Source organism: Paraburkholderia sp. SIMBA_030, from assembly GCF_046535245.1.
GTDB lineage: Bacteria > Pseudomonadota > Gammaproteobacteria > Burkholderiales > Burkholderiaceae > Paraburkholderia.
Genome location: NZ_JAWRXB010000001.1, coordinates 230,685 through 461,370, shown reverse-complemented (window position 1 = coordinate 461,370; position 230,686 = coordinate 230,685). Strand labels below are relative to the sequence as shown.

Genomic DNA, 230,686 nt, shown 5'->3' with positions numbered 1-230,686 from the left:
CGGAGATTCCGAACATTCGCGGCATCAAGGACAGCGGCGGCGACTTCGATCGTCTGCTGCAACTGATCAATCTGCGCCGCGACGATTTCGCCGTCTTCACCGGCACGGATTCGATGATCCTGTGGACGCTGATCGCGGGCGGCGACGGCGCGGTGGCCGCAACCACCAACGCGGTGCCCCACGTTGTCACGTCGATCTGGAAGCACTTTCAGGCCGGCGACATCGCGGCCGCGCGCAACGCGCAGGAGTCGTTGCGCGCGCTGCGCGACGCCTTCCCGCTCGGCACCATGCCGGTCGTGCTGAAGACCGCCGCGGAAATGCTCGGCATGCCGGCGGGTCCGGCGCGCGCTCCCGCGCAACCGCTCGACGCGAACGCTCGCGCCCGTCTTGAACAGGCGCTCTCGGCGTATCGCGACACGCGTTAAAGCGCGACACGCGTTAAAGCTCGCCCTCTCGCCAGTCCGTACCTCATTCACAGTTCAAGACACATTGCCATGGCCACGACCTATCACTTCCAGACTGTCAAGCACATCGTGCATGGCGCACACAGCCTCGACCTTCTCGCCGACAAGCTCTCACTGCTCGATACGCCGGTCAAACGCATTGCACTGATTACGCAGCCGGCGATGGAAGCGCTCGGCGTGATCGACCGCGTGATCGCGAGCCTTGCATCCAAAGACATTGAAGTGCTGATCGTGCGCGACGTCGAACCGGAGCCGACCATCGGCAACGTGGAAAGTGTGTTCAGCGAACAGATTGCGCCGTTCGCGCCGCACGCGATCCTGTCGATCGGCGGCGGCAGCGTGCTCGACGCGGCCAAGCTGTTCGCCGTGCGTCTGACCAACGAACAGCCGTTGCGTGAATGGCTCGGCATCGATCTGATCGCGAAGCCGGGCGTGCCGCTGATTCTCGTGCCAACCACGGCGGGCACGGGTTCCGAAGTGACGCCGAACGCGATCGTCACGCTACCCGACGAAGAGTTGAAGGTCGGCATCGTGAGCCGTCATCTGTTGCCGCAACTCGTCATTCTCGACGCAGCGCTCACGCTGAAGTTGCCCAAGGCGATCACGGCCGCCACCGGCATGGACGCTTTCGTTCACTCGCTCGAATCGTACATTTCGACGAAGGCCAATCCGATCAGCGACATATTCGCGATGGAGTCGATGCGGCTGATCGGCGCGAACATCATCGAAGCGTACGAGCACGGCGAGTCGATCAAGGCGCGCGAAGCGATGATGCTCGGTTCGATGTACGGCGGACTGGCGCTGACGGCGGCCGGGACCGCAGCGGTCCATGCGCTCGCGTATCCGCTCGGTGGCATGTTCAACATCACGCACGGCGTGGCGAACGCAATGCTGTTGCCGCATGTGATGGCGTTTAACATGGATGCCTGCGCCGGCCGTCTCGCCGACGTGGCGCGCGCGCTATCGCTGGCTACATCGGCTGACGATGATCTGGCGGCCGCCACGAAGCTGATCGAGCGCATAGACCAATGGACCGCGGCTGTGGACATCCCGCAGGACCTGCGCAAGTTCGGCGTGAGCGAAGACGATCTCGACGCGCTCGCCGTCGCGGCGGCAAAAGTCAAACGGCTGCTCGGCAACAACCCGAAGCCGCTGTCCCTCGACGACATGAAGGCGATCTATCGCCGCCTGCTGCCATGAAACGCACCCGTGAGCCGCGCCTGCTCATCATCGGCGACGATCTGTCGGGCACGGCCGATTGCGCCGTGACCGGCTCGCGCCTGGGTCTGCGCAGTGTCGTCGTGCTCGACGCACGCATGCCTAAGTTGGCGGGCGAGGGCGGTGAGGCTGATGTCACGCGAGACATCGATGTTCTCGCCGTCGATGCCGACTCGCGCCGGCTCGGTGCCGAAGCCGCGGCACGCGCGAACATCCAGGTGTGGCGCGAACTCGGTCATGCGGATACACGGCTCTATAAGAAGATCGATTCGACGCTGCGCGGCAACGTCGCAGCCGAAGTCGCGGCGCTGATCCCGTTGGCGGGCATGGCTATCGTGGCGCCGGCATTTCCCGCAGCGGGACGCACCACGCGCGACGGCCGTCAATGGCTGAACGGCGTACCGGTAGAGCAGACCGAAGTATGGCGCAACGAGGGCATTGCCGGCGAGGCTGCAATTCCGTCGATGCTCGCGCAATACGACGTGCGGACCGAAACCTTGTCTCTGGCGGACGTGCGCTCGGATCAGGCAGACTTGTCGGCGCGGCTCCATTCGATGCAGCAGGCGGGCGTTCACGCGGTCGTATGCGACAGCGAAACGGACGACGACCTGCGGCGCATCGCGCACGCTTCCGCGTCGCTGCATGGCGTGTTCTGGGTCGGCTCGGCCGGTCTCGCTCGCGATCTGATGCAGGCTTTGAATCTTGGCGATGTCACTGATCTCGCTACCGATACCAGGGCGGCGGCTCAGGAGCCGAACAAACCCGTACTGGCCGTCGTCGGCAGCATGTCGAGCGTCTCGCATGCGCAAGTCGCACGACTCAGGACGGAAGCGGGCGAGGCGCTAGCGTCGTTCGAAATCGATCCGTTGACGTTGCGTAATACAGAGCCAGCGCACGCGCAGTTCACCACCGACGTGAGCGCGGCGTTGCAACGAGGACTCGATGTGCTCGTCTCGCTGAGCCAGACCGATCGCACCAGCGTGGCCGACGGCCTGCTGTTCTGTCAGCGTCTCGCCGCGCTTCTGGTTCCCGCACTGCGGTACGCCGGCGGCGTGGTCGCCACCGGCGGAGAAACGGCGCGTGCGCTGCTGTCCGCAGCGGGCATCGGCGAGCTGCGCGTCGTCGAGGAAATCGAAAGCGGTGTGCCGCTGCTGCATGCCGTCCATAACGGACGCCGTCTTCACGTCGTCACCAAAGCGGGTGGCTTCGGCCATCCGGACACGCTCAATCTGGCCTGGCGAAAACTCGCCGGCGTCCAACCCAAGGCCCGGCCCAGCGCGGCCATCATCAAAGGACTGACCACAATGACCTATCGTCCAGTTATCGGCATCACCATGGGCGATGCTGCCGGCGTCGGCCCGGAAATCGTCATGAAGGCGCTGGCGCACGCGTCGGTCTACGAGCAATGCCGTCCGCTCGTGATCGGCGACGCCGCGCGTCTGCGCGACGCGGGCCAGCGCGCGGGCGTCTCGCTCGACGTGCGCTCGATCACGAGCCCGGCGGATGCCGGCTTCGAATGCGGCGTGGTGGACTGCATCGACCTCGGCCTGATTCCCGCCGATCTGCCGTACGGCAAGCTCTCCGCGATTGCGGGCGACGCCGCGTATCAGTACATCGCGCGCACCGTCAAATTGACCTCGGCCGGCGAACTCGACGCGATCTGCACCGCGCCGCTGAACAAGGAAGCGCTGCACGCCGGCGGCCACATTTTTCCGGGCCACACCGAAATGCTCGCGCATCTCACCGGCATCGACGAAGTCTCGATGATGCTCGTCGCACCGAAGCTGCGCGTGATTCACGTCACCACCCACATCGGCCTGCTCGACGCGATTCGCCGCATCGAACCCGGGCTCGTACAACGGACCATCGAGCGCGCGCATGACACGCTGGTGCGCGCGGGCATCGACAATCCGCGCATCGGCGTGTGCGGGATCAATCCGCATGCGGGCGAAAACGGCCTGTTCGGCTACGGCGAGGAAGAGGAAAAGATCATTCCCGCCGTCAAGGTAGTGCAGGCGCGCGGCTGGGACGTGGAAGGCCCGTTGCCCGCGGACACGCTGTTCTTCCGCGCCGGCCGCGGCGACTTCGACGTGGTGGTCGCGATGTACCACGACCAGGGGCACGGGCCGGTGAAGGTGATGGGACTGGAGGCCGGCGTGAACGTGACGGTCGGGCTGCCGGTGATCCGCACCTCGGTCGATCACGGCACCGCGTTCGATATCGCCGGCAAGGGCATCGCCGACGAAGGCAGCATGCTCGAGGCGCTGAAGCAGGCACTCGATCTGGCCACGCGCCACTCAGAACTGGAGGCCTGAGGGCCGTTAGTCAACGGGCATCCCGTTAGAACGGGAAACGAATAACGGCTGCTGGGACGGCGGGCACACGCCGCGCAGCCGGACGACTTGATGCGTAGGCATCGGCAAAAATACATTGGAGACACCATGGCAACCTTCAGCTATTGGGACACCGCAATCATCATCGGCATGGTCGTGGTCTACATACTTCTGACCAGCTGGTTCAGCGTGAAGCTGCGCAGCCGCAACTCTGAACAGTTCATGGTGGCATCGCGCTCCATGCCGGTTGTGGTCGTCGCGGTCCTGCTCATGTCCGAGTTCATCGGCGCGAAGTCGACCGTGGGCACCTCGCAGGAAGCGTTCGGCGCCGGTATCGCGGCTTCGTGGTCGGTGATCGCCGCGTCGATCGGCTTTCTGTTCTTCGGCCTGTTCATGGCCAAACGCCTCTATAGTTCGGGCGAATTCACGATCTCCGGTTTCATTGCCATGAAGTACGGCAAGCGCGCCAAACTCGTGGTGTCGGCGATCATGATCTATGCACTCTTTCTCGTGAACGTAGGCAACTACGTGAGCGGAGCGGCGGCGATCTCGACGGTGATGCGTATCAATCTGCCGACCGCCGCGGTGATCACGGCGATCGTCAGCACGATCTACTTCGCATGGGGCGGTCTGAAGAGCGTCGCGTATCTGACCATCGTACATAGCGCGGTCAAGCTGATCGGCATTGCGATTCTGGTGGTGGTGGCGTGGCGCTTAACCGGCGGCATCAAGCCGATGATGGCGAACATGCCCGAGCACTATTTCACCTGGAACGGATCGCTGAGCAACGGCACGATCGGCGCGTGGATCATCGGCACGGCGGGTGCGATCTTCTCCACGCAGTTCATCATTCAGGCGATCTCCGCCACACGCTCGCCGGCGGCGGCGCGAAGCGCGTCCTTGCTCGCAGCGGTGCTGTGCGTGCCGATTTCGCTCGCGCTCGGCTTTCTCGGCGTCGCCGCGAAGTATCTGTTTCCGGGCATCAAGAGCCTGTACGCGTTGCCGGTTTTTCTGCAACACATGAATCCGCTGCTGGCCGGCGTGGTGACGACGTCGCTCGTTGCGTCGATCTTCGTGAGCGTGTGCACGGTGGCGCTCGCGATCGCCTCGCTGATCGTCAAGGACTTTTACGTGCCGCGCTATCGTCCGACGCCGGATGTCGAACTGCGCATGACGCGCTGGATTTCGCTGGCGGTCGGACTTGCTCCGCTCGTGTTCGTCCTGTTCGTGCCGCAGATTCTCGCGCTGTCGTTCTTCACGCGCGCATTGCGGTTGACTGTTTCTGTGGTGGCGCTGATCGGCATCTATCTGCCGTTTTTCAATAGCAGCCGCGGGGCAATGGCGGCGCTGATCGTGTCCGCGCTGGCCACGACCGTCTGGTATCTGCTCGGCAATCCGCTCGGTATCGACAACATGTATGTGTCGCTGGTCACGCCGGCCGTTGTCATCGTATTGGAGAAGCTGCTGTTTCCGGCAGGTTCCAAGCCGGTCGGCGCGAGCGGCGACCGGCTCACGCATCGTGAATCACATTGAAGTGCAGCAATCAGGAGAACAGCGGATGTCTTCCATCCTCGCAGAAACCCCCAACGCGCCCACGTGGGACAGCCACGTGCGCGTGACTTATGCGGACGCGCAACGCCGCGACGCGTATCTGCCTTCGTTCTGCGTGCAGAACCACGCGGCGAATCTGCATGCGTTGCCGAACGGCGACCTGTTGTGCGTCTGGTTCGGCGGCACGCAGGAGGGCATCCCCGACGTGTCGGTCTATATGTCACGGCTGCGTGCCGGTAGCGGCGTGTGGAGCGAGCCGGAGAAACTGTCGGACGATCCGACGCGCTCGGAACAGAACCCCGCGCTGTTCACCGCGCCCGACGGCCGGCTCTGGCTCACTTATACCGCGCAGTTGTCGGGACACCAGAACACGGCGATCGTGCGCCGCCGTATTTCGTCCGATGGCGGGCTCACGTGGGGGCCGATCGAAACGTTGTTCGACCGGCCGGGCACCTTCGTGCGCCAGCCGATCGTATTGCTGCCCGGCGGCGCATGGCTGTGCCCGGTCTTCATGTGCCGCACGGAACCCGGCGAGCGCTGGGTCGGCAACAACGACATCAGCGCGGTGCTGATTTCGGAAGACGAAGGCCGCTCGTGGCGCGAACACGAGGTACCCGGGAGCGTGGGCTGTGTACACATGAACGTGCAGGTGCTGGCCGACGGTTCACTGCTCGCGCTGTTTCGCAGCCGCTGGGCGGATTCGATCTACGCGAGTCGTTCGAAAGACGGCCGCACGTGGAGCGCGCCGCAAGCGACCGACTTGCCAAACAACAATTCGTCGATCCAGTTCATTGCGCTGAGGAACGGCCATCTCGCGTTGGTGTTCAACGAAAGCGATGCGTCGCACAGTACCGAGCGGCGTGCGTCGCTGTACGACGACATCGAAGATTCGGAAGACAGCGGCGCGCTGCGCGACCAAAGCGCGTCGACGCGCGGCACGGCCGTGTGGGGCGTACCGCGCTCGCCGATGTCGCTGGCGATCTCCGAGGACAACGGCCAGACCTGGACGCGCCGGCGCGCGCTGGAGATCGGCGACGGTTACTGCATGACGAACAATTCGGCGGAGCAGCGCAATCGCGAGTATTCATATCCGTCGATCGTTCAATCGGCCGACGGCGCATTGCATATCGCTTACACGTACTTCCGCCAACGCATCAAATACGTATGCGTCGACGAGGCGTGGGTGCGCGGCTGAAACGTTAGCGGGAGCTGGATCGGAGCGAACCGCAAAGGACCAGGGCGTGCGATGGAAGTTCGCTACACTAGGCACACTTATTGGCGCGCCTGTCGCGCGCCGTCGCTAAACCGGTTCCTACGATCCAAGATCATGAAAGTTGCGAAACGCCGAGAGGCGATGCTTCACGCTGTGCTGGGCGGGATGACAGATGTCGGGACGTTGTGCGAACACTTCGGCATGTCCGAGGCGACGGTGCGGCGCGATCTGCGGGCGCTCGCGGAGGGCCGTCAGATTCTGCGTACCTACGGCGGGGCCGCAGCGGTCAGTGCGCATGAGCCGGAGGCCTCGCTCGACGAACGCAGCGAAAGCTTTCGCGAGCAGAAAGATGCAATCGCACGCGCCGCGCTCGCACATGTGCAGGAAGACGACACGCTGTTTCTCGACGGCGGCACGACCACCGCGGCGCTGGCGCGTCAGCTGATCGGACAGCGCTCGGTGCATGTGGTGACGAACAACCTGCTGGTGGTCGGCGCGCTGGCGTCGAGCAAGGTGCGCGTGACGCTGGTGGGCGGCGACATCCGTTCTTCGAGCATGAGTACGCTCGGGCCGCTTGCGCAACTGGCATTGAGCCGCCTCACGTTCGACAAGGCGTTTCTCGGCGCCGATGGCGTAACGGCGGCGCGTGGCTTGTGCGAGGCAACGGCGGAGCAGGCGTATCTGAAGGAATGCGTGATTCGTCAGGCCGCGAGCGTGTTCGTGCTGGTGACAGCCGACAAACTCGGGCGCGCAAGCCAGCAGCATTGGACGCCGCTCGAACGCGAGTGGACGTTGATTACCGATGACGCGGCCGAGCCGCGTGAGCTGGCCTTGTTCGAAGAACGAGGCGAGGTGACGGTGGAGACGGTAGCGGTTCGATAAGCGTTTCCGGCGTTTCCTTTTTACGACTAACCAGGGGAGCGAAGTGGAAACGACGACACAGGCGAAACAACGGCATGCCGTGGTAACGGGGGCATCGTCGGGTATCGGCCTGGCGATCACTCAACGCCTGCTGACAGAAGGATGGCGGGTCACCGGCTTGTGCCGCAGGCCGGCAACGGAAGCCGTCGAGCGTTTGACCATCGTCCCCGTCGACGTGACCGACTTCGCGGCGCTCGCGCCGGTTCTCGAATCGATCGGCGCATGCGATGCGTTCGTGCATGCCGCCGGCTTCATGAGGACCGCGCCGCTCGGCGAACTCTCCGCCGACGACGGTGCCGCGATGTGGCGCATCCACGTCGATTCAGCAGCATTTCTCGCCAACGCATTGCTGCCGACAATGTCGGCAGGTGGCCGCATCGTGTTGATCGGCAGCCGGACCGCGAACGGCGCGCCTACGCGCAGCCAATATGCCGCCACCAAAGCGGCGCTGGTCGGCATGGCCCGCTCCTGGGCCGCCGAACTTGCGCCGCGCGGCATCACGGTCAACGTGGTCGCTCCGGGCGCGACCGATACGCCCTTGCTGCGCGATCCCGCGCGCGCGGGCACACCGCCGAAAATGCCGCCGCTCGGCCGCTTCGTTCAACCGTCTGAAGTGGCCGGCTTGACCGCATTCCTGCTCGGACCGGATGGCGGATCGATCACCGGTCAACAGATCGTGGTTTGCGGCGGGGCGTCTCTGTAGCTCGCTTTGATTCTAGCGTCCGGACCTTTGTCGTCCTAGGACACTGCGCTCGCACGCGGACAGCGTCAGTGAGTTGCCCGATAACGCTCCGCAGCCTCTCCCTGCCGGATGTCGGAGAGCAACGCCTGGCGTGCAGAGTCGAGTGCGTCCCAGCGCCCGGCGACGTGAAGCGGCGGTAATCGTCGTTTGAATGCGCCCAACGATGGTGCGGGCAAGTGGCGCTTCTTGAGTCGGAGTGGGATCGATGATGCCGTCGCGTCGCTGGGGTAGACCCGTGGCATCTGGGCGGCAGGCGTCCGCAGTATTCGGCCACCAAGAGTCATTCGCCGGCAGCGTCGATTGGACATCAGGGCGACCGCTCCACACCAGCAACCGGCCGTTCGACAGGTGTTGCTGAGAGACTCGAGCCGACAACGCGCGCTTCCACCGGCTCGCGCCAGCTGGACAGCGTCTCGTTTACCTCTTCGCGATCCACGGTCGGAAAAGCCGGTGTCCCAGGTTCTTCCGAAGGTCAGAATACATGCTGAGCAAAATGGGAATTTCGCTCGGACCCTCATCGAGGCGCTCAACGAATGGGCCGAAATGCGGCGGCAAATACTGGGAGATGCTTCAACCTGGTAACGGGGCAGGTAGCTCCGGAAGCCTCGTACGTCTCTTCGAGCTGATGGTCAAGCGATTGCCTGCGCGCCGATTCGCCCGTGCTCCGAAGTGGATCGACGCGGCCGACGTATGTCAGTCACGATGATCCTTTAGGCTGTCGGGCCGTCTTGTAGTTCACTAGGCTAGTCATTGCGCAGCAGCAGTCGAGGTTCCTGGCGAGCAGAAGCCCCGCTGGCGTCGTTCACGTTGTCGAGCCTTTTCATATCCCGAATCACGTGGAAGAGATCGCGCATTGAATCGAAATCAATCAGTCTCACAAACGCCAAGGTATCCTGATAGGCACGCATCCAGGGGATCATTGCTGAAGCCACAGCTTTTCGTCCTTTGGTCGTCACGACGAGCTGGCGTTTCCGTCGATCTCCTTCGTGGGCGATCGCGGAGATAAGGCCGCGACGGAACAATGGTGCCAGGTTAGCCGACAGATTCGATCGGTCCATTTCCAGTTGCGCTGCCATGTCGCCGAGAACCATTGGTTCGCGTAGATGTAGCAAGGCGAGCATACAAAACTGGGATGCGTTGACGTCCGTATGCTGCAGCGCTTCGTCGAAATGAGCCCAGAAAGCGCGCATTGCGCGCTGGGCGAAAAAATGGTTGAGCGCGAGAGCGGAGATTTCCCCGATTGCGGGCATCGACGACTCGCCATTCTGACTTTCCATATCCGCGGTTCCGGATGCGTGGTGACTGGGTTGCAAAGAGTTCCGTGCTGCCGCGGGCGGGTCGTTGCAAGGCGCCGAAGTTGTCATGACGATGGACGCCTGAAACTAACCACCCGTCGGCGCGGGGCGGGCCCGCGAACGTGATGCACAGGCCGCCTTGCGGCAGGCGAGCGGACTTCACGCGAGCCCGAATGTTTTCCTCAAGCTTGCATCGACGGGGCCGGAGGGCATGAAGTGCCGCAATTTGCGCAACAGGGATGCTTCGCCGGCCGGTGTGCGACGCATACGCCAGGTGCCGAGCGCCGCGTCAACTATTGTCTTCGCTACGCCGTCGAGCGCAGGAGCGCCTTTGACACTGTTGACGACTGCGCTCGATGCAAGCACCCGCTCGCGCTCATAGTCGGCGATTTTCGAGCTTGCCACAGGGGCGTTGATGTCCAGATTGGTCCTGGTAAAGGATGGTTCGACCAACGTTACCCGGATACCAAACTGGCGCACCTCATGGTCCAGGGTCTCGGTCAGCCCTTCGACGGCATGCTTGGACGCGGAGTAGAGTCCCATGTAGGGGGCGGGCAAGAACCCGAGCACCGAACTGACATTGATGATCCTTCCGCCGCGTTGTGCCCGCATATGGGGAAGTACTGCCTGCGTCGTGCGCAGAATGCTGAAGACGTTGGTATCGAACAGCGACAATGCCTCGGCAGTCGACGTTTCCTCCACGGCACCGATCAGGCTCGTTCCCGCATTATTGACGAGTACGTCGATTCGCCCGGTGCGTTCGATGACGGACTGGATTCCGGCCTGGACCGACGCATCGTCGCGAACATCCATCTCGACGAGCCCGACTCCGGAGATAGGCGCCGCTTTTGCGATGTTGCGCACTGTGCCAAACACGCGGCAACCTCGCCTCGCGAACTTCTCGGCGGCGGCGCGTCCGATACCCGATGACACGCCGGTCACAACGACAACCGTGGAATTCGACATGAACAACTCCGTTTGGTGAACTGATGGTGTTTAACGCGCGTCGAGTGCATCCTGCGTTATCGGTTCGTAATGTGATGACAGGTGATCCCGGCTCTCGTGCGAACCCGCAGGGCTGCCGGGGCGGATCCTGAACCAGATTGTGTACATGGCCGGGAGGAACATCAGCGTGAGGATCGTCCCGGCGAACGTGCCGCCGATCAGCGTGTAGGCGAGGGTTCCCCAGAACACTGAATGCGTCAGCGGGATGAAGGCCAAAATCGCCGCCATTGCCGTCAGGATCACCGGGCGCGCCCGCTGCACAGTGGCTTCGACGACGGCATGGAACGGATCGAGACCGGCATTTTCGTTCTGGTGGATCTGCCCGATCAGAATCAGCGTGTTACGCATCAGGATGCCCGAGAGCGCGATGAGACCGACCAACGCATTGATGCCGAAAGGCTGCCGGAACAGGATCAATGTCGGAACGACACCGATGAGACCGAGCGGACTCGTCAGGAACACCATCACCATCGCGGAAATTGAGCGAACCTGGAGAATGATGATGACCAGCGTGATCGCCAGCATGATCGGGAACAGCGGCAACATGGCGGTCGTCGCCTTGGCCGATTCCTCGATGGAGCCCGCCTGCTCGATGCGATAGCCGCTGGGCAGCTTCGCGATGACCGGCTGAAGCTGCCGGGTGATCGCCGCTGATACGTCCGGTGGCTGCAGGTTGTCGGCAATGTCGCCGCGTACCGTGATCGTCGGCACGCGGTCGCGCCAGCGCATGATCGGCTCCTCCATGCGAACGTCAACCTTGCCCACCTGCGACAGTGGAATGCGCTGCTCGTTGGCGCCGGCCAGCGTGAAGTCGCCGAGCCGGGCAGGGTCGAGACGCACATCGCCGGCCGAACGCGCGACCACCTGCACGCTTCGGATATCCTCGCGCACGGCGGTGACAGGCACGCCGGTGAGCAGGAACTGCAACTGTTGCGCGACGGCGCTGGACGTCAGTCCCACCGCCTGCAAGCGATCCTGCTGCAAGGCGAAGTGCAGTGTCGGCGAGCGCGTGCCCCAGTCGGTGTTGACCGTGCGCATCATCGGACTCGCCTCCATCACCCGCTCAACTTCATCCGCGATTCCACGCAGCTTGTCCGGGTCCGGACCGGTGACGCGATAGGCGACGGGGAACGGCGAATATGGCCCGAACACGAGTTGCGTGACGCGCACGCGCGCTTCGGGAGCAAGACCGTCGGCGATGGCTCGCCGCAGTCGCGCCTTCAATGCATCGCGTTCCTCCTGACTATCCGTGCGGATCACGATCTTCGCGAACGACGGATCGGGCAGTTCCGGTCCCATGGCCAGGAAAAAGCGCGGCGCACCTTGCCCGATGTACGCGGTGACGATCCTGGCTTCCTTCTGTTTAGCTAGCCATGCCTCCACCTTTTCGGTAGCGGCGCTGGTTTGTGAAATCGACGTGCCATAGGGCATCTGCACCTCGACCAGCACTTCGGGACGGTCGGAGATCGGGAAGAACTGCTTCTTGACCACGCCCATACCCAGGATGGCCAAGGCGAAGAGGCCAACGACCGAACCGGCAACCAGCCACTTGCGCGCGATGACGCGCGTGAGCAGCTGACGGAAGCGGTTGTAGCGCGGCGTGTCGTAGATTGCGTCGTGCCCCCCTTCGACCTTTTTGAAGTCGGGCAGCATCTTCACGCCGAGGTAGGGCGTAAAGACCACGGCGACGACCCAGGATGCGATCAGTGCAATGCCGACGATCCAGAACATGTTGCTGGTGTATTCGCCTGCGGTGGACCTCGCGAAGCCGTTGGGCATGAAGCCGACCGCCGTCACCAGCGTGCCCGACAGCATGGGTGCGGCAGTGTGGCTCCAGGCATAGGCAGAGGCGGCCACGCGGCTGTAGCCTTCCTCCATTTTAACCACCATCATTTCAATGGCGATGATCGCGTCGTCCACCAGCAGGCCCAACGCCAGGATCAGGGATCCCAGGGTGATGCGGTCGAAGTTCTTGCCGGTCGCGGCCATCACCACGAACACGACGGCCAGCGTCAACGGCACGGCGGCGGCAACCACCAGGCCCGCGCGCCAGCCCATGCTCACAAAGCTAACGAGCATGACCACTAGCAGGGCGACGAAAAACTTGAGCATGAACTCGTCGACCGCCGAATGAATGTTGACGGCCTGATCCGTGACCTTCGTCAGACTCATGCCCAGCGGCAGCCCTGCGTTGATTGCGCCGACCTCGCTGTCCAGCGCCTTGCCGAGATCGAGCCCGTTCCAGCCGTCGCGCATCACGATGCCGAGCAGCAAGGCCGGTTCGCCATTGTTGCGGATCATGAATGTCGCTGGATCTTCATAACCGCGCTCGACAGTGGCAATGTCCGACAGCTTCAGTGTGCGGCCCTGCACGACGACCGGCGTATCGCGGATCTTCTGCAGGTTGTCAAAGGCTCCGTCCAGGCGAATCAACACTTCCGGACCTTTGGTCTCCACTGAGCCGGCTGGCGTCAGGACGTTCTGGCCATTGAGCGCGGCGAACACGTCCTGCGGGCCGACACCGAGCGTTGCCAGCCGGTCATGCGAGAACTGGACGTAGATGCGCTCGGCCTGTTCGCCGATGATATTGACCTTCTTCACCCCTGGCACGTGAAGCAACCGCTGGCGCAGCGACTCCGCATCGCGCACGAGCAGGCGTTGCGGTTCGCCCCTGGCCTTCAGTGCGAAGAGCGCAAACGTGACGTCAGCATATTCGTCGTTGACCATTGGCCCGATCACGCCGGCCGGAAGGTTGGCTGCCTCGTCGCCGATTTTCTTTCGGGCCTGGTAGAACTCCTCCTGCACTTCGGACGGCGGTGTGCTATCGAGCAACGTCAGCGTTGTGAAGGCCAGGCCGGGCCGCGTGTATGTCTCGCTCCGGTCGTACCAGCGCAGCTCCTGCATGCGCTTTTCGATTTTCTCGGCGACCTGATCGTGCATCTCCTGGGCGGTGGCCCCCGGCCATACAGTGATGATGGTCATCACCTTGATTGTGAACGCCGGGTCTTCGGCGCGGCCCAGCTTGAAGAACGACAGGAGCCCGGCCAGCGAGATCAGGCAGATCAGGAACAGGGTGATGGAGCGCTCACGCACGGCGAGCGCCGACAGATTGAATCGGCCTTCGCTCACGGACGTGCTCCTTCGTTCGCCATCGCGACGGCCTGGCCGGACACGCGGACCTGCTCGCCTTCGCGCAGCAACTGGGCACCGAGCGCGACGATGCGGTCGCCCTGTTTCAACGTACCGGACACGCGCGCGCTGTCGTCGCCCAGGTGAAGGACCGTCACCGGCCGCCATGCAACCCTGGCCGGCTCGCCGTTGACGACCCACACGCCGGACCCTTTGCCCGCGTCGAGCACCGCGCCGATCGGCACCTGCATGCCTTCCTGGAGCACCACGCGTGCGTCCGGTATCTCGATCGTGACGGTCGCGCCTAGCGGCGCGTCGGCCAGCGCACCCTGCAACACATAACGCGCTTCGAAGGTGCGGGTACGCGGATCTGCCGTATCCGAGAGCTGGCGCAGCGTGGCTGGCACGCTGGCGCCGCTGTCGCCGAACAGGGCGGCCTGGGCGATCGAACCGATGACGGGGCGCAGGGTTTCCGGAAGCTGGATCACAGCCTCGCGGCGCCCTGCATGGGCCAGTCGCACCACGGGCTGTCCGGCGCTGACGACCTGGCCCGGTTCGGCCAGTGTTTCCATCACGACGCCATCGCCGTCCGCCACCAGCTCGGCGTAGCCCGTCGCATTGCGCGCCACGCCGGCGTCAGCCTCGGCCGCGCTGAGCTGCGCCCTGGCTGCATCGGCGGCCGCCTTGGCCTGGTCGTAGGCCGAAGCCGAAATCGCACCTGTGCCGCGCAGGTCGCGATACCGCTCCTCATCCTGCGCGGTCTGCTGCGCTCGCGCCCGCGCAGCCGTGACCGCCTCCTGCCGGGCCTGCGCGGCCAGCTTGAGATCGATGGGGTCGAGGCGCATCAGCAGCTGGCCGCGTTTGACGGTCTGGCCGGCATCCACAAGCCGTTCCAGCACCTTGCCGGAAACGCGGAAACCCAGGTCGCTTTGCACGCGTGCCGCGACGGTCCCCGTAAACGAACGGGACGCGGGGGCGGCGCGCTGAACTATGGCCGTGCGCACCAGCGGCACCTCGGTGCGCGGATCAGACGGTGCTTTTTCGCCGCAGGCCGCTAGCGCAAGCGGCAGCGCACAGGCGAGTGCGGAGGTGGCGAGGCGACGCGAGAACATGAAAGTCCCATCGGTGAAGTGATGACGGCTTTCATTATGGTTCTAGTGACTATTTCAGTCAAGCGTCACTAAATGTGCTCGCATCAGGGTGACAGACTTCGCAGTACCAGGCTGGACAGCTGCGCGGGCGCGACATCGGTGGTGTCCCGGTTGTATTGCAGAAGCAGTGGGTTGAGGTAAGGGCGCAACACCAGATAGATTGCCATCGCGGTTTCGTCCAGCGGCGTCTTGCGTTCGAAGTCTCCGCTTTGCCGACCTTCCTGCAGAACTTCCTGCAGTAGCTTCTGAACACGTGCTTCATAAGCTTGCACGGCCTGCCAGTTTTCCGTCGCGGCCGATGCTGCGATGTCGTACAGCTTGCGGTCCCGGAAAAACAGCTTGAGGCTGGCTTCGGTAAAGACCTTGAACATCCGTCGCAGCTTTTCCGGCGGCAGATCGGTCTCTGCGACGGCCGTCCTGACCTCGCTTTCGATCTCTTGCAGGCAGTTGACGCAGATCATCTCGCCAATGGCCTGCTTGGATTCAAAGAACTTGTAGATGTAGGCCTTCGAAAACCCGATTGCCTTGGCAAGGTCGGACACCGTCGTTTTCTCGTAGCCATACCGGCTGAAGTGCTCGGTAGCGGCGGCAACGATCTGGTCCCGTACCTCGTGATCAGCCGGACCGCGCGCGGGAACTGCGGAGGGCGTGGGAATGTTTTTCATGGACAAAGCATACAGGAATGGACAACCAGTGACTATTTGGTATTATGGTCACAGTTAGAAATTTCGCAGAGACGCTCATGCTACCCAAACATCTCCTTGCCGCGCTCATTGCTGCCAGCCTGTCGGCGGGCTGCGCTGTCGGTCCCGACTATAGCCGGCCTGATGTAACCATGCCGGACCATTTCCTGGGCCAGGCCGCGGTAGATCACCGTCAGGCGGCCAAGAGTGCAGACTTGATCACGTGGTGGACGGGTTTCGGCGATCCGCAACTTGCGCGATTCATTACGCTCGCGCTGGAGCAGAACCTGGACCTCGCGCAAGCCGCCGCGCGCGTCTCGCAGGCGCGCGCGGGACTCGGGGCAGCGAATGCGGCGCTGCTGCCATCTGGGAATGTCAGCGGCCAGGTAGCCCGGATCTACCAGTCGGTTGAAACTCCGCTGGGACGTGTCCTGAATTCAACGCCCGGTTTTGATCGCTACGGCAACGACTACGAAGCCAATGTCAGCGCGAGCTGGGAACTGGATGTGTTTGGCGGCCTGCGCCGCGGGCGGGAAGCAGCACTTGCCGACTATCAGGCTTCAGAGGCGGGCGAAGCGGCCACGCGCCTGGCTGTGGCAGCACAGACTGCCGACATCTACATCACGATTCGCGGATTGCAGGCTCGTCTGCAGGTGGCCCGCAAGCAGTTGCAGACGCAGCAGGATTTGCTCTCGACCATCAACCTTTTGTACGGAAAGGGGTTGGCGGCCGATCTACAGGTGAGCCAGGCCGAAGGCGCGCTGGCGCAGGTGAAGGCATCCATCCCGGTGCTGGAGGCCGGCCTCGATGCGGCCATGAACGCGCTGGACGTGATGCTGGGTGCACAGCCCGGCACGCATCGGGCGGAACTCCTCGAGGGCGGCGATATCCCGGCCGCTCCGCGAATCGCAGGCACCGGATCGCCAGGCGAGTTGCTCAGGCGTCGCCCCGATCTGATCGTGGCCGAGCGGCGCCTCGCTGCATCGAATGCGCGTATCGGTGTGGCAATCGCTGAGTATTACCCCAAGCTGTCGCTCAGTGGACTGATTGGGAGCGCCACCTCTGTGGCCAGCGGAAACCTGTTCAGTAGCGGCGCCAGTCAGGCCGCTGGCATGCTAGGTCTGCGCTGGCGTCTGTTCGATTTCGGCCGCATCAATGCGCAGATCAATGAGGCAAAAGGTCAGGATGCCGAAATGCTCGCCGCATATCGGCTTGCCGCATTGCACGCAACGGAGGACGTCGAGAATTCTTTCTCTGCACTCGTGAAGCGCGAGGAGCAGGCCGCCGTTCTCGCGCAGGGTGTGAACTCGCTCGGCCGGGCGCGAGCCGCCTCGTTTGCGGCCTATCAAAAAGGTGTCGTCAGCCTGATCGAGGTCCTGCAGGCCGACGACAACCTGCTACGCGCGTCGGATGCGCGGGTGCAGGCGCAAACGGAATCAGCACGCGCAGCCGTCGCCGCGTTCAAGGCGCTCGGAGGAGGGTGGCAACCTACCGATCCTGGGGTCGTTGCAAGCCGATAGGACCACCGCTCCCGCCCGGGTGCAATGGGGCCTTTCGTTCGCAAAGGCTTCCTCCGATAGTCAAGCTCGGGGTTCTGTTTTCGGCGCCTGAAAATGCGCAAGGCGCACGACCGGCAAGTGACCGTTGGGACTTCGAGAACAGCCACAATTAATGCAATGACCTCGCTGACGGAAAGGGGGCGGTCAGCGACATCTACCGAAATCCGCGATGAGCCAAACAAAAAAGCGCCCGGTCCCGGAACCGCGAGCACGCAGTTGCACGAGGCCGGGTTCAACAGCGACTGGATAGAAAAACGTCTGGCTCACGAGCAGCGCGGGGTGAAAGCGGTGTACAACAAAGCCGAATATGCCGAGCAGCGGAGAACAATGCTGCAGGCGTGGGCGGTTGTCCGCAATGATCGGCACGCGTCCGTCGGCGGTGGGCGGTAGCGTCCGCGCGGCAGCCAGTCGCTGCGGGTGGTCGTTGGGCGGGACGGTCTGAACCCACGTCACCTTTGCTGGTGGCCCGGTGCGCAGATCCACCGACTGACCAGCCATCAATAGGCGGCGAGCCTCCAGCAGCCATTGTCCAAGTGTTTCCGCACCGGCATTGCGCCACCGCCACGGCGTGGCCAGTTCCGCCACGACCGGAAAATGCGCGCACACTTGCTGCTCGCAGTTGGCCAAGGCGTTGCCACGGAACCCGAGGATGCCCTGCATCGGATCCGGTCGTCGAAATATCTGAACAACGTGATCGAGCAGGACCATCGCCACATCAAATCCAGAACGAACGTGATGCTCGGTTTCAAACGGTTCGGGAGCGCCGCGACCACGATTTCAGGCATCGAGTTGACGCATCGAATTCGCAAGGACCAGTTCGATCTCGCGAAGCTCGGCCCCAAGGATGCCGCTGCGCCCGCCGTATGGAATGCTGTCCTGTCCACTCGATAAGATATCCTGACTATAGGAAACTTCTCATCCGGCTTACCTATTTTGCACCAGAACCCGGACGAAAACACTGGAACAGACAATCCGGTCTTGTCTTCGCTCGCAAGCGCCTTGGCCGCGCTGCCCTTGCCTTGGATCGAAGTCGGGAGTCTGCCTCTCGAACACGGCCCGAACGGACAGGCTTCAAACCGCCCGGTGCCGCTGCGTTCACCAGGCGTTGAGGGATTCCTGTCAAGTCGCTTCAGTTTCAATTAAACGCGCGTCGCGACAAAAGCACCTCAATGATTTTTACGCCGAAACCCTACCCGTCGACGGCTTCCAGTAACCACTCTCTCAGCGCCCGAATCTTAGGTAATTGAGCTCGCGGTGCGGGATAGATCAAGTAATAGGACAGGCCCTGTTCGAGAACATGATCAAACGGGGCAACGAGAACGCCATCGCGCAAGCTTTCACGCACCAGATTAAGGTCCCCTAAAGCGACTCCTTGACCGCGGGTCGCCGCAGACAGTGCAAGATCCAGCGTATCGAAGGTTTGTCCTCGCTGGGGCTTAGTTCCGCTAATGCCGACTGCTTCCAGCCATCGCCCCCAACCTTGAATCGGAAAACAGTGCAGTAACGGCAAGCTCCTGACGTCTTCTGGCACCGTTAGGCGTTTTGCCAATTCCGGCGAGCACACCGGTGTCAATCGCTCCGGCATTAGCTCTATCGCTTCTACATCCTTCCAGTCTCCGCGTCCCTGAATAATGGCCGCGTCAATATCGTTGTCCTCAAAACGAGGCTCCCAAGCGTCATAGGTCGTCACGCGAACGTCCACGTCCGGCATGACTACACGCAAAGATGGCAAGAGCGGCAAGAACCAGCGCGTAGCAAATGTTGGTGGCATCCGTAGCGTCAAGACCTGGCCCGCGTTGCGAAGACTTTCACAGATATTGGCAAGACGCGCCAAGGCATCCTCTACCACGGGCAGAAGTGCTTCGCCGTCTGGCGTCAAGCGTAGGCCGCGCTTATGGCGAATGAACAGCACGACACCAAGATGTTCTTCAAGCTGCTGCACTTGCCGGCTTATCGCACTCTGCGTAACGAAAAGTTCAGTGGCCGTTCGACTGAACGTTCCGCAACGCGCAGCGCTCGCGAACACTTCAAGCGAATGGAGAGGTGGCAGATGCCGGTTGAAATTGGTGCCGGTGAATGCATGATCTGGACGCATGGATACCATGAGAAAATACCTCTGTTGTGTTTATTTTCAGGCAGTTACATTGAGTCTGTCATGTAATTGCCCGCGTTGAATGCATACATCAAATGCACTTCGCGTGTGCGAAAGCCTAATCCGAATTTAAAGGGGGCGGTAGCAATGAAGATTAAAAGCGTCAAGGCAACACCGATCAATTTGCCGCTCGATGCGCCGTACGTCTGGGTCTTCGGGGAGCTTCCCGGTTTCTCCACAACCATTGTGGAAGTGGAAACGGAGGACGGGCTCGTAGGGATCGGCGAGGCGCCGTCGCCCTACGCCGCGACGCTCATTCGAGAGCATCTTGCGCCGAAACTGATTGGCCATGATGCCCTTGACATAGCAGGAGCAGAATTCCTCTGCGTACCATTCTGGGCGGGCGTGCAAAGCATTAACGATAGCGCGCGCATCGCCGCGTTCGGCGCGGTCGAGATGGCTCTGTGGGATTTGCGCGGCAAGGCATGGAACCAGCCGATTTATCAACTGCTCGGTGGCGCTGTTCGAAAGGACATACCGTTTACCGATTATTTTTCTCTGCGCGCCGACGGTCCGATTAAGCTTGACGGTTCGCGTGTTCGCGGCGAGCAGACCCCGGAAGCTGTGGCCGACTACTGCGTGGAGTTACACGAGCGGTACGGCACCACGTATTTTGAAGGCAAGTTCTCGACGCAGGACCCTAAGGTGTCGCTGAGAATGCTTGAGTTGATCCGCGCCCGCCTTGGCGAGGACATCATGTTGCGTATCGATTCGAATCAGGCGTATTCGCTCGCAACCGCGCGCCAACTCGCGCGCCCCCTCGAGGAACTTGGGGTGCGCAACTGGGAAGATCCGGTGCGAACAATTGAGGAAATGGCAGAATTGCGGCGCCATTGCTCGATTCCGTTTTCCACCCACAACACCGACATCGCGCGCGCTACGGCATTCCGAGTGCCCGACGCCATCGTAGGCAACCCCGCTGTCCTGGGTGGCATTGGTCGCATGGTTCGTTTCGTCGGCGCGTGCGAGCATTCGGCGATCGATTTTTGGTGTTACAGCGGGGACTCTGGCGTCGGCAGTGCTGCTTATCTCCATCTTTGCGCCGCGTTGGGTTGGATTCGCGAGCCCAATCAGTCGCTGTTCCGCATGCAAGTGACAGATGTGATCGCGGAGGGGCCGTTCGCGCCCAGGAACAACACTGTTCGCGTGCCCGAAGGCGCGGGGTTGGGGGTGACCGTGTCGCGGGAGAGACTTGCTTATTGTCATCAGGATTATCTTAAAAACGGGCCGATGAACAAATACCACGATCCCGCCCGGCCTGGGACCTATCGTCGTCTGCCGCTTGTTTAAGTGATCTGCATGATTAGGACTGCTGAAATGAAAGAAAGCATAATCGATCGCACCTGGTCCATGCTTCGCAAGCGAAAACCGGACTGGAGTCTCGACCAGCCGTTTTATGTCGAACAGGACGTTTTCGATCTAGAGATGAAGCTGTTCTTCAGCAAGCATTGGCTTTTTGCGGCCATGACTTGCGAGATCTCCGAACCGGGTGACTGGGTCCGTGTGGACATTGGTCGCGAGTCTGTGGTTATCGTTCGGAAGAAGGACGGAGAAGTTGCTGCGTATCACAACACCTGCCGGCATCGCGGCTCGCGAATCTGTCAGGAGGAGCGGGGCCACGCGGGCCGGCTCGTGTGTCCGTATCACCAGTGGACTTACGGCCTTGATGGGCAACTCATTGCTGCGAGACTCATGGGTGATGACTTTTCGAAGGATGAGTTCGGTCTGATCCCGGTTGCCGTCGGCGTGGCGGGAGGCTACATCTTCGTCAACTTCTCCAGCAGTCCGGCGGATTTCGAACCACTTAAACGTGACGTTGAGCCGTATCTATTGCCTCACGGACTCGATGATGCAAAGGTGGCCTACACGCAAAATCTCGTCGAAGACGCGAACTGGAAGCTGGTCATTGAAAACAATCGTGAGTGCTATCACTGCGTTGGCGCCCATCCGGAGCTGATGCACATCATCACCGAATTCGATGACCCGAATGATCCACGCATCAAACCCGAATACAAGGAACTGGTCAAACGCAAGGGAGCGGACTGGGACCGGCTCGGGATTCCGCACGCTCATACGCATGGCAGCGAGGTTTACCGTGCGGTGCGTTTGCCTTTCGCCTCTGGGCGAGTGTCGATGACGGCAGATGGTCGCCCGGCGTGCACGAAGTTGCTTGGGAATCTGACCGATCCGGATTTGGGATCGGTGCGTTTGCTCAGCTTGCCCAATAGTTGGAATCACATTCAGGCTGACCACGCTGTAACCTTTCGGGTGCTGCCAATCAGCCCGGAGAAAACGCTTGTTACAACGAAGTGGCTTGTCCATAAAGATGCGCAAGAAGGTGTCGACTACGATCTCGAACGGCTGACCGAAATCTGGGCGAGCACAAACGCGCAGGACCGGAAACTTGCTGAGAATAACCAACTTGGTATTCGTGGCAGTGCGTATCGGCCGGGGCCTTATTCGGGGTTGATCGAAGGGGGCACGCGGGACTTCGTTCGCTGGTATGCCAACGAGATGCAAGCCGCGCTCGCTCCGCTCTTGCAGATCAATGCTGAGCACGGAGCGGCAGCATGAGCGCCACGCTCACGGTGGATCTGGCCGACCTAGAGACCCTTGCTGCACGTGCGTTGCGCGCTTCGAATGTCGGTTCCGCCAACGCAAACGCGGTCGCCCGCTCGATCGCCTATGCCGAGCGCGACGGGCAACAGATTGTCGGACTGTCCTACCTGCCCACGTACTGCGCTCATGCTGCGTGTGGCAAGGTCGATGGTTTTGCGGAACCCGTGCTCGATGTGCTATCGCCTGCGGTGATTCGCGTCGACGCACGGACCGGCTTCGCTCATCCAGCGCTGGCGCTTGGATTGCCCGCATTGGATGACGCAGCGCGTCGCGTCGGGGTCGCCACGCTTGCGATCGGCAATTCCTATGCATGCGGGTCACTAGGCTACTTCATAGAGGAACTGGCGGAGCGCGGATTGGTCGGGCTGATGTTTGCGAACGCGTCGCCATCAATCGCACCTCATGGTGGCAAGGTCCCGTTTTTCGGCACTAATCCGCTCGCGTTCGCAGCTCCTCGAAGCCGCGAGGCACCACTCGTGATCGATCAGTCGTCGAGCGTCGTAGCGAAAGTCGCTGTCATCGATGCATGTGAGCGTGGTACGGCGCTGCCTCTTGGCTGGGCGCTGGATGCCGACGGCCAGCCCACCACGGACGCCGCTGCGGCGATGGCCGGCAGCCTAAGCCCAATAGGCGGCTACAAGGGAGCAAGCCTCGCCCTGATGATCGATTTGTTCGCGGGCGGACTGACCGGATCGAACTTCTCGTTCGAGGCGTCGTCATTCGGCGATAGCGACGGCGGCCCCCCGCGAACGGGGCAGTTCGTAATCGCATTCGATCCGTTGGTATTCGGCAGTCACAGTTTTATCGAACGCACAGAGACTTTGCTGATGGCAATGCAATCCGAGCCTGATGTCCGTGTGCCTGGTGCGCGCAGGACAGACGCACGCAGGCGGAACCAGGCGGGCATCACGGTCCCAACTGCTTTGTGGGAATCGATTCAACGTCTTGCCAGAGATCCGGCGTCGATGCCGGGGGATGGCCCTGAGGAATGCATATGAATTCCATCATTCTCGATGGACCGCTCGGTTGGTCACAGGTTGCGGCTATCGCCGTCAATAACGCCTCGCTAGAGTTGACTGCTGCGGCCAAGAGCCGGATCAGCGCCGCTAACGCCATTGTGCGCTCGCTGGTGGAACGGCATATCCGTGCGTACGGGGTGAACACCGGGGTTGGCGCGCTTTCGGACACGATCGTGCCGCCGCAGCAGCAAGCAGCGCTGTCGCGGAATATCCTGATGAGTCATTCGGTGGGAGTCGGGGCGCCGTTGGGAGTAAGCGAGACGCGCGCGATCATGGTGGCCGCCGTCAACAACTATGCACACGGTTACTCAGGCTTGCGTCTTGTTGTAGTCGAACGTGTCGTTGCGTTGCTCAATGCCGGATGTACTCCAGTGATTCCGCGTCAGGGTTCAGTAGGTTATATCAGCCACATGGCGCGCGTCGGCCTGATGCTGATAGGTCACGGCCGCGCGATGCTCAATGGCGAGCACTTGTCCGCCAAAGAAGCGCTCCAGCGGATTGGCCTTGACCCGCTCATATTGGAAGCAAAGGAGGGCCTGTGCCTTGTGAATGGCACGCCCTGTGCGACTGGGCTCGCGTGCCTCGTACTCGAGCGTGCGAGGCGCATGATGGATTGGGCCGATGCAATTTCGGCTATGACGTTCGAAACTCAGCGCGCTCAGACAGGTGCGCTCAATTTGGCGTCGATGGCACTACGTGCGTCACCCGGTTTGACGCACGTTACGCAAAAGCTGACTAGCATGCTGTCGGGATCCTCCATCCTAGCGGCAGCCGCTGGACGCAAGACACAAGATGCACTGAGTCTCAGGAGCGTCCCACACGTCCACGGCGCGGTGCGCGATGCATGGACCGATGTGGCGACAGTGGTGAACCGCGAACTCGCGAGCGTGACCGACAATCCCATCGTTTCAGGCACGCCCGCTGCGCCGGAAGTCCATTCTCAGGCACACGCGGTGGGCGCCGCTATCGGGCTCGCCATGGATCATTTGGGTATCGCGATGGCAGAGCTGGGTGCCATTTCTGAGCGAAGAATCGATCGCATGGTCAATCCGCTGATCAGTGGATTGCCGGCGTTCCTTGCTCAGGCCGGCGGAGTGGCATCGGGCCTGATGATTGCCCAGTACACAGCCGTGTCTCTAGTCGCTCAGAACCGGCGTCTTGCTGCCCCCGCTAGTCTTGATGGTGGCGTGACCTCGGGCCTCCAGGAGGACATACTCTGCCACGCGACGCCAGCAGCGTTGAAAGCGGAAGAGATCCTCGACAACCTGCAAAAAATCTACGCGATCGAATTGTTAGCCGCATGCCAAAGCTACGATCTGCTCGGCAAGGAACTTGCTCCCGCGCCGCAGACGTCGGCGTTGTATCAAACGCTGCGCAGTGAGATCGCTACCTATGCCGACGATCGTCCGCTGGGTGACGATATCGCAGCGGCGGAATGTTTCATCACGCAGATCACACCCGATTCTGTTTTGGTGCAGATGAGTTGCGCTTAACGAACGGATCTATCGCGCGAGCTATTGACGTGCTAACGATTCACATATGGCGGGAGCAACCGTGCTCGAAGTCCTCGTAAGTCAAAAAAAGCTGGAGGCGGATGACGTCTACAGCTTCGAGCTCAAGCCAACTTTTGGAAAAGTGCTACCTCGGTTCAGCGCGGGGGCGCATATCGACGTCCATGTTGCACCGGGCGTGATCCGTCAATATTCGTTGTGCAACAGTCCCTTGGAGCAACACCGCTACGTAATTGGTGTGTTGGATGAACCTGCATCGCGTGGCGGTTCACGTGCGATGCACGAAGAGATTATGGAGGGACATTCGCTGCAGATTAGTGAGCCGAGAAATATGTTCCCGCTAAAGGCTGCCGCGGAAAAGCATTTATTGTTTGCTGGTGGAATCGGTATTACACCCATCATTAGCATGGCATATGAATTATTGGAGGTCGGCGCGGACTTCGAAATTCATTATTGCGCTCGGGCGCCAGAGCGAGCTGCATTTGTCGAACAGATAAAGGACTCCGGGTTGGCAGCAAAAGTGCAATTTCATTTCGACCAGTTGGCGCCCGCTCAGAAGCTGGACGCGCGCGCTGTTCTGGCAGACCCGCGGCCGGATGTCCATATTTATGTATGTGGCCCTGGTGGTTTCATCGAATACATTCTGGGGACGGCTCGTTCCTGTGGATGGAGCGATGGCCAGCTTCATCGCGAGTATTTTGCAGCGCCTGAGGTTGCTGATGCTGTCGACGACTCCTTCGAGGTCGAGATTTCTGGCTCGGGGTTGGTGCTGAAAATTCCTAAAGAAAAAACCGTTGTGGAGGTGCTGCGCTCCGCTGGTATCGACATACCGACGTCGTGCGACCAGGGCATCTGCGGATCATGTCTGACTCCGGTGCTACAGGGAATCCCTGATCACCGTGACCAGATCATGAGCGACGCGGAGCACGCCAGAAACGACCAGTTCACCCCTTGTTGCTCGAGAGCCAAGAGCCGGCGCCTCGTGTTGCAGATTTAAAGCACCCGGTTCTGCCGTAAGTCCGCTCCGGCTCGGAGCGGACCGCTATGTTTCTCGTACTTTTCTTAGCTCACGTCTGGGTGTTGGTCGCCGACCTTCTCAGGCACAAATCATAGGAACCGAAAATGAATGTCCCTTCATACATTACTCGTTGTCTATTATTAAATGTGGTCCTAAGTATGGCGGCGACGCTGTCGCTCGACGCGCAGGCAAAAGACTGGACGACTGTGACGGTTGCCACGGAAGGCAGCTACGAACCGTGGAACATGACCTTGCCTGGCGGCAAGCTTGGAGGATTCGAGCCAGAATTGATGGAGAACGTCTGCGCTCGGATCAAGATCAAGTGCGAACTGGTCGCGCAAGATTGGGACGGCATGATTCCCGGGCTTCAGGCCGGGAAGTTCGATGTCCTCGTAGACGCCATTTCGATCACGCCCGAACGCGAAAAAATTATTGCCTTCTCACGCCCCCATGCGGCGACGCCGGCAGCATTCGTGTCGGTAGGCTCGGGCGTGCTGCCTAAGCCGGTCGGCAACGGACAGGTTGTGCGGCTAAGTGGCGATCCGAAAGCTGACAAGCCAACCGTCGATCTGCTGCGTCAATATCTGAAGGGAAAGACTATAGGCATTCAGTCGGGGTCGGTCTACACGCAATTTATCGAAGATAACTTCAAGGATATCGCTACGATCCGCGTGTACAAGACTGCACCGGAACATGACCTTGACGTAGTGTCCGGTCGCATCGACGTAGCATTTGACGACGTGACCTATTGGGTAGTCGCGCTGGCCAAACCGGAAAACAAGACTCTGGGGTTCACGGGACCGAAGATCGCCGGATCGATCTGGGGACCGGGAGAGGCAATGGCATTCCGACAGTCGGACAAAGACTTGCAAGAGAAATTCAATGCGGGTGTAAGCGCAGCCGTGACCGACGGCACTGTCAAGAAGTTGGCGATGAAATGGTTCAAGGTCGATGTAACACCTTGAGCGTGTCCATCGGGGCAATTTGAGTCCGGCGGCCAGGCCGTCTGCAAGACGGCTCGCTTGCCGGTGCAGGTCATACAGGCGTTGAGGAGCAGCGATGAATCTATACCGTATCTTGGGATTTGGGGTCGAAGGGTGGGGCGCCGCGCTCCTGCTCGCTACGCTGCTTACCGTAAGCCTTACGCTCGTGGCGCTGCTCGTGGGTGCGGTAATCGGCGCGATGGTTGCGGCAGCGAAGCTGTCGTCGCGCCGCTCGGTCATGATCGTCGGCGAGGCCTATACGACGATCTTTCGCGGGGCGCCCGAGTTGCTGATCATCTATTTGTTCTATTTCGGCAGCTCCAACGCGGTAACCGCAGTGGCTAGGCTGTTCGGTTCGGAAGGATTTGTCAGCGTGCCGGCCTTCGCGGTCGGAGCGATTGCGGTCGGTGTTATCTCTGGTGCTTACCAGGCCGAAGTCTATCGGGCGGCAGTGCTCGCTGTCCCTCCAGGCGAGATTGAAGCGGCACGCGCGATTGGAATGCCGCTTTTGATGGTCCGGCGCCGTGTACTTATTCCTCAAGTGGTGCGCTATGCGCTACCTGGCATTGGCAACGTCTGGCAACTCAGCTTGAAGGACTCGGCACTGATCTCCGTCACGGGTTTGGCAGAGCTGATGCGCACGAGCCAAATTGCAGCTGGCTCAACGCACCAGTACTTCACGTTCTATGTTGCGGGAGGTATTTTATACATTCTTCTGACGAGCGTCTCCAACCGCGTCTTTAAACATGCCGAAGCACGCGTGGGACGCTCGTTCCGTCAAACTTTCGCCCGACAGTAACCGGGCAGCGCGGGTCTGCACGCGAATCGCCTCGACATGGAAAGGTACGATATACATGAACATAGACTTCGACTTCCTGGCAGACACGCTGCTGAAGCTGCTTGCCGCGCTTCCGGTCACCCTGGCACTGCTTGTGTCATCGCTAATCGCAGGCGGCCTGCTAGCGCTGGCGATCGTAGCGATGAGACTAAGTCCGCTATGGCCATTGAATCGTCTCGCTAGCGGCTACTTGCTGCTGTTTCGTGGATCGCCTCTTTTGATCCAGATGTTCCTCGTGTACTACGGCGTCGGACAATTTCAGGCTATCCGCGAAAGCTTCTTATGGCCTCTTTTGCGCGCTCCTTTCTCGTGCGCCGTGTTGTCACTTGCGTTGTGTACCGCCGCCTATACAGCCGAGATCATCCGTGGGGGACTGCAGGCTGTACCGCATGGAGAAATAGAAGCCGCTCTTGCCTGTGGGATGTCACGCTTTACCTTGCTTCGCAGAATCGTTGGCCCGATCGCACTGCGCTATGCGTTGCCCTCCTACTCGACTGAAGTGGTCCTCCTAGCGAAATCCACTGCGCTGGCCAGTCTCGTAACGGTTTGGGATATGACGGGGGTGGCGCAGCAAATAATTCAAAAAACGTACCGCACGATGGAAGTATTCTTGTGCGCCGCAGCCATATATCTCGTACTGAACTTCCTCATTGTTCGCGCGCTTGCGTTGCTCGAAGCGAAGCTTTCGCCGCACACTCGAGCAAGGCGTTCAACCGTTGCCGAGCCTGTTCGCGCGGTCTCGTCACGGGGGTCGGATGAACAGCCGGTCAGGGCAGATGCGCAGCGAGCCGATCTCTGATCTGGATCCCAACCCGGTTTTTAGTCCTTCAAGGAACGCGAGCCCATTCATGCAAATCACCAGAAGCCAAGCAGACCTAGTCCCACTCTCCGTCACGGGTATTCACAAGTCGTTCGGCCACGCGCACGTATTAAAAGGCATTTCACTCGATGCCCATAATGGCGACGTAATATCCATTGTTGGATCGAGTGGATCAGGGAAGAGCACATTCCTGCGGTGTATCAATATGCTCGAAACGCCGGACGAAGGCACGGTGTCTGTTGCAGGAGAGATGATCGAGATGTTTCATGGCAGGCACGGGCGACTGCAGCCGCGCAGCCGTCGTCAGGTCGACCGGGTTCGCGCGCAGCTTGGCATGGTATTCCAGAGTTTCAATCTATGGTCCCACATGACGGCTCTGGAAAACGTCATGGAGGGTGCGCTGCATGTACAAAATCGCGCCAAAGCGGAGTGCATGTCAGAGGCGGAAGACTTACTCAAAAAGGTGGGTTTGTACGAAAAGCGCCATTGCTATCCCGCCCATCTATCAGGCGGTCAGCAGCAACGTGTGGCCATTGCGCGGGCATTGGCTATGCATCCGAAGGTCATGCTTTTCGATGAACCGACGTCCGCGCTCGATCCCGAACTGGTCGGCGAAGTGTTGCGCGTGATGCGGTCGCTGGCGGAGGAAGGACGCACTATGCTAGTCGTCACTCACGAGATGGATTTTGCCCGTCATGCGTCGAACCGGGTGGTGTTTTTCCACCAGGGACTGATCGAAGCGCAAGGCACACCAGGGGAACTCTTCACCGATTGCAAATCCGAGCGCTTTCGGCAATTCGTTTCGGGTCATTTCGGGCCTTGTCCAAAATGATCTCCACGGCAAGTCACGATTCTCCAAAATGACTTCTGCGATCCCTAGTGACCGGCAGATAAAGGTGGAGTTGCCAAGTGCGATTGCGGTTGAAAGTGGCATTGGTTGAGCCTTGTTTGTTGGTGCGGTGTCGAACTGGATTGCAAGCGATGTCGCGTCCTGCGCAATGTTATCGCACACGGAATTGAGGTTTTCGCTGTGCGAGCGGATCGGCCTACGCCCAAGTGGTGTCGGGAGGAATACCGTCAAAACGTCACTGTATAGCGTTCCTCGACTTACTCGGAGATGAGGGCGGTAGATATGAAGATAGTTCCGGTTATTTGTTGCCTCATGGCATTGATCGCGGTGCAGGCGGGTGTCGCAATATCCCTCCCAGTCATCACATTGATCGGACCTGTCCAAGCGTCCTTTGTCCGGTTCTCCTTTGCCGCGGCCATCGCTGTAGGCGCGAGCGCGGCTTTTCGCCCCCGGTCCCTCACACAGACCGCGTTGCTGCCATCACTTTTCATGGGCGTCGCTATGGCGGGCATGGGCATATTCTTTTCGAGTGCCGTCACACGCATGCCGCTTGCCTTGGCGACAGCGATTGAGTTTCTCGGACCGCTCGGCATAGCCGTGGCAACCAGCCGCAGTCTGTTCACGGTATTGATTGCGTTGCTGGCTTTCGCCGGAATTTGTTTTACATTGGCGGTGGGTTCAGCCGATATATCACTATATGCTGCGCTGCCTGCTATCGGCGCAGCAGCAAGTTGGGCCGCATATATATTGGTTGCCAAGAAGGTAGGGCAAGCAAGTTCCAGCGCCGGCAGTTTGGGCATCGCACTAGCAGTCGCGGCCGTTCTGAGCTGCGTCACCAGTCTAGCAGAAGGCACTTTCCAACTACCGTCCGTATCCGTCCTCGGTCGACTGTTGGTCGCAGCGTGTTTTTACCCGCTCATTCCTTATGCATTGGAAATGCGGGCATTAAAGACAATGCTTCACTATCAGTTTGGTATTTTGATGAGTGTCGAGCCTTTGGTCGCCGTAGCGATTGGGTGGTCGATACTGGGTCAAGGAATCAGTCGCTGGCAGATCATGGGGCTTGCGATGATTACCTTTTCCAATGCACTGTCGGTGAGCCATCGAGGTGTCGTAGCCTCTTTGCCTGAGACCACTCGGTAGGCGAGCGAATTGAACTCGTAACTGGTCTTTAAGAAGCAAACGCACAAGGTCCCGGGCGCACGCCTGTCGACAAAGAGCTCATCGTCGCCGGGGTTCGAAGTTCGTCCGGTTACGACAAAGCGACAATGAGCACAAGGTGCTGATGTGTTCCGCGGTCGAGTCTGTTGCCCCATTGATTTTGAATTAGCACCCCTCTGTGCTGAGTTCTAGGTCGTGGGCGAATGTACGTGACAGATACGGAACGCGGGCAAGTCCTTGCTGCGCCACGCAGCCGAACGGTGCGCGCGGCGTACGTGTAACGCGCAACAAATTGGTCTTGATGCACGAGGCCTGCGAATCGCGCGACGGAGTCATGAGCGCCATGACGATGCGCGAGGTTGACCGGCTCAGAACGCGCCGTCGGCCTTCGTGTTAGCCACAAATTCGCGATAGACGTCCCGGTCGAATCAGCTTCGACGTCCAGCCAAGCGGCGACAGGATCGAGCGCGCGCGTCGCGGTTGCCGGCAGCACAGGACGACGGCAGGTGTCGCGCGTAAAGAAATGTAGTCGTCCACACCGGCAACTGCCGGCCGTCACGTAGTCGGCCTGAGAGCGCTGCCTCGCAGAAAACGGCGCGCCGCAGTGACAGTGACACGTGTCGAAGCGCGGGGTGCCGTGGATCGGGCACGCGTCGAGCAGCGCAACGGAAAACATGGCGGCATGGTAGCCAGCCGCCAGGCAGGCGAAGCAAAGGCGTGGTCCCGGTACGACGAGTGCGCGGCTCAGCCATAAGGGCAGGCCGCCCTTGCTCGACCACCGGAATGCCTCCGGTGATTCGCCGAGAGCGTGCGCTAATGCGCTAATGCCGCCACATCGACGTCGCCGCGGTTTTCGATCAGCTCAACGGTCGCGGGAGACCTCGCCAAACGGGAGGGCAGATCACGCCGGTGCAAAGCATTGGGCGCGCAGGCGCGCAGCGTTGTATGCCAGAGCGACGCGTACGGCAGCACGCTCCCGTTGTGCCAAGTCAAACTTGGATCAGCCATTGCTGCTATCCCCGGCCGGGCTTGCCTGACGAGGCTCACCATTGATCGACCGGCAATCTGCTCCGCATGCTGCTGCAGGATACGCGGCGCTTCGAGTGACAGCGCGTGTGATGGGTGCTGACGGTCTGGGCGAGCAGTTCGCGGGTACCACCGCCCAATCAGGCCACCAGGCATCTCGCGACGTTTCGTGCGATCGCGTAAAAATATCCGGACAGGAGTCCCGACAGCATCCTCTACGATCTGGTCGCGGCAGTCCCGGCGCCGAGGTTCGCCGCCGTGAAAGTCGCTGGCCTGCTCCATCTGGCGGCGTCAGGCTGAATGTGTGACGGCCTTCAGAGCCGTGTCGGACTGCCCGCGGCAAGCGGCGCCTTTCAACCGCGCGCGCTTGGGCAGTGAGTTCTCAGCATCGCGGACCACAGACTCATGACAGCAGGTCGCGCGTGCTCATTCGTCAGCCTTGCCGAGGCCACTCCATACGACCTTGACAGCCTTGCGGAAGGCATGCAGTTGCGAGGGACTGTTGTCACTCCAGCGAAGAAAAATAACGAGGCCCTCGCAACTGGACACGATCAATGCAGCGCGCAATTCGCGTTCTTCCATCGACAGTACCGGATTGAGTTCGCCAACGAGCTTTGCAAAGAGCCTCGTGAACTGCTTTTGTACCTCTACAACGACATCGCGCGCAAACGGTTCATGCAGCGCCAACCCCCAACCTTCGAAGAGGGCTGCGGGCATCCCAGGTTTGACAAACTCGGCGAAAGCGTCGTCGATGATCGCTTCGAGCCGCGCCTGCGGGGAGCGATTTCTGTTTTCGGCGAAGCCTCGAAAGCGTTCGAAGTACCGTTTTGCGACCTCCTCGAGCGTGGCGCGCAACAGCGCTTCACGGGTCGAAAAATAGTGCTGTAACGTGCTCAGGCGAATGCCTGCATCGTTGGCCACGCGGTTGATCGTGTACCCCGCGTAACCGGCCGCGATCAGCACGTTGATCGATACCTCGATGATCTCGGGCACCCGACTCTCCCGATTGCCGCGCCGTCTCGCGGGCGCCGCGGTTCGTGGATCAAATATCGCTGCGGAAGTGAGGGTCAGTTTTTTCACGTGTACTCCGTTCTGAGGCGCTGACTGTCCCGCTGTTCGGCGCAAAGTTCGCGTCTGGCAACGGTCCGTGGGGGCGCACCCGCCCTGTGCGACAGCAATCAACGGTGCGGTTCTGCGCTTTCCGGGCATCGCGTTGACGGTTGGCGGTGCGACCGCGGCGGTTTCTTCGGAAATCGCTCCACTTAACAGGTTATCTAACCGGACTTAAGTATAGGTTGAAAAACCGGTTTCCTCAAACATCGGCGCCTCAAATATCCGATGAAATAACGCTTATAAGCCGGTATCGTTTACCCTCGCCGGTCAAAATAAGCAGTTGCATTATAGGTTGAATAACCTATATTTGTCGGTAAGGTAACCGACAAGACGATGCAATGTTCCAGCCACGAATTGGCGGGACACGATGGTGGCGCCGCGGTGGGAGGAGAGCGAGATGGGTTCCGGAGAGATGTGCTTGCGATCGCTGGTCGCAAAGTGGTTTGGGCACTCGGCGGTGATGACCGTACGCGTGGTGGAGTTCAGTCGCACACCATCGGATCGAAGGCGCTACGTGCGCATCGGCGTGGTGCGGCCGGACCGAAGTTTGACCATCGTTTTCTTCCGGCACGATGACGGTTCGTGGAACGTGTTCCCGGCAAAGGCGAGCACGCCGGCGATGCGCGCTTACCCGCTTGCAGCATAAGCGATGGGTTGCTAGTCGGGCGATCTCGGGAGAAACGGAATGAACATCCTGGAATTGGCGGCGGATGCTGGAATGCTGGTCGTACTTGACGGCAGAATCGGCCGCACCGAGTATCGAAGCGTCCATGGAACCCTGGATGCGTTCCAGCGTTTTGTTCACGCGTTGGAATCGGCACTGGCGAACAGAGAGGAATCCGATTGGTCTCAGTGTCGAGTAGCCCGTGCGCGGAGTCTTTGTCATCTTAAAGAAGTGGAGCCGGAGCGCCACGATAGAGACCTTCACGCTGACTCAGAATGCGTATCTGGCCACTGACCATGAAACTGAAACGGGTGCAGAACAAGCTAGTGCCGGATCGAGTTCACTCACACAGGGGAGCAAGCTCGATTGGATGGAGAGACTGATGAAGGATTCAGCAATCTACGCTAGGTGACGGTGCTTACTGCTATCGCCGCAGGGCTCCATCCGGTCTCGTCCTACGCCAGCGCGCTCGATCGCATCTCTTTGAAGTCATGCAGGTAGAGCTGGAACCGAAAGTGCCGCCGCACCGCATGGCTGATGATCGTCGCCGGAAACCGGTGGCTGGGATAAAGCGATTTCGTTTTCGTCATCGCATCATGTTACGCGAACACCCCGCCAACGTGATAGCGCCCTGTAGGCTAGTAGGAATTTCGCGGTCGTTGTTCCGCTGTGAGACGGCGCGGTACTGACCGACCGGCTGATGGTCATCGCGCCGCAAATTCACCGACTGTGCAAGGACGAATCAACTTTCTGGATCATTCAGCAGCCCGTTGGACCGAATGACATTTGCAGATCGACGGATATGGGCAGCCAAAGCCGAAACTGCCCGTTCCGTATCACGGCTCATGGCGGCTTCGAATATTTCCTTGTGCTCGAAATGCACTTCGGCCGGCGGAGGACCTTGTGTGCCGGACAGACGACGGTAACGCTCCGAGTTGTGAAACAAGACATCCCTGAACCTCGCAAGCCACCTGGACGGGGATGCCGCAACGAGTGCCTCATGAAATTCCTTATTACGCATCTCCCACTCGTCAAAGCTTCCAGCCGGGTCGATGTTAAGCCGTTCTTCGATCCGGGTGAGCCTACGGAAGCAGAGGACGAGATTGTCTTCCCAGTCGCCTTTACCAGTCTCGATGCTTTCAATCAGAGCCGTTGTTTCCAGCGTGATGCGTGCATTGGTAAGGTCATCGAGGTCCGCCAGTGACATGGTGGCGACAGTGAATCCTTTCTGTCCCTCGGCGCTGATGAGACCGTCTCCGATCAAGCGAGTCAGTGCTTCGCGCAAGGTGCTTCCGCTGACGCCTAGAGATGTTTTCAGGGTGTCGAGGTGGCACCTTGAACCCTGAGGATAGACGCCTTTTATTATGCCGTCCCTGAGCATTGCATAGGTAGATTCGATGGCAGTTGACGCCTTTCCTTCTTTAAGACCGAGACCAAAGTCTGCCCGCGACCCGTTGGTTATCTTGGCCAACTTGCTCATTTCTTTAAAAACTCCCGAGTTTTGCTGAGTCACCGCTTTTCTCCCCTTCGTTAGACAGCAGTCAGCTTGGTCTGGTTTGCGATCAATCGGTAACTGCGGCACAGCTATGCAGAGCCGTATCGGCCCGTCAGACCAATGGCGCAGGCAGAGGGCGCGCGTATGAACGCGGACCTCGGCGCAGCTGGCGGTGTTGTTATGTCTCAACTGTTTCGCATGTCAATCATGGAGCACCGCGACTCGATTAGCAACGCTAGCTCAGCCCTGGATGCATGCCACTGGGACTTGGGCATCATCGGGTTTTCACGGATTCCAAAAAACGTCCGCGCACTCACAATAACGTCATTGTACACAAATAACGATATTTTGAGGATAAGACGTTTTTGTAGCAACTCACCGCAGGTGGCCGTAGTTGTGGGCCTGGAGGCAAGTCACGCCGCATCGATCTCGATAGCGTACTGCGCTGCCGGGCTTCTCCACCCTCGCAAGTCTAAAGTTCCTAACTGGAGTTCATAGATGGGCAACGCGAATGTAGAAATTGGCACCAAAGTGCGAGCCGGGGGCATCGACACCAATCTTCACGATGCCGGAAGCGGCCAGCCGGTAGTGCTGCTTCACGGCTCGGGTCCGGGCGTAACCGCCTGGGCGAACTGGAGAACGATCCTCCCGGAATTGTCGAAGACCCGGCGAGTTGTCGCTCCGGACCTTGTGGGCTTTGGGTTCACCGAGCGGCCGGCAGGAATTTCGTACGGCCTTCAAACCTGGGCAGACCATGTGACAGGGGTTCTGGATGCGCTGGAACTAGATCGTGTGGATCTGATTGGCAATTCACTCGGCGGTGCCGTCGCGCTCGCGCTTGCCATCAAATTCCCGGAAAGGGTTCGCCGGTTGGTGCTGATGGGTTCCGGTGGCCCCAAGGGTAGGATTACCGAGGGACTTGAGGCTGTGTGGGGTTATGAACCGTCTGTGGCCAATATGCGGGTCGTGCTGGATTACCTCTCCTACGACCGCAGCCGGGTCACGGATGACTTGGCCAAATTGCGCTACGAAGCCAGTATCAGACCCGGGCATCAGGAGTCGTTTGGTGCGATGTTCCCGAGCCCGAGGCAGCAGCGGCTCGACGAACTGTCAATCCCCGACCACGACCTCCAGTCCATCCAGCACGAGACGCTGTTACTGCACGGTCGCGAGGACCGAGTGGTCCCGGTGGAAACGTCGATTCGGCTGAATCAGCTCCTCAAGTCGTCCCAGCTGCATGTTTTCGGCAAATGCGGGCATTGGGTACAGATCGAGCAGACACGAGGATTCATCAGCCAGGTCCAGGATTTCCTCTCCGCAGAGTGATTCCGAAATTGGGGCGTTGGGCGATTTCGAAGTGATGTGGTGAGCGGAAAGTTGACAGTAACCCCGGAGGAGACAATGAGTCACAACGATACACACCCTATCAAGCTGAGCAAGACATGGCGGGACAGCGACATTCAGGCACTGGTGCGCGAGGACACAGGGCGCCTCGATCCGCGCATTTATTCCGATGAAGATCTCTACCAGCTCGAGCTGGAACGGGTTTTTGGTCGATCGTGGCTGTTGCTCGGGCACGAGAGCCAGATAAGCAAATCGGGGGACTACATCACCAACTATATGGGAGAGGACCCGGTTCTTGTTGTACGCCAGAAGGACGGCACCATTGCTGTCTTCCTGAATCAATGCCGTCACCGCGGCATGCGTATTTGCCGCGCGGATTCTGGTAACGCCAAGGCATTCACGTGCAGCTACCACGGCTGGGCCTACGACACGGGCGGCAATTTGGTCAATGTCCCCTTCCAGGCGGAAGCGCTTCCCTGTCTGGACAAGAAAGAGTGGAGCCCGCTGAAAGCGCGCGTCGAGACCTACAAGGGGCTGATTTTCGCAAATTGGGACAACGACGCCCCCGACCTGATCACCTATCTGGGCGATGCAACGTTCTATATGGACCACATGCTGGATCGCACCGAGGCAGGTACCGAAGCGATTCCAGGTGTGCAAAAGTGGGTTATTCCGTGCAACTGGAAATTCGCGGCGGAACAGTTCTGCAGCGACATGTATCACGCTGGCACGACTTCCCACCTCTCCGGCATTCTCGCCGGCTTACCCGAGGGCGTTGAGCTTGCAGACCTTGCGCCGCCGACGGTCGGCAAGCAGTACCGCGCCAAGTGGGGGGGCACGGTTCGGGCTTCTATATTGGCGATCCCAATCTTCTGATTGCCATTTCGGGGCCGAAGATCGCGAGCTACTGGACCGAAGGTCCCGCGGCCGAGAAGGCTGCTCAACGACTGGGCAGCGTTGAGCGCGGGACCCGCGTCATGGCGCAGCATATGACCGTTTTTCCCACCTGTTCCTTCCTCCCCGGATTGAACACGATTCGCGCATGGCATCCCCGCGGGCCGAACGAGGTGGAAGTCTGGGCGTTCACGCTCGTCGATGCAGACGCACCCGACGATATCAAGGAAGAGTTCCGTCGCCAGTCGTTGCGTACCTTCTCGGCAGGTGGGGTATTCGAGCAGGACGACGGTGAAAACTGGGTTGAGATCCAGCATATCCTGCGCGGTACCAAGGCGCGTAGTCGTCCCTTCAATATGGAAATGGGGCTTGGCAAGGTCACGGAAGATGATTCCGAATACCCCGGGCGGATCAGTTATGTCTATAGCGAAGAAGCCGCGCGCGGGCTTTACAGCCAATGGGCGCGGATGATGATCTCGCCGGATTGGGCCGCACTGAACGCTACGCGCTGAGTCAGTTAATGCCTCGGCTCGAGGCCGGCCGGTTGATGGCCGGAGTCAGGTCTTGAGCGCTGTCTGATCCAGCGATCCTGCCATTAGAAATTCAGAGGGAATGGTCATGTCTGATCCCGTCAAGAAAGCCGACATCTTTACCAGGAAGCCGGTACCTGTTTCGCCCGAGCTACAGCACGAAATCGAGCAGTTTTACTACTGGGAAGCCAAGCTGCTCAATGATCGTCGATTCGAAGAGTGGTTTGCCCTGCTCGCGAAAGACATCCGGTATTTCATGCCGATCCGCACAACGCGGATCATGCGTGATGCAGCTCAGGAATATTCGAAAGCCAACGAGTTAGCGCATTTCGATGAAGACGCAACGACGATGAAAGGGCGGTTGAGAAAAATCGTTTCGGACGTCGGTTGGTCGGAAAATCCGGCGTCACGTACTCGCCATCTCGTCAGCAACGTGATGATCCTCAATGGCGCGTCCGCCGGCGAGTACCAGATCTCCAGTGCCTTCATCGTGTATCGAAATCGCCTGGAACGCCAAACCGATATTTTCGCGGGCGAGCGGCGAGATACCCTGCGCCGCACGGATTCCGACGCAGGCTTCGAAATCGTCGACCGGACCATCCTGATCGATCAGAGCACGATTCTGGCCAACAATCTCAGCTTCTTTTTCTAGGATAAAAGTATGGCATGGACGTACATCATGCAGCAGACGGATCTGCCGCCAGGCGAGATGCAACGTCACGAGGGCGGCCAGGAACCGGTGATGGTCTGCAATGTCGACGGCGAATTCTTTGCTGTGCAGGACACTTGCACGCATGGGAACTGGGCGTTGTCCGATGGCTACCTGGATGGCGACGTGATCGAGTGCTCGCTGCATTTTGGCAAGTTTTGTGTGCGGACCGGAAAGGTGAAAGCCCTGCCGACCTGCAAGCCGCTCAAGATCTTTCCGATCAAGGTGGAAGCGGGCGGGGTGCATGTCGACCTTGAAGCTGGCGAGGTGAAGCAATGACGTCCCATGTCGCAATCGTTGGCAATGGCGTTGCGGGTTTTTCGACCGCGCAGGCGCTACGCGCTGATGGTTTCGACGGTCGTATTTCGCTAATTGGAAGCGAGGCGTATTTGCCCTACGATCGTCCGTCGCTGTCGAAGGCGGTGCTGGGCGGACTGTTGGAGCGGCCTCCGGTCCTGGCCGAGTCCGCATGGTTCGATGAGGCTCGCATCGAGTTGCTGACCGGCCGGACTGTCAGCAGCCTAGACGCAGTCGCTCGCAGGATCGGCTTCGAGGACGGGGCTACGCTTGCCGCGGACGCCATCGTCCTCGCGACGGGCAGTCGTGCGCGAGGATTGCCGCTTCCGGGAAGTCAGTTGCGCGGCGTCGTCTCGCTTCGAACCTATGACGATGTGCAGCCGTTGTGTCGGAGCTGGACGACCGGAACGCGGCTGGTCATCGTAGGCGGCGGTCTGATTGGTTGCGAAGTCGCGACGACCGCTCGGAAACTCGGTCTGGAAGTGACCATCCTGGAAGCTGCAGACGAGCTGCTGGTTCGGGTGCTGGGGCGGCGTGTGGGGGCGTGGCTGCGCGAGGCCCTTTTAGCGATGGGAGTGCAGGTTGAGTTGCGTACCGGCGTAGCTGGATTTTCCGGAGCGCAGCAGCTCGAAGCGGTGACTGCCAGTGATGGGCGCCGCTTTACCGCCGACAACGCGCTTGTCTGCATCGGCGCCGAACCCGCTGACCAGCTGGCTCGGCAGGCCGGTCTAACCTGCGACCGCGGCGTCATCGTGGATGATCGTGGTGCAACGTCTGCTGAAGGTGTTTTTGCTGTTGGAGATGTAGCCAGTTGGCCGCTTCGTGACGGCGGGCGGCGCTCACTCGAGACTTATCTGAATGCCGAGCGGCAGGCAGCAGCGGTGGCTGCCGCAATCCTGGGAAAGGCAAGATCCGCGCCGCAGGTGCCTGTTTCCTGGACAGAGATTGCCGGGCATCGAATGCAGATGGCCGGGGATATCGAGGGGCCGGGCGAGTTCATCATGCGCGGAACCCTGGGTGACGGTGCGGCACTGCTCTTCCGTCTTTCGGGGGGGAGGCTTCAGGCCGTTGTCGCAATGGACGCGCCGCGGGACTTCGCCGTAGCTACGAGACTGGTGGAAGCAGGGGCAGTTGTGGAGCCGGCACGATTGGGGGATTTATCGAACAACATGCGCGATTTTCTGCGCGTACATCAAGGAGACGCAGCGTGAAACTGAAAGGCGAAGTGGCATTGATTACCGGCGGCAGTGCCGGCCTTGGGCGGGCAATCGTGGATCGCTATATCGCCGAAGGGGCTCGCGTTGCGGTGCTGGACAAATCGGTGTCCGGTCTGGATGAGCTCAGAAACCGTCATGGCGACGCGCTGATCGGAATCGAGGGTGACGTGCGCTTTCTCGATAGTCATCGGGAAGCTGTGGCGCGCTGCACGGAGGCGTTCGGCAAGCTCGATTGTCTGGTCGGCAATGCCGGCGTGTGGGATTTCTCGACTCAGCTGGTGGACATCCCTGCTGACCGCCTTGAAGAGGCATTTGACGAGATGTTCGCCGTGAACGTCAAGGGCTATGTGCTGGCAGCCAAAGCCGCGCTGCCAGCTCTGTACAAAAGCAGAGGCAGCGCGATCTTTACCGCATCAAGTGCCGCGTTTTACGCTGGAGGCGGCGGAGTTCTCTATACCGCCAGCAAGAACGCCGTGATCGGCCTGGTCAAGCAACTCGCCTACGAGTGGGGCCCTCATGTCCGTGTCAATGGCATCGCGCCGGGAGGCGTGCTTGGTACCGATTTGCGCGGCCCCGAGACGTTGAACCTTCAGGATACGAGTATCAAGGCAGTGCCGCTTGCCGACGCACTGGGACCGGTTCTGCCGGCCGGTTGCGTTGCGTCGGCGGACGAATATGCCGGAGCCTACGTCTTCTTCGCGACGCGCGAGGACACCGTTTCGTTGACGGGCAGCGTGCTGAATTATGACGGCGGCATGGGGGTACGCGGCTTGTTCGGTGCGAATCTTGGCGCACAACTCGACAAGCATTTCATTTAAGCAGGAGACACGGATATGAGCATTCAACGCCTCGGGTATCTCGGATTTGAAGTAACGGATGTATCTGCGTGGCGCTCGTTCGTCACGGGCAAGCTGGGCGCGATGGAGGGCGCTGTAACGGAGGCGCAGGCGCAGTTCCGGACCGATTCCCGCGACTGGCGGCTCTCCGTTACCGAGGGCCCCTCCGATGATTATCTCTTTGCGGGCTACGAGGTCGAAGATGAAAAAGCACTCTACCGAGTGCAGGAACGTCTGGAGGCTCACGGCGTCGAGGTAAAGGTTGAAGGTGCCGATCTGGTCGCGAAGCGGGGCGTGCTCGGGTTGCTTTCCTGCGCCGATCCATTCGGAAACCGGGTCGAAATTTACTACGGTGCAACGGAGCGATTCGAGCAACCGTTTGCTTCTCCGCTCGGCGTATCGGGTTTTCAAACCGGGGACCAGGGCCTCGGTCACTATGTCCTGAACGTTCAGGATATGGACGCCGCGCTCAGCTTCTATACCGACGCAGTCGGCATGAAGCTCTCGGACGTTATTGACTGGAAGCTCAACGCTGAATTGAGTACAACTCTCTATTTTCTGCATTGCAACGGCCGTCATCACACACTGGCATTGGCCAAACTGCCGGGGGCGAAAAAACTCCATCACTTCATGCTGCAAAGCGAAGCGCTGGACGATGTCGGTTTCGCCTATGACAGGTTTGATGCCGAGGGTGCCCTCGTTACGACGCTCGGCCGCCACACCAACGATCACATGTTTTCGTTTTATGGGGCGACGCCATCGGGCTTCGCGGTCGAGTTTGGCTGGGGCGCTCGCGATGTGGAGGTCGGCTGGTCCGTGGTCCGCTACGACCGTATCAGCGTATGGGGACATAAGCTAGTCGGTCGTATATAGGACACCAAATTGTCATGTAAAGCCTAATGTCGCATTGCCAAGGCATTGGCGTGATCGCTTGAGGCGGTGTCACGACAAGAGGTGCTCGCCATCACCGCGGTTGCGCAATCCCTTGCGCGGCGATCATCGAAACCAGGAACACATCAGAAGGTTGCAATGAATCAACCGGATACCGCGTTAGCCCGCACAGCACTCGAAGCCGCCGATCTTCTGCACGAGGCCGAGCTCAAGAGAGTGGCCATACCTCCGGTACGGTCTCTAATCGGCGAAACCGATTTGAAGCTGGCCTATGCAGTGCAGGCGATCAACACGCGACGGGCACTGGAGGCGGGCCGCCGCCTCGTGGGTCGAAAAATCGGTTTGACGTCCGTGGCCGTCCAGAAGCAGCTAGGGGTGGGGCAGCCGGACTACGGCATGCTATTTGCCGATATGGCGCGCGTCGAAGGCGAGGAGATCGTACTCAAAGACGTACTTCAGCCAAAGGTCGAAGCAGAGATTGCGTTTGTCCTCGGGCGCGATCTTGACGCAGATCAGCTGACGGTGGCTGATCTGTTTCAGGCCATCGATTTTGCGGTGCCAGCCATCGAGATTGTCGGTTCCAGGGTACTTAACTGGGATATTCGCATCACCGACACCATTGCGGATAACGCATCGTCCGGACTTTATGTGTTGGGGTCCAAGCCGACTCGGCTCTGCGATTTCGACGCGCGCCATGCGGGCATGACGATGGCGAGGTCCGGTCTATTGGTGTCAGCTGGTGCTGGATCGGCTTGCCTGGGATCGCCGCTCAATTCCACACTGTGGCTTGCGACAGTCATGGCGCGGGCCGGCTATCCACTGCGCGCCGGTGACACAGTGCTCTCCGGTGCGCTGGGGCCCATGGTGCCGGTGGTGGCTGGGGACGTATTTGACGTATGCATTGACGGTCTGGGGTCGGTAACCGCGGCGTTCGAAAAAGAATAAGGCGGCGTCGTGGGAGTGCAATCTGCAGGAATGAACCCTGGCTTGTTCTCACAGGCTTGCGCGTTCACACGAACGCGAAATAAACAGACTCAAGGAGCATCACCATGACCCGTAAATTCAAAGCTGCCATTATCGGCAGTGGCAACATTGGCACAGACTTGATGATCAAGATCCTGCGTCATGGTCGCCACATCGAGATGGGCGCCATGGTCGGCATCGACCCTAAGAGCGACGGCCTTAGCCGAGCTGCGCGCCTCGGCGTGGCGACAACACACGAGGGCGTCGAAGGTCTCGCACGTCTGCCCGTGTTTGACGAAATCGACCTTGTCTTCGACGCCACCAGCGCGAGCGCTCATGTCAAGAACGATGCCTTCCTGCGTACACTGAAACCCGGCATCCTCCTGGTTGACCTCACGCCGGCGGCCATCGGTCCATATTGCATTCCCGTCGTGAACGGCGCGGCGCACCTCGATGCGACCAACGTCAACATGGTCACCTGCGGCGGGCAAGCCACTATCCCAATGGTTGCGGCTGTTTCGCGCGTCGCCACGGTGCACTACGGAGAAATCGTCGCATCGATTTCGAGTAAGAGCGCGGGCCCGGGTACGCGCGCCAACATCGACGAGTTCACTGAGACGACGTCGAAGGCCATTGAGGCGGTCGGCGGTGCTCGCAGAGGCAAGGCTATTATCGTGTTGAATCCGGCTGAACCGCCCCTGATGATGCGCGATACGGTCTACACGCTCAGTGACTTCGTCGATCAGGACTTGATCGCTGATTCGGTCGAACGCATGGTCGCCGAGGTACAAGCCTATGTGCCAGGCTACCGTCTGAAGCAAGCGGTTCAGTTTGACCGTATAGAGGCGAACCAGCCTATCAACATTCCGGGCGTTGGTGAGCGTATGACCGGTCTGAAAACCTCCATTTTTCTCGAAGTCGAGGGCGCAGCTCACTACCTTCCTTCGTACGCTGGCAATCTTGACATCATGACCAGTGCGGCGTTGCGTACCGCCGAGTCGATGGCCGCGCGCGTGCGTCCGGTTGCCGCTGCCTAAGAACAGGAAACATTATGACCAAGAAGATCTACATCTCGGATGTGACGCTGCGCGATGGTAGCCATGCGATCCGTCATCAATATTCGATTGAGCACGTGCGGACCATCGCCCAAGCACTCGACAGAGCTAAAGTGGACAGCATCGAAGTCGCGCATGGCGACGGCCTGCAAGGTTCAAGCTTCAACTACGGTTTTGGAGCTCATAGCGACTTGGAGTGGATCGAAGCCGTCGCCGACGTGGTGTCGCACGCCAAAATCGCGACACTGCTGATACCGGGCATTGGCACGATTCACGACCTCAAGGCCGCTTACGACGCCGGGGCGCGTGTTGTCCGGGTGGCTACGCACTGTACCGAAGCCGACATCTCAAAACAACATATCGAATACGCGCGTGAATTAGGTATGGACACGGTCGGCTTTCTCATGATGAGCCACATGACGACGCCGGATCGTCTGGCTGTTGAGGCGAAGAAGATGGAGGGCTATGGCGCGACCTGCGTCTACGTTGTGGACTCGGGTGGTGCGTTGACAATGACAGACGTGCGAGAACGCTTCCGCGCGTTGAAGGCGGTGCTGGATCCGAAGACGGAAACGGGCATGCATGCGCACCACAATCTGTCTCTTGGCGTCGCGAATTCCATTGTCGCCGTGGAGGAAGGCTGCGACCGCGTTGATGCGTCGCTTGCGGGAATGGGAGCGGGCGCCGGCAATGCACCACTCGAAGCGTTCATCGCTGCGGCTGACAGGATGGGTTGGAATCATGGTGCCGATCTCTATCGGCTAATGGACGCAGCCGATGACATCGTCCGCCCTCTGCAAGATCGTCCTGTGCGGGTGGATCGGGAGACGCTTGCGCTGGGTTATGCCGGCGTGTATTCGAGCTTTTTACGCCACAGTGAAGCGGCCGCCCATAAGTATGGCGTAAAAACTGTAGACATCCTGCTCGAACTGGGTCGCCGGCGCATGGTCGGTGGGCAGGAGGACATGATTGTGGACGTGGCGTTGGATCTGCGCAAACGGCAGGATCGTGAATGTACGACAGAAAGGCAGTGACGAACGAGCCCAAAACCTTGCCGATCCAGGCACCCGTGCAATCTTTAGCCCCCGATGCTGGACATGCAATTGAACATAACACCTCGAAAGAGGAGGAACTATGAGACAAATTCACGTCCCCGTATTCGTTGTTGGAGCGGGCCCCGCAGGACTGACGACCGCCGCGCTGCTGGCGAAATACGGAGTGGAGGTTCTCGCTATTACGCGATACCCCGGTACTGCACATACGCCCCGCGCGCACATTACGAATCAACGTACCGTCGAAGTGTTTCGGGACCTTGGCATCGAAGATCGCGTGCGCGCGCTCTCCACGTCGAATAAGTTGATGACCAACAACGTTTGGGTAACGAGCTTCGCTGGGACCGAACTCGGCCGCCTTCAGGCCTGGGGGACCGGGGAAAAGCGAAGCGCCGACTATGAGATGGCCAGCCCGTCCGAAATGTGCAACGCGCCGCAGCATTTGCTGGAGCCGGCAATACTGACGGCCGCGCGGGAATTTGGCGCACAGGTTCTCTTCAACACCGAACTGATGTCGATACGTCAGACCGAGGAGGCGGTGTTTTCCCGCGTGGTGGATCGCCTGACCGGGGAAGAAATCGAAGTGATTTCGGAATACGCGGTAGGTGCCGACGGCGCACAAAGCGTAGTCGTCAAAGATCTCAGCTTCGAACTCGAAGGGGAGGCGGGTCTCGGATACGCACTGAACTGCTGGCTTGAGGTCGATCTCAGTCAATACTGTGCACACCGTCCAGGCGTGCTGTATTGGCTGTATCAGCCCGGCTGCGACCGGCTAGGAAGCGGAGTATGGGTCTGCGTGCGCCCCTGGAACGAATGGGTGATGGTGTCGTTTTATAACCCCGCCGACGGGGAACCGGATCTCAGTGAGGACGCGGTCATCGCGAGGGCCCGCGCAACGATTGGCGACCCGGATATTCCGGTGCGCGTGAAGTCCGTATCGAAGTGGGCGATTAACCGGATGTTTGCGCGCCACATGGTGAAGGGACGCGTCGCGATTGCGGGTGATGCGGCGCACCGTCATCCGCCGACCAGCGGGCTCGGATTGAATACCTCGGTACAGGACGCATTCAATCTGGCATGGAAGCTTGCACTGATCGTCAAGGGGCAGGCGGCTCCATCGCTGCTGCAGACGTACTCCGATGAGCGACAACCGGTGGCGGAGCAAGTGGTGAACCGGGCCATCAAGTCGATGATGGAATTGTTGCAGGTTTTACACGCTTTGGGCTTCCGCGACGGCCAGGGAGCCGACGAAGGATGGGCTTCGCTGGACGAGCTTTTTTCCGATACTCATGTGGGCCGCACACGCAGGAAGCAGCTGGCCTCGGCGATCGAGCTGCAAAATTATCAGTTCAATGGCCATGGCGTCGAATTGGGCCAGCGCTATACCTCCGCCGCAGTCGTGCGGGACGACGCTCGCTTTCCCGAGCCGACCCGGGACGCGGAACTCTACTATCACGCGACCACCACGCCCGGCGCCTATATACCCCACGCGTGGATTCAACACGAAGGCAGCCGCGTCTCTACGCTGGACGTCGTTGGGCAAGGCTCTTTCGCGCTCTTGACCGGCATGGGCGGGCAACCCTGGGTCGAAGCACTCCGACAGGTCGGCGACGAATTCGGCATTTCCGTGAATGGCGTGGTCATCGCTCACGGCACGTGGACCTTCGACGCTTATGGGCGTTGGGGGGAGCTCCGAGAAATCGAGGATGGCGGTTGCGTGGTGGTTCGGCCGGACCGGTTTGTCGCCTATCGGGCCAATGATCTCGTTGCTGACCCTTTGGGGACTTTACGCCAGGTCTTCGCGCAGATACTCGGTCAAGAGCCGCAAAGCACCTCTGCCACTACGCCGCATACCGTTACAGCTTCGGCTCATGCCGGGAAATAAAATAGTTATCCTAATAATGTGATCTGGCTGAGTTATTGTGTTGCGAATCATACGCTTCTAGTGACTAAAAAATTCGAACGAGGCGGGGATTCGCGGTTTGACAGACCGTGTGATTGCTCCTGCGCAAAAAACTAGGGGTGGCGATAAGTCAAATTTTCGATGTCAATCGCAGTATAAATTTTAAATAAACGGAGACGAAGATGGAACGCAAGACGGAGAGGTCGACATTAAATATTTACAAGTGTTGTTTAGTACTATTTAGCATTATTCCGGCTGTCGCCAGTGCTCAAGATGTGGTATTCCAGCCGGATAACAGCCGCTGGTGGATCCGTGCCGGTGGCGCATGGGCGGCATTCAATGCCAGTGCGGATGTGAAGGCAGGTGGTCAGTTGATCCCAGGAGCAAGCGCAAACGTGAAAGACAATGCAGCATTCATGGCCGAATTCGGGTACCGGATAACGCCAAGTGTGTCTTTGGGTTTGACGATTGGCATACCGCCTACAACGACGATGAGCGGGGCGGGGACCGTAGCAGGTGCGGGGAAGCTTGGCAAAGTGAAATATGGCCCGACGGTATTAACGCTTCAGTACCAGTTTCAGGCGCTTGCTCGTTACAATCTGTACCCTTATCTGGGTGCCGGCGTTACATACGTTAAGATATTCGACACCTCCGACGGTGCTATCTCCGACTTTCAGGTGCGCAATGCGTGGGGTGGGGTGGCCCAGGCTGGACTGGAGTACCGGCTGACAAAACACGTTGGAATCTTCGTTGACGTTAAGAAATTCATTTTGCGCACCAGTGCAACAGGATATCTTGGGCCGGTGCCGCTCCATGCCTCCGCGCGTCTCGACCCCGTCATCGTAGCGGCCGGTATTGCATTCCGCTTCTAGATTGTCTGTCGCATGTTCAATCGCACGTTCGGTATCGGGTGAAAGATCGCATGGGTGCCTAGATCGGTAAGCTTTTGATTTGGCCTGCCATCTGGCACCGCGCGATAGGCGTAGCCAAGTTATCGCGTGGGAAGCCGATCGGTCGACATCTGTCCCAGCGCGACCGGATGCGCAGAGCGCTGTAAGCTGGGCGCAGCGCCCGTCCACTTCTTGAATGCCTTGCGAAAGTTGGATGCGTCGGAGAATCCTAGTCGTTCCGCAATCTGCTCGATCGTCAACGACGTCTGATTGAGATACTGTCGGGCCAGTCCGAGCCGCACCTCATCCAAAATCGCTTGGTATGACGTGCCTTGGGCCGCCAGTCTGCGGTGTAGTGTGCGAACCGACATGCCGAAGCGTTCGGCCAGCACATCGACGTTCTCAAAGCGGCCAGGCTGCCTGAGGAGAAAGCCATGGATCGCGGATACGAGCTCGGAGTCGGTCTCCACGCCGGCTAGTACCTGTTCGCAGAAGTCGTCGCAAACAAGCGCAGTCATCGGGTTCGCGTTCGGCAGCTTGCGATCGCGTGCGCTCGCGTCGTAATGCCACTCCATCACTTGCGCGTCGAACTCCACCGGACAGCTGAACATCCGCGTGTAGGCTCTCCGGTGTGCGGGGGCGGGGTAGGGGAGCAACATCCGGGTCGAAGGAAAGGGCGCTTCGAGGACGCGGCTAAGCAGTGAATTAATTGAAGCGCGCCAGAATTCTGCCACGAACGGAAGTAGGTCTCCCAGAGACCAGGGATCATGGCTGCGCAAGATTCCGATATCGCCGTCGATACGCGAACTGATCGGCAGGACGGGGCCCGCATGACGCAGGTGCTTCAGGCACAGATCGAGCGCTGCGCCCAACGTTGGGCTGCTGGCAATGGCATAGCCGTATACCCCGAAGTCGCTGACACGCTGCCGCGCACCCGCGAGCAGTCCGATATCGGGGCGCTTGGCTAGCCGATAGGCGTTGCGGTAGATGGCCAGACGTTGATGGCGCGAAATCAATGTCCGAGGATCATCGAATTGCTTAATTCGGACTCCGGTTCCGGACAATATGTCCCGCGCAGGGACACCTTCGTCGGCCAACTCGGCAAAAAGCGCGTCCAGGCCGAATAGCATCATCGTCGGCGCATGAGGGCCACCGGCGTGGCCCACGAACACGTCGTCGGTTACGGCGTTCGACGTGGACGCCATAGCATTCTCCAAGGCATTGAATGACTCTATATTGGCAGAAAAACACTCCTTGCTGAACCCGGGTTACCCCGCGGCGAGCGCTGTTACCGGAAAGAGATGCAGCGCGTGTTGTCACTCACGTCACCAGGGCTGCCCGGGGATAGCCACCCTTGCTCCGAAGGCATCCACAAACGGGCGATGCAGCTCGTGAAGCAAAATCATCTAGTGCAGGGAGAAAATGAACTGGTACGCCGAGCGGCGTTTTGCGACAGTGGTTCAGTTGAGCTCCACACCATCCCGATGAACATGCGTGACCCGTTAGCGAGAACGCGACTGCTGACGACCTTGTGCGAATCTCGTCGATTCCATCTTGATGCATTGACGTGGGACGATCAGCTCGCCATTTAGCAGTTATGGCAATGCATGCTGTTGCCATCGCATCGCATCGCATCGCATCGCACTCGTACCCGTACCCGTACCCGTACCATGCGCGCGCGGACCGCACTGTCACGAAATCACCCCAAACCCGGCAGAAAGCGACCTTTGCAAGCGGATTGGTCGTGACCATAATTCATTGAAGAGGTGATCGTAATATTTCTGCAAAATATGACGGGTTTATCCTGAAAACCAACGTGGTCTAAGACATGAAAATAGGGATGCGCCTGGGCGCGGGCTTCGGGATCGGGATGTTACTGATCGTGACATTGATTGCTGTCGCGCAGATCCGTTTGGCCAACATTGGCGACATCAACGACCGGATCGTCGGCGAGGAGTGGGTCAAGGTCGATGCGGCGCAGACCGTGAATCTCCTGATCGGTGCCAACGCCCGGCGGACCATGGAATTGTTCATCACGATCGACCAGCACACGGTGAACGCGATTCATCAGAAGTTAGATGCGAGCAAGAAGACGATCGACGGGGCGCTGGAAACGCTCGACAAGCTCGTGTACACGCCGGACGGAAAAGCGCTGCTGGCAAAGATCAGGGAATCGCGCGCGGCATACGTGGCCTCCTTGAGCAAGGTCGTCCAGTTGCTGGCAGCGCAAAGACGGGATGACGCCGCCAGCATGATGCGTGACGAAACCCTTCCTGCCCTGGATGGGCTCCAGGCAAACATCACGGCCATGGTGGATCTCCAGAACACGCTGCTGAAGGAAAGGGGCGCGCAAGCTGCGCAAAACGTCGAGTCGGCGCGTCATCTGATGATTGGGCTCGGTCTGCCGGCTCTATTAATCGGTATCGGCCTTGCTTATTTCATCACAAGTTCGATTACGCGCCCCTTGCAAGAAGCGGTGCAAGTCGCACAGGCGGTCGCCGCCGGCGATCTGACCAGCAGCATTCTGGTGCAGACCCGGGACGAGACGGGTCAACTGTTGCAATCGCTCAAGGATATGAACGAGAACCTGAAGAAGATTGTGGGCGACGTGCGTACCGGCACGGACACGATTGCGACTGCGTCCCGGCAGATCGCGAGGGGCAACCTGAATTTGTCGTCCCGCACCGAAGAACAGGCGAGTTCTCTCGAAGAAACCGTCGCCTCGATGCAGGAGTTGACGAGTACGGTCAGGCAGAACGCCGACAACGCCGTTCAGGCGAACCAGTTGACCGTTTCGGCCTCCGACGTGGCGATCGAGGGCGGCGCAGTCATCGCGCAAGTAGTGGATACGATGAGCTCGATCAACGAGTCGGCCAACAAGGTCGTCGACATCATTGGTGTCATCGATGGCATCGCTTTCCAGACCAACATTCTTGCGTTGAATGCTGCCGTGGAAGCAGCCCGCGCTGGGGAACAGGGAAGGGGCTTCGCGGTGGTCGCTGCCGAAGTGAGAAACCTGGCGCAACGCTCCGCGGCAGCGGCCAAGGAAATCAAGAGCTTGATCGGTGACTCGGTGAGCAAGGTCGAGGCGGGCAGCCAATTGGTGGCGAATGCCGGGACCACCATGGACGAGATCGTGACGAGCGTGCAGCGCGTTGCCGACATCATGGGCGAGATAACCGCCGCCAGCCAGGCACAGAGCACCGGGATCGAGCAGATCAATCAGGCCATGGGCCAGATGGACCAGGTGACGCAGCAAAACGCCGCGCTGGTGGAGGAGGCCGCGGCCGCCGCCCAATCGCTGGAACAACAAGCGGCGAAGCTGGACGAAACGGTTTCGGTATTCAAGGTTGGTGGCACGCAGCCAGCATCGCGGACCACAGACTCATGACAGCAGGTCGCGCGTGCTCATTCGTCAGCCTTGCCGAGGCCACGCCATACGACCTTGACAGCCTTGCGGAAGGCATGCAGTTGCGAAGGACTGTTGTCACTCCAGCGAAGGAAAATAACCAGGCCCTCGCAACTGGACACGATCAATGCAGCGCGGTTGCAATGTTCCAGCCACGAATTGGCGGGACACGATGGTGGCGCCGCGGTGGGAGGAGAGCGAGATGGGTTCCGGAGAGATGTGCTTGCGATCGCTGGTCGCAAAGTGGTTTGGGCACTCGGCGGTGATGACCGTACGCGTGGTGGAGTTCAGTCGCACACCATCAGATCGAAGGCGCTACGTGCGCATCGGCGTGGTGCGGCCGGACCGAAGTTTGACCATCGTTTTCTTCCGGCACGATGACGGTTCGTGGAACGTGTTCCCGGCAAAGGCGAGCACGCCGGCGATGCGCGCTTACCCGCTTGCAGCATAAGCGATGGGTTGCTAGTCGGGCGATCTCGGGAGAAACGGAATGAACATCCTGGAATTGGCGGCGGATGCTGGAATGCTGGTCGTACTTGACGGCAGAATCGGCCGCACCGAGTACCGAAGCGTCCACGGAACCCTGGATGCATTTCAGCGTTTCGTTCACGCGTTGGAATCGGCACTGGCGAACAGTCCGATTGGTCTCAGTGTCGAGCGGGGTCTGGCGACACTGGTCCAGTTTTTTGATGTGTTGACGTGCGACGATCAGCTCGCTACTCAGCAGTTCATCACAATGCGTTTGGTTGCCATCGCACGACACTCGTACGATCCGCGCGCACGGACCGCACTGTCACAAAATCACCCCAAACTCGGCAGAAAGCGACCTTGGCAACCGGATTGGTCGTGACCATAATTCATTAAAGCGCGACCAACTGCGCGCCGCTATCCGCCCGATCGTGCGTTCGAAGCATTTTCCGATACTGAACGCACCGCTCGCAACGCTAAACCGCTGCTGGCTTTCTCGGAAAGGTGAGCTTCGCGCAGCTGACCACTAAAACAACGACGGCCGTCACAGCGGCTGTTACTCGTGCTTCCTCGGAGACAACCATGGCAACAGTGGAGTACCACAAAGATGGCAACGTCGGTGTCGTGGCGCTTGCCAAACCACCGCACAATCTGATTGACAACGCACTGCTGTCGGATCTAGTGACAGCATACGAGCGTGCGCAGACAGATGGCTGCAGAGCCATCCTGTTGCGCAGCTCGATGCGGCATTTCTGCGCTGGCGCAGAACTGAATGTGATCCATGCTGAGCGTGGCGATCAGGAGCGTTTCGATCGGATGTGGTCCGCGCTCGAAGACATCACCATTCCGACCGTGGCAGCGGTTCACGGAGCCGCGCTGGGTGGTGGGTTCGAACTCGCGTTGTTATGCGACATGATCGTCGCCGCCGATACGGCATCGTTTGGAATGTTAGAAGCGACGCTCGGCTTGCTGCCGATCCTAGGCGGCGTGCAGAGAGTGGTGCAGCGTGCCGGTGCGGCGCGGGGCAAGGAGATCGCGATGTTTGCACGCCGCCATGATCCGCGCGCACTCGAGCGCTGGGGCGTGATTAACCTCGTCGTAGAGGAAAGCGAACTGGGCAATGCCTCGCTGTCATGGGCGCGCCAACTCGCGGCCGGGGCGACCGTGGCGCTGGCCGGTATTAAGCGCTTGGCAAACCTTTCCGCGCGCGCTGGGGTGAAGGCCGCGGACGAGCAGCAGGCGCAGGTCAACGACCTCATGTGGGCTTGCCAGGACCGCGTGCGCGGGCTCGCGGCCTTCGCCGCAACCGGGCCAGGCACCGCCACCTTCGAGGGGAACTGATCATGAGTAGTGCACCGCTCGCCGGCCTGAAGGTTATTGACTTCACCCGTGTCCTTGCCGGCCCTGGTTGCACCAAGGCCCTACGCGATCTGGGCGCCGACGTGATAAAGATCGAGCCGCCTTCGGGCGACCTCGGACGCGCCGCCGTACCGCATGTCGGTGCGATGTCGCTCTACTATGCGCAGCTAAATGCCGGTAAGCGCAATATCAGCCTCGACCTCAATTGGCCGGAAGCGCACGAGATCGTTACCGATCTGTGTAGCGACGCCGACATTATCGTGGAGAACTTCCGCCCCGGTACGTTGGCGCGCTTTGGATTTGCCTACAAGGATGTGATCAAGTTCAACCCCTCTGTGGTTTATGTGTCAATCACAGGATACGGACAAACCGGTCCGTGGCGAAACCGGCCGGCGTTCGCACCCACGGTTCATGCCGAGTCAGGCTTGACGCATATTATCGAGCAGCACTATGCGGGAGCGATGAATGAATTGCGCAATGACGCATGCAGCCACGCGGACGTTTATACCGGTTTGCAAGCGGTCATCGCCGTGCTCGCTGCGCTGCAGCACCGTTCACGTACCGGTGAAGGGCAGCATGTAGACGTCTCGATGGCGGCAACCATGCTCTCGGTCAACGAGCGTGCGGGGGCACTGCTTTCGGGGCTGGACGTCAACGACGAGCCGTATGCGCTGAGCGCCAACGAGTCGCCGATCATCGAACTCCCGGACGGCCGCCGCTTGACCATCGCTGGCAGCCCCATCTTTTCGCCGATCTTCGCTCGCTATTGTTCGATGATGCGGCGGTTCGATCTGTTGCGCGATCCCCGCTATGCATCGGCCACGCTACGACGCGAGAACCTCGCCAGCTTGATGAGTGAAGTGCGGTCGTGGGTGCTGACGTTCGCAGACCTCGACCAACTTCAGGCGCAGGTGAGCGAGGTGGGGCTTGCAATCGGGGTCGTTCGCAGCATTGACGCTATTGCATCGTCGGAGTGGGCTGAGGACTGGGGCGCGATCGTAGAGGTCGACGATCGCGAGGGCGGCATGTTACGGATGCCAGGACCGCCGTGGCACTTCAGCCGCTCGGACTTGCCGGCGCCGGGCGTGCCTTATTTCCAGGGCGAATGCAATGAAGAGGTGTTGTCCGCGCGCGGCATGTCCGCTGAGCAACTGGAGACATTGCGCCGCCAGCGAGTGTTGCTGAGCCGACGCAATCCGGCCGGCGCGTTCGACTGACACCGGCGGTCTCGGGTGCGCCGATTCAAGCGCTCGGCGTTGAAACGGACACTGCGTGTCGCTCCGCACCCGATACCTTTGCCAATCAGCGCTTAAGCCGGTGCGAAGCGGTGTCCGTCTTCAAGCTCGCTTTGGCCAAGCGACTGGCATAGACGAAGGTGAGCGTCGCCGTCGCCAGCGCGGAGACGTATATCGCTCGCCCAGCCGCTGGCGTTACTAGGAGAACAACATGTCGAATGGAAGCAAGGTCATCATCACGTGCGCCATCACAGGATCGATCCACACACCGGGAATGTCGGGATTCCTGCCGGTGACAGCGGAACAGATTGAAGAAGCCGCCGTTGGGGCTGCGCAGGCCGGCGCAGCCATGGTTCATCTGCACGCGCGCGGGTTCCAAGGGCAGCCGGATCAGTCCCCCGAGGCATTCGAGCCATTCCTGAAAGGCATCAAGCGGCGCAGCGACGTCGTGGTCAATATCACCACGGGCGGCGCGCCGACGATGTCGATTGAAGAGCGGCTTCGTCCGGTGGCAGCCTTCAAGCCGGAGGTCGCCTCGCTGAACATGGGGTCGATGAACTTCGGCTTGTTCCCGATGCTGACTCGCTTCCCAAAGCTAAAGTACGACTGGGAAGTGCCTTATCTCGAGGGTTCGAGAGACCGAGTTTTTCGGAACACGTTCGCCGATATCGAATACATCCTTGAGACCTGCCAAGAGAACGGGACCCGATTCGAGATCGAGTGTTACGACATCGGCCATCTCTACACGCTTGCGCACTTTGCGGATCGTCAACTGGTGAAGCCGCCGTTTTTTGTGCAATCGGTATTCGGTATTTTGGGCGGCATCGGTGTTCATCCGGAAGACGTGCTTCACATGCGCCGTACTGCCGATCGACTGCTGGGGCGCGAGAACTACGAGTGGTCTGTGCTCGGAGGAGGGCGCAATCAGATCGCGATTGCGACGCTGGCTGCGACGATGGGCTCACACGTTCGCGTCGGACTCGAGGATTCGCTGTGGCTACGCAAGGGTCAGCTTGCAAAGACCAACGCAGAGCAAGTAACACTCGTTCGGGACGTGCTCGAGGGTCTAGGGCTGGAGATCGCGACGCCAGCCGACGCGCGCCGCATGCTCGCCTTGAAGGGGGCGAATGAGGTGGCTTTCTGAAGCAGCTCCCGGTGGCTACTCCGCCATGGCGATCGAAGACGGCATAAACAGCAATGGCGATGCACGTTGCAGCGGCGTCATGGCTCGGAGTCAATTGGTAGGTCATGTTTTCTGGGGAGCTTAGAGCATGAGCATTGAGACGCCGACGGCCCGACAAGGGTCGAGAGAATACTTGCTTTGGGCGCCCGGCGATGTGCCCCTTGTCTCACCGGGAACTGACATCGCGAAACTCGTCCTTGATTTGACGACGAACAGCGGTCGTCCGCTCGCTGACGGAGACGTCGTCGTTCTAGCACAGAAAATTGTCTCCAAAGCCGAAAATCGTCTTGTCAATCTTCGTGACACTGTCCCATCAAAGACGGCGATCGAATTGGGTGAGATATGCGGCAAGGACGCGCGTTTGATCGAGGTCATCCTGCGCGAATCCACGGCTGTCGTACGCTGCGTTCCCGGCTTGATCATAGTGCGTCACAGGCAAGGATATGTTGCCGCCAACGCGGGCGTCGACCATTCCAACGTGTCAGGTCCATGCGACGGCGAGTGGGTTCTCCTGCTCCCGGTCGACCCTGATGCCAGTGCGAAAAATTGTTGCCTGTCTTTACGTGAGACCGCCGGAGTCGAAGTGGGCGTCGCTATCATCGATAGCTGGGGCCGTGCATGGCGAATCGGTACCTGCGGAGCATGTATTGGCGCCTACGGTCTTGCAACGGTCGACGACTTGCGCGGACAGCTTGATCTATTTGGCCGAAGATTGGAATCCACAATCGTCGGTATCGGCGACGAACTGGCCGCCGCGGCTTCGCTTCTGATGGGACAGTCGTCAGAGGGAACCCCAATCGTGATCGTCCGCGGTACGTCCCTAGTGCGGCGGGAAGGGGCAGCGGCCGCCCTGGTTAGACCTCTATCGGAGGACCTCTTCAAATGAAGGACAAGGTTCTGCTTTTGAGCGGGGGCGTTGGAGGGGCCAAACTGGCAGAAGGCCTGTCCCAGGTACTGGATCCCGAGAAGCTGACTATTGCAGTCAACACGGGCGACGATTTCGAGCATCTGGGACTGGCGATCAGTCCTGATATCGATAGCGTCACCTACATGCTGGCCGGGCTCGCCTCTGCAGAGCGTGGTTGGGGAAGATCCGATGAAACGTGGTCTTGCATGGGTGCGCTCGATCAGATTGGTGCGAGCACATGGTTTCAGTTGGGCGACCGGGACTTGGCCATCCATCTACACCGGAGCGCGCGCCTCGCCCAAGGGAAAAGTCTCGAGACGGTTACCCAGGAGATAGCAGAGCGACTAGGGGTGCGGCACAAGATTGTGCCGATGACCGAGCATAAAGTTCGCACAGTCATTGAATCTGACGGGACCGAGTACTCGTTTCAGGAATATTTTGTACGCCTACGATGTGCTCCCCGGACCACAGGTGTTCGTTACGAGGGAGCGCAATTTGCCGCGCCGTCAGCAGGATTGCAGGCCGCCCTGCGGGACCCGCAGCTAGGCTGCGTGGTCATTGCTCCGTCAAACCCGATCTTGAGCATTGGGCCGATTCTTGCCGTCAATCCCGTGCGGCGCGCACTAGAGTGCACCGATGTGCCGGTCGTCGCTGTGTCACCTATCATCAACGGGAGAGCGGTGAAGGGACCTGCAGCGAAAATTTTGAATGAACTCAACCTCGGTAGCACCTCAAGTGCATGCGCAACATTCTATCGGGATCTGATCGATTTCTTCGTGGTGGATCGAACGGAAGAAGGGACGGCTTGGCAAAGTGCGGCGCAACGAAACTTCGCCGACATCTTGATGCACACCTCAGACGATCGTCGCCGCGTGGCACTCACTTGCCTTGACGTTTGCGGAAGAGGCCAAGCAATTATTTAGAAGTCGACCAGATTATTGCGGAGAACCATCTGATGGGAAAATCGACCCAGACACACGCAAGAGTGGTAATTATCGGTAACAGTCCGATTGCCTACGGCGTCTGCGGTTTGCTTTTGAACTCAGGCCATGAACCCGCACTCGTTTTCCCTTCACTCAACTCATCCACGGCAGGGGATTGCAGACCTGAGCGTCGAAGTGAGCGCGTCACACGGACTGGCTGGAATAAAAGCGCAATTTCCTACGCCTCGTTACATGATTCGCTAGAAGCATTGAGCGAGGCGGACTGGGTATTCGACGCCTCGTGGTTCTCACTCGAGGAAAAACGGGCGCTCTTCAAATACATTGAAGTCGCCAGAAAGCCATCGTGTATCGTTACGACGGACGAGTCCATTTCGACCGCCAGGGATTTGGCCCAGGGATTGGGGCAGAGATTCACAAGTCACTTCGCTGTGACCCATTTCTTCCTGCCGGTGGAGCGCTTGCCGCTCGTGGAAGTCGTCTTTGGCGACTCGGTGACCGAAGATGTTCGCCTGTTCCTGACCGACCTGTGCGCCGACAGTTTGCAACGATCTGTTCTGCTCACGCCAGATAGCCCCGGTTTCATCGCGAATCGAATTGGCATGTACTGGGCTGTTATGTCTGCCATGGAAGCGATAAAGTCGAATATTGGATTTCGCGAAGCAGACGTTGCGATGTGTGAGGAATTTGGCGTTCCGAGAAGCGGAGTATTTGGTCTGATCGATATGATTGGTATCGATGTATTCGAGAAGATCGTCCGCAAACTTCAAAGTTCTCTGGAGGAGTCCGATGGCATCCAGAAGTACAGATTCGAGGATTACGGACACTTCAAGACTCTGCTAAGGGACGGGCGAACGGGTCGCTCGACTCGAGCGGGATTCTATCGATACGATGACCGTGGAAAACCAGAGGGTCAGCTTAGCGCTGACCTGAAGACATATGAAGCGTTACCTGAACCGCCTCACGGTGATCGTTCCGAATTCGCCACCCTGCTCACTCCAATCTCTTTATTCAAGAGAAATGTACGATTCAATGTAGAGATCTACGTTAACCAATTCTGTCTGAGCACTGGGGTTCGGGCAAGCGAGGTCAGGATGGCGATGCGAACAGGGTACGGCTGGAACTGCTAGATCGCTGTGGATCTTTTGAAGCGCGAATAAAAGGTTCTCGCCACATATGTCGACTTCATGTTCTCACTATTTCAGAGAGGCAATTCGCGGCGCGGAGCGCTGCGGCCTCGACGGAGACTGGCTCATCGCGGAAGTTGGGCTCGCGCGAGACGATATCTACGATCCATTGTGGCGGGGAAAGTCGGAACAGCTCGCGCGCCTCGTCCAGCTTGTATGGATTGGTCTCAATGACGAATTCATGGGTTTTACGGAGCGCCCCTGCAAGACCGGAACTTTCGCCATGATGAGTCATTGCATTCTTACTGAAGAGTCGCTTGAGCAAGCGCTAGTTAAAAGCGTTCTTTTTTATAATCTGTTTACCGATGAAATATCGCTTGGACTTGACACAAGAGAAGATGAGATAGAACTCAAGCTGATTCTCAAGCGCCCCGAACTTGATCCGAATCACTATTTTATCGAGTTTTTGCTCTCAATTTGGTACCGTTTGGTTGGATGGATGGGGGGGATCTCCGCGCCGCTACGATTCGCGACATTCGCCTACCCGCATCCGGAAGAATACTTTGACGAACTCAAGTACATGTTCCCTTGCGACTACGAATTCAACGCGAAATACACGGCGCTTGTTTTTGACCGTCACCATCTTAAGCTGCCGATTGTACGTACAAAGGAAGAATTAAAACGGTTCTTGTCAGTTGCCCCTTTGGGATTCTTGACAATCCCCGCGGATGTAGTGAGTTACTCTCGCCGCGTGAGAACCTTCCTCCTAAAAGAGCGGAGGCTTCCTCTTGAGTTTCCGGAGTTTGGTGCTGTCGCCACGCAATTCAACCTGACAGAACAAACCCTGAGGCGGAAGCTGCATCAGGAAGGCATGTCTTATCGTACGATAGTCGAAAATATACGGCGTGACCTTGCAGTTCAAAAGCTCCTGCGAGGCCGTCATCCGGTAAGCGAGATAGCTGAATTGTTGGGTTATTCGGAGGCTCGCGCATTCACACGAGCGTTTCGCGAATGGACGGGTATGAGTCCAATACAGTATCGAGAACATTTCATCGAAAAGGTTTCGGGCAAACCATCCAATAAGAAATGACTCCTCTGCGCGGGACCCGCCTGTGTTCGAGCCCCTCCTCAACGCCGCCTTCAGCCCGTCGATTGCGTCAGCGCGTAGCAAAACTGCAGCGCGTCACAATCCGGTCACGCGAACTCACAAGCGATTCTTGTACCCGCCGTCCTCTTGCCTATCCGCCCTTCGATGAGTACAGCGGGATTGCCGCCCGGATGCGACGGGCTCCAGCAAATTCAATAGCACGCCTTCGGTGCCCATGCACCGTGGCATGACGCTCCCGAGCTGTTCGAGTTCGGCTATTGAACAGACTTCGCCCACCTCGATGATCGTTTCGGTGATTGTGCTTGACAAATTGAGTCCTGTTTTGCAGCACCACACGCTCTTATATTTGGGGTGTCCGCGTAGGCCATGTTTTCGCGATGTATCGCGATAAGCAAAAAAAAAAGTGGAGACGGTAAATTGAATACCAACGGCAGCGCTCTTTTGCTTGATGATATCGAAAAAGCGAGCATTGACGAACTAAGGGCTTTACAGCTACAGCGTCTGAAATGGTCCATCGGGCACACGTACCAGAACGTGCGGCTATACCGTATGAAATGCGACGCTGTCGGCGTTCACCCTGACGATCTGAGAGAGCTTGCCGACTTGCGGCATTTCCCTTTCAGCGTGAAGCAGGATTTCCGGGATGGTTATCCCTTCGGGATGTTCGCGGTTCCCATCGACAAGGTATCGCGCATCCATGCGTCGAGCGGAACGACGGGTAAAGCCGCAGTTGTGGGCTATACCGCGAAAGACCTCGATAACTGGGCAAGCATCGTGGCGCGGTGTCTGCGTGCAGCGGGGGCGCGGCCCGGTGATATCGTCCACAACGCGTTCAACTATGGCCTCTTCACCGGCGGCATGGGTTCCCATTATGGAGCCGAGAAGCTGGGTTGCACGGTCATTCCCGTTTCAGGCGGGCAAACCGAAAGACATGCGCGCCTTCTGGTCGATCTGCAGCCTCACTTCATCATGGTCACGCCGTCATACCTGTTGAATATTATCGACGAAGTCGAGAGGCAAGGTATCGATCCGGCAGACCTGGCACTACGCGTTGCACTGGTTGGCGCCGAGCCATGGACCGAGGCGATGCGTAGGCAAATTAACATGAGGCTGAGCATACGCGCGCTCGACTATTACGGCATTTCGGAGGTCATGGGCCCAGGAGTTGCCTCGGAATGCATTGAGACCGAAGATGGTCCAACCCTATGGGAAGACCATTTCTACCCCGAAGTCGTTGATCCCGGGACGGGTGAAGTTTTACCCGAAGGCAGTGAAGGGGAGTTGGTCCTGACCTCTCTGACGAAAGAGGCGCTTCCTGTCATTCGATATCGGACTCGAGATCTAACCCGCCTGCTGCCGGGCACAGCGCGGACGATGCGGCGGCTCGCCAGACTCTCCGGCCGCTCCGACGACATGTTGATCATACGGGGCGTGAACGTCTTCCCTTCGCAAATCGAAGAGCAAGTCCTGACTATCGCCGATCTATCGGGTCATTACCAGATCGAAGTGACCCGGGAAGGAACGCTCGACTGCCTTACAGTACACGTCGAGGCCTGTCCCGGCGCGACAGCGGATCGAGAAAGAGTCTCGGCGGAATTGGCACGTAAGATCAAGACCTTCGTCGGCATCTCGACTGTCATCAAAGTGGGGGAGCCCGGCACTATTGAACGCTCCCAGGGAAAGGCCATCCGCACCATCGACAGGCGAACGCTCGTGTAGTCACTCGCGGAATTCAAAACGTAGTAAATGTTTAGTAATTAGGAATACATATGAAAATTGAAACACTCCTTCCCCTTGGAAAAGTTGACCCGGGTCTGCGCGCGCCGGATCAGCCTCTGGATTTGAACTCGATCGCCCGTAACGCCGAGATCGTGGAAAAGCTGGGTTACGACGCGCTGATGACGGAAGAGACGAAAGATGATCCGTTTGTGATCATGGCATTGGCAGCGCAAGCTACGACGACATTGCGTGTAGGCACGGCCGTGGCGATCGCTTTCCCTCGCAGCCCGACGAGCATGGCACTAAGCGCATGGACTATTCAGAAGCTTTCAAAAGGCCGTTTCACGCTAGGTCTTGGGCCGCAGGTCCGCGCGCACATCGAGCGGCGCTACGGCATGCAGTCGCATCCGGCCGGTCCATGGATGCGCGAATACATTCAGGCGGTGCGGGCAGCTTGGGACTGTTGGCAAAACGGCGTGCCGTTCAATTACGAGGGTGAGTTCTACAAGATGGACCTCATGGTGCCCTTGTTTAATCCCGGCCCGCTTGAGAATCCGGATATCCCGATTCACGTCGCCGCCGTGAATCCCGTGATGTGTAAGGTCGCGGGTGAGGTCGCCGACGGCATCCGCCCGCATCCGGTTTGTACGCCGTCCTACATCGAGAAAGTGATGCTCCCCGCAGTTCGGGAAGGTGCGCTGAAAAGTGACCGCAGTTTGCAGAATTTCAGCGTGAGTATGAAGCCTTTGGTTGCTGCGGCATTGAACGAAGAGGAGCTTAAACCCAAGGTACGGGACGCACGCGCGCGCATCGCATTTTACGCATCGACTCCTGCGTACGTTAGCGCGTTCGAGCATTTGGGCCTTGAAGATCTCGCCGCGGAGGCAAAACTTCTTTCGCGAGCTCAGCGATGGGAAGAACTCCCGGAACTTATCTCGGATGAGATCTTGGACCAGTTCGCAGTAGTGGGAACGTATGACCAGGTCGGCCGAAAACTCATTGAGCGCTTCGGGAAGGTGGTCACCAATTCGGAATTCTCGATTCCCGTTCGCAACGAGGCAGAATTCGACACGCTCGCCCAGCTCGTACGCGATATCAAGGCCGATAGCGAAGACGCCGCTCGCGCCGCCATCCTCGGCCAGACGGCCTGAGGGTATTGTTGATCACCGCTGAGACAGCCATGCTTGCATACTCTTTGACGTTGGATGAGGATCGGATCGCGACCGTAGTATTCGACATGCCGGGGAAAGTCAATGTCATGAACGAAGTGTTCATGGCATCGATGAAGGAGATCATGGACCGCTTGGAGGGCTATGGCAATGCACTTCGCGGCGTGATCCTGACTTCGGCTAAGTCGACGTTTTTCGCTGGCGGAGACCTTGCACTCATGTTGCGTGCGGAGCCAGGACAAGAGGCGTTTCTGGAACAACACTTCAACGAACTCAAGGGTTACTTCAGGCGGTTAGAGAAGCTTCCCGCGCCGGTGGTTGCGGCGATTAACGGAACCGCTTTGGGGGGAGGGTACGAATTGTGCCTCGCCTGCCACCACAGAGTCGCGCTTCGTCGCGACAGGGTGCAGATCGGGCTGCCGGAAGTGAGCTTCGGCATTCTTCCAGCTGCGGGCGGAGTCGTCAGGTTGAGCTACTTACTTGGACTCGCGTCGGCGCTTCCGTTCCTGTTGGGTGGACGAAAGGTCGATGTGCAAACGGCGTACGTTTGCGGCTTGGTGGATGAAATCGCCAACACGCCGGAGGAGCTGGTGCAACGGGCCCGTGACTGGATCCTGCGTTGTACCGTGCCACCGCTACAGCAATGGGACGCGCAGCCAAAAACGCTGCTGATGTCGTCGGCTCCGTTGGCCGAGCGTCGCTCGACGCAGCAGGTAGTCGCGGATTTTTCGGAGGATGCCAAACAGAATCCCGCGATCGAGGAGATTCTAAGGGTCGCCAACTTGGCTTCGTCGATGGACGTCGACGCGGTGTTCGCTGAAGAGACTATAGGTTTCGTACGTCTGGTACTGTCCGAAAACGCCAAAAGCAGGATAGGGCAGTTCTTCGAGTCGAATCGACAAAAGAGTGAAACTAAGGAAACCGCAAGTCGCTAAGCGATAGCGGTTCGCCGCTCTCGGCAACTAGTCTACGGATTTTCATTGAACATGAATACACCGCTGAAAATTGGAATCATTGGGGGCACTGGTGCCCTCGGCTCGGGGCTGGCTGCTCGCTGGGCCAAAGCCGGTCGATACGTCGTGATTGGCTCCCGTCGTATCGAAAGCGCTCAGGCCACGTGCGAATCGATCGTTGCGGGCGCAATTGAAGGAAGGGATAACGAGGCACCGCGCGTTTCTTATGGCTTGAACGTTGATGTCGCGCGGGACGCGGACGTTATCGTGGTGACAGTGCCCTTCGACCAGCAAGAGAAGACGCTGGCGTCCATCCGCGAATTTGTCCAAGGGAAAATTGTGATCGATACGACGGTCCCCTTGTTACCGCCGAAGGTGGGAACGGTAAACGTTCCCGAGTCGGGTGCCGCGGCTGTTTCGGCAAAATGCATTCTGGGCGAAGACGTGAAGGTGTTCTCCGCCTTTCACAATGTCGCCGCCGACAAGCTGCAATCGCTGGAGGAACTCGATTGCGATGTACTTGTGTTTGGGGACGACAAGGACGATCGTCCCGTCGTGATTTCGCTGGTCGAAGATGCGGGCATGCGGGGTTTTTATGGCGGAGGTCTTCGCAACTCCATCGCGGCGGAAGCGTTGACGTCCGTTTTGATCACGATCAACCGACAGCTCAAGTGCCAGACGGGGATACGACTCGTTGGAATGCACTAGGGATGTAGATAGATGGATGTCATCGTCCCTATCAAGCGGTTCTCATTGGGGAAGCAACGACTCTCCGAGCGATTTTCCCCGGAGATCAGGCACGAGCTCTGCCGTCTGATGGCTGACTGGGTGATGAATGAATTAGCTTTGACGAGGTCGATACGCCGGGCCATCGTGGTAACAGCGGAGTCCGAGCTAATTCCAGCTATCCGTGGAAATGGGTTTGACCTGCTGTGGGAGGCGGAGCATGAAGGGGGGCTCAATGCCTCTGCCTCGTGGGGGCTGGCGGAAAGCGGAAGGCTTGGTGCGAATGACGCATGCGTCGTACACGCGGATCTTCCACTGTTCAGTTCCGCTGAACTAGAACGCATCATAGCCTCCCATCAACGAGGCGCAGTGAGAAAGATGAGCCTGGTTTCCGACCGTATTGGCCAGGGAACGAATCTGCGTCTTTGCCGACCTGTATCCGCGATTCCTTGCATGTATGGGAAATCGAGCGCCGTAGAGCATGAACGTATGGCGATCGCGGAGAGCGTGACATTTGAACGCATCTGCTCACCCACGTTTGAGCTCGATCTGGACACGGCCGACGACGTTCCGTTGATCCTCCGGGCGGCACAGGCTTTGGAAGAAACGCAAAGACCACCCGTCGTAACGATGTTGAGAAGTCTGGTTGAAAGAGACCTGAATTGGAGTACGTGATGGATACCCGTAGAGCAAACACACGCGGAGTCGCGCTCGGAAAGTTGGTGATTGGCGGCCATCATCTGACAAGACAGGAATTACTCGGTCTCACGCGCTTCAGTACCACGGAGTTGGCCGAAGCAGCACGCATTGTCCGGGATGCGGGCTTTGGCAACATTGTTACTTACTCGAAGAAGGTGTTTGTGCCGGTAACGCAGCTATGCCGGGACGTTTGCCACTATTGCACGTTCGCAAAGACGCCGAAGCAAGTCAAGTTGCCGTATATGACAGAAGCGGAGGTCCTTGAAGTCGCGCGGCAAGGCAAGGCCGCAGGCTGCAATGAGGTGCTCCTGACGCTAGGCGAAAAGCCGGAGTTGCGCTACGACGTCGCGCGCGAATGGCTGGCCGAGCATGGGTTCGCGTCAACGGTCCAATACGTTGCCCACCTCGCACAACGCATCCTCGACGAGACAGGTCTTCTGCCCCACGCCAATCTGGGGACGCTTACCGAAGAGGAGCTGCGGCTAGTTCGGCCAGTCTGCCCGTCCATCGGAATTATGTTGGAGACGTCGTCGACCCGGCTGTGTGAGCCGGGCATGCCGCACTACGGCTCACCTGACAAGCACCCTGAACAACGGCTGAATACGCTGCGCTGGGCAGGTGAGGCAAGATTGGCGACAACGACAGGCATTCTTGTCGGAATCGGGGAGACAGTGGACGAGCGTGTCGACTCAATTCTGGCAATACGTTCAGTGCACGAGCAGTACGGAAACATCCAGGAAGTCATCGTACAGAACTTCCGCGCGAAGCCGGGAACAAAGATGGCGGTTCGTCCTGACGCGGAAGAGGAAGAATTCGTCAGGACGATAGCGATTTCGCGGCTCGCTTTGGGATCGGGCGTCAGCATCCAGGCGCCACCGAACCTCAGTCCGCGAGCGTTGCGAGGATTGATTGACGCCGGCATCAACGATTGGGGCGGCGTGTCGCCCGTCACGCTGGACCATGTGAATCCCGAGGCACCGTGGCCGCACGTCGAAGTGCTCGGTCGCGAGACCGCGGCTGCGGGGAAGACGCTCGTTGGTCGCTTAACCATTTACCCGAAGTACCTGGAGCATGCGACGACATGGCTTGACTCACGGCTGCATACCGCCGTATTGCGTCTGCAAGATGCAACCGGTCTGGCTAGAGAATCTGACTGGACAGCGGGCGCGGCCATGCAACCGCCGGCGGCCGATCTCGACTTGCTGCGCTATGACCGAGCGGATCAGGCTTCGGCGGAGATCAGCGAAATCGTCGAGCGCTGCCGCAACGGTGGGGAACTGGACGAATCGGATGTTGTTCGATTGTTCGAGGCGCGAGGACCCGACTTCGCGTTCATCTGCCGAAGCGCGGACACACTGAGGAAATCGGTGAATAGCGAGACCGTCTCGTATGTCGTTACACGCAACATCAACTACACCAACGTGTGTACCTTTAGTTGCAAATTCTGTGCGTTTTCCAAGGGCCGACAGAATGAAGATCTGCGAGGCAAACCCTACGACGTGCCGATGGATGAAGTCGGCAGGCGTACCCTCGAAGCGTGGCATCGCGGCGCTACCGAGGTATGCATGCAGGGGGGAATTCATCCCGATTACACCGGCAACACTTACCTCGAGATTTGCCGAACCGTCAAATCCGCTGTTCCGGAGATTCACGTCCATGCTTTCTCTCCACTGGAGGTGTACCAGGGCGCTAAGACTCTCGGCGTGCCGGTAGAAGAATTCCTGAAGATGTTGAAATCTGCGGGTCTCGGCACGCTGCCGGGCACGGCGGCAGAGGTGCTGGATGACGAGGTCAGAAAGATTCTGTGCCCGGATAAACTTACCACGAAGCTATGGCTCGAAATTGTCGAGGCTGCCCATACTGTCGGGTTAAAGACCACCGCAACGATTATGTTCGGGCACGTGGATCGACCTGAACATTGGGCGCGCCACTTGTTGGCGATACGTTCTCTTCAACGGCGAACGGGGGGATTTACTGAGTTCGTGCCCTTACCGTTTGTTGCGCAAGAAGCGCCAATTTATCGTAAGGGCTTGGCCCGACCCGGTCCTACTTTTCGTGAGACCGTGCTTATGCACGCCGTAGCGCGCCTGACGCTGCATCCGTTCATCAAGAATGTGCAGACCTCGTGGGTCAAACTGGGCCGCGAAGGGACACGGGCGTGCTTGGCCGCCGGCGCGAATGATTTGGGTGGAACCCTGATGAATGAATCAATCACTCGTGCTGCTGGCGCGGTGCATGGCCAGGAAGCCACGCCGGAGACACTCGAAAGTTGGATCGTCGAATCTGGGCGGATTCCCGAGCAGCGCACGACGACTTACTCGAAGGCAGGCGACGCGCGCCGCGCGGCATCGTTTGGCGCGGCTCCGGTAGAGTCAATTATCACTCCGCCTCCGGTGCGCCGCAAAAGACTTGCGAGCGAACCGGTCGTGGATCACTAAATCAAGAGGAAGAACGTATGATGGACTTCTTGACTACGCCTCGAATCATTCTTGGAGACGGAGCGAGCCGCGATCTTGCGACGCTGCTCAACCAGCGCGGCTTCAGCCGGGTATTGATTGTCACGGACCGGGGACTGGTGAACGCCGGCGTTATCGCGCCTATTATCGAGTCGCTAAACGCGAGGCAGATAGAGACAACTGTGTTCGATCAAGTCGTAGCTGATCCGCCGGTCAGTATGGTGAATGCCGCGGTCGCCTCATCGCCCGAGGGCGTCGATTGCGTTGTCGGAATTGGTGGCGGCAGTACGCTTGACACGTCAAAGCTGGTGGCCTACCTGCTGAAAACGCCCTGCGAAATCGAAAGTATCTTCGGCGTCAATGCGGCGAAAGGCGAGCGTCTACCCCTCTTTCTGGTGCCTACGACCGCAGGGACCGGCTCTGAAGTGACGCCTATTGCGATCGTCACGTCGGCGTCCGAAGAGAAGAAAGGCATTGTTGCTCCCCAGTTGCTCCCGGATATAGCGATTCTCGATCCGTTGGTGACGCTCACGGTGCCTCCGGCCGCAACAGCAGCTGGCGCGGTCGACGCGATGGTGCACGCGATCGAGGCCTACACGAGCGCAATAAAGAAGAACCCCATCTCGGATAGCCTCGCGCGTGAGGCATTGCGAATTCTTGTGGATAACTTTCCGGCTGTAATGGAACGGCCTACCGATATAAAGGCGCGCGCAAATATGTTGCTCGGGTCGTGCCTTGCTGGTATGGCCTTCGCGAACGCGCCGGTGGGCGCCGTCCATGCGCTGGCCTACCCGCTTGGCGCTCGGCGCCACGTGCCCCACGGCCTTTCGAATGCGTTGATGCTACGCGTTGTCATGGATTTCAACATGGACGCAGCGAGGCCCTTATATGCCGAGCTGGGCGATTACATCGATAAGAACGGCGGCGGCGCGGACGGTTTGCGCAAGACGATAACCGAGCTCATCGAGTTATCGAACATTCCCACTTCGTTGCGTGAAGTGGGAGTCAAAGCTAGCGATATATCGCGGCTTGCGCAAGATGCCATGCTGCAGCAACGCCTGCTCGTCAATAATCCCGTGGCCGTGAGTTTGGAGGACGCCGTGCGTCTTTATCAAGCTGTTTTCTGACGAGCCCTGTGCCACATTGGATATGATCATCATGAATCTTGGTAATGCATCTCTTCTCAGGCAGCAATGCTATATAGCGGGTCAGTGGGTCGGCGAATCGACTATCCCGGTGCTTAACCCGGCAAATAACGAACAGATCGCCGCAGTGCCGCGCTTCGGTGCAGCAGAGGCAGAGAAAGCTGTCATTGCCGCACACAACGCGTTCCCAGCCTGGTCGCAACGCACCGCGCGTGAGCGATCGCTGATCCTGCAAAGATGGTTTCAACTAATCATCAAGAATCGCGACGACCTCGCATTGCTGATGACCCTGGAACAGGGAAAGCCGCTCGCTGAAGCGAGGGGCGAGATTGAATACGCAGCGAGCTTCGTGGAATTCTTTGCGGAAGAAGCGAAGCGAGTGTATGGCGAGACAATCCCAGGATTCCGAAAGAACACCAGAATTATTGTCACGCGCCAACCAGCGGGCGTGGTTGCGGCAATCACGCCCTGGAACTTTCCCGCGGCTATGATCACGCGCAAATGTGGGCCGGCTCTTGCTGCAGGCTGCACGGTGGTCGTGAAGCCGGCAACTGAGACGCCGCTAACGGCGCTTGCAATTGCAAAGCTGGCAGAGGATGCCGGCGTGCCGCCTGGCGTGCTCAACGTTATCACCGGAGCTTCAGGGCCTATCGGCGAGGTTCTGACGCGCCATCCCTCTGTGCGTGTTGTGACGTTCACGGGATCGACTGCCATCGGCAAAATCTTGATGAAGCAGGCTGCAGACGGCGTGAAAAAAGTTGGTCTCGAACTAGGTGGCAATGCGCCGTTCATTGTGTTCGAGGACGCCGATATCGAGGCCGCTGTTGAAGGCGTTGTCCAATCGAAATTCCGCAATGTCGGCCAGACTTGCGTGTGTGCTAATCGGATCTATGTGCAAGATTCGATCTACGACCGCTTTTCATCATTACTCGCGCAAGCCGTCAGGAAATTCAAAGTGGGCTGCGGAATCGACGACGGTGTTACTCACGGGCCGTTGATCAACGGGGCCGCGGTTGGGAAGGTTGAGGAGCACATCGCCGATGCGTGCGAGAAAGGCGCGAAAGTCATTGTCGGCGGAATTCGACACCGGCTCGGAGGAAACTTCTTCGAGCCTACGGTGCTAACCGGCGTCACATCGGAAATGTTGATCGCGCGGGAGGAAACGTTTGGACCGGTTGCGCCACTTTTCCGATTTACGGCGGAAGACCAGGTTGTTCGAGCTGCCAATGACACGGAGTTCGGACTTGCGGCCTACTTCTATACGAAAGACCTAGGACGGGCGTTCCGTGTGAGCGAAGCGCTCGAATACGGAATCGTCGGCGTGAACTCCGGTCTAGTTTCGTCCGAAGTCGTGCCGTTTGGCGGGTTCAAGGAATCAGGACTGGGGCGGGAAGGTTCCCACCACGGAATTGAAGAGTATCTCGAGCTGAAGTATTCGCTGTTCGCAGGATTGGATAGCTAAGTCGCAGCTGTTCCAACGAAACACCTAAGAGAATTTGAAATGTCTTCAAATGCCGGTGAGATGAATTCGCCTGACGAAAACGCCTACTGTACTGAGATCTCTACTAGATGGAGTGACAACGACATCTACGGGCATGTGAATAATGTAATTTACTATTCGTATTTTGATACGGTGGTCAACGAGTTTCTTATCGCTAACGGAGATCTGGATATCCACGGCGGTAAGACGATCGGCCTGGTCGTAGAGTCTATGTGCAAATACCATCGTCCGCTTGCTTTTCCTGGAATGGTGAAGGCTCGGTTGCGCGTAGGTAGGATCGGGACTTCGTCGGTAAGGTATGAAATATCGCTGTTTGGAGCGGGGGATGACACGCCGTCCGCTGAGGGGCATTTCGTACACGTGTTTGTTGACAGGTCAACACGGAAATCTGTTCCGCTTCCAAGGGCCATGCGAAAGGCTCTGGAATCGCTGATGACTTGAACGGATACCTCCACAATGGTGGAGGCGACGGTCAGCTACCTTGATCTTATCGACCGGCTATTGATTTGGAGTCCATATGTATGATGTTGTAGTGCTTTCCACGGCTCGCACGCCTATTGGAAAGGCGTTCCGAGGCGCGTTCAATGCGACCCGGTCTCCGACCTTGATGGCCCATGCTATCCGTCATGCCATTGACCGTTCAGGTTTCGAGGGAGAGAGGGTCGAGGATGTGATTGTCGGAACCGTGCTTTCGGCGGGCACGGCGGGGTTGAACCTTGCTCGCCAGGCGGCTCTTGCCGCCGGCGTACCGGTCGAAGCAGCTGCGCAAACAGTCGATCGGCAGTGCGCGTCGGGGCTTGTGGCAATCGCAGCGGGTGCGAAGCAGATACTGTGCGATGGCATGGAGGTCGTTGTGGCTGGCGGTCAGGACAGCATCTCGCTCGTGCAGAAGCGGTATTTCGACTGGGTCGCTTCTGATGCCGATCCGCGCGTCGCTCAGATGGTACCCCATGCCTACATGCCCATGGTACAGACTGCGGAGTATGTTGCCAGGAAATATGGCATTACGCGTGAAGATCAGGATGCCTATGCGTTGTGCTCACAGCAGCGAACGGCACATGCACAAGGTCTAGGTCTTTTCGATAGGGAGACTTGCGCGATCTCGACGTCGATGAATGTCGTCGACAAAGAGACGGGCGTTTCTACTCAAAAAGACATTTGTTTTTCAAAAGACGAAGGCAATCGTCCGGGGACAACGCTCGACCAACTGGCCGCTCTGGCGCCGGTGTCAAAGGATGGCTCGGTCACCGCGGGCAATGCAAGCCAGCTGTCTGATGGAGCGAGCGCATGTGTGCTGGCCCGAAGCGACCTAGCGGAAAGGCACGGACTCGCGCCGATCGGGATCTATCGAGGCATGGTGGTGGTCGGAAATGCTCCAGAGGAAATGGGCATCGGGCCTGTGTACGCGATTCCCAAGCTCTTAAGCCGGTTTGGACTCAAGGTGGAGGATATCGGTCTCTGGGAGCTCAACGAAGCGTTCGCCTGCCAGGCGCTCTTTTGCCGCGACAGACTTGGCATCGATCCTTCCCGTTTCAATGTCAACGGTGGCGCGATATCGATTGGGCATCCCTATGGCATGACTGGCTCAAGGCTGGTGGGGCACGCCCTCATTGAGGGCTCACGCAGAGGCATCCGATTTGTGGTTGTGGCGATGTGCGTTGGCGGTGGAATGGGAGCGGCCGCGCTGTTTGAAGTCTGCTAGTCGCGAGGCAGAGGCAGGAGCACGGTTCAACTTTCGAGTTGCAAATCTTCTCGCACCGCGCTTTCGCCTTTTTGTCCAACGCAGGAGGGTCGACCAGACGAGCACGTTTTCAGATAGTCGTTCTTGTTGCAGAAAAGTCCTCGTCGCGCTGTTTTCGTGACATGAGACTCGATTTTTGAATTTTAAAATACCGAAAACGTTTGGAGGCGACATGGCGCAACTGAGTATTTCCCGCGTGAGTGATAGCCGGGAGTTCAGAAAACTAGTGCGAATGAAGCGGCGACTAAGTTGGTCATTGACATTCTTTATACTCGCACTGTATTTCGGATTTATATCCTTGTCGGCATTTCTGCCCGATGATCTGGCGTCGCCCGGCCCTGGTGGAATTTTCAGTATTGGAATACTTGGAGGCGTGTTTATTATCCTGTGTGCCATCGCGATCACAGGGATTTATGTATGGAGCGCAAACGTGAGTTTCGATCCAATCGTTGCTGCTTTGCTCGTGGAGGTGGAAAAATGAGCCGGCTCTTTCTCGCATACATCGGCGGCACTGCACTCACTCTGAGTACGGCGGTTCAGGCGGACGGTACCGCACAAGTTGCTCATGGAGGCGGTGGTGTAAGCGGCGCGGCAGTATCCATGTTCCTGATCTTTGTATTCATCACTCTCGCAATCACGAGATGGGCGGCCAAGCGGACAAGCTCGGCCTCCGACTTCTATACCGCGGGGGGCGGGATTTCCGCGCTGCAGAATGGATTGGCTATTGCCGGCGATATGGTGTCCGCGGCATCATTTCTCGGCATATCGGCCATGATATTTGATAAAGGATTCGACGGTCTGCTCTATGCCCTAGGTATTATTGCGGCATGGCCGGTTATTCTTTTTGTGGTGGCGGAGCGTCTACGGAATCTCGGTAAATACACGTTTGCGGATGTCGTGTCATTTCGGTTGTCACGCACGCCTGTCCGGATTGTTTCGGCATTGGGGGCGCTTACGGTCTCGATCCTGTACCTTGTCGTACAGCTCGTCGGCGCCGGAAAACTCATCCAGCTCCTGTTTGGGGCGAGTTATCTTTCCGCCGTTGTGATCGTCGGTTTCTTGATGGTCTTGTACGTGATGTTCGGCGGCATGCTCGCGACCACATGGGTGCAGATTATCAAAGCGGTTCTTCTTCTGGCCGGAGCGACGTTCATGGCGTTCATGGTCTTGAGCCAATTCGGGTTTGATTTTCAGAAACTGTTCGTCGAGGCGGTGAAGACACATTCGCATGGCCAGGGGATGCTCCGACCAGGCGGGCTCGTCGCAAATCCTGTCGATGCAATATCCCTCGGCATTGGAATGATTTTCGGAACGGCGGGGCTGCCGCATGTTCTGATGCGTTTCTTTACCGTCAAAAGTGCCAAGGAGGCTCGCACCTCCGTTTTTTTCGCTACTGGGTTCATCGGCTACTTTTATCTGTTGATTTTGGTTCTTGGATTCGGGGCGATTGTCATCGTAGGTGCAGACCCGGCCTATCGGGATTCCTCCCGGGCACTGATTGGCGGAAGCAATATGGTCATGTTGCATCTGGCGAATGCGGTGGCCGGTGATCTCTTTTTTGGGTTCATTTCGGCCGTGGCGTTTGCTACGATTCTCGCGGTCGTTGCAGGCCTTGCACTTTCGGGTGCATCGGCGATTTCACACGACTTATACGCGACACTAATAAAGAAAGGGAAGGCGTCTGAGAAAGAAGAAGTTCGCGTGTCCAAGTTCGCGACGGTGGCAATTGCCGTGATCTCAGCGGTGCTGGCTGTCTTGTTCGAGGATCAAAACGTCGCGTTTCTGGCGGGGCTTGTTCTGGCGATCTCCGCTTCGGTCAATTTCCCCGTTCTGTTTCTCTCAATGTACTGGAAAGGTTTGACCACCCGGGGCGCGGTGACTGGTTGCCTGATTGGGTTGATCTCGTCGGTCGGGCTGCTGATACTCGGCCCGGCTGTTTGGGTAAATGTTTTGAAGCATCAGCACGCCATCTTTCCGTACGCGAACCCGGCTCTTTTCTCTATGATCGCGGCCTTTGGCTCGACGATTTTGGTCTCCCAGTTAGACAGAACGCACGGTGGTCGGGAGGAGCGTGGACGTTACGCGGATCAGCTTGTTCGATCGATCACGGGCATTGGGCGCGAACAAGCGCACGCTCATCACTGACGGACCTGTGGCTATTGAAACCGACGGAGCCTGCCGCCATTTGGCCAGCCAACCCTGGAGGCCTAACGTTCTGTGGCGGATGTGGATCTAGTTGCCTATGCTCCCCATCCGCCACAATTCCTGGATCTCAAAGTACTGTGTTAGTTGACTGGTATCATGCCCACGTGAACTTCGAAACTCGAAATTATCGAGACGAACGCGCGACGGAATGCCTCTCGTCATTTGGAAGCAAAGACCGTACGGTCTAAAAAATGTCCAGACCTTTATCCAAAAATCACGAATTGCAGCGGGAAAAGATATTAGAACTCGCTGCAGAGAAGTTCGCACAGACGGGTTACCCTAACACGTCAATGGCCACCCTCGCGATTGCTAGCGGAGCTTCGAAAGCCCGCTTTTACCACTACTATGCGGGCAAGGATGCGATCCTTTTCGATCTTCTTGATCGCTACACCGCCCGTCTCGTCGAGATCACTGATGAAGTGGACTGCGTGTGTGTCTCGCGTGGGTTGAGCGCGCACGCCGCAGTCGCGGAGTTGATACGCGCGTTTCTCTCTGAATACGAGAAGTCGCATCACTGCCACGCCGCGCTCGTCAACGATCTTAAGTACCTTGGCGAACTTGAGCGCAATCTTATCCTTGCACGGCAGCGCGCCATCGTCGCGAATTTTCGCCAGAAACTACGCGCGGCATTTCCTGAACGAGTTTCGGCCAGTAATCAGACGGCGATAACAATGATGGTCTTTGGGATGATCAACTGGACGTTCACTTGGCTGAAGCCGGACGGCGAACTACGATATTCCGATCTGGCTGAAGAGGTGATCTCTTTTCTCGAACACGGACTTGGAGGGCGGGGCTAGAGACTCAGAGTAACGGTTCACCGGGCGCGGCATGTTCGCGTTGCAGGGGCGTTGTTGCATAAGTCCGGCCGCGTCTCGGCGACGTTTACGCGCAACGACCGGGGCGATGCCTCTGTTAACAATTGGGGTTCTTGCGTAGATTCTCGATTTTTGCCGAGAAGATGCGCAGGGACAGGAGCAGGACGCACGAGCCGAAGGCGCGCTACCGTGTCAAGAACTGGGCACATACAACGCCGGTCTGATCAACCGAGGTAACGTCACGATGTGGATCGATGAAGCCGCACTTGTGAGCATGCCCGACGCCGATCCGACGCGCGGCCGACCGCGGTTGTACAGCGATGCACTGATTCAGGCGTTGCTCGGGCTGAAGAGCGTGTTCCGACTGCCGCTGCGCGCCCTGCAGGGCTTTGCGCAAAGCCTGCGCGATCTGGCCTTCGCCACCAGTGGCGCCCCAGCATCCGCCGTCATCCCTATCTGTCCTGCGTTTTGAATAGAATCGCCGCTCAAGAGACCGACAGTCTGTTATATTGGAGACCATCGGTCGTTTATGCCCTGGCGCCGCGGACTCGAACAACCGTAATCGCCCCGGCCGACACAATCACCTTTATGCAAAGGCTACTGATATGGCATCTGATAACGATTCATGGGTTCTCGTCACGGGCGCTTCGAGCGGATTTGGCGAGGAGTTTGCTCGCCAGTACGCAGCCAAGGGTCATTCATTGATACTGGTGGCACGCCGCTTGGACAAGCTCCAAACGCTAGCGGACTCCCTGCGCGGGACGTATGGCGTCAACGTGCTCGTGGAGCAGGTCGACCTTTCCGATATGGACGCCATCGGTCGGTTGCACTCGCGGCTGCGTGACCAAGGCATCGCCGTCGACGTCCTGATAAACAACGCCGGCCATGGATTGCAAGGGCCGTTCCTCAATGCGCCGCTCGATGCGATGATGAGCATGGTGCAACTGGATATTGCCAGTCTGACTGCCATGACGCGCCTGTTCGGCCAGGACATGCGTCAGCGAGGCCGTGGCAAAATTCTGCTGGTAGCCAGCCTCCTGGCTTATTACGGCGTGCAGGACATGGCGGTCTATGGTGCGGCAAAGGCCTATGTTCTGCGGCTGGGCGATGCGCTGCACCGCGAGTTCAAACGCGACGGCGTGACTGTCACTTCGCTTTGCCCTGGCATTTCGGACACCGGATTCGCTCAGGCGGCAAAACAGAAGATTACGTTCGCATTGAAACTGCTCATGATGAAGCCCGAGCCCGTGGTGCGCGCCGGAATACGTGCGCTGCAGGCGGGGCGCATCAGTGTGGTTCCGGGCTGGGCAAACAAGTCAGCGGTGGCGATGATCTGGGCGACGCCTCGCTGGATACACCAGGCGATCATCGCCCGACTCATGAACAGTTAGTGCTTTCGCGGAACAGCTTTTCGGATTCTTCCAGGATGACGACATCGACGTATTTAAGGGCGCGCTCTGCCGAGCAGAAGGAGGAGCGCCGGCAACACCTGCTTGACACCGCCAAGTTACTGCTGCTCGAAATCCCGGACGTGCACGACTTCGGTATCAATGAGCTGGCGCGGTGCGCGCAGATGACGAAGTCGAACGTGTATCGATACTTCGAGAGCGGCGAAGCCGTTTTGCTCACAGTGCTCGTTGAGGAGTTCATGATCTGGCACGCAGAGCTCCGCGCAGCACTAGGCCGAGGGGCGAGACGTCGGGGAACCATCGAACACATCGCGCGCGCGTTCTCCGCGACGATGGCAGCGCGCCCGCTGTTGTGCCGACTCACCAGCGTCTTCCCGTCGATTCTCGAGCGCAATGTCTCCGCCGAGCGCATGGTGGGATTCAAGCATGGGCTGCTGAACATACGAAAGGAGACGGCGCTCGACTTTCATAACTGCATGCCCTCTATCTCCCCATCCGCGTTCGAGAAATTTATTCACCAGTCACTGCCGTTGCTTATCGGACTCTGGCCGCTTAGCAATCCCGGCGAGGTCGCGGCGCAAGTAATGGCGCGCCCAGATCTGGAGGCGCTGCGCTACGATTTTCGGCAAGATCTGGAAGAGGGGCTGCTGATGCTTCTGCGTAGTCGACTCAGCGAGTAACCGGCAGATGATCTCTCGCCTGCGCAACGGCGCTGTCGCATTACAGACGGATTTGTTATAGATACCTATGCATGTTCAAGAAAGAGGACACGACGTTGAACATGACCGAGCTTGAGACGTTCGCCGCAGTGGTGGAGTATCGCAGTTTTTCGCAGGCGGCCGCTGCACTAAGCATCTCCTCTGCTGCAGCAACACGGCGGGTCAAGCGGCTCGAACGGTCAACGGGGGCTCTGCTCCTGATCCGTGAACCGACGGTGATGCCGACGCAGGCAGGTGAAAAAGTTTATCGTCATTTCGTGTCCATTCGGCTTCGCGAGGACGATCTACTACGGGATATCGACCCCGGAAGAGCCGGGACGACTGCGCTGGCTCTCGCAATCAATGCTGATTCCCTTGCAACCTGGTTCGAGCCGATTATGCGCGAGCTGGTCCAGCATCACGTGGAGCTTGAGGTTCTAGTCGATGATCAAGATCACACGCTTGATGCGCTGGCGCGCGGAGACGTCAAAGGCTTTCTTTCGACGCAGAGGGAGCCAGTCGGTGATCGTTTCGCGGCTGAGCCAGTCGGACAGATGCGCTATCAGTGTGTCGCCTCGCCCGGGTTCTCCAGCGAATATTTCGCGCACGGCCTGGTCTTGCCCGGCGTGCTCAAGGCACCAGCCATCCTGTTTGACCGGAAAGACAGGTTGCATGACGAATTTCTCAGATCATACTTCGATACGACCATAGGCAGGTATATCAAGCACTATTTGCCTTCACCGTCGGCGCTGCTCAATGCGATCGTCGATGGCCTCGGGTATGGCCTCGTACCCGCGATGCAGGCAGAGCCGCTCATCACGGTGGGCAGCCTAGTTGCGCTCGCCCCAGATCACGACGTGATGATCGATCTGTACTGGCATCACTGGGAGGAGGAGCCCGAGTCGCTCGCGAAGATCAGTGCACTGGTGATGGATGCGGCACGCCGAAGCCTGGTTCAACCGATCCCGAAGGGGGAGGAGGACAGTTGACGAGCGATTGCCGCATGGTGTCGGGACGCTTCGTGTTGGGCTCGCACGTAGTACAGGGGATCGGTGGTGCATTAATGGTGGACGTAGCGTATTCATCGGTCCGATGCCGAAGAGTGAATTCCTTCGCCTCATTAATCGGCTCAGCCTAACAACCGTCGCGCCCGTGATAGCGCCACTGCGCGGCGGCTTTATCACCATGTATCCAATGTGTCGGCTGATCTTCACTATCAACCCGATCGGTTTGTTGAACATATACCCGCGCAACCTTGAAATCGCCAATGCGCCGGAGCCTGGTATGGCGACAGGCTCACATTGAACGAAACGTAGATAGTTGTGGCAGGCGCGGGAAGGTCATTGAGAACCATGGTTGCCGATTGGCTCGCTCCAAACCCGGCAAGAGGGTTCAGAGTCAGTCATGTTGGAAGGTCCGGTCTTGGCCGCCACGTTTGCGTCGTCTCGGACATGGAGCTGAATCAAGGGCGATGTTCTTCTATCGTCACAGGGATGGAAAACGGTGCATTTATCCGCCGGAGCATGAGGGGCCGGTTATGCGGCTGACAATGTCTACTGCTGATTGCAAAACCTGAAACCAGGAAAGAGTAGAGAACTGATTGTCCGGATGGCTGGCGGCGAGTCCGTCGCTCTTTGCGACCGTTCGGCGCACCGAATTATCAAATTGATGTCAAAGGCGTTAGTTCTGTCCGGGGACACCTCACACATTGGAGCCAACGCGGGAATAGCAACCGACCGGAAGCATGGAAGCACGCGTCCAGAACTGCTGGTCTGCGCTGGCCGCTTGCGAGTCGAGTATCAGCCAATCGCCGAGGTCCGGGACGGTTCAGTCGCGAATCGGGACGCCTTTGTGCGCTGGCGACACCAAGCCTGTGGCGTACTCTTGCCGGCCGCATGCATCCCGATCGCGGACCGCACCGGTCGAATCGCTGCATTGGGTGAGTGGGTGTCGCGGAGATCGCGAAACAGCTTGAGTTCCTGAACGCCTGCTGATGCACCCACGTGCAAGGCTTCCTTCTTGTGCGACGAGTGTGAGCCGATTCAATAGCCCGCATCGCCGGCGTCGTGCACGACGCGAGATAGCATTACGCGGCTCCCACGCCGGGTACCATGACTGTGCCGCATCCGATAATACCGCGACGCTCCTGCAGCGCCTGACATGGCGGCGTTCAGGACATAGCCTGGCGTTAGCAAGGCGGTTTGTGCGGGACTTGGTCGAAAGATCCATGCGCGCGAAGATGGCACAACGTGCGTGCGCTCCGGTGATCGTGGACGGGAAGCGCGAGGCGATTTATCGGAGTAGACGACTGTCGCGCAACTGCTATCTGCCTGATCTCGATCCACCGAAACGACGAAACATCACCGAACAAGCCCTATCTTGAACTTTGCACGCAGTACCAGATTGGACTTCTCGGGGGAGATCGGCTGTCGCACTGCGCGCGGTCCAGCAACGCTTGCGGTCATTGCGCGGCGGCAGATTCGGGCTTGATACAAGGACGGTTGTCATGACACTGTTAGCGTGGCGCGTTTCGGACACTAGTTCAACCAGTGTGGCGGCTCACGGTCAGGGGCGGACGCGACGGAGAAGTGGGGCAAACCGCCATGCAACCAGCGCGCAGGCAGACGCGAGTAGCCCTGCCGGCAGCGGGAGCCAGCCAGGCAGATCGCCGACACCCGCCCAGTTCATCGCTGAAACGAACAGGGAGGCCCCGGCCCCGGACACCAGCATCCATGATGCGCAGCATGATGGGATTCTTCGTCCGGCTTCGTGAAGAAGGAACAGCAAACCGACGGCCGCAACGTAGACGGTGTTCAATGAAACGATGGTCGATATGATCGCCTGACCATCCGTCGCGATCGCGCATGCGGTGGCAGTGATCAGCACGCGCCACGCGAATCCATGGTGCTCATTTCCCTGTCGCAGACCCTCTAGAGCCGATGACATCGCTCGCGTGATTGCAGTTCCAGAACCCAGCGCGGCAAGCAGCATGACGCCGATGCAGACCATTCCCATCGGCCCACTGGTATGCAGCATGATCCACGGGATCGCACTCGCGGTATCCGTCAGGCCGGAGAGCTTGCCGGCATGAATCGCCGCAACAATCGTGGCGGCCGGAAGAAACCCGCTTATCATGAGAAAGAGACTTGCGAGCAAGCAGCCGACCCACGCATCGCGCGCCCGGCGTGCAGCGATGGCGAACTGTTGATAGTCCGATCCCGTGATCACCAGAAATCCGACCGCTGCGATGGTCACCAGGGTATCTGCTCGCGGCGCAGCGCCGGCCTCCTGGATCAAAGACGGCCAGGCACGCAGGTACACGTTGAGTCCATCACAGTAGACGAGCGCGCGCACAAGGGCGAAGTTTGTCGCCAGCAGGCCGCATGCGAAGAACATCGATGCCATGCCTAGCTCAATGGACGACATGACCAGCAGCGCTGCAGCGACCAGCGTCAGCGAATGCGTTGGAGGAAGTCCCACCGCGACAAGCACAGCGATACCGCCGTGGATCTGCGCGGCCAATACGCCGGACATCCACACAAGCGAGAGGAGCGCCACCAGTTTACGTACCACTAGGCCGTAGCGTTCACCAAATACGTCCCAGATGAGTTGGCGTCCACGCCAAAGCGTCGGCGCGGCGAGCGCGAGCACCAGCATCCCGAGAGCTGTGACGATCGGATACAGGCTCCCCAGCATGCCGGCACGAACCGCTATCTCGCCAGAGCCTAGCAAAAACGCGACACCATAGCTTGCCGAGACGAGCAAAGCGGCGACCTGAACCGCCCCGAGATTACGCTGCAGCATTTTCGCCTCCATGAACTTCCCATTCACGCACGACTGCATCAGCGCCACGAAAATACGCATGGCAGACTTTCGCCGTCGCGGCGAAGGCTGGCATGGCCAGAAGCCCGCGTTGCGCATCAGGCAGGCGGTGATAGGGAATCGACGGCACCAGGTGATGCGTCAGGTGGTAGCCATTGTTGTGTGGGTGAATCACTGGCCGCCAGATGCTGCGCGCCGAGACGTCTCGCGTGTAACTAAAGATCCCGCCTTGCACCAGACCAAAGTGGTCGCACAGCTCACGAAACGTGGTGATCGCGTGAAAAAAGGTGGCCCTCGCCAGCACCCAGATGCCGAAGAAAAGCGCCGCCGCATGGATTCCCCGTGCAAGCGTCACGGCACCCAGCACGGCGGCCCACCATCCGGCGATGACGAAGCGCTGCGTCCAGCCGAGCCTCCGCACATGCAGGTGCCCGAACGTCGAACCCAACCAGGCCGCTGGCGTAAGCAGCAATTTGAAAAACGGCTGCCACCAGCCGTCGCGCTCGCTGGGCCGAATGGCGATGTAGTCAGGGTCGCGACGTGGGTCGCCGAGCCACGCATGATGACGGGCGTGCAGTTCACGATAGAGCGCAAGACTGTTGAAGAGCGCCGGCGCGATGAAAAGCACCGCGAGCGCATCGTTGAGCTTGCTCGAACGTGCGAAATTCCGGTGTGCGGCGTCGTGTAGCAGGTTGCCGAGCGCACGCTGCCGGTTGCCGACCCATGCAACGATCGCGGGCGTCGACCAGCATCCCAGACGATGCAGGACCAGCATGGCGACGGCGATGCTCAACCAGTCGAACACGATATCGACCATGAGGTGAATCACGTCGGGTGATGTCATGGCCTGATGAAGAGTATTCCATTCGGGGAACGCGGAGCGGATGAGATCCTGGTCGTGAATCACGGCGCGACTATTCATAGATACCTCCCATGGATTACCTCGTGTGGAACACCTCAGAACGAAACGAACACGTCGTCTGCGCCGCACGCGAATTGCATGGCACACAAACGGGTGGGAACACAACCAGGTTTTTGATCTTACGAAAGGAGTGCTGGGCTGATCACGCAATTGCGAAAATATTCATGCCGTTGCGTTTGCGGCAATCGGATGCGCGACGGGATGCGATTACTCTGAACCGCTTCAATGGCAACGCAAGGAAATGCTCCGGATAGCGGTGCGGATAAAACGCAATACGCCAGCGGGTTGTGAATGCGCGGGACGATGCAATGCAGAACTGAAAACGTCACGCGACGTCACGATACCTGACGCTGAAAATCAGGAAGAGCGCTGGGCGGACACCTGATCGCCCGCGCTACAGGGTCGATGTACGCTCATCTATCATGATGTCGTCGTCTGCATGTGCTCGGGATCACCCGGTGCTTCGCGATGAGGATGGTCGCCAGCGTCATTACGGGCGACTGCGGTAACGGAGCCGGCGCGGTTCCCCATAGAATGAGCGACGCGCGGCACCAGAGTACTGATGGTGCATACAGTCCGGAGAATCGATGGATGTGCAGCAGAAGTTCCAGGCATCAGCGCGGCCCGGGCGTCGAAGGGCGCGTGAGACGCTATGATGTTTCGCCATCGTCGGCCGGTTGCGTCGAGATGCGGATCTGCAATCTGGTGGGCGCGTTCTGTGGAATCGCGATGTCAAGCAGGAGATGCGTTTCGAGTGCCGGGCGATTCTTTGCGGCATGCTCGCATCTGGCAAGCATGGAATCCTTCTCGATCTCGATGGCGAGCTGATCCAGTTCCTTTCTGATTTCTTCCCGGCGACCCATGACTTTCTCCATGATCGGTAGCGATATCGCAGGCGTTTTCACGCGCGCGTCAAAAAGCGTTATGTTGGAAGAGTAATGTTGGGCCCTTGATCGGGGGCAAGATTGCAAAATTGTTCTCGTCGCTGACATGAGCGCAATCAGCGGGTCAGGCGACTGATGCGCGAGTCCTTCAAGATATGCTCGGCGCTCGCGCCGAGCAACTGGCACTGCTCGTAAAGCAGGCCAATCAGTCGCGCTTTTTTCTTCGCGTCGAGTGGCGCTTCAAGTCGTTGCTCGATCCGCTCGACGACGACGAGCACACCATCGAGCGTCTTCTGGTCGAGGCGATACCGCACATCGCGGTCCAGGATCATGTTGCCTTCGCTGGTCATCAGCCAGACCGGATCTACCGAAAACTGCTTGTACAGTGCGCGCAGCAGCTCGAGCGGGACCGCACGCTCGCCACGCTCGTAATTCGCATAGGCACGCAGCGATAGTCCTAGCTGTCGAGCCATCTTTTCCTGCGAGAGATCGAGATGTTCTCGCACCTGCGCGAGGCGCTGACGATAGTCCGCATGATCCGAAGTGCTTGACATGTATTCTCCGTATTCCTAGAGTGATTTTGTGCTTCGATTATAGGAACGTTTGAGTAATGGACAAGCTTGGACGTGCCTGGACAACACGAGTCGTCAGTGGACAGGCGCTATGGGCGCATCGAGGAGAACAGGTGACGAGCAGGCGGTTCTACACGCTGGAAGAGATCGCGCGCGAGCTGCATATTGCGCCGGCCACTGCCCGCAACCGTTTGACGCTCGGGCTGCCAATGCCGCCGTCGATCCGCGTGGGGCGCCGTCGTCTTTTTCCCATCGACGAGTATGAAAAGTGGATCGCCTCACAACTGATGCACTCCGGCGGAAACGAGGCCGGCGGGGGCGCCACTGAGGGTGCCGGTCCTGATCCATATGGGCCAGCTCACGATCCGACGTAGCTACGCAAATTCTGTTTTATTCACTGAATTTCCACTTAAGCAATGACGCTGTACTGGATATCCCACCGTGCCGGTTGTTATCTCCTTCGTCTCCACCAAAGGCGGCGTCGGTAAGACGACCGTTGCCGCCAATCTGGGCGGCCTGCTCGCAGCCTTCGGCCTGAAGGTGCTCGCGATTGATGCAGATGTCCAGCCGAGTCTAAGCAGGTTCTTTCCCGTCCATTACCGTTCACCGCAGGGCCTGAGCGCCGTTGTGACATCAGGCGGCAATCCGTCGGCCGACTGCATCAGTCGCACGATCTTCTCGAACCTCGATCTCGTCTATTCCGATACGCCTGATGCAGCCCTGCAGGACTGGCTCAACCGCCGCGAAGATCGCCTGATGATCCTGCGCCGCGCGATGCGCAGTCCGCTCGTCGAGTCCTATGACGTGGTACTGATCGATACGCAGGGTGCAGTCGGCGAACTGCAGAAGTCCGCGGCGATGGCGGCTGACGTCATGGTGTCGCCAGTGAAGCCTGACGCATTGAGCGCAAGCGAATTTGCTATGGGCACAATTGCGATGCTCGATGAGCTGAACCGGCTCGCCGACTTCGGCGAATTGTTCCGCTCCGGCGACCTGCTCGCGCTCATCAATGCGCATGAACGCACCACCAACGCGCGCGCGCTTGCCGCCGTGCTGCGGCAGCGGTTTGCCGGACACGCGAAGGTGAGGGTGCTTGACACCGTGATCCCGTCAGCCGCTGCGTACGCGGCTGCTGCAACCGCTCGCGTTCCCGTGCATGACTTTGATCGTCGCCGGCGGTTCGACAATTCCGCATGGAATGTGATGCACCGTCTCGCATGGGAACTGTTCCCGTCGCTCGCGAACGTTTATGCCGGGGCTTCGCGACATACGACCGCCGACATCAGGACCTCTGACATCGGGCGGGGGGCGGTTGCATGAGCGCCTTGGGAAAGCCACTCAGCAGGGCGCGCGAAGCGATTGCCGCGCGGCGACTGGATGTATTACCACCCGTAGCACAGACGCCCGAACCGCAGCTTAGCTCGGTGATCCGGCTCCGGATCCTCGATGTGATGGTCTACGAGCGCAATCCACGCCGCGCGTCGCACGATCGCCTTATTGAACTCAAGGAGTCGATCCGCGCGAACGGCATCGAGCAGATCGTGACCGTGACGCGCCGTCCCACGGAGACGCGCTACGTGGTCGCGAAGGGCGGCAACTCGCGCGTCATCGCGGCGACGGCTCTTTACGATGAAACGCGCGACGAACGCTTTCTCTACTACGACTTCGTCTACGTGCCGTATCCCGGCGAGGCGAAGCTGCTGGCGGCACACCTGCGCGAGAACGACCAGCGTGCGGACCTCTGCTTCTGGGACAAGGCCAACGGCTACCTCGCGCTTAAGGCCGACCTGGAGTCCGAGCGGGGCGAAGCGCTGTCGCTGCGTGAGTTCTCGCGGCTGCTCGAACAGGAAGGGGCACCGGTGAGCCACGTGCTGCTATCGCTCTTCCAGTTCGCGGTGGATCGTCTGTCCGAACTGGGACCCGCCACGGTGTACCTGAGCCGGCGAGCGCTCGTCGATGTGATTCAGCCCGGCATCGGCATGCTGCTGCGCCTCGCGAGACGCCTCGGCTTCGACGATCGCTGGATGCAGACGCGGGTGATCGATCCGCAACTGGCACGCATCGCCACTCACTGTCATCCGGATAACCCGGACGCGGCCGATGCGCTGGCGCAGCCCGCGCCGTTCGATGCCGCGCAGCTGATTGACGGATTGAGACAACGTCTTTCAGGTGAGCTCGGCGTGCCCCGCGATGCGTTCGAACGGATGTGTCTTCTGCTACAGCGCGTGCCGGATGTCGCTGGCGATGCACTACGTGAAGTCGGTGGCATACCGCTCGAACGACGCGAAACTTCATCGGTGACGTCCGTTGTCGAAGCGGATCGTGCATCGACAACCGCAGGTCCTTCGGAGCCGTCAGGCGAGGGTGCCGGCAAACATCCGCGCACGGTGCCGGCCGCGGACGAGACCGTTCCACGTCCGACCCTTGTTGGAGTATCACCGGGCGCGTCTCGCGCATCGACGGGTGGCCGGGAACGGGCACGGGATGACGCGTCCATCGTGATGGCCGACGACGTGCAACGGGACAGTAGGCAGCACGCGGCATCGCCTTCGCAGCAGGACGAGTTTTTCCGCGAGGCGGTGGTGGCTTTCACGCGGAGCTGCGGTCTCGATGGCTGCGTGCGCGATGCCCCCGCATTGCCTTACGGATTCATGGTCGAGCCTCCGCCGGCGGGCAGACCGCGCTTCTCGCCCGGTTTCTCATCCGGCTCGTCGCCCCAAGCCGATGCGCAGCACGACGAAGAGGTGCTTAACCGGTATCTCGGCTGGTGGTGGCTTGTGGCCCTGTCGCGGCAAAACACTGCCACCGGCGTCACACGCGTGCCGGCCGACAGCCGTTTCGCACACATGGCTCGCGACGAAGAGACGTGGAACCACACCTGTGACGCGAGCGTCGGCGAGCCATTGCTCGCCGACCGAATGGACGTGATGTTCGACGTGATGCTCAATCCGGATCACCCGATTGGTCAGTGGTGGGCGGAGGTCATTCGCGCGGCGCGCGCGTTCCGTGCCGCGTACCCCGAACGCTTTGCGCCTGCGCGCTGGCCCGAGCCAGGTGCCGACGAGCGGCTTCAGCGGGGAGGGGCGTGATGGATATTGCCTTCCTTCGGCTTGAGAGCGAAGCGATCGAGCGTTTCGTGCTGCTTGAGCTGATTGCGTGTGCTGGCGTGACAGGTCGATACGTCATTGCTGGAACTGAGGATAACGAAGTTTCATGTGAAACAGCGTCACCGCATCGGACATCGGTGACAGACCGGTTGCCGGACGGAATCCGGCGCGTGCTCGGCGACGCCCGCTCGGGCGCCCTTGTGCGCGATCTGCTGAGCGCAGGTGCACTGCATGTCTTTGTCGACACCGGTGCGTTGCAGCGTCGCTGCGAACTCATCCAGCGGCAGTGGCGCGATCAGGATCTGTTGCGCGCCTTTGTGGCGCGGCAGGCCAGTATCCCAATGATCCGCAGGTTTTTTCGCACAGCCACGCGCGCAACGATCGCGCATTTGCGCGCCGAACTGCATGTCGCTGCGCCGACGAAGCCGCGCGCGCTGTCGCGCTCCGACATGAATGCGCTGTTCGAGGCGTGGGTCAGTCTCCAAGGCATCGGCGACCTGCGCGAACGCTATCTGGCGGTGCATGAGCAGTGTGACGGGCAATGGTCACTCGCGACGCTTTTTGCGGCACTCGACGCGGACACCGAGGCCCTTGCTCCATCTTCTTCTCACCAGGAGTCTGACCATGTACGACATGCGACTTGATCCGCAGGGCAACCTGCTGCCCGGCAAGACCTGGGACGACTCTCCCGGACTGCCGCCCGCCGAAGCCGAAATGGTCCTCTCGATGCTCGACGTGCCGATCACCATCGACCGCTGTTTCGTGGAAATCTGCAGCGACCTCGCCGCGGCTGCCATGCTTACCGAACTGTCGACGGTCGAGAGCGAGACGGGACGCCAGCAGGTCTGGCTACGGATCGCCCCCAATGAGTTCGAGCGACGACTGGCGCTCACTGAGCCGCAGCAGCGCGCCGCACGGCGAGTGCTTCGGTCAAAAGGCCTGATCGCGCATCGCCGCAGAAAGATGCTGGCGACGGATGAGTTTCGAATCCTGTGGCCGGCCGTCGTCGCGCTACTCCAGCGCAAGGCCCGGGAGCGCACGGCCCATATTGTCTGGCCGCCCGCACGTGCCGACCGTCCGGCGCAGACGCAACAGGCTGAGCACCCCGAGCGGCCCGAGGAGATCGAATCATGATGCCCGGCTGCCATCCCTATATTATCGAGTTCGAGAGGATGTGGCCGCTACTGAGACCGCACCGGCCCATCGCTTTTGGTACACGCATGGCCCGCATTACAGGACATCCGAAGCAGGCGCTGCTACTCTCGCAGCTCGTCTACTGGAGCCGACGCGGACGCGACGTCGAGGCCAACGGCGGTTGGATCCACAAGACGCGCGAGCACTGGCTGCTTGAGACGGGGCTGTCGCGCGAGGAACAGGAAAACGCGCGGCGGCGCTTGCGGAATCTGAATCTGGTGAGCGAATGGAGGGGCGGTCAGCCTGCGCGCATGCATTACCGGCTGGAAGTGGAAGCCATCTCGACCGCCGTGCGCTCGACCTGTCCAATGGCCGTGGAGCTTCCTGCATCAATCGAAGCCATGCGGGCGGACCCGTTCTCTGGCGACCTGTTGCTGGGTCCGACTGTCGCGTACCGACGCATCTTTGTTGATCTCGTCAGCAGCGTGAATGCCGCGCTGCTGCTCTCGCGCATGGTGCAGTTACAGCGCCGCGAGGCCGATCGGCAATGCACCTGGTTCACGCACACGGCGTGCGACTGGCAACGCACGCTGGGACTGAACAGGCGTCAGCTGGAGAACGCCCGAGCACGGCTCGTGAGGCAGGGGCTGATCCGAGAGTTCACGCGCCAGAGCACCGGCCGGCGTGTTTTCACACAGGTTAATGCGGGCGAACTCAAGCGCCAGCTTGAACGGTTGCTATCGCGCGGCGATATGCGCGAGCGGCTCGCGACACGCAGGCGCCTCCTCGCGCAGACTGTGCATGAAGAGAGCGGGCTTGCAGCTGCAGCGCTGCCAGAAGCTGTTACCCCGAGTAACAGCCGGCCGTTCGCCATTGAAGTTCATGCGCCACACCTGCTTGCCTGCGCGGCGGCGCGCCCGAAGTCGCCAACCGGAAGTCTCCGGCTGCATGTGGATCCGCCCGCGGTGACGCTGCAGTTGGCAGGTTTGATCCACTACCGATGGCGGGAAACGCGCGTTCCAGACGCGCGCGTATACCAAGGGATTACATACCGGACTACAACGACCGCAGGCCCAGCGATCTCGACCGGCGAGACGCCGGCCCCCGTTGTGGCGGGGATCGACTGTGGTGCCGATTCTCGTGCCTCGCCGGTATTGCACATATCCGGTTCAAATGACGTCGGCGCGCTGGTCTGGCCAGAAGTGGTGGCCGCGAACGACCGCACGCTGATTGCCTCGCATCTCGCACGGATTCCTGCTGCGGACCGGCAGATGCTGCTTGACGAGATGGCGGCAGGCCACCGGCACCAGCCAGTGCAGTTGCCCGTCGCGTACATCGCAGGGCTCGTGCGTCGCTACGTCGCCGGCGCGTTCATCCCTACCAAAGCGCACCTCGAACGCGCGGCACGCAGGCGGGCGATCCAGGGTGAGAGCGGGAGCGCTAGGTCAGCGCTCTCAGGTGGTGCGACGGATCCGGGCCCGTCGACGCCTGAGACGGCCCGCCGGCATTTGACGGCGATCCGCGATGCCCTGCGCGAACGGATCGCACATCGGCCTGCGCGTCATTCGGCACGCGGGGCGGCCAGTCAGGAGCGCGCTCATGCGTGACCGGCTCCATCGCCCCCACGAAGCACGCCCGCAGACCTGCCCGTGCGCGTATTGCGCGCTGCTGTTACCCCGGGTAACAGCAGTTAGCTGGTCCCGACCACATGGTTGCGTGTTACCCGGGGTAACAGCGCTCGCGGTCCCCTCACTGTCTACGGAATGCCTTCTTCAAGGAGCCTCTCATGGGCACATCATTCGCCGGTTCGTCCACCGTTCAGATTGCTACATCGTCCACCGCGATCGATCAGTCCGTCGACGCTTTTTCGCGCTCCCTGGCGTCGCCGTTTGCCGACGGTTATGACCTCGATACGGAACGCGCTATCCTCGCGCACCTGATCGCCGACGGTGATCCGGATCCGGCCGATCCACTGTTCGGACGCTATCAGCTGTTGCTCGAACGCGAGGAAGCGCTGAATCATATGCGCGAGGCGCACTCGCTGCGACAGGGCAGCGATCCGCTCGTGCGTCCGCATGAGGCACAGGAAATCAGCCGCATTGGACAACTGGGTAGCGATGGCGCGGACCGCATGCGGCTGCACACGCGCGACGCCATGCGGCTATTTCTTGGCCGCTCCGTCGTGCCGGGCGAGCAGGCGCCTCAACACCGCCCCATGGCGGGCGGGCGGCGTGTCGCGGCGGCGCTGCGTGCGTTGTGGTCGCTCTCGGGCAACGACAACCCTTATGCGGACTGGAAGCTCATCGAGATCGCGGATCGCATCGCCGGTATCCGGCGCGCGAACGAACTCGAGCAGCAGCACGCCCGTCAGCTGCTGGATGCCGCACGCGAGAAAGGTCTCGAGTACTCCGTGCTGCAATCGCGCGAACCAGCGCAGGTTTCACTCGGGTTCGGCTCGCCGTACGGCTACATGATCGTGATGCTGCTCGTCGAGCTAGATTACCTGGTGCGCCTCGTGCGTTCCGCGGTGCTGCGTGACCTGCTTTCGTCGACAGACGGCTTTCGGCGCATCGGTTCCGCGAAGCATCGTTGCCTGTCCGTGTTCCATTTCGCGGTGCACTGCCAGCGGGTCCTCACTCGCGCCGAACTGCTGCCGCTTTCGCGGGTCGACTTCCTGCCGAACGCGGATGCTGCCGCACGCCAGCGCATTGAAGCAGCCCGCGCGCTGCTCGGTGCATTGCCGCGGGACGTCTTTGCCGGCACACGTGAACCGCGCCACAGCCGGCGGCGCGTGAGCCGCCTGTCCGACGCGGAGCTGCGGCTGCTGGATAGTGTGCCGCTGTCCGGGGACGGCGCGGTCCCGGAAGCTGCGGCAGCCGCATTGGTCCAGTGAGGGCTGCGGCAATGACTGACCGATCTTCATATCTGGATCGACGTTCAAAGGCCTTTAAGGGTAAGGGAGCCGGCACGGCTGGACCGGTGACAGCGCTACCCGTATCGAGGATCGCGGGAGACGCTGGCATACGCGTGCTGCTACGGTCGTATGAGCACTGGCTCGACGAGACCGTGACCGAAATGCAGACGCTCGCCTTGGATAGCGCGACTACCGGGATCGATGTGTCGCTTCGCTGCGTGCGCATTGCACTGGCGAGCGGGGCGATTCGTCATCGGCTCGACTGGTTCGTCCGCGGCGAGCCTCATGCCGTTTCCTGGCCGCGCGTCAAGGGCTGTTTCAATCGCGTGCCGGCGCCCCTGCGCACGTATCTGCAGGAATGCAATGCGCGCGCAAAAGAGCTCAACGCGCTGGAGTCGGTGTTTCGCTATGCGGCGAGCCAACTCGCCATGTACCTGGAGCACGGCACGGTGAAGGTTCGGCGGACCGACGACAGTTGACGCAAGCGCGGAGACTCGGTGCGGTGCGATTGGATTGCAGGGCTGACGCAGAGCGGCCGAACACGGAGGCAAGGCAGTGCACAGCGCGTTCGACTCACCGGGGCAATCCCTTGATGAACGGAGTGAGCAATGGGCATCTATGCAGAACTGGTCGGCAACGTGCTGGCGGTGCCGACGATGAAACAGGTTACTACCGCCGGCGGCGCACGGCGCATTGTTGAACTGCGCGTCATGTCCGCCAGTTACCGGCGGCTTGAGGACGGCACGCTGAAGCAGCGCGAAGAACGAACCTTTCCGGTCGACGTGACCATCTGGAACGAGCGTCTCACCGAGCGCGTGCTGCAGCACGTCCGCACGGGTGCCAGCGTCGTCGTGCGCGGCGACTTCTACGTGAGCCCCTGGGTCAACCGCGACAATGAGGCGGACGCCGGCGCTCATATCGACGCGGAGTCTATCTCCCTGAATCTCGTTCGCATCGACCAGGTGGTGTACCGCCCACGCCAGATGCGCGAGGGTGATGGTTCCGGTGGGCCTTCGCAGAATGAGCAGGAGGAGCATGACGGGCAGGAAGACGGCCAGGGTGGTGATCGCGGTGAGGGCTGGCCAGCGGGTCCGGCCGGTGGCGAATCGGCGCCGTCCGCGCCGGGTGCCGAACCGAGGTCGCCGTCGGACAACCCGGATTCCGGCATGGCGTCCTCCGGCCAGTCTGGCAGCCGGCGTTCGCGCCGCTCGGCGGGGGCCGCGACCCAGTAGTTCGCGCCGTCATCGATGTCATGGGCCGGCACCGTTTGCCGTGCGTTCGCCGCGTATGACATCGGTGCGTCGGTATGGCGCAGGAGGACATGGAAATGATGGATATCACCTGTACGGTCATGCCGGACCTCGAGGAGCACCGGATGTTGCGGGCGCTGGCGTGTGAAGGCGTGGCCGTTGCACACCGTGGGCCATACCTTGCGCGGTTTCACGGATGGCTCGTCCAGGTCTCGCGCGATGGTCGCTACGGTGAAGGTTGCATGGCTCCGGTGATGGTGGAGATCCGATGCCGCCGTGGCGGACTGCTGGAGCGCATCTGTCTGCTCGCGAGCGACTGCGCCGACGGGAAGGCAGCACGACGAGACGACTCGCTGGCGCCAAGACCCACTGGCACGCCCGCGTGCAGCATCAGGTTTCTGTTTGAGTCACTGCAGACGTTCCCCGCAGAGCGTGCCGGCGCTCTGGCCCGGTTGGACCTTGCGGCCTCCTTGCCAAGGCGCAAATCGCAAGCTCGCGATTAGTGCCTAAGCCGCGGCATGTCCGCGGTGATGATGCTGGCCGCCGGCGTCGTCATCGTCGTCGCTGCAGCGAAGGAGCGTGACGATGACGAACGCTGATCGGTTAAGGTTCCTTCATGTCCGCACCTTCGGCATGCGCAACTGCCCTTCGAGGGATATCGGCGTCTGCTACGCCTGCACCGTCATCCCGTCTTTCCCGGAATCATTCCCTCATCGGCTCATGGAACGGGTTCGGGCCGTCCCCTGCATCGACATAAGCGTGATACGTGACCACCATGTCGCGCGCCTTGGCGGCGATGGTGCGCAGACGCAGGCGGCTTGAGCGTGAACTCGGAGGGCACGTCACGTATGGGATCGAACATAACCTGATGCGCGATCGCGCTGCCCAGACGCACGAACATCGACCGGCGAGACTCGCCGTACAGCACGCGCTCGACGTTCCAATGGCTCGCTACGTGCCGATCAGCTCGATGCGTGCCACTCCGCCGATTGCCGCTCGTTGATGACGCGGACGGTCGATGACTGTGAGTATGTGCAAGCCAGGGTCACCAGCTAGCCGTGTCGGTTCTGCCGAGCTGGCAGGCAGGGCTTGCGCGGCTTGTTGTCTTCAGGGTACGGTACGCGGGTTGTATTACGGTAGCCGCCGTCCATGTAGCGGTTTTTGGGAACGTATCAGGCAGTCTGATACACCGACAGAGGAAGAATTTCTTGAACAAACACGAACTGATTGATGCAGTGGCGTCGACCACGGGTTCGAGCAAGGCCGTCACGGGAGAAGCCATTGACGCGGTGATTGACGCGATCACGAAGGCTGTGGTGAAAGGCGATGGTGTCCAGCTTGTCGGCTTTGGTTCGTTCAGCCAGCGCAAGCGCGCTGCTCGTACCGGCCGCAATCCTTCGACTGGCGAGACGATCAGCATCGCCGCCGCAAGACTGTCAAATTCGCCGCTGGCAAGGCGTTCAAGGATGCGGTGAACGGCGCGCGCAAATAACCCGCTGCGCTAACGGTTCGTGGCGCGCAGCAGCGGCACACCCGCCATGCGGGCCATGGATTCGATGGACTGTTGCTGGATGCGGGCGAGTGCGAGGTCGGCGTCGAACCAGCCGTTTGACATGCTGACGACGACGTCGGGCCGCTTGAGCAGCATTCGCCAGTGAGGCCACCAGAGCAGGTCCTCGTAGCACAGCGATAAGGTGACCCGCTGGCCACCGATCATCAGATCGGGCTGGTAAACGCTTCCTCGTGTTGCGCTGGTTTGCGCGCCGGGTCGCCACAGGGCGACCGGTACCGGTTGCCGGCTGTCGAAACGGCCATGCCCGGAGCCAGCGACGACCACACTGTCCGTGTAGCGGAGCGGTACGGTTGACGTGACAAGATCCGTCCCGATGATCAGCGTCTGTCCCGCGGCGCGCATGCGTTCGATATCAGCACGCCACCACAAGGTCATGGCCGGGCGCCACAGGCCGGCAATCTCTTCGGGCAGAATGGCCACGGTTGCACCGCTGGCGAACGCGTGTCGGGCGATCGCCTGAAGCTGCGTGGTCCGTTCGTAGAGCGACGGGTAGCTCGACTGGTCGAAGCGACCGAGTGCCGTATCGACGGCAAGCCATCCGGCAGGCGGGGAACGGGGTGGCTCCTGCCAGTGTGCCCAGCCAGACAGGCCTGCGAGCGCAGCCCATGCGAGCCATGTCCTGGGCCAGCATGGCCGCGTGGCAGCGGCGCAAAGGGCGGCCATTCCGAGGCCAATGCCCGCGAGTCGCCAGCCCGCATACAGGGTACTCGCCACGTGCAGCGGCGACAACCATCCGATGATGCCAACAGGTGGGAGCGTGGCAATCAGCGTGGCGAGCATCGCGCGCCATAAATGACTGGAACCGGATGCGGCCGAACCGGGTTTGAGCACGGCCCAGGGCATCGCAAGCCCAATGGCCTGCAGCAGCCAGAAGGCCAACCCGAACACGAGAGCCATGGGCCGTGCGAGCTCGTGGTAGCCGGTGAAGAAACGCTCACATACGATCGGGATGTCGCGTGCGCCGGCAAGGTAGTAGGTGACCCAGAGCACGAAGGCAGCTGTCCGGCCGCGCAGCCTCGACCATGCGGCCGGCAGGGCCAGCAGGGTGATTGCATCGTTTCCCGGATACCAGGCCAGAACGGCCACGGCAATTCCCATGCAGGCTGCAAACAGTGAGTTTTGTAGGTGTGAGGCGCGCGCGGACCGTGTATGCACGGCGCGCGGCAACGACAGGAATCGGGTTTTTCGCATCATGGGCAGCACGCGGTAACGGGAAGTCCCTCGATACGAGGGGACTTCTGGCAATGTGACATGTCGAATCGCGCGCTGCTGACCTGCCAGGCCGGTTGGATTGCATTTTGCACCGGCCTTGACGTTCGATGAAGTTTTCAACCTGTATGTTAGACATTCGCAGGTAATGGCGGGGCACCTGGTAGGGATGGGACAAGAAAATACCCCTGTTCTTCGAGAACAGGGGCAGCGTTGCTGCCTTTACCACTCCCGTCGGACCGGATGAGTTGAGCTATGCATCAGGCTTCACTGCATCGACATAGAGCTGCCTTGCGTCCGCCCGGATTTCCAGATTCCATCCGTCGTCAATGACACGGTCGAAGATGGCGGCGTCATGATCAAAATATTCGGCGAAGTCATCCCCGCCGAATTCAGCGCGTGCACGGTCCCACCATTCGTCGAATGGCACAGTGTCGGGATTGCATTCAACGGCATACGCAATGAGCCGCGGCGGGCCGTTTCCTGTCGCGTTACCCTTTTCCGACATCAAGTAGACGCCGTGGTCCTTGACCAGCAGGACGTGGCAGGCGTGCAGGCGGGCTTCAACGAGCACCGGGCGTAAGTCCGAAGCAAGAAACTGAATCATGGTGGATACCTCCATAGGTTTCAGGAAAATGCGAAGCCGGGTTGCCGACCCAATGAGCGGGCATTGGCAGCTCCGCCATCCGATGTGATGGATGCGGTCTGAACAGCGATCAGAAGTCCAACTGATCATTCCGGGCTACTCCTGATTCACGAGTTGTCGCGCGAGCGCGACTTCGATGCTTTCCCCGCCCTGGTTCAGGATGTCGAGACCGGATTCCGGCATATCGCCGGAAGTGGACTGCGAGACGGCGATCTTCTGCGCCATCAGCTTCAGACACCGCATCTGCGTGGTGGCCTCGTAAGCAAGAAATCGCACCGTGACGTCGTGCGTCTGACCGATACGCCAGCTGCGGCGTGCAGCCTGTTGCAGCGTGTAGGTGTTAAAGCCCGACTGAAGAAACGCGATGGTCGGGAATTCGAGCAGATCGAGTCCGGTCTTGACGAGTTCCGGGTTCGTGATGATGACCTCGGCACCGCGTTCGAGCTGGTCGGCGACCCAGTCCTCGCGCTTTTCCGCAGGGACGCTCGCACGAAGAACCGATGCCTTGACGCCCATTGCATCGAGAAGATTCTTCAGGCGCACCGACGTATCGCGCGTACCGGTATAGGTCGTGTAGACCAGCGTGCGCCGGCGATTGAGCAGTTCGCCGCGCACGAGTCGCAGCAACGCTTCCTCCTTTGGACCCGGCTGGTCGTCGCGCAGCAATGCAGGCACGCTGGCGAGGATCCGTTTCGTGCGCGGATGACGCACGATTTCAGGCCGGAAACAGCATTCCGGCCACGCGAGCAACGCGTTGAGCACGACGCCGAGCAGGCTTTTGTCGCCACAGCGTAATGCGGCGCGCAATTCCGATGTCAGCGTCGATTCGAGTGTGCGATAGGCTGCGGCCATCTCTTCAGTCAGTGCAACCGGCAGCAGCGATTCGTCGTAAGGCGGCAGCACGTTCTGGCCAATCTGCGAGAGCTTCAGGAAGGCGGTATACGGCACGACGTACCGCATGATGCCCTTGGGACCGAAGCCGGGACCTTTCACCGTCGAAACGCTCTTCCGGTCACCCTTCGCCGTGCGATGCGAGCCTTCATCGACCTGCCTGTGAATATCGATGAGCACGCCATGCTCGCGCATGAAGGCCATCGTTGCGGCGGCCATCGAGCCGTTGCTGTTGTAGTTGAAACCGTCCTCGATCAGCATGGCCGGGTTGAGGCGATACAGCAGGTGATAGAGGTCGTCCGCGTAGCCGCCCATCAGTGTGCCGGTGAGCAGCAGGGTTTTCGAGGCCTTGCGGGCCAGCACCCCCATGGCCTGTCCCTGGGCGGAGTTTTCGTTTTTATACTCGTGGCCTTCGTCGGCGATGAGCAGACCAAAGTAGCCCTGTGGCAGATAGCGTTTGATGAATTCCGAGGCCTGGTAACCGCCCTGTCCGAACGAGATTTCAGTGTGGGCCAGGGCCCGCTCCATGCGCTTCGCCTGCCGGTCCGAAAACACGAGTTCGCCGCTGTCGTCCATCAGGTTGATGAACTCATAGAGGTTGTCCTGCAGCATGTCGGCCAGCATCGATTCGCCGAAGCGCGAGAGCAGCCGCTCGGCAGTTTTCTCGCCGACGGTCGGCATCTGCAACAGCGCGGCCTTCACCAGCTCGCGCATCGATCGTGTGCCCTGGCCTTTTGGCGCGAGGGTCCACAACCGCTCACCACAACCGCACGCACGACGCTTTTCGTTGAGGGCGGTGCGAGCCAGGGGCGGCGTCAGTGGATTGCCGTCTTCATCGCAAACGAATTCGCCGCATGAGGGGCAGCAGGCAAACACGCGCGTGAGCGCATCGGTCTCCATGTTAAGCGTCGCGACGCGGCGCGCAAAGGCGGGCTTCCAGTCGAAGCCCATACGCATACGCACGCGACCGAGAATGAAAAATTCCGGCACCGCCGGCTTCGAATGCATGACACGTAGCTGAAGCAGCTTGCGCAGCGTGTCGGGGCCGTTGAGAATCCAGACGCGTGCGCCCGGTGCCGTCGTTTTGATTTCACGTCGCCATTTGTAGACGAGATGCGGTGGCGCGATGACGAGCGTGCGCGGATAGCCGGTGTGATGCAGCAGGACCGCAACGCCGATACCCATCAGGGTCTTTCCCGTGCCCATTTCTGCATTGATGACGCCACCTGGCGCGTGCTGGGTCAGCAGGGTTGTGATTGCGTGAATGACCTCGCGTTGCGCTGGAAACGGCTGGCGCAAAAGTACATCCAGCAGCGCATCCCAGCGTTGTGGGCGCTGGCCGTCATAGATCGACGGGTTTCGTTGGCGGACAGCGTCAAGCAGTCCTGCACCGAAGTTCGATATGAAATCCGGCAGGGCAATCACGTCACGAGATTGATCGCCGCTCACCAGATCGTCGTCGGTGGTGCTGCTGTCGACGACAGCGGATTGCAGATTTTCCATGATGCGTCTCCATAAGACGCGGGTCGCACGGTCCCCTGGCGGGACGCGTGATTCCCGCAGGTTGGGGGGATGTCGAGAGCCGCAGGTGCGGCTCGTGCTGTCTGGATGAGTGCTATTGCGCGTCAGTCGAGCTCGAGCGTGGCACTGCTGACGAATTCCGAAATCGTCTTCGCGAACGCGTCGGGGAGCGTGACCCGCGAAGCGTGGATGCGCCCGACTGGCGCATAAGACGTGTCGCCGAGATGGCTGACGAGCTGAGTGCCGAGTGCGTCAAGCACCGGCGTACGCCAATGGGGTAGCAGCGGTACTGGACTGAGCTGTTCGATCAGGGACCAGACGCGGGCCTGCAGGGACTCGTCGTCGTGCACCTGCGTTTCGCGATCGACCAGGAGCCAGGCCGCGCCGGCGGCTTTCGATGGGGTAAGAAGCGACTCGTCGTAAATCCAGGTATGGACGAGGTTGCCGAACAGGTTGTCTTTTGGCAGGCGACCGCTGTACTTGTCCAGCCGCCGCGGGTCACCGATAGGGGCGGCCGCAACTGGCTGGCCGTTGTCGGGATCGAGCAGCGTGAGCTGCCGGATGCCGCCTTCCTGGATGCCCAGGTGCAGGGACGCATAGAGTTGCTGAACGGCGCCATCGCGTCCGAAGACGGAGACGAAGACGAGTTCGCCATTGGGTGCACGCACACAGGCGTCAACGAAGATGTCCTGCAGTTCCTTGATGGGATACAGCATGGGGGTGCTCCAGTCTGGATGTCCGGCGCACCCACCGGGTGCCGACCCGGGTGGGTTGAAGAAAATTCCGGGGCTTCGCGAACGAAGCCGCAGCCGCGCAGACGAAGGCGCCGGAAGAAATCTGCGGGTGATACCAAAGGTGCCGCGTAACGCGCGACGGCGGATCTGCTACCGGCAGATCAGCGGGAAACGCTTTCCCCGAACGTCGTGTGGGACTTTCGGGAAAAGCGCCCCTTTGAAAGGGACGCACGGGGAGGTCGGGATGTCTGGCGCCTGGGCTCGCCAGTCAGCAGGCATCCAGCGTACCGAGCAGTGCGCGCAGCTCGCGCGCCTGTTGGGCGGTGACCGTCATCGGCACCAGGGCATCGGGATGCCACGCTTCGGTTGCCGCTGCGACCGGCAACCGTCTTTCGGCGAGCCGCGCGAACGCGAGCAGCCGATGCGCAGCGGCATGGAGTTTTAGTGCGCGTACCGAGACGTCCGCGACCGGCCAGCTTGAGACGGACGTGGCATCGAACTTGAGCACCTGCCCGTCAAGCTCTTCGTAATCGTCGTAGAGCAGCGGCATGTCCGGCGTGTCGTCCCACAATGTCCCGGCGTCGAATGCCGCACGGGCGATGGCGCAGGCTGCGTCGGCACTGGCGGCCCGAATGCCGACGACGACGCGGTGGGTATGGTCAAGGCTGTAGCCGACCATGAAGGCGGGCAGCGTCTGCCCCGTGAGGCTCGTATCATTGTTCATGACACAGGTGTCCTGGAAGTGCGGAAACCCGTCCCTGCGGGGCGTGGCCCCGCGGGGTTGATGAAGGTGATCCGGGCTAGCGGATCGTGACGATCCGGCCGAGGTTCGGGCCGGGAGTGAAGTCGATGCCTGCGATCGTCGGAACGAACCGGTCCCGCATGAGGATCGTGGTCCGGATATCGCCCCTGTCGGTTTCCTCGATCTGGACTTCCTGCTCCTTCTGCTTGATGGTGTCGCCGCGGATCAGCAGGCGCGTACCGTCGGCGCCGGTCACGACGCCCGTGATCTGCCCGGCTGCAAGCGCGAGCGCAAGATGCCAGTCGGAAAGATCACGCAGTGGACGCCGCGGCGTGACAGCCTTCGCCGCGAACATCGTGGCGAACTGTGGCCAGAGCGTGGCGTGTTGCAGGCGCTGCAACTCGTGGTCGAGCTGCGGCGCGTCGATCCGTATCGACATGAAGGCGTATTCGCCGGCCGTCGAAGGGATGCGATACGGCTCGGCCGTCCAGCTCTCCGGCAGCTCGGGCGGCATTTCGCCCTCATGGATGCGAGCCAGGCGCGCGGCCAGTGCGGTATCGATCCCATCCGCCCGGCGCTTGACGCCGAAAAGCACGAGCTGTTTGAACGTCTGGTCGGGCGCGAGGAACACCTCGACGTGTGCGAAGTTGCGGGCGATCATCGTGGCGAACTCGCGGTCCATCACGTAGTGCGGCACGATCAGGACCAGCACGCCGCCGAACGCGAGCCAAGGGACCGTCCTGAGGTAGAAGATCTTCTCGAGACGATCCGGCTGACGCTCGCCTGTCTGCGCCTTGTCCGAAACGACATCACCGTACGGTGGATTCAGAAACAGCAACCCCATGCTGCGGGCCGCGATGAACATGTCATGGACGTCGGTATGCGCGACGGTGTCGAGTACTTCCTTCGCGTGCCATGCACGCTCGCGGTCGTACTCGACGCCAAATGCGCGAACCGCATCGGGCATGGTGGACTGCGCAGCAAGCGCGGCCTTCAGCTCCCGTAGTGCGGCACCTTCGCCGCAGCAGGGATCGAGCAGCCGCGAGGGGCGGTCGGGATCGGCCAGCGCGAGCGCCGGCATGATGCGCGCGAGCGTCACCGCGTCGGTCGGAAAGTAGCCGTTCTTCACGAAATTTCTGGCGAGGCGGGGAAAGATCAGGGCCATACGACTCTCCTTTGGGTCACGGGTGTGCCGCGGCTGTGAGGCCGGGGCACACCGTCGATGGATGGGATCAGGCTTTCAGCCAGGTCTGGCTGGAGGCCTGGAAGGTGTAGCCAAATGCGCGAAGCTGGTCGCGCTGCTGGCGAAACACGCCGCGATCGACGGTCGGATCGAGCTTGACCGGCTCGCCGGCGACGATCGCATCGGCCAGTTCGGTGCCGAACAGGTCGGGCAGATACAGCTCGCCGGAATCGTCGCCGGTTTGCGCGAGCGCGGGAGTTTCGTCGGCATGCGCGGCGCCTGTGGCACCCGGTGTGCGCTCCTCGTCGACGGGGTCCGGCTCCGTCGAGGTGGGCTCGCGCCCGGTCTCGCTGAACGGTTCGTCGTTGTCGAGCTGCACATCGGCGAGCCTCGCGCGGATTTCGACGGTGACCTTGCCGTACCACACGTAGCTGTGCGGATAGATCTTGTCGATCAGGAAGGTGCCGGTGTAGGCGCCGGGCTCGAACTGTTCGAGCACCTTGTCCTTGACCTTGAACTCGCCAACGGACGTCGTCAGCTCACCGACCTGGAAGGGGCCGTTGCTGCCCTTGATGGTGCGCACGTCAAGCGTGCCGGAAAGTGAAATCATGATGCCTCCACACAGTGAGGCGGGACCCTCCCTGGCGGGCAGGGTGTCCCGCGCGGGTTGGGAAAGATCGTGCGGGCAGACGGTCGCTGCGCGGTAAGCACAGCGGCACATCCGGCACGCCGAACGAAAACATTGCAGGTCTTGCTGGCAGGTTTTGCTGACAGGGCGATGCGCGACCGATGCGGCCAGGCAACAGCCATCGCACATTTCCGGAAGCGCATGGACGCAAGCTTCCGGTATGCGGTCCAGGGAGCGCGAGGCATCACCCGACGGCATGGATGCATTAGCCCGCGTGTTGCGGACCGCACCCGTCTACGCGGCGTTGTTCGACGATGTGTCGGAACAGACGTGGGGGAAACCTGAACAGCCGGCCGCCGCTTTCGACGATCCACGTGCGATGGTGTCGACTCACGACGACCGCCTCCTTTATCGACAGCCCGCTGAGCGTCAGCACATCACCTGGCGCGAGCGAGCGGGAGCGGGCCGCATGCCAGGCGCGAACCTGCTCGCGCCATGCGGGCGCCGCGGGCGGGACCATGTCGAGATAGGCGAGCGGGCAGGAGTAGTAGAGCGGTTCCATCTGCTCGCACATATCCTTGTATCCCCAGCCTGCACAGGTCTTGTCCCATGCGAGCACGTCGCAGCCGATGAAACGCATCGGCGCAACGCCTGCGCGGTCGATTTCCCACACGGTCCAGAGTACGTTGCCACTCGTGCAGTGACGAAGGCAGCGACGAGTGACGCCGTCATGCTCCTCGTCGCCTGTCAGGCGAGCGATGAGTTGCGCACGCGTCTGTCCATGTCCAAAAAGCCATCCCATGATGGTCCTCGCAAGGTGAGAGGAGGCATCGTTCCCGTGGCGGGGCGATGCCCCGCAGGGAAGCACCGTTGATACGGTGCAGGTGATGGAAGGAAGTGAAAACGGCGATCGCGATGCCGGGGTTACACGCGCCGCTGCGCGCGAAGATCGCGACCCATCGCGGTACGAACGGAGCTGATGATGAACACGGTCCAGTCGGCGAAGTACCGGCCATCGAAGACGATGGCCCCCGAGTTGAGCATGAGCTGGATCGGCATCGTGATCTTCCCGGAAGGCACCTCGCCGTCCGGTCCGACGACGACGCCCATGTCCGGGAAGAAGTGCCGCCCATCGTACGGATCGAGAAATTCCAGCTCGAGGTCGCGGGCCTCGACGGTGTGGCAATAACGCAGCCGGCCGATCAGCGGTCCGTCAAACCCGGTGACGAGCGCAGATCCAAGTGGATCGTCGCGCCCGTTGAAGAGTCCGAGATAAAGGCCGTCTGGAAGACCGACGCTCTGGCTCGTAAAGCGCGGCAATGTGCGCCCGTCACGGCACTGAAAAACCTGCCGCGACGGACCGTCTTCATCGACGGGCCAGTTCGCGGCGTGCACGAGCATCTCCGAAATTCGCGCGTGGTGTTTCGTTTGCACACCTGGCCAGCAAGGCATTTCGATGTCGCTGGGCTTTCTGACGGGTGGCCAGGAGTCGAGGCAGTTACAGCTTGACATGATTGTCTCCGTGAGCGCCGCGGAGACGCACCCGTGCGGGCTGCGTTCCGCAGGGTGTAAGAGAAAAGGCAGGACGTCAGTCGATCGCCGCGAAGATCTCGCGGGCTTCCGGGTGAGACGGCACAAAGGCGAGCACCCTGTGATAGAGCTCGGTGAAGGTTGCGCCTTCGGTTGACCACGCCATGGCATTCAACGCGAAGAGGCTGGCAACGATCCCTGCGGCGTCGCTGCTCATTTCGCCGGAATATCCGTTGCCGTCGCAGGTGATGGGCAGCGGGCCCTCCAGGCGAGGTGCCATGTAGAACGCGCCGTTCGAGAGTTCGACATAGTCCCAGAATCCGCCATGGTAGGTCTCGCACAGCGATTCCATTGCAGAGTAGACGGCGATCTCGCCGCGGATCATGTGTTTGCCGAAATACCGCGGCAGGATTTCCATGCGGCGCTCATCAGGCACGATGGTGGCCGTGATGGCGCACGTTTCGCTGGCTTGAGTCATGACGTTCTCCGAAAGGACGCGGCGAACGGCTGCCCGGGCGGGGAAGCGCATCCCCGCGAGGGTTGGACAAGGTGAGGCCCGAAGGCCTGACAGGAGGTGATTCCGCAGCCCGCGTCACGTGACGCGGGAACAGCCTTGCAGACAGTGGCACCGGAAGTGGGCTGTAAAGGTGTCGCCTCGCGCGGCGACGGACGGGCCTGCAAACTGGCAGGCCAGCAGTGAAACCGTCATGCGTCATTGGCCTTCATTGGCCGTGGCTGCCCATGAGAAGCGAATGACGCATGACGCCTGGCAGTTGAATCTGCCAGGCGCGTGTCTGGGCCGGGGAAATCATTCCGGCACAAACGGCACGGCGTGGTCGGGCCACCGTGAACCCAGGGCGCAGTGTGGCCGGTGCCGGCTTTCCAGAGCGTTTCGTGATGCGTCGCTCGGGAAAACCGGCATGCCAGCTATGCGTGGGAGAAGACCCCCGCGCGGGGCGGGGGACGAGGGATTGCCGTTCACTCGGCGCTGGTATCGGCTCGATGGGAATTGGCGTTGCCGTGACGGCGCAGTGGCGGATAGCGATTGGTACGCGGGGCAGTGCGCTCAGGCGAAGCTGAAGCTTTGCGTGGTTCCGGCGCGTTGCTACCGCTGTCGGGTTCGACGCCGTCCGTGTCGTGCTGATCACGACCGTCTATCGACGGCACCTGTCCGTTGACACACTCCGGCGCCTGATCGTTTCCGGCGCCCGCGTCGTCGCGTTCTTCGCTTTCGTCGCGATAGACCTCCTGGCCGTCGACCTTGATCCAGAAGAGCTTCAGCAGGCGCCCCTTGAGCACGGCGCCGGTTTCGCCAGCGCGGTTGCCGGTGCGCTCGAAGGTCCGGATGTAATGGTCACCGGCGCGGAAGGACACGAGGACTTTCGCATCCGGATCGTTGGCGTCGTTCATCACGGCGCGGACCGCCTCCCTGGCCTTCTCGCCAGAGACGATCAGGTCAAGAGGAAGATAGACGATGCCGTTCTCGATGTTTGGATCGCCATGAAACGCGGAGATGGCGCATGCGAGGAAAGGCCTGGCTTTGCTGCGACCATTGCCTTTGGTGGTGACATCACGTACACGGGACAGATACCCGAGACCGCGCAGATGAAGATCAAAATACTTACGGGATTCGACGGCCTGATTCATGACGATTCTCCAGAACGAAAAAGGGGAATCGCCAGGGCCCGTGTCGGGGAATGGCAATTCCCCAGACGGGCAAGAAAGGAAGCTTCCGGTCAAACGACCTGCGGCGGTCCAGACAGTGGGACGAAGCACGACCGCGAAAGGCGTCGCAGAGCGACGATGCTGCAAAGGACACTGGATGGGCTCCAGCGGGCAACTTCAATCGCGAATCATAGCCGGTGACATGGGAAATTCAAGTCAATTTCGTCCGCGATTAATTTGCAGTTCTTAACGATATAACGGTATTCGATTCAATCTCACGATCAATCGCGAATATTGCGTGTTGGCCCGGAATCCGGCAGAGCGTACGTCGCGTCTGCGGCGTTACTCTCCCGCGATCGCGGATAGGAGATGACGAAAACGAATGGACGGCCGGTCAGCCCAGTAGTCTGGCGTGGCCTGGAATGCATGAATGCTGAAATGCGCGCCAGCGAGGGGCAGGTTGACGCTACACGTAGAAAGAAGACCCAGTCCGCAGCCGTTCGGGGACACTGCAGTGCAGTCGCGCAGTCAGGGGTTCTGTTTGCGCAAGCGGCGTTTGGCGGCGGGGCGTGCGTTTGTTGCCAGAGCGATGGCCTCATCCATCAGGCGCTCCAAGGCATCCTGCTGAATCGGGCTGAGTCCAGAAAGCTTCTGATGGATGCGCGTGGCTCGGTCGGCCGGACCCGTGCCGGTCTCCCCGAGAAAGTCTGAAAGGCGGCATTCGAGGATGCCCGCGAGTTGTGCCAGACGCTCGATGCTGGGCGAGGTGACACCGCGTTCAATATGGGAGAGCGACGCTTGGGCGAGACCTGCAGTCTCAGATAGCTGTTCCTGGGTCAGGCCGAGCGCCTTGCGCCGACGCGCAATGGCCTTGCCGATTGCGCGGACCAGATGTTCATGCTCGCCTTGCTGCCGTGTCACCGCTGCTCCCGCCCTCAAATGCGGCAAGTGTGCGGTGATGGCCGGAACCAAAGAAGGACTTGAAATTTAAAATTATGTGTAATACGTTATGTTCTGACGAATTTTTGCGCCTTCTACCGACGAGGTCCGACATCCAGTCGCATTGCCGATCCTGGGACGTCATGGAGCGTTGGCGAGCAGCGGGTAATTCGGCCTTGGGGCACGGGATTTTGCCTCTCGAGACGACCGTTGGCCGGCAGGGCCTCGGAGCACGATCAGCGCGCGGACGCTTGCCACGAGCATTCTGTAACGGCTTATTCGCTGGATTCGGTCACAATGGATTCGATATGCGATGTGGGTACGGCTCGCAATGGCGCGACCGGTGTACCTGCCCGATTCACCTCTTTTTGCAAAGGGAGCACAGTGAGCCAACCCGTCTCGGATCTTGAACAGTTGCTGGCGTCGATGCAACCGGAGTTGAATGATGGTGCCTACGTATTCTCGTCCGTTGCTGCGGACCGGGACGTGTCGCTGCTCGCGCCCGTGGCGACGTTTCGTGAGCGCGAGGGGTTGACCCTCATCATCGATGAACGGACGGCACTGCGCGAGGGGTTACCCGTGCTTTTCCGGGCGGCCTGGATCACGTTGACCGTTCATTCCGATCTGCAGGCTGTGGGACTGACGGCCGCGGTGGCGGAAGCGTTGACGAACGCGAACATCAGTTGCAACGTTGTTGCCGCCGCCTTTCACGATCACATCTTTGTGCCGGTCGAGCGGGCAGCCGATGCGCTTGCTCAGCTTGCCGGACTCCAGGCGCGGGCGACGCGGGACGCTGCGGCCTGACCTGTGAGGACGCGATCCGGTGTGGGGCGGCGAAGGTCCAGTCCGGGCCATGGGTCCGGCCAGATTCCCCATTCATCATCAGTCCGGTGCACGCAATCGCATGCATGGCTTCAATGCGTTCGTGGTTTCCGTTCGGCGCGCAGTTGTACAACTATTTCCACCGGACACGGAACGTGTACGTGCAGAATTCCTGGACTGAGACGATAAAAGTGCCAGAACAGGAGCCGCGCACGCGGCAGTATATTGGGGGCGAATCAAATGCCATCCCGCTCCCATCCAGGCGACCGGGCATCGCTACTGACGGAGCCGAGCGCCACAGGCGATCTTTCGGCAAGACGTAGAGATGTAGACGTCATGCTTCGCTACCCCGTGATCGTGGTTTGCTTGATTTTTCTCATAAAAATCATATAATTAATCGGAGATTGCGGCGGATCCGATGATTGGGGATAGTCATGTATCTGGAAGACCGGCTGAAGATATCGATTGCAAAACAAACGGCTGATGTGTTTTTGCGGACTGACTTCGCGCGCTTCGGCAGTGAAGCTCAGGTTAGTCGTGCGCTGCGCAAACTCGTCGATAGCGGCGTTATTGTGAAGCTTGGCGTAGGCGTGTATGCGAAAGCCAAGCGCAGTGCCTTGTCGGGTGTCCCCATTCCGGTTCAGCCAGTGGAGATTCTTGCCGAGAAAGCGCTGGCCAGGATGGGCGTAAAGGTCTATCCGTCGAGTCAGGTGGAACTGTACAACTCTGGCAGGACGACCCAGTTGCCAGCCAAGGTAGTGATCAATACGGGGGATCGCCGTATTGGCCGGAAACTAGGTTTCGGAAAGAAAACCATTCAATACGAAAACAGTCTCAAGCGAGCGGAAAGAGCTCATTGATGTTTTTCTGGCAGAGCGGCTTGCTGGAAACGCGGTCGCCGTTGCCCTTTTCCGGAGGCGGTTAGTACCGCAACCGGAGTAAAATGAGTTTGTGATGATGAAGGTATCCCGGAGATTGTCGTGAGAAAGTCCACAATCGTGAAAGCTGACACGACCGTGAAACCGCTTGCCAGGAAGCCGGCAGGAAAGAGTGCGGCGGTCAAGGTTGCCTCAGTAAAAGGCAAACGGCCTGTGGTACGGAATTTTGTGATCGAGGAAGTCCGTCCAGCAGGCAAGCTGACCGTGACGTTCGGGGAAGTTTCGGTACGGGTTACGCAGCCTACCGAGGAGGCTGTCCAGAAAGGCGTCAAGGCGAGCGTGAAGGTCATTCGTGATCTCGGCAAGCGCTTGCTGACGCCTGGCGTTGAGATCAAGCAGGCTAATGACATTCCCGTTTTCACTGCTGATCCGCAGAACCCCAACCGGGTGGTCCGGCAACTGAATGGCAGGTCGGAAGTGGGGCACTTCATTCGCGGGAAGTTCAGGGCAGATACCGTATCAGCGTAAGCGATAGATGGCAAAAACAAGAACAATCAACCAGTCCGTTGCTGACATCACCTCCCGCGCGAAAAAAGCCGGAAAACCCCTTGCGATCATACTAGCGGGGCACAACGGCTCGGGCAAGTCGACCATGTGGTATGACCATCTGGTCGACGAACTCAGGATTCCCCTTGTTAATGCCGACCGCATGATGCTGTCGATCCTGCCCGTACCGGGGCAGGACGGGCATTTGCGGGCATGGGCCCAGAAGCTGCGGGATACCGACGAGATGTGGATGGCTGTGGCACAGAAGGGCGTCGAGAGCTTTGTTGCCCAGGCGATGGCCAAGAAGGTGCCGTTTGCGATGGAAACGGTGTTTTCCTACTGGCAGCCTCGTGGCGACGGAACGTTTTCCAGCAAGATCGACCTGATCCGGAATCTGAAGGATGAGGGCTATTTTGTGCTGCTGCTCTTTGTTGGCTTGACCAGCTCCGCACTATCGCTTGGGCGGGTGCAGACGCGCAAGGCCCAAGGTGGCCACGATGTTGCGTACAAAAAGCTGGAAGAGCGTTTTCCACGGACGCAGCAGGCGATCAGTCATGCGCTGCCTGTGGCAGATGCGGTCGTTCTCGTCGATAACAGCCGTGCTCCCGCTCAGGCATTCACGCCATGCTATGTGAGCGCCGGCACGGATGTGCTCTACGACATCCGGATTGCCGACGCGCCTCCTGTTGCGATTACCGCCTGGCTGGATGTGGTGGTGCCGCGCCCGGCTTGACCCAGTCAATTTCATATCCGACAGCCGTCTGGCGCGGAAGAGGGGCATGTGCCTCGCTGTCATGTCGTCGTTGTTTTCTGGTGGCGCGCGGGTGGGTTGATTCGACGCAGCCGGTGCAAGAACCCCTCGCTGAAGCACCTCGCAAGTTCATTTGCTCACGCCAGATCGATGCCGCAGATCCCCCAGTTGCCCAGTCGTTCCTGACGGCTGTCAGGTGCCCTCGGGTGTGCCGGGAGCGCCGACGATTTCGCGCCAATCGTTACTGCCGGTTCCAGCTCTGCCATCCAGAAGGATGGCTGGCATCTTCACCAGGCCGGCCGACAGCGCAGGACCGGTGTAATGTTGATCTCATGGAGAACTGATGCAGGACACGAAGGCAATCCTGAAGGACCTCGCTGATGCCGAACCCTACAAGCCAGCGAAAAAGCTGTTCATGGAGCGAGCAAAAAAGCTCTCCAGACTCCTGCTCGCATTGAGTGCGCTATGTATGGTCCTGCTCGGAGTATTCGGCTTCTGGTACAAAGCCGACCACGCCCCGATACTGGTGGGCGTCTCGCTTGTTTTCTGGCTTTTGACGACGTTGTTCGGCATCCTCACGATGCTTGTCGAGCCTGTCGCCATGTTCATCGTCATGCTCCGCTGGAAGGCGGAAACGCTGGACACTTTCATTCGCGAAATCGAGAACGACGAAGCGCATGTGAAGCGCCTGATCCGGCATGACGAGGAGGCGCTCAGGCGGGTGCAGTACTGGCTGCAGCTCAAGGTAAAGCGCCTTGACGCCCGCATTGTATTCTTCTTCGGGGGAAGCGCGGCGGTGTATTCGCTGCTGGCCCTGACGCTGTCGAACATCAAGGATGCAGGTGGGCTGTCCTGGCTGGAACATACCTTCCTGCGTGGCTTTGCCGCTGACAACCTGGCAAACACAGCCATCCTCTGGGGTATTGCTCTGGTGTTCGGGGTGTCGGTCGGTGCGATCCTCATGAAGGTTGTGCAGGGCCGTTACACGTACCATCTCGAACTGGTCGAACTGGCACTGATGCGTAAGTGTCCCGATGCGATAACGCCGGCGCTGCCAAGCGGCGGCTGATTGGTGGCGATGGCTGTCGGCATCGACGACGTGGCGAAGCGCTTCGTCACGGAAAGACCCGCGCAAATTTCCGGGGAAGTGAGGGCACGAAAAAGTATCGAGCGGAAGCTGGCAGAACTCGCGACGCTTGTCGGAATGGTTTTGAGGTTGTCGGATGCATAAGGAGAATGGGGTGAATGACCATCTTTTGAACGATTCCGCATGGCGCGGACCTCTTATGCTCGCCATGCAGCGAGCCATCGTGGCGGAGTTCAATGCCACCGACTGGCACGAGCTGGGCTATCTCACCGGATTCCACGACTACATCCAGGGGCACGCGCGTCTGCTCCGAAGTCTGGGTTTCGGTGATGATGACTATGGCGCTTGCGTTTTCCAGGCTCTCCAGTTTTTTGCAAACAACGATACACGAGCCCTGGTCGCGGTTATCGACCATCCAAAAGTCCATCCGCAGATGGAAAGAGTGCAAGCGGAAAAACTCATTGAACTCGGCTATCAGGTCGGCCGCGTGCCGGCAGTGCTTCCCTCGGCGACTGCCTCTGATGTCGTGCGTCGTGCGCTGATTGATGCGGATAATCTGCTCGCGACCTCGGGGGCGCCCAGCACGATCGATCGACTTCATACGGCCATGCATGGATATCTGAAATCCGCTTGCAGGGACAGCGCCATTGCGCTCGCTGACGACGCGCCCCTGACGCAGGCATACAAGGCACTACGAGCACAGCATCCTGCTTTACGATCATTGGGAGGGCACGACAGCGAGATCGGAAAGATTCTTGCCTCCTTTGCCTCCGTTCTCGATGCGCTCAATACGCTTCGCAACCGCGGTAGCGTTGCTCATCCCAACGAGAACCTGCTCGACGTGGCGGAGGGAGCCCTGGTGGTCAATGCCGTCCGTACAATTTTCCACTACCTGAACCAGAAGATCGGCCAGTGAATGTCAGTCTAAAGTGTTCCGAGGGCGAAACTGACGATGTCATGCCTGCCTACCTCTGCGCCGACGAAGTGCAGAAGATGCTCCTTGTCGGCAAGGCCTGCGCGCACGACAACCAGGCAATCCCAGTGCGGGGGAACGTAATACTGCCCGGCAGCTTGCATCTCGCTGGAGGCGAGCCTTGCGTCGATCCAGGTCGTCCACGCAGAGGTCGACGTGGCGATTGCGGCGATGTCGTCTGAAATGGAAACCGACGGAGTACGAGGCGGATTCTCCCCTCTCGTTTCCGGCCGCGCTGGCCGCGCCCGAATCTATGGCGCTGCCGCATGTATACGTGGTATGGCGGTCGGCGCCGCAACGCCGAAGTGCGCACTGCGGGGCGGCTCGCGGGGTGAGTCACGTATGGCGCGGGCTTCTGAAGAGCCGGCGCGGAACACCAGTGCCGTTTCCATCTGGTCAACGATCACGTACGGTGGATCGGGATGCCAGTGCAGCAGTACAAGGCCTGCTGGCGTGTCGGCGAGGATCGCGGGGACGCGCTTCGGATCGTCGAACTGCAGATAGAGCTTCTGCCCATCATCGAACACCTGGTAAGGGCGGACCTCGGCTGAGCCACTCAGGCGCCAGTCGAAGTCATACACGGGACCGGTCGCGAGCGGCGGCTCGGCACGCACCCATTGAAGAGCACAGCCGGTGAACACGAGGATGGCGGAAAGCATGATAGAGGCTGAGCGTTTCATCGGTTGCAACTCCCATCAGTGACACTGGGCGGCAGCATCATGTCCCGCTGCGTGATGAACGTGATGCGTTGACCCGGTTCCAGCCTCAATGTCGGCTGGATGTTCATGTTGCGCTGGAGAATGGTTTGCGTGGTCTGGGACAGCGACTGTGCCGCGGCCTCCGAGAGATCGGACGAGACCCCGCCGTTGATGTTGATCGTTGTGCCGCTCGGCTGGCTCTGGTTGTGGCCGATCCACGCGGCGACGCCTGCGATCAGGAACGTCGAGCCAAAGATCTTGAAGAAGTGGTTGTTGACTTCAGCACTGACGCCCGCTTCGCCATCGGGATCGTCGCCGGTCAACCCGTCGAGGCGCATCGTCGCGTGCCGGAAGATCATCCGCGTGGCGGCCATCAGCATCAGGTCCTGGCCAATCGCCACGTCGTTGCTGGTTCGCCCCAGGATCCGCGTACCCTTCGGAATGAGCCTGCACGTGCCGTCGATGCTGTCGTAGATGTCGCGGTCGGTCATCGCGCGGAAGGTGCCGGGCACGTCGCTCTTCGCACCCTGCAGGATCACGGTGGGGATTGGTGTGCCACCCATCACCATGTACGGCGAGTCGACGGGGACCGGAACGAGCGGTTTTTCATCGTCCGCTGCCTGTCCCTGCTGTCTGATCCAGTCGGCATTGCGCCGGTCCGTGGCACTGGACACGCTGACAGGTGGCTGAGGTGGTTGGCTGGATGGCGCTCCCGGGTTCCCACCTTCCTGCGAGCTGCCGGGCGCTGCCTGTCGGCCGGACAGTTGCGGCAGGCTGCTGGCGAGGTGATCGAGCGGGAGGCTTGTCTCGCCGGACGCGTTACCGGTGCCGCTGCCCGTATCCTCCCAGGCGACAAGCGACTGGCTCTGCATGGCTTCGAGCTGGCGTTGCAGCGCGAGGCGATCGGCATCGCCCGTGCCGGCCGACTGGCCAGGGACGCGATAATTTCTGGGAAGCGGACCGGCATCGTCTCCGGGCACGCCCTTGGGGATGCCATCGAGCGGGGTGCCGCCGAATGGCGCGCCTGCGGCCGACGCGTCGCTGCCCGCGCGCGCCAGCGCGAGGTTGTGCTGGTCTTCGAGACGTTTGCGGATCGCCTCCGGTGAAGCCTTCGGCTGCCGCGCATCGGCCTCGATCTGCTCCCGCTGGCGCCGTTCGGCGGCGGTTTCGTGTGGATGGGAGAGCGCATGGACCAGGACGATGGCGAGCAGCGCCGAACACAGCGCGATAAGCAGCGTCTTCGCGAGGTTGCGGCGGATGCGCGTCAGTCTCGCCGGCTCGGGTGTCAGCGGCGTGCCGCTGTTGTCCGGGGCGGCCATGATCACGATTTCCCGTAGATGTTCTTCATGCGGGCCGAATCGCAGCCGAACAGTCCGCAGCCGTTGCCGCGACCGTTGAAGACCTTCACTTCCTCCTTGCCGCGCCTGAGCAGCAGGCCGTATGGCGCGATCTGCTGTACCTCGAAAAAGTCACCGCCGAGCGGAATAAAGCTGGCGATCTCGGCCTGTCCCCTGTCGTCCATCAGCAGGATCGCGGGCAACTCGGCGTGGTGCGGAAACTGCAGGTACGTGAACCGTCCATCGTCGAATACGGTTACTGGAGCGAAGGGGGCATTGCCCTCGACGCGGTAGTCGAAGTTCGCGTGGTCGAGAGCGATGCGCGGGCCGACCGGCCGGGCGTCGCCAGGCGCGGGCGATCCAGCCTGCACGCTTCCATCCTTTTGTCCGGCGGTATCCGCCACAGGAACGTTGCCCGGATATTCGACGCCGAAGGGCGAGACCTGTCCCGCTGTGGTCTGTGTCTCGGTGTCGAGGTAGTGCCAGGAAACCCGGTGATAGACCGTACCGTCGTCGGACGAGCGCAGGTCCAGCTCGTACCGCCGGCGTGACGTGATGACCGTCGCTGCATTGTCGAGCCCGGGCAGTCGCGCCTCGATGAAGACATCGCGCTTCGTGAGCGCCGTATGTTCGAGCCAGCGCTTGCCCGTGTCGGACAGATAGACGCCGACGACCTCCTCGTCGGGGCCAAAGACCAGGTGCGTTTCCTCGCTGGTGCGCACGAGCACCGGATAGAGGTAGTCCGGGTCGTAGTCGTAGACGACGAGCGACGAATCGTCGGTAGCCGGATACGGACCATTGATGCGCGCACGGGACGTCGGCGACTGTCGGGGTCGGAGGCGGGGTCGGGGTTGCGATGGAGTGCGAACGGTATCCACGGCGGACTGCCCTGAGACGATCGTCGCCGCACTCGCGGGTAAAGGGGTGGGCGGCGAGGGGGTGGACGGCGAGGGGGTGGACGGCGAGATAAACGCGGGCGACGACGCTGCGATATGGGCCGCGGCAGTCGTGAGGCAGGACGCAAACAGCGCCGTGAAGCACGCAGTGGAAAGTAGAAGCTTCATTGCGTGGCTCCGGGATTGACGCCCAGATAGGGCGTAAGACTGAAGTGGGTGATGCGAAGCCCGATCGGGTTGTCCTTCTCTTCGCCGGGTTTCAGTGTTTCGGGCGCGAGCAGGAAGCTGATCGTGAGCAGCATCTGCTTCGGGTGGGTCGGCTTGCCGTTCACGCTCTCCATCAGCGTGAAGATGAGATACGCCACCTGGCCATCGGGCGAGAACGAGGTGGAGTTCTCGATGAACTCACGGGTCAGTCCCGGCGTCTGCACCACGCGCTGCGCAACGGGGTCGGTCACGGTGATGTACGTTTCCAGTTCCTGTGTGGCGGCCCCGGATGTCCACCCGGATGCGGCCGGTATCTGCCGCGTGAGCGTGTCCTGGCTGTCGGCCTCGATCGTGAAGACGCGCGAGGCCCACTTCACGAGGAAATAGCGCCTGTTTGCCGCGGTGACAGAATAGGTTTCGGCATAGCGGTCGGAAACCCATACCGCGCCGCTCTTTTCATCATGCTCGACAAAGTAGGGACGTGGACCGCTGTGTGAGCTCTGGACAATCAGTGCAGCGCATTCGCTGGCTGCGATCAGGGCGAACGCAGCGGCAAGCTTGATCGCGAGCCGCTTTTCCCAGAGAGGGCGCTGGAAGGCCGCGAACCACGCGGTGACCGCTTCGCCGGTATTCGGCGGCGACGGGAGGCCGGCGGCGGGTGTTTCGGTGCCGGAAGAACCAGGAGAACGCAGGCGTTTGCGCATGGCTCAACCCCTCCGGCAGAACCGCGCCCGCAGTGCTAGACTGGAACCCAGTTCACCTGCTGCAAGGATGCAGCCATGGCAAAGATCAAGATCATCCTGCTGTATTTCGTGCTGCCGGTTCTGCTGTTCGCAGCGTTCGTCCTGTATCAGGTCGGCGCGCAGCATTTCGGCGTGGCAATGATGCTCGCTGGCGCGGTTGCATTTATCGTATGGGCGTGGGTCAGGAGCACGCCGAAGGAGCGTGCGGAGGCGCAGCGCGTTGACGAAGAAGTGCGTTATCAGCAGGAGCAGGAGTGGGCGTCGTACTACGCGTCCCATCAGCAGGATCATCATCACTGATCTCACTTGAAGATCCCCGGTGTTATCTGCCGACCGATAACACCCTTTCCGAATCCCTTTACCGCTCCGCCACCGCCGCCGGTAACCAGTGCTCTGGCGATTTCTGGCACCTGCCACATCATGAAAGCCCCGACACCGCAGACGAGCGCGAGCGCCAGCATCGCGAGATAGTTCGTCGCGTAGTAGGCGTCGCTGTTCGTGCCGCTCTGCGCGGCGGCCTGCTGCACGAGACTCTGGATGCCGGGCAGCACGCCGCTATAGACGATCGCCATCATCAGCCAGGCGACCACCTTGAACAGTCCCGCGGAAATCGTGAAGCGCAGCCATCCGTCGAAGAGGAATTCGCCCGCGGGCAGGACGTACCAGGGAATCAGTACCGGCCCGAGACAGAAAGCAATGTCGAGCAGGAACGAACCGAACTGGACCACGACCGCGAAGATCATCGTCATCAGTGAGATCGCGATAATCGCGAGTGCCTTCGCAAGAAACGCGAGCAGGATCAGTGGCAGGTTTTTGATGAGCGTCCAGATGGAGCTCAATCCCGCCGAGTTCGCTCCTGCATCGCTCGCGGAGCCGCATTCCGGGTGGTCACTGTTTGGGATCACGACGCCATCGGGGGTGATGTCGGGCACCTGTTGGCAGACCTGGGCGGCTTCCGTGCGTATGCCCTGCATGATGGTCGAGGCGGCATTGACGAGCGCGCGCAGCAGGTCGCCTGGATTACTCCCGCCACCGGCCACGCGTGAGGCCATCGTCTGCATGTTGTCGACGAAATAGCTGTGCACCGTGCCGGACCAGGCCGTGAGCATCACGAGAATGACCGCGCAGCGGATGAGATGGCGGAACATGTTCGCGAAGAAGCCGGGGAAATCCCCCTCAAGCAGCCACAGGAATGCATGCCACGTCGCCATGATCAGGCCGAGCGCGGCGAGGAGGTCCATGCCGTCGGACAGGAAAAGCGTCTGCAGGCTCGTGCCTTTCGCCTGCATCGCAGCGAAGAGGGCATTGAGCACGGAGATGACGTCGTTCATGACCTGATCCTGTCGTGGATGGGCACGCCGCTATCGCAGACTGCCGGCGACGCGCAGCAGGGCCAGCAGCAGGGCTAACGGCAGCGCGATCCACGCGGCCGCGAAAGCATGTGGGCTTTCCTCGTGCACGACCAGTAGCCCCACGAGCAGCGACAGCCGGACGCTACGGGTGATACGCCGGTCGAACGCCCAGTCCGGATTGCGCTCGTTGGACGGGTTCAGACTGCGCAGACGGTAGGCACGCACGGCGTGCAGCACCACACGCAGCTCGGCGGATGTCGCGCACAGGTTCCGGATCAGCCAGCGCAGCAGCACGGTCGCACTCCCTACTGGTCCTGCAGCAGGTCGAAGTCGGGCGCACCCTGCGTCGTCTGCTGTTCCTGCTGGTTCACCTGGCCGAGTGCCGCGGCGCGTGCGGCGGCGAGCTGCGCCGCGTTGCCCTGGGCCTGTGACTGCGCGATGCGGTCCTGCATCTGCTGGGTGACCTGACGCTGCATGAGCGCGTGCAGGTCCACCATCTCACCGGCCAGCACGTTCGACTGCTGGTTGAGCATCTGCAGGCCCTGCACGGCGCCGTTGACGTTCGGAATCTGGGACTGGATCTGCTGCAGGTTCTGCGCACGTTCGGCGAGCGTGTTCAGGTTCTGCATATCCTGCGTGAGCTGCTGCTGGTAGACGCCGCCGCGCGTCGACGCAAGCGACGTATAGGCCGACAGCCACTGCGCGGGCGACATGCCGGTCGTGTTCATCTCGGAGAGGCTGCGCCCGAAGAGCCCGTTCGTCGCGCTGGCCGCCTGCTCAAGCTGCGTGACAGCCGTGGACAGCGACTGGAAGTTCGTGATCTGCGTGCGGTAGGGGGCGATCGTCTGATCGATCATTGAGGCCGGAACCTGCTTCAGGTTCTGGACCATCGTGACGTACTGCTGCAGGCGGGTGATCTGCGCCTGAACGTTCTGCTCGACCATCTGCGCCTGCTGGGCGACCGAAGAAGCGAGCTCGGCATGGTTCAGCAACTGTGTGATTTCGGTCGCGCCCATCATGCCGCCGCCGGCGTGAACCGTGCCGGCATGCAGGATCAGGGCGAGGAGGGCCGCAACGGCGGCGGCGCGAGACATGGGCATATGTGGTTTATGCATGATGGGCCTCCATCCCGGGCAACGTCACCGTATCGGTGACGGTCCGTTCAATGGCTTCGGCGATGTAGCGGTCTTTCCAGTTTTCGAGGCCGGAACGCAGATGCCGGTCGAACATCAGTTGCGCGCTCATCTCCGAGCGCAGGATGGCGATTGACGCGGGATCGAGCGGCACCGAGACACGTCGTGACGCGCCGCCCTGTTCGGTGATGAAGTAATCGCGTTTGGCGACGAGTTGCTGGATCGTGCGGATCTGTCCTTCGGACAGGCCGAAATCGCGCTGGTAGGCCGCCTTCGCGGACGGCGTGAAGTTCTCGACCGGGACGAACACGCGTACGAGCACGTTGTCGCGGATCTGCGGCCAGATTTTCGAGGACGACACCTGTTCGGGCGACTGCGCATCCATCCATACGCAGCCGAGCTTCTTGCGCATCGTGACGATCCAGTTGCCGATCTGGGTGGCGAAGGCGTCGTCGTCGAGCAGGTTCCAGATTTCCGGCAGCATCACGAGCGTGGGGCCCATGACGCCCTGCGCGCGCCGCTCGTTGAGCGAATCCTGGATGCGGTACGTCACATACGACAGGAACGGCCGGGCGATCACGGGGCTCGCGAGAATCCGGTCGGTCGCCATCGACACCCAGCGGCCGGAGTTCGAGCTATCGTCGAAGCTGTCATCGACGTTGTCGAAGTAGTGAGCGTGGATGGACTCGCCGACCCATAGCGCCAGTTCATCGGCGAGCGGCCCGGCGGGCAGCGATGCGTGGACGGTACGCAGCCGCCACAGTCGCCGGTCGGTGCGGCTGCGCGTGGCCGCGAGCGCGGCTTCCATCTCGCGGCGGTCACTCGCGGTGACCCGGTAGGTGCCACGCTGCTGCGCGAGCATCACGATCCATTCGACGAGGAACTCCATGTGGCGCAGGTTGGCGAGCAGCACGAGCGGATTCATCCGTGCACGCTCGTCCGCGCAGACCCCGGCCGCATCATGGTCGAACTGCATGTAGCGGCCGCCCTGCAGGATCGTCGGAATGCGCATCGACAGATCCTTGTCGAACCCGACCAGATACGCGTTCGGGTACTTGCGAAAGAGCGTCGCGCACAGCAGCATGAAGATCGTCTTGCCGAAGCCGGTACGGCCGCAGACCAGCATGTGCCCGACATCACCCAGAAAGGCGGTGAACCAGTAGGGTGTGCCGAACTCGGTCGGAAATGCGGCGAGCGCCGGGCAGAGGGTGCCGGTTTCCTTCGTCAGGTGCCCATTGATCCGGTGGCCGTCCGAGACACCGCGCAGCGGCAGCAGGCGGGCGAGTGCCGCCGTGTCGATGAACGACCACCGTGCGCATTCGCGCCACATGCCGGGGATACTGGTGGCGAAGGCCGAGAAGGCGTGGAGCGTTTCGCGCACCGGCGTGAAGTGCGCCGCGCGCAGCGCTTCCTCAACCGCCCGGTGGGTCGAGACCGCCTGCGTCCACGCCGCTTCGACCGCCTCGTCATCATCGAATGGCGTCGTCTCGAAGACCGGCGAGAAGGAAAGGACCGACAGGTTGTAATAGCCGTACATCTCTTCGGCCATCTCGACCTTGCCGACGCGCCGGTTGGCGTCGTCGGCGGCGGCCGAGCGCGACGCGTTCCGGCGCGCGCCGGACGTATCGCCACCACGCAGCGTGGCCGCCAGCAGCGAGCGCGTGTCGAGCCGGCGCCCCTCGTGATAGCGGCGCACGCTGTCGATGAAGCGCATCGCAGCGGTGGGCGTGGTGAGCCGGAAGCAGTGACTGATGGTCAGCTCGCCCGGCACCTTCAGCAGGCCGTCGAGGCTCACGGGCAGCACGGTATCGGGCCAGAAGTCGCGGCGTGCCGGAACGCCGGCGGCGATCGCAAAGCGCTGGCGGCCGTGCGAATAGAAGTGCAGGTAATCATGGCCGGGACGGAGCTCCGTGTCGCACATCGCGAGGTCAAGTGCGGGGATGTCGGGCACCGGAACAGCCTGCACATGATCGCTGGGCGGTGAGCAGCAGGCGTGCATGAACGCGCCGAGCGCCGGGCCGCCAAGCCGGCGGCAGTCCAGACGTGGGTTGCCCGCGACGAAGCCGAACAGGATGTTCTCGAAGGTCTCGACCACGGCGGCCAGTTCCGAGGCCTTATACGCGAACAGGTACTGGTCGGAGAAGGGGCCACGCACGGCCTGCATCAGCGCCTGGACGACGGACAGACCGTCATGCGTCATGCCGTGTGTGACCTTGCCGGCAAACCGGTCGATTCCGACCTGGGGGGCCAGCGTGAACGTCACGAAATGGCGGTTCGTATAGTTCGCGGCCCGCTCGAACGTTTCCCGCTGCGCGTCATCGACGCGTTGCGAAACCGGGTCCGGCATCGGTGCGCTCAGATAGCGGGCGCTGCGCCGGCGGTGAACCGTCCACCACACCGTGACCGGCCGGCGCGCGATGTCGCGCAGCGACGTGACCAGGTTCTCCATCAGTTCGAGCACGTGGCGGCTCGACAGGGCATCGGCATCGGGCCCGGAGAACTCATAGGTCGCCATGAGCGACGAGTCCTTGTTGACGATGAGCGTGTCGCTGAACCGGAAGAGCCACGGCACCATTTCGGCGGTGGAGCGGCGCTCGCCATCGGTGCGCCGTGCGACCTGCGCAAGCGATTCGGCGTCGAACGGCGAGAGGGTAGCGAGGGGCTTCAGCATGGCATTCCCCGCGCGAACCCTTTAGGTCGGGCATTGATCTTCTGCTGGGTATGCTGGCGCGGCTCGTAGTAGTCGCCCTGACGGCTGTACTTCGCATAGCAGCGGATCTGGTCGGGATCGCGCCGCACGGCAAGCCATAGCACCGGGTGCGTGACCAGTACCGCGAGCAGCACCCACCCATTCCGGAGACCCGCGGCGAACGTGATGACGATGGCGCCCTGCGCGATGCACCATTTCCGGTCGATGCCGAGAAGAAGGAACTGTTCGAGCATGGTCTTGCGGATGCGTGCGGCGAGTGGATCGGGGGGATCGGGCGGATCGCCAGTTCCGTCGCGGGCGCCGGGATGAAGCGTGTCCATGCCGGTCTCCTGTCAGATGCTGCCCGTGCATGCGGCGCCGTGGTTGAACACCTGCGCCCACAGCAACGGCATGTTCAGGATCGCGAGGGTGCCGAGCACGCCACGCAGCACATGTGTCTTGATGTTGCTGCGCCCATCGTCGAGCAGCCACAGCACGATCGAGCCGACGAGCGCCGAGAGCGAAACGACTTCCAGCAGCTCGTTGTCGAGCACGTCCTGGTACACGGTGCACAGTCCACCGTTCCAGATGCCCGCGTGGGCGATGGCCGGGATCAAGCCAAGCCATAGCGCCACCAGGATGAGTCGTACCGGATCGCGGTGGCGCACGAGCAGGGCACGCCATGCCTGACGAACGTCGGTGACCCGCTGGCTGACAACCGGCAACGCGCGTCCCAGTCTCTGCAGTACACCGGAATGAAAGAGGCGATCAGGCATGGAACAGCTCCTCGGGGGCGAACCGGGAAAACAGCAACCGGGTCTGGTAACGGCCGTTTTCCGCACCCAGCACCTCGCGGATCTCAACGGGACCACGTACGGCACCCTGGCGTTCGGCGTGAACCAGGAAGCGGAAGGTGGAAGCGATCTTCTGGCGCAGATCGTCGATGGACAGCAGGCGCCCCTCGTCGCTCATGCGGATGAGTGATTCGAGACGTGCGGGAGCGGTGCCGGACGAATCGGCATGAAAGGAGACGATGGAGCCGGGGTGGCCGGTGTTCAGCGCTTCCATCAGGTCGAACGCCTCGGCGCCCCGCACCTCGCCCACGATGATCCGGTCGGGCCGGATACGCAGCGCGAATCTGACGAGATCGCGGATCGTCAGCCCCAGGTTCGTCTCGAACCCTGCGTAGTTGGGTGCGTGAACCTGGAGTTCAGCCGTGTCCTCGATGGTGATGACGCGATCATCCGCAGGAATGCAATCGATCATCGCGTTAAGCAGGGTGGTCTTGCCTGACGACGTGCCACCCGAGAAAGCAACGTTGATCCGCTCGCGCATCACCCATTCGAAAAATTCGCGCAGCGCGGTGCCACCCGCCGGCAGGCGCGCGAGCAACCCAGGGTTGTTGCGTCCCGCCGTCCGAGACAGCGACGCGGGCAATACCTCGAAGGCACCACTTTGCTCATAGTCCGCCAGCCCAATGCGATGACGGGCGTGCTTGCGGATCGACATCATGTCGCCGTGGATGGCCACGGGCTTGCGCGCGGCGGCGATGCGCAGGCCGGGCAGACGCGCATCGAGCAGCGGTGTCTGCTCCTTCGCATTGACGTTGGCGAGGATCGTGATGGCGCGGTCCAGTGCATCGGGATCGAGTTCGCAACCCGCTACGCGAGAGATGGCACCCTGCCGTTCGACGAATACGGTGTCCGGGCGGTTGACCATGATTTCCTGCACGTCGGGGTCGGCGAGCATGGGTTGCAGGGGACCGAGGTAGTCGTTGAGCACCTCGATCGCGTAGTCGTAGGTGAGCCGCGTCATCGTCCGGCCTCCCATGCGGTGACGGGCATGAACAGGCGGGCGATGAAACCGGGGTGCTGCGACGGCAACGGCGACGGCCACGGGACGGGACGTGCGCCTGCCGCCTCTGCGGCAGGCGCCGCGATCATTCGGGCATAGATACGGCGTGCATAAGCGACGCGCTTCTCGTGCGTGCCGGCGTTGTAGGCGCCGACGGCATCCCAGGTGAGCCCGTCGCGGCGGATGTCCTGCGACAGGATCCATGCACCGACATACGCGTTGGTGCAGCCGTCGTAGAGCGCCGCGCGTGAGATGCCGAAGTGCGCCAGCGTCGCGAGCCAGCGGCTGTTGATCTGCATCAGGCCGATGTCGGTGGTGCCATCCGGGTTCAGGTGGACGACGTTCGGGTGCTGTCCGGATTCGACGGTGACGATCGCGCGCACGAGCCGCGTGTTCACGTGATGAAAGCGTGCGGCGTCGTCAATGCAGTCGGCCCGGCTGGCGGCGGCCGAAGCACAGAGGACGACACCAGCGAGAACGATCCACACACGCTTCACATTGACCTCGTCAGTTCGCTATTGCGGCCGCTGTCAGAAAAAGAGCCTGCCGGGGGCGGGGTGCACCCCGGCAGGCCAACAGCGCGCGTCGGCCCAGGGGGAGCGGACCGACGGGTTCACTGTAGGCAGCGAAGCCGTCCCGATGGGGTGGATGCCTGCTCGCGTGTACGCGCAGGCGGGCAGGTTTTTCGCGGGCTGCATGGGGGCTGGTCCGGCGTGGAGCCGCCCGTCCAGCGAAATACAAAGGCGTGCGCAGAAGGCTGAAAAGGCAAGGGGAACAAAGGACGGCTCAAAGGGAAGGGCCTTATCCAAAGGCCGCGGGTAAAGCGTGGGATGAGACGCTTCACCCGCTCAAAGGCGCAAAGGGCGAAGGGCTAAAAAGAGTTTTGTGGCAAAGGAGAAAAACACCGCGGCATACGCCGGGAAAGGTCGCAAAGGGCCAGGAAAGGATGACCCGGTTGACCGTGGGGCGTTGGCGTCCCGGCCTGCGACATGACTGCATGCGATGACCCGTTGCCGTGCAGTCATTCCGGTCCGGGCGTCGGCCCGGCTGCGTACTGTGGGGGATGAAGCGACGAGTTGCACTCCTGATGGCCCACCTCGCCGCAACCCAATTTCACCGCACCCACGGCAAGCCCACATGGCATTCAGTACTGCCCTGACCTGGCTGGGGCTGTCTCCCCCGGCTTCAGCGAGGCCGCCTCACGCGGCTTCGCCGCCTGCGTCGTCTGCTGCGCCAGTCGTGCTGCGACGCGCACCTTCTGCACAGCACCTGCCGGTACTCGGATACGTCGAGCTGCTCGGCACGACGGGCATGCAGGGCACGGTGCGCCGCATCGGCAGCAGTGTGGGTCTGTCAACGGAGAACGAGCGGCGTGACGTCATGCCGCTGATCCAGCGGCTCACTGAATTCGTCCAGTTGCTGCCCGCATCGGAGTCGCACCACCATGCGCAGCCGGGCGGGCTGCTGATCCATCTGCTCGAGGTGGCGCGACATGCATTGCACTTTCGCGAGGGATACCGTCTGCCACTCGGCGCCAGTCCCGAGGACCAGATGCGGCATGGCGCTCGATGCAGCTACGCAGTGCTGGCAGGCGCACTGCTGCACGACATCGGCAAACTACTGTGCGACCTGAAGGTGGAACTCGTCAGTGGCACGGAAGACCGGCCTTGGGTTCCCCTGGCGGGGAGCATGAACGAACAGGGCGGCCAGTGGTACCGGGTGGATTTCCCGGAACCCGCCCAACGGGACTATGGCGCGCACGCGCGCCTGCCCATCGTGCTGCTGCAGCGCCTGGTTCCTTCCGCTTCGCTGGGCTGGCTGGCGCAGTATCCGCCGGCACTCGATGAACTGGCTGCGTACCTGTCGGGCGACGCTGCGGCGAAGGACGGTGCGCTCGCGAAGATTGTCGGCGAGGCGGACCGGCGCTCGGTCGCGCAGAATCTGCTTGCCGGGCCGCGCACGCGGTTTGCGACCGCCCGCACGGTCCCGCTGATCGAGCGGCTCATGGAAGGGTTGCGCCGGCTGCTGGCGGAGGGTGAGGTACCGCTCAATCGAGCGGGCGCCACCGGTTACTGCGACGGCGAATCGCTGTGGTGTGTCGCGAAAACGCTCGCCGAAGCCGTCCGCGCGTATGTGGTGCGCAACGAACTGCAGCAACCTGGCGCAGCGGGTATCCCGTCCGATAACAACCGGCTCTTCGATACCTGGCAGGAGTACGGGGCGCTCGTCCCAACGCCGGAGGGCGGTGCAATCTGGACCGTCGAGGTGACGGTCGGCAACTGGCAGCAGATCTTTACGGTCCTGCGCTTTCCGCTCGGGCGGCTGTATGCGGACCCGGGCCGGTATCCCCGCGCATTGCCGCCCGGCGCGGTGCGTGTGGCCGAGGCGGGCAGGGATGAAGAACCGGGATCGGAAGAGGGTGATCTGCCCGGCACTGCCGCGACCACAGATGTCCGATCTGATCTGCGGGAAGAGGGCGATCCCGAGCAAACAGCGGTAGTGGACGCGTCACCGCCATCGGCGGGTGCGCGTATGGAGGAACCCGCCGGGACGCCGCTGACGCGGCAGCCGATGCCCGATCTCCCCGGCCCGACTGGCGATGGCCCCGCACCGGCTCCGGCGGCGGACGCACCCGCTCCGCCTTCACGCGACGACACCGCGGATTTCCTGCCTGAGGCGGAGAGCGCTTCTGCATTGCAGGCTGAGGCGACCCGTATCGGCGAGACACCAAAGGCCGATGGTCCGGTGCCGGACCTGGTCACGTCGCCGGTGCGCCCGAAACAGAAAGCGAAGGTGCCTGCGAAGTCGGTCGTATCGCGGGAAGGCGGCCGGCAGCCGCGCCCGAACGCGGAGCGCTTCATGGCCTGGGTGCAGGAGGGGATTGCCAGCGGCGCGTTGCCGTACAACGAATCGATGGCGCGCGTGCACTTCGTGCCGGAAGGCATGCTGCTGGTCACTCCGGCTGTATTCAGGGATTTCGCGCAGGCACATCCGGAGGCGATCGAACAGACACGCGCTGAGGCACCCGATGAGGCACCCACTGATGACGGGAGAACGCCGGAGCCGTGGAAACAGGTCCAGCGCGATTTCCAGAAATCCGGCTATCCGGTGGCGGCCGATTCAGGTAGTGCCAGCCGTTCGTATCTCATTCGTTACAACATCAGGGGTGCCGGCGGGCGGCAACTGTCGGCGATGCTTGTGCCAGAGCCTGAACGGTTCTTCAATCCTGTCCCGCCACCGAACGCGATGATCCAGTCCAGGCAGAAGCCGACGCAGGATGCGAACGGCCCGTCGCAGCCCTAAGCGTTGACGGGGAGCGAAGCGGCGATGGCATACCCGGTCGAAAACCGCTTTCGCAGACCGGTTGAACTGCTGTCGTCGGTTGCCGCACTCGCGGCGACCGGCGTGCTCTGGTCTCATCCTGCGCTGTTCCTCGTCACGCCTGCAACAGGCGCGGTGACGACGCTGGCGCTGCTCGCGCTCGCCTTCACGCGGGGGCGGCAGGCATGGCGGCTGATCCGTTTCCAGCGCAACCTGCGGCGCCTGCCCCAGTATGTGATTGCGGCCGCCGCGATTCCGTGCTCGGACAGCGAGATGTTTCTGGGCCGGGGTTTCCGGTGGAGCGGCATTCACACGCAGCGCCTGTATCAGGCCCGCTTGCCTGAAAACCGGCGACTGCTTGCCCGCAACGATCTGTACGACCACGCACGGGATCACGAGCGGCGCCGTCCCGATGGTCGACTCGCGCACATCACGCGCCGGCAGGCCTGGTGGAATCCGGTCGCGCCGCTGCCGCCGCTCGGCGGCGATCCTGCCTTGCACGGTGTCGAACCCGAGGAGCGTGACATCTGGTTTGACCTTGGCGAGCGGGTCGGGCATATGGCCGTGCTCGGCACCACGCGGGTGGGCAAGACCCGGCTGTGCGAGGTCCTCGTCGCTCAGGATATCCGGCGCGGCGACATCGTGATCGTGTTCGACCCGAAGGGCGACGTCGAACTTCTGCTGCGCATGTATGCGGAGGCAAAGCGTTATGGCCGGGAGGATGAGTTCACGTTCTTCCATCTGGGCTATCCCGACAAATCGGCACGCTACAGCCCGATCGGCACGTACTCGCGGATCACCGAAGTAGCGACGCGCATCGCGGGCAACCTGCCAAAGGAAGGGCAGTCGGCCGCATTCCGCGATTTCGTCTGGCGCTTCGTGAACGTGATGGCCCGCGCGATGAGCGCGCTCGGCATCCGCCCGACCTACGAGATGATTTACCAGAATGCGGTGAACATCGACGGACTCGCGCTGCGCTACTTCCGCTTCTGGCTCGATCGTGATCACCCCGGCTGGCAAGACGGACTGGAGCCGCTCGAGAAGGAAGAAGCGAAGCAGGCCATGCGGTTACAGCGCAACCAGGAAGTGCTGCAGGTCGCGAACCTGATCCGCCAGCAGGGCTGGACCGATCCGATTGCCAACGGCCTGCTGTCGGTGATCAGCAACGAGCGCTCGTACTTCGACAAGCTGATCTCGTCGCTGTATCCCCTCCTGGAAAAGCTCACCACCGGGCGGACGTCGGAACTGCTGTCGCCTGACTACGGCGATCCGGATGATCCTCGCCCGGTGTTCGACTGGAACCGGGTGATGGACCGCGGCGGGATTGTGTATGTCGGGCTCGATGCGCTGTCCGACTTCGAGGTCGCGGGCGTGGTCGGAAATGCGATGTTCGCGGACCTGACGTCGACTGCTGGCCGCATCTACAAGTACGGGCATGGATACGGTCAGAGTGTAGGGGGCGGGAAGCGCCGGGTGTCGATCCATGCGGATGAGTTCAATGAACTGGTCGGTGACGAGTTCGTGCCGCTGGTCAACAAGGCGGGCGGAGCGGGCTATCAGGTGACAGCCTATACGCAGACGAGCGCCGACCTGGAAGCGAAGATCGGCTCGCGCGCGAAGGCCGAACAGATCTTCGGCAACTTCAATACGCTCGTGATGCTGCGCGTGAAGTACGTCACGACCGCGAAGATCCTGACGGAACAGTTGCCGATGGTCGACGTGAAGACACTGACGCTTGCGTCGTCGGCGACCGACGCCGTGCGCCGCGGGGAGGGCGTGCATTTCACCGCGCAGACGCACGACCAGATTTCGGTGCGGCCGGTACCGATGCTGCAGCCTTCGGACCTGACGCAGTTGCCCAAAGGGCAGGCGTTCGCGCTCATTGAGGGCGGCCAGGTTGTCAAGGTGCGGCTTCCGCTGCTGGAAGAGAACGATCCGGTCATGTTGCCGGGACTGGACGAGGTGGTCGCTGACATGCGGACGAAGTACGCGTCATATGTGCATGCCATTTCGCTGTTCGATGAGGCGGGCGGCGTGGCGCCGGACGTCATCGGCGGCGCGGTGGGCAGTTTCATGCCGGCCGGCCAGAATGTTGGCGACCCGTCATCGACCAACGAACCGTGGGCGGTCCCAGGCAGGGGCGCCGGGTTCTGAAGGGAGGGCACGTGAGCGCGGGTCGCCGGGACAGCAATGCGGACGGCGTGAAGTCGTTCTTCTGGGTCGTGGATCTGGCGATCCATGCTGCGTTGTGGCTGCTGCTCGCCTCGTTCCTGTCGGTCCTGGCGGATGTGGGTGCGGCACACTTTATGTGGCGTGATGATCCGGTGAGCGGCATCGAGGCCCTGGTGCGCTATTACATGGGACAGACGACCGATCCGGAACTGGCCAGGCATGCTGCCGACCTCGCATACTGGAGCTGGTTTGGCTGGACCGGCGTGGATGCCTCGGCGCGGGCGTGGCAGGCGGGTACGCTGCCGGCGCACGGGCTCGGTTCCATGTTGCGGCCCGCCTTCACCGGATCGACGCGCGAAGCGCTCATCGTGGCGATGTATGGAATCAGGCTGTTCGGCATCCGCGCCGCGATGCTGGTGATGACGATTCCGCAGTTCGTGCTGGCGATTGCCGTGGCACTCGCAGATGGGCTGGTTGCGCGTCATGTCAGGCGGGCACAGGGCGGCCACGAGTCCGCCACCCGCTATCACCACGCGAAGCATCTGCTGATGTTCGGCGTGATACCGCTAACGGCCATCATATGGCTGGTCGCGCCGCTTGAACTGCCTGTCTACCTGTTGTTCTGGCCGGCGTCGCTGATGATCGTGCTCGCAGTATGGAACATGGCGAAGTACTTCAAGAAATACACGTAGGCGGTAGACATGACGCCCGCTCGTTGCAAGCCGGACTTTGCCCGTTCGATCTTTCTGGATGCGGGCTGGTGATCCTATACTTGCGTCGTGAGGCACCAGGCAAGTCGGGCGCCAGGAAAAACAGGCACGAGGAAAGACAGATCATGCGACGTGTGACCGTCCGGCGTTCGCCGGTTCATGGACGGGGAGTATTTGCGCTGCGCGCGCTGGCAGCCGGGGAATGCATTTTCGAGTACAAGGGCGAAGTGATCCGGTGGCGGACTGCAGAACGGCAATTTCGTCGGCACGGTCATCCGGGACATACGTATCTGTTCGGCCTGTCTGATGGGCGCGTGATTGACGGCGCGTGCGGCGGCAACAGCGCGCGGTGGTTGAACCACGCCTGCGAGGCAAACTGCGAAGCGATCGAGATCGGCGATCGTGTGTTCATCCACGCGATTACGTCGGTTGCGGCGGGTGAGGAGCTGTTTCTCGACTACCAGCTCGCGATTGACGCGTCAGCCGGGGAGGAAGTCAGGCTGCAGTACCGGTGCCGGTGTGGATCAAGGCGCTGTAGCGGCACCATGCTCGGCAATACGTGATCGCCAGCGGGCAAGCCGGGACGGGCTCAATGGAACGGGAAAAGAGCCCCCGCTGTTGTGCGATCGGGTGGGAGCCGGTTCGAATCAGCGCTGATGTCGTATTCCACCGCGACGTGCTGCGGCCTGGTGAACTGAAGGCAACGGCTGACGAAGTGCGCGCGGAACTGAACGCGAGAGGCGCTTCGCGAGCCGGACAGCTTTCGCTGGAGCCTGACGGCGAGGGGTGACAGACTGCCTCCGTGGTAAAGTTGGTGTGTGTATCTGTTCCCGAAGGTGCATTGCATGAAACGGAAGTTGCCACCAGAAGTCACACTGTTCAGCCTGTCGATAGCACTCGATGCGCTGGAGGAAGTGGTGCCGCGGCTGGCCTGTTCCACATCGCTCGCGGGGAGTGGCCTGAGTGGCCTTGACCGGTGTCTCGTCAGGGTCAATGCGATTCTCGACAGCAGCGCGGCTCGACCGCGCGGACGATCTGCCCACTCGCGTGTGCGGCGAAAGACTCCGCCCGCATCGTTGTCGGGAACGCTTTTCCCCGACCTCATGTGATTCTGCGTTGAGGCTTTGCGGCAGGAAAATTGACGATGGGAAGAGGGCTTTCGAGGGACCTCATTGCATGGGACGGAAAGAGTAACGCCATAGAAGGACCGACGCATGAAATACGCCAACGGCGCCATACTGGACGCGCTTCATCTCGCACGGTATCGACAGATCCCCTGGCATAAACGACCTCCGATCTTTACTTCGCTGCAGGCGCCCGGACTCGTCCGGACAGTTGCCCAGCAACCTCCCGTCGACACGAGACACTACACACCGGTTCAGATCGCCGAGGTGACAGACAAGGGTGGGGAAGAAGCCGTGCGGCTCGAATCGCGCAGTCAGTCGCCGGAGTGGGAACGGGAGCGGCATGCGGATTATGTCGCGGATGCGGTGACGTCTGTCTGACGGTTGCGGGCAAGCGGCGCGATCAGTGCATCACTTCAGCGATGGGCCTTCTCACGACTCGATCAGAAAACGGTCGCGCTTCCTGCCCTTGATCCAGTCAGGCGCCCGCCCTCGGCCGCTCCACGTCGCACCGGTTTTCGGATCACGGTATTTCGGCGGCACCGGAGTCTTCGTCGCGCGGCGCGATGCACGCTGGCGTCCAAAGATGTCCTCGACGGTCAATCCGTATTCGGCGACCTTCGCGCGTACGTGTTCGATGACCGCCTGTAGCTCGGCAAGCCGGGCGGTTTCCGCTTCTTCGCTCAGCTTCTTGAGCTGCGCTTTTAGCTCTTTGTAGCTTGCCATTGTTTTCCTCATCGTTGAAGCCGTCAGTTTGATAAAAAGGTCCGCCGCGAGATCCCGTAAGGTCGGAGCCCCCTTCGGAATTGCGGCCTATTACCGCTTGCTTAGTTTCGGGGAGGACCTTATCGCGGGCGCAGCCAGTAAGCTGGCGCGTCAGGATTTTCGGGCAGCTGCACGCCTGGCAAGCCATGCCTCAAGCTCAGATTCGCTCCAGCCCGTCGCGCGCTCACCGATGCGGATGGGTCGTGGAAATTCGCCACGGCTGATCATCGCGTAGATCGTGGCGCGGCATAGACCGATTTTTTTCACGACTTCTTTCATGCGCATTACCTGATCCATTTTGCGCTACTCCGTAACGTTCTGGCTGACATCAATTATCCGCAGTACTGCTCATCAGGCAATGGACGGGCCAGATTAAGCCCATGATCTACCGATGCGCCAGGTGACGTGTGGTGAGTTTGTGAAGGCTTGCCGTGACAGTAGTACGTTACACTCCGTTACTAAAGCGCGTGACATTGGGCCTGGGGGGCAGGCGTGGGCCGGCTCGCTATCTTCGCTACTAGTGTCTCCAGGCCACCAGCTCTGACTTATCGGGGGGCGATAAGCCATTTCGCGATGCAAGCAAAGCTTATCCGGTCAGAGCGGGTTTCGCAGGAAGGTTGAGGTAATCCTGTTGAATCGAATTGGAAAGCTTAAGCGTCCCGAGGGTGCGACGATAGACCAGCGGGTGCCGTTTTAGCTCCCCCAAAATAGCTGAGTAACCTGGGCGCCTGAAGTTCACGATCAACCAGTCTGCTACGTAATGGCCCAAGGTCGCCGACACCAGTTCATGCTTGATCGCAGTCTTGAGTATCGTCACCAGGAACGGCCCCCTGGTCCCGCCGCAGACCTCATATAGGAAATTCTCTATTAACGGGCGATATTTCAACAATGCGCAGACACTCCTATAGCAAAGTGAATGTTTTTGTTCAGCGCTGAATTCGGCACCAAGGCACTGTATCAACGATTTCGGGTGATGGGCTAAAGCGACCCCGACGCGGTTTAATATGCCGGTACTCGAGGGGAGTTCTTCTCTCGTTTCAATGAAATCAAGGGCTCGTTTCACGTGTTGAGGAGAAGCATGGCCACCGTAGACCAAGGCAAGGATGATCGGCGAACGTTGTCCACCTTGGGCGCGTCGCAAAAATTCCTCACCGAGCTTAATGGTTCCAAAGTCATTGCTGCAATGAGTGACGAGCGATCCCAATATTGCCGGATATGCTCGATGTCCTGCGTTGCGTGACAACCATGCCGTTCCCGCGGTTGCAACATCAGGATCCTCTGGCCACCTCGAAATTAATGGAGCATAGACGTTCTGAACGCTCCGATGCCGAGCGTTATCGGCGAGCCAGCGCAACGCCATATCGCGAAGATCAGCACTGCTATTCTTCTTCGCGATGAGTGTGGGCAGAACTTGATGTACGTGAGGATGTGCAAAGTTCACGCCCAGCCACGTTTTTGCTATCGTTACCACCTCAATGTCATTGCTATGGTTAGCTACCATCGCAGCCAGCACGTGGTATACGTTCGGATTGTCAGTATTTGCGGCAAGCCAAAGCTTTGCGGCTTTCAGGGTTGAGGCCGAGTTGGCCGTGCGGCCCAGCAGTGGCGCAATTACGAGATATGCCTTTGGATTGTACGGATTGGCATTGAGCCACCTCAACGCTTGCGACGTGACTTCATCCAGGTTCTTCGCCTTTGGAATCCACGAGTTCAGCATTTCGAAAGCATCTGGTCGTTCCCAGCCGAGTGCCAGCCAGCGCTCAATCAACACCGTGGTTCGTTCGTTCAACGGCTGCCCCGACAAAACGCATAATGTGTGCGGGACACCGTCTGCATTCGATCCGCCAAGAAAAAACGATTCGACGGCGTCCTGAAGTTCTTCGGCGCGCTGTCCTGGTAGGGTATCTGCCAGCCGCCAGAGCCAGCCAGCGACGGCTGCCTTTGATGAGGTAGGCGCTTCCGCGGTCGTCAACGATTCCATTGCGATCGGAATCGGATCGGGGCTGAGTCGCAGAAACGGGAATCTGTAGAGAATCTGCAACCAGGTTCCGAGAATCTTCGGGTGGGGTTGGCCACCATTTTTGTCGACATGGAACGAATACGCATTTGAAATGGTCTCGATCCTGCTGCATAAAACATCTCGAGGCTCGTCGCCAAGTCTCGGGGTTGTTGTGAGAGAGAGTACGAGCTTACTGGCTGCAGTTTCTCTGCCAGAGCACAAGTGTGCTTGCACTGCTTTGGCAAGTTCGGTCGCCCATTGTTGATCTAAAGGGTATGGCGGCTCACGCCATTCGACAAACAGCAGCCACGCCAGATGCGAATGAGCGAGTCGCACGCCGGCCTCGGTCCCGCTTCGATCTTCATTTATCACAAAGTGGAGTTGGTCTTCCGCTCCCAGTCTTCTTAAGGCGACGCGTTGCGCTTCGTGGATGAGTAGTTCGAAGGGGGCATGTTCATATAGCGCGTTGACAGCGATGATCGTCCGGGTTATTTCGAACAGACCCAATGCTTCCAGCCGGCGCCGAAATTTTCGTGCAAATGTTTCGAGGCGCTCTCCCCGCGCCAGCTCGAAGACCGTCTGAACGAGCAGAGCGTTTTGATCAGTTAGTTGTTCCGCTTGCCGGGACTGTCCGGTTCTCTGTTCGAACCATGTCAAGAACTCCTCGCGTTCGTCCGCGTTTAAATGAGCAGGAGTGAAGCTCTGAACGTCAAACAGGTCACCCAGGTTTGCCTCGAACAGATCCTTTTGTTCCGTCGGTCCGCACGTAACGAGCGCTACTTTCGGCGTCCCAAGTTGCACGCTTTCCCGAGCCCGCTCGTCCCAGGACGCCCTGTCTGTAAGGTCGTAGACATCGTCCACGAGGCCAATCACGGGGAAATGTGCACCTACAGGAGGCGTGTCCAGGAGGTCCAGAAAGCCGTTTCCAGACCTGAGATGGAGAACCGGGAAGTCTGGCGACTCTTGCAAGGTCGCCTGAATCAACTGCAGCAGTAGAACGGACTTGCCATCCCCCGACCTGCCATCGATCCAGAAGACGGGAATCTTGTCGCCGATTTCTTCGTCCTGGACGCGTAAAGCGGTCAGCCAGCGACGGAACTGTCCAACCAGCGCGTCAAAGACGTGCGGCCGGTTTTTAACGTATCCTTTCCTTACGTGTTCAAACGTTACCCGCTGTCCGACGAGGACGCCGTTTCCCTGGAAGTCGGGCTCGGGTGCAACATCCGATACCGAGAGCAAGTTGCCCGGCGCTTTCCAGGCTTCGCGTCGTGGCGCTTCGTGAAAGAATTCAGTGAGTTCGCGTGCGAGATTCCCAAGGCTTTGATTGGTTGGATTGAAGAAAGCGTCAAGCAGGCGGCCCATCGCCCGGTCTATCAGGTATTTTGGATTACGGAGACCTTGGTTCCAAAGGAGCAGATACAGACGGTCGCTATGGTCAGAATGTTGGACCAAGGGAGTGTCATGTTGAAGCGTCAGCATCAACGAAAAAGTGCTGGCCGAGGCCGTTCCACCGAGAATTTCTGCGACCGTTATGTCCGTCGGGATCAGAGGCGTTTCGCGATACCGGTACGCAGTCTGGAAACGCAGGAGAGGCAGTGCTTCGGATAAGTGCACCTGGCACAGCTCAGTTAAAAGGTACGCCTCCTCCAGAGCTGCAATCAAGGCTCGCTTGTCGAGGGAGCGCTTCACCTGGATCAACGTAAAGAAATTCGTCTCGGGCATCAAGATGTCCGATAGCCCCTCAAGCTCGGCTAGCATTGACGGTTCCGAACCATTCGCCGCTAATCCATGAAAGAAACGAAGAAGGAATGCGTGAGCCTGGAGCGCGAATCCGGACATAGCCCAGCGACCACCCATCGAACGCTTCGACTCGTGGAGTTGCCACAGATCGCGAAGCTTCGCGCGAATTTCAGTCGAGGCGGTGTTGGGTTCTTCGTTCGATGACATTCTGGATTTTTGCTTTCTGGTCGTGACCATAAACCTGGAACTGAACGGTTCGGCACAATCATACTCCGCAACTTATAGCGTCTCGATCTGGCATCACCGTTTACCCGGATGTGCCGAACGGGGACCATCCAAAGAACCGGCCAGGGCGAGCGGCCCGGCGCGCACCACGCGCAGCATTTCGATGAAGTTCACGGCGGGCCTCCTGGTGTGTTGAGATCCGTCCGATGTAGCGGCGTCGGGAGGCCGACCTACGAGGAGATCCTCATGCGAGCATGCGAACCCCGGCCCTGCCGGTTACGATCAACTTGTCCGCCACGCGCGGCGGCAAGGGTTTCACCGTATCGGCCTCCCTGCCGACCCTGCGCCAGGACGCCGTCTTGGGCGACGACGGTTCCGCGCTGATTGTGCCCGACGATGGCGGCCCGGTCCTGCTGCGCGTGGCCACGATGACGGAGGGGACCGGGTTCCGCCTGCGTGGCGTGCGGTACCCGTCCGCGCGTGGCAGGACGACCGGGAGGCCCCCTGATGTTGCCGGATGCGCTATGCTTGGGGGCCGTCAGCACACGGCACCGCGCTACGTCATGCCCATCCAACCCGAACTGCACGCACCGCTGGACCTCACGGCGGACACGATGCTGTATCGCGGCGTCAACCGTTCGATGCGCGACGATGGAGTCGGCCTGCGCCCGCGCGACGCGAGCAAGCCGTTTGAAAAACACGTGTTCTTCGACGGCACCTGGAAGTGCGATGGGGCGGTCATTTTCGGGGATTCCCACAGCCAGGCGGTGCACGCCTACCAGTGGGACAGCGAGGGATTCAACGGTCCGGCGTTGTCGTTCAGCACGATCGAGGCGGTCGCACGGCGCTTTGCCACCACTGATGGCATGACCGACGGGGTGGTCTACGCTGTGACCGTGACCGAACTGGAAGCGGCGGGGTGTGTCTTCGAGGATCCGCGGCGGCACACCTCCGGGTTGCAGAGTCCCCACGAGCACGAGGTGAACGTGGTGCCGCCGACGGACCGCGAGCTAAGCCTTGACCTGGTGCGGGTGACCGAGGTGTCGGTGTAATCCATGCCCGGCAAGGGGTTCCCGGGAGCGACGGCTGCGTTTTTTACAGTCATGGCCGCGTGTCTGACAGTGCCCTGCGCCTTGCCAGGACATCAGGTCCGACCGTGGATCCGGGTCTCGATGGCGTCGTCCAGCCAAGGACAGGCCAAACGCCTCGATTCGCATGCAGTAACGCCTGGGCATCGGCGCGCGCAAACGGAGCCCCCTCACGGGTATTGGCACATTGCTCGATGTAGGCGTCAAGCGCGACAGGGGCGGTATCCACTACGTCCTTCAGGAAGGCCCGGATCCGGAGCCGCTACAACGCAGTTTGCACGTCGGCGTAGTTCTGCACCCAGCGGTGCGTGTCGATCGTGGTCACTGATGTCTCCAGCGGTGCAGGCGACCCCGCATGCCAACGGTTAAACCTGTCACATCGTGGCAGGGACCTGCTACGACTGCAGGCTATTGAGCGCTCCCTCGCGTACGTATTGAGCGCAGAGATATTGCTGGCAGCTATGACGGCGACGTCCGGCATTGCAGCCGGAGGCCCTGTGGGCAGCCGCCAGAACAGTAGCACACAGGTTTTCCTCGGGAATGCTTCGGCAGGGGGCTCAGACTCGGGCCCGCAAGTGCAATGTTGCCATCAAGGGCGGTGGAGACGTTCGGAAAGTCAAATAGCCATGCCCACGTTTTGTACCTGTTCGTTCCGGTCGACGGCGTTGGCTCGAACTGTATTGAAGACCGGCCGACGGGGTGGATGCGTCGACTCGTTTATTATTTCCTGCGGCGCGGGTGGTGGAGTGCTCGCGTGCGCCGCACAGAGCCGTTGCGGCTTGCAAAACGTTCAACGAGTTCAGCTAACCGTGTTGTGTGCCTGGGGATTCCCGATCCGGTGGTGGTTGTGCCGGACGAGTCGATGAGAGAGCAGAATATGATTGAAAGAAAGAAACTTGCAATCGTCGGCGGCGGGCCCAAGGCCGTTGCGATTGCTGCGAAAGCCGCGGTCCTGAACGCCCTGAATCTGGCACAGGTCGAGGTAACGATCTTTGAGTCGGAGGAGATCGGGAGTCATTGGACGGGACGCAACGGATATACCGACGGTGAGCAGGCGCTATGCACTCCTGCCGAGCGGGATCTGGGTTTTCCGTATAACAGTCCCTGGGAGTCCGTCTCCGCTGATCTTCACGCTCAATATTCGTGGGCAAGTTTCAAGATTGACCGTACGGCTGGAGGCTATCAGTCGTGGGTCGACCGAGGCCGGTTACGGCCCCGGCATTCAGAGTTTGCCGCGTATCTTCAGTGGGCGGCAAAACGAACGGAGGCGGACATCCAGAAGGTCAGGGTCGACCGGCTCGTGGCAAGACAGACCAAATGGAATGTGCTGAAGGAAAGTACACCGGGGGTCTACGTATCGGCTCATGGTGACGCGAAACGTCGCTTCGATGGCGTGGTCATTACGGGTCCTGGAGCCGCACGCCGCGTCCCGCTCCAGGCAGACTTGCATCCTCTGCTCACTGCCAGAGTCCATGACGGACTCTCGTTCTGGAAAAACCTGGAGACGGTGGAAAAGCAACTCAAGGACGGTGACCCGAGCGATGCAATTCTTGTCATTGGCGGCGGCGGGACCGGTGCGGCGGTGCTTGCATGGCTGGTCAGGCATGGATATGGTAGCCGGCCATTGATACTGGTTGCGGATCAGGCGACGTTGTTCAGTCGGGGCGACAGCGTTTTTGAGAATGCCCTTTTCAGCGATCAGGCGGCGTGGGAGCGACTCTCGCCCGAGAACCGCGATCACTTTTTCAACCGCCTGAACCGGGGTGTGGTCTGGCACGCTGTCATGGAAGATCTTGCCGAAGCGCAGGATCTCGTTCTTATGGATGCGCGCGCCAAAGAAGTTATTGACGACAAGGGTGATCTCGGCGTGGAAATCAGGAAGTGGGACGGCTCGACGGAGACCTTGCCGGCGGCGCTTGTTGTCGATGCGTCGGGCTTCGATCCGTGGTGGTTCAGCAGGCTGCTTCCTTCGGTGCGATGGGGTGCCATAAGGAAACGTCGTCTAGCGCAGAGTATGGCGCAATCTCTGACATTTACAGGGTCAGATTGGACATTGCCTCCATTGCACGTTCCATTTCTGGGAAGCAAGCTGGGCCCCGGCTTTGGTAGCCTGATGTGTCTGGGCGCAATGTCAGATCTCGTGTTGTCGGACTATGCCCTGCCTCCCGGCTTGCCGGGAGCTTGAAAAATCAGGGATATGGGTGTATATATGTACATATCAAAGCTGGGTACACAGGAGGCGAAATGAGCTCGGACAATCTTATTCTTCGGACCGTCTACCTTCCCCCGGACCTCGATGACAAGTTGAGGGTGGAGGCTTTCGCCAAGCGGACAAGCAAGAATGATCTTATCCGGAAGTACATAGATCTGGGCATGAAGGCGGCGAGCAAGGAGCAGGACACGAAAGTGCCCGACAACGGCGATGCGCTTCCGGGGTCAATCGTCGCGCGGAACAGGCCTTCCCGGCAGGCACCGGCGAAGAAGGTGGCGAGAAAAACCGCCGCAGCCAGATCTGCTGCGAAAGCGTAGTGCCGGGTCCATGAAGCGGTGTCCTGTCGCTGCGCGATGATTCGCCCGTGGCAGTTGACTGTTGCCCGCCGGCGGCCGCATTTTGCCTGCGGTGGGAAAGCGTGCGATTTGACGATCTAACGGCCAGCACCTTCTCAGGGCACGCTGCGACCGCGCCGATGTCGGGTTGCCCCACCAGGCATATCGGTCCGGGCTTAGTGTCGCGATGCAGCGGAGGTGTAACTGTGCTGCGCTTCTCCGCGAAGTGTCTCTATACGACTCAGTATGCTTGCTGCCTGGTCTTTCTTCCGGGTGTCGAATTCACGGTACGGATCATGTACCGCATCGAACAGAACGCGAGCGTCCTTCAAACAGCCCCGAATCGCTACAATCGTCCCTATCTGGCTGTCGCTCAGTACCGGTTGCTGAAGCAGCGTAGAGATTCGAGGCAACAGTTCTGCCATCACGGCCCCGAATATCGCGAGCTGCGGATGATCATCATGCGGAAATCCATAAACACTAGGCGGCGAAGAGGGCACGAGCTTCAGCGTTCCGACGAGTTCAGATATTGCTTCCTCGCTTTCGATCGCAATCAAACGCAGAGCGGCCGCGTGTGCAACATGTGTTGCCTGCTGATCAGCCGCGCGTAACTTTGCGTCGCGTTTTGACTGCAGGGTTGGGAACGTGAAGGCGGCGATCACGGCGAAGGCGCTGCCTACTGCCTGCGCCCAGGCTGCAAGGCCGACGTTCGCACTGTCGCGCATCCAGCCGATGACGGTATGAAGGACATCCATGATTTTTTTGTTTCAGGTGTGCGCTGATTGACGTCAGCGGTTAAGGCATCCGCTCTTCTGGCAGGAGCTAGCGGTCGCGCCACACCTTGTCCTCGATGATCTCCTACTAAACGGCATCCAGTCGCTGGCGAGCGTTCGGCGACTCATGGTCGTCAGTGTTTCGGTCGGTGCGAACGATCTATCCAGCCGGCGCCGACAGTTCCAGTGCGATCTGCAGGGAGTGGGCTGAGTTCGTCGCATAGAGACATACGAATCGCTCTGTCATCTGCATTCGCAACCTTGATCAGCAATACCGCGGGTTGCAGACTGAGCTGCGCCGGCGCTTCGGCGCTCGAGAATGCTGCCAGTGGTCTCTGGCGTATCCATAGCGACACGTACGACGATCCATCGTCATCGGCCACGCCAATCTCGTCGAACGACGAAAGGTCGGTGTTAGGCAGTTCCGCGCTCTCGACCAGCTTTCGGGTCAAATTTCCTACATTCATCGTCTTTCTCTCGTAGTGGTGCGTCCAGATTTTGCCACGGCAACGCTCTCCCTCGCCATCATTCCGAGCTGGGCCGCTTGTCCAACGCTGCGTTGGCGAAGGTTGGTAACGGGGAAGCTAGTCAAAATACATTTCTACATCGTGACTCCGAGGAGCGCTGCCGCGTTGTCATGCAACCAGCCACGACAGATGTCTTCGGGCAATCCCAGCGCAAGAACCTCGTCGACTGACCGTTCGACCGGAATCATGGGGAAGCCAGAACCAAAAATGATGCGCTCCTTCAGAACGGAGCGGCCATAGTGGAGTAGTTGCTCGTAGCCGCTGTTCGGTGTGCCGAGCAACTTCGGCCGTACGGCGCTCAATCCAATCCAAAGGTTCGGATGGCGCCATGCCATGGCGACGAGCTCATTGATCCAGGGCCATCCGGGAGGCGACGCACATACTCGAAGAGTTGGGAAAGCCGTCAACACGTCATCCAGCGCCAATGGGTGCCCGTAGATGACCTTGCTCGACAAGGAGAAGTTCAGCCCACAGTGGATGTTGACCGGGATCTGGAGTTCGGCGCATTTTTCATACAGAACCATCAGCTTCGGGTCATTGATTGGCAACATGTGCTCGAAGCCCTGAACGTTCAGTCCGGCAAGACCAAGTTCGCGCACCGCGTGGTCCAGCTCCGCGACCGCGTCGCCTCCAAGATGCGGGTCCACCGCGGCGAAGCCAATGAAACGAGACCCGTGGTTCCTGCAGAATTGCGCGACTGTCTCGTTCGGAACCCTGAACCCCATGGTAGAGCGCGCGTCGCGCGCTTTCAGCACAACACGACTGGCCTGCAGCCGATCGTACATCTCGAGATATGAAGCGAGCGAACTGGCTGATTCCTGGGACGCAACTGCGCTCTCACTGTGCCGATACACACGACGGTAGTTGTCCATATGTGAAGTCTGGACTTTGAACTCAGCGAGTGGCGGGCGGCTGGCGAAGTCGATAATCATGGCTGTTTTTTCCGGAGTGAATCAGGACAGCACGGTGGCGCTATCCGGCGAAAAACTCACCTCGACCCGTTCGCCTTTGTTGAAGATCCTGCTTCCCAGACGGTTGACCTGTTGCGCGAGCAGCTCCTTGCCCGAATCGAGCACCAGACGATGCTTCACGACGCCACCCAGCACCAGATGATCGATGACGTTGGCCAGCAGCGTGTTCTGGAGCCCTTCGCCGGCTGATGTCGCGCCGCCCACGATTTCAGTCAGGCAAAGGTTCTCGGGCCTGATGAGGACCGTGACCTTACCGGTACCGGCAGCAGGCATGTTCGAACGACGGCAGCGGATGCGATTGCCGCTGGCTTCTACTTCCACCGACTCGGCAGAGGATGACGTTACCGTCCCTTCGAGGAAATTGCCCCCGCCGATGAAGTCTCCCGCGAACACTGTGCGTGGATTGAAGTAAAGGTCTTTCGGATCGCCTTCCTGTTCAACACAGCCCTGGTTCATCAGCACGATACGATCCGATAAGGTCAATGCCTCTTCCTGGTCATGGGTGACGTTGATCATCGTGATCCCAAGGTCCGCATGGAGCTGCTTGATTTCGAACTGCATCTGCTCGCGCAGCTTCTTGTCGAGTGCACCCATCGGTTCGTCCATCAGAATGAGCGACGGGCTGTACACAATGCAGCGCGCCAGGGATACCCGTTGTTGCTGGCCTCCGGACAGTTCCTTCGGCTTGCGCTTTCCGATGTCAGGCAAGCGCACCAGTTTCAGTACGTCGCTCACCCGCTGACGAATTTCTGCTTCAGCGACCTTACGCACTCGCAGTGGGAAGGCGATATTGTCGAAGACTGTCATGTGAGGCATCAGCGCGTAGTTCTGGAACACCATCCCAAGCCCACGTTCACCGGGCCGCATGTTCGCCGTGTCCTTTCCGTCGATCAGAAGCTTTCCGCCTGTCGGTTTGATGAGTCCTGAGATGATATTCAGCAACGTTGTCTTACCCGAGCCGCTCGGACCGAGCAGCGTGAGGAATTCTCCACGCCGCACCTTCAGGTTGATCTTCGATAGAACCTGTACATCGCCGTACTTTTTATGAACATCGATGAATTCAATCATTACCGCCATCCTCTAAGACCTATACGTCGCACGAACTGGCACAACGCTGTCAGGCAAGAAAATCACTGACCACGCGCGCTGCGTTATGACCGGGAACTCCGGTTACGCCCCCGCCCGGGTGCGTCGACGCCCCGCACATGAATAGCCCTCCAATCGGCGTCCGGTAGTCTGCGTAGTGTTTGACTGGCCGTTTGAAGAAAACCTGGTCCGCGCTCAATTCGCCGTGGTGAACATGTCCGCCGGGGAGTGTGAAAAGACGTTCCAGATCGGGAGGCACGAGAATCTGCTTATGCAGGATCAGTTCGCGGATGTTCGGAGCATGCTGCTCCAGCGTGGCAATCGTGCGCTCATAGAGTGCTTCACGGTCCGCATCGGTCCAGTCGCCCGTGGCGAGACGGTAGGGAGCATGTGTGCCGAAGATGCTCATGACATGATGGCCGTCCGGCGCGAGCGTCGTATCAAGAACCGAAGGCGTCAGCACAGCCATGCAGGGATTCTGCGCGTACTCGCCATACTTTGAGCCGTCGAACGACCGTTCAATGTAGTCGATATCCGGACCCACCTTCACCAGGGCCGGATACGCGAAGCCCATCTTCGCGGGATCGAACAGCCTGAAAGTCGGCAAACCTTTCAGTGCGAGGTTGACCTTGTATGCCGTCGAACGGTCACGGATCCGGGAGACGTCCTTCAGGAACGAGTCCTGCAGATTCCCGGCAGGGATCAGCTTCTGAAATAGCAGCTTGGCGGGCAGGTTGCTGACGACCGTCTTACCTTCGAAAACCCGGCCATCGGATAGACGGACACCCGTCGCGCGACCGCCGGAGATCAGGATTTCGCTAACTTCGGCATCGCAGTGAGCGACAAGGCCATGCTCGGCACCGTCTTTCAGAATCGCACGGGTGATACTCCCCATGCCCCCCTTAACCACGCCGCTACCGCCGGCAGCCGTCGTGTTATCGCGCAAAAAGCCACGCAACATGATGTAGGCTGAACCGGGTGTCTTCATGCTGACGTTGCCGCCGGCCGCGGCCGCGTAGAACCCCAGCACGGCCTTGACGTCGTCGGATTCGAACCAGCGGCTGAGTAAATCGTACGCGCTTAGCGTCATCAGGTCGTAGACGTCATGGAACTTGTCCAGCATTGCCCGATTCTTCCAGCCGAAAGATGCGAGTTGCCACGCGTCCTTCAGGTTGTCGAGGCCGGGATCGAAAGGTGTCTGCCACAACAGATCCCGCACGACCAATGCAACGCCTGTCATAAATGCGAGGTAATCCGGATACGCAGCGGCATCGTGCGGCGAGAAGCGGGCAATTTCGGCACGAAGCCGATCAGGCTCGGACCAGAATGTGAAAGCGCGGTCACCAGAAAGAGGTTGAAAAGTGGGCGTGAGCGCAATGATTTCCAGCCCGTGCCGCTTCAATTCCAGATCCATGATCACTTTGGGTTGAAGCAGGGCCATCAGGTACGAGGCAGTCGATATCCTGAAGCCAGGCCACAGTTCTTCGGTAACGGTGGCGCCACCAACCTGGGCTTTTCGTTCCAGCACGCAGACAGATTTGCCCTGCCGGGCAAGATACGCTCCACATACAAGACCGTTGTGGCCTCCGCCGACCACCACAACATCAAATTTGTCGCTCATTGCTTCAGCTCCCCGTCTAGGCTTTGACTCCATGTGTCTTCCACGCGGTCGTAGGTGGCTTCCTTACCGTGCGCGGCTCGCTCACGGAGTTCCGCTTTCGCGATTTTCATGGACGCGGTCTTCGGGAGTGAATCGACAAACGAGTAATAGCGCGGCACCTTGAACTTTGCCAGGCTCTCGGAACAACCTCGAATGATGTTGTTGATCGCTTCCATACCCGGCTCGACTCCCTCGGCTAGCACGACGAAAGCTTTCACCTCTTCACCACGGATCGGATCGGGTACGGGAACCGCGGCCGACTCGGCCACCTCGTCAATCCCGTTCAGTACCGCCTCGACTTCGCGCGCGGCAATGTTTTCGGCGCTGCGGCGAATCATGTCCTTGTAGCGCCCATTGATATAGAAATAGCCTCTCTCGTCCTGACGAAATGCGTCCCCACTGCGGAACCAGTCCCCAAAGAAGGACGCCCGCGTAGCCTGTTCGTTCCGATAGTAACCAAGCATGATGCCGCGCCCACGAATACACAGTTCACCCACCTCGCCGGGTTTAACGGGGTTGCCGTTTTCGTCTGCGACAACGCATTCCCGGAACGGAGATGCGATGCCGCAGGAGCCGGAGCCGACCATGTCTGTTGCCTCAACCGGCATGAACATCGCGGGGCCGACCTCGGTCATGCCGAACGCCTCGCGTGCGACCAGATCGAAGCGTTCTTCAATCTTTGCGTGCAGTTCGCGCGGTACGCCGTAGACATTGGCTCGCACGACTTCGTTTTGTCCATCTTCGGGCTGCTCGTCCTGCTTGTAGACGAGGTAAGGGAACAAACAGAAGTTGATTTTGTAATCCCGTACCCAACTCATGAAACGCGATGCGCTTTGCCGGTTGGCAACGAAAAGCGTGCCACGCTGATACAGGGTCATCATCAGCATCCACTGTGGGTCCATGTAGTAAAACGGCGTCGGGGCGAGAATGTTCGAATAGCGGCGCCCATCGCGGAAAGCGTTCACCTTTCCGCTGATCAACCAGTATTCCTGGGTCAGCATGCAACCCTTGGGGAACCCGGTGGTTCCTGAGGTATATTGAATATTCAGCAAATCTGAATGGCCAACGGACTCGGTTTCGAGCTGGACCGGGTCCGTGGTCGCCACGCTTTCCCAGCGCGTGAACCGATTCGATTTGCCGGTGACGATGACCCGGGAGGCGTCGATCTTGATCTGACCTTCGCGCAGGCACGACTCGACGCGTTCTATGGCGCTTTCATGTGCCACGATGAACTCCGCGTCGCTATTCGCCAGGACGTAGGCGAGCTCACGCGGCATATAGTTGATGTTCACCGGGACCATCACCGCGCCGAGTGTTGCAATGGCCAGCCACGTCAGAGGCATTGCCGGGACATTGGGCATCATGACGGCGACGTGCGTTCCCTTGCGCACGCCGGTAGCCCGCAAACCTGACGCGAGACGCTCGACCTGCGCGAGGCATTCAGCGTAGGTGATCGTCTCACCGATCTCGAAGAAATTCCACAAAACGTGGTCGCCGCATTCGCGGGCAGCGGTTTCCAGCAAAGCGTGCACGTTTTCCGGCAATGGCTCGCTCTCGATCTTGCGTCTGCGTTCTTCGATCGGGGCGGTCTGGGTAGAGAGTGTCTTCTGGTATGCCATGTTGATCAAACTTTAGGGTTGGCTTCTCTGAGCGCGAGGATGCCGATACAGATTCCGAGCGAAGTCAGCGTCAGGATGGTAGAAATTGCGGTCAATACCGGTGACAGCTCCCACCGGATCGCGCTGTACATCTTCACGGGCAGGGTGGTCGTTTCCGGGCCGGTGATGAAGTACGCAATCACAACCTCGTCAAACGACATCAGGAAAGCAAACAGCAAACCGACGCAGATCGAAGGCTTCAGTTGAGGAACAACCACCTGAAAAAAGGTGCGCAAGCGGCTCGCCCCCATTAACATCGCGACCGACTCGAGCGCCGGATTGGTTTGCCGCATGCCTGCGCTGATCGAGATGAACATGAATGGCATCACCAGCGTGCTGTGTGTCAGGACAAGGCCAAGGGTGGAGTTATCCAGATGCATACGCGAGAAGAAGATATAGATGCCGAGTCCGAGCGAAATGACCGGTATCAGCATCGGCGCAATCATCATCAACTGGATGATTTTCGACCCGGGGAAGGTTGTGCGACTCAATGCGTAGCCGGCGGGCAGTGTGACCACGAGTGAGAGAATCGCTGTGAGAAAGGCGACCCACAGGCTCTGCAGCGCAGGAGTCCACCATGCACGATCTGAAAGAAACTGCTGGTATAGCTCCAGCGTGAAGTACCTCGGTGGAAACATCAGTTCTTGACCGCCGTTGACAGACTGGGCGATAACCACCGCAATGGGCCCGAGCAGGAACAGCAGGCCGGCCACTGCAACGGCCGTGGGCAACAGCTTGCAGAGCACGTGCCATGCGGACGACGAGGTGATGCCGTTCATCGAATCGTCTCCTGTTGTAATGCCTCATCCTTCTGGACCTTGAGGAGGAAAAGGATTAACACCAACGATGCGACAAGCAGGATCATTGCGATCGCAGACGCACCCTGCCAATCGAGTATCTGGCGGGTGTAGAGATCGACGAGGTTTGCCATCATGAGGTCCTTGCGGCCACCGAGCAACGCGGGCGTGACGAACATACCCATCGCAAGCGTCATCGTCATCAGCGCGGCAGCGAAGACACCGGGCAAGCTGAGCGGTAGCGTAATCTTGAGGAAGATTCGAACCGGGCCGGCGTCCATCAATTCCGCGACCCGCTTCAGTAGCGGATCGATACCCAGCAGACTTGCGAGAATCGGAAATACTGCGAAAGGCAGCAGATAGTTGACCATCCCGATTACAACACCCGCGCGGTTGAACATCATCGGTATCCTCGCAGCATCGCCGAACGCAAAGGAAAGGAAGCGATTGATGACACCGTTGTCGCCAAGCACCACAGTCAATGCGAAGCTCTTGACCAGCACGCTCGTCCATAGCGGCAGCATTACGCAGGTTACCAGGGCGATGCGCTTGCGGCCTGAACTGCGTGCAATCATTGCCGCCATGCAGTAGCCAACCACGACGCTCACAAGCGTCGCAATGAACGCTATCCATGCCGTTGTGCTGAGAACGCGGAGGAACAGGTCCGTCGCAAACAGCGATCGATAGGCATTCCACGAAAATCCGTCGCTATAGACGCTTTGCCATGCAACCACTGCGAGAGGGTAGAAGAAAAAAACCAGCAGGAGCACACACGCCGGAAGCATCAATGCGATGGCGTAGCGCCGGTCGAACGAATTCATCATGGGCGTACTGACCTCGTAAAACCCTGGAATAGGCCGCTTCGGCTTATTGGACGAAGCGGCACCCTTCAGTCTGTCGATCAGGTCAACATCCACGCCGTGAAGCGTTTCTGCAGGGTCTCGAAACGGTCTGCCCACCAGGCATCATTGATGATGATGTTGTCGGGATTGCTCATGTTGGGCAGGTACTTTTTCGTCGCTTCTACGACCAGCGGCTGCGCTTTTCGGTTACCCGGTGAGAAGAACATGCGGTTCGAGAAATCTGCCTGCCGGTCGGGCCGCAGCACGAACGCGAGATATTTCATCGCGGCTTCCCGATTTTTCGAATACTTCGGTACAGCGAGATACTCGGTCGCATTGACCGTCTGCGCCAGCGAGATATCGATGGAGTTTCCCGACTGCTGCGATGGGATCACACGGGTCACGAAGCTATATGAAAAGTCCGCTTCATTGTTCAGTACGATCGAAATGGTCTCCGGAGTCGCTTCGGTCCATTTACGCACGTACGGTTTGATCCGGTCGAGCGCGCGGAAAGCACGTTCGACGTCGAGCGGGTACAGCTTCGAGGGCTCAACGCCGTCGGCCACCAGCGCGATTTCCAGCATCTCACTCACGCGTGGGCGCAGGGCCCGGCGACCCGGGAAGCGTTTGACGTCCCACAGTTCCTTGAAGTTTTGCGGATGCTTTCCCTCAGGAAACCGCTTGGGATCGAAGGCGATGCCGGCGGCGAACAGGAAGGTCCCGACATAGTCAACGCCACCAGGCGCAATGAGGTCCGACGTGTTGACGATGCTCCTGTCCAGGGGCTCCCAGATGCCGTCTTTGGAACCCGACATAATGTGCGGTCCGATGCTATCAAAGACGTCCCAGGAGACGTTCCTGTTCTGTACCTGGACTTTCATCTTCGTCAGGTCCGCGTTGTTGACGATGTTCACGCCAACGCCGGTCTCTTTCGTAAACGGCTCGGCGAAGCAGGCTCGCACGTTCTTCTCATAGTCGCCGCCCCAGCACGTCACGGTAATTGAATCGGCTGCTCGGGCGACTGGCGCATAGCCGACTATCGCTCCAGCTGAAAGCGCTGCACCTGCTTTGATAAAATTTCTTCTTGAAACTCCAGCCGTTCTTTTGTGCGCCGATATATTGTTTTTCATGGTCGTCCTCCGCGTGAAGTGAGTGGGTCAGTGGGCCATCCAGATGGACTTCCAGTCGGTGTACTTGTCGAACGCGTGCAGCGACTTGTCCCGTCCGAAGCCAGATTGCTTGAAGCCGCCGAAGGGCGCGGCCATGCTTCCGCGATCGAAACAGTTCACCCATACGACGCCTGCCCGAAGCATCCGCGAGGCGTGGAGAGCGCTTTTCACGTTGTCAGTCCATACACCCGCAGCCAGTCCATAGTTGCTGGCATTCGCAACCTCAATCGCTTCGTCGATACCCGAAACGGTGATAGCAGATAGCACCGGTCCGAAAATCTCCTCCTGTGCGATACGCATGTCCCGACTCACGTCGGCGAACACGGTCGGCGACATGAAATAGCCACCGCTTTCCTGCAACGCGCGCTCGCCACCAGCGAGCAGGCGCGCGCCTTCGGCCTGACCGGTCTGCACATATGACATGACCGTGCTGAGTTGCCTTTGACTGACAATTGCGCCGAGCCGTGTGGCTGGGTCGAGAGGATCACCCGGTTTGAGATTGGCCGCATGTTCCACCACGCGATCCAGCAGCGCTTTGCTCACGCTTTTGTCCACAATAAGCCGCGAGCCGGCGTTGCATACCTGTCCGGCGTTGGAAAAGATGCCCGCAGCCACCGAACGCGCCGCGGCGTCCAGGTCCTGGCAGTCGGCGAGGACGATATGTGGGCTCTTGCCGCCGCACTCGAGGCCAACGCGCTTGATGTTCGACTGGCCCGCGTACTGCATGAACAGCTTGCCGACCGCCGTGGATCCCGTGAACGCAACTGCGTCTACGTCCATATGAAGGCCGAGCGCCTTGCCGGCAGTTTCGCCAAAGCCAGGTAGAACATTCAGGACACCCTTCGGAATGCCCGCTTCGGTCGCGAGACTCGCAATACGGATAGCAGTAAGCGGAGATTGCTCGGCGGGCTTGAGGATCACCGAGTTGCCGGTTGCAAGAGCGGGGCCCAGCTTCCAGCACGCCATCGAAAGGGGATAGTTCCATGGCACCACCGCAGCCACTACGCCTAGCGCTTCCCGAATAACCATTGTCGTCATGTCATGCCCGGACTGGGCGACTTCGCCGTACACCTTGTCGATTGCTTCCGCGTACCACTGGATCGTGGCCGCCGAGCTGGCGATATCACCGTTGAAGGCGTTCGTGATCGGCTTGCCGACATTCAGCGACTCAAGCAGAGCCAACTCTTCACGGTGCTCCAGGATCAGGGTAGAGAAGCGTTGCAGGACCTTCTTTCGCTCAAGGGGGGCGGCACGCGACCAGTCCCCCCCTTCAAACGCCCGTCGGGCAGATTTCACGGCCCGCTCGACATCCGCCGCATCGCACGACGCGATTGAAGCGATCGGGAGACCCGTCGCAGGGTTGATGCATTCGAATGTCTGCCCGGAAAGTGCATCGACGTAAGCACCATCGATGTATGCGCGGGTTTCGATACGAAGACTTTGAGACCGTTCATGCCAGTTGATGAGATCAGGCGTCACGTGGTTTCCCCGGGTGGCTGGAAGGATTCGATGCAGTCTAGGATTGCAAAACCATGACGTCTAATAGTATTTTGTTGGCAGGAACCAAACCTTTCTTTATGCCGGGTTATCCCTGATGCTCAATATTCGTCACCTCGCTGCCGTTCGTGCGGTGCTGCGCACAGGGTCCATTTCTAGCGGGGCGCGCATGCTCTTCCTCACTCAGCCCGCCGTGACAAAATCAATCCAGTTGGCAGAGGAAGAGTTAGGCGTACAACTATTTACGCGGGTGAAGGGACGACTCACGCCGACGGAAGAGTCGCGTTTCCTGTACGGGGAAATCGAACGGATCTTTGGCGATATGGACAACCTGCAGAACCTTGCTTCTGAGGTGCGGCAGGGGCACGCGGGACGAATCATGCTTGCGACCGTGTCCAACCTTTCGGCGTCGCTGGTTGCGCGCGCCATCACGAACTTCCGGCAGCGCCATGGCGCAGTGCGCTTCGATCTCGAGGTGCACAGCACCAAGCTGGTGCTTGAAGCCGTGCGGATCGGTCAGGTCGTTCTGGGCGTTCTTGACCTCGCCCCGGATGTAGCCGGTCTCGACCACTTTGAGCTTTGCGATGCGGAAATCGGCTGCGTCATGCGAGTCGATCATCCGCTGGCGACTGCTCCTCTCGTCACGCCGGCCATGCTGCGAGACGAGATGGTTGTTACTTTTCCGGACGACACAACGGTCAATACGCTTGTACGCGAAGCGTTCCGGCATGCCCAGGTGAACTGCAACGTTGGCATTACCGCCAACCATTCCTATTCGGCTTGCTGCCTCGTTTCGCAGGGCAACGGCATCGGGCTGATCGACCCGTTCCACGTTGCCACCGGAATCTTTCCAGACCTCGTTATCAGGCCGTTCGCACCTGCAATGCGACTCCGTCCGACGGTGGTTGTGGCCGAGGGCCGAACGCTGTCGAAGATCGCTCGCGAATTCGTTGACGAACTGAAACTTGTTGCGATGACTTTGCCTCTATGAGGCCCACGAGAAGACGAACTACCCGTTTCCGACGGGTCGAAGCTGGATTCGCTCACCGAATCGGTTCGTGAGCGGGGCGTCGACACGCCAATCACGGTTCATCCGACCGAGGATGCGATGTTGAGCTCATCGTGAGCGGCCGCCGCTTTCAGCCTGCAATGGCCGCACGCGGTGAGATTTATGGGATTCCCATCGTCATCGCCATCCGCAGCGCGGATGAGGCGAAGTGAAGTTTATCGCGCTGCCGTCCTGCAGAAACTGCGAGATGCGCAGGCTTTGGGCGCCGGCAAAGGCGAAATCGAGTTTTCTGGCGATGCCGCGCTCGGAGAGATCCAGATGCTCGGCGCGGCTCACCCTCGGGATGATGAGATGCAGGTCGTGGACGATTTCCGGATCGATCCTGGCGAGGGAGCGTGACAGGAAATCAGCCTGCTTCTGGTTGTTACCCTCGACGACCACACGGTCTCCGTGGGGGGGCGATCAGGGCTTGCAGGACGTCGACGATACGCTCGGCCTGTAGAACCACGCCGTCCGCGTTCGATGCGACGCGCGTGCGCAGATACGGATCCCTCGGTGGGAGGTCGATCCCAACCGGATCTTGCCGCCGGTGCCGTTTTGCCGGGGTACCAGCCCGAGGAACGAGGCAAACTCGCGCACAGACCTGAACGTTTTTGCATCCCCAATCGTAGAGACCAACGCCGTCGCGGTAAGTCTGCCGATGCCTGGTACTGCCGCGATTGCCTGGCATGCAGCTTCCTGCTTGTGCCAGCCACTTATCTGCTTCTCAAGCTGGTCGATATCCTGCTCGATCCCGTCGATGCGTCTCAACTGGTCGTGCAGACTACTGAACATTGTCGCCGGCAGTGCATCCTCGCGCTCTGCCATGCAGTCCCGCATCTCGGCAAGACCGGCAGCACGTCCTGCCCGGAATGACACACCGAACTCGTAGAGGAGGCCTCGTAACTGGTTCACCTGCATGGTGCGAAACTTGATCAGCAGCGAACGCATCCGGTGAAGAGCGAGCATCGCCTGCTGGTCTTCTGTCTTTGCCGCTACGGTTCGCATCCCCGGTTGCTGTACCGCCGTCCAGATTGCCCGCGCATCCGCTGCGTCGGTCTTGTTCGTCTGGACAAACGGCCGGATGAACTGTGCATGTAACAGCACCACCTCGTGGCCTAGTGCCTTGATCTTGCGAGCCCACCAGTGCGCGCTGCCGCACGCTTCAAGCGCCACCCGGCCCGCAGGCCGCTGCGCAACAAACGCGATCAGCCCGTCGCGTTGGAAGCGTCGATTGGCTATCTCGCCCGCTTGCTCGTCGACCCAGTACATCTGGAAAACCTGCTTTGCAAGATCCAGTCCGTATGTCGTAGCATTCATTTGGGCTCTCCGTTCCTCAAGTGGACGTGTCGAAACTCCACTCTGGCACATTGATGCCGTTCGGTTCTGGAGGGCCTCCGCGTTCCTGCTGGACCCTGCGTCCCCGAAGGGAGGACGGTGTCCATTCCATCTCGGCCAGAAGCGGCCGTTAGCTTGGTGCGTGCTTGAACAGCGGTTCAGGGTCACGGGCCGCCGATCGTCGGCGGGCAGAGGGCGGCCATCTACTGCCGCTCGACCGCGCTCTTAGGCGGACATTCGAACATCGGCTTCGCTGAGGTAACGGACGTTCCCCCGACGATCGTGCGCGTCGCGTCCGTGGCGGAAATCACCCTGCATGATCATGCGATTAAGTTCGGCGCGAGCGCGCAAATAGACTGTTGATTTGCACTTCCGATAGTGACCACTGCGACTGGTTGCTTTAGGAACCGCCATTAGTGCGCGGGCCAGCCTTTCGCTTTTGCATCGGGCGAAAGTGGCGGCGTTGCTAGGGCGCGAGCGCGTATCGCGTAGAAAGAATGACCAACTGACGCGTTACCAGTGCGTTGGTTATTTCGTACTAGATCGTGCGATAGAAGTAAGTCTTTCCCGGCTCGATGGTCACCGTATGCCAAAGCTCGCGGAGTTGTCCGCCGCCGGCGAGATTGGCGCCGCGATAAGAAGCCGTTTCTTTCAGGTTGGGCTGCGACAGCAGAGAGCCGACAAGCGTCTTGACGGCCAGCGCGATCGCGCTCGTGACCCAGTTCGCCGGAAGCACGAACTTCATGCCCGCTCCGATCGTCGCGCTGAAGAAGCCGACGTTGAAGTCGGCGAGTTCATCAAACATGCCTTTGAGCAGGTCGCCGTTTTCCGCCGTGAGCTGATGGCTTGCATTGACGATGGCCTCACCGGAATCGGGCAATGCGTCGCGCTGTTCGTTCGTCAATTGCACGTAGAGTTTGTCTTCCGCGATAGGATGGAGCGTTTTTGTCGAGAACGTGATGGGCAGCCCAACTTGAATGGTATTGACCATGGGAAGCGTGTTGAACCCTTCATCGACGATGGGTTGATCTTCGTGCCAAGCCATCGCTTCTCCCTTGTTTGGGCGGGACATCGATTCGTTGCACGCGGTTGTATGCAACGTCATGGACGTTCGCATTACTTCGGGCATTGCTAAAGCGTGCGTGGCGCACATCGTCTTGAGTTCACGACGTGCATGCGTTGCCAACACGCGATGTGCGCTTTCGCTTAGCCTTCGTCTGGCTTTATTAGCATAGTGCGATTTTCTAAAAATGCACGAAAAGAATTGAACGATGGCTTAGCTTAGCTAGCCAATGCTCGTCTTTAGCGATGTCTTGACGAAAGTTGGGTGCGCCGCGACGCTCAAACGTTGCCTGGCAAAGCCGTACGTGCGAAACGCCACATTTGGACGCCAGATACGACGCATTGTGTCTCTGGGAGAAACCCTAGTTGGAGATCCGAAAGATTGTTGACTAGGATATTTACCAGTTCGAAACTGATACATCACGCACGCCTTAGCGATCGATATGAATATAGTTAGGAAAGCTTTTCGATCGAAGGGCAGTGTGTTTTCTTTAGCGTTCGTGTTCCGCGGCGAAGTCAGGCATCGCCTGAAACTCTGACAGAAGTCAAAGCGAAGGTTGGCCGTTTTAGGCAGCGTAAGTTTTTGCGTCTCATGAATAGAGCTTGATGTCTATAGCAAAATCGGCGAGCTTCTCTAGCGCGGTGATAACGCTTGTTCGGGGGTGCCGTGACGGACGCATCGAGCCTCTTCGACTTCAACGACGAACCCGTTGCGGTTCAGAATCCATCGCGCTTTTCCATGTCGCGGCGGGTTTTTCTCGGCGGCGTGGTGTCGACGCCGCTCATCGGCTTTTGTGACTTCGCATCGGCGGCGCCGCCGCCGCCCAAATGCGAAGAGCGGCCCTGGTCGCTGCGCTTCGAACTGTCGCCATCGACGCGTGAACTGGCGATCATCGAATCGCCGCCGCCGCTGCCTCCCGAGCCCGGGGCTCCGAAAGCCCCGCCCGATGACACGATCCATTGCCCGGAGGACGTCGTCTGGAGACTGCCGGCATCCGCGTTCGGGCCGAATGCGTGGTTCGACATGGCGAGACCGGCGGACCTGATCACCGAGACGCCAGCAAAAGTCACGATCTCGCGCCGTATCCTGGTACGTAAGACGAGCTACGGAAGACACAGCGATGAGGTCATCCAGTTCGTTTTCATTCGCCGATACGACCATCAGGGCTTTTATCGCTGGACAATCAAGTTCGAAACGGGCTTCTGGTCGGATGGCTTGACCGAAAGCAACTCGGTGACCTTCGAAGCGTTCGTCAAAAGCCAGGCCGAGCTCAAAGGCTCGGCCGCGACCGGTTCCGTCGTGCGCGCGCTCACGCACACCTTCACCGATCTGATCGAGAAATCTTCGAATGCGCCGCCGCGCTCGTTCGTTTCGCTGGATCGGCATCTGCAATGGATGATCTACAACTGCAATTCGGAACAGGACTGCAAGCCGGAGGACAGCAAGCCGTTCCTTGCGGTGTTTGACCGGCAAGTACAGATCTCGACTTTTCAGCTTGGCTGGCGGCGCCGATCCGACGGCCAAGTCTTCTTCGGCGGGCGCGGGCTGGTCAAGGCCACGACCGTTTCCAAGCCCGTCAGGAAAGGCGCGGCGGCATCCGACACACCGTTCTTCGTGCTCGACGGCCAGGGCGGACAGCGTGTGAATCTGTTCGACGCGAAAGACCAGTCGTGGTCCTTCGAGATCAGAACGAGCTCGTGGCCTTACCGACCCGACATCGCGCAGACCGTCATGGCGCTGCGCATTGGGTCGGCCATGCTGTCGGTCGATATGAGAGACCGGCGGCGATGCGGACGCGTGCCGGTCTCGAACCTGATTCTCTCGGTGACCACGCTCGAACTGAATCGATTGAGTATCAGACAGAGGCGCGCGGGCGATGGCAGCACGGTGCGGACCGTGTTGTGGGGCAACGCGTTTTCCATCGATGTGGATGCGGACAAGGACGCGAGCGTCGTTATCGAGTCGCCCATCGGCATGTTGCGTGTCGGTGCGCCCGCGCTGGAAACGGTGAAGGCGCCGTCGAAGCCCGCTGCGCCGGATGCGAAAACGGAGCAGGAAGAGCAACAGAAAAAGCAGCAAGAAGCGAAGCCGACCAAAGGCAATTGCTCTGAGCCGACTGACCAGTCTTCCGGCACCGGCGATGCGGCCAACGACGATTCGAATGCCGTCGCCCAAGAGCAACTGTGGCGCGCGGCGAACGGCGACCGGCTCGGTGCGCCGTCATCGAGTGTGTTTATTGTGCAGGACCGCGACGACGCGCACGGCAGGAAGTGGCTGCGCCGGATTTCCATCGATGTCGCGTTGCTGGAAGCGTCCGTCGCGCCCGCCGACACGAGCTTCAGCCTGTTGAGTTTCGCGCGCGCGGACTTGCGTCTGCATTACGAAGACGGCGTGCCGCTTACGCTCGGCGGACCGCCCGAGGGTCCAAGGCCCCATGCGAACAGCTTCGTCTGGCTGGGCCCCGATCCGCTCGAAAAGGGACCGCGCGCGGTGCTGGATCTTTCCACTTCGACGCTCACGTGCGCACGCGATTACGACCTGATGAAGCTGCGGTTCCGCTTCAGCGATCTGAATCTGACGTTTCGTGAGGATATGCCGGTCTACTTCAGTCCGGCGAACGAGCAGTGCCGTGTGCTCGTGTCGCCCGATGGCGTGGTGACGGACGGCCGGCCCGTCCTGGTGGTCGAGTTCGATCCGCAGCATGTCATGGAGGAAGCCATTCTCTGGCCCGAGCCGTTGCCGTTGCCGGACGTCGTATTGCCGGCGGATCCTCCATTGCCCGATGACGACAAGACGGCGACGGATCGCGCGAGCATCGTTCAAAGGCTGCATTCCCTTCACGATCGCGCAAGCCGTGCGCGTTTTCGCGCCATCGTTAAAAAACCAAGCTGGAAGAGGAAGAGAAGCAAGCGGACGAGGAGGCGAAGAAAGCCAGCGAAGCGTCGAAGGAGAAACCTGCATCGCAGGCGGCGACACCGCTGGCAATTAAGCCGAGGGTTCTGCCGTTCCGCGACTTCGCCAATGCGTATCGGAAAAGCGCCCGCGCGTTGCCGATGGATCAGCGCATCTATATCGGCGATATCGATCTCGAACCCGATGCGATGGCGATTGCGCGCTCCGTGCAAAAAAGTATGGCGAACGGCCAAACGCAAGTCGTGATCAACGACATGCTTGGGCGCGTGGACGGACCGCTGCGCAATTCGCTCACATCGCTGCTCAGCAATGTGCCGAACCCAAAGGGGCTCGAGCCTACGGACGATCCCGCGGAAAAGCTGCATCGGGCGCTGCGCGACGAGTCGCTGTTCGAGCAGCAGGATGCCCTCTACAGGCTGTTTCGCGATACGTGGCGCGATGAGCTCACGCGCGCGCGCGGTGTCACGCAGACCGCGCAGCAGGAACCGCAGGACTCGCTCGCGAAACTGCTCTGGAATGTGGTGCACAACAACAATTCGCTGTTCCCGTTTTTCTGGTTCGACGAATTTCTGAGCGCATCCAATCGTCCGCCCGAGTTGACGGGCAACAAAGACGTCGGGGACACGTACACAAAAATCGAATCGGAGATCACGGAGCGCTTCGCGCCGCTTCTGACCGGCAACAGCAAGCTGCCTCAGGACGGGTTGGTGGGCGCGCGGCTTTCGGGCCGCAGCCGCCTCGCGTTCCGGATGAACTGCGAGCCGATCAAAGGCGTGAGTGCCGCCGAAGCCGGGCTGCTCGATGCGTCTGGCGATGGCGCCGCGCATCCGGGCGCAGGCAATCCGCGTTACCGGACCACCTATTTCACCTTCGAGAATCTGACCGACTGGTCCCGGCTCGAGCCGGCCGTCACGCGCCGCGCGCAAAAGCTGTTCGATCCGCTACGCTCGTGGGTGTTGCCGCCGCTCGGCGAACGAGCGGCGAATGCGAACGATCAGGACATCCTTCGATTTCAGGGTTTCGAGCCGAAGCCAATGACGGGCGCTCAGCGCATGAGCGACGTCAGACGTTCGCTGGCGCTCAAGCCCACGCAGTCCGAGACTGCCATCGAGATGCCGGCCCGGTTGATTCTCAGCACCGCGCAAGACGCGGTCTGGTGGACACCGAGGCGGCTTCCGGTCGCCGCGATCATCAAAGGCGGCGACGCCAGCGCACAGCAAACAGATACGGACGATGCCGGCCGCCGTCTGGAGAACGGCGCAAACGTGCTGCGTCCGGGCAATGCTTTGATCGACGGACGATGGCATCTGTGGTCGGCGCGGCTCGCGGTCGACAAGATGCAGCCGTCGTTGCGCGCGGTCGATTCACCCGATCTGCGTCCGATGGCGCTCGAGGTGCCGCCGGCATCCGCGGAACTGCTTTTGCCGGGACACGGCGCACCGCCGCCCGGTCCGTGGGCGCCGTGGTTCATCGGTCCGGAGCAGAGCGAGTCCGGTGTGCTGAAGCCCGAGCAACTCGGCGCGCTGATGGACAAGCAAGCCGTCGACCCGCCACGGAGCGCGTCGGACGCGGCTGCGGGCACTCAGAATCCGGCATCCGATGCGAAGGGCGCGGCGCCGGTTGCGCAAGCTGCGCCGCCGGCGCAAACGGCATCACGCGCATCCGCGGCGAGCGGCGCGGTCGCCAAAGTTCCCACGGCGTGCGAGAACGCGCCCGACACGCCGCGTTGGAAGTTCTTCCGCTGGCTGTGCGAACGAGCCGACTTCCGCAAGAATCTGCCGGCAGAGAATTACGCTATCTTCCGCACGTCGCTCGATGCCTACGACCGCAATCAACTCGTGTTGCTGACGTCCGCATACGGGCTGCCGGTGACGGGCATGCGCCAGGCTGACGGGAAAGATCCGGAGCGCTCGGGCGTCCTCGTCAGCGACTCCGGGCAGATCGAACCCGGAGACGACTACGCATTGATCGATGGACGCAGCGATCAGGCCATCTATCGCCCGGTTCCGCTGAATGTGCAGGAGCTTTCGCTGAGTGCCCTGGGCGGCTCGTTCCTTCACGATACGGCATTTCAGCCCGCCGCCGGCGCCGACGATGCGCTCGGCCACAAGATCTTCCAGGGCTTTTCCATCGAACGATGGCAGCATGAAATCGTGCTCGGCCGCGAGATTCGCGCGGAAGTGGTCTATAAGGGCTATCTGCTTCCGCTCGGGCATCACGCGTCGCTCGTCAAGCTGACCGAACGGATGTTCCTCGCCACCACGGGCGGCATCAAGGCGCTGCTGCGTCAGCGATTCTTCATTCGAATCGCGACGCCCGAGAAGATCTTTCCGGCGATCGGTCAGCCGCACGATGGCCGTGTCTGGTGCGGAAAGAACGTCACGCTGATAACACGGCGCACGCCCGATATTCTCGATCCGACTTTTCCCATCGGCGCCGACGTGAGCGAGAACAATCGGGAAGGCCTGAACGGGCGCATCTTCCTCGGCGCAACTAATCCTGGGCTGGCTTTCTGGCCGCGTACCGATATCACGGACAAGGGCGTTTTTTCCTTCGATGTAAGGATCGACAAGGCGACAGTGAAGATGCCGCTTATGTTCGTCAATAACATCGCGGCCACGAACGAACTGTCGATGAAAGCCACCGCCGATCACTACAACGGCAAGCTCGACGCGAAGTTCGAAGACGTTAATGAGAACAACCGGAAGAGGCGGCTCATCGATGCGCACGGACAGGAGATCGTCTTCGCGGATGCATCGAAGTCCGGGGATACGACGTATGCCGTCGAGCAATTGGCGCTGCTCGTCAGCGGCCGCGACAGCGGACTCAACAACAAGAAATGGCTCGGCCAGCTCGACCTTTTCCGGACGAGCGGCTCGCTCGAGGGCGCGCAACAGCCGCCGTTCTATCCGCATATGCTCTGGGCGGTCATTCGCCTGAAGCAGAGCGAACGCTTCAGCGGTTCGGGGCCGATGCAGGTCAAGGTGCAATACGACGGGCATTACGTGCGATACGGTTTCGCGTCGCCCGGCGCTCCTTCGCAAGAGCCCGATAAAGCGAACGGAAATGCCGCAGGGCAAAGCGCACCGGCAGCGCCCGCAGCGGCGTCAGCGGCGCAGGCACTAGCTCCAGCTCCAGCTCCAGCTCCAGCGCCCGTAACACAGAAGGACGATCCGTCCACGAATCCGTCGGAAGTGTTTCTCGATTTCCGCGCTGTCGTGCCTTTGCAGTTTGGCTCGAATGGCAACCGGTGCGCGGGCATCGCGCGACCGGAGTCGTGGTATATCGCGATCAGCCGGAAGTTCGGCCCTTTGGGTGGCGATGAACGAACGCCGGTCGCGTGGAAGAAGGACAACACGCCGAACACCGACCCCGACCACGACGATCAGAATCACCTGCAGATCCCGTTGCTCGTCGCGGGTACTCCGCCGCAGCCGTCCCAACTGGAGCAACTGAACGATCCCGATCGCGAGTATCAGTTGGTATCGCTCGTCGAATACTATCGCCCGAGTGCGCAACCGCAGGCGGAGTTCAAGGAAACGTCCGGTCCGGCGCCCGCCTTGGGCAAGCCAAAACCGACGAACGACACCGCCGAGGCGCTGAAGAAGCTGAAGGTCATCGAATCGTACTTCAGCGGCGATGCGAAGATTCTCGGCGCGATCACCATCCGCGATCTGCTGTTCCTGCTCAAGCTGGCTGGCATCGATATTCCCGCGCTCAAGGAAATCACCGAGTACGGAGCGCGCATTTCCAAAGAGGTCGATCAGGTCGCCAAGGATGTTTTCGAGGACGTGCGCACGCGCGTGCTCGATCCGCTGAGTCATGTCGTGGCGGCGATGGAAGGCAAGTGGCAGAGCGTCAACAACGTGCTCATCGCTCAGCAGGGCACGGATGCGCAGGGCAAACCCCGGGCGGACGCACTCGATCTCCGGCTGATCTATCCCGAAGTGAGCAGTTCGCTCGCGAGCCTGCGCGTAGCGCTGAACGCCGCGTCCGCAGCGAACGGCGCCGACTATCAATACTTGCCCGATAGATTGTCGGCGTTGTACGAGAGCGTGCAGCAACTCATCCACGCGATCGAGACGCTCGCGGCGCATCCGCTCGAGCGCTTGCAGGAGGCGGTGAAGACCAACCTGCTGAACAAGCTCAACGAGCTTCAGAAGGCGGTTGATGACTTCACCATGCGGTTGAATCTCAAAGACCAGTTCGCCGACATATTCGAGGATGACGCGGAGAAAATCGCCGACTGGCTGACCGAGACCATCGATCCCACCACGAGCGAAACCGATGACAACTGGTTCCTGAGCGCATACGCCAAGGCGAAGAAGTGGTTTGCGCACATGCACGTCGTGTCGCTTGTCGAGTATCCGAAGGCCGACAATGTCATGTCCTTCGGCTTTCCACCGCCGGATCTGAAAGCGTGGACGCAAGCCATGTTTCCCGACACGGATCTGGATACCCTGGCGGAGCAGCTCGCGAAGCAGCTCGCGGATATCGCCGGTCAAATCGAGAGGCAATTGACGAGCAGCGCGAAAGACGCGCTCAAGACGTTCCTCCAGGCGGCGATCGAAAACATCGTGCGTAAGGGCAGTCCGCTGGATCCCAACGCACAGTGGATCAATGATTGGCTCGCCCAGGCCCGCGTGAAGTTTGTCGAAGACATGAATACGGTGTTCGAAGATGCGAAGTCCGCCGTCGATGACATCACGGCCAAGCTCGGAGCCGAGCAAGCGTTCGAGCGTTTGAAACAGCAATTGAAGCTCTATCTCGAAAACTACGCCAAGTCCATCGAGAAGGCGTTGAGTCAGAAAGCTACCGATTCGCTGGCGAATCCGGACTTCGCGGTCATTCTGGCGACGGTGCACAGAATCGACGGGACCATCGCGCGTTTTCGCAATGTGAAGGAAGCGGTGCAACAAGGCGATCTGGTCATGATATTGCGCACGGCCGCACCACTGGTGCAGGACATATTCGGCGTGAACGAGGACTCGTTGGACAAAATTGCGGAACCGTTCGGCGAGTGCGTCGAAGCGAGTCTTTCCGCGATCTCGAAGGCGCTCGATGAGATCGAGCCCGTGAAAGATCCGGCCATTTTCCGGCAGGAAGTCAATGCCCGCACGCGCTACGAGAACGGAGTTGAAGACGCGTTGCCGGCTCGCACGACCGACAAAAAGTTGAGCGACGACGACGCGAAGAATCCGGGCACGCTGCTTCCCGATAGTGCGACGCTCTACCCGCTGAATCAGGCGATCTTCGAGGTGCAGTTGGTGCATTTGGAAATCGGCGAGCTGGGAACGCAGATCGACAGGCACCGCAACGCGCTGAACCAGTTGGACAAGAACCTCGCGCGGGATCTCAAGGACTTTCAGTCCCGGCTGCTCAAAGCGGTCGGCGAGGAGAAACCGCAAGAGCAATCCATTCTGTTCGCGTTGAAGCACCTGTACTGCGGCCTGATCGATTCGATCCTTGCGATACACGCGCTGAAGCAACCCATCGATCAGAAGCTCAAAGGGATCGAAGCCTTACCGGAAGTTGACAGGAAGGCAGCGATGGAAGCGCGCTGGAGCGTCTTCGACAAGAAGACGCTCGACGCATTCACGCTTCAGTTCCGCACGCTGCGGATTCTGTCGGAAAAAATCGGTGCGGATATCGGATCGCTTCTCGGCACGATCGACCAGTTTATGCAGGACAAACAGAACACCACGTACATCAGCGCGGGAATGCTCACAGGCGTGCTCACTTACATCCTGGACAGCAAGCTGAAGGACGCCGACAAGAAAGATTTCGACGAGCTGAACAGAAGGCTGAAAGACAGCGAGACGAAAATCGTCCAAGGCCTGAGCTTCGTGATCCGTCACGCGGAACGCCTGCTCGCGGATGCGACGCAAGACCTCGCCAGGGCGATCTCTGCGATTCAGACCCAAGTGGGGAAGACGTTCGGATTACTCGCGGCGGCAGGCATTTCGGTGGACCCCGAAGGCAAGCGCTTTCAGGACAGCCTCGTGACTTTGCAGAACACAGTCGCGGCGGTCTCGGCGTTCAAGGAGCCGAGCACGACGGATTTGGCCGGCAATCCTTATTCGATCTCCGATTTCTTTTCGCAGCCCGTCAACGCGTCCGGGGTTTCTATCGGCGCGTTCTTCGGAACGGAGGCGAACGCGACCTACCTCAAGCTCAGCGCGAATCTGCGCGATGCGGAGATGAGCGCCATCGCGACGTGGAATGCGCTGAAAAAGAGACTGGAAGGTCTGCCCGATACGCTCAAGATGCACATCGGCAATTGGATGGTGGGGCGTGTGGTCGGCAAGGACAGCGTGTTCGCCAAGCTGGATCAAGCTTACGGCGCGCTCGTCACGCAACGCACGAACGCCATCGCTGCACTGAAGACCTCAGTGTTGACGCAAAAGGTCGCCGTCGCGCTCGCCGTCAAACCGAACGATTTCTTTTACAAAAGCGTGGACTGCAAGCCACTGCCGCCCGTGGCAGACGTGCCGTGCGAACTGCTGGATCAGGAACATCTGCTTACCAGCGAGCTTGCGGGCCTGACCTTGCCAGCCGACGAAAACCAGGCCGCGTTGACGCAGCCAATTCAGGAAGACGTGATTGATTTCCTGAGAGCTTGGGCGCAGGGAAGCAGCGCGCCATTGAGAGTGCTCGATCAGGTGCGCCAGGTCGTGGTGACGCTGATGCGCGGCGACATACTCGCACTGATCGATTTCTCCGCGTTCCGCGATCAGCTCGAAGACGCCATCGCGACCTTGCTGCCGACGCGCGTCACGTTGACCTATGACTTCGACACGCAAGTGGAAAAAGAAGCGCCGCAGGATTCGATCTTCCAGCCGGCGGTCGGCGCGGAATTCGGCCTGCACGTGAAAGGCGTGGTCGATCTGCTGAGACCGGAGGACAACAGCTTCCATGCGCACGGCGCGTTGGGTCAGTTCAAAGTGAAACTGGTCGGCTCGCTGATCGATGCGCTCGAACTCAAGTTCACCGGCGCGCAATTCGAAATGTCCGACGGGCAGAAGCCGCGTCTCGATGTGGGTTACGACGATTTCGTCATCGGAAAGGATCTCGAATTCGTCAAGCAGCTCGAACCGTTTCTGTCGCCCAGCGAAGGCACCGGCTTCTTCATTCAGCCGATGACGCGCGCGGCGGGCATCGAGGCAGGCTTCGGCATCAATTTGTCATCGATCGGATGCGGTGAAACGTCGTTCTTCAACATCATCCTAAACGTGTCCGCGGAATTGCCGTTCGATAACACCGAGGCGCTGTTCAAAGTCAGCCTCGGACGCCGCCTCGCGCCGTTCAGCATGAGCGTTCTGCCGTTCTGCGGGTCCGGCTACTTCTCGATCTACTGCGCGGCCGACGGCATTCGCGGCTTCGAAGCCTCGTTCGAATTCGGCGCGGGTGGCTCGCTGACGTTCGGGCCGCTGACGGCGCAATGCCGGATTCAGGTCGGCGTCTATATCCAGCATTTGCGCGTGGACGGCCGCACGATCACGTCGATTTACGGCACGTTCTTCGCCGGCGGCAGCGCGAGCCTGTGGATCTTCAATTTCTCGACTTGCCTCTACGTGCGACTCGGGCAGCAAGGCGGCGGCGCGATGCACGGCGAAGCGGTCTATTCGTTCTCGTTCTCGCTCGGACTTGCGAAGTTCAATTACTCGGTGACGGCCCATCACACTCAGCAGCAATTGGGCAACGACGGGCCAGGAGGCGGCAAGGGGTCGCAGCAGACGTCGGCGAACGACTGGCTGCCGCCCATCATGTATGCCGCAGCCGACGTCGGTTCGACCATCGACGCGATGGAGCCCGCCCCGGGTAAATGCGGACCGAACACCGATCGCCGCGATGCCGACCTTAAGAAGCGGCGGCGGGACGCGATCAAGGCGGCGACCGAGGCGCCGGTTTCCGTCGATGCGGAAGGGCAGCGCAACTGGACTGCCTACCACCGTTACTTCGATAACGAACTCGTTGAAACCCTCAAGGAGTGCGGACTATGAGTGAAACGACTGTGCTGCCGCTGCTTCGCGTACTCGCCAACGGGATGGACGAGAAAAATAACAAGGTCGCTCGCGTCACGATCCTGTTGTCGCCGGCGATGATGGAGTCGGGAGGATTCGAAATCAAGTCGTGGCCGAGTGAGGCTGCCAAATGGTTACGCGAGCAATTTCTGGGTCCGAACCCGGTTGCCCAGTTTCGCTTAACGGCGATCAACGACGGATCGAATGTCGATTGGAAAGAAAAGCAGATCATCCCCGAACTGAATTTCAGCTTCTTCAAGCACGAACCGGATTGGACAGCGATCGACGTGTTCTGGAAAGCGTGTATCGAAGGTCACTACATGCCGGCGGAAGGGTGGGGCACGCTTTCGAAAACGCTCAGTGAATCGCTCAAACGTAAGCCCGATGAGACGGAGCTGTCGGGTCATTACTCCCCGCAGCAGATTCCTGCGGCCAACCAGTTCGACCACGACGGCGCGCTGATCGCCGACTACAACCCTAATGAGCCGCCGAAGATGGGCAGCGTGACGCCGATCAAGCACGCGGATCTGGCGGTCGATGAGGAAAGACGGCGCGCATTGCGCATCATGAAGAAGCTTCTGCACGGCCCGAATTCGATTGGTGACAATTGCCAGGTGCAGCGATTGACCATCGGACCCGAACAACCCGTATCGGGCGATAAGCAGGCTTTCAACAAAAAGCTCCGCGAATTCCATTGGCAGGAGTATTCGAATTCCGTGAAGAACACGGCTTGCGACCGTAAGGATAGCGTCGGTATGCTCGAGAAAATCCGTGCGGCGCTCCACCATCAGGAAGAGTGCAATAACCTGGACTATTCCGACGGCGATCACCACGCGATTCCGCACGGCGACAAAGCGCACTACGATGCCTCCGCAAGCGATCGCGCAAGCTATGTGCTCGGCACCTGGCTACAGCGCAGGTCGAGCCTTCGGGCGCAGAGCACGAAGGATGGTATCGATCGTCCGGACATAGACGCGATCAGCAAAGCGACGGAAGCTCAACCGCCCGCCGAGGCGGACAATTACCGACTCGCGGTTTTTCATGCGTTGCAAGACGATCCGGTGCTGTCCAGACTTTTCTGCCTCGTCGTGGATGCCGAATTCAACTGGCCCGAAGAGCCTGTATCCGAACAACCCTTATCCAAAAAACCCGTGTCCGAGAAACCGACCTACTGGCATCTCTGGTTCGGATCGAAGGACCAGGATCCCACGAAGGTCATCGGCGCACCGACGGATCGGGAAAGCTTCGTCGCAACTGCGGCGCGGCGCTTTGGCAATGCCTTCTGGCCTGTTTCCGCTTTCGAAGCGGGCATCGGCAACACAAACAAAGACAAAACCAAGCCGATTTGCAACTATCCGATGATCGAGCAGGAAGACGGCATGTGGCGCCTCGGCGCGGGTTGCCCGGAATTCGACAACGAACCGACCCGCGCGCCGCGCTACGACCTCATTTCGCTGGATGTGCGCCGGTCGGTCGATAGCAAACGCAACAATCCGGATCGCGGCGAGCGGCAAATCACCAGTGGCCTCACCGTGCTCGATCGCGGCCGCGTGTGCCAGATTTTGCGCGAGATCGCGTTGGCGGATCGCTGCGCCAAACGAGAAAAGTTGCCGATGGTGCTGCACGCCGAAGATCTGACGGTCGGGCGGCGCATCGACATCGCTGCCGTCATGCCGGGTGCGCCCATCCGCGAAGTGACCTGGCGCAGCCTGATGCACCGTTACGTTTCCTACAACTTTGGTGTGCATCAACGTGCGATGAGCGAAGCGATGAGAGCGCTGGTGCCCGGTGCATCCAATGCAAAGAACACGACGATACTCACCGAGGGTTCGTTCCAGGTCGCGGCCCGTCATATGCCGCGCATCCCGGACCCAGACGATAAGAATCCGCCAAAGTGGGACGTCGCGGCGGACGAAGCCATCTACACCTGGGACGGCACGCCCGCTGCGGTGCTCACCGACGCGGGACAAGCGCCCGCGCAGCGTCACGGCGAGCTTCCGTACAAGCGGCGTTACAGCCTGAACGGTATCGAGAACACCGACATGCGGCCGCCGCCGCTACGCTACGGCGTGCCTTACTTGCTGAGCATGCGTTCGGTCTTCGCCGGCGGCGGATCGCCGCCATCTGCGGCAACGAAGAGCTATCACAGCGATACCTTTGGACGCAACATGCTGCCGGCCTCGCGCGATAAGGCGAGCGTCGCGCCCAGACGGTTTCTGCGGCACGAAAGCATTCTCGCGCCGACGCTGCTGTTGCCGCATCACGTCGCGCTTCGCAGTAACGCGCGCGTGGGCTTCGAGCAACTCGATCAGGCCATCGTTCGTTCGCGGATCGACACGCTGCCCCCTATCGACAAATCGGTTCTCGCGCCGGATGGATCGAGCTACATCCCGTTGAGCCAGCGGCTCGCCCCCGACACGACGATGCGCGTGTTCATTGCGCCCGAGGCCAGCTTCGAGGACGTGGTGAAGCACGGCTGCCTCGACGGAAAAGATCCTGCGAAGGTATTGAGAGGCGGTCTGACCAACGTCGCCTATCAGTCGGTACATCGGGCTTCGGGCGCGGATGGCGGCGCTGTCAGCGGCTTTCCCAATGTCGTGACCGAGCGCCGCGAACCGAATCAGGAGGATGGTGGTCCGGGTTACCGGCGTTTCGCAACCGACGCGGAGCGCGCGAAGTCGCCGAAGGTGTCGGGCATTCCGGTGTTCGAAGTCGGAGGCCGCCATTCGGTGCCGGAGCACGGCGTAGGCTGGCTGCCCGATCCCGCCGCTCATCACTTCTCGTTGCGCGCGCGCGTGCGCGGAAGCAATGCCTATCTGCCGGGCGAACTGACCGCGGCGCTCTATAGCGCAAGCATCGTTTATCCGAATGCGTTGCCGCTCGTCATCGAGATCAAAAAGGGCGAAAGGAAGCGGCCAGCCCAAGGCGACGAACTTTGCATCGTCGATCTGGCGGGCGGGGCGAAGGAGGCGCCGCTCGCCTTCATGAACAAGAACGGACAATTCGGCGGAGCGTCTTCGAGGACGACCGCCGTTCGCCTCATCACGCTCTGGCTCCTCGAAGGTGAGGATTTCGATCTGGAGGTGGCTTGCCTGCCGACCTGCGAGACGCTGGCGCATTCGTTTTCGATGACGGAAACGCTCGCGGTGCAGTGGGCGCAGGCATCGGATCATAAGCAGGCGCTCGCGGACATGCAGGCGACGTGCAAGGCCGAAGTGACGCTGCCCGCCAATTGCAAAGGTGCGACGAAGCAACCGATGACCGGCATCGGCGGTTACGCCGTTCCCGGCGACGGCCTCATCACCCAGTGCGCGAACAAGATCCTCAGCATCATGACAGACAAGTGGCCCATCGAGGAAGTCGCGGCGGTGACGAGTCTGCGAGTGTGCCATGCCGTCAACCGGCCCTCGCTCGTGCCGATATTGCACGATGTGAACGTGCGCAGGCCCGCATCGGCTACGCAGTACATCGACAAACCGGAGAGCGCGGACAGCGCCGGCGCCAAGACGCTGTTGCTCACCGGCAGAATCGCGCTGGATCTGGAACAAAGCGATGCATTCGAAATCCTCGCCGAAACGACCGGTACCGGTGGCAAGCTGCTCGACGATCCGAGCCGCGCGCGCAGTGCGATGTCCCGCCGCACCGGGCGATGGCCCACCTATACAACGCCCACGGGCGGGACGTCGTACATCGTTCCCGAACAGGTTTTTGGCTTCTCGGTCGATACGGGCGGGCGGGTGGACCTGCCGCGCGAGCGCGTGACATTGCTGCGCGTCGATAACCTGCCCGTGACCAGAGCGATCGGTGAGATCGTGCCTATCAGTCCGGATGCCGCGAAGAAGAAAGACGCCGCGCAGAAAGCCGCCGCGCAGAATGCGCAGACCTTGTGCGGCGAGCCGCGATGCGGTGAAACGGCGGCGTCCGATGCTGCGGCATCGGCTGCATCGACGGCGGCATCGGGCGCGGTGGCATCCGGTTGCGTGGCGCCTCAGCCAGCCGCCGCGCAACCCGCAAGCGATGCCCAGGCGGCCAAGCGGCCGGCCGATGCGCGGGCAGAACCCGACGATCAACCCAACGCGCCGCCACCAGCCGCGCCGCTCTTTTTCGACGATCCTCTTCCCGAACGCAGCGGGCCGACCATGAAGGCGATCGATCTCGGCCTGGTTCACGCGTGGGCGCTCACCGACCAGCGCCTCGACATGACGCTCGCCAAACCGAACGGCACGGAGGATGCCTGCAAGACCACGCGCACGATCCGGCTTGCGCTTCCGTATACGATCGCCGATACACGCGCACGTGCGATCAGGTTGCAGGTGAGAGCGTTGTCGCGCTTCGCCGAGGCGTTCGAGACGGCTCCCATGTACGACGCCAAAGGAAAGGAGATGCTGCGCAGGCGTCAGCCGTTAGCTAGCGACGATCAATCGACGCTGAGCAACACCGTCGTCGTCTGGTCCGATGCCACCGTGCGTCCGGCCGCGTGCGAACCGTTGCGTCCCGAACCGACCTTCGCGATTCGCCGCCATACCGAGGACGCGGACTTCGGCCGGCGCGTCCATCACGTCGAGCGCCGGGTGATTACGCGGCTCTATCTTCAGCGCGGATGGTTTTCGTCGGGCGAAGGCGAGCGGCTCGGGATCGTGCTGTGGCCGCCGCGATACTTCGACGAGACCCAGCATATCTTCGCGAATAATATCGTTACAGTCGGCGGGCGATGCTTCAGCATCGCCGGATTCGACGATAAGGATCTGGGCAAAGGCGGCTCGTTTATCACGCGCTGGGGCGGCGACCCGATTCGCAAGGACGAACGTCCGCAAGACGCCGTGCTGATTCCGACCCGCGCCTTCGCCGACGCGATGGATCCCGTGTGCGGCGCGCTGCGACCGTCGGACAGTGTGCACGAACCCGAAATCGTGGATGTTGCGCAAATGCCCGTTCCCGCATGGGTCGCCGACGATGCTTATGGGAAAGCGCCGGTCAACGAGCAAGAGCGGGCCGAAAGGAACGAGGCGGATCGGCTGAAACCGGTCGATGACTATCTGGCCGTGAGCTTGCTCACGTACAAGCCGTGCTTCGATATCGAGCGCGAGCAATGGTATGTCGATGTGGATCTTCTCCCGTCCTGCCCGTCGGAGCCTTTCGTTCGCTTCGGTCTTGTTCGTTACCAGAAACATGCGATCGATGCGGCCGATGCAACCGGCGCGCACTTGCAGGTGTCGTTGCCGGCCACGGTGACCATGCCGCTGCTGCCGTCCCGCCGCCTGAGCGTGGAAACCATGGGTCAGGATCTCGGGCAGATCGCAATCACGATGCGCGGACCGGGCTCGGTCGGCATCAAGGATCTCCAGGTCCGGCAGACGTTCGTCAACGGCGCGGACATAGCCGATGTTGAGAAGATGGCGGCGGCGTTCGACAAGCTTCAGCGTCCGTGGATGCGCGTCTGGCTGTTTCGCGAGGAGCCGGGCGTGGGCGAACAGATTCATCGCACGTTCATCGGTTGCAACGCCGAACGCCCCGCGATCGAAGTGCAGGCGCGGCCGGCGCGCAAGGAACTGGTCTGGGAGGCGAAACTCGATCTTCCGGAAGGCGATCTCGACGAGCGCGGCCGGGGTATGCTCGTCGCTTACGTCGAAGAAGTCGATCGGCGCATGCCCGCGAGCTATTCGCGCGAACCGGTGAAGCCAGCGCACATCTTCGATGAATCGACCTTTGTCGACTCGGGGCCGCGCTTCAGCGCGCGCGTCCCGTTGATGCATGTGAAGGCGGGCGTGCCGGCGTGAAGCCTGCGCGCGATTGCGGCTCGATGTTCGTATCGTGTCTCGACGGCCCCGCGCGGCCGTCGAGCGAAGGCGTCAGCCGGCGAGATGACGCGTGTGCCGCTTACTTTTCGAGGCAGCTTTTCTTGACTTCGACGCAGAGGCCGTTGAACTCCTGAACCATGCGATTGCGCAAGGCTGCTGCGGGCGAACTCTTGCCCTGCAAGTCGGTGCTCAGCTTCGCGAGCTTCTGTTGAACGTCGCTGATGGTTTGATTCCCATCCGCTTCGAGTACCTTACCTTTGACGAGACTGACGACCGACAGCACTTTGCCAACGACGGCCAAGGCGCATCCCCCGCCGCCCGTTTCGGCGCACGTTGCGAGGCCTATCGTCGCCAAAGCATTTCCTGTTATGTCCATTCCGAGGCCCGACCAGTCGTTCTTCGATTTCATCTGGTCGAGTTTCTGGTTGATGGCCGCGATCTGATTGGCCGTCGGCGTCAAATCGATCTGCCCGTCCGTCTTGAGCTTTTCGACGCTGTTGAATAATTCGAGGCGACGGGCTTCCACCGTGTCGCATTTGACGGAACGCGCAGCGATCATGACGCTCGCTCCCTCCTTGATCTTGAACGACGCCATGCATGAGCCTTGCATTTCGTCTGCGTTCGCAGCGGAATGGATCATCAAGGGGAAAATGAGCAGCGCGATACGGCAGACGATCTTCGACATATCCTCTCCTGGAGCGCTAAAAAACGTTTTGACTGCACAATCTTGCAGCCATGCGACAAATACAGTGCACGACTAGTAAATGATATGTCGAAGACGCGCGAAACTTCAATCCGGCAAAAAGCCGGTTTCGCTTGGTCGCATCGTGCAATCTCCGCAAGGCCGGACCTCCGAATGCCTGCACTACGCAGAGTCCACCGGCATCGGCCCGACGTTCGAATCGCAAGACGATCCAGACTCGAAGCACGTCAGTGCGTGCGCTGCTTCGCCCGTACCGCGATACAGCGCGGCATCGATCCGATGCTTTCTGAGCAGCGCAAAGAGAGCACGCTGGTACTTTTCCGCGATATGCGCCGCGCGCGTGATGTTGAGGAAGACCATCTGATTCGGGTAGGCTTCAGAGTGCGCTGGTACGCAACGTTTGATGTCTCGGAGTCGGCTGGGCAGTGGTACTGGACCCTCGTCGACGCCACCGGATTGTCGGATCGGCATCATCTCCTTTTGTAAGTGAAGATGAGGCAAAGGAAGATGCTCTGTCCGCACGCGACGGGCTGTTTTGGGAGTAGGAAAAGACCGGCGGGTCCGGCACAAGGAAAAGACGTTAAAACAATCGGCGCGTGAGCGCCCCGCAAGCTGGCCGGGTGCTGGCAAATCCCGATACACGAGAAACCTGAAATGACGAATCAGAACAATACGCTTGACGTCGCCAACACGCTCGCTCAGAAACTGAGCGACGCCGCCGCATCGCACCAGCGCGACGCAGCCGACGCGATTGGCAAGGGGGAGTTCGATACCGCCATCGGCCATCTCAACAAGCAGCGCGAAGCGACCGGCGCGCTTATCGCCACCCTGGAGGCCGTGAAACTGCTCAACGGCGACTAAACCGCACCGCGCTGCGTGCCGCGCCTGACCGCCAGCAAGGATCTTTGCGCTTCGCTGAGTTTGGCCACGACGCCTGCTATATGCGCCTGCGCAGCGCCGCTATTCAGGCGCTGCGGCTGTCGGCCGACGATCGAGCGTGATACATCAAGGAAAACGGCCGATATTCCAAGGATAGGTCCTTCGACCGAAGCCGCCGCCAGAGACCCGCGACGCGGAACGGTTCTCCTAGGATGTGACGATTTGCTTGCCTTGGGGATCGCGGTGGACTAATATGGACTTAGTCCAGATGAGTCCGATCATGCAAAATTTCAACATCCACGAAGCGAAAACCCAGTTCTCGCGCCTGGTCGACGCCGCGGCGGCGGGCGAGGAAATCACGATCTCCAAGTCCGGCGTGCCCACGGCGCGTCTGGTACCAATCGAGCGCGCGAAGGTCAAGCGCCGCTTCGGCGGTCTGAAGGGAAAGGTTAAGATCGCCGACGACTTCGACGCGCCCCTGCCGGACGACGTCATCGACGAATTCGAGGGCCGTTGATGCGACTGCTGCTCGATACGCACGTGTTTCTCTGGGTCGTCGCTGACGACCGGAGGCTCACCAAGGAAGCCCGGAAGCTCATTCTTGATGCAGACGACGTGTTCGTTAGCAGCGCGAGCATCTGGGAGGCATCCATCAAGGCGGGCCTCGGCAAGCTCGACGTGGACGTGAACGCGCTGGTTGAAGAGATCGGCAGGGGCGGGTTTTCGGAGTTACCGGTGCGAGCTGTCCATGGCGCGTTCGTGCGCGATCTGCCGGACATTCACCGCGATCCGTTCGACCGCATGCTCGTCGCGCAGGCCATGTACGAACCCCTTCGCCTGGTGACGGCTGACGGACATCTGGCGAAATACACGGATCTCGTCGTCGAGATCTAAGAGAGAACACAGGAAAAAGACGGGGAATATCACGATGGAGCGAGCACCTAACGGTAAGGTTGAAGAAGTGTTACCTCTGCAAGAGCCGGCAGTACCCGCTGGAAAGGAGAAGGATGATCCATTTGGCCTTGCGCGCGCTGCCGAGAGCTTTCGACATGGCTTCGTTGACACGACCCGCGTTCGTGAGCATGAGAAAGCTGTCCGCGAAGGAAACGTACATCAGCAGAAGATGCTGGAGTTGGAGCATGCGGAAGCGGAGCGAAAGAGAACGTTTCGTTCAAACTGGATCATCGCTGTCGGCTTTTGTCTGTTTCAGGCGTTGATTGCTGCCTTCGGTTTCAAGACGAACAACGTCAGCTATATCCTCGCAGCGGCAAATGGCGTGGGTGCCTTCTTTGTCAGTCGTAAATTTTGATAGACCGGAAAGCGGGAAAGCAAATGGCAGCCACTCAGGACACGGACATACTCGCTCTTGAACTGTTCAACGAAGCGCTTGCGGTTCGTGACCCACGGACGCTCGTCGCAGCACCGCCGCAGAAAGATATTGTCCTGGTTAGCCGCGGGACACGGACGATTTATATCGAGGGAAGTTGGGGCCCAGCGATTCCATATCCTGCCGTCCGACATGACGATGGCACTCAGAATCACGGCTATCGCGCAGGATATGAACACAGCTTGGAGGACCTACAGGATCCTCATGTACCGGATTCTACCGATCTGGGGCGAGCGTTCCAGGATCAGGTCCGCAATGAATTCCGGGAGCAGGGCGCGTGGAATGTTTGCAGGAACATTGTCGACCAGTTGCGAGGCGACGCGCGCGATAAAGTCATCGGGCGAACTTGCAAGACTGTGCTCATAACTCACGCGGTACTCCATGATGCACGATGCTCCGGGGAGGCTTTCTGAGCGAGCGATTCTACCAGCGGCCGGGGCGGCGCGTGGTATGCGTCGATGCGGCGGGAGGGCGGTGTATCTGCCTGTCGGCGCGGTGGCAAGCGCTTCTTGCAGGCAGTGATTCATATGCCATGTGCGCGGCGTTTCAGGGAAAGGGATTTTGCCGCAAAGGAATGGTTGGTAGAATCCCGGCCAGCAGAACAGACAAATCCTACCGATGCTTTTGCCTGACCACGCATCGCATGTGAATGTGACCATCTCGATATGGTGGGCAAATTGCCTACCCGAGGACATTCTCGCGAATTTGCTGGCCGAAAATGCTGCTGGGTTTGCCGTCGAGGATGACGTTCCGGGCACGGCCCGACAACCGGAGATTGTCCCAGCATGAGTTTCGGCAACCCGATATTCAGTAAGCGGTTGCGCAATGGGGCACGCGTGCGCACGAGTGCCCTTGTCGGTTCGAGAATCCCGTATCAGGAGGGTGAGCTTGAAGTGGTCGAGATTGGCCCGTTCGTGTCCGTAGCAAACGGAACACTGGTCCAGTTCCTAGCACGTTGGACCAGAGCTGACGGGCTGCTGGCCGGTACTCTCATCCATACAGCGTGGGGCGTGTGCGAAGTCGTAGACTGACCAGCAGGGAAGCGCTATCCGTCCTGTTCCGGCGCGGGTGTGTCCATCCTGTACTCGTGCACATTGATGAAAGGGAAGTCCGGATCGCACAGAGCCTTGCGTCGTTCTTTCAATTCATGGCGGCGACCCTGATTCCTCAGAAAGCGCAGTTCGGGCGTCAGCCGCATCGTCGGTCGGATGATAACGGTGGCGACTGCTGCGCCTGAGCGAACTGGCGGACGAGTCGGCCATATTGATTAGCGGTCCGGTGGAAACCGGCATCGCTCTCTCACCAACAAAAATTAAAGCGGATTGCCATATCGTGATTTTGCGGAGCGCGCCGTATGCGCAATGCATTATTTCGCGAGGCTCGGCCGGAAACGAATAAATTAAATGGATGGCCGCTCAAGTTATTGCCATCACGGTCGTTATAGCAGTTTGGACGGGCGTCCAGTAAAGGGGTGCGTTGCACGCAGGAGAATCGGACGATTGTTTATAAAGGCTGAGCCATAACATCGTTGCCGATTTTACGAAGCGTCCGGTTGATGCGCCAGTTAAATACATTCGCAAACGGCGGGTCCAGCCAGTGAAGCAATGTATTACATGGTGCGTGTACTGTTTTTGTGACGGGCGGCACTGACAAATTATGACGACACCAGCGTGGTTGACGCGGCTGATTAGTAGCGAAATCGACCAACGGATAGAAAGCGACCATCGGACAACTACGTCCACTTTTTTGGGATGGCCCAGAAACGAGATTTTCCGGGATGTTATCGGGGGTGGGCAGGCAGATTTCAATGCCTCGATCGGCCATCTGAGCGGGGACGACAGAGCCCTTCTGTACGCAAAATATAACCAGGGGCGGCACCTCGACGAATTGCGTCATGCATTCGCCAGATTACTTGGAGACCACGGAAACATCGCGCGTCCGACGGTGGTTGATCTCGGCTGCGGACCGTTTACAGCAGGGCTGTCCTTTGCGGCATCGCTGGGCCCACAGGAGCCGTTCCGGTACTTCGGCGTTGATCGCGCGACGAGTATGTTGACTTTAGGGGCGTCGCTGGCCGAGCGTGCCCGGGAGTACGGAGCGTTCCACCCTCAGACAACCTGCTGGTTCGGCGATGATCTGGGCCGGGTCGATTTTGGACCCGCCCGAGGCGAATGGACGCTTGTCGTCGCATCGTATCTGCTGGCCAGCCCGACTATTGACGTCGAGTTGCTCGTAGCCTCTATCCTGACGGCAGTTTCCAGCATTGGGCCAGGTCCCGCGGCGGTGTTTTACACGAACAGTGCGAACCGGAACGCTGATGCGAAATATCCGGCATTCCGGGACACTTTGATACAAGGTGGTTTCGAGCTCGCGGTCGATGACGTGGAGCGCTTCGCTGACACGAACAAATCACCTAAGGACGTGCACTACGCGTTGCTGTACCGACCGGCAAAGACCACGATTCAGATGAAAGGACGCACCAATGAAGTTGCCAAAGCTTGACGATCTGGCTGATGAGCAGATGGTCGTCTACGAACATGAGCCCGAGAAAAGCCTGTTTGTCGTAGGTCCGCCGGGGTCTGGAAAGACCAGTCTGGCCGTGCTTCGTGCAAAGTTCCTGAGGGAACTCGACAAGCAACTCGTGCTGGTAACACGAAACAAGATGCTCGCTGCGCTCGCGGGGCAACTGGATGGCGAGGCGCTGGTAGCGAAGACCATGAGCGCCTTCATCGCGAAAACCTACTATGACCGCTTCGCCCGGAACGTGCCGGAGTTGTCACCGTATGTATACGACTGGGACACTATTATCGGAGACTTCGCAGCGGCGGAGGTCGTGCCGACACTCGAGCATCTTGTGATTGACGAGGGGCAAAACCTGCCCGCTGGTTTTTTTCGGTGGGCAGTGCGATTTGGCGCGCAAACGCTCACCATTTTCGCGGACGAGGACCAGACTACCGATTCGCTGCGCGCGTCATTGCAGGACATTTTCGATGCCGGTATGCCTTTACCTATCCGACTGCAGGCGAATCACCGGAACACCGCTGAGATTGCCGCCGTTGCCGAGCATTTTCATCGTTCTCAGGTTTTGCCGCCCGGGATCGTCCAGCGTCGCCGCGGCGGCGAGATTCCGCGCCTGGTGCAGCCTCGGAGCTGGGATGAACTCGTCGCGCTCGTCGCCACACGCTTTCAGAATCGCGCGCAAGCGATCGGGGTGATTGTGTACCGGCGGGACGACGTCCTTCAGTTACAGGAAAAACTGGTGGGAGCGTTGCCGCCGGGTACCCGGATTGACGCTTATGTCAATGGTGGGAAGGGGGCGGCAGAGGACATCCGGTTGCTCGATACAGGCATTACAGTGCTTAGCAGTGAGTCGGTGATTGGACTTGAGTTCCATGCTGTATATTTGCAGGACCTGGACAGATCCCTTCCATGTAACTCAACTGAGGCTTTTCGACGTATGTACATGTTGTGCGCACGGGCGCGCGATAACCTGACGCTGGTCGACGGTCCATTCGCGCTGAGTGCAAGTCAGATTGCTGATTTACCCGGCCCAACGCTGCTCGCCAGATGACAAGAGAATCTGCCTCACAGATGGACTGGCTTTCGCCTGAAGGCGCCGTTGTGCCAACGCAAGAAGTGGCTGGCGCAGTGTCGCCGCGCCTTTCGTTTGTGCTCGACAGTCGGGACTGGCTTCGCTTCGTGGCTGACGAATGGTGGCCCAGTCCCTTCGACGCGGACGGGCTGAGCCTTGGAGTAGAAGCAGTCTGTGACCACCTGAAACAAGGCGGGCGCATTTCGGTGGTCGTCTGGATTGATTCCGGTCAACTCCCATCCTTGCCGGCCGCCATTTATCGCAGTGGACAGTGGATCGACGCGCCGGTTCATTCGGTAACGTGTGATGACAAGGAGGTTCTTTGGCCCGGGCCAATTCACCTGTCGAGCGTGACAGCATTCTCTGTCCCGACGGAAGCCGACCGGGCGCGCCTTGTCGCGATGGCAAAGGGGTTCAGTAACGTCGAAATGCCGGCTCAACCGGTTGAGGTCAAACCGACCCCCCAGATACTGCCGGCGGCTAACCGGCCGCAATTGACGACCTTGTATCGTGCGCCCGCGCAGTGGGATTCCATTCGCGGAGCGGCTGCGATGGCAGTCTGGGCAGTGCCGGCAATAGATCCCTGGCTAGATGTGCTTTGTGAGTCTCTGTCGACCGGAGCGACTCGCGAGAACGCGGCGACCGCGCTAGGCGCCCCCTGGCTGGGCGTGCCGTTATGGGCCCGTAATGGTGCTGACGCCCTGGGGTTGCCGCTGTGGGCGGCGATCCGGGAAGTCATTGGCGCGGTGAACTACCGGGAAGAGTGGCGGCCCGCGGAGGTCCTGGAAACGATCGTAGACAGCGCCGCGCAACTGGGCGCAGACGGTGCGGCATTGGCGGAGTTGCGCGACCACACGCAGGCCATCCTTTCTGACGCGGCAGTAATAGATGTGCGACGCGCTGAGCGCGACCCTCTTGGGCTCGCGCTTCAGTTGGTTCTGCTGCGCCCGAAGGCGGAGAATTACGTCAGTTGGGTGGACGATCTTCCATCCATGCCGCCTGCTGTATGGTGGACCGGGGCGATGCTTTCCGGGCTGTTGACGGGGATGCGTGACCTCGACAAGCAATTCCGGGGATCTCCTGCTGCGCGGGAAATTTTGGCGGTGCGTACATGGCACCTGTCTTCCGTTGCAGGGAGTGCGACACGCTGCTGGCCGGATCGATTCGCTCCCAAGCCGTCATGGGTTTTGGGAAGCGACAAGGTGCAATTTCTTGACGGTGACCGGCCATGGGCAGATCGCAAGACAAGCCGACGCGGGGAGTGGTTCCGTGCAGATTTCGATAACGAGCCCACGTACAAACAGGCCCTCGAACTTGCGCGGCGTTTGCACCCGTCAAGCCTTCGTCGGTGCCTTCGGATAGCTGACGCCGAACTGACCGCGTCAGGCAGTGGCAAGTTGAGTGTGGACAAGACCGGACATCGTCTGAAGGTAAAGGGCGAACTGAGCCTTGCGCTGAACGATAGCGTGTCCTTCGCCGACGAGCTGGATGTCGATCATTTCCGGGACTGGATTGCGATCGGCAGCGTTGCCGAACGTCTACCGTCACCGCCACGCGCAGTATTGCTGGAGTCGATTGAGTCCATACAACCCGCCGCAAGCGTGTCCGGGGACCCAGCCATCGGTCAGCGCGTGTTGCAACCGGTTCGACTGCCTGATGATCCGCCTGGGCTATTGGCTATTCCGGACTTTATTTCAGGCGAGCAGGAGCTCGCTCTGCTAGCGGAGGTTGATCGCGGCACCTGGCTCACGGACCTGTCGCGAAGAGTTCAGCACTATGGGTGGAAATACGACTACAAGGCGCGTATGGTGGAGAGTTCCGGCTATCTGGGACCGCTTCCCGGCTGGGCCGCGGATCTGGCCGAACGCCTCCTGCGACACGGCGTGGTTGGCGAATTGCCAGATCAGGTTATCGTGAACGAATACGTGGCTAGCCAGGGCATCGCGAAACATATTGACTGTCCGGGCTGTTTTCGCGGGGCAGTAGTAACGATCAGTCTTGGCGAATCCTGGGGCATGCTGTTTCGTAGTCCAGATGGGGTGCAGAAGGTTGAACGGGTGCTGCAGCGCCGGAGTGCCGTTGTTCTCGATGGCGAAGTGCGCGAAGAGTGGACCCATGAGATCCCAAAGCGAAAGAAGGAAGGAACGGCCTTGCGTGGGCGACGTATCTCATTGACCTTCCGGAAAGTAAATCCTCGCACGACAAAAGCGAAGGGTGCAGCCAGCCGCAAAAAAGATAAAGGATCGTAAGCGCGAATCTGGTCTTCAGCAGTTCGACGGTTTACCGCGAGTGGTAGAACTCTTTACGTCGAACCTGGTGCACAAGCGCGAGGACGATCTTCAATCGGTGGGTGGGGACGACGAGGAAAGGGGGAAGCGTGAAGTTCATTCATGCCGCTGATATTCATCTTGACAGTCCGTTGCATGGGCTGAGCGCCTATCCCGACGCGCCAACCGCGCAACTGCGCAGTGCCTCGCGCGAGGCACTCAGCAAGCTCGTCGACCGGGCAATCGAAGAGGAAGTGGCGTTTCTCATCATCGCCGGAGACCTCTATGACGGTGACTGGCGGGATCACAACACTGGAATCTTTTTTGGCCAGCAGATGGGACGTTTGCGCAAAGCGGGCATCCGTGTATTTCTGCTCTATGGCAACCATGACGCCGAGAACGAGATGACCAAGAAGCTCACGCTTCCAGATAATGTCACTCCTTTCAGCGCGCGCAAGCCTGATCTCCACAAGCTGGACGACCTCAAGGTCGCCCTGCATGGTCAAAGCTTTAGGGATAAGGCCGTTGTCGAAAACCTGGCGCTTGGCTATCGAGACCCCGTGCAAGGTTATTACAACATCGGTGTATTGCACACGGCGTTGGAAGGTTACAGCGCACACGCCAATTACGCGCCCTGTTCACGCGCACAACTACAGGCGAAGGGTTACGACTACTGGGCTCTGGGCCATGTTCACGAATTTCAGCTCTGGTCTGAACAGTCCACCATCGTTTTCCCCGGGAATTTACAGGGGCGGCATATTCGTGAGGCCGGGCGCCGCGGCGCTGTGCTGGTCACTGTGGAGAACGGCCATACCACCGTGAACAGACTGTTCCTGGATGTGCTGCGGTGGGAGTCAGTCCAGGTGGAAGCGGCTGATTGCATCTCGATGGAAGACGTTGCCCGCAAGGTCGGAGTAACTCTGGAGAACCTGCTTTCTTCGGATGGACATGTGCCCCGGGCTGTGCGCGTTACGTTAACTGGTCAAAGCCCCGTGCACGGAGTGCTGTTCGGCAAAGCCAAAGAATTGCGTGCAGAGGTGCTGAACCAGATAGCCGTCATCGGCAACGAGAAGCTGTGGTTGGAGAAAATAAAGGTCGCAACGAGTCCGACATTACAGTCGAGCGATTATCACGCACGGATGGACGCCATTGCTGACCTGCAAGAAATTCTCAAGGAAGCGGCCAATGATCCGGAGTTCCTTGCGTTGCTTAACGGAGATCTGCAGCCGTTCTTCGGCAAGGTGAATTCCGAAGTTAAAGAAGATGTTCCGCTGCTGGCGCTTGCGAGATCCGGGAACCTGTCCGAGCTCGTGAAGCACGTTTCTCCCGCACTGCTGATGCGTCTGGCCGAGGGAAACTAAATCATGCGGATCCAGCAACTTGACCTGATCAAATATGGCAAGTTTGACAGTGAGTCCCTTGCGTTTCCAAAGGCAGCGCACGACTTCCACGTCGTCGTCGGACCCAACGAGGCAGGCAAATCAACAGTTCGAAATGCTGTGCTGGAGTTGCTTTTCGGCATGCCCGCCCGCACTCCACTTGCGTTCCTGCACGAACTGACCGATTTGCGCCTGGGGGGTATCCTGGGAAGCCAGGAGGGCGAAGTGGTTTTCCATCGCGCCCGCGGCCGGACGCAGCTTCGAACCCCGAACGACGAGAGACTGCCCGATGATTATCTGTTGCCACTTCTTGGCAGCGCAACCAAGGAGTTTTTCGAGCAGATGTTCTGCCTTGACCATGAACGTCTGGTCGAAGGAGGGCGCAGTATCCTCGACGCTTCGAAGGACCTGGGGCGTGTATTGTTCCAGTCAGCGGCTGGTATTGGCGGATTAGGTCCCGTCCGGGAAGCTTTGGAGAATCGGGTTGGGGAGCTGTGGACGAGGCGCGGAGGTAGTAGTGAGTACGCGCAAGCCGAGGCTCGCTTTATTGAGGCCGGTGCGGATTTTAAGGCGGCGCACGTGCGTACCAAGGTCTGGTCAGAAGCGAAGGACGCTCTCGACGGGATCAACGAAGAGATTGCGGAGGCCAGGGCGGAGCACTTGCGTCTCGAATTCCTGCGGTCGAAGCTTGAGCGAGTGCGCCGACTGGCACCATTTCTCATGGAATTGGCTGCCAGAGAAGCGGAGCTCAGCGAGCTTGGGGACGTTACTGAGCTTCCGTCGACCGCGTATGTCGACCTGACTTCGGGGCAGTCTGGCCTCGCCGGATCGAACAGGGTGCTTGAGGAGCGGCGCAAGGATCTTGACGCGCGCCAGTGTGAGCGAGGTGAGATCACAACGGACGATGAGATTCTCGCTTTGTCGAAGGATATTGAGTTACTCGACGAGGCTCGAGGTGCCTGTGCGAACCATCAGCGTGATTTGCCGCTGCGGCGGGCCGAGGTCGGGCGCTTGCTTGAAGCTGCTTTCGCGGCGGCTTCCCAACTCGGCTGGCCGACAGACGAGGAGACTTTGCGCGGTAGCCTTCCTGGGGCACTGTCGCTGAAGACCGTGACAAATCTCCTGCGCGAACACGGTGCGCTGCACCAGGCTATGGTTGGCGCAGAAGAAGCCGTGGAGGAGAGAAAGCACGATCTCCAGATGCTCCATGAGCAGTTTGAAGGACTCGTGGCGTCGGAGGTTCCAGGCGAACTTCGCCTGGCTCTCACGGAGGCTCAAACGCTGGATCGCAGCCACTCAAGGCGGCAGTCCCTCAAGGCTGACATTGAGGAGGCCGACCGCCAGTTCGCCGATGCGCTCGCAGCGTTAGGGCGCTGGAGGCCGTCGCTGGAAGCACTTCGGACCATGGATGTGCCATCAATTGCTCGTGTAACGGCTCTCCAGCGCGAGGAACAGGAGCGTATGGGTGCCGTCAGGAATGCACGTGGCAAGCTCGATGAGTCGCAAGCCCTGATGGAGCGATTGCGACTCGAGGAGAAGCATTTCACGGAAAGTCACAAGGTGGTGACTCACGCCGAAGTTCTGGATGCGAGGGGGCAGCGGGACAACTCCTGGCACGATGTCAAGTCTGGAGCCGTCACCATTGAAGCAGGTGCGCAGGCCGTAGATGTCGCGACCCGTCTGGCGGATGAGCTTGTGGACTTGCAACTTGGCAGTGCTACTGAGGCGGCCAAATTGCAAGGCCTTCGCGAGCAGGAGGCGCTCGCGCGAGCGGATGTTTCTCGCAAACAGGCGGACGTTGAAGAGAGAAAGGCCGAACTAGCGCAGTTTCAGACAGAGTGGGCCGCGCTCACCATGGATATTGGGCTGGATGGCATCGCGCTGGATGATCTGCCCCAATGGGTTATCAAACGAGAGGCGGCTTTCGCCGCCGAGGTTACGTTGCGTCAATGCAGACGTGATCTCGCCGGAGAAGAATCTGCATACGGAGGCGGGATCGAAGCACTTGCCAAGGCTCTTGAGGCCGTGTCGGTCACCGTTGTCGATGCGACGGACATGGCGGCTCTCTTGTCCACCGCATCCGCTTTCGTACAGAGCGCTGATTCAGCGCGGACCAGGAAGGAAAGCCTTGATCAACAGATAGCCCAGGGCGAGCGAACGCTCAAGACGCTGAAAGCCAAAGCCGAAAAGGCCGCTGAGGTGTACCGGGCTTGGGAGGATCAATGGCGCGGTGCCTTGCAGGCCGCGAAGCTACGTGAAGCTTCAACGACGCTGGCTCAAGCAGAGGGCGCAGTGGAGCTGGCCAACACGGTGGCTGAGAAGCTGGATGCGGCGGAAGATATCCGCCGAAACCGTATCGAGACCATGCAGGCTGACCTGGACGCGTTAGAGGCTGAGACATGTCGACTCTCCCGGTTGCTGGACGAAGATCTCGTGAAGCTAGCAGATTGGTCGGAGGCTGCGCGGCGCCTTATGACACGCCTGCGTGCAGCGAATAGTGCCGCGCAAGCTGCCATGCTGGCGGACGAGGCGCTTAAGGAAGCCAAGGCAAGGAAGGAGAATGCGGAACTTGACGTAGTGACCGCGGAGGAGCGGATCCAGCCCTTGCTGAAGTTGGCCGGCGTCAAGACCGTTGAGGAGGCATTGCCGCTGATTGATCGATCAGATAAACGCCGCGCATTGCTGGAAGCGATCGATAAGGCCACAAGCATGCTATTCAGGGAGGGCGACGGTCTGACACGGGAGGCCATTGAAGCCGAGGTGGCTGAGCACGACCCGGCCGCAGTCGTTGGCATCCTTGAGGAGGCAAAGCGAGACCTGTCCCGATTGACCGAGCAGTTAAACGTCCTCGCGCAGCGGCAGGTCACCGCGCAGCAGGCGTTCTCCGCGATCAACGGGCAAGCGAATGCTGCAATCGCGGAGGCAAAGCGTCAGGAAGCGCTGGCCGCAATGGGGGATGCCTCAGAGCAATACCTCGAAATCGCGACGGCTAGCAGACTCCTGAAGTGGGCCATCGACCGATATCGTGATCAAAAGCAGGGCCCGATGCTCCAGCGGGCCGGTGAGGTGTTCGCACAGCTAACGCTAGATCAATTCACCAGGCTTGTTGTTGACCACGAGGCGAGCCCACCGGTCCTTTATGCCAAGCGCACCAGAGGCAAGCAGGTGGAGGTTTCGGGCTTGAGTGAAGGAACGCGGGACCAATTGTTCCTCGCACTGCGTGTCGCTGCGCTCGAGCTGCACCTTCAGCATGCGAAGGCGTTGCCTTTTATCGCTGATGACCTGTTTGTGAATTTCGATGACGAACGCGCCAAGGCCGGTTTAGAGGCACTGCGCGAGTTATCAGGCCGGACCCAGGTGATCTTCCTCACGCATCACGAACATCTACGGCCGTTGGTGCAGGAAGTATTCAGCAGTACCGTGAACGTCGTGGAACTGCGGAGAAACGCTGTGACAGCCTGACGATATGCGCTGTCAGATCAGACCCGTGATTTAGGCGTAGTCTGCTTATCGCAGTGATTCCATAGGAAATCTGGACGCAGGCTGGAAACGGGATCGAAGTCGAGATAACTCATTTAGGCGGAGTGATCCCGGCAAGTACGGATGTTGGTGACCCAGCCAACGGTGAATGCCGAATATTTTCGGCGTCGTCCCGGTCCCGATTTCCCTGACGGGACGACTGTAGTGCAGTCACGCCACGCGTTCGATGCGAATGATAAACAGTGAAGTGAAACGGATAAGATAGAAATGAGCGATAGAAGTGCTGTCGATACGATCAGGGGATATTTTTATCAATTTGATCTTTCCATATTAAGCTTGCTGCGCCTGGCGGGTGGTAACGATTCCATTGAAGTCGAATGCATTGAGGATATCGACATACGAACTGCATCCGATATGTCAGCCGTCCAGTGCAAGTATTACGCGAAAACAGAATACAACCATTCGGTTATCAAGGAGGCGGTGATGTACATGCTGTCTCATTTCAAAGAGGTTAGGTTAGGGAGCAAGCCGAAGATCAAATACATTCTGAAGGGACACTACGCGTCCGGGCAGGATAAGTTGAGCAAGGGAATCGACGTTGATTTTCTAAAAAGACACTTTCTCACTTACACAACTAATAAGGTGGAGCACTGCCATCACACAGAGCTGGGTTTAGATGACAATGACCTTGCTGACTTCCTGTCGGTGCTGACAGTGGATATTCATGCCCCAGAATTGGAGAAGCAGTTTCAGGACGTGATTGACCGTCTGGCGGTGGAGTTCAACTGTAAGCCATTCTCGGCAGAGTTCTTCTATTACAACAATGCACTTCGTGTTATCCGGGAACTCTCGATTCAGTCAGATCCGGTCAAGAGGACGATTACGAAGAAGCAGTTTCTGGAGCGAGTGGACACGGCCAGTATCCTCTTCAATGAATGGTTCGTGGAGAGAAAAGGAAAGAAAAATCATCTGGCTGCGTTACGTGCCGAATATTTCACTACACTCAACATATCGCCATTTGAGCGATTTTTTTTGATCGAAGTCGACACCGCATCGTATGTTCGCGATGAGCTGAAAGATCTACTCTTTGCTCTTTCCAAGAAATGGGCGAAACTCTCCCGGCTAGAACCCTCTCCATTCTGCCCGTACGTTTTTATTCAGGGAATTGCTGAAGATGAACTGCTCTCTTTTAAGAGAGACCTGCATATGGAAGGGTTCAAGTTTGTCGACGGATATGATTACAAAGGTGCGGACTTCGACCCGAACTCGGTAGCACAGAAGGCAAGTCACAACAATGGGATCAAGATAAAAATATTGAATACTCTGAATGATCTGGAGGCAACCTTGGTGGCGATCACGAAAACCCGGAAAGTGTACCAGTTTCATTTTGGGAAAAGCTATTTCGAATACAATAACCCTTCGGTCGGTCACGTAAGGATTCAAGTCGAACAACTGTCCGACATCAAGGCGGTTATCTAATTAATTCAATACTGACATGGCAAGTGAGATAAAAATGGACGATATCAACGCACAGGTGATAGCCGTTTTTCCGGATAAGGTTCGGATCGTCGTCGACGATCTTGAAAATTTCAAGATAGCAGAGGAGTCGCTGAAGGTCGGTTCATACCTTAAAATCGCCGATAATGAGAACGCAGTTTTGATTGCAATCATTGAGAATTTTCAGATTGCAGTCGGAGAGGGTGGGAAGCGAGACTATATTATTGAGGCATTCCCGCTGGGTATACTTCGGAATGGTAAATTTGAACGCGGGGGAGATTCACTCGCCATTCCACCGAAGGAGGTCAGGCCGGCGACCATCGATGATATCAAGAAGATCTATGTCGATTCAGTAAAAGACGCTGAAAGTTTCTGTTTTTCGACGCTCGCTTCGAACAAGGATGTACAGGTCCCGATCAACGGGAATAAATTTTTCAACAAACACATCGCGATCGTCGGATCCACCGGATCAGGAAAATCGCATACACTTGCGACGATCATCCAGCGCGCAGTAGCGGGAAAGAAGGGCGACTTCGCACTTAATAACTCTCACGTGATTGTCTTCGACATTCATTCGGAATATAAATCTGCTTTCCCCGCGGCTAACTTCATAGATGTTTCCAATCTGACGCTACCCTATTGGATGCTGAACAGTGAAGAGCTGGAGGAGTTCTTTCTCGATACGGAAGCAAACGACCATAACCAGAGAAACATCTTCAAAGAGGCAATCATCTGGGACCGGCGACAAAAGTTTCAGGGATCAGATGCCGATAAGCAAAAAATTCACATGGACTCCCCCCTTCTGTTCGACATCAGGAAGGTTCTCGAGTATGCAATTGCCAAGAACACGGAGCTCATCGATTCGGGCGAGGTGTACGCGGCTAGCAACAAGGAAAAGGCAGGGCAACCTAAGTTGACGCAGGGAAGTCTCTACGGGAAGCTCACAAATTTCGTCAACCGCCTGGAAAACAAGGTCAATGACAGTCGGCTTGATTTCTTCTTGGGGGAGAAATCCAAAAGCATTACCTTTGAGGACGCGCTCCAGGTTCTGCTTGGCTACTCGTCGAATAAATCCAACGTCACAGTCATCGATCTGAGTGGTGTTCCATTCGAAGTCCTAAGTATCACCGTATCGCTCATCTCTCGTCTGATCTTCGAGTACGGATATATATATAAACGCCTACGTTGTGCAAAAGATCCAAATGAAAAAATCAACAACGACGTGCCGATCCTCCTGGTTTATGAGGAGGCGCACAAGTATGTCCCGAACAGCGAGTTGTCAAAATACCGATCATCGAAAATATCGATTGAACGGATCGCGAAGGAGGGGCGGAAATACGGAGTCACTTTGCTTTTAGCAAGTCAGAGACCGTCCGAAATATCGGAGACGATTTTCTCGCAATGTAACAATTTTATTGCGATGCGACTGACAAATCCTGTAGATCAAGGATACGTCAAGAAACTGCTGCCAGACTCCTTGGGGTCGCTGATCGACAAGATGACATCCTTTCGACAAGGAGAAGCGTTGCTAGTTGGAGAGTCGATCATCCTGCCGTCCATCGTCCAGATTGACCCGTGTACGAATGCTCCTTCTTCGAACGACATTCCGTACTGGGAACTATGGAGGGAGCAGTGGAAGGAAATGGATATGGCCGCGATCAAAGCGGAATGGTACAAGTAGCTTAGGGGTAAGCCTCCCGGCTCTGCCGGGGGCGTACCGGGCGATGGCGGTCCGCGACCACCCTGAAGCGCTTACCGAATTTGCCCCACTTAACCCTGCTGCTGTGCGCAACTCGAGACGTTCGACTACTTGGATGGCAACAGCGAGGCGAGCGCTCACCCGGTCGCGATTCCACCCGACGCCTTGCGGACGTTGCTGAGCCATTTGTGGACTCCCTGTGCGAACGAGCATGCGCTTCAACCCCGACACCATCTTAATTGCTGCATCTTTCATGAGCGACCACGCTCGTCGGTAATCGGTGGTATTCCGCTATACATAACAAAACAAGCATGTGGGGAGTAAAATGCCTGCGCGAACAAATGATTTCCAGAAACTCGTAAAAATTATTAATCGCCACCTGGCGCCAGCAGGCGCGAAAGTGAGTGAATCTGCCATGCTTTATGATCAAGAGGCAGGCATCGATAGGGAAATTGATATACTCGTTGAGAGTAAATTGTTGAATTGCGACATTAAAATCGGGATTGAGTGCACGGCCATTTCGAGACCTGTCGATGTTCGGATTATTGAAGCATTTCGAGAGAAGCACCGAAAGGTCGGAATCAATCAAACCATCGTTGTTTCAAAAAACGGATTTGCTGATCCTGCTAAAAATTATGCCAAAAAGAACGGGATAAAGCTTCTGACATTTAATGCTGCGAAAAGCGAAAATTGGAAAAAGAATTTCGAGAAATTGAGGGATTTATCAGTTTACGGGCGTCGTTATTTTTTGCAATCTGTAAATGTTTCATTTTCCGAGGATAAAACAAATCACGAATTTGTTTTCGATAACGACGTCCAGGTTGCGCAAGGTGATTCGTGGATTCCAATTAATCAGTATGCAGTCAATCTGTTTTTGTCATCCGAGATTAGCAAGCACAAGGCTCGTGAGTTAATGGAGAATGAGGCCAGCGGTCCTGATCCATGGTTGAAGATTGGATTCAATCTCAGTTCAAGTGTTGATTTTAGGGATAAAGCTGGAAAATTGTCGAGGCCAGAGGAAATCTTGATCGTGTTTGGCTATACCTCGAATTATAGATCATTAAATTCCGAGCAAGTTTCTTACGATGGAGAGCCTCTTGTTATTGGTGGCTTTTTTGACGGAAAAGACGGCGGTTTTGCCCAGGTTGCGTTTAATGAGGTTGACGGCAAGGTGGTCGGGACATTCGAATTTGACGACAAATTTTTGCCGGATGTATCGAAGTTGGCCGCCAAACTCGGACGAGAAGCCAAACCGGTTAAGTAAAGCTGACCTGGGTGCGGTTTGCGGTTGCTTCTCAATGGCCTTCTATTGCATTCAGTGGGGGGCGCGATCATCCGCGCCTCCTGCTTGCCCGCGATCGATGCTGTGACTCATCGGCTCGGCCCATCAAGTTCACGAGGCGGACGAGGTTCGGACGTCGGAAGGTCGGTCGGCGAGCCGCAATGGAATTTGCGGCGACACTTGTCTAGGAGACGCCGAACGCCGGCCGCGATCGCCCCCTCAGGTGTGGTGCACGGGCGCTGTCGGGGAGTGATGCGCTGGGCCGTGCTCGGTGGCAACCATGCCGTGAGCGCTCACAAGGTCCCGGGTGGCGCTTGGCCGGGGGAGCTAAGCCAGAGGCGCGTTGCGACTATCGCCATGGGCGACGGGTCGGTGAAGCTATGGAACACCTTGCATCGCAGTTTGTGGACGCCAACCGCTGGGAGGGGCTTCTCGTTGAAGTCGCGGCTGACGTATTTTTCGCGTTTGGCCCAGGGTGTCCATCGGCAGATACGGAAAGAGCCTCGTCTGCATCTATTGCTCGCGCTCGTTGACACGTATCCGCCTTACGGCGCAAGCCCGAAGCGATAGTTCTGGCGCCGAAAACTGCGGATAGGCGCCGCAAATCCGCGGTTCCTCCGACCCGTCAAACACGCCAGCCCGAGCCTCCGAGGCGTCGACCAGACGAAGAGTGTTGTCGTAGTAGGCCGTTGCGGACGGAAGCGTGTTTAGCGCACGAACAACTTCGCGAACATCGGTCTTTCGCGTTGCCCGCCAGTGCCTGGGCCAATACAGAACGCTTCCCTGGAACAGGTCGTTGAGAACGTCTTTGAGGTGCGCGTCGAACGGAACAAGATACCTCTCCGGAACGATCTGATTCATAAATGAGCGCGTGAATGACGCTCCGATGATTCGTTGCGAGTGTTCCATGCGAGTGGCATCGATAAGCGGCTGGCCGAGATACACCCCACGCTCACTATTCAACACCGCTTCGCCGAGCGCGAGCGCTCCGCGCAACGGCAAACCTATTTCCAGACTATGGCAAATCATTTCGTTGCAAATGTCGAGAAGATTGTCGCAGGGAATGGGGTGATACTGCCAACCTCCGGCGGGCTCGGATGCGCGCCGCTCGCGCTCTGCGGGCGTCAGGTCGAGGGCTGCGGGGTATCGAGCCTCAGGAAAATCTGTGTGCGTCCACACAAGCAGCGAATCGCTCGCGTAGGCGCCGTGAAGATGGGAAAAGACGAAGGCGTCACCGTCTGATAGCCAATAGGCGCTTTCAGAAAATCCCATCTCTCCAAACACGCGGCGCATGTGCTCGTTCCTCGCGTCCACAAGGTCAATCAGCGCGACATATTTTCGAAGCATGCCGTCCAGGCCAAGAGCGGAGAAGCGTGATTCAAATCCCAACACGTCAAAGAAGCACAACGAAAGCGATTGAAGTTCATGGCGGACGTCCTCGGTTCCCAGGCGTCCTCGATTCTGCCTTGTGTCGCAAGCTTTCGCGAAACAGCTTCACCGCCAACGCACGAGGCGAAAGGGGCGGAGGTGCCATGATTTAATATCGGAGCGGCGATATGTGAACGCTTTCATTTCCCACTTACACACAGGCGCAGGCCATGGGATTGCTCTTGACCTTGCAGGAAGCGGAGGGTGGCACGGGCAATACCGGCGCATGCTTCGCTGGCGCGGGAGGATTGGCGCAGCCGTCGCCGACGGCCGAAGCTATAACAGGGCGGCATTCCAACGCTGGGACGTCGGAGCGCCATCCCGGCTTTTCTTCATTGTTCGCAATCCGGGCGCGTCAAGGATTCGCTGCGCCGGGCCGTGCCCGCCCTTAACCCGAGTTTGCGGGAGCGGAAATCAGGGTCACCAGGGACTGAACGAACGCTACAAGAAACAAACCGTTGGCGCGACCGTGAAGCTGTGGCCTAATTTGGGAGAGTCCCCTCCAAAGGGACCAGCCTAGCGTTTGCAAAACGTTCGAGGGAAAATCGTGGCCATTCCAAACACGGTCTATCACTATTGCGGGGTCGAGGCGTTTTTGTCGATTTTGAAGGGTGGGCGTTTGTGGGTGTCCGACGCGAAAAAGACAAACGACCGGCAAGAATTAGAGTGGTTCAAGAATCTGGCTTTTCGACATCTCGAAGCGCAGTCAAAAAACGACGCGGATCTCAAAGATGTTTCCGATAAACTCGATTTTCATTTCGAGGTCATTCAAGGTATCAGTGACTATTTCATCTGTTGCTTTTCCGAAGACAGGGATTCGGTTCCGCAATGGGCCGCTTATGCGGAAAAAGGCGCAGGATTTGCAATTGGGTTTGATGTCAACGCGCTTCGGATGGCGGTCGGAGCGCCCTTGTTTGATTCTACATATTCCGTCTCGCTTGGCGAGCAAGGTTCGGGAGAATGGACTTTTGCGTCGGTTTTCTATGGGGATCCGAACACCGAGGACGATAAGATCAAACATTTAAGAATGTTGATCGACATCGAACCGTTGTTTACCGACAAAGACGCTTCCACGGTGGCTTGGGAATACATCGACCGCGTCTGCGCGTTTTGCAAGCACCCCGACTTTTGGACCGAGCGGGAGTGGCGCATTGTCCACAACGCCACCCTTTCGCGACAAAACGGTCGCATGAACGAGAACGCCCCCGAAAAATGTTGGCGACGCGGTCCCTATGGACTTACACCATATTTCGAAACACCTGACATTCGGCATTGCGTCCGGGAAGTCGTGATCGGGCCAGCGAACGTGGACCGCGAGGCCCGCGAATATGTGAGCCAGTTCTTGGAGTCGGTTGGGGTCAACGCCGAAGTCGATATTTCGAAATCGCCCTATCGTTGAGCTGCGCCCGCCAGAGCGAGGATGGTTCGCGAACTGCCCGATCCCGTCTCAGCCTAGTGCTTGTGCGGAATGAAGAATTGAATTTGCTCAATCTTGCTTTTGTCGAGCTTTCGCCAATCGACCGTGAACTCGCGCTCACGCAGCCAATTTGCGCTGTGTTCGGATGGTCCCGCGATGATTGCGTCGCTGGGGGCGACGACGTTGAGAATTACGCCACCTTCGCCGGTGTTGTTCAGCCCGCTCGCGAACATGTGGGCAGTCTCTTTTTGATCGCTCCATGCAGTCCCGATTTTTCCGCCCCGAAAGCGGTCTCTATTCTCGCCTCGATAGAGAACAAGATGCGGTCCTTCATACCGAGGCAACCAGACCCAAAGCATGTTCATCAGCAACTCGTCGTCGGCAACGAGTTCTCGTATGCGGTGGCCGGAGACATGCCATTGTGTGTGGAAGCTGTCGGCGATCTCCGGCTCCTTGGGCGGGCAGGAGCAAAGGTCGCGAATCAGCGCGCGCCACTGAGCCCGATGCTTCTCGACATCGCGACTTCGAATGATTGGCATGTATTCCTTGCCTTCGAGAATATGCCTCAAAAGAGGCGGGTAGCCTCCCTGGGTCATCGGGCGTCGACAGGTGCCGTCCAACCGGACATTTCCTCCGTCAAAACAAAGCGAAGGTCGGCCGCGGACATCGCCCGGACTTGGGCCGGAGGCCATTTGAACTTGTGCACGATATAAAAATGTATAGCGTCCATGCCTTCAAGGTCTTTGTATCCTTCGCGTTCGGCGAGCGTGTCGCCGAAAACAGCCAACATGTAAGCCAGATTGCCTTCTGCCTCGTTCAGGCGCTTCAAGATTTCGTATCGCTCTTTGTTCATTTGACTCCTCTTTGTTGTCATGTGGGAGCGGTTATTCAAAACATCAGTGGCAGCTCCCCGTCGAATCGGTCAAGCGTGGCTTTCAGTTCGGCAAACGGCTTCGCGTGCTGGTAGTTCGCGAAGTGCGGCGAGCTGAAATCGACCTTCGCCTGGTCGTAGTGTCCCACGAGCGCCATCAACATGGCCGGATGAATGTGCAGTTCCGCCATTCCTTTGTTGAAGCCTGAAGCTTGCGGCATCCACTGCGGCAGGAGAAAAGGCTAGGGTCTCGAAGCACGACTGCTTCGAACGTCTTGTCGAGCAGACCAGCATTTTGCATTCGCTGAAAGCTTCTGTAGCGACCGGCCGTTTGACAATCGCCTTGATGGCCTCTATCTCGCCGCGACGGGAAATCGACCTGCGCGTGTGTCCGGCGCCATGTTCGATGTATAGGATCTCTTCGTACGCGAAAACGGTGCCCGAGATGTCGCGCAGCATGAGGACGTGGCGCCCAGTTCGTCTTGCCGGCGTGCTGCTGGAGAAACCACCCACGCTATCGCTCGCCGGTCTGACGCAACGAGCCTACATTGCAGGTGACGCCTACAAGGAAGGGTACCTGCGGTTTTCGATATGCAGCCTCGCGGGCGAGGGAATCCGTGAAGTAAGAAAAAAGTTGCGCAGACGGGACACGGCTGCGTATAATTGCGTTCTTCGCTGTTGCTGACTGACAAGCGGCTTCTACTTGGTCTGTTATGGGGTAGATGTTGTTGAAAAGCATCAGATCGTGGATGATGTACCCCAAGTTGTACCCGATGGGGTTTGTGATTCACGAGAGCCTTTGGTGGCAAAGGTCTGCAGGGAGTTTTTCGATCCCGCTTACCCCATCAGAGCATTGTTGATGTGCCGCAGACAGCCACTGAAGTCCGAAAAGCCCTGAGAAATCAGGGCTTTATCTTTTTCTACGGCCCGTAGAATTCCCCTGAGTTCCGCCCTGTTCCAGCGTTTGCATTTGACCTGCAGTGTGACCCAGAATGGTTTCTCACCATTCTCGATTTTGGGTCACACCATGGGCCTTCTTACCGACCGGCAGATCCAGTCTGCCTCGCATCGATCCACCGACTATTTCCTCTCCGATGGGGAGGGCTTGTACCTTCGGGTTCGTGCGACCCGCAAGATGTGGATGTTGCGCTACAAGCAGGACGGCCGAGAGGTCCGGCTCGGCCTGGGTCGGTATCCGTTCGTGTCACTCGCGGTCGCTCGAGTATGCCGAAGTCTGGCTCATTGATGCCGACAACATCACCAGCCTCTCGCGCCCGGGACTGCAAGGTATATAAGGTCGCGGCGCTTGCTCAAGCGCTTTTGGCGGCGATATCTCGCGTAATACGCTGGCTGCGAGCTTGGTTCTCCGAAATCAAGCTCTGAGTGTCAATGAGGCCTCCAAATGCCGCATACGAATGGATTGGCTTTTCGGGGAATCACCGCCGCGCTTGCAGTGGCCAGGACGTTCGTGCAACGTCCGGTTCCTGAACTGTCGGCGGTCTGGAGAGCGGAATTCGAACGCAGGTCTGACGGGAGGCGTGAACTGCGAGAGTCAATAGACCGTCGCGTTCAACATCATATGTTGACGCGCCGGGTGACCCCAAGGTCGCGCACAATGGCGTACTTCCTGATTTTCTGATACAGCGTACTTTTCGCTATGCCAAGTTGCGCGGCCGCCTGGGTCAGGTTGCCCTGACTTTGCTGGATCGCAAAACGAATCGACTCTGCTTCTGCCATTTCCAGCGACCGGACTTTTTGGCGTGCAAGCGCAGACAGCCCGGCGGACGCCTTATCTCGAACGCCCCCAGGAGCAACGGCCGAATCGCCGATTTCTGGCGGCAGCTCGGCGACTGTAATGATTCCGTCGCGGGCCATGAGGACCGCGCCCTCGATTGCATTTCGCATCTCGCGGACGTTACCGGGCCAGGCGTAGTTCAGCAGGCATTCATACGCCACGTCGTCGAAGGCGGCATGGCTTGCGCCGTACCGTTCGCGCGAGACACTCAACCAGTGCTCGATCATCTCGGGCAAATCCGTCTTGCGTTCGCGCAGCGGCGGTATCGAGATGTTCGTGACGGCCAGCCGGTAATACAGATCCATGCGGAATTTACCGTCAGCGACGTCTGCACGCAGGTCGCGATGCGTGGCGGCGATCAGGCGCAAGCTGACCTTCCGAGACGCACTCTCGCCCAATCGGTATATCTCCCCTTCTTCCAGCACACGCAACAAATGCGGCTGTATGTCGAGTGGCATTTCGCCGATCTCGTCGAGGAACAGCGTGCCGTGATTCGCCGCTTCGATTTTCCCTGTCATGCCTGACCTGCGTGCGCCGGTAAACGCACCTTCGGCATAACCGAACAGCTCACTGCTCAACAAATCGCGGGACAAGCCACCGCAGTTCAGCGCGACGAAGGGACCGTCTGCCCTCGAGCTGGCCTGGTGAATGCCTTGCGCGAACAACTCCTTGCCAACGCCGGTTTCGCCCAGCAGCAGGACCGGGACCGAGGCTTTGGCCAGCTGCTGTGCTTTCTGGATAGCCGCGCGCAGTGCAGGGCTCGTGCCGACAATGCGAGAGAACGCCGCGGCAGGCGTGGACTCGGCGACCGGTATCGCCTCACGTACCGCATCAGACAACGAAGCGGCGCGCCGACTGGCAGCCGGCGCAATCAACATGAAGCCGAGCGTGTCGACGCCTTCAGCGACGCGTTCAATGCGTGTGAGGCGCAACCACGCCGGTGATTGCGGCGACATGGAGCCACCGGCAATCCTGGCGATGTCCGGGATCGGAAAAGCGTTGTCCAGTGCGCCTGATACGCCAAGCCGCGCAAAGGCGGCTGACGCCAGCGGGTTGGCTCTGACGAGACGTCCGGACTCGTCCAGCACGACGACGCCGTCCGTACGACCGGAGCAGTAAGCCATGCAACGCTCCATCAGGCGCAGACGGCGCTCCATTGCGAACTTCCCGAGCCGGCTCTCGATACGCCCGGCCATCGAGACGATAAACGCCAGGCTATGCTGGCTGTAGGTTTGCGCAAGGCCCGAGACATCGAGTACGCCGAGTACGGTGCCGTCGAGCGGATCGCGGATCACCGTAGCAGAGCATGTCCACTGCTTGATACCCGCGCAGAAATGCTCCGAACCATGGATCTGGACCGGTTGCTGCAAAGCGAGGGCGGTGCCGATCGCGTTGGTGCCACAACTGAACTCGGTCCAGTTACAACCCGGTATCAACCGGACCTCGCCGGCGGGTTCAACGACGCGCGTGTCGCCGGCCAGTTCGAGGATCATGCCGTCCGTATCCGCGAGCAGCAGAATGGTCCCCGTCTGCGAAAGGAACTCGCGTGTCTGCTGGATAAGCGGCACGCTGGCATGCATCAGGCGGTCGTTCCTCATGCGCAAGTCGAACAGGGCCCCTTCTTCAAGCGGTAGTGGGGCACCCGCCGTATCGGGAGCCACCCGGCCATCAAGGCAGCGATGCCAGGAATCGTCAACGACCCCACGCAGGGCACCAGAGGGAGGCTTGTCACCTTGAATCAAACGCTCCCACGCCGCCATGACGCTGGCGTCCTGAGCGGGACTGGAAAACCAGTCCATCGGCGTGCCTGTCTCTTTCATGCTGCCTCCGTGTGAGTACGAGTACCTCACCCGATCAGAGGGTTCGCCTTGCCTGATGGCGTTTTCTTTTTTTGCACATCAGCGATCGATCTCGACGCGATCGCCTTACAGGCGCGGACCTCCGTCTGAATTCTATGCCCGAAATACAGCGTCGTCCGGAAATCGAACGCTTTGCGCAACTGGCACCCGTTCAGGCGCCCTAAAACTCAAACAAATATCCATGAAATCAACAATGTGGCGTCACGACGGCGATGCTGGCATGGCCCATGCGTTTAACTGGGCGAATGCGAGCCGCAAGATTGTTTCCGCGCTCGGTCTCGTAGCAGAAAAGCGCTCACCTTTGCGCGACAGGAAAGAGGTCGAAGGAGAAGACGATGAACACCGGTCAGAGGTCCCTGCGCTTGCTGGTCGAAAAGTGGCTGGCGCCCACTCCGGCGATCCCGGCTCACGTCACGCGGTTTAGTCGCATGGGTGCGAATCAGAGGCGCTATGTGCGCGTCGAAGCGTTACATCCGACCGGCCTGCTGGCGTTTTTTTTCTTCAGACACGATGACGGATCGTGGTGTGTATTCCCACCCGGCACTGAAAGGCCGACCATGAGAGTGTGATCTGCTTCAGGAGATCATGACCGAAATCGAGATGAGCGCTTTGACGGATATCTCAGACGGGGACCGAGCTTTGGACACAGACGATTTACCGCGGGAAGGAGCTCGACGCGCACCTACTGTCGGATTAAGCGCGAAACCTCAGTGCCTGACGAAGGACGACGACCGTGCCATCGGTAGGACGTGGCGTGTCAATGCCGACGGCACACAAACTTCCGTGCTGACCGTGCGGCCCCTCGGCGAGCCCCCGACGGCGGCCAGCCTGGATCGTCTGTCCCACGAATATGGTCTGAAGGATCAACTGGGCAGTGCATGGGCGGTGCGCCCGTTGGCGCTTCTGCGTCAGGGTGATCGGCCCGTGCTGGAATTCCAGGACCCGGGCGGCGAGCCACTTGAGCGGCTGCTGGGCGCGCCGTTCGAATCCGGGCGCTTCCTGCGGCTAGCGATCGGCATAGCAGCGGCTCTTGGGAGGGCCCATCAGCGCGGCTTTGTCCATAAGGATCTCAAGCCGGCCCACATCCTCGTCGACGAGTCAACCGGATCGGTGCGGCTCACGGGGTTTGGCCTCGCCACATTACTGCCGCGTGAGCGCCAATCGCCGGCGCCGCCCGAGACCATGGCGGGAACGCTCGCCTACATGGCGCCGGAGCAGACCGGCCGAATGAATCGATCGATCGATACGCGCAGCGACCTTTACTCGCTCGGCGTCACCTTATACCAGATGCTGACGGGTTCGCTGCCGTTTGCCGCGTCCGAGCCAATGGAGTGGGTCCATTGCCATATTGCGCGTAAGCCCGTTCCGCCGGTCGAGCGGACTAAACGCGTTGCGGCCCAGGTTTCGCATATCGTGATGAAGCTGCTGGCCAAGACGGCCGAGGAGCGCTATCAAACGGCGGTTGGCCTCGAGCGTGATCTTCACCGTTGCTTGATTGAATGGGAGGCGGTTGGCAGGATTGATCCGTTTCCGCTCGGCGAACGCGACATTCCGGATCGACTGCTGGTCCCTGAAAAACTGTACGGAAGAGAGCGGGAAATCTCGGCTTTACTCACCGCCTTTGATCGTGTTGTCAACGAAGGCACTCCGGGGTTGGTGCTGGTTTCCGGCTATTCCGGGGTCGGCAAGTCCTCCGTTGTGAATGAGTTGCATAAGGCGCTCGTGCCGCCACGCGGGTTATTCGCATCAGGCAAATTCGACCAATACAAACGAAATATCCCTTATGCAACGGTCGCTCAGGCTTTCCAGAGTCTCATTTCCCAGATTCTCGGCAAGAGCGACAGGGAGATGGGCGAATGGCGCGCCGGATTTCAGGAGGCGTTAGGTCCGAATGGCCAGCTCATCGTCAACCTCGTCCCGGAGCTCGCGCTCATCATCGGTGAGCCGCCGCCACCGCCTGACGTTCCACTCCAGGACCAGCAGGCCCGATTCCAGATGGTATTCCGGCGTTTCCTCGGCGTCTTTGCCCGTTCGGAGCACCCTTTAACGCTGTTCCTTGATGACCTTCAGTGGCTGGACTCGGCAACCCTCGATTTGATCGAGCATCTGATTGCGCACCCGGACGTGCGCCACTTGCTGCTGGTCGGGGCGTACCGTGACAACGAGGTCGATCCCGCGCACCCGCTGGCGCGGACCCTCGCAAGACTCAACGGCGCCGGCAGAAGGGTGCGGAAAATCGTGCTGGTGCCGCTTTGCCCGGAGGATGTGGGGCGGCTGCTGGCGGATGCCCTGCACACGGACCCAGGGCGCGTGCGGCCATTGGCTGAACTGGTGTTCGAGAAGACGGCGGGCAATCCGTTCTTTACGATCCAGTTCCTGCTCGCGCTGGCCGAACAGGGGCTACTGGTATTCGATCCTGGCATCGCAGTCTGGACCTGGGACCTGCCTCGCATTCGCCTCGAGGGATTCACCGAAAATGTCGCGGATCTGATGGCGGTGAAGCTGAGTGGCCTGCCTCGTGCGACCCGGGAGGCTTTGGGACAGCTGGCATGCCTCGGGAACGTTGCGACGTCGGGTACGCTTGCTGCCGTGTGTGGAGGAACCGAGGAGGCGGTGCACGGGGCGCTCTGGGACGCCGTGCGGTCCGGCGTCGTCCTGCGCTCAGATAGCAGCTACACCTTCCTTCACGACCGTATCCGGGAGGCGGCGTATGCGCTCATCCCTGAAGGGGCGCGGACGATGGCGCATCTTCGGATCGGCCGCACTCTCGCGGCCACGACGCCCGCGCAGGACATCGAGGAGAACATCTTCGATATCGTCAACCAGTTCGGTCGCGGCGGGGCGCTGATCAGCTCGGCGGAGGAATGCGAACATGTCGCTCAGCTGAACCTCATTGCGGGCAAGCGTGCGAAGGCGGCAACGGCTTATGATTCGGCACTGCGCTACTTCATCGCCGGCCGCACATTGCTGGGGGACAACGGATGGGAACGATGCTACCGGCTCACCTTCGACCTTGAGCTTCATCGCGCCGAGTGTGAATACCTGATGGGGGAGCTGGCTTCAGCGGAAGAAGGGCTCACCATGCTGTCGACCCGAGCACAGACGACGATTGACGCTGCAGCCGTTACCTGCGTGCGCCTCAATCTCTACACGACCCTGGACCAGAGCGACAGCGCTGTCGAGGTCGGCCTGGAATATCTCCGCCGTGTTGACGGCCCATGGTCGGCGCACGCAACGGAGGAAGACGTGCATCGGGCCTATGATCGATTGTGGCAACAGCAGGGTGCGAGTTCCATCGAGGCACTGCTTGATCTGCCGTCGATGCAGGACCCGGATCGGTGCGCAACCATGGACGTGCTGACGGTGCTCACGTCACCGGCCTTTTTCACCGACATGAACCTGTTCCGCCTCATCGTGAGTCGGATGGCATCCCTTAGTCTGGAGTATGGCAACACCGACGGATCATGCCTTGCCTATGAATGGCTGGGCGGAGTCCTGGGGACGTATTTCGGCGAATACGAGGCGGGGCTACGCTTTGGCAGGCTTGGCCTGGATCTGGTGGAGACGAGTGGGTTCGACCGTTTCAAGGCTCGCGCTTATCTAGTGTTCGCTGTCCACGTCGCCCACTGGACGCAGCCCCTGCAAACGTCTCGCGCCTTCCTGAGGTGCGCCTACGAGGCGGCGCTGAACGCTGGCGACCTGTCTTACGCGGCCTACAGTTGCATCGATGTGATCACCAACCGTATCGCCAGCGGAGACCCGCTCAGTGACATCCAACGAGAGGCCGAGCATGGGCTTGAATTCGCGCGGAAGCTAAAATTCGGTCTCGCCAGCGACTGCATCATCGGGCAGCTCAGACTTATTCGAATACTGCGTGGGCTGACACCGGACTTTACCTCCGTCAATGACGTGGCGTTTGACGAGGCTCGCTTTGAGCGACGTCTGGAGGATGCGCAACTGGCCAATCCCGCATCCTATTACTGGATTCGCCGGCTGCAAGCGAGCGTCTACGCCGGAGACGACGCGTCTGCCATGGCGGCCCTATCGAAAGCCGCGAGGCTTCTTTGGGCGACTCCGACCCAATGTGAGTTGGCCGAATACCACTTTTACGGGGCCCTGGCCCGGGCAGCATGCTGCGATGGCAGTTCAGTTGAAGAGCGGCCCGAGCATCTGCAAGCGCTGGAGGCCCATCACGAGCGGCTCGCGATCTGGGCAGAAAGCTGCCCAGCAACTTTCACGAACCGCGTGGCATTGGTAGGTGCCGAGATTGCACGCCTCGAGGGCCGGGACCTCGACGCCATACGCCTTTACGAAGACGCCATCAGGCTAGCGCGAGAGGGTGAATTTATCCAGAACGAGGCCTTGGCCCACGAACGCGCCGCAAAATTTTGTGCGACGCGCGGTTTCCCGACAATGGCCGACGCCTATCTGCGAAATGCGCGTCATTGCTACCAGAGTTGGGGCGCCGAGGGGAAGGTGGCGCAACTTGGTCAGCGCTATCCCCAACTGAGCGGGAAGGAGCCTGCACCGGGACCAACGAGCACGATCCGGGCGCCGGTCGAACATCTGGATCTCGCGACCGTCCTCAAGGTGTCGCAAGCCGTTTCGGGGGAGATCATGCTGGACAAGCTGCTCGACACGCTGATGCGCACAGCGATCGAGAATGCGGGGGCCGAGCGAGGCCTGCTGATTTTCTCCAGCGGCGGTGAACAGCGGATCGAGGCGGAAGCCATAACGTGCGGCGATACGATCGACGTGCGGCTGTGCGACGAGCCCTTAACCGCACAGGCGCTATCCGAGGCGATTGTCCAGACGGTCGTTCGCACGCAGGAGGCCACGATCTTCGACGACGCCGCAGCCGAACCCGCACTTGCCACGGATCCATACATTCGGCAACGCCAGGCCCGGTCCATTCTCTGCCTGCCCCTTATCAACCAGAACAAGCTCATCGGCTTGCTTTATCTCGAGAACAACCTGGCTCCACGCGTCTTTACGCCGCTCCGCATTTCGGTGCTGCGGCTTATTGCCTCTCAGGCGGCGATCGCGTTGGAGAATACGCGTTTATATAACGACCTCGCTGAGCGCGAAGCGAAAATTCGCCGCCTGGTCGATGCCAATATTATTGGGATCGTCTTCTGGGACATTGAAGGTCCCATTCTTGGGGCCAATGATGCGTTTCTCCGGATCGTGGGATACGATCGCGAGGATCTTGTCGCGGGCCGCCTACGCTGGACAGAAATGACGCCCCCGGAATGGCGCGATCGCCACGAACGCTGGTGGACGCCGGAACTCAAGATGACCGGGAGCGTGCAACCCTTCGAGAAGGAGTACTTCCGGAAAGACGGCAGTCGTGTGCCCGTGCTTGTCGGCTCGACGAGCTTTGATGACGCCCGGAATCACGGTGTCTCCTTCGTACTCGATCTGAGCGAGCGTAAGCGTGCGGAAGAGGAATTGCGGTGCAGCCGCGAGCAGCTTGCGCAGGCGTCGAGGATTGCGACGGTGGCCGAGCTGTCCGCTTCCATCGCCCACGAGCTCAATCAGCCGCTGCAGGCAGTTGTGGCCAACGGGCATGCGTGTATGCGATGGCTTGCTGCAGCGCCGCCCAACGTCGACGAAGCCAGGCGCATTGCCGAACAGATCGTCAGCGACGCACATGCCGCGTCGGACGTGGTCAGGCGCATTCGGGCGTTGTTTAAACAGGCAGCTCCTGCAAAGACCAATCTCGACGTTAACAGATTAATACTGCGAATCTGCGCCCTGATGTCTGACGAGGTCCACGTGAATGGGATCTCGCTCAAAACAGAGCTGGCCGAGGACGTCCCGATGACCAATGCCGACGCGGTGCAAATTCAGCAGGTAATGGTCAACCTTTTGCGCAACGCGATCGAGGCGTCGGCGGTGACGGCAGAGCGATCGAAGCCGCTATTGATCCGCTCCCGGCGTGACGGGGACGAAGTCGTGGTTGACGTTCAGGATCACGGCATCGGGCTGGCGGACTGCAAGACCATATTCGAGCCGTTTGTCACCACAAAGGAAACGGGCATGGGCATGGGACTAGCGATCTGTCAGTCGATCGTCGAAGCACACGGTGGTCGCATTTGGGTCGTGCGCAATGAGGCACAGGGCGTGACCTTCAGCTTCAGCCTTCCGATTGATATTTTTGATGTGGCGTAAATCCGGCGATGTCTACCGCGGGCATTGTCAACTTGTCGGGTAAAGCGCTGCTGATGCGCAGTGCATAAGGATATCTAATTTAATCGGAAAGGCGATCCAACATCGGCGCCTTCCCGTGCGTAGAAGGCCTGGGTGCGTAGCGCCCGCTTTTGCCTTGCGTCGGTGTGGGTCCGGCAACATATGAAGAGATTGACCAACTGATCGCCGACCGACTGTGCCGACGTTACGAAGGACTTTCACCTAACAATCGAGGGGTTCCATGGAATCCGCAAGCGAACTGGTCTATATGGTCGACGACGACAGCCGGGTGCGAGAAGCACTCTCTGCGCTGCTGCGCGCAAACGGAAGAAACGTCCGCGCATTCAACTCCGGCAGAGAGTTTCTGGACACACCGCGTCAAAAGGTCGTTGCATGTCTGATCCTGGATTTGAGGATGCCAGGCATGAATGGCCTGGAAGTCCAGAAGCTTGTCAGCAGGGACTCACAGATTCCCGTCATTTTCATTACCGGAAGGGGAGATGTGCCGTCCACGGTTCTTGCCATGAAGGGCGGGGCTGTTGACTTCCTCACAAAACCCCTCGACGAAGATGCGTTGATGCGCGCGGTCGATGCGGCCCTTGCCACGGCGCACGTTCTTCGCAAGGAGGCGGAAGATGCAGCAGCGCTCCAGGCTCTATACCAATCGCTAACGCCTCGCGAGCAGGAGGTTTTGCCGTTACTCGCAAGCGGCCTGCTCAACAAGCAGGCGGCGGCAGTCCTTGGTATCACCGAATACACCGTGCAGGTTCACCGCGCCCACATCATGAGAAAAATGCAAGCAGATTCGTTTGCCACGCTGGTCAGGCAGGCAAGCAAACTGCAGCTCGAAACATCGTCCACGACAACATTCGATGCCTGACGCTAACGCCAATCCTTTGTTGGTCTCTAAGACCCGGGGAAAAATTCCCACACCACGGGTTCGAACGGTTGCCGTGATTGATGATGACCGGCGGGTTCTGAATTCAAATAGGCCAGGAAGACCCACGTCAAAGCCAAAGCGGTGCGTGTTGTCCCCTTCGGAGCCACCAGTCGGTAACGGCCGTCGTACTGCAATCGGTGTACAGGAAGGCTCCTTCGATAAATCGAACCAACTAGCCTCGAGGGGCTTACACCCTGTGCCGCCGTCAGCACCAGACCAACTGGTCATAACCGACCGTGCGCCGGTAGACGTTTTTGGCGTTCCATGTACACGTTGTGTATTCCATGTAGGAACCGCTAAGGACTACTATCCAGTGTGAAAGCGTTGGCATCGAAACCTCCAAAGGTCAGAAAGTGCTTTCAAAGCTGACCGTGCGACGCGCCCCTCGACAAGTGGCTGTTGTCGATATGGCCCCCGCACCGCAAACCATGTCATTCTTCGCTGCGCTGCAACATTTCGGTGATTTGCTGGGCTCTTGATGGCGTTCCTACTCGCGTCGGCTATCGGGATCAGTTAGACAAAGTCCGCGAGTGGGATCGCCTCCATCACGGAGGCCAGAATCATGGCCTCGATGTTTCGGAGAGCCGGTTGTGCGAGGCGAGGGCGATACACGGCATCACTTGCGGCGATGGTCTGTCCGCTCACTGCGCAGACGCCGCTCTTGCGTGCAACGTGCAACACAGCGCCGCCAGAGTGGCTCCGCATAGCCGCAGGCGACCGCGGCGCTCCATGCGACGGTGGCAGCATATGGGCCGTGGCGTTCCAACATCTTGATTGCGCACTGCTGGTACGAATCGGCGCGATATTCTGAGCGAACGGGACGATGGGGAGGCGCCTCGATGAGTCCATGGACGCCGAAAAGGACCATGGTGTGGAACCGTGTACGGTCGGTTTTAACTGCTTCCTGCATGATGGCTGCTCCTTCGAAAAGTCGGGAAGATCAGGATCACCTCGTCATTGCAAGAAGCTTCGAAGCAGACGGCGTCAAAGCGCGTGAACAGCGTGGCGACATGTGTCCCGACGCGTCCACTGCGAACGAGGGAATCGACCGGACGTGTCCGTGAAAGCGGCACGAACTGGTCCCGCCGTATGTCGGTCGCGCGATGCGCGGGCAACGGCGTGCTAACAGGCCGGAGCATTGAACGCTCACCGGGTTGGGGTTCGCTTCAGAGTCCTACCTTGTCTTCATGATAGTGAGCATGAGGAAGGACCGCTATTACATAAAGCTGGAGTCCGGCCCGTGTACGCCGGTGACACTGGCGAGCAGGTGGCCCGCGTGTCTCGCGCGAATGGGATCGATTGGGCCACGGACCCTCCAAAGCGGCCACAGGGTGCCCCAGCACTGCACGTCAACCGGGGTATTCAGTAAGCGCCTCGCCTGGACCGTTCGGGTTTTTCTGGACGACGGGATGTGAAGCGGGACATGCTATCTCCTTTGGGTATTTTGCGTTACCCGGTAACGAGTTCGGACATATCGTTACCGGGTAACAACGACGAGGAGAAACCGATGGCGCAAACAACAGCAGAGCGGCAGGCCGCCTTCCGGGCAAGGCGGGCGACAGCTGGAAACGATGGCAACGGGGAGCGGCGGCTTGATATGTGGGTGACCACTGAAGCCGATCTCGCGCTCGCACGGCTGGCACGCCGTTACTCGGTAACGAAGCGTGAGATGCTGGAGCGGCTGGTAGTGCGGGCGGACGCGGCGATCGTGCGCAGGCTCGATCCGGACTCCGCAGAATGGGATACCTACTTCCAGGCTCCACGGTAGCCCTTTAGCGTTACCGGGTAACGGACCGCTGTCCCAGGTGCAGTCGGCTACCGGCTCAGCGTGTGTGAGCCGTTCCGGGCGATCGGGGCGTGCTGTCCACCGCTGTTGTTCAACCGGTCGGAACCGCAGGTTGGGGCGGATTTTGCAGGTGTGCGGCAACGCGCCAGGGCAGCAATTCGTCGACGCGGTTGATTGGATGATCGGCAATACAGGTCAGCACGTGGCACAGGTAAGCGCGCGGGTCGATGCCATTGTGTTTGCACGACGCGATCAGCGAGTACATCGCTGCTGCCCGCTCACCGCCGCTGTCAGATCCTGCGAAGAGGAAGTTGCGGCGGCCCAGGGCTACACAACGCAGCGCATTTTCGGCGACATTGTTGTCTATCTCCACCGTGCCGTCGTCGCAATACAGCATCAGTGCATCCCACTGGTTGAGCGAGTAGTTGATCGCTTTGGCCGTCTCCGACTTGGCCGACAACGTCTGGAGCTTCGCCCTGAGCCACATGCCGTAGCTTTCGAGCAAGGGTCTGGCCTGCTCCTGCCGCACACGCAGCCGCTCGGCTGGCAGCTTGCCGCGGATGCCGGCTTCGATGCCATAGAGTTCGCCGATGTATCCGAGCGCCCTGGTGGTGGTCTCCGACGGCGTGCGCACGTGAATGTCATAAAACTTTCTACGCGCGTGCGCATGGCACGCCGCTTCGCGAACCGAGCCATCCTTGAACAGCTCGTCGAAACCGGCGTAAGCGTCCGCCTGCAGGATGCCGCTGAAGCCGGCCAGATGGCGCTGAGGATGCTCCCCGCGCCGGTTGGGCGAGTAGGCAAACCACGCCGCAGGAGGTTCCTTCGAGCCTGCCCGGCTGTCGTCACGCACGTAGACCCACAGCCGTCCGGTTCGGGTCTTTTTGTTGCCTGGCGCGAGCACGGGAATCGGCGTGTCATCCGCATGCAGCTTCGTGCCGGCCATCACATAGCGGTGCAACGCCTCCACTAGCGGATCGACCAGGGCCTCGCACATGCCGACCCATCGGCCCATGCTCGCCGGGTCCAGCGTGACCTTGTCGCGTGCCGCAATCACCGACTGCCGGTACAGCGGCTGGTGATCCGCGTATTTGGCCACGAGAATGTCGGCAAGCAGGCTCGGGTGTGCGATACCGCGCTCGATCGGCAGGCTCGGCGCAGGCGGCTGCACGATGCGGCGGCAGCACGCGCAAACCTTCTTGCGCCGGATGGTGCGGATGACCGTGAACGCCGCCGCAATGCGGCCAAGCTGTTCGGAGACGTCCTCGCCCAGCGGTTGCATCTGGCCGCCGCACTCGGGGCAAACCGGATCCGGCTCCAGCACATGCTCCTCGCGCGGCAGGTGTTCCGGCAGCGCCTCGCGTGAAGCACGGTTCGCGCTCGCCTTGCTGCTGCCGGCCTGCGCTTCGCGCGTCTCGGCCACGCCACGGCTGCCGGTCAGATCCTCCAGTCGGGTCTCAAGTTCCGCAATTTGCCGGTCCAGTTTCTCGGACTTGCGGCCGAACTGCATGCGTTTGAGTTTGTCGATTTGCGCCTTGAGCCGTTCGATTTCCAGATCCCGCTCGGCCAGGGACGCCCGCGCCTCGAGCAGCAAGGCCTTGAGTGCATCGATGTCGTCAGGAAGGTCGCTGGCATCAGGCATGCCACGCAGTTTACGCAGGTGCCGCGCGGTTTACAACATCGACAGTGGCTCAGCGGTGCGGCGTGGCTGCCGCCAGTCGATGCCTTCGAGCAGCATCGACAGCTGGGCGTGGGTCAGATGGATCTTGCCGCTATCGGCCTGCGGCCAAACGAAGCGGCCACGTTCGAGCCGCTTTGCAAGCAGCCATAGCCCGTCGCTGGTAGCCCAAAGAATTTTTATCAGATCGCCGCGACGGCCGCGGAAGATGAACACGTGACCGCCCAGCGGATTCTCCTCAAGCGCCGTCTGTACCTTGGCGGCCAGGCCCTGAAAGCCGCAGCGCATGTCGGTCACCCCTGCGGCGATCCAGATACGTGTGCCCGCCGGCAGGCCGATCATCGCGACAGCTCACGGATCAACAGCCGCAGTGTCTGCGGCGAGACCTCGCCGCGAATCCGCAGGCTCGCGTTGCCGAACACCACCTCGCACACGTTCTCAACCACGGTGTTCACGCCGCCCGCATCACCTACCGTCACCGGGGTCGATCCGGCCGCGTCGGCGACAATACTCACCGGCAACAGCGGCGTACTCTCCCGGGCAGCATCGGATATCGTGGGGTTGGGAAGCGACGGGATGCCGTAGGCACCTTGCAGATACTGCCGTCGCCATTTGAACAGCAAATTCGCATTAACCTCGTTGGCACGCGCAATCAACGCCACCGAGGCACCCGGCTCAAATGACTGCTCTACCAGGCGCCGTTTGAACTCCGTAGGGAAATTCGGTCGCTTATATGCGCCACCGGCCGCGCGCGCCTTCAATGTATTGTCCACTTTGGTGTCCGCAATAATTTGGTGGACACCAAATTACCCAAACACTCAATGCGCTGTCCACAACGGCCCAGACGAGCCGCTTACGGTATTCACGCCTCTCAGAGTTGTAGCGTCAAACTCTGAGAGGCGGCAGCGGGGACTCAGCGAAGGTCGGCGGGCATTTTCCAGGGCAACAACGCGTCGTAGTCCTCGACGGTCGTGGCGAGCGGAAGTTTCTGGAAGAGCCGGTGGAGGTAACGGTAGGGATCGATGCGGTTAGCGCGGCGCGTTTCGACCAACGAGTACAGGTTCGCACTCGCGTTCGCGCCGCCGACTTCTGTACAAACATCTGCCTCACTGTCAATGTGCCCAGCGATGCCGACGAATAACGGTTGACGCCCGCTGCTCCATGCTCTCTACCAATCGCTGACGCCTCGCGAGCAGGAGCTTTTGCCGTTAATCTCAAGCGGCCTGCTCAACAAGCAGGCGGCGGCAGTCCTTGGTGTCACCGAATACACCGTGCAGGTACATCGCGGCCATAGCGCTTCGGCGAAGAGGTCCAGACGCTGGCATAGCACGACGAACTGACAGGCGGCCCGTCAGCCGCATTAATTCGACATTGCGCTGGGCTTCGCGTTCAAGGCGACGGTTGGATTGGATACGGTCAGGTAGCTAACGGAGCGTAGACCGTTTTGAGCGACTTGACTATCTGTCTTTCGCAATAGGAGGTGAAGGCACAACTACAGGTCGACTCGTCCTGTTAGCGACGTCTGGCAGTTGCTCTTCAAGTGGCCGCCTCTTCGTTGGTTAAAGTCGCAATGCCTTTATTGATTGTGACAAATGCATTTCGACTTCGCTTGTCTCGCTTTCGCGCTTATCATTCCCCAACGGGGCTTCGGCGCGTTCGACGTAGAAAAAAATAGGGCATCAACGCAGCCTCGACATAAGTCAGCCTGAAGAGGCAGTCACAGCTGTCATGCCATGCGTCGGGATATGGGGTGGGTACGCGATAAACCTCAATGAATCACGGAGGAGCGCAAAACGTGACAACGAACATCCCCGAAATATCGCCAGCCCTACGCGAGTGGACAGAGAAATTGGCTCTGAATCATGGGAGCGCCGTCAATCGGGTCTACGCGGCGTTGATGAGCATCAAGCCGTACGCTGATCAGGATATCCCGACCAAACTCGACACACGCAATTCGATCAACTGGTCTGTGAAGCTTTGGTTCGACACTCTGTTGTCGGGTAGCGCTCCATCCGAGGAAGAATTCGAGATCTTCCGGGACTTCGGGCGCCGCCGGGTCCACCAGGGCGTACCCCTCGACGTGCTGCTCCGCGCGTTCCGACTGGGCTCGCGCGAGCTATGGTGTTTCTATACGGAACTGGACGAGAAAAGCGACCCCTTGCGCGACGAACTGTTATTCCGGATCTCTCCGTTTCTGATGGAGTTCTTCGATATTCTCGCGCAGATCATCTCTCAGGCTTACCTGGACGAACAGTATAAACAGGCTCGCTGGCGAGAATCACTTCGATATCAGTTGCACAGCATTATTTTCTACCACCCCGAAGATACCGAAGGATTCGCCAAGACCGCAGCGGCCCTCCGGCTCGACGCAACTATTCCCAGAATAGCCCTGGCCATCGACATGTACTCGATCGACAGTAATTCGCCCACGTTCAAAAGCGAACTTGACCGAATTGTCATTGCTACTGCCCGCCGGCTCAAATTTCCCGTCGACGAACTCGTCGACGTCTGGCACCGCGGGCAATTGCTCGTGTGGATACCATCCCGGCTCGGTGATCTGATGAGCACGAGTGACCGCCGAATGAGCAAGCAGATCACGTCGATCGCGGAAACAGTGCCAGAAATCAAGGCGATCGGTATCGGCCTCGTGGGAGAAGGTGCGGCAGGCTGGGCGATGTCTGCGGAGGAAGCGAGCCGCGCGCTCAGTTTCGGCCGCAGCCGCGGCGGCGAAGAGCGCGTGCGTTTGTACTCGGAAATCGTGGTCGAAGAAAGCGTGCGCGGTACGAAAAACGCGCTGCGCTACCTTGTCTCTCTGGTCGAACAGATCGGGAGCGAACCGGGCTTACTCGAAACACTCGAGACCTACTTCCATAATCTGCAGCGAAGAAAAGTAACCGCAAGCGTTCTTGGCATTCATCCGAATACGCTGAATTACCGGCTGGAACGAATCGAGAATATCCTCGGAGCACGCCTTGACGACGCGGGCTGGGTATCCAAGCTCGATATTGCGATCAAGCTTCGAGGTTCAACCAAGTCGACGTAGTCGGGCTATTCGCGTCTGGCAACGACTATTCCGGGAGGCCACCGGGAAAAAAGGCGTAAACGTGTTCACCGCTTGGCCTGACTTGCCACCTGCATCCACAACATCCTGTTCAGCGACAACCATTTGTAGCCCCTGCGCGTATCGGCATTGGGAAAAGAGCTAACTGCGTTGTGAGTTCTCACATATACGACAGGACAAGATACTCTTAAGATCAGTTGTGCTCGCTGCCGTCGATTTGAACTTACGCACAAGGTAAGGAGGAGTCTTAATGGGGACTGCTGGGTTCGGATTGTCCTATATGGACACACCTGGTGGGCTCGCTCGCAGATGGTGGCCGGCGCGCGGACGATGTCTGCCCTCCAGGCCCGACTTTCCGCTGCGAAGAAAAAGACAGGTTCAGCGTCTGGCCGCCGCCACGGTAAAGATACTGGCGCGTGCGAGCGACTCGACCATCAGTGTGTCATGGCTGGACGCCACTGCGTGTCGATATGACGATCAGATCTGGAGGATCGGCGTAGCGCGACATTCGGGCATCTGCGGGTTGGCGCGCGCAACAGTCCGCGCGGGCAACCACATCTATCGCCCGATTCGCATCCGGCCCCCCGTCAATTCGAATTTCATGATTCTCGCCGCTGTCGTGGAGCAGGTTTGGATCACCGCTCGACAGGTCTGCGGGCCCGGCAACTCGTCCCAGTAACGCCGAATGAAGCATTCCGCATTACATGAATATGCAATTTCGCCGCAAAAGACAACGATGTAAATTGAGTACTAAGCTCCTCGCCAAACTGGATTGATGAAATACATGCCTCGACGTATTCCCGTGCTTTCGGCGGGACTCAACGTAAAAAGCGGCCACGTGTCGATGGTCTCTCACCCCGAGATCATTGCCGACTTTCTCGCGAAGGCAGCTAGCTCGCTCGCAGCCTGAACTGGTATGCGGACAGGCGGAGGTCGACAGGTCGATCTTGACACTGATCGCTACCGGGATGAACACGCAACACCCGACCGGGAAGGCGCCGGATGTCCATGAACGCGGAAGGATCGATCTGATGTCACACAATTTATCTGTTCCCTCTTTCGACGCCCTTCTCTACGAAAAGAGAAATGCGATTGCCTATGTGACGCTGAACCGTCCCGAGGTGATGAATGCGCTGAACCAGAAGGCGATCGCCGAACTACGCGCGGCGTTCGAAGATGCGCAAGACGACCCACAGATTCGTGGCGTCATCATAACCGGCGCAGGCAATCGCGCATTCATCGCCGGTGCCGATATCAGCGAGTTGGCCAAGGCAACGCCAATTGAGGCCGAACGCCGGACACGTGCGGGTCAAGCACTTCTCGATCTCATCGAGCAACTCGGCAAGCCAGTCATTGCTGCAGTGAACGGCCTGGCACTTGGCGGCGGATGTGAAACCGCGCTCGCCTGCACGATCCGGCTAGCCAGTCCGGGCGCGAAGTTCGGGCAGCCTGAAATCAGGCTGGGACTCATCCCAGGCTTTGGCGGAACGCAACGACTCCCTCGCCTCGTCGGCAAAGGCGTTGCGCTGCAACTCATCCTCACCGGCGAGATGGTGTCAGCAGAGGAGGCCTATCGGATCGGCCTCGTGAACGAAATCGTGGAAGCCGGCAGTCTGATCGCTCGCGCCGAAGCGATTCTGGCGCAGATTGCCGCTAACGCGCCGCTGGCCGTCGCATATGCGATGAATGCCGTCAACCTTGGACTCAACGCGGCTTTGCCAGAAGGACTCGCCCTGGAAGGGAAACTTTTCGCGCTATGCGCCGCGACCGAGGACATGAAAGAAGGCACCAGCGCCTTTCTCGAGAAGCGCCCACCGAAGTTCCAGGGTCGTTGAGACGTGACGACTCTTCGCTGTTCCGGCTCACGATCCAGACGAGCTTCCACCTGCGTAGAGTCAAAACCTAAACCCGAATCGAGAGAACTTTCATGATGGACGGACAACACGTTTTTTCAGGTCTCAAGGTGCTCGATCTCGCGAGCTACATTGCGGGTCCCGCAGCCACTACGATTCTGGCCGACTTCGGCGCAGACGTCATCAAGATCGAGCCTCCGGGTACGGGCGATGTCTATCGCTTCTTCTCGACCATGCCGCCGAACCCGGTGGCCAACACAAACTACGCCTGGCAGTTGACGAACCGCAACAAACGCAGCATCGCCATCGATCTCAAGTCCAGTGGAGCCAGAGAAGTACTGGTGCGCCTTGTTCAATGGGCAGATGTCGTGGTCGTCAACTTCCCGCCACGTGTGAAGGCGTCTTTGGGCGTGACCTACGAGGCCCTCTCGCCGCTCAACTCAAAGCTGATCTACGCAGACATTACCGGCTATGGTTCCGAGGGGCCCGAGGCGGACACCCCGGGTTTCGATGTCACGGCCTATTGGGCACGCTCCGGTCTCATGGAGGTCACCCACGATGCCGGCAGCCCGCCGACGCTTCCCATTCCCGGGATCGGCGACCACGCCACGGCAACGACACTCTATGCCGCGATCGTCACGGCGCTTTATGTGCGCGCCACGACCGGCAAAGGAAGCCATGTGTCGACGTCGCTGATCGCCAACGGTATCTGGGCAGCAGCGGCGTGGGTCGAGGGTGGTCTCAATGGCGGCCAGTTCTTCGCCCAGCACGATCGAAAAAATCCACCCAACGCGCTGCTCAACCCTTACCAGACAGCCGACGGGCGCTGGATCCTGCTGGTCGCGGCCCAACGCAAGGATTGGCCTGCCTTCACCCGCGCCGTTGGCATGCCCGAGCTTCTGGACGACCCGCGCTTTACCGACGACCGGCGCACCGACAACGCGGCCGCACTGGTCGAGATTCTCGACCCGTTGTTCGCCAGCCAGCCGCTTGCCTTCTGGAAACAGGCGCTCTCCGCCGCACGAGTGATTTTCGGCGTCGTGCAGATTGCCGAGGAGATCATTCACGACCCCCAGTTGGCGGCCAATGGGATAGTCGTGCCGCTCGACGTGCCGGGCAAGCCCGCCATGCGAACGGTCAGCAATCCGATCCAGATCATGGGAGAGCAGAAGGTCAAGCCGTGCGCCGCGCCGCAACTTGGCGAACACGGTGCCGAGATCCTGAAAGAGATGGGCTTCAACGAGAGCGAAATCGCACGCCTTCACGACGCGGGCGTGGTCGCGCGCTTCGAAGACCCGGTCTGAATCTGATCGCGTTTAACGATTTGAACCAACGCCTCTGGCGGCAAGCCACTGACGGGCTATAGCCCCACAACACACTCGGAGCTTTCCATGACTGAAGACGAAATCCGCGCGCGCGCTTACGCGATGCCGATCAGCAGCCCAGCCTATCCCAAGCCGCCTTTCCGGTTCGTAGATCGTGAATTCATCATCATTACCTATCGCACTGATCCGCAAGCGCTTGCCAGCGTCGTACCTGCGCCGCTGCTTCCGGCAGAGCCGATCGTCAAATACGAGTTCATCAGGATGCCCGATTCAAGCGGGCTGGGTTCCTACACCGAATCGGGTCAAGTCGTGCCGGTGTCGTTCAACGGTATGTCCGGCGGCTTTACCCACGCCATGTACCTCGACAGTGAAGCCGGCATTGCTTCCGGCCGTGAACTGCTCGGCTTTCCCAAAGTACTCGCGCAACCGAAGCTCGAAATCCGCAACGATGCGCTGGTGGGAACCCTCGACTACAACGGCGTGCGCGTTGCGACCGCAACCATGGCTTACAAATACGAGCCGCTCGATCTCGCCGCCGTCAAGAGGACGCTCGAGGCACCGGGCTTCCTGCTGAAAATCCTGCCTCACGTCGACGGGTCGGCCCGGGTCTGCGAACTGGTCAAGTATTACGTGACCGACATCACGGTGAAAGGAGCGTGGACCGGGCCTGCCTCTCTGGAACTGCATCCCCATTGTTTCGCGCCCGTCGCAAAGCTGCCTGTGCTCGAGGTTCTATCAGCAATCCATATCCTGACCGATCTGACGATCGCGGGCGCAGAAGTCGTTCACGACTATCTGCGCGCCCCCTCTAACGCATCCTGATCAACGCCCTTGAGGAAATCATCATGACTGCCAGCGCGAAGCCAAACCACCCGCTTCCGGCCCCCGACAGCGACTTCTATCTGATTCACGAACTCCTGAGTGATACCGAACAAGCCCTGCTAAAGCGGGTGCGTGCCTTCATGGAGAGCCGGGTTGCTCCCGTGATCAACAAGTTTTGGGCTGAGGACGCGTTCCCGTTCGAGCTGATCCCCGAGATCAGGGATCTCAATATCGCCGGGGTCGGGTTTGACGGCTACGGCTGCCCTGGCGGCAGCACGCTTCTCGATGGATTTATCGCCATGGAAATGGCGCGCGTCGACTCGTCCATCGCGACCTTCTTCGGGGTCCACAGTGGGCTGGCAATGGGATCGATCTATCTTGGCGGTTCAGAGGAACAGAAGCAGAAATGGCTGCCACCCATGGCACGATTGGAAAAAGTCGGTTGCTTCGGATTGACCGAACCGCTGGTAGGGTCGGGCGCAGGTGGGGGGCTGCTGACAACCGCCAAGCGGGAAGGCAATACGTGGGTCCTGAATGGTCAAAAGCGGTGGATCGGAAATTCTCCCTGGTGCGACCTGTCGATTATCTGGGCACGCGATGTCGAAGACAATCAGGTCAAGGGTTTCATCGTCGAGAACAAAACCACCCCTGGTTTCTCCGTCGAAAAAATCGAGCACAAGATCGCACTGCGAGTCGTTCAGAACGGCGTGATCACGCTCGACAATTGCCAGGTGCCTGAAGAGAATCGCCTCCAGGGCGACCTGTCCTTCCGCGATACGGCGCGGGTCCTTCGTCTTACCCGTCAATACGTCGCGTGGGAAGCCGTCGGCTGCAGCATGGGCGCTTACGAACATGCGCTGCACTACGCGCAGACCCGCGAGCAGTTCGGCAAACCAATCGCATCGTTCCAGATGGTGCAGGACCACCTCGCCAGGATGCTTGGCAATATCACTGCGTCGCAATGCCTGGTCGTACGGCTTGCCGAATTGCAGGACCAAGGCAAGCTGCTGGACCAGCATGCATCGCTTGCCAAGGCCTTCTGCACGGTACGCATGCGCGAAACGGTCGCATCAGCCCGGGAGATTTTGGGCGGCAACGGTATTGTGCTCGACTATAACGTCGCTCGTTTCTTTGCTGATTCCGAGGCGCTGTATTCCTATGAAGGCACGCGCGAAATGAATTCGCTGATCGTCGGCAAGGCAGTCAGCGGCTTCAGTGCGTTCGTTTAAGTTTACGGGAGATCATCTGTCATGGCCAAGCCAATCAAACGAGTCACGATCATTGGGACGGGCGTTATCGGCGCGAGCTGGGCTGCGCTGTTTCTTGCGAAAGGGCTGGAGGTGGTCGCCACCGACATCGCTCCCGACGCAAAGAAAAAGCTCGACGATTTCATCTCGGCCGCCTGGCCTGCACTGGAGCAACTGGGCCTCGCATCCGGAGCTGCGCCGTCGAAGCTGGAATTCACCGACAACCTCGACGCCGCCCTCGCCGGCAGCGATCTGGTTCAGGAAAACGGCCCGGAGCGAATCGACTTCAAGAAAGATCTTTATCGGCGTCTCGATGAGGCTTTGGCGCCGGACGTGATCATTGCGTCGAGTTCGTCGGGCCTGACGATGAGCGAGATCCAGTCGGCCTGCGCGAACCACCCTGAGCGGTGCGTGATCGGCCATCCATTCAATCCGCCGCATCTCATTCCGCTTGTCGAGATCGTCGGCGGCGCGAAGACATCGGAAGAGACGATTGAACGCGTCAGCGCGTTCTATCGCGGCCTGGGCAAGAAGACGATACGCCTGCGCAAGGAGGTTCCGGGCCACGTTGCCAATCGTCTGCAGGCGGCCCTGTTTCGCGAGGTGGTCCATCTGATCGCGGAGGGTGTGGTGAGCGTTGCCGATGCGGACACCGCGGTGTGCTGGGGCCCGGGCTTGCGTTGGGGCGTGATGGGCCCAACGTTACTGTTCCACCTCGGAGGGGGGCAAGGGGGCATCGACCATTTCTTCGATCAGTTCACGGTGCCCATGAACGCCTGGTGGAAAGTTCTGGGTTCCCCCCAGATCGATGCCAAAGTCCGTGAAGCCGTCGTTGCTGGCGTCCGCGACGAAGCCGGCAAACGTTCGCTCGACGACCTGGCAGCGCAACGCGATCGCGCTCTACTCGGCTTACTCGCGCTGCGGGCAAGCGAATAGTGAAGTCCGGTTGCAGGGGTGAGAGATGGATCTTATGAAACGCATGCAGTACTTTGTGCGCGTAGCGGATTGCAAAAGCTTTACTTCAGCTGCGGAGCACCTGAATGTCAGCACCGCGACTGCGTCTCGTTTCGTTTCTGAACACGTTCGTCGAGCGTGTGAGTTTAGAGCGCGACTTGCAGCGTACATTGGGTTTCACCGATGACTTTGCTGAAGGGGCGAGGGCCTTCCTTCAGAAGCACAAACCGGTCTTCAAAGGAAGCGAGGAGCGCCACCGCCTCCGGCGCGCGGTCCTCACCCGCCCTTGCCTGACACAGCCTCATCGACCGGCGAGCCGCTTGGACGCTTGCAGCGCCCGATGCCGGTAGCGAAGCAGACCCGGTTCCCCGACCTTCGGGCATTCCGTCTGATCCCGCCGAGCTATCGGACGTTGTCCATCATTCGTTGAGTGTTTGCAATGACAAAGCCAACTCGTATCGTGATTGTAGGTGGGGGAATCGCTGGGATTCTACTTGCGACCAGGCTCGGCGACCGGTTAGGCCGGCCGGGCGAGGCTACCGTCACTTTGATCGACCGCAGCCCGACGCATATATGGAAACCGATGCTACATACGATTGCGGCCGGTACACGTGACGTGAACCAGCAGCGGGTAATTTATCTCGCGCACGCGCGCGACCACGGTTTCACGTATCAACCGGGAGAGATGTGCGGACTGGACCGGCAGCTGCGCGAGGTGCAGCTTGACGCGATAAGGGCGCAAGACGGTACGTTGGTGCTTGAACCGCGAACGGTTCCATACGATGTGCTGGTTCTGTCGCTAGGCAGCCGCGCGAACGATTTTGGCGTGCCGGGTGTAAAGGAGCAATGCCATCTCATCGACAGCCAACAGCAGGCAGAGACGTTCAACGTCGCGTTGCGCGCGCGTGCTATTCGCAGCGTCGTCAAGGATGAGCAGCTGAGAGTGGCGATTGTCGGAGCCGGCGCGACCGGTGTCGAGTTATCGGCCGAACTGAGCCGCCTTCTCGAGCTCGCTGCCAGCTATGGGGATACCACCATCAGGGACAGGCTGAGTCTGACTCTTCTTGAGAGCGGGCCGCGCGTGCTACCTGCCTTCCCACAGGAGATTTCTGCGTCTAGCCAGCAACGGCTCGAAAACATCGGATTTCGCGTACTGACCTCTACTGCGGTCACTTCGGCGGAACCAGGAGGTTTTCGGTACGGGGACGGGGCGCTCGCCGAAGCGGATTTAATGGTATGGGCTGCCGGTGTCAAAGCGCCAGATTTCATGAACCGTCTCGCTGGTCTGGAGACAAACCGGGCAAACCAGATTGTAGTGTCGAGGACGCTTCAGGTCTTGCACGATGAGCAGATCTTCGCTCTCGGCGATTGTGCGAGCCTGACGCTGGAAGGTGCGCAACGACCGCTTCCTCCTACCGCGCAGGTAGCCGCTCAGCAGGCGAATTATTTGGCGCGCCACTTGCCGGAATGGCTCTGTCAAAGCAAGCCGTTTCCCGGTTTCGTATTCCGGGATTTTGGATCGCTCGTGTCATTGAGCGACTACGATGCGTTCGGCACGCTAGGGCGGTTTGGCTTCTTTCCGGGCGGTCTCATTCGGGGTCGCCTCGCCCAGTTCAGTCACGCGATGCTGTACCGGCGTCATCAGCAGGCGCTGCATGGGTTTCGCAAAGCGACACTGCTCTGGACGGCGGAACGGATCAACGGACTGGTTCAACCAAACATTCGCCTTGCCTGACAGGTTCATGTGCCTCGGGTGCCCGGGCGCACCCCACCAACCTGGAACTCGTTCAAGACAAGTGAGTGCATGCCCGCTGCGGCCGTCAGAGCACGGCGCTTGGTCTCGGCATCGCAATGCCCGCGGCGGGGCGTTGGCGGGCCCTAAAACATCGTGACGCATGGGCCGCCGACCGCGCGCTCAGGCTGGGAGTGATTGTCGTGAATCTCAGTGCCTTGGATCTCTCAAGAATACAGTTTGCCTTCACTGTGTCTTTCCACATTATCTTCCCTGCAATGAGCATCGGGCTGGCGAGTTTCATCGCTGTGCTCGAAGGCGCGTGGCTCAAGACGGGAAAGCCGTATTACAAGGTGCTGTGCATCTACTGGTCGAAGGTCTTCGCTGTCGGATTCGGCATGGGCGTGGTCTCCGGCGTGGTGATGGCCTACCAGTTCGGAACGAACTGGGCGCGCTTTTCAGCGTTCGCAGGACCGATAACGGGACCCCTTCTGACCTATGAAGTCTTGACAGCCTTCTTCCTGGAGGCGGGATTCCTGGGCGTGATGTTGTTCGGTTGGGAGAAGGTGGGCCGAAGCGCACACTTCGGCGCGACAGTTCTGGTAGCGATAGGCACCTTGATCTCGACATTCTGGATCCTGGCATCCAATAGCTGGATGCAAACGCCACAAGGATTCAGCGTTTCAGACGGTCACGTGGTGCCGGTCGACTGGTTCAAGATCGTCTTCAATCCGTCCTTTCCCTATCGGCTTGCTCACATGTCCATCGCGGCGTTCATCGTGGCGGCATTGCTCGTGGCCGGAACCGGTGGATGGCACTTGCTCAAAGGCAGACGCGATCCCATGGTCAAGACCATGTTTTCGATGGCCTTGTGGCTGCTTTTGATACTCGCCCCAGTGCAGATGTTGATTGGCGACCAGCATGGGCTCAATACCCGTCAGTATCAGCCGGCAAAGATTGCCGCGATCGAGGGTCTATGGGAAACGGAGAAGGGAGGCACGGCGCTCAACCTTATCGGATTCCCTGATATGAACGACGAAGTGACCAAATACGCAATTCAGATACCGCATTTAGGAAGTCTCATCCTGACGCATAGCTGGGATGGCGAAATCAAAGGGCTCAAGGAATTTCCGAAAGAGGACAGGCCTGATTCTTCCATTATCTTCTGGACCTTCCGCCTGATGGCCGGTCTCGGCATGCTGATGGTGTTGCTGGCATTGATCGGCCTGATGCTGCGTCGCAAAGGGAGAATATTCGAGAATCGACTCTTCCAACGATTTTCGGTTGCGATGGGCCCCGCCGGATTCGTCGCGCTGATCGCCGGCTGGATTACGACGGAGGTCGGCCGGCAACCATTCGTCGTTTATGGCTATCTTCGGACGGCTCAGGCGGTGTCTCCGATCACGAGCCAGAGCGCCAGCGGTTCATTGATGATCTTCGTGATGGTCTACTGCGTGGTCTTCGGCACGGGCATCTTTTACATCTTCAAGTTACTTGCCGCCGGGCCTTCGGTTGACGCTTTGTCTACGTTCCCGACAGGCCTTGGGGCAACCACGGGCAGCGGGCGACGTGTCCTGGCTGCGGCAGATTGACCAGTGGGCGACAGCTCAATCAGGAAGCGGAGGCCGGAATGGACATCACTGTTGTATGGGCGGCGATCATTGCGCTGGGCGTGTTCATGTACGTCGTGCTCGATGGGTTCGACCTCGGAGTCGGCATCCTATTTCCGTTTTTCCCGGATACCGGCGAACGTGACCGGATGATGCTGACGCTTGCCCCAATCTGGGACGGCAACGAGACATGGCTGGTGTTGGGCGGAGCAGCTCTGTTCGCGGCATTTCCCGTGGTTTATTCCATTGCACTCTCAGCGCTTTACCTGCCCATCGTACTGATGCTTGTCTGCCTCATCTTCCGTGGGGTTTCGTTCGAGATCCGTGGCAGGGCGAGAAGGACAAAGAATCTGTGGAGTCTCGCTTTCATGTTCGGCTCCGCGGGTGCAACGTTCATGCAAGGCGTGATTCTCGCTTCGTATCTGCAGGGATTACCGGTGACGACGAACCGGGAATTCTCGGGCGACACGTTCTTTTGGATCACGCCGTTCAGCCTGCTCGTGGGACTCGGCTTGATGGCGACCTATGCGTTGCTGGGTGCATGCTGGCTCGTGATGAAAGTCGATGGCGACCTGCAGCGCAGGTTGCATCGTCTGGTGACGCCGCTGACGACCGCGCTGCTCGGTTTCATCGTTGCCGTCTCGATATGGGCCCCGTTATCGGCACCGGCGATCGCCAGGCGCTGGTTCGAATCTGGACTCCTGCATCGGCTGCTTCCCATACCGTTTTTGGTCGCCGGCGCGGCTGTGCTGATGTTCGGCGTCGCGCGAAAGCGTCGCGGCTGTCTTTCGTTTCTGCTGGCGCTCGTCTTGGTCACCCTTGGATACATTGGCCTGCTGGTCAGCATCTGGCCTTATGCGATACCTGGCTCGCTGAACCTCTGGGAAGCAGCCGCTCCACGTTCGAGTCAGCTATTCGCGCTGGTCGGAGCGGTCATCATCATGCCAATCATCCTCGTTTATACGACAGCGGGGTATTGGGTGTTTCGCGGCAAGGTCACTCACGATGCCGGTTATGACTGAGCGAAACGAACGCGGCCAAGCGTCAAGAAAACCGAGGTTGCCGCTCCGGTCAATTTATAAGGAGTTCCATATGAATCGGTCTTTCATTTACCATGGCGTGTGGTTTGTCGCCTTGTGGTGCATCGGTGTATCCGGTGCGGCACTTGTGGCATTGCCATTCCGGATTCTTGCAAGTATGGCAATGCAGTCGATTCATTGAGTAGACCGAAGCCGGCAGCTGGGAAGGGCTGGGTGTGGATGCCTCGGCGCGATGTACCAGTGGCCGGCGAGTATTGAAACGTATCCCGAGAGAGGACCAGATTATGACGATGAGGTCGGGGCCTTCCCACAGGGACGACTTTGAAACGATATAGTCCACTCGCCAGAGACCGATGTCCAAGGCCTGCAATCGGGATGGCCGCGATTGCGGCGGTTCTCGTGTCAGGGTGCACAGGTTCGCCATCCATCGGCGTGCTCGGCGCGTATTTTCCCGACTGGCTGTTCTGTATCGTCGCGGGCGTTCTGCTCACGGTCGTCATCTATCTGATTGTCAGGCGTTTGCGGGCCGACCATCTGATGGGACCTTCAGGTTGTCGCGCTGGCGTCGCTGGATCGCGAGCATATTTCCGCGAACGGCTTTCTCGGCCCGTTCGCGAAGAACGAACCGGCTGCGGGGCTGACGGGGCCGTGGTACACGGAGGGCATCGTCGGGCTAGGCGCAAGCCTGGACATCGACATCTGGGGCAAGCAACGCGCGCAGGTCGCCGCGTCGCTCGGCGTGAGCAATGCGCGGCTCGCCGAGACGTCCGCTGTCGAACTCGAAATCTCGACGGATGTCGCGCAGCTTTACTACGGCATTCAAACGACTTATCAGCTCATCGATCTGCTGAACGAATCGCATGAGGTGGCGGTGTTCGCGGTGCAAGCACACGAAGCGCGTGCGGCGCGCGGCCTCGAAGCCCGCACCCTGCTCGAAGAAGCACGCGCGCAGCAGCTGGCCATCGAACAGCAGATCGTGTCGGCGCAAGGGCAGATAAAGCAGTTTCGCGAATCGATGCGGGCGCTGGCCGGCGCGGGACCCGATGGCCTGCCCGCCATCGAACCCATCGCGCTGCCGCGCTCGCAGGCGGCCTTGCCGGCGACGCTCTCGTACGAACTGCTGGCCCGACGGCCCGATCTGCAGGCGATGCGATGGTATGTCGAGGCCTCGTTCGACCGGATCGACGCAGCGAAGGCGGCGTTTTATCCGGACTTCGACATCAAGGCGTTTTTCGGCCTCGACGCCTTGCATCTCGCGGACCTCTTCACGCACGCAAGCCAGCAGATCAACCTGATTCCGGGCCTGACCTTGCCGATCTTCGACGGCGGCAGGCTCAACGCGAACCTGAACGGCGCACGCGCGGGGAGCAACCTGTTGATCGAGCAGTACAACCAGGCTGTCCTCAACGCGGTGCGCGACGTCGCGCAGACGGGTAGCCGTCTGCAGACTCTCGACGCGGAGGCAGAGTTGCGAAAACAACGGATCGAATCGGTGGCGTTCACGAGGGACAGCGTCGAAGCCTATTATCAACGCGGACTGACGAGCCGGCTCGCGGCGCTCGAAGCGCGCCAGCCCGTGATCGCGGAACAGGTCGCTCTGCTCACGCTCAACGGGCAAGTGCTCAGTCAGGAGATCGCGTTGACAAAGGCGCTCGGCGGCGGTTATCTCGCCGATCCGCCTGTCGAACTGAAGCCGCGTTGAACGGCGCACGTATTCTGCTCAGAACTGCTGTGCGCGCAGCGATTCGAATTCCGCGCGGCACACGTCGCCGAACTTGCCGAGAATGTCGATCGAGCCATCCGCGAGCATCTCGCGAATCTCGATGAAGGACTTGTCTGGCGCGAGATAGGTGTCCACGATCTTGCGTCCGATCACGTCGGCTTCGTCCGCGACTTCGCGCGACGACTGGACGCGCATGCGGCTGATCTTCGCGTAGAGGTTGCCGAGCCCGGCGAGATCGGGCTTGTCGTGTTGCAGCGCGTCGACATAGCACTTCGTCGCTTCCTCGATGAACGCCTTGTACAGCTCCTGCCGCCAGGTGAGGTCATGCGTTAGCCACTCCGCACGAACCTGGGTGCGTTGGGTCAGCCACGAGGCAAGAACCGAAGTCATGCCGCCGATGGCGGCGCCGACAAGCGCAGCCAGGGCAGAGATAACCGATGCGTTCATGGAGCATCCTCATTTTGCCATTCAACTGTACATATTAACGCCGGGTCGCCACCGTAATCTTGGGTCAGATGCAGACGCTGGATCAATCCTCCGTCCCGGTGGTAGAGTCTTCGGCGCCGCCCCCCGGATTGACACTGATTGCATTGCGCAGATTAAGGGCGATAAAGAGCCGGGCTATCCAGCTTGGAGCATCGAGTTCGGCGCCAAGCAACGTCTCGATGCGGGCGATCCTGTAGTTCAGCGTGTTGGGATGTATGCCAAGTGAAGCAGCGGTAGCCTTACGGCGCTGGCTGTTGTCGAAGTAGCACTCCAAGGTCTTCATCAAGTCCCTCTCATGCAGGATTTCCCCAAGTATGGATTCGAAGTAGCGCAGAGCGCTCCTGTTGGAACGAATGCTTTCGTCAATGGCGATGTCCGAATACAGGTACACCTTTCTTGCTCCATCGCCGTGCAACCCGAAGTTGAGCGCTGTCATCGCTTCCTCCGCCGATGTCGCCCACCCCTTCGCTCCCTGATTCACGAATCCGACGCCAACGGCCCGGACCTCGCCCGACTTTTTCGCAAAGGCGATGATCGCCTCTAACAGCAGGCGTTGACTGAAAATCAACGAGCTTCCACAGGCGCAGGGAACCCATAGGACGAGCCAGCCGCGTCGTGTGACATAAACGACGTGATCGGCGGGGATCTTGATATGACGCGCAATGTCGTGGACAAGGTTCCCGAGGGCGCCCTCGGAATTCATCCTGGACACGTCGCTCAGCTCGTAATCGATGGCCAATGCGGTGCGCGGCGCGGTCGAATCGAACCCAAGGCTGCGTCCGATCCGGCAGAAGTCCTGGTCGTCGTTCGTGCCGTTGAATACCAGATCGCACAGCTGGCGCCGCACTTCGGCCCGCCAGCTCGTCTGCTGGAATTGTTCGTCGAGAAATACCCGCCCGATGACCTGGGCCATGAAGTCGGAATATTCGAGCAGGTACGGCGATATCACGAAGAGCAGCTCGTCGCGCAACGTGTTATCGTGCTCCGCCAGGTCGAGGTGAGCTAGCCAAAGCTCCTTGGTGCCCAGCCGAAAGGCACACAGTATGGCTACGAGGGAAATGCCCTGGTGGACCCGCCGCCTGACCGACGCTTCGAATTTCTCCATCTCCGCGGGCGTGAACCAAGCCTGTTCGAGAATCGAACGGCACCAGCGCTTCACGAGCAAGCCGATCGAGTTCCGAATATCCCTTTTCTCGGATAGTCCAAGGCTCGCATATCCGTCTACCCGCATGACCGCCGCATAGTAGCGGTCAATGAGGTACGAAGGCTCGTCAGCGAGCGACGCGATATTGTCCCGCAGTCGATCGCTGATTTCGGGAGCCTTCGTCATTGACCCAGTGCAAACCATTTCGCTGTCTTGAGGGATTGAGAATGTGTAGGGGGCGTATCGAGTCTCCGATCAGGTTTTCGATAGCATGGTCCTGCGGCACATCCGCCGCCTGAGTCGCATAGGGTCTGTGCCGCGGCATCACTTCTCCGCTGGGGTGCCGGCAGCGAGCCGGACCCGCCCGGCGGCCTTCGAGCGAAAGCGTGTCTCGGGGTGGCCGCGGCGGGCTTCGGCCGTCCCGCTCACGGTGCCGCCAGTCACGATCCGCAGCCGGGGTTGCGCGCAAGAACGCGGCGAGACGTTCGCGCCCGCCCCAGCGTCATCCGGCTCTACCCCGAGCAGATCCAGCACGCCCGGACGTCGCTGCATGCCATCTCGCGCAACCGCCGCGGGGGCGTCGCCGTGGGGAGTTTGCGCATCGCCGCGAATCTTGTCTCGCGCCGGCTCGCTCGTATCCGGCGGCTCCGCGCCCGCGTCTGCGCCGGCAGGATTGCCGGCTCTGGGGGTGGGCCAGAGAAGGTACGCCGCGATCAATGCGATCACGCAGCCCAGGACATTGTTGCCAAGGCGTGCCATGGCATAGGCGAACTCGTTGGCGGGTGTCGCGAAGTCGTCGACCAGCACGAAGGTCGGGGTCAGGAAAATCACGTAGAGGCTGTAGCTAACCCGCCGCAGTGCCATCGTGAGGCACACCAGCGGAAACACGACCAGCGAAATCGCCAACGGCGTATGAACCAGGAAGCCGATGACAACGGCCAATGCTGCGCCGGCGGTACTGCCCGCTGCCCGTTCGACACCGCACGGCCAGGTCGTCGCGATGGACGGCGGGAGAATCAGCAGAGTGGCCATGGTTGCCCAGTAGCCGAACGGAGGTGCGCATCCCGATAGGAGCGGGAATCGAGGCTGAACAGCACCTGTCCCTGCCCGACGGCCTGCTTGTCGCGCACGGCAAGATCCACGATGCGCCCGCTGACTTCCGGGGCGACGTCGATCGTATCCGCGTACACAGAGGCATCGTCGGTCTGCGGGGCGTTGTCCAGGCGCGATAGCGCGAATCCGAGCAGCACGGCGGCGGCCAGCGTGATCAGGATGGAGGGCCATCTGCTTCGGGGCCTGTCCGGGGCATGGCTCATGATCGCGGTTCCGGGGGATCACCGAGGGAAGAAGAGGAGCCGCGTCAACACGGCGAGCAGTGTCGTCAACATTGGATAGCTGAGGGCCAACGGATTCAGGACCCCGAGCTGGTGCCGCTTGCTCACTACCCTGTGCACGCTGAGCGTTCCGACGACCCCCGCAGCGGTACAGAACAGCCAGTCAGGAAAGAACGCACCGAATACCCCGATGGAAGGGGTACCGCTGCAGCCCCCAAGCGGCAGGCTGGCGATGAACGATACGCCGGGACTTGTCATGGACTCGCTCTTATCGGGGCCGATCTAAGCCGTTATTTCAAGGGCGGAGGGGGATTCGGCATCCGTTTTTCAAGCGAGAGAATATCAGTCCGGTCGCCGGCACATGCTTGTGACTATCCACAATCAGCTTGTTCTTTTTGACAACGGTCGAAGCGTTGGTCACGCCAATCCGCTGTAGATGCTCAAGGAACAACCTGCCGCCATTGAGCAAATCAAGCCGGTGCGTATGTCCGTCGCCTGGACATCGGCATCGCACCAGATGCTCGTCGAACCGCCGCAAAATCGCTTCATTCGGCGTGTCGTAGGGCAGACGTTCGACTTCGGCCCAATGGAGGAGATGTTCCGCCGCTCTGATATGTCGGCGGGCAGTGATCTCGGCGTAGCCGCACTCTTTTGAAACCTGCGAGAAACTCTCCAGCAGAGCACCACCGCGCCCTTCTCGAAGCTCTTGCAATCGCTGTGGGGAAACAAAGTATGCATGCCAACATGACGTCCTCCTGTAGTGGCGATCGACCACGAAAGACGTCATCATTATGCGGAGAGACAGGTGTTAGATCTGCCGCGTTCACGGACCTCTGGGACAGGCGCTCTGCGTAAAAATAGACACTGCATTAAACAAACCGTTCTCGGAATGGTCGGAGGTGTTCCCGAACGCGGCCTGTGTGGTCTCACTGGTCGACCGGCTGGTGCATCGCGCCAAGGTGATCTCGATCGAGGGCGAATCGTACCGGCTCAAGGAGGCACGCGAACGTACCGAAGCCCGCGCCCGGCAGCGGAGCGCAAAAAGAACCGCCGTGAAGAAAGGAAAAAGCCAGACCGGCGAGCCCGCGCTGTGAACAAGCGTTGTGCGGCAGGCATTGGGGCTTGGTCGTGGTGGCGGCAAAAAGCGGGACAAGGGAGCCTTTTGCCAGCCTGAGCGTTGGGTTAGGCGCTAATACAGAAACAGAAACGGCGCCTCATGAATCAGCGTCACGCGCGTGAAATGACTGTGGGCCGTTTGCCAGTTCGGAGACGAAATCGATAAATGCATTGACTCTTCGAGAGCCTCGCTGATTGGGGAGATAGACCGCGCTCACGACAGAACGGGTGTCGTTCGGTCCTATGTCGAAGTCCGGAAGTAACCGGGTGAGGGTGCCTGCCTGAACATCGGCTGCTACCAGCCAGTCCGGAAGCAGGGCGATACCCATGCCGTCGATCGCAGCCTCGCGTAACACCTCGGAGCTGTTTGCCTTCAGTCTGCCCGTGACCGTCACGCGTATTTCTTCCTGGTCACGTGAGAAGGTCCAAACCTGAGCTTCGGTAGCGTAGGTGAACCGAAGGCACTCATGGTCCGTCAGTGCGGCGGGAGACTCCGGATAGCCTGACCGGTCGAGGTATTCGCTACTTGCGACAAGAAAACGGGCAAAGGCCCCGATGCGTCTGCAGACGACGTCAGCGGTGGGCGCGACCTGACCCAGGCGGATAGCGACATCGATTCGATCGCTGACCAGATCGACGAAGGCATCGCTGAGCCGGACGTCCAGATCCAGCTTGGGGTACTTTCTCAAGAACGCAGCGAGGGAAGGCGCAATCCTCCGGGAACCGAATGCGACGGGAACAGAAACGCGCAAAGGCCCCGACGCTTCTCCGCATCGGTCCGAAACCGATGCGTCCGCGTCGGCCATGTCATCCAGCAGCTTTTTAGCCTTGGCGTAGTACGTCGTTCCTGCGTCCGATAGCGTCACCTGGCGGGTGGTTCTGTTGAGAAGTACCGTGCCCAGCGCTTTCTCGAGCGAATCCACGGAGCGTGTTACCGAGGATGTGGCTAAATCGAGGCGTCGTGCCGCACTCGAAAACCCCCCTGTCTCCGCCACTTCCACGAACGCTCGTAAAGCCAACAGCTTGTCCATATTTCGCTTTGGTTAAAAATGCAGGATATTCAATCAGGTTTGGCCCGTCATCCCGTGGACGGTGTGACAAGGACGCGAGCGTGCAGCATTCCGGACGGACGTTCCAGCATGGCCGGATGATGTTCGGGTCTGCAAGGCAAGCCTTCCCATGCAGTAACGTCTTCGCTACCTGGCTTAGATGTTGAGGGCCCGTTTTTGTACTGCAAGTGCAGCTTCGCGCATGACCTCCGACAACGACGGATGAGGATGACTGATCACTCCGATGTCTTCAGACGCCGCTTTGAACTCCATCGCCACGACGGCTTCGGCAATGAGGTCAGACGCGTTAGCAGAAATAATATGCACGCCCAGTATCTCGTCTGTCCTTGCGTCGGCGATTATTTTCACGAAGCCTTCAGTCTTGCCAATGCCGAGTGCCCGACCGTTTGCCATCATGGTCGTGAGCAAGTTAGACCGCATTGTTCCAGTGTAGCGTTGTCTCGCGAACAGGAGCTATGTGAGGAAGGTTAATTGTTCTGAAAGAGTCCGTCACCCGAAAATTCGGTGCGACCAAGACGTGGGAACGATCCGCGCGGTTACACTGGATTTCTTGCTGACTCGCGTCTATCGATTTTACATATCGGCGCTTCCCAACCCGAAAGACGCGGCTAGTTCCGGCCCTTTCGCGAGTAAGCGACCGACTGCGTCGCGGCGATTCGCTGCCCACAATGCCAGTAGCTCCTTGACATTCAGTTCAGTATCGCCGGATAGAGCTTCGGCCAATGCAACGGCGTCATCCGCTGCTTTCGAAGTGCCGGAAGCAGTATGGGGACGGACTGTGCACGCGGCATCTCCAGTCAACGCAACCCGTCCGACGGAGAAGCTGGGACTTAACGCGTCAAATATCGATTGGAAGAACGGCTCCCGCGTCTCACGGACAAGTTGCTGGAATATAGCGGGGAGATGTCGGGTTGCCAGCTCGCACAGTTCCTCGAATGACTCCGCTGATAGATGGCCCGGGCTAATGGATGCATGATGCCGGTGTCCAAGATCGTCCGTCAGGTGTCGGTGCAGTGCTGCAGCATCGGTTTCGTTCCGATACCAAAGCCAGTTGAAACGCCGTCTACCGGGTTCCAGTGCGCCGTCGAGACCGGGAATCAAGAATGCCATAAACATATGCCCGGCATCTCGGAACATGGTGAAGTTATTCACGAGCGCTTCAACTTCCAGCGGTGAGAAGACTGATTCATCGATAATTCCTCGCCAGGCGACGTATCCTGCGAACTTCGATTCGTAGTTTGGAAAAAGCTTTGCCCGCGTACGCGAGCCGATTCCGTCTGCAGCGAGGAGCATGTCCGCATCTACGGGTTCTCCACCGTCAATGTCAATCTCAATCCCGTTGTCATGCTCGGTAAAGCCGACGACTTCCCGTCCGTACGAGATTCTGTCTTTCGACAGCATGGCGCAGAGCGACCGATATACGGTATCCCAGGAGGAAAACGGCAGCTTCTCAGGTTCTTCGGTCAGGACGGTTCCATTAACGTCTATACGTCGCCGCATGACCGTTGGCACGCTGATCATTTTCTGGGTGTAGTGGCCGTGCTGCTCGAGGAATTTCATCATGTGGCGCAGCACTACGACACCGCCGCCTTTCCCTCGCAGCGGGACGTCGGAGCGTTCGTACACGTGCACGTCGTGTCCGATGCAACTGAGCGTGAGCGCGCTCGAAAGACCCGCAATCGATCCACCAGCGATGACAATCTTCATAGATTAAAGGGTGTGAAGTATGCGGGGCTCCACCCACGGAACACCGCAGGCTACAGGTGGTATCGAACAGCCGTTTGCATGACGTCGGCAGTGGGCCTCATGGCGGACTCCGCTGTTTCTCGACGAATGTAGTATGCCGCATTCGCTTTGGTCGTGCTGTCCAGGCTGTGGCCATTTGGCCATCGTTCATGGATCACTGCTCCGAACAAATGTGTTTTTGCAAGTTTGTAAAGCGAATAGGTATGCCAGTCAGCGATTAAGGCTACGCTAAGGTGAATTCAGCGAGGCTACCTTTAAGAACGTTTAAGGCTGCCGTCAGGACTTTTAGTGCCTTGCTCCCCTAATCTGCGACCAGTCGTGATGCCGAGTCTATCCGGGACCGGTGCGCCACGTCGTGGACGCGAAACAACTCGGCGATGTCGCCGTAAACGATAGGGGAAACAAAAATGAGCAATGAAACCGATAAAGAAATTTCGTCCGCGTCGCGGCGCAACATGCTGAGGGTTGGAGCCGGCGCGGTTGCGGCGGCGGTCGTCCCAGCTGTTTCCATCGCCGCCGGCACCGCATCGGGCAGCAAAGCCGGCAATCATCTTGCACATACAGGAGCACGATCCATGAACTTCGTTACCACCAAGGACGGCGCACAGATTTTCTACAAGGATTGGGGCTCGGGCCACCCGGTCGTGTTCTCCCATGGCTGGCCACTCGATGCCGATGCATGGGATCCGCAGATGCTGTTTCTCGCGCAGAAGGGCTATCGCGTGATCGCTCACGATCGCCGGGGGCATGGCCGCTCGAGTCAAACCGCGCACGGTAACGATATGGACACCTACGCGGACGATCTTGCTGCCGTCATCGATGCGCTCGATCTGAAGGGCGTCACCCTCGTCGGCCATTCGACGGGTGGCGGAGAAATCGCACACTATGTTGGCCGGCATGGTACGAAACGTGTCGCCAAAATGGTCCTGATCGGTGCGGTGCCGCCGATCATGCTGAAGACTGAGGCCAATCCGACGGGGCTGCCCATGTCGGTCTTCGACGGAATTCGTGCCAATACCGCCGCCAATCGGTCGCAGTTTTTCAAAGATCTTGCGGTGCCTTTCTACGGCTATAACCGGCCTAACGCAAAAGTCCAGCATGGTGTGATCGACGAATTCTGGCGCGAAGGGATGATGGGGGCGGTGCTCGGTCAATACGAGTGCATCAAGCAGTTCTCCGAGGTCGACTACACGCCGGATCTCAAGAAGATCGATGTTCCGACGCTGATCCTGCATGGTGATGACGATCAGATCGTGCCGTTGGATGACTCCGGGCGCAAGTCGGCGGAAATCATCAAGAACGCCACCCTCAAAGTCTATCCGGGCGCACCCCACGGCATGTGCACGACGGAAGCGGATCGCGTCAATGCCGATCTTCTTGCATTCCTCCAGTCGTAAGCTTGAGGCTTAGCGAAGCCGATTGAGTGTAAGCAGAGCAATGCTGCCGGAGTTCTGCTCCGGCAGCATTGCTATATTCCTTGCCTATTTGCCGCATCGTCGTCTGCCTGCCAGCCTCCGCCCAATGCTTTGTAGAGCGCAACAAGTTCGAGCGCCGTATCACGCTCGCTCTGTGCAAGTTTATCGTCGGCGGCGTACAGCGAACGTTCGGCATCGAGCACGGAGAGGAAGTCATTGAGACCTTGCTTGTAGAGCCGCGTCGCGATGGTCACGGCTTCCCGGTCGGCGGTGACCTCGGCTGCAAGCCTCTCGTGCCGCACTTGTGATTGCGCATAAGAAACGAGCGTGGTCTCGACATCCCGCAGCGCACCGAGAACCGTCCGCTGGTACGCGGCAGCGGCCTGATCAGTCCGCGCTTCTTCAGCGTGCATTTCGAAGCGAACCTTGCCGGCGTCGAAGATCAGCCAGTTGATGCTCGGTCCGATCGAAAAATAGCGGCTCGGCGCGGTTAGAAAAGTCGACGCATTCAGGCTCTCCAGACCCGCAACCCCGGTCAGCGAAAAGTGCGGATAAAGATCGGCTTGCGCGACGCCGATGCGAGCGTTCGCAGCGGCGATCCGGCGTTCGGCGGCGCGGATATCCGGCCGGCGGCGCAGGAGCTCAGAGGGCAAACCCACCGGCACGTCCGCGATCGCCGAAGGAATCGCCTGCGGGGTATCCAATTGGGCAAGCAGCTGCTCCGGCGGTTGACCGATCAGCGCACCGATTCGATAAATGGACGCGCGTTGATTCGCCTCGAATGTCGGAATGGCGGCTTCGGTATCCGAGACTTGCGCCTGCGCACGCAGCACGTCGAGACGCGAGGCCAGCCCTGCATCGAATTGTGAGCGGGTGAGCGATAGCGAGTCCTGCTGGATCGACAGATTGCTGTGAGCGACCGCGAGTTGCCGTTGCACGCCGCGTAATTCGATGTAGTTGCGCGCGAGCTCCGCGAGCAGCGTCAACTCGACATCCCCGCGCTCCGCCACCACGGCCTGATACGACGCGTCAGCGGCCTCGACGCCGCGCCGCTTGCCGCCGAATACGTCGATCTCCCACGATGCGTCGAAGCCGGTCTGCCATAGATTGCCGTTGGCGCCCGGACCGAGACCGCCAGGCGGTACGCCGACCGGCACGTTGGCGCTGCCGTGGGTCCGATCGTATTTGGCGCCTACGTCGGCGGTTGGGTATTGATCTGCTCCAGCGATACCGCGCAAGGCCCGCGCTTCGCGTATGCGCGCTTCGGCAACAGCCAGGTCCGGCGCGGAACGCAGCGCTTCTGCCATGAGCGAATTGAGCGTCGCGTCGCCGAATCCTTGCCACCAGGCATCGTTCGATGTTTGCGCCCCCTGCGAGGCGCCCGTTGCCGAGCCGGTATGTTCGGTAAAACTCGCCGGCATGGCCGGTTTCGGCGGGACATAGTCGGGCCCCACGGTGCATCCCGCGAGGAGCGCAGCCCATGCCGCGACGACAGCGGTGACATGCCGCCGCCGGCAAGGAGGAAGCTCTGCCCGCCGTGGTGCTGCTAGTTCCAGAAGCCAAGCCATGTGGGCCGTTCCCTCACGAAGATTTCCGTTTCGACGGACATGCCCGGCGAGATCAATTTAAGTGCTTCTCCAGGGTTGTCGAGTTCAATTTTCACCGGCACTCGCTGCACCACCTTCACGAAGTTGCCTGTTGCGTTTTCGGGTGGCAGGAGCGCGAAGTGCGAGCCGGTCCCGCGCTGAATGCTGTCGACGTGACCGCGAAGCCGCAGGTCCGGAAACGCGTCGACGAGGATCGTGACCTGCTGGCCCGGTCTGACGTGGGTCAACTGCGTCTCCTTGTAGTTCGCGGTCACATAGAGCTTGTCCGGGACGATCGACAACAGTGTTTGCCCGGGCTGTACAAAGTTGCCTTGCTCGACGCTTTTGTTTGCGACACTGCCGGACCCGGTTGCGTAGATTCTGGTGTACGAAAGGTTGAGCATCGCCTGCTCCAGCATCGCGTTTGCCTGGGCGACCGACGCCTCCGCCGTTTTCACCTGGGCGCGTGCGAGCCTCGCCTGCGCCTGCGATGCGTCGACCTTGACCTGGGCCGCAGTCACGGAAGCCCGCGTCCCGTCGGCGGCCGCCTTCCCCTCATCGACGCGTTCCGATGACACGGCCCGCACATCGGAGACGGATTGCAGCCGCGCCAGATTGGCGACGGCAAGTTTCGCATTGGCGCGGCTCACATCAAGCTCTGCCTTTTGCTGACCGATATTGGCCTCAGCCACCGCGACCTGATTACGCGCCTCTTCCAGCTTCCCGGCGGCCGCCGCGACATTGGCGCGCGCCAGATCCACCTGAACGACATAGTCGCGCGGGTCGAGTTCGACGAGGAGTTCGCCCGCTGTCACCTTGCTGTTGTCGTTGACATGAAGGGTCTGCACGTAAGCCGGGACCTTGGGGATGACCGAGATCAGATGCGCGTCGATATAGGCGTCGTCCGTCTGCTTCTCGTAGAGGTCTGGCACCAGGAAATAGGCGGCGATCGCCAGAAGGACGATCAGCGCCAGTATGCCGAGGATCAGCCCGCGTCGATTGTCAGGCGGCGAGGGCGGAGCAGGTGCGATGACAGGCGGTGTGGTGGCCGGTTTTTGAACCGGCGGTGCTTCGCTCATCGCTGCCTCCGGCCGCGGGAATAGATAAAGGTTGGAAGAGATACGGTTTTCATGGCCGCGATCCTTATTTTGGGGCCACCGGGGTCGGCGGAATAATGGGAACGAGGCACAGCGCGATAACACCGACGACCGCCATGAAGGCGAACGCGTCCGCGTAAGCGAGCGTGGCAGCCTGGTGCGCGCCTGCTTCGGCGAGAACGCGTACTGCTGCGCGCTGGCTCTCGATTGGAGAATAGCCGCCGCGTGCAACCAGCGTTGCGCTCACCGAGGAAAGCCAGTCCCGCGTCACCGGATTGTCGTGGCGAAGGTGTTCGAACAGGCGCGATGAATGAAGCGTCTCGCGATGGCCGATGAGAATGGTCAGCAGCGCGACCCCAAGCGAAGCGCCGAACTGGCGGAAGGTCATGTAAAGGGAGACGCCGTCGAGCAGCTTGTTCTGCTCGATTCGCGCCACCGTGCTGCTGCCTACCGCCGGTAACAACGGAGACAGACAGCAGGCGTAAAGAATCAGCGGAGCCACATAGTAATAACCAGGCGTGTCTGTCGTCAGCAGGCGATTGAACAGGACCATCGACGCGATCAGCATGACGAGCGCAATCACGATCGTCTTGCGTTGGCCGATGCGCGCGATGAGACCGACCATAAGCGGCCGGATGGCGGCTGCGGTCAACGCATAGATGCAGATGATCTGCCCGGTCTGGGTCGCGCTGTGGGTATGGGTCGAGAGATTGCGCAGAAACTCGGGCAAAACGAACAGGCTGCCAGACAGGATCATGCCGGTGAAGACACCGATCAACGCGGACGACAACACGTAGCGGTCGCGCAGCAACCCGAGCCAGAGCAGCGGCGTGCGGTTCGCAGGACTCGCCTGCCAGACGACGAACAGAAGCAGCGCCGCGCCGCCTATACACGCGAGCAGGCGAATATGTAGCGATCCAAACCAATCGTCGATTTCACCGCGATTGAGGATGATCTGAAGCGAGATCAGAGCCGTTGCGAGAAGCACAATGCCGAGCCAGTCGGTGCTGACCACCCGCTCGGAGGCGGGCGGCGGGAGGGTCGGGAAGTAGCGGGCCAGCAGCCATATCGCGGCCGCTGCATAGAGCAGATTCGGCAGGAAGATCAGGCGCCAGTTGAAATGGTCCGTGATGTAGCCGCTGACCAGAAGCCCTGCCGCGCTCGACAGATAGAGCAGTGTGGAAGCCTTCATCAGCGACGGGCTGCGCTGCGGTTTGGGCATCAGCACGTAGATGCTCGCGCGCCACCATACGACCAGACCCGCCCCGGCCAGCCCCTGGATGGCGCGCCAGATCAGCATCGAACTGAGATCCGGAGCGATCGCGCAACCCATCGAGGCGATCGCGAACACGACGATGGTCGAGAGCAGGAAGCGCTTATAGCCGTAGTGCCCGGCCATCCAGATCGAGACAGGTACGCC

The 230,686-nt window shown here is 59.8% G+C and carries 196 protein-coding genes and 12 pseudogenes (2 of these 208 only partly in view); 131 read left to right on the top strand and 77 right to left on the bottom strand.

Features of this window, described 5'->3' with window-relative positions; genetic code table 11:
- From dapA to SB772_RS01985, 7 genes are all read left to right on the top strand, one after another.
- Positions 1-425 carry the final stretch of a 4-hydroxy-tetrahydrodipicolinate synthase gene (dapA, locus tag SB772_RS02015; protein ID WP_410831605.1) on the top strand. 463 nt of this gene lie to the left of the window's left edge, so only the last 425 of its 888 coding nucleotides appear in the window; its start codon lies off the left edge, out of view; it ends in the stop codon at positions 423-425.
- Positions 426-494: 69 nt separating this feature from the next.
- Positions 495-1,664, top strand: a complete 1,170-nt coding sequence (locus SB772_RS02010) for an iron-containing alcohol dehydrogenase (RefSeq protein WP_410831604.1) — start codon at positions 495-497, stop codon at positions 1,662-1,664.
- Complete coding sequence (gene pdxA / locus SB772_RS02005) at positions 1,661-3,997, top strand: 4-hydroxythreonine-4-phosphate dehydrogenase PdxA (RefSeq protein ID WP_410831603.1); 2,337 nt, start codon at positions 1,661-1,663, stop codon at positions 3,995-3,997. Before SB772_RS02010 ends, pdxA begins: the two co-directional genes overlap by 4 nt.
- A 126-nt stretch (positions 3,998-4,123) precedes the next feature.
- Positions 4,124-5,548, top strand: a complete 1,425-nt coding sequence (locus tag SB772_RS02000; RefSeq protein WP_410831602.1) for a sodium:solute symporter family protein — start codon at positions 4,124-4,126, stop codon at positions 5,546-5,548.
- A 25-nt stretch (positions 5,549-5,573) separates the two neighbouring features.
- Complete coding sequence (locus tag SB772_RS01995) at positions 5,574-6,761, top strand: sialidase family protein (protein ID WP_410831601.1); 1,188 nt, start codon at positions 5,574-5,576, stop codon at positions 6,759-6,761.
- Positions 6,762-6,893: 132 nt separating this feature from the next.
- The gene (locus SB772_RS01990; protein WP_410831600.1) at positions 6,894-7,661 is read left to right on the top strand and encodes a DeoR/GlpR family DNA-binding transcription regulator; all 768 of its coding nucleotides are present in this window, start codon (positions 6,894-6,896) and stop codon (positions 7,659-7,661) included.
- Positions 7,662-7,704: 43 nt separating this feature from the next.
- Complete coding sequence (locus SB772_RS01985; protein WP_410831599.1) at positions 7,705-8,403, top strand: SDR family NAD(P)-dependent oxidoreductase; 699 nt, start codon at positions 7,705-7,707, stop codon at positions 8,401-8,403.
- A 65-nt stretch (positions 8,404-8,468) separates the two neighbouring features.
- Here SB772_RS01985 and SB772_RS01980 read toward each other — a convergent pair.
- From SB772_RS01980 to SB772_RS01955, 6 genes and pseudogenes are all read right to left on the bottom strand, one after another.
- Positions 8,469-8,582: pseudogene (locus SB772_RS01980) on the bottom strand (SDR family oxidoreductase); the annotation flags it as partial.
- 603 nt (positions 8,583-9,185) lie between these two features.
- Positions 9,186-9,719: a MarR family winged helix-turn-helix transcriptional regulator gene (locus SB772_RS01975; RefSeq protein WP_410831598.1), complete on the bottom strand. Its 534-nt coding sequence runs from the start codon at positions 9,717-9,719 to the stop codon at positions 9,186-9,188.
- Between the two features lie 177 nt (positions 9,720-9,896).
- Positions 9,897-10,703 carry an oxidoreductase gene (locus SB772_RS01970; protein WP_410831597.1) on the bottom strand — a complete coding sequence of 269 codons (807 nt, stop codon included), beginning with the start codon at positions 10,701-10,703 and terminating at the stop codon, positions 9,897-9,899.
- Positions 10,704-10,733: 30 nt separating this feature from the next.
- Positions 10,734-13,871, bottom strand: coding sequence for an efflux RND transporter permease subunit (locus tag SB772_RS01965; protein ID WP_410831596.1), 3,138 nt, complete (start codon positions 13,869-13,871; stop codon positions 10,734-10,736).
- A complete protein-coding gene (locus SB772_RS01960) occupies positions 13,868-14,983 on the bottom strand; it encodes an efflux RND transporter periplasmic adaptor subunit (protein ID WP_410831595.1) in 1,116 nt (371 codons plus the stop codon). The genes SB772_RS01965 and SB772_RS01960 overlap by 4 nt, the downstream gene beginning before the upstream one ends.
- An 83-nt stretch (positions 14,984-15,066) precedes the next feature.
- Positions 15,067-15,687 carry a TetR/AcrR family transcriptional regulator gene (locus tag SB772_RS01955; protein WP_410831594.1) on the bottom strand — a complete coding sequence of 207 codons (621 nt, stop codon included), beginning with the start codon at positions 15,685-15,687 and terminating at the stop codon, positions 15,067-15,069.
- A 77-nt stretch (positions 15,688-15,764) separates the two neighbouring features.
- Here SB772_RS01955 and SB772_RS01950 point away from each other — a divergent pair, with 77 nt between their 5' ends.
- From SB772_RS01950 to SB772_RS01940, 3 genes and pseudogenes are all read left to right on the top strand, one after another.
- Positions 15,765-17,225 (top strand): efflux transporter outer membrane subunit, encoded by a 1,461-nt coding sequence (locus tag SB772_RS01950; protein ID WP_410831593.1) that lies wholly within the window; start codon positions 15,765-15,767, stop codon positions 17,223-17,225.
- A gap of 240 nt (positions 17,226-17,465) precedes the next feature.
- Positions 17,466-17,654 (top strand): annotated as a pseudogene (locus tag SB772_RS01945) (hypothetical protein); the annotation flags it as partial.
- A 273-nt stretch (positions 17,655-17,927) separates the two neighbouring features.
- A pseudogene (locus SB772_RS01940) lies at positions 17,928-18,155 on the top strand (DDE-type integrase/transposase/recombinase); the annotation flags it as partial.
- A gap of 298 nt (positions 18,156-18,453) precedes the next feature.
- Here the strand turns inward: SB772_RS01940 and SB772_RS01935 are convergent.
- Complete coding sequence (locus SB772_RS01935; protein WP_410831592.1) at positions 18,454-19,368, bottom strand: LysR substrate-binding domain-containing protein; 915 nt, start codon at positions 19,366-19,368, stop codon at positions 18,454-18,456.
- Positions 19,369-19,503: 135 nt separating this feature from the next.
- Between SB772_RS01935 and SB772_RS01930 the strand changes: the two genes are divergently transcribed.
- The 10 genes from SB772_RS01930 to SB772_RS01885 all read left to right on the top strand — a co-directional run bounded on the left by SB772_RS01930 (position 19,504) and on the right by SB772_RS01885 (position 30,217).
- Entirely contained in the window at positions 19,504-20,706 is a 1,203-nt protein-coding gene (locus tag SB772_RS01930; protein ID WP_410831591.1) for a mandelate racemase/muconate lactonizing enzyme family protein, read from the top strand.
- A gap of 27 nt (positions 20,707-20,733) precedes the next feature.
- Positions 20,734-21,990 carry an aromatic ring-hydroxylating oxygenase subunit alpha gene (locus tag SB772_RS01925; RefSeq protein ID WP_410831590.1) on the top strand — a complete coding sequence of 419 codons (1,257 nt, stop codon included), beginning with the start codon at positions 20,734-20,736 and terminating at the stop codon, positions 21,988-21,990.
- Positions 21,987-23,033, top strand: coding sequence for an Ldh family oxidoreductase (locus SB772_RS01920; RefSeq protein WP_410831589.1), 1,047 nt, complete (start codon positions 21,987-21,989; stop codon positions 23,031-23,033). Before SB772_RS01925 ends, SB772_RS01920 begins: the two co-directional genes overlap by 4 nt.
- Complete coding sequence (hutH, locus tag SB772_RS01915) at positions 23,030-24,547, top strand: HAL/PAL/TAL family ammonia-lyase (RefSeq protein WP_410831588.1); 1,518 nt, start codon at positions 23,030-23,032, stop codon at positions 24,545-24,547. The genes SB772_RS01920 and hutH overlap by 4 nt, the downstream gene beginning before the upstream one ends.
- Before the next feature lie 61 nt (positions 24,548-24,608).
- Positions 24,609-25,562: a PDR/VanB family oxidoreductase gene (locus SB772_RS01910; protein ID WP_410831587.1), complete on the top strand. Its 954-nt coding sequence runs from the start codon at positions 24,609-24,611 to the stop codon at positions 25,560-25,562.
- Positions 25,563-25,687: 125 nt separating this feature from the next.
- Positions 25,688-26,548: a transporter substrate-binding domain-containing protein gene (locus SB772_RS01905; protein WP_410831586.1), complete on the top strand. Its 861-nt coding sequence runs from the start codon at positions 25,688-25,690 to the stop codon at positions 26,546-26,548.
- A gap of 94 nt (positions 26,549-26,642) precedes the next feature.
- Positions 26,643-27,365 (top strand): ABC transporter permease, encoded by a 723-nt coding sequence (locus tag SB772_RS01900; protein ID WP_410831585.1) that lies wholly within the window; start codon positions 26,643-26,645, stop codon positions 27,363-27,365.
- 55 nt (positions 27,366-27,420) lie between these two features.
- Positions 27,421-28,203: an ABC transporter permease gene (locus tag SB772_RS01895; protein WP_410831584.1), complete on the top strand. Its 783-nt coding sequence runs from the start codon at positions 27,421-27,423 to the stop codon at positions 28,201-28,203.
- Positions 28,204-28,252: 49 nt separating this feature from the next.
- Positions 28,253-29,056 carry an ABC transporter ATP-binding protein gene (locus SB772_RS01890; RefSeq protein WP_410831583.1) on the top strand — a complete coding sequence of 268 codons (804 nt, stop codon included), beginning with the start codon at positions 28,253-28,255 and terminating at the stop codon, positions 29,054-29,056.
- A 300-nt stretch (positions 29,057-29,356) separates the two neighbouring features.
- A complete protein-coding gene (locus tag SB772_RS01885; RefSeq protein WP_410831582.1) occupies positions 29,357-30,217 on the top strand; it encodes an EamA family transporter in 861 nt (286 codons plus the stop codon).
- A 1,470-nt stretch (positions 30,218-31,687) separates the two neighbouring features.
- Here the strand turns inward: SB772_RS01885 and SB772_RS01880 are convergent.
- Positions 31,688-32,254, bottom strand: a complete 567-nt coding sequence (locus SB772_RS01880; protein ID WP_410831581.1) for a TetR/AcrR family transcriptional regulator — start codon at positions 32,252-32,254, stop codon at positions 31,688-31,690.
- Positions 32,255-32,771: 517 nt separating this feature from the next.
- On the opposite strand from SB772_RS01880, the gene SB772_RS01875 reads away from it, so the two are divergent.
- Together SB772_RS01875 and SB772_RS01870 are read left to right on the top strand one after the other, a co-directional pair.
- The gene (locus tag SB772_RS01875; RefSeq protein ID WP_410831563.1) at positions 32,772-33,020 is read left to right on the top strand and encodes a hypothetical protein; all 249 of its coding nucleotides are present in this window, start codon (positions 32,772-32,774) and stop codon (positions 33,018-33,020) included.
- Positions 33,021-33,059: 39 nt separating this feature from the next.
- Positions 33,060-33,332 carry a hypothetical protein gene (locus SB772_RS01870; protein ID WP_410831580.1) on the top strand — a complete coding sequence of 91 codons (273 nt, stop codon included), beginning with the start codon at positions 33,060-33,062 and terminating at the stop codon, positions 33,330-33,332.
- Between the two features lie 448 nt (positions 33,333-33,780).
- Here the strand turns inward: SB772_RS01870 and SB772_RS01865 are convergent, their stop codons facing one another.
- Positions 33,781-34,551, bottom strand: coding sequence for a GntR family transcriptional regulator (locus tag SB772_RS01865; RefSeq protein ID WP_410831579.1), 771 nt, complete (start codon positions 34,549-34,551; stop codon positions 33,781-33,783).
- A gap of 480 nt (positions 34,552-35,031) precedes the next feature.
- On the opposite strand from SB772_RS01865, the gene SB772_RS01860 reads away from it, so the two are divergent.
- The 13 genes from SB772_RS01860 (at position 35,032) to SB772_RS01800 (ending at position 47,096) form a co-directional block, all read left to right on the top strand.
- Complete coding sequence (locus SB772_RS01860) at positions 35,032-35,859, top strand: alpha/beta fold hydrolase (protein WP_410831578.1); 828 nt, start codon at positions 35,032-35,034, stop codon at positions 35,857-35,859.
- Positions 35,860-35,934: 75 nt separating this feature from the next.
- A complete protein-coding gene (locus SB772_RS01855) occupies positions 35,935-36,753 on the top strand; it encodes a Rieske 2Fe-2S domain-containing protein (protein WP_410831577.1) in 819 nt (272 codons plus the stop codon).
- Entirely contained in the window at positions 36,705-37,283 is a 579-nt protein-coding gene (locus SB772_RS01850) for an RHO alpha subunit C-terminal catalytic domain-containing protein (RefSeq protein WP_410831576.1), read from the top strand. Before SB772_RS01855 ends, SB772_RS01850 begins: the two co-directional genes overlap by 49 nt.
- Before the next feature lie 106 nt (positions 37,284-37,389).
- On the top strand, positions 37,390-37,953 hold the full coding sequence (locus SB772_RS01845) for an aromatic-ring-hydroxylating dioxygenase subunit beta (RefSeq protein WP_410831575.1): 564 nt from the start codon (positions 37,390-37,392) through the stop codon (positions 37,951-37,953).
- A gap of 9 nt (positions 37,954-37,962) precedes the next feature.
- Positions 37,963-38,289: a non-heme iron oxygenase ferredoxin subunit gene (locus tag SB772_RS01840; protein ID WP_410831574.1), complete on the top strand. Its 327-nt coding sequence runs from the start codon at positions 37,963-37,965 to the stop codon at positions 38,287-38,289.
- Positions 38,286-39,518, top strand: coding sequence for an NAD(P)/FAD-dependent oxidoreductase (locus SB772_RS01835; RefSeq protein WP_410831573.1), 1,233 nt, complete (start codon positions 38,286-38,288; stop codon positions 39,516-39,518). Before SB772_RS01840 ends, SB772_RS01835 begins: the two co-directional genes overlap by 4 nt.
- Positions 39,515-40,342, top strand: a complete 828-nt coding sequence (gene hcaB / locus SB772_RS01830; protein ID WP_410831572.1) for a 3-(cis-5,6-dihydroxycyclohexa-1,3-dien-1-yl)propanoate dehydrogenase — start codon at positions 39,515-39,517, stop codon at positions 40,340-40,342. The genes SB772_RS01835 and hcaB overlap by 4 nt, the downstream gene beginning before the upstream one ends.
- A 15-nt stretch (positions 40,343-40,357) precedes the next feature.
- Complete coding sequence (bphC, locus tag SB772_RS01825; protein WP_410831571.1) at positions 40,358-41,233, top strand: biphenyl-2,3-diol 1,2-dioxygenase; 876 nt, start codon at positions 40,358-40,360, stop codon at positions 41,231-41,233.
- Positions 41,234-41,389: 156 nt separating this feature from the next.
- On the top strand, positions 41,390-42,196 hold the full coding sequence (locus tag SB772_RS01820) for a 2-keto-4-pentenoate hydratase (RefSeq protein WP_410831570.1): 807 nt from the start codon (positions 41,390-41,392) through the stop codon (positions 42,194-42,196).
- A gap of 104 nt (positions 42,197-42,300) precedes the next feature.
- Complete coding sequence (locus tag SB772_RS01815; RefSeq protein WP_410831569.1) at positions 42,301-43,251, top strand: acetaldehyde dehydrogenase (acetylating); 951 nt, start codon at positions 42,301-42,303, stop codon at positions 43,249-43,251.
- A 14-nt stretch (positions 43,252-43,265) separates the two neighbouring features.
- Positions 43,266-44,303, top strand: coding sequence for a 4-hydroxy-2-oxovalerate aldolase (gene dmpG / locus SB772_RS01810; RefSeq protein WP_410831568.1), 1,038 nt, complete (start codon positions 43,266-43,268; stop codon positions 44,301-44,303).
- A 100-nt stretch (positions 44,304-44,403) separates the two neighbouring features.
- Positions 44,404-46,206, top strand: a complete 1,803-nt coding sequence (locus SB772_RS01805; protein WP_410831567.1) for an FAD-dependent oxidoreductase — start codon at positions 44,404-44,406, stop codon at positions 46,204-46,206.
- Positions 46,207-46,406: 200 nt separating this feature from the next.
- Complete coding sequence (locus SB772_RS01800) at positions 46,407-47,096, top strand: OmpW/AlkL family protein (RefSeq protein ID WP_410831566.1); 690 nt, start codon at positions 46,407-46,409, stop codon at positions 47,094-47,096.
- Between the two features lie 119 nt (positions 47,097-47,215).
- Here SB772_RS01800 and SB772_RS01795 read toward each other — a convergent pair whose 3' ends face one another.
- Positions 47,216-48,319, bottom strand: a complete 1,104-nt coding sequence (locus tag SB772_RS01795) for an AraC family transcriptional regulator (protein WP_410831565.1) — start codon at positions 48,317-48,319, stop codon at positions 47,216-47,218.
- A gap of 623 nt (positions 48,320-48,942) precedes the next feature.
- Here SB772_RS01795 and SB772_RS01790 point away from each other — a divergent pair.
- The 28 genes and pseudogenes from SB772_RS01790 to SB772_RS01655 all read left to right on the top strand — a co-directional run bounded on the left by SB772_RS01790 (position 48,943) and on the right by SB772_RS01655 (position 78,070).
- On the top strand, positions 48,943-50,505 hold the full coding sequence (locus SB772_RS01790; protein ID WP_410831564.1) for a methyl-accepting chemotaxis protein: 1,563 nt from the start codon (positions 48,943-48,945) through the stop codon (positions 50,503-50,505).
- Positions 50,506-50,725: 220 nt separating this feature from the next.
- Positions 50,726-50,974, top strand: coding sequence for a hypothetical protein (locus SB772_RS01785; RefSeq protein WP_410831563.1), 249 nt, complete (start codon positions 50,726-50,728; stop codon positions 50,972-50,974).
- A gap of 39 nt (positions 50,975-51,013) precedes the next feature.
- A complete protein-coding gene (locus SB772_RS01780; protein WP_410831562.1) occupies positions 51,014-51,373 on the top strand; it encodes a hypothetical protein in 360 nt (119 codons plus the stop codon).
- A 200-nt stretch (positions 51,374-51,573) separates the two neighbouring features.
- On the top strand, positions 51,574-52,332 hold the full coding sequence (locus SB772_RS01775; protein ID WP_410831561.1) for an enoyl-CoA hydratase/isomerase family protein: 759 nt from the start codon (positions 51,574-51,576) through the stop codon (positions 52,330-52,332).
- Between the two features lie 2 nt (positions 52,333-52,334).
- On the top strand, positions 52,335-53,567 hold the full coding sequence (locus SB772_RS01770; protein ID WP_410831560.1) for a CaiB/BaiF CoA transferase family protein: 1,233 nt from the start codon (positions 52,335-52,337) through the stop codon (positions 53,565-53,567).
- Between the two features lie 229 nt (positions 53,568-53,796).
- Entirely contained in the window at positions 53,797-54,729 is a 933-nt protein-coding gene (locus tag SB772_RS01765; protein ID WP_410831559.1) for a 3-keto-5-aminohexanoate cleavage protein, read from the top strand.
- 127 nt (positions 54,730-54,856) lie between these two features.
- Positions 54,857-55,654 carry a coenzyme F420-0:L-glutamate ligase gene (gene cofE / locus SB772_RS01760; RefSeq protein ID WP_410831558.1) on the top strand — a complete coding sequence of 266 codons (798 nt, stop codon included), beginning with the start codon at positions 54,857-54,859 and terminating at the stop codon, positions 55,652-55,654.
- A complete protein-coding gene (gene cofD, locus SB772_RS01755; protein WP_410831557.1) occupies positions 55,651-56,598 on the top strand; it encodes a 2-phospho-L-lactate transferase in 948 nt (315 codons plus the stop codon). The genes cofE and cofD overlap by 4 nt, the downstream gene beginning before the upstream one ends.
- A gap of 32 nt (positions 56,599-56,630) precedes the next feature.
- Positions 56,631-57,746, top strand: coding sequence for a 3-hydroxyacyl-CoA dehydrogenase family protein (locus SB772_RS01750; RefSeq protein ID WP_410831556.1), 1,116 nt, complete (start codon positions 56,631-56,633; stop codon positions 57,744-57,746).
- Between the two features lie 46 nt (positions 57,747-57,792).
- Positions 57,793-58,833 (top strand): AraC family transcriptional regulator ligand-binding domain-containing protein, encoded by a 1,041-nt coding sequence (locus SB772_RS01745; protein WP_410831555.1) that lies wholly within the window; start codon positions 57,793-57,795, stop codon positions 58,831-58,833.
- Positions 58,834-59,268: 435 nt separating this feature from the next.
- Complete coding sequence (gene paaK, locus SB772_RS01740) at positions 59,269-60,570, top strand: phenylacetate--CoA ligase PaaK (protein ID WP_410831554.1); 1,302 nt, start codon at positions 59,269-59,271, stop codon at positions 60,568-60,570.
- A 50-nt stretch (positions 60,571-60,620) separates the two neighbouring features.
- Positions 60,621-61,721 (top strand): TIGR03617 family F420-dependent LLM class oxidoreductase, encoded by a 1,101-nt coding sequence (locus tag SB772_RS01735; RefSeq protein WP_410831553.1) that lies wholly within the window; start codon positions 60,621-60,623, stop codon positions 61,719-61,721.
- Positions 61,722-61,750: 29 nt separating this feature from the next.
- Positions 61,751-62,674, top strand: a complete 924-nt coding sequence (locus tag SB772_RS01730; RefSeq protein ID WP_410831552.1) for an enoyl-CoA hydratase/isomerase family protein — start codon at positions 61,751-61,753, stop codon at positions 62,672-62,674.
- Positions 62,675-62,725: 51 nt separating this feature from the next.
- Positions 62,726-63,400, top strand: a complete 675-nt coding sequence (npdG, locus tag SB772_RS01725) for an NADPH-dependent F420 reductase (RefSeq protein WP_410831551.1) — start codon at positions 62,726-62,728, stop codon at positions 63,398-63,400.
- A gap of 12 nt (positions 63,401-63,412) precedes the next feature.
- Entirely contained in the window at positions 63,413-64,093 is a 681-nt protein-coding gene (cofC, locus tag SB772_RS01720) for a 2-phospho-L-lactate guanylyltransferase (protein ID WP_410831550.1), read from the top strand.
- Entirely contained in the window at positions 64,093-66,555 is a 2,463-nt protein-coding gene (cofH, locus tag SB772_RS01715) for a 5-amino-6-(D-ribitylamino)uracil--L-tyrosine 4-hydroxyphenyl transferase CofH (protein WP_410831549.1), read from the top strand. The genes cofC and cofH overlap by 1 nt, the downstream gene beginning before the upstream one ends.
- A gap of 17 nt (positions 66,556-66,572) precedes the next feature.
- Positions 66,573-67,700 (top strand): iron-containing alcohol dehydrogenase, encoded by a 1,128-nt coding sequence (locus tag SB772_RS01710; RefSeq protein ID WP_410831548.1) that lies wholly within the window; start codon positions 66,573-66,575, stop codon positions 67,698-67,700.
- A gap of 28 nt (positions 67,701-67,728) precedes the next feature.
- Positions 67,729-69,180, top strand: coding sequence for an NAD-dependent succinate-semialdehyde dehydrogenase (locus SB772_RS01705; RefSeq protein ID WP_410831816.1), 1,452 nt, complete (start codon positions 67,729-67,731; stop codon positions 69,178-69,180).
- Positions 69,181-69,240: 60 nt separating this feature from the next.
- A complete protein-coding gene (locus tag SB772_RS01700) occupies positions 69,241-69,660 on the top strand; it encodes an acyl-CoA thioesterase (RefSeq protein ID WP_410831815.1) in 420 nt (139 codons plus the stop codon).
- A 76-nt stretch (positions 69,661-69,736) separates the two neighbouring features.
- Positions 69,737-70,921, top strand: coding sequence for an acetyl-CoA C-acyltransferase (locus SB772_RS01695; RefSeq protein ID WP_410831547.1), 1,185 nt, complete (start codon positions 69,737-69,739; stop codon positions 70,919-70,921).
- A 211-nt stretch (positions 70,922-71,132) separates the two neighbouring features.
- A complete protein-coding gene (locus tag SB772_RS01690; RefSeq protein ID WP_410831546.1) occupies positions 71,133-71,441 on the top strand; it encodes a DUF485 domain-containing protein in 309 nt (102 codons plus the stop codon).
- Entirely contained in the window at positions 71,438-73,105 is a 1,668-nt protein-coding gene (locus SB772_RS01685; RefSeq protein WP_410831545.1) for a cation/acetate symporter, read from the top strand. The genes SB772_RS01690 and SB772_RS01685 overlap by 4 nt, the downstream gene beginning before the upstream one ends.
- Before the next feature lie 251 nt (positions 73,106-73,356).
- Positions 73,357-73,962: a TetR/AcrR family transcriptional regulator gene (locus tag SB772_RS01680; protein ID WP_410831544.1), complete on the top strand. Its 606-nt coding sequence runs from the start codon at positions 73,357-73,359 to the stop codon at positions 73,960-73,962.
- A 161-nt stretch (positions 73,963-74,123) separates the two neighbouring features.
- A pseudogene (locus SB772_RS01675) lies at positions 74,124-74,416 on the top strand (transposase); the annotation flags it as partial.
- A gap of 169 nt (positions 74,417-74,585) precedes the next feature.
- A complete protein-coding gene (locus SB772_RS01670; protein WP_410831543.1) occupies positions 74,586-75,371 on the top strand; it encodes an SDR family NAD(P)-dependent oxidoreductase in 786 nt (261 codons plus the stop codon).
- A gap of 35 nt (positions 75,372-75,406) precedes the next feature.
- Complete coding sequence (locus SB772_RS01665) at positions 75,407-76,069, top strand: TetR/AcrR family transcriptional regulator (RefSeq protein WP_410831542.1); 663 nt, start codon at positions 75,407-75,409, stop codon at positions 76,067-76,069.
- Positions 76,070-76,140: 71 nt separating this feature from the next.
- A complete protein-coding gene (locus tag SB772_RS01660; RefSeq protein ID WP_410831541.1) occupies positions 76,141-77,076 on the top strand; it encodes an HTH-type transcriptional regulator ArgP in 936 nt (311 codons plus the stop codon).
- 619 nt (positions 77,077-77,695) lie between these two features.
- The gene (locus SB772_RS01655) at positions 77,696-78,070 is read left to right on the top strand and encodes an EAL domain-containing protein (RefSeq protein WP_410831814.1); all 375 of its coding nucleotides are present in this window, start codon (positions 77,696-77,698) and stop codon (positions 78,068-78,070) included.
- 582 nt (positions 78,071-78,652) lie between these two features.
- On the opposite strand, the gene SB772_RS01650 is transcribed toward SB772_RS01655, so the two are convergent.
- From SB772_RS01650 to SB772_RS01635, 4 genes are all read right to left on the bottom strand, one after another.
- Positions 78,653-79,951 carry a sodium:solute symporter gene (locus SB772_RS01650; protein ID WP_410831540.1) on the bottom strand — a complete coding sequence of 433 codons (1,299 nt, stop codon included), beginning with the start codon at positions 79,949-79,951 and terminating at the stop codon, positions 78,653-78,655.
- Positions 79,878-80,831 (bottom strand): fatty acid desaturase, encoded by a 954-nt coding sequence (locus SB772_RS01645; protein WP_410831539.1) that lies wholly within the window; start codon positions 80,829-80,831, stop codon positions 79,878-79,880. Before SB772_RS01645 ends, SB772_RS01650 begins: the two co-directional genes overlap by 74 nt.
- 650 nt (positions 80,832-81,481) lie before the next feature.
- Entirely contained in the window at positions 81,482-81,694 is a 213-nt protein-coding gene (locus tag SB772_RS01640; protein WP_410831538.1) for a hypothetical protein, read from the bottom strand.
- A gap of 137 nt (positions 81,695-81,831) precedes the next feature.
- Complete coding sequence (locus SB772_RS01635) at positions 81,832-82,269, bottom strand: helix-turn-helix domain-containing protein (RefSeq protein ID WP_410831537.1); 438 nt, start codon at positions 82,267-82,269, stop codon at positions 81,832-81,834.
- A gap of 56 nt (positions 82,270-82,325) precedes the next feature.
- Here SB772_RS01635 and SB772_RS01630 point away from each other — a divergent pair, with 56 nt between their 5' ends.
- From SB772_RS01630 to SB772_RS01575, 12 genes and pseudogenes are all read left to right on the top strand, one after another.
- Positions 82,326-82,661, top strand: coding sequence for a DNA-binding protein (locus SB772_RS01630; protein ID WP_410831536.1), 336 nt, complete (start codon positions 82,326-82,328; stop codon positions 82,659-82,661).
- Between the two features lie 67 nt (positions 82,662-82,728).
- Positions 82,729-83,607 (top strand): ParA family protein, encoded by an 879-nt coding sequence (locus SB772_RS01625; RefSeq protein WP_410831535.1) that lies wholly within the window; start codon positions 82,729-82,731, stop codon positions 83,605-83,607.
- Positions 83,604-85,376, top strand: a complete 1,773-nt coding sequence (locus SB772_RS01620; protein WP_410831534.1) for a chromosome partitioning protein ParB — start codon at positions 83,604-83,606, stop codon at positions 85,374-85,376. Before SB772_RS01625 ends, SB772_RS01620 begins: the two co-directional genes overlap by 4 nt.
- A gap of 188 nt (positions 85,377-85,564) precedes the next feature.
- Positions 85,565-86,038 carry a hypothetical protein gene (locus SB772_RS01615; protein WP_410831533.1) on the top strand — a complete coding sequence of 158 codons (474 nt, stop codon included), beginning with the start codon at positions 85,565-85,567 and terminating at the stop codon, positions 86,036-86,038.
- On the top strand, positions 86,019-86,528 hold the full coding sequence (locus SB772_RS01610) for a hypothetical protein (RefSeq protein WP_410831532.1): 510 nt from the start codon (positions 86,019-86,021) through the stop codon (positions 86,526-86,528). The genes SB772_RS01615 and SB772_RS01610 overlap by 20 nt, the downstream gene beginning before the upstream one ends.
- A complete protein-coding gene (locus SB772_RS01605) occupies positions 86,525-88,135 on the top strand; it encodes a hypothetical protein (protein WP_410831531.1) in 1,611 nt (536 codons plus the stop codon). The genes SB772_RS01610 and SB772_RS01605 overlap by 4 nt, the downstream gene beginning before the upstream one ends.
- Positions 88,136-88,314: 179 nt before the next feature.
- A complete protein-coding gene (locus SB772_RS01600) occupies positions 88,315-89,421 on the top strand; it encodes a PFL_4669 family integrating conjugative element protein (RefSeq protein WP_410831530.1) in 1,107 nt (368 codons plus the stop codon).
- 134 nt (positions 89,422-89,555) lie between these two features.
- A complete protein-coding gene (locus SB772_RS01595) occupies positions 89,556-89,921 on the top strand; it encodes a hypothetical protein (RefSeq protein ID WP_410831529.1) in 366 nt (121 codons plus the stop codon).
- A 129-nt stretch (positions 89,922-90,050) separates the two neighbouring features.
- A complete protein-coding gene (locus tag SB772_RS01590; RefSeq protein WP_410831528.1) occupies positions 90,051-90,674 on the top strand; it encodes a single-stranded DNA-binding protein in 624 nt (207 codons plus the stop codon).
- Positions 90,675-90,763: 89 nt separating this feature from the next.
- Complete coding sequence (locus SB772_RS01585) at positions 90,764-91,195, top strand: hypothetical protein (protein ID WP_410831527.1); 432 nt, start codon at positions 90,764-90,766, stop codon at positions 91,193-91,195.
- A 272-nt stretch (positions 91,196-91,467) separates the two neighbouring features.
- A complete protein-coding gene (locus SB772_RS01580; protein WP_410831526.1) occupies positions 91,468-91,695 on the top strand; it encodes a hypothetical protein in 228 nt (75 codons plus the stop codon).
- Positions 91,696-91,900: 205 nt separating this feature from the next.
- Positions 91,901-92,184: pseudogene (locus SB772_RS01575) on the top strand (HU family DNA-binding protein).
- A gap of 9 nt (positions 92,185-92,193) precedes the next feature.
- Here the strand turns inward: SB772_RS01575 and SB772_RS01570 are convergent.
- The 12 genes from SB772_RS01570 to SB772_RS01515 form a co-directional block, all read right to left on the bottom strand.
- Positions 92,194-93,459: a conjugal transfer protein TraB gene (locus SB772_RS01570; protein WP_410831525.1), complete on the bottom strand. Its 1,266-nt coding sequence runs from the start codon at positions 93,457-93,459 to the stop codon at positions 92,194-92,196.
- A 268-nt stretch (positions 93,460-93,727) separates the two neighbouring features.
- Positions 93,728-94,081, bottom strand: coding sequence for a DUF3085 domain-containing protein (locus tag SB772_RS01565; protein ID WP_410831524.1), 354 nt, complete (start codon positions 94,079-94,081; stop codon positions 93,728-93,730).
- 135 nt (positions 94,082-94,216) lie between these two features.
- A complete protein-coding gene (locus SB772_RS01560) occupies positions 94,217-96,514 on the bottom strand; it encodes an SNF2-related protein (protein ID WP_410831523.1) in 2,298 nt (765 codons plus the stop codon).
- Positions 96,515-96,636: 122 nt separating this feature from the next.
- Positions 96,637-97,248, bottom strand: coding sequence for a hypothetical protein (locus tag SB772_RS01555; protein ID WP_410831522.1), 612 nt, complete (start codon positions 97,246-97,248; stop codon positions 96,637-96,639).
- 286 nt (positions 97,249-97,534) lie between these two features.
- Positions 97,535-97,990, bottom strand: coding sequence for a hypothetical protein (locus tag SB772_RS01550; RefSeq protein ID WP_410831521.1), 456 nt, complete (start codon positions 97,988-97,990; stop codon positions 97,535-97,537).
- A gap of 76 nt (positions 97,991-98,066) precedes the next feature.
- Complete coding sequence (locus SB772_RS01545) at positions 98,067-99,173, bottom strand: DUF6094 domain-containing protein (RefSeq protein WP_410831520.1); 1,107 nt, start codon at positions 99,171-99,173, stop codon at positions 98,067-98,069.
- 67 nt (positions 99,174-99,240) lie between these two features.
- Positions 99,241-99,801: a DUF3275 family protein gene (locus SB772_RS01540; protein ID WP_410831519.1), complete on the bottom strand. Its 561-nt coding sequence runs from the start codon at positions 99,799-99,801 to the stop codon at positions 99,241-99,243.
- Between the two features lie 283 nt (positions 99,802-100,084).
- Positions 100,085-100,621 carry a hypothetical protein gene (locus SB772_RS01535; RefSeq protein WP_410831518.1) on the bottom strand — a complete coding sequence of 179 codons (537 nt, stop codon included), beginning with the start codon at positions 100,619-100,621 and terminating at the stop codon, positions 100,085-100,087.
- A 122-nt stretch (positions 100,622-100,743) separates the two neighbouring features.
- Positions 100,744-101,220, bottom strand: coding sequence for a hypothetical protein (locus SB772_RS01530; protein ID WP_410831517.1), 477 nt, complete (start codon positions 101,218-101,220; stop codon positions 100,744-100,746).
- A gap of 187 nt (positions 101,221-101,407) precedes the next feature.
- Entirely contained in the window at positions 101,408-101,827 is a 420-nt protein-coding gene (locus tag SB772_RS01525) for an antirestriction protein (protein WP_410831516.1), read from the bottom strand.
- Between the two features lie 500 nt (positions 101,828-102,327).
- Positions 102,328-102,996 carry a DUF3577 domain-containing protein gene (locus SB772_RS01520; RefSeq protein ID WP_410831515.1) on the bottom strand — a complete coding sequence of 223 codons (669 nt, stop codon included), beginning with the start codon at positions 102,994-102,996 and terminating at the stop codon, positions 102,328-102,330.
- 546 nt (positions 102,997-103,542) lie between these two features.
- Complete coding sequence (locus SB772_RS01515; RefSeq protein WP_410831514.1) at positions 103,543-103,935, bottom strand: helix-turn-helix domain-containing protein; 393 nt, start codon at positions 103,933-103,935, stop codon at positions 103,543-103,545.
- Between the two features lie 402 nt (positions 103,936-104,337).
- On the opposite strand from SB772_RS01515, the gene SB772_RS01510 reads away from it, so the two are divergent.
- The 6 genes from SB772_RS01510 to SB772_RS01485 all read left to right on the top strand — a co-directional run bounded on the left by SB772_RS01510 (position 104,338) and on the right by SB772_RS01485 (position 108,953).
- The gene (locus SB772_RS01510; RefSeq protein ID WP_410831813.1) at positions 104,338-104,757 is read left to right on the top strand and encodes an ACT domain-containing protein; all 420 of its coding nucleotides are present in this window, start codon (positions 104,338-104,340) and stop codon (positions 104,755-104,757) included.
- A gap of 452 nt (positions 104,758-105,209) precedes the next feature.
- Positions 105,210-105,635: a DUF6088 family protein gene (locus SB772_RS01505; protein ID WP_410831513.1), complete on the top strand. Its 426-nt coding sequence runs from the start codon at positions 105,210-105,212 to the stop codon at positions 105,633-105,635.
- 138 nt (positions 105,636-105,773) lie between these two features.
- Positions 105,774-106,181 carry a hypothetical protein gene (locus SB772_RS01500; protein ID WP_410831512.1) on the top strand — a complete coding sequence of 136 codons (408 nt, stop codon included), beginning with the start codon at positions 105,774-105,776 and terminating at the stop codon, positions 106,179-106,181.
- Positions 106,182-106,188: 7 nt separating this feature from the next.
- Positions 106,189-106,932, top strand: coding sequence for a toxin (locus tag SB772_RS01495; protein ID WP_410831511.1), 744 nt, complete (start codon positions 106,189-106,191; stop codon positions 106,930-106,932).
- A gap of 361 nt (positions 106,933-107,293) precedes the next feature.
- A complete protein-coding gene (locus SB772_RS01490; protein ID WP_410831510.1) occupies positions 107,294-108,019 on the top strand; it encodes a hypothetical protein in 726 nt (241 codons plus the stop codon).
- Between the two features lie 172 nt (positions 108,020-108,191).
- Positions 108,192-108,953, top strand: coding sequence for an abortive infection family protein (locus SB772_RS01485; RefSeq protein ID WP_410831509.1), 762 nt, complete (start codon positions 108,192-108,194; stop codon positions 108,951-108,953).
- Between the two features lie 308 nt (positions 108,954-109,261).
- Here the strand turns inward: SB772_RS01485 and SB772_RS01480 are convergent, their stop codons facing one another.
- From SB772_RS01480 to SB772_RS01465, 4 genes are read right to left on the bottom strand one after another with little or no spacing between them, the layout of a single operon-like run.
- Positions 109,262-109,690 (bottom strand): TrbG/VirB9 family P-type conjugative transfer protein, encoded by a 429-nt coding sequence (locus SB772_RS01480; RefSeq protein ID WP_410831508.1) that lies wholly within the window; start codon positions 109,688-109,690, stop codon positions 109,262-109,264.
- Complete coding sequence (locus SB772_RS01475; protein WP_410831507.1) at positions 109,687-111,027, bottom strand: TrbI/VirB10 family protein; 1,341 nt, start codon at positions 111,025-111,027, stop codon at positions 109,687-109,689. Before SB772_RS01475 ends, SB772_RS01480 begins: the two co-directional genes overlap by 4 nt.
- Before the next feature lie 2 nt (positions 111,028-111,029).
- Positions 111,030-112,109, bottom strand: coding sequence for a TrbG/VirB9 family P-type conjugative transfer protein (locus tag SB772_RS01470; protein WP_410831506.1), 1,080 nt, complete (start codon positions 112,107-112,109; stop codon positions 111,030-111,032).
- A complete protein-coding gene (locus SB772_RS01465; protein WP_410831505.1) occupies positions 112,106-112,852 on the bottom strand; it encodes a VirB8/TrbF family protein in 747 nt (248 codons plus the stop codon). The genes SB772_RS01470 and SB772_RS01465 overlap by 4 nt, the downstream gene beginning before the upstream one ends.
- Before the next feature lie 75 nt (positions 112,853-112,927).
- Here SB772_RS01465 and SB772_RS01460 point away from each other — a divergent pair, with 75 nt between their 5' ends.
- Entirely contained in the window at positions 112,928-113,191 is a 264-nt protein-coding gene (locus tag SB772_RS01460) for a hypothetical protein (protein WP_410831504.1), read from the top strand.
- A gap of 2 nt (positions 113,192-113,193) precedes the next feature.
- Here the strand turns inward: SB772_RS01460 and SB772_RS01455 are convergent, their stop codons facing one another.
- Genes SB772_RS01455 through SB772_RS01420 form a run of 8 tightly spaced genes read right to left on the bottom strand, consistent with a single transcriptional unit; the run spans position 113,194 to position 120,407 of the window.
- Entirely contained in the window at positions 113,194-114,222 is a 1,029-nt protein-coding gene (locus SB772_RS01455; RefSeq protein ID WP_410831503.1) for a type IV secretion system protein, read from the bottom strand.
- A gap of 30 nt (positions 114,223-114,252) precedes the next feature.
- Positions 114,253-114,537, bottom strand: a complete 285-nt coding sequence (locus tag SB772_RS01450) for a hypothetical protein (RefSeq protein WP_410831502.1) — start codon at positions 114,535-114,537, stop codon at positions 114,253-114,255.
- 11 nt (positions 114,538-114,548) lie between these two features.
- On the bottom strand, positions 114,549-115,337 hold the full coding sequence (locus SB772_RS01445; protein WP_410831501.1) for a conjugal transfer protein TrbJ: 789 nt from the start codon (positions 115,335-115,337) through the stop codon (positions 114,549-114,551).
- A 13-nt stretch (positions 115,338-115,350) separates the two neighbouring features.
- Positions 115,351-118,047, bottom strand: coding sequence for a VirB4 family type IV secretion system protein (locus tag SB772_RS01440; protein ID WP_410831500.1), 2,697 nt, complete (start codon positions 118,045-118,047; stop codon positions 115,351-115,353).
- On the bottom strand, positions 118,041-118,406 hold the full coding sequence (locus SB772_RS01435) for a VirB3 family type IV secretion system protein (protein ID WP_410831499.1): 366 nt from the start codon (positions 118,404-118,406) through the stop codon (positions 118,041-118,043). Before SB772_RS01435 ends, SB772_RS01440 begins: the two co-directional genes overlap by 7 nt.
- Before the next feature lie 12 nt (positions 118,407-118,418).
- Positions 118,419-118,841 carry a hypothetical protein gene (locus SB772_RS01430; RefSeq protein WP_410831498.1) on the bottom strand — a complete coding sequence of 141 codons (423 nt, stop codon included), beginning with the start codon at positions 118,839-118,841 and terminating at the stop codon, positions 118,419-118,421.
- Positions 118,834-119,880 carry a CpaF family protein gene (locus SB772_RS01425; RefSeq protein WP_410831497.1) on the bottom strand — a complete coding sequence of 349 codons (1,047 nt, stop codon included), beginning with the start codon at positions 119,878-119,880 and terminating at the stop codon, positions 118,834-118,836. Before SB772_RS01425 ends, SB772_RS01430 begins: the two co-directional genes overlap by 8 nt.
- The gene (locus SB772_RS01420; protein ID WP_410831496.1) at positions 119,877-120,407 is read right to left on the bottom strand and encodes a lytic transglycosylase domain-containing protein; all 531 of its coding nucleotides are present in this window, start codon (positions 120,405-120,407) and stop codon (positions 119,877-119,879) included. Before SB772_RS01420 ends, SB772_RS01425 begins: the two co-directional genes overlap by 4 nt.
- 649 nt (positions 120,408-121,056) lie before the next feature.
- On the opposite strand from SB772_RS01420, the gene mobH reads away from it, so the two are divergent.
- The 6 genes from mobH to SB772_RS01390 all read left to right on the top strand — a co-directional run bounded on the left by mobH (position 121,057) and on the right by SB772_RS01390 (position 127,627).
- Entirely contained in the window at positions 121,057-123,222 is a 2,166-nt protein-coding gene (gene mobH, locus SB772_RS01415) for a MobH family relaxase (protein ID WP_410831495.1), read from the top strand.
- A 24-nt stretch (positions 123,223-123,246) separates the two neighbouring features.
- Positions 123,247-125,394, top strand: a complete 2,148-nt coding sequence (traD, locus tag SB772_RS01410) for a type IV conjugative transfer system coupling protein TraD (RefSeq protein ID WP_410831494.1) — start codon at positions 123,247-123,249, stop codon at positions 125,392-125,394.
- Between the two features lie 11 nt (positions 125,395-125,405).
- Positions 125,406-126,104 carry a DUF4400 domain-containing protein gene (locus tag SB772_RS01405; protein ID WP_410831493.1) on the top strand — a complete coding sequence of 233 codons (699 nt, stop codon included), beginning with the start codon at positions 125,406-125,408 and terminating at the stop codon, positions 126,102-126,104.
- A gap of 143 nt (positions 126,105-126,247) precedes the next feature.
- A complete protein-coding gene (locus tag SB772_RS01400; protein ID WP_410831492.1) occupies positions 126,248-126,685 on the top strand; it encodes an SET domain-containing protein in 438 nt (145 codons plus the stop codon).
- Between the two features lie 282 nt (positions 126,686-126,967).
- Positions 126,968-127,231: a hypothetical protein gene (locus tag SB772_RS01395; RefSeq protein ID WP_410831491.1), complete on the top strand. Its 264-nt coding sequence runs from the start codon at positions 126,968-126,970 to the stop codon at positions 127,229-127,231.
- Positions 127,232-127,336: 105 nt separating this feature from the next.
- Complete coding sequence (locus SB772_RS01390) at positions 127,337-127,627, top strand: hypothetical protein (RefSeq protein WP_410831490.1); 291 nt, start codon at positions 127,337-127,339, stop codon at positions 127,625-127,627.
- A gap of 51 nt (positions 127,628-127,678) precedes the next feature.
- Here the strand turns inward: SB772_RS01390 and SB772_RS01385 are convergent, their stop codons facing one another.
- The 3 genes from SB772_RS01385 to SB772_RS01375 form a co-directional block, all read right to left on the bottom strand.
- Positions 127,679-127,972, bottom strand: a complete 294-nt coding sequence (locus tag SB772_RS01385) for an H-NS family nucleoid-associated regulatory protein (protein ID WP_410831489.1) — start codon at positions 127,970-127,972, stop codon at positions 127,679-127,681.
- Between the two features lie 150 nt (positions 127,973-128,122).
- Positions 128,123-128,308, bottom strand: coding sequence for a helix-turn-helix transcriptional regulator (locus tag SB772_RS01380; RefSeq protein WP_410831488.1), 186 nt, complete (start codon positions 128,306-128,308; stop codon positions 128,123-128,125).
- Between the two features lie 289 nt (positions 128,309-128,597).
- A complete protein-coding gene (locus SB772_RS01375; RefSeq protein WP_410831487.1) occupies positions 128,598-131,957 on the bottom strand; it encodes a hypothetical protein in 3,360 nt (1,119 codons plus the stop codon).
- 272 nt (positions 131,958-132,229) lie between these two features.
- On the opposite strand from SB772_RS01375, the gene SB772_RS01370 reads away from it, so the two are divergent.
- The 3 genes from SB772_RS01370 (at position 132,230) to SB772_RS01360 (ending at position 135,592) form a co-directional block, all read left to right on the top strand.
- Positions 132,230-133,027, top strand: a complete 798-nt coding sequence (locus tag SB772_RS01370; RefSeq protein ID WP_410831486.1) for a hypothetical protein — start codon at positions 132,230-132,232, stop codon at positions 133,025-133,027.
- A gap of 616 nt (positions 133,028-133,643) precedes the next feature.
- A complete protein-coding gene (locus SB772_RS01365) occupies positions 133,644-135,248 on the top strand; it encodes a SidA/IucD/PvdA family monooxygenase (protein ID WP_410831485.1) in 1,605 nt (534 codons plus the stop codon).
- A 59-nt stretch (positions 135,249-135,307) separates the two neighbouring features.
- Positions 135,308-135,592, top strand: a complete 285-nt coding sequence (locus SB772_RS01360) for a hypothetical protein (RefSeq protein WP_410831484.1) — start codon at positions 135,308-135,310, stop codon at positions 135,590-135,592.
- Between the two features lie 194 nt (positions 135,593-135,786).
- On the opposite strand, the gene SB772_RS01355 is transcribed toward SB772_RS01360, so the two are convergent.
- The 9 genes from SB772_RS01355 to SB772_RS01315 all read right to left on the bottom strand — a co-directional run bounded on the left by SB772_RS01355 (position 135,787) and on the right by SB772_RS01315 (position 146,572).
- Positions 135,787-136,365: a hypothetical protein gene (locus SB772_RS01355; protein ID WP_410831483.1), complete on the bottom strand. Its 579-nt coding sequence runs from the start codon at positions 136,363-136,365 to the stop codon at positions 135,787-135,789.
- A gap of 619 nt (positions 136,366-136,984) precedes the next feature.
- The gene (locus SB772_RS01350) at positions 136,985-137,842 is read right to left on the bottom strand and encodes an amidohydrolase family protein (protein ID WP_410831482.1); all 858 of its coding nucleotides are present in this window, start codon (positions 137,840-137,842) and stop codon (positions 136,985-136,987) included.
- Positions 137,843-137,863: 21 nt separating this feature from the next.
- Complete coding sequence (locus SB772_RS01345; protein ID WP_410831481.1) at positions 137,864-138,949, bottom strand: ABC transporter ATP-binding protein; 1,086 nt, start codon at positions 138,947-138,949, stop codon at positions 137,864-137,866.
- A gap of 49 nt (positions 138,950-138,998) precedes the next feature.
- Positions 138,999-140,588 carry a phytoene desaturase family protein gene (locus tag SB772_RS01340; protein WP_410831480.1) on the bottom strand — a complete coding sequence of 530 codons (1,590 nt, stop codon included), beginning with the start codon at positions 140,586-140,588 and terminating at the stop codon, positions 138,999-139,001.
- Positions 140,585-142,246: a class I adenylate-forming enzyme family protein gene (locus tag SB772_RS01335; RefSeq protein ID WP_410831479.1), complete on the bottom strand. Its 1,662-nt coding sequence runs from the start codon at positions 142,244-142,246 to the stop codon at positions 140,585-140,587. The genes SB772_RS01340 and SB772_RS01335 overlap by 4 nt, the downstream gene beginning before the upstream one ends.
- Positions 142,247-142,251: 5 nt before the next feature.
- Positions 142,252-143,064, bottom strand: a complete 813-nt coding sequence (locus tag SB772_RS01330) for an ABC transporter permease (RefSeq protein WP_410831478.1) — start codon at positions 143,062-143,064, stop codon at positions 142,252-142,254.
- A complete protein-coding gene (locus tag SB772_RS01325; RefSeq protein ID WP_410831477.1) occupies positions 143,061-143,999 on the bottom strand; it encodes an ABC transporter permease in 939 nt (312 codons plus the stop codon). Before SB772_RS01325 ends, SB772_RS01330 begins: the two co-directional genes overlap by 4 nt.
- Positions 143,984-145,054, bottom strand: coding sequence for an extracellular solute-binding protein (locus SB772_RS01320; RefSeq protein ID WP_410831476.1), 1,071 nt, complete (start codon positions 145,052-145,054; stop codon positions 143,984-143,986). Before SB772_RS01320 ends, SB772_RS01325 begins: the two co-directional genes overlap by 16 nt.
- Before the next feature lie 27 nt (positions 145,055-145,081).
- Positions 145,082-146,572, bottom strand: coding sequence for an aldehyde dehydrogenase (locus SB772_RS01315; protein ID WP_410831475.1), 1,491 nt, complete (start codon positions 146,570-146,572; stop codon positions 145,082-145,084).
- Between the two features lie 115 nt (positions 146,573-146,687).
- On the opposite strand from SB772_RS01315, the gene SB772_RS01310 reads away from it, so the two are divergent.
- Positions 146,688-147,581 (top strand): LysR family transcriptional regulator, encoded by an 894-nt coding sequence (locus tag SB772_RS01310; protein WP_410831474.1) that lies wholly within the window; start codon positions 146,688-146,690, stop codon positions 147,579-147,581.
- A gap of 243 nt (positions 147,582-147,824) precedes the next feature.
- Here the strand turns inward: SB772_RS01310 and SB772_RS01305 are convergent.
- From SB772_RS01305 to SB772_RS01295, 3 genes and pseudogenes are all read right to left on the bottom strand, one after another.
- A pseudogene (locus SB772_RS01305) lies at positions 147,825-148,167 on the bottom strand (malonate decarboxylase subunit alpha); the annotation flags it as partial.
- Positions 148,149-148,958: pseudogene (locus tag SB772_RS01300) on the bottom strand (IS110 family transposase); the annotation flags it as partial. The pseudogenes SB772_RS01305 and SB772_RS01300, both read right to left, overlap by 19 nt.
- A gap of 556 nt (positions 148,959-149,514) precedes the next feature.
- Positions 149,515-150,165, bottom strand: a complete 651-nt coding sequence (locus SB772_RS01295) for a hypothetical protein (protein WP_410831473.1) — start codon at positions 150,163-150,165, stop codon at positions 149,515-149,517.
- A gap of 525 nt (positions 150,166-150,690) precedes the next feature.
- On the opposite strand from SB772_RS01295, the gene SB772_RS01290 reads away from it, so the two are divergent.
- The 3 genes from SB772_RS01290 to SB772_RS01280 are packed head-to-tail and all read left to right on the top strand — an operon-like array spanning position 150,691 to position 166,753.
- The gene (locus tag SB772_RS01290; protein ID WP_410831472.1) at positions 150,691-153,198 is read left to right on the top strand and encodes a hypothetical protein; all 2,508 of its coding nucleotides are present in this window, start codon (positions 150,691-150,693) and stop codon (positions 153,196-153,198) included.
- Entirely contained in the window at positions 153,093-160,955 is a 7,863-nt protein-coding gene (locus SB772_RS01285; RefSeq protein WP_410831471.1) for a hypothetical protein, read from the top strand. The genes SB772_RS01290 and SB772_RS01285 overlap by 106 nt, the downstream gene beginning before the upstream one ends.
- Positions 160,952-166,753, top strand: coding sequence for a hypothetical protein (locus SB772_RS01280; protein WP_410831470.1), 5,802 nt, complete (start codon positions 160,952-160,954; stop codon positions 166,751-166,753). Before SB772_RS01285 ends, SB772_RS01280 begins: the two co-directional genes overlap by 4 nt.
- 100 nt (positions 166,754-166,853) lie before the next feature.
- Here SB772_RS01280 and SB772_RS01275 read toward each other — a convergent pair whose 3' ends face one another.
- Complete coding sequence (locus tag SB772_RS01275; RefSeq protein ID WP_410831469.1) at positions 166,854-167,459, bottom strand: hypothetical protein; 606 nt, start codon at positions 167,457-167,459, stop codon at positions 166,854-166,856.
- A 252-nt stretch (positions 167,460-167,711) separates the two neighbouring features.
- Between SB772_RS01275 and SB772_RS01270 the strand changes: the two genes are divergently transcribed.
- The 5 genes from SB772_RS01270 to SB772_RS01250 all read left to right on the top strand — a co-directional run bounded on the left by SB772_RS01270 (position 167,712) and on the right by SB772_RS01250 (position 169,665).
- The gene (locus SB772_RS01270; RefSeq protein ID WP_410831468.1) at positions 167,712-167,963 is read left to right on the top strand and encodes a hypothetical protein; all 252 of its coding nucleotides are present in this window, start codon (positions 167,712-167,714) and stop codon (positions 167,961-167,963) included.
- 168 nt (positions 167,964-168,131) lie between these two features.
- Entirely contained in the window at positions 168,132-168,338 is a 207-nt protein-coding gene (locus SB772_RS01265; RefSeq protein ID WP_410831467.1) for a hypothetical protein, read from the top strand.
- 298 nt (positions 168,339-168,636) lie between these two features.
- Positions 168,637-168,873, top strand: coding sequence for a type II toxin-antitoxin system Phd/YefM family antitoxin (locus SB772_RS01260; RefSeq protein ID WP_410831466.1), 237 nt, complete (start codon positions 168,637-168,639; stop codon positions 168,871-168,873).
- Entirely contained in the window at positions 168,873-169,250 is a 378-nt protein-coding gene (locus SB772_RS01255; RefSeq protein ID WP_410831465.1) for a type II toxin-antitoxin system VapC family toxin, read from the top strand. The genes SB772_RS01260 and SB772_RS01255 overlap by 1 nt, the downstream gene beginning before the upstream one ends.
- A gap of 34 nt (positions 169,251-169,284) precedes the next feature.
- A complete protein-coding gene (locus tag SB772_RS01250; RefSeq protein ID WP_410831464.1) occupies positions 169,285-169,665 on the top strand; it encodes a hypothetical protein in 381 nt (126 codons plus the stop codon).
- 269 nt (positions 169,666-169,934) lie between these two features.
- On the opposite strand, the gene SB772_RS01245 is transcribed toward SB772_RS01250, so the two are convergent.
- Positions 169,935-170,126, bottom strand: a complete 192-nt coding sequence (locus SB772_RS01245) for a hypothetical protein (RefSeq protein ID WP_154565810.1) — start codon at positions 170,124-170,126, stop codon at positions 169,935-169,937.
- 1,291 nt (positions 170,127-171,417) lie between these two features.
- Here SB772_RS01245 and SB772_RS01240 point away from each other — a divergent pair.
- The 8 genes from SB772_RS01240 (at position 171,418) to SB772_RS01205 (ending at position 184,921) form a co-directional block, all read left to right on the top strand.
- Complete coding sequence (locus tag SB772_RS01240; RefSeq protein WP_410831463.1) at positions 171,418-172,245, top strand: hypothetical protein; 828 nt, start codon at positions 171,418-171,420, stop codon at positions 172,243-172,245.
- A complete protein-coding gene (locus tag SB772_RS01235; protein ID WP_410831462.1) occupies positions 172,226-173,314 on the top strand; it encodes an AAA family ATPase in 1,089 nt (362 codons plus the stop codon). Before SB772_RS01240 ends, SB772_RS01235 begins: the two co-directional genes overlap by 20 nt.
- Positions 173,315-173,334: 20 nt before the next feature.
- Positions 173,335-175,584, top strand: coding sequence for an alpha-ketoglutarate-dependent dioxygenase AlkB (locus SB772_RS01230; RefSeq protein ID WP_410831461.1), 2,250 nt, complete (start codon positions 173,335-173,337; stop codon positions 175,582-175,584).
- 128 nt (positions 175,585-175,712) lie between these two features.
- A complete protein-coding gene (locus tag SB772_RS01225; protein WP_410831460.1) occupies positions 175,713-176,963 on the top strand; it encodes a metallophosphoesterase family protein in 1,251 nt (416 codons plus the stop codon).
- A 3-nt stretch (positions 176,964-176,966) separates the two neighbouring features.
- Entirely contained in the window at positions 176,967-180,443 is a 3,477-nt protein-coding gene (locus SB772_RS01220) for an AAA family ATPase (protein ID WP_410831459.1), read from the top strand.
- A gap of 285 nt (positions 180,444-180,728) precedes the next feature.
- Positions 180,729-181,940, top strand: coding sequence for a DUF4297 family anti-phage-associated protein (locus SB772_RS01215; protein WP_410831458.1), 1,212 nt, complete (start codon positions 180,729-180,731; stop codon positions 181,938-181,940).
- A gap of 34 nt (positions 181,941-181,974) precedes the next feature.
- Positions 181,975-183,639, top strand: coding sequence for an ATP-binding protein (locus SB772_RS01210; protein WP_410831457.1), 1,665 nt, complete (start codon positions 181,975-181,977; stop codon positions 183,637-183,639).
- 343 nt (positions 183,640-183,982) lie between these two features.
- Positions 183,983-184,921: a restriction endonuclease gene (locus SB772_RS01205; RefSeq protein ID WP_410831456.1), complete on the top strand. Its 939-nt coding sequence runs from the start codon at positions 183,983-183,985 to the stop codon at positions 184,919-184,921.
- Between the two features lie 531 nt (positions 184,922-185,452).
- On the opposite strand, the gene SB772_RS01200 is transcribed toward SB772_RS01205, so the two are convergent.
- Entirely contained in the window at positions 185,453-186,286 is an 834-nt protein-coding gene (locus SB772_RS01200; RefSeq protein ID WP_410831455.1) for a hypothetical protein, read from the bottom strand.
- 628 nt (positions 186,287-186,914) lie between these two features.
- Here SB772_RS01200 and SB772_RS01195 point away from each other — a divergent pair.
- On the top strand, positions 186,915-187,766 hold the full coding sequence (locus SB772_RS01195; RefSeq protein WP_410831454.1) for a DUF2971 domain-containing protein: 852 nt from the start codon (positions 186,915-186,917) through the stop codon (positions 187,764-187,766).
- A 53-nt stretch (positions 187,767-187,819) separates the two neighbouring features.
- Here SB772_RS01195 and SB772_RS01190 read toward each other — a convergent pair whose 3' ends face one another.
- From SB772_RS01190 to SB772_RS01180, 3 genes are read right to left on the bottom strand one after another with little or no spacing between them, the layout of a single operon-like run.
- A complete protein-coding gene (locus SB772_RS01190; RefSeq protein ID WP_410831453.1) occupies positions 187,820-188,380 on the bottom strand; it encodes a hypothetical protein in 561 nt (186 codons plus the stop codon).
- A complete protein-coding gene (locus SB772_RS01185) occupies positions 188,377-188,637 on the bottom strand; it encodes a hypothetical protein (RefSeq protein WP_410831452.1) in 261 nt (86 codons plus the stop codon). The genes SB772_RS01190 and SB772_RS01185 overlap by 4 nt, the downstream gene beginning before the upstream one ends.
- A gap of 35 nt (positions 188,638-188,672) precedes the next feature.
- Positions 188,673-188,876, bottom strand: coding sequence for a hypothetical protein (locus tag SB772_RS01180; protein ID WP_410831451.1), 204 nt, complete (start codon positions 188,874-188,876; stop codon positions 188,673-188,675).
- Positions 188,877-189,682: 806 nt separating this feature from the next.
- Between SB772_RS01180 and SB772_RS01175 the strand changes: the two genes are divergently transcribed.
- Positions 189,683-189,901: an Arm DNA-binding domain-containing protein gene (locus SB772_RS01175; RefSeq protein WP_410831450.1), complete on the top strand. Its 219-nt coding sequence runs from the start codon at positions 189,683-189,685 to the stop codon at positions 189,899-189,901.
- Between the two features lie 329 nt (positions 189,902-190,230).
- Here the strand turns inward: SB772_RS01175 and SB772_RS01170 are convergent, their stop codons facing one another.
- The gene (locus SB772_RS01170) at positions 190,231-192,210 is read right to left on the bottom strand and encodes a sigma-54-dependent Fis family transcriptional regulator (RefSeq protein ID WP_410831449.1); all 1,980 of its coding nucleotides are present in this window, start codon (positions 192,208-192,210) and stop codon (positions 190,231-190,233) included.
- A gap of 280 nt (positions 192,211-192,490) precedes the next feature.
- Between SB772_RS01170 and SB772_RS01165 the strand changes: the two genes are divergently transcribed.
- The 3 genes from SB772_RS01165 to SB772_RS01155 all read left to right on the top strand — a co-directional run bounded on the left by SB772_RS01165 (position 192,491) and on the right by SB772_RS01155 (position 199,381).
- A complete protein-coding gene (locus SB772_RS01165) occupies positions 192,491-192,733 on the top strand; it encodes a hypothetical protein (protein ID WP_410831448.1) in 243 nt (80 codons plus the stop codon).
- 161 nt (positions 192,734-192,894) lie between these two features.
- Complete coding sequence (locus SB772_RS01160) at positions 192,895-198,483, top strand: AAA family ATPase (RefSeq protein WP_410831447.1); 5,589 nt, start codon at positions 192,895-192,897, stop codon at positions 198,481-198,483.
- Between the two features lie 259 nt (positions 198,484-198,742).
- A complete protein-coding gene (locus tag SB772_RS01155; RefSeq protein ID WP_410831446.1) occupies positions 198,743-199,381 on the top strand; it encodes a response regulator transcription factor in 639 nt (212 codons plus the stop codon).
- A gap of 573 nt (positions 199,382-199,954) precedes the next feature.
- On the opposite strand, the gene SB772_RS01150 is transcribed toward SB772_RS01155, so the two are convergent.
- Positions 199,955-200,146, bottom strand: a complete 192-nt coding sequence (locus SB772_RS01150; protein ID WP_410831445.1) for a DUF3331 domain-containing protein — start codon at positions 200,144-200,146, stop codon at positions 199,955-199,957.
- Positions 200,147-201,038: 892 nt separating this feature from the next.
- Here SB772_RS01150 and SB772_RS01145 point away from each other — a divergent pair.
- Positions 201,039-201,209 (top strand): hypothetical protein, encoded by a 171-nt coding sequence (locus SB772_RS01145; RefSeq protein WP_410831444.1) that lies wholly within the window; start codon positions 201,039-201,041, stop codon positions 201,207-201,209.
- A 109-nt stretch (positions 201,210-201,318) separates the two neighbouring features.
- Here SB772_RS01145 and tnpC read toward each other — a convergent pair whose 3' ends face one another.
- From tnpC to SB772_RS01125, 4 genes and pseudogenes are all read right to left on the bottom strand, one after another.
- Positions 201,319-202,869, bottom strand: coding sequence for an IS66 family transposase (gene tnpC, locus SB772_RS01140; protein ID WP_410831443.1), 1,551 nt, complete (start codon positions 202,867-202,869; stop codon positions 201,319-201,321).
- Positions 202,870-202,899: 30 nt separating this feature from the next.
- Positions 202,900-203,247 carry an IS66 family insertion sequence element accessory protein TnpB gene (gene tnpB, locus SB772_RS01135; RefSeq protein ID WP_410831442.1) on the bottom strand — a complete coding sequence of 116 codons (348 nt, stop codon included), beginning with the start codon at positions 203,245-203,247 and terminating at the stop codon, positions 202,900-202,902.
- Complete coding sequence (gene tnpA, locus SB772_RS01130) at positions 203,244-203,678, bottom strand: IS66-like element accessory protein TnpA (RefSeq protein ID WP_410831441.1); 435 nt, start codon at positions 203,676-203,678, stop codon at positions 203,244-203,246. Before tnpA ends, tnpB begins: the two co-directional genes overlap by 4 nt.
- 140 nt (positions 203,679-203,818) lie before the next feature.
- A pseudogene (locus SB772_RS01125) lies at positions 203,819-203,986 on the bottom strand (transposase domain-containing protein); the annotation flags it as partial.
- Positions 203,987-204,107: 121 nt separating this feature from the next.
- On the opposite strand from SB772_RS01125, the gene SB772_RS01120 reads away from it, so the two are divergent.
- The 14 genes and pseudogenes from SB772_RS01120 to SB772_RS01055 all read left to right on the top strand — a co-directional run bounded on the left by SB772_RS01120 (position 204,108) and on the right by SB772_RS01055 (position 218,251).
- Positions 204,108-204,245 carry a hypothetical protein gene (locus SB772_RS01120; RefSeq protein ID WP_410831440.1) on the top strand — a complete coding sequence of 46 codons (138 nt, stop codon included), beginning with the start codon at positions 204,108-204,110 and terminating at the stop codon, positions 204,243-204,245.
- Between the two features lie 455 nt (positions 204,246-204,700).
- Positions 204,701-205,948, top strand: coding sequence for a PucR family transcriptional regulator (locus SB772_RS01115; protein WP_410831439.1), 1,248 nt, complete (start codon positions 204,701-204,703; stop codon positions 205,946-205,948).
- Positions 205,949-206,216: 268 nt separating this feature from the next.
- Entirely contained in the window at positions 206,217-206,645 is a 429-nt protein-coding gene (locus tag SB772_RS01110) for a DUF3331 domain-containing protein (RefSeq protein ID WP_410831438.1), read from the top strand.
- A 289-nt stretch (positions 206,646-206,934) separates the two neighbouring features.
- Entirely contained in the window at positions 206,935-207,801 is an 867-nt protein-coding gene (locus SB772_RS01105) for an enoyl-CoA hydratase/isomerase family protein (protein WP_410831437.1), read from the top strand.
- A 92-nt stretch (positions 207,802-207,893) separates the two neighbouring features.
- A complete protein-coding gene (locus tag SB772_RS01100) occupies positions 207,894-209,123 on the top strand; it encodes a CaiB/BaiF CoA transferase family protein (RefSeq protein WP_410831436.1) in 1,230 nt (409 codons plus the stop codon).
- 87 nt (positions 209,124-209,210) lie between these two features.
- Complete coding sequence (locus tag SB772_RS01095) at positions 209,211-209,966, top strand: acetoacetate decarboxylase (RefSeq protein WP_410831435.1); 756 nt, start codon at positions 209,211-209,213, stop codon at positions 209,964-209,966.
- 23 nt (positions 209,967-209,989) lie between these two features.
- Positions 209,990-211,195 (top strand): acyl-CoA dehydrogenase family protein, encoded by a 1,206-nt coding sequence (locus tag SB772_RS01090; RefSeq protein WP_410831434.1) that lies wholly within the window; start codon positions 209,990-209,992, stop codon positions 211,193-211,195.
- A gap of 21 nt (positions 211,196-211,216) precedes the next feature.
- Positions 211,217-212,149, top strand: a complete 933-nt coding sequence (locus SB772_RS01085) for a 3-hydroxyacyl-CoA dehydrogenase NAD-binding domain-containing protein (RefSeq protein WP_410831433.1) — start codon at positions 211,217-211,219, stop codon at positions 212,147-212,149.
- 25 nt (positions 212,150-212,174) lie between these two features.
- Positions 212,175-212,354 carry a LysR family transcriptional regulator gene (locus SB772_RS01080; RefSeq protein ID WP_410831432.1) on the top strand — a complete coding sequence of 60 codons (180 nt, stop codon included), beginning with the start codon at positions 212,175-212,177 and terminating at the stop codon, positions 212,352-212,354.
- A gap of 252 nt (positions 212,355-212,606) precedes the next feature.
- Positions 212,607-213,902, top strand: a complete 1,296-nt coding sequence (locus SB772_RS01075) for an NAD(P)/FAD-dependent oxidoreductase (RefSeq protein ID WP_410831431.1) — start codon at positions 212,607-212,609, stop codon at positions 213,900-213,902.
- A 194-nt stretch (positions 213,903-214,096) separates the two neighbouring features.
- Complete coding sequence (locus SB772_RS01070) at positions 214,097-215,491, top strand: cytochrome ubiquinol oxidase subunit I (protein WP_410831812.1); 1,395 nt, start codon at positions 214,097-214,099, stop codon at positions 215,489-215,491.
- Between the two features lie 38 nt (positions 215,492-215,529).
- Positions 215,530-216,531 carry a cytochrome d ubiquinol oxidase subunit II gene (cydB, locus tag SB772_RS01065; protein WP_410831430.1) on the top strand — a complete coding sequence of 334 codons (1,002 nt, stop codon included), beginning with the start codon at positions 215,530-215,532 and terminating at the stop codon, positions 216,529-216,531.
- Between the two features lie 393 nt (positions 216,532-216,924).
- Positions 216,925-217,026, top strand: a pseudogene (locus SB772_RS01060) (YtcA family lipoprotein); the annotation flags it as partial.
- 82 nt (positions 217,027-217,108) lie between these two features.
- Positions 217,109-218,251, top strand: coding sequence for an MdtP family multidrug efflux transporter outer membrane subunit (locus SB772_RS01055; RefSeq protein WP_410831811.1), 1,143 nt, complete (start codon positions 217,109-217,111; stop codon positions 218,249-218,251).
- A gap of 18 nt (positions 218,252-218,269) precedes the next feature.
- Here the strand turns inward: SB772_RS01055 and SB772_RS01050 are convergent, their stop codons facing one another.
- From SB772_RS01050 to SB772_RS01030, 5 genes and pseudogenes are all read right to left on the bottom strand, one after another.
- Entirely contained in the window at positions 218,270-218,719 is a 450-nt protein-coding gene (locus tag SB772_RS01050; RefSeq protein ID WP_410831429.1) for a hypothetical protein, read from the bottom strand.
- Between the two features lie 82 nt (positions 218,720-218,801).
- On the bottom strand, positions 218,802-220,088 hold the full coding sequence (locus tag SB772_RS01045; RefSeq protein WP_410831428.1) for a PucR family transcriptional regulator: 1,287 nt from the start codon (positions 220,086-220,088) through the stop codon (positions 218,802-218,804).
- A 501-nt stretch (positions 220,089-220,589) separates the two neighbouring features.
- Positions 220,590-220,958, bottom strand: a pseudogene (locus tag SB772_RS01040) (FUSC family protein); the annotation flags it as partial.
- Positions 220,919-221,218, bottom strand: a complete 300-nt coding sequence (locus SB772_RS01035; RefSeq protein ID WP_410831427.1) for a biotin/lipoyl-binding protein — start codon at positions 221,216-221,218, stop codon at positions 220,919-220,921. The pseudogene SB772_RS01040 and the gene SB772_RS01035, both read right to left, overlap by 40 nt.
- 18 nt (positions 221,219-221,236) lie before the next feature.
- Complete coding sequence (locus tag SB772_RS01030) at positions 221,237-221,494, bottom strand: YtcA family lipoprotein (protein ID WP_410831426.1); 258 nt, start codon at positions 221,492-221,494, stop codon at positions 221,237-221,239.
- Between the two features lie 178 nt (positions 221,495-221,672).
- Between SB772_RS01030 and SB772_RS01025 the strand changes: the two genes are divergently transcribed.
- The gene (locus tag SB772_RS01025) at positions 221,673-221,891 is read left to right on the top strand and encodes a hypothetical protein (protein WP_410831425.1); all 219 of its coding nucleotides are present in this window, start codon (positions 221,673-221,675) and stop codon (positions 221,889-221,891) included.
- A gap of 217 nt (positions 221,892-222,108) precedes the next feature.
- Positions 222,109-222,330, top strand: a pseudogene (locus SB772_RS01020) (ATP-binding protein); the annotation flags it as partial.
- A 120-nt stretch (positions 222,331-222,450) separates the two neighbouring features.
- Here SB772_RS01020 and SB772_RS01015 read toward each other — a convergent pair.
- The 4 genes and pseudogenes from SB772_RS01015 to SB772_RS01000 all read right to left on the bottom strand — a co-directional run bounded on the left by SB772_RS01015 (position 222,451) and on the right by SB772_RS01000 (position 225,706).
- Entirely contained in the window at positions 222,451-223,383 is a 933-nt protein-coding gene (locus SB772_RS01015) for a LysR substrate-binding domain-containing protein (RefSeq protein ID WP_410831424.1), read from the bottom strand.
- Between the two features lie 174 nt (positions 223,384-223,557).
- A pseudogene (locus SB772_RS01010) lies at positions 223,558-223,818 on the bottom strand (dihydrolipoyl dehydrogenase); the annotation flags it as partial.
- Positions 223,819-223,995: 177 nt separating this feature from the next.
- Positions 223,996-225,129 carry an FAD-dependent monooxygenase gene (locus SB772_RS01005; RefSeq protein ID WP_410831423.1) on the bottom strand — a complete coding sequence of 378 codons (1,134 nt, stop codon included), beginning with the start codon at positions 225,127-225,129 and terminating at the stop codon, positions 223,996-223,998.
- A gap of 340 nt (positions 225,130-225,469) precedes the next feature.
- A complete protein-coding gene (locus SB772_RS01000) occupies positions 225,470-225,706 on the bottom strand; it encodes a hypothetical protein (RefSeq protein ID WP_410831422.1) in 237 nt (78 codons plus the stop codon).
- 37 nt (positions 225,707-225,743) lie between these two features.
- Between SB772_RS01000 and SB772_RS00995 the strand changes: the two genes are divergently transcribed.
- Positions 225,744-226,565 carry an alpha/beta fold hydrolase gene (locus SB772_RS00995; RefSeq protein ID WP_410831421.1) on the top strand — a complete coding sequence of 274 codons (822 nt, stop codon included), beginning with the start codon at positions 225,744-225,746 and terminating at the stop codon, positions 226,563-226,565.
- 71 nt (positions 226,566-226,636) lie between these two features.
- Here the strand turns inward: SB772_RS00995 and SB772_RS00990 are convergent, their stop codons facing one another.
- The 3 genes from SB772_RS00990 to SB772_RS00980 all read right to left on the bottom strand — a co-directional run.
- Complete coding sequence (locus SB772_RS00990) at positions 226,637-228,151, bottom strand: efflux transporter outer membrane subunit (protein WP_410831420.1); 1,515 nt, start codon at positions 228,149-228,151, stop codon at positions 226,637-226,639.
- Positions 228,130-229,248 carry an HlyD family secretion protein gene (locus tag SB772_RS00985; protein ID WP_410831419.1) on the bottom strand — a complete coding sequence of 373 codons (1,119 nt, stop codon included), beginning with the start codon at positions 229,246-229,248 and terminating at the stop codon, positions 228,130-228,132. The genes SB772_RS00990 and SB772_RS00985 overlap by 22 nt, the downstream gene beginning before the upstream one ends.
- Positions 229,249-229,312: 64 nt before the next feature.
- Positions 229,313-230,686: the 3' portion of an MFS transporter gene (locus tag SB772_RS00980; protein WP_410831418.1), read on the bottom strand. The gene runs 237 nt beyond the window's last position; only the last 1,374 of its 1,611 coding nucleotides appear in the window; its start codon lies beyond the right edge, outside the window — the gene reads right to left on this strand; it ends in the stop codon at positions 229,313-229,315.

Excerpts from the sequence above, each read along its gene's own strand:
- SB772_RS01530 (WP_410831517.1), bottom strand. The coding sequence starts at position 101,220 with ATGCTCGTGCACGCCGCGAACTGGCCCGTCGATGAAGACGGTCCGTCG.
- SB772_RS01175 (WP_410831450.1), top strand. The coding sequence starts at position 189,683 with ATGGGCCTTCTTACCGACCGGCAGATCCAGTCTGCCTCGCATCGATCC.
- SB772_RS01550 (WP_410831521.1), bottom strand. The coding sequence starts at position 97,990 with ATGAACAATGATACGAGCCTCACGGGGCAGACGCTGCCCGCCTTCATG.
- SB772_RS01580 (WP_410831526.1), top strand. The coding sequence starts at position 91,468 with ATGTCGCGCGCCTTGGCGGCGATGGTGCGCAGACGCAGGCGGCTTGAG.
- SB772_RS01995 (WP_410831601.1), top strand. The coding sequence starts at position 5,574 with ATGTCTTCCATCCTCGCAGAAACCCCCAACGCGCCCACGTGGGACAGC.
- SB772_RS01380 (WP_410831488.1), bottom strand. The coding sequence starts at position 128,308 with ATGGATCAGGTAATGCGCATGAAAGAAGTCGTGAAAAAAATCGGTCTA.
- SB772_RS01435 (WP_410831499.1), bottom strand. The coding sequence starts at position 118,406 with ATGGACACGCTTCATCCCGGCGCCCGCGACGGAACTGGCGATCCGCCC.
- SB772_RS01970 (WP_410831597.1), bottom strand. The coding sequence starts at position 10,703 with ATGTCGAATTCCACGGTTGTCGTTGTGACCGGCGTGTCATCGGGTATC.
- SB772_RS01035 (WP_410831427.1), bottom strand. The coding sequence starts at position 221,218 with ATGAGCCATGCCCCGGACAGGCCCCGAAGCAGATGGCCCTCCATCCTG.
- SB772_RS01905 (WP_410831586.1), top strand. The coding sequence starts at position 25,688 with ATGAATGTCCCTTCATACATTACTCGTTGTCTATTATTAAATGTGGTC.
- SB772_RS01695 (WP_410831547.1), top strand. The coding sequence starts at position 69,737 with ATGTATGATGTTGTAGTGCTTTCCACGGCTCGCACGCCTATTGGAAAG.
- SB772_RS01375 (WP_410831487.1), bottom strand. The coding sequence starts at position 131,957 with ATGTCATCGAACGAAGAACCCAACACCGCCTCGACTGAAATTCGCGCG.
- SB772_RS01890 (WP_410831583.1), top strand. The coding sequence starts at position 28,253 with ATGCAAATCACCAGAAGCCAAGCAGACCTAGTCCCACTCTCCGTCACG.
- SB772_RS01165 (WP_410831448.1), top strand. The coding sequence starts at position 192,491 with ATGAAATCAACAATGTGGCGTCACGACGGCGATGCTGGCATGGCCCAT.
- SB772_RS01345 (WP_410831481.1), bottom strand. The coding sequence starts at position 138,949 with ATGATTGAATTCATCGATGTTCATAAAAAGTACGGCGATGTACAGGTT.
- SB772_RS01360 (WP_410831484.1), top strand. The coding sequence starts at position 135,308 with ATGAGCTCGGACAATCTTATTCTTCGGACCGTCTACCTTCCCCCGGAC.
- mobH (WP_410831495.1), top strand. The coding sequence starts at position 121,057 with ATGGCATTCAGTACTGCCCTGACCTGGCTGGGGCTGTCTCCCCCGGCT.
- traD (WP_410831494.1), top strand. The coding sequence starts at position 123,247 with ATGGCATACCCGGTCGAAAACCGCTTTCGCAGACCGGTTGAACTGCTG.
- SB772_RS01440 (WP_410831500.1), bottom strand. The coding sequence starts at position 118,047 with ATGCTGAAGCCCCTCGCTACCCTCTCGCCGTTCGACGCCGAATCGCTT.
- SB772_RS01495 (WP_410831511.1), top strand. The coding sequence starts at position 106,189 with ATGGCAAAAACAAGAACAATCAACCAGTCCGTTGCTGACATCACCTCC.
- SB772_RS01350 (WP_410831482.1), bottom strand. The coding sequence starts at position 137,842 with ATGATTATCGACTTCGCCAGCCGCCCGCCACTCGCTGAGTTCAAAGTC.
- SB772_RS01680 (WP_410831544.1), top strand. The coding sequence starts at position 73,357 with ATGTCCAGACCTTTATCCAAAAATCACGAATTGCAGCGGGAAAAGATA.
- SB772_RS01795 (WP_410831565.1), bottom strand. The coding sequence starts at position 48,319 with ATGGCGTCCACGTCGAACGCCGTAACCGACGACGTGTTCGTGGGCCAC.
- SB772_RS01685 (WP_410831545.1), top strand. The coding sequence starts at position 71,438 with ATGAGCCGGCTCTTTCTCGCATACATCGGCGGCACTGCACTCACTCTG.
- SB772_RS00990 (WP_410831420.1), bottom strand. The coding sequence starts at position 228,151 with ATGGCTTGGCTTCTGGAACTAGCAGCACCACGGCGGGCAGAGCTTCCT.
- SB772_RS01645 (WP_410831539.1), bottom strand. The coding sequence starts at position 80,831 with ATGAATAGTCGCGCCGTGATTCACGACCAGGATCTCATCCGCTCCGCG.
- SB772_RS01490 (WP_410831510.1), top strand. The coding sequence starts at position 107,294 with ATGCAGGACACGAAGGCAATCCTGAAGGACCTCGCTGATGCCGAACCC.
- SB772_RS01285 (WP_410831471.1), top strand. The coding sequence starts at position 153,093 with ATGGATCAGCGCATCTATATCGGCGATATCGATCTCGAACCCGATGCG.
- SB772_RS01455 (WP_410831503.1), bottom strand. The coding sequence starts at position 114,222 with ATGAACGACGTCATCTCCGTGCTCAATGCCCTCTTCGCTGCGATGCAG.
- SB772_RS01210 (WP_410831457.1), top strand. The coding sequence starts at position 181,975 with ATGGACGATATCAACGCACAGGTGATAGCCGTTTTTCCGGATAAGGTT.
- SB772_RS01885 (WP_410831582.1), top strand. The coding sequence starts at position 29,357 with ATGAAGATAGTTCCGGTTATTTGTTGCCTCATGGCATTGATCGCGGTG.
- cofE (WP_410831558.1), top strand. The coding sequence starts at position 54,857 with ATGAGCATTGAGACGCCGACGGCCCGACAAGGGTCGAGAGAATACTTG.
- SB772_RS01960 (WP_410831595.1), bottom strand. The coding sequence starts at position 14,983 with ATGTTCTCGCGTCGCCTCGCCACCTCCGCACTCGCCTGTGCGCTGCCG.
- bphC (WP_410831571.1), top strand. The coding sequence starts at position 40,358 with ATGAGCATTCAACGCCTCGGGTATCTCGGATTTGAAGTAACGGATGTA.
- SB772_RS01505 (WP_410831513.1), top strand. The coding sequence starts at position 105,210 with ATGTATCTGGAAGACCGGCTGAAGATATCGATTGCAAAACAAACGGCT.
- SB772_RS01095 (WP_410831435.1), top strand. The coding sequence starts at position 209,211 with ATGACTGAAGACGAAATCCGCGCGCGCGCTTACGCGATGCCGATCAGC.
- SB772_RS01330 (WP_410831478.1), bottom strand. The coding sequence starts at position 143,064 with ATGAACGGCATCACCTCGTCGTCCGCATGGCACGTGCTCTGCAAGCTG.
- SB772_RS01745 (WP_410831555.1), top strand. The coding sequence starts at position 57,793 with ATGTCGACTTCATGTTCTCACTATTTCAGAGAGGCAATTCGCGGCGCG.
- SB772_RS01255 (WP_410831465.1), top strand. The coding sequence starts at position 168,873 with ATGCGACTGCTGCTCGATACGCACGTGTTTCTCTGGGTCGTCGCTGAC.
- SB772_RS01275 (WP_410831469.1), bottom strand. The coding sequence starts at position 167,459 with ATGTCGAAGATCGTCTGCCGTATCGCGCTGCTCATTTTCCCCTTGATG.
- SB772_RS01215 (WP_410831458.1), top strand. The coding sequence starts at position 180,729 with ATGAGCGATAGAAGTGCTGTCGATACGATCAGGGGATATTTTTATCAA.
- SB772_RS01540 (WP_410831519.1), bottom strand. The coding sequence starts at position 99,801 with ATGATTTCACTTTCCGGCACGCTTGACGTGCGCACCATCAAGGGCAGC.
- SB772_RS01045 (WP_410831428.1), bottom strand. The coding sequence starts at position 220,088 with ATGACGAAGGCTCCCGAAATCAGCGATCGACTGCGGGACAATATCGCG.
- SB772_RS00995 (WP_410831421.1), top strand. The coding sequence starts at position 225,744 with ATGAACTTCGTTACCACCAAGGACGGCGCACAGATTTTCTACAAGGAT.
- SB772_RS01610 (WP_410831532.1), top strand. The coding sequence starts at position 86,019 with ATGTACGACATGCGACTTGATCCGCAGGGCAACCTGCTGCCCGGCAAG.
- SB772_RS01535 (WP_410831518.1), bottom strand. The coding sequence starts at position 100,621 with ATGGGATGGCTTTTTGGACATGGACAGACGCGTGCGCAACTCATCGCT.
- SB772_RS01145 (WP_410831444.1), top strand. The coding sequence starts at position 201,039 with ATGTGGGTGACCACTGAAGCCGATCTCGCGCTCGCACGGCTGGCACGC.
- SB772_RS01250 (WP_410831464.1), top strand. The coding sequence starts at position 169,285 with ATGGAGCGAGCACCTAACGGTAAGGTTGAAGAAGTGTTACCTCTGCAA.
- dmpG (WP_410831568.1), top strand. The coding sequence starts at position 43,266 with ATGACCAAGAAGATCTACATCTCGGATGTGACGCTGCGCGATGGTAGC.
- SB772_RS01075 (WP_410831431.1), top strand. The coding sequence starts at position 212,607 with ATGACAAAGCCAACTCGTATCGTGATTGTAGGTGGGGGAATCGCTGGG.
- SB772_RS01370 (WP_410831486.1), top strand. The coding sequence starts at position 132,230 with ATGCGAACCCCGGCCCTGCCGGTTACGATCAACTTGTCCGCCACGCGC.
- SB772_RS01320 (WP_410831476.1), bottom strand. The coding sequence starts at position 145,054 with ATGAAAAACAATATATCGGCGCACAAAAGAACGGCTGGAGTTTCAAGA.
- SB772_RS01385 (WP_410831489.1), bottom strand. The coding sequence starts at position 127,972 with ATGGCAAGCTACAAAGAGCTAAAAGCGCAGCTCAAGAAGCTGAGCGAA.
- SB772_RS01340 (WP_410831480.1), bottom strand. The coding sequence starts at position 140,588 with ATGAGCGACAAATTTGATGTTGTGGTGGTCGGCGGAGGCCACAACGGT.
- SB772_RS01670 (WP_410831543.1), top strand. The coding sequence starts at position 74,586 with ATGGCATCTGATAACGATTCATGGGTTCTCGTCACGGGCGCTTCGAGC.
- SB772_RS01990 (WP_410831600.1), top strand. The coding sequence starts at position 6,894 with ATGAAAGTTGCGAAACGCCGAGAGGCGATGCTTCACGCTGTGCTGGGC.
- SB772_RS01205 (WP_410831456.1), top strand. The coding sequence starts at position 183,983 with ATGCCTGCGCGAACAAATGATTTCCAGAAACTCGTAAAAATTATTAAT.
- SB772_RS01190 (WP_410831453.1), bottom strand. The coding sequence starts at position 188,380 with ATGACCCAGGGAGGCTACCCGCCTCTTTTGAGGCATATTCTCGAAGGC.
- SB772_RS01170 (WP_410831449.1), bottom strand. The coding sequence starts at position 192,210 with ATGGCGGCGTGGGAGCGTTTGATTCAAGGTGACAAGCCTCCCTCTGGT.
- SB772_RS01110 (WP_410831438.1), top strand. The coding sequence starts at position 206,217 with ATGGGGACTGCTGGGTTCGGATTGTCCTATATGGACACACCTGGTGGG.
- SB772_RS01460 (WP_410831504.1), top strand. The coding sequence starts at position 112,928 with ATGGCAAAGATCAAGATCATCCTGCTGTATTTCGTGCTGCCGGTTCTG.
- SB772_RS01470 (WP_410831506.1), bottom strand. The coding sequence starts at position 112,109 with ATGAAGCTTCTACTTTCCACTGCGTGCTTCACGGCGCTGTTTGCGTCC.
- pdxA (WP_410831603.1), top strand. The coding sequence starts at position 1,661 with ATGAAACGCACCCGTGAGCCGCGCCTGCTCATCATCGGCGACGATCTG.
- SB772_RS01640 (WP_410831538.1), bottom strand. The coding sequence starts at position 81,694 with ATGGGTCGCCGGGAAGAAATCAGAAAGGAACTGGATCAGCTCGCCATC.
- SB772_RS01520 (WP_410831515.1), bottom strand. The coding sequence starts at position 102,996 with ATGAATCAGGCCGTCGAATCCCGTAAGTATTTTGATCTTCATCTGCGC.
- SB772_RS01820 (WP_410831570.1), top strand. The coding sequence starts at position 41,390 with ATGAATCAACCGGATACCGCGTTAGCCCGCACAGCACTCGAAGCCGCC.
- SB772_RS01475 (WP_410831507.1), bottom strand. The coding sequence starts at position 111,027 with ATGGCCGCCCCGGACAACAGCGGCACGCCGCTGACACCCGAGCCGGCG.
- SB772_RS01090 (WP_410831434.1), top strand. The coding sequence starts at position 209,990 with ATGACTGCCAGCGCGAAGCCAAACCACCCGCTTCCGGCCCCCGACAGC.
- SB772_RS01845 (WP_410831575.1), top strand. The coding sequence starts at position 37,390 with ATGTCTGATCCCGTCAAGAAAGCCGACATCTTTACCAGGAAGCCGGTA.
- SB772_RS01085 (WP_410831433.1), top strand. The coding sequence starts at position 211,217 with ATGGCCAAGCCAATCAAACGAGTCACGATCATTGGGACGGGCGTTATC.
- SB772_RS01080 (WP_410831432.1), top strand. The coding sequence starts at position 212,175 with ATGGATCTTATGAAACGCATGCAGTACTTTGTGCGCGTAGCGGATTGC.
- SB772_RS01030 (WP_410831426.1), bottom strand. The coding sequence starts at position 221,494 with ATGACAAGTCCCGGCGTATCGTTCATCGCCAGCCTGCCGCTTGGGGGC.
- SB772_RS01105 (WP_410831437.1), top strand. The coding sequence starts at position 206,935 with ATGAACACGCAACACCCGACCGGGAAGGCGCCGGATGTCCATGAACGC.
- SB772_RS01950 (WP_410831593.1), top strand. The coding sequence starts at position 15,765 with ATGCTACCCAAACATCTCCTTGCCGCGCTCATTGCTGCCAGCCTGTCG.
- SB772_RS01665 (WP_410831542.1), top strand. The coding sequence starts at position 75,407 with ATGACGACATCGACGTATTTAAGGGCGCGCTCTGCCGAGCAGAAGGAG.
- SB772_RS01555 (WP_410831522.1), bottom strand. The coding sequence starts at position 97,248 with ATGCTGTATCCCATCAAGGAACTGCAGGACATCTTCGTTGACGCCTGT.
- SB772_RS01730 (WP_410831552.1), top strand. The coding sequence starts at position 61,751 with ATGCTTGCATACTCTTTGACGTTGGATGAGGATCGGATCGCGACCGTA.
- SB772_RS01400 (WP_410831492.1), top strand. The coding sequence starts at position 126,248 with ATGCGACGTGTGACCGTCCGGCGTTCGCCGGTTCATGGACGGGGAGTA.
- tnpC (WP_410831443.1), bottom strand. The coding sequence starts at position 202,869 with ATGCCTGATGCCAGCGACCTTCCTGACGACATCGATGCACTCAAGGCC.
- SB772_RS01465 (WP_410831505.1), bottom strand. The coding sequence starts at position 112,852 with ATGCGCAAACGCCTGCGTTCTCCTGGTTCTTCCGGCACCGAAACACCC.
- SB772_RS01920 (WP_410831589.1), top strand. The coding sequence starts at position 21,987 with ATGAGCGCCACGCTCACGGTGGATCTGGCCGACCTAGAGACCCTTGCT.
- SB772_RS01900 (WP_410831585.1), top strand. The coding sequence starts at position 26,643 with ATGAATCTATACCGTATCTTGGGATTTGGGGTCGAAGGGTGGGGCGCC.
- SB772_RS01700 (WP_410831815.1), top strand. The coding sequence starts at position 69,241 with ATGAATTCGCCTGACGAAAACGCCTACTGTACTGAGATCTCTACTAGA.
- SB772_RS01445 (WP_410831501.1), bottom strand. The coding sequence starts at position 115,337 with ATGTCTCGCGCCGCCGCCGTTGCGGCCCTCCTCGCCCTGATCCTGCAT.
- SB772_RS01150 (WP_410831445.1), bottom strand. The coding sequence starts at position 200,146 with ATGCGGAGCCACTCTGGCGGCGCTGTGTTGCACGTTGCACGCAAGAGC.
- SB772_RS01235 (WP_410831462.1), top strand. The coding sequence starts at position 172,226 with ATGAAGTTGCCAAAGCTTGACGATCTGGCTGATGAGCAGATGGTCGTC.
- SB772_RS01620 (WP_410831534.1), top strand. The coding sequence starts at position 83,604 with ATGAGCGCCTTGGGAAAGCCACTCAGCAGGGCGCGCGAAGCGATTGCC.
- SB772_RS01605 (WP_410831531.1), top strand. The coding sequence starts at position 86,525 with ATGATGCCCGGCTGCCATCCCTATATTATCGAGTTCGAGAGGATGTGG.
- SB772_RS01735 (WP_410831553.1), top strand. The coding sequence starts at position 60,621 with ATGAAAATTGAAACACTCCTTCCCCTTGGAAAAGTTGACCCGGGTCTG.
- tnpB (WP_410831442.1), bottom strand. The coding sequence starts at position 203,247 with ATGATCGGCCTGCCGGCGGGCACACGTATCTGGATCGCCGCAGGGGTG.
- SB772_RS01280 (WP_410831470.1), top strand. The coding sequence starts at position 160,952 with ATGAGTGAAACGACTGTGCTGCCGCTGCTTCGCGTACTCGCCAACGGG.
- SB772_RS01570 (WP_410831525.1), bottom strand. The coding sequence starts at position 93,459 with ATGATGCGAAAAACCCGATTCCTGTCGTTGCCGCGCGCCGTGCATACA.
- cofD (WP_410831557.1), top strand. The coding sequence starts at position 55,651 with ATGAAGGACAAGGTTCTGCTTTTGAGCGGGGGCGTTGGAGGGGCCAAA.
- SB772_RS01180 (WP_410831451.1), bottom strand. The coding sequence starts at position 188,876 with ATGCCGCAAGCTTCAGGCTTCAACAAAGGAATGGCGGAACTGCACATT.
- SB772_RS01660 (WP_410831541.1), top strand. The coding sequence starts at position 76,141 with ATGTTCAAGAAAGAGGACACGACGTTGAACATGACCGAGCTTGAGACG.
- SB772_RS01785 (WP_410831563.1), top strand. The coding sequence starts at position 50,726 with ATGGGTTCCGGAGAGATGTGCTTGCGATCGCTGGTCGCAAAGTGGTTT.
- SB772_RS01365 (WP_410831485.1), top strand. The coding sequence starts at position 133,644 with ATGTTGCCATCAAGGGCGGTGGAGACGTTCGGAAAGTCAAATAGCCAT.
- SB772_RS02010 (WP_410831604.1), top strand. The coding sequence starts at position 495 with ATGGCCACGACCTATCACTTCCAGACTGTCAAGCACATCGTGCATGGC.
- SB772_RS01200 (WP_410831455.1), bottom strand. The coding sequence starts at position 186,286 with ATGCTTCGAAAATATGTCGCGCTGATTGACCTTGTGGACGCGAGGAAC.
- SB772_RS01925 (WP_410831590.1), top strand. The coding sequence starts at position 20,734 with ATGAAAGAAAGCATAATCGATCGCACCTGGTCCATGCTTCGCAAGCGA.
- SB772_RS00985 (WP_410831419.1), bottom strand. The coding sequence starts at position 229,248 with ATGAGCGAAGCACCGCCGGTTCAAAAACCGGCCACCACACCGCCTGTC.
- SB772_RS01100 (WP_410831436.1), top strand. The coding sequence starts at position 207,894 with ATGATGGACGGACAACACGTTTTTTCAGGTCTCAAGGTGCTCGATCTC.
- SB772_RS01590 (WP_410831528.1), top strand. The coding sequence starts at position 90,051 with ATGGGCATCTATGCAGAACTGGTCGGCAACGTGCTGGCGGTGCCGACG.
- SB772_RS01630 (WP_410831536.1), top strand. The coding sequence starts at position 82,326 with ATGGACAAGCTTGGACGTGCCTGGACAACACGAGTCGTCAGTGGACAG.
- SB772_RS01220 (WP_410831459.1), top strand. The coding sequence starts at position 176,967 with ATGCGGATCCAGCAACTTGACCTGATCAAATATGGCAAGTTTGACAGT.
- npdG (WP_410831551.1), top strand. The coding sequence starts at position 62,726 with ATGAATACACCGCTGAAAATTGGAATCATTGGGGGCACTGGTGCCCTC.
- SB772_RS01875 (WP_410831563.1), top strand. The coding sequence starts at position 32,772 with ATGGGTTCCGGAGAGATGTGCTTGCGATCGCTGGTCGCAAAGTGGTTT.
- SB772_RS01355 (WP_410831483.1), bottom strand. The coding sequence starts at position 136,365 with ATGGATGTCCTTCATACCGTCATCGGCTGGATGCGCGACAGTGCGAAC.
- SB772_RS01935 (WP_410831592.1), bottom strand. The coding sequence starts at position 19,368 with ATGGTATCCATGCGTCCAGATCATGCATTCACCGGCACCAATTTCAAC.
- SB772_RS01390 (WP_410831490.1), top strand. The coding sequence starts at position 127,337 with ATGAAATACGCCAACGGCGCCATACTGGACGCGCTTCATCTCGCACGG.
- SB772_RS01260 (WP_410831466.1), top strand. The coding sequence starts at position 168,637 with ATGCAAAATTTCAACATCCACGAAGCGAAAACCCAGTTCTCGCGCCTG.
- SB772_RS01525 (WP_410831516.1), bottom strand. The coding sequence starts at position 101,827 with ATGACTCAAGCCAGCGAAACGTGCGCCATCACGGCCACCATCGTGCCT.
- SB772_RS01155 (WP_410831446.1), top strand. The coding sequence starts at position 198,743 with ATGGAATCCGCAAGCGAACTGGTCTATATGGTCGACGACGACAGCCGG.
- SB772_RS01650 (WP_410831540.1), bottom strand. The coding sequence starts at position 79,951 with ATGCGTATTTTCGTGGCGCTGATGCAGTCGTGCGTGAATGGGAAGTTC.
- SB772_RS01930 (WP_410831591.1), top strand. The coding sequence starts at position 19,504 with ATGAAGATTAAAAGCGTCAAGGCAACACCGATCAATTTGCCGCTCGAT.
- SB772_RS01750 (WP_410831556.1), top strand. The coding sequence starts at position 56,631 with ATGGGAAAATCGACCCAGACACACGCAAGAGTGGTAATTATCGGTAAC.
- SB772_RS01710 (WP_410831548.1), top strand. The coding sequence starts at position 66,573 with ATGATGGACTTCTTGACTACGCCTCGAATCATTCTTGGAGACGGAGCG.
- cofC (WP_410831550.1), top strand. The coding sequence starts at position 63,413 with ATGGATGTCATCGTCCCTATCAAGCGGTTCTCATTGGGGAAGCAACGA.
- SB772_RS01425 (WP_410831497.1), bottom strand. The coding sequence starts at position 119,880 with ATGACGCGGCTCACCTACGACTACGCGATCGAGGTGCTCAACGACTAC.
- SB772_RS01815 (WP_410831569.1), top strand. The coding sequence starts at position 42,301 with ATGACCCGTAAATTCAAAGCTGCCATTATCGGCAGTGGCAACATTGGC.
- SB772_RS01855 (WP_410831577.1), top strand. The coding sequence starts at position 35,935 with ATGAGTCACAACGATACACACCCTATCAAGCTGAGCAAGACATGGCGG.
- SB772_RS01955 (WP_410831594.1), bottom strand. The coding sequence starts at position 15,687 with ATGAAAAACATTCCCACGCCCTCCGCAGTTCCCGCGCGCGGTCCGGCT.
- cofH (WP_410831549.1), top strand. The coding sequence starts at position 64,093 with ATGGATACCCGTAGAGCAAACACACGCGGAGTCGCGCTCGGAAAGTTG.
- SB772_RS01480 (WP_410831508.1), bottom strand. The coding sequence starts at position 109,690 with ATGAAACGCTCAGCCTCTATCATGCTTTCCGCCATCCTCGTGTTCACC.
- SB772_RS01585 (WP_410831527.1), top strand. The coding sequence starts at position 90,764 with ATGGAAATGATGGATATCACCTGTACGGTCATGCCGGACCTCGAGGAG.
- SB772_RS01895 (WP_410831584.1), top strand. The coding sequence starts at position 27,421 with ATGAACATAGACTTCGACTTCCTGGCAGACACGCTGCTGAAGCTGCTT.
- SB772_RS01335 (WP_410831479.1), bottom strand. The coding sequence starts at position 142,246 with ATGGCATACCAGAAGACACTCTCTACCCAGACCGCCCCGATCGAAGAA.
- SB772_RS01860 (WP_410831578.1), top strand. The coding sequence starts at position 35,032 with ATGGGCAACGCGAATGTAGAAATTGGCACCAAAGTGCGAGCCGGGGGC.
- SB772_RS01545 (WP_410831520.1), bottom strand. The coding sequence starts at position 99,173 with ATGGCCCTGATCTTTCCCCGCCTCGCCAGAAATTTCGTGAAGAACGGC.
- SB772_RS01185 (WP_410831452.1), bottom strand. The coding sequence starts at position 188,637 with ATGAACAAAGAGCGATACGAAATCTTGAAGCGCCTGAACGAGGCAGAA.
- SB772_RS01560 (WP_410831523.1), bottom strand. The coding sequence starts at position 96,514 with ATGGAAAATCTGCAATCCGCTGTCGTCGACAGCAGCACCACCGACGAC.
- SB772_RS01230 (WP_410831461.1), top strand. The coding sequence starts at position 173,335 with ATGGACTGGCTTTCGCCTGAAGGCGCCGTTGTGCCAACGCAAGAAGTG.
- SB772_RS01765 (WP_410831559.1), top strand. The coding sequence starts at position 53,797 with ATGTCGAATGGAAGCAAGGTCATCATCACGTGCGCCATCACAGGATCG.
- SB772_RS01015 (WP_410831424.1), bottom strand. The coding sequence starts at position 223,383 with ATGGACAAGCTGTTGGCTTTACGAGCGTTCGTGGAAGTGGCGGAGACA.
- SB772_RS01690 (WP_410831546.1), top strand. The coding sequence starts at position 71,133 with ATGGCGCAACTGAGTATTTCCCGCGTGAGTGATAGCCGGGAGTTCAGA.
- SB772_RS01005 (WP_410831423.1), bottom strand. The coding sequence starts at position 225,129 with ATGAAGATTGTCATCGCTGGTGGATCGATTGCGGGTCTTTCGAGCGCG.
- SB772_RS01635 (WP_410831537.1), bottom strand. The coding sequence starts at position 82,269 with ATGTCAAGCACTTCGGATCATGCGGACTATCGTCAGCGCCTCGCGCAG.
- SB772_RS01050 (WP_410831429.1), bottom strand. The coding sequence starts at position 218,719 with ATGAACGCATCGGTTATCTCTGCCCTGGCTGCGCTTGTCGGCGCCGCC.
- SB772_RS02000 (WP_410831602.1), top strand. The coding sequence starts at position 4,124 with ATGGCAACCTTCAGCTATTGGGACACCGCAATCATCATCGGCATGGTC.
- SB772_RS01870 (WP_410831580.1), top strand. The coding sequence starts at position 33,060 with ATGAACATCCTGGAATTGGCGGCGGATGCTGGAATGCTGGTCGTACTT.
- SB772_RS01025 (WP_410831425.1), top strand. The coding sequence starts at position 221,673 with ATGCTCAAGGAACAACCTGCCGCCATTGAGCAAATCAAGCCGGTGCGT.
- SB772_RS01395 (WP_410831491.1), top strand. The coding sequence starts at position 126,968 with ATGAAACGGAAGTTGCCACCAGAAGTCACACTGTTCAGCCTGTCGATA.
- SB772_RS01160 (WP_410831447.1), top strand. The coding sequence starts at position 192,895 with ATGACCGAAATCGAGATGAGCGCTTTGACGGATATCTCAGACGGGGAC.
- SB772_RS01565 (WP_410831524.1), bottom strand. The coding sequence starts at position 94,081 with ATGATTCAGTTTCTTGCTTCGGACTTACGCCCGGTGCTCGTTGAAGCC.
- hutH (WP_410831588.1), top strand. The coding sequence starts at position 23,030 with ATGAATTCCATCATTCTCGATGGACCGCTCGGTTGGTCACAGGTTGCG.
- SB772_RS01430 (WP_410831498.1), bottom strand. The coding sequence starts at position 118,841 with ATGCCTGATCGCCTCTTTCATTCCGGTGTACTGCAGAGACTGGGACGC.
- cydB (WP_410831430.1), top strand. The coding sequence starts at position 215,530 with ATGGACATCACTGTTGTATGGGCGGCGATCATTGCGCTGGGCGTGTTC.
- SB772_RS01835 (WP_410831573.1), top strand. The coding sequence starts at position 38,286 with ATGACGTCCCATGTCGCAATCGTTGGCAATGGCGTTGCGGGTTTTTCG.
- SB772_RS01800 (WP_410831566.1), top strand. The coding sequence starts at position 46,407 with ATGGAACGCAAGACGGAGAGGTCGACATTAAATATTTACAAGTGTTGT.
- SB772_RS01655 (WP_410831814.1), top strand. The coding sequence starts at position 77,696 with ATGGCTGGCGGCGAGTCCGTCGCTCTTTGCGACCGTTCGGCGCACCGA.
- SB772_RS01770 (WP_410831560.1), top strand. The coding sequence starts at position 52,335 with ATGAGTAGTGCACCGCTCGCCGGCCTGAAGGTTATTGACTTCACCCGT.
- SB772_RS01780 (WP_410831562.1), top strand. The coding sequence starts at position 51,014 with ATGAACATCCTGGAATTGGCGGCGGATGCTGGAATGCTGGTCGTACTT.
- SB772_RS01310 (WP_410831474.1), top strand. The coding sequence starts at position 146,688 with ATGCTCAATATTCGTCACCTCGCTGCCGTTCGTGCGGTGCTGCGCACA.
- SB772_RS01975 (WP_410831598.1), bottom strand. The coding sequence starts at position 9,719 with ATGGAAAGTCAGAATGGCGAGTCGTCGATGCCCGCAATCGGGGAAATC.
- SB772_RS01840 (WP_410831574.1), top strand. The coding sequence starts at position 37,963 with ATGGCATGGACGTACATCATGCAGCAGACGGATCTGCCGCCAGGCGAG.
- SB772_RS01245 (WP_154565810.1), bottom strand. The coding sequence starts at position 170,126 with ATGGAGTACCGCGTGAGTTATGAGCACAGTCTTGCAAGTTCGCCCGAT.
- SB772_RS01775 (WP_410831561.1), top strand. The coding sequence starts at position 51,574 with ATGGCAACAGTGGAGTACCACAAAGATGGCAACGTCGGTGTCGTGGCG.
- SB772_RS01265 (WP_410831467.1), top strand. The coding sequence starts at position 168,132 with ATGACGAATCAGAACAATACGCTTGACGTCGCCAACACGCTCGCTCAG.
- SB772_RS01790 (WP_410831564.1), top strand. The coding sequence starts at position 48,943 with ATGAAAATAGGGATGCGCCTGGGCGCGGGCTTCGGGATCGGGATGTTA.
- SB772_RS01805 (WP_410831567.1), top strand. The coding sequence starts at position 44,404 with ATGAGACAAATTCACGTCCCCGTATTCGTTGTTGGAGCGGGCCCCGCA.
- SB772_RS01600 (WP_410831530.1), top strand. The coding sequence starts at position 88,315 with ATGGGCACATCATTCGCCGGTTCGTCCACCGTTCAGATTGCTACATCG.